Source organism: Lentibacillus sp. Marseille-P4043 (genome assembly GCF_900258515.1).
Classification (GTDB): Bacteria; Bacillota; Bacilli; order Bacillales; family Amphibacillaceae; genus Lentibacillus_C.
This window is the reverse complement of the sequence record NZ_LT984884.1, coordinates 3,227,688-3,408,487: the sequence shown is the minus strand read 5'-3', so window position 1 is coordinate 3,408,487 and position 180,800 is coordinate 3,227,688. Positions and strand designations below refer to the sequence as shown.

General features: G+C 39.0%; 173 protein-coding genes, 1 tRNA gene, 3 rRNA genes, 4 pseudogenes and 2 riboswitches (1 of these 183 only partly in view). Of the genes and pseudogenes, 125 read left to right on the top strand and 56 right to left on the bottom strand.

The features are described from left to right. The coding region (locus tag C8270_RS20315; protein ID WP_199794694.1) for a hypothetical protein at positions 1–644 on the top strand (644 nt) is incomplete at its 5' end. A gap of 222 nt (positions 645–866) precedes the next feature. On the opposite strand, the gene C8270_RS16905 is transcribed toward C8270_RS20315, so the two are convergent. The 3 genes from C8270_RS16905 to C8270_RS16895 all read right to left on the bottom strand — a co-directional run bounded on the left by C8270_RS16905 (position 867) and on the right by C8270_RS16895 (position 2,891). Next, a complete protein-coding gene (locus tag C8270_RS16905; RefSeq protein ID WP_106497959.1) occupies positions 867–1,763 on the bottom strand; it encodes a ClpXP adapter SpxH family protein in 897 nt (298 codons plus the stop codon). 17 nt (positions 1,764–1,780) lie between these two features. Beyond that, positions 1,781–2,161 (bottom strand): globin domain-containing protein, encoded by a 381-nt coding sequence (locus tag C8270_RS16900; protein WP_106497958.1) that lies wholly within the window; start codon positions 2,159–2,161, stop codon positions 1,781–1,783. A gap of 157 nt (positions 2,162–2,318) precedes the next feature. After that, the gene (locus tag C8270_RS16895) at positions 2,319–2,891 is read right to left on the bottom strand and encodes a CYTH domain-containing protein (RefSeq protein WP_106497957.1); all 573 of its coding nucleotides are present in this window, start codon (positions 2,889–2,891) and stop codon (positions 2,319–2,321) included. A 264-nt stretch (positions 2,892–3,155) separates the two neighbouring features. Here C8270_RS16895 and C8270_RS16890 point away from each other — a divergent pair, with 264 nt between their 5' ends. From C8270_RS16890 to C8270_RS16880, 3 genes are all read left to right on the top strand, one after another. Continuing rightward, a complete protein-coding gene (locus tag C8270_RS16890) occupies positions 3,156–3,764 on the top strand; it encodes a GTP pyrophosphokinase (protein ID WP_106497956.1) in 609 nt (202 codons plus the stop codon). Positions 3,765–3,830: 66 nt separating this feature from the next. Further along, positions 3,831–4,640, top strand: a complete 810-nt coding sequence (locus tag C8270_RS16885; protein WP_106497955.1) for an NAD kinase — start codon at positions 3,831–3,833, stop codon at positions 4,638–4,640. A 13-nt stretch (positions 4,641–4,653) separates the two neighbouring features. Then, positions 4,654–5,538: an RluA family pseudouridine synthase gene (locus tag C8270_RS16880; RefSeq protein ID WP_234028584.1), complete on the top strand. Its 885-nt coding sequence runs from the start codon at positions 4,654–4,656 to the stop codon at positions 5,536–5,538. Here C8270_RS16880 and prpE read toward each other — a convergent pair. Together prpE and C8270_RS16870 are read right to left on the bottom strand one after the other, a co-directional pair. Beyond that, a complete protein-coding gene (gene prpE, locus C8270_RS16875; protein WP_106497954.1) occupies positions 5,522–6,262 on the bottom strand; it encodes a bis(5'-nucleosyl)-tetraphosphatase PrpE in 741 nt (246 codons plus the stop codon). The two genes, C8270_RS16880 and prpE, sit on opposite strands and share 17 nt — an antisense overlap. Before the next feature lie 87 nt (positions 6,263–6,349). Continuing rightward, positions 6,350–7,525 carry an FtsW/RodA/SpoVE family cell cycle protein gene (locus C8270_RS16870; protein WP_199794693.1) on the bottom strand — a complete coding sequence of 392 codons (1,176 nt, stop codon included), beginning with the start codon at positions 7,523–7,525 and terminating at the stop codon, positions 6,350–6,352. Positions 7,526–7,729: 204 nt separating this feature from the next. On the opposite strand from C8270_RS16870, the gene mgtE reads away from it, so the two are divergent. Together mgtE and C8270_RS16860 are read left to right on the top strand one after the other, a co-directional pair. Then, complete coding sequence (gene mgtE, locus C8270_RS16865; protein ID WP_199794692.1) at positions 7,730–9,094, top strand: magnesium transporter; 1,365 nt, start codon at positions 7,730–7,732, stop codon at positions 9,092–9,094. A gap of 178 nt (positions 9,095–9,272) precedes the next feature. Next, on the top strand, positions 9,273–9,797 hold the full coding sequence (locus C8270_RS16860; RefSeq protein ID WP_106497952.1) for a CotO family spore coat protein: 525 nt from the start codon (positions 9,273–9,275) through the stop codon (positions 9,795–9,797). A gap of 48 nt (positions 9,798–9,845) precedes the next feature. On the opposite strand, the gene C8270_RS16855 is transcribed toward C8270_RS16860, so the two are convergent. Further along, positions 9,846–10,370, bottom strand: a complete 525-nt coding sequence (locus C8270_RS16855) for a CotY/CotZ family spore coat protein (RefSeq protein WP_106497951.1) — start codon at positions 10,368–10,370, stop codon at positions 9,846–9,848. A 209-nt stretch (positions 10,371–10,579) separates the two neighbouring features. Between C8270_RS16855 and C8270_RS16850 the strand changes: the two genes are divergently transcribed. From C8270_RS16850 to C8270_RS16840, 3 genes are all read left to right on the top strand, one after another. After that, a complete protein-coding gene (locus C8270_RS16850; protein ID WP_106497950.1) occupies positions 10,580–10,801 on the top strand; it encodes a hypothetical protein in 222 nt (73 codons plus the stop codon). Positions 10,802–10,865: 64 nt separating this feature from the next. Continuing rightward, positions 10,866–11,072, top strand: coding sequence for a hypothetical protein (locus C8270_RS16845; RefSeq protein WP_106497949.1), 207 nt, complete (start codon positions 10,866–10,868; stop codon positions 11,070–11,072). A gap of 63 nt (positions 11,073–11,135) precedes the next feature. Beyond that, positions 11,136–11,450: a hypothetical protein gene (locus tag C8270_RS16840; RefSeq protein WP_106497948.1), complete on the top strand. Its 315-nt coding sequence runs from the start codon at positions 11,136–11,138 to the stop codon at positions 11,448–11,450. A 58-nt stretch (positions 11,451–11,508) separates the two neighbouring features. Here the strand turns inward: C8270_RS16840 and C8270_RS16835 are convergent, their stop codons facing one another. Next, a complete protein-coding gene (locus C8270_RS16835; RefSeq protein WP_106497947.1) occupies positions 11,509–12,213 on the bottom strand; it encodes a YetF domain-containing protein in 705 nt (234 codons plus the stop codon). Between the two features lie 62 nt (positions 12,214–12,275). Here C8270_RS16835 and C8270_RS16830 point away from each other — a divergent pair, with 62 nt between their 5' ends. Further along, complete coding sequence (locus tag C8270_RS16830; protein ID WP_158701757.1) at positions 12,276–12,767, top strand: hypothetical protein; 492 nt, start codon at positions 12,276–12,278, stop codon at positions 12,765–12,767. Here the strand turns inward: C8270_RS16830 and C8270_RS16825 are convergent. The 6 genes from C8270_RS16825 to C8270_RS16800 form a co-directional block, all read right to left on the bottom strand. Then, positions 12,764–13,189: a GNAT family N-acetyltransferase gene (locus C8270_RS16825; RefSeq protein WP_106497945.1), complete on the bottom strand. Its 426-nt coding sequence runs from the start codon at positions 13,187–13,189 to the stop codon at positions 12,764–12,766. The genes C8270_RS16830 and C8270_RS16825 overlap by 4 nt on opposite strands. After that, positions 13,186–13,704 (bottom strand): YjcG family protein, encoded by a 519-nt coding sequence (locus tag C8270_RS16820; protein ID WP_106497944.1) that lies wholly within the window; start codon positions 13,702–13,704, stop codon positions 13,186–13,188. The genes C8270_RS16825 and C8270_RS16820 overlap by 4 nt, the downstream gene beginning before the upstream one ends. A gap of 128 nt (positions 13,705–13,832) precedes the next feature. Then, positions 13,833–14,558 carry an alpha/beta hydrolase gene (locus C8270_RS16815; RefSeq protein WP_106497943.1) on the bottom strand — a complete coding sequence of 242 codons (726 nt, stop codon included), beginning with the start codon at positions 14,556–14,558 and terminating at the stop codon, positions 13,833–13,835. A gap of 78 nt (positions 14,559–14,636) precedes the next feature. Next, positions 14,637–16,463, bottom strand: a complete 1,827-nt coding sequence (locus C8270_RS16810) for an ABC transporter ATP-binding protein (protein WP_106497942.1) — start codon at positions 16,461–16,463, stop codon at positions 14,637–14,639. Next, positions 16,453–18,183, bottom strand: coding sequence for an ABC transporter ATP-binding protein (locus tag C8270_RS16805; RefSeq protein WP_106497941.1), 1,731 nt, complete (start codon positions 18,181–18,183; stop codon positions 16,453–16,455). Before C8270_RS16805 ends, C8270_RS16810 begins: the two co-directional genes overlap by 11 nt. 268 nt (positions 18,184–18,451) lie before the next feature. Beyond that, a complete protein-coding gene (locus tag C8270_RS16800; RefSeq protein WP_106497940.1) occupies positions 18,452–18,763 on the bottom strand; it encodes a hypothetical protein in 312 nt (103 codons plus the stop codon). A gap of 427 nt (positions 18,764–19,190) precedes the next feature. Here C8270_RS16800 and C8270_RS16795 point away from each other — a divergent pair, with 427 nt between their 5' ends. Both C8270_RS16795 and C8270_RS16790 read left to right on the top strand, forming a co-directional pair. Continuing rightward, complete coding sequence (locus C8270_RS16795; protein ID WP_158701756.1) at positions 19,191–19,703, top strand: hypothetical protein; 513 nt, start codon at positions 19,191–19,193, stop codon at positions 19,701–19,703. Then, on the top strand, positions 19,700–21,403 hold the full coding sequence (locus C8270_RS16790; protein WP_106497938.1) for a GMC family oxidoreductase N-terminal domain-containing protein: 1,704 nt from the start codon (positions 19,700–19,702) through the stop codon (positions 21,401–21,403). The genes C8270_RS16795 and C8270_RS16790 overlap by 4 nt, the downstream gene beginning before the upstream one ends. A gap of 74 nt (positions 21,404–21,477) precedes the next feature. Here the strand turns inward: C8270_RS16790 and C8270_RS16785 are convergent. After that, positions 21,478–21,550, bottom strand: a tRNA-Val gene (locus C8270_RS16785). Positions 21,551–21,711: 161 nt separating this feature from the next. Between C8270_RS16785 and C8270_RS16780 the strand changes: the two genes are divergently transcribed. The 11 genes from C8270_RS16780 to C8270_RS16735 all read left to right on the top strand — a co-directional run bounded on the left by C8270_RS16780 (position 21,712) and on the right by C8270_RS16735 (position 29,631). Then, positions 21,712–22,911 carry a YecA family protein gene (locus C8270_RS16780; protein WP_234028583.1) on the top strand — a complete coding sequence of 400 codons (1,200 nt, stop codon included), beginning with the start codon at positions 21,712–21,714 and terminating at the stop codon, positions 22,909–22,911. Between the two features lie 56 nt (positions 22,912–22,967). Continuing rightward, a complete protein-coding gene (locus C8270_RS16775) occupies positions 22,968–23,516 on the top strand; it encodes an NADPH-dependent FMN reductase (RefSeq protein WP_106497937.1) in 549 nt (182 codons plus the stop codon). A 137-nt stretch (positions 23,517–23,653) separates the two neighbouring features. Further along, a complete protein-coding gene (locus tag C8270_RS16770) occupies positions 23,654–24,214 on the top strand; it encodes a histidine phosphatase family protein (RefSeq protein ID WP_106497936.1) in 561 nt (186 codons plus the stop codon). A gap of 210 nt (positions 24,215–24,424) precedes the next feature. Beyond that, the gene (locus C8270_RS16765; protein WP_106497935.1) at positions 24,425–25,159 is read left to right on the top strand and encodes an SDR family NAD(P)-dependent oxidoreductase; all 735 of its coding nucleotides are present in this window, start codon (positions 24,425–24,427) and stop codon (positions 25,157–25,159) included. 152 nt (positions 25,160–25,311) lie between these two features. Further along, a complete protein-coding gene (locus C8270_RS20095) occupies positions 25,312–25,458 on the top strand; it encodes a hypothetical protein (RefSeq protein ID WP_158701755.1) in 147 nt (48 codons plus the stop codon). After that, positions 25,459–26,118: a cytochrome c oxidase assembly protein gene (locus tag C8270_RS16760; RefSeq protein WP_267894869.1), complete on the top strand. Its 660-nt coding sequence runs from the start codon at positions 25,459–25,461 to the stop codon at positions 26,116–26,118. Between the two features lie 111 nt (positions 26,119–26,229). Then, positions 26,230–26,460, top strand: coding sequence for a cation transporter (locus C8270_RS16755; protein WP_106497933.1), 231 nt, complete (start codon positions 26,230–26,232; stop codon positions 26,458–26,460). 180 nt (positions 26,461–26,640) lie between these two features. Further along, positions 26,641–27,540, top strand: a complete 900-nt coding sequence (gene rbsK / locus C8270_RS16750; protein ID WP_325034789.1) for a ribokinase — start codon at positions 26,641–26,643, stop codon at positions 27,538–27,540. Between the two features lie 7 nt (positions 27,541–27,547). Then, a complete protein-coding gene (locus tag C8270_RS16745; protein ID WP_106497932.1) occupies positions 27,548–28,432 on the top strand; it encodes an endonuclease/exonuclease/phosphatase family protein in 885 nt (294 codons plus the stop codon). Between the two features lie 24 nt (positions 28,433–28,456). After that, positions 28,457–28,831, top strand: coding sequence for a GIY-YIG nuclease family protein (locus tag C8270_RS16740; protein WP_158701754.1), 375 nt, complete (start codon positions 28,457–28,459; stop codon positions 28,829–28,831). Between the two features lie 302 nt (positions 28,832–29,133). Next, a complete protein-coding gene (locus C8270_RS16735) occupies positions 29,134–29,631 on the top strand; it encodes a pyridoxamine 5'-phosphate oxidase family protein (RefSeq protein WP_106497931.1) in 498 nt (165 codons plus the stop codon). A gap of 218 nt (positions 29,632–29,849) precedes the next feature. Here the strand turns inward: C8270_RS16735 and guaC are convergent, their stop codons facing one another. Next, positions 29,850–30,833 (bottom strand): GMP reductase, encoded by a 984-nt coding sequence (gene guaC / locus C8270_RS16730; RefSeq protein ID WP_106497930.1) that lies wholly within the window; start codon positions 30,831–30,833, stop codon positions 29,850–29,852. A 220-nt stretch (positions 30,834–31,053) separates the two neighbouring features. Here guaC and C8270_RS16725 point away from each other — a divergent pair, with 220 nt between their 5' ends. Continuing rightward, the gene (locus tag C8270_RS16725; RefSeq protein ID WP_106497929.1) at positions 31,054–31,605 is read left to right on the top strand and encodes a hypothetical protein; all 552 of its coding nucleotides are present in this window, start codon (positions 31,054–31,056) and stop codon (positions 31,603–31,605) included. A gap of 107 nt (positions 31,606–31,712) precedes the next feature. On the opposite strand, the gene C8270_RS16720 is transcribed toward C8270_RS16725, so the two are convergent. Further along, positions 31,713–32,189: a DUF6529 family protein gene (locus C8270_RS16720; RefSeq protein WP_106497928.1), complete on the bottom strand. Its 477-nt coding sequence runs from the start codon at positions 32,187–32,189 to the stop codon at positions 31,713–31,715. 353 nt (positions 32,190–32,542) lie between these two features. Between C8270_RS16720 and C8270_RS16715 the strand changes: the two genes are divergently transcribed. After that, entirely contained in the window at positions 32,543–34,030 is a 1,488-nt protein-coding gene (locus C8270_RS16715) for a peptide MFS transporter (protein ID WP_106497927.1), read from the top strand. 166 nt (positions 34,031–34,196) lie between these two features. Here C8270_RS16715 and C8270_RS16710 read toward each other — a convergent pair whose 3' ends face one another. Next, positions 34,197–35,891, bottom strand: a complete 1,695-nt coding sequence (locus C8270_RS16710; RefSeq protein WP_106497926.1) for a methyl-accepting chemotaxis protein — start codon at positions 35,889–35,891, stop codon at positions 34,197–34,199. Positions 35,892–36,342: 451 nt separating this feature from the next. On the opposite strand from C8270_RS16710, the gene C8270_RS16705 reads away from it, so the two are divergent. From C8270_RS16705 to C8270_RS16650, 12 genes are all read left to right on the top strand, one after another. Next, entirely contained in the window at positions 36,343–36,606 is a 264-nt protein-coding gene (locus C8270_RS16705) for a YciI family protein (protein WP_106497925.1), read from the top strand. Between the two features lie 697 nt (positions 36,607–37,303). Continuing rightward, positions 37,304–38,869 (top strand): 16S ribosomal RNA (locus C8270_RS16700). A gap of 178 nt (positions 38,870–39,047) precedes the next feature. Next, positions 39,048–41,969, top strand: a 23S ribosomal RNA gene (locus tag C8270_RS16695). Between the two features lie 78 nt (positions 41,970–42,047). Beyond that, positions 42,048–42,163: ribosomal RNA gene (rrf, locus tag C8270_RS16690) — 5S ribosomal RNA — on the top strand. The 16S, 23S and 5S rRNA genes sit together here, the layout of an rRNA operon. 212 nt (positions 42,164–42,375) lie before the next feature. Next, positions 42,376–42,966 (top strand): TetR/AcrR family transcriptional regulator, encoded by a 591-nt coding sequence (locus C8270_RS16685; RefSeq protein ID WP_106497924.1) that lies wholly within the window; start codon positions 42,376–42,378, stop codon positions 42,964–42,966. A gap of 26 nt (positions 42,967–42,992) precedes the next feature. Next, positions 42,993–43,760, top strand: a complete 768-nt coding sequence (locus C8270_RS16680) for a 3-hydroxyacyl-CoA dehydrogenase (protein WP_106497923.1) — start codon at positions 42,993–42,995, stop codon at positions 43,758–43,760. A gap of 45 nt (positions 43,761–43,805) precedes the next feature. After that, complete coding sequence (locus tag C8270_RS16675) at positions 43,806–44,951, top strand: acyl-CoA dehydrogenase family protein (RefSeq protein WP_106497922.1); 1,146 nt, start codon at positions 43,806–43,808, stop codon at positions 44,949–44,951. Positions 44,952–44,969: 18 nt separating this feature from the next. Beyond that, complete coding sequence (locus C8270_RS16670; RefSeq protein ID WP_106497921.1) at positions 44,970–45,398, top strand: MaoC/PaaZ C-terminal domain-containing protein; 429 nt, start codon at positions 44,970–44,972, stop codon at positions 45,396–45,398. Positions 45,399–45,441: 43 nt separating this feature from the next. Beyond that, the gene (locus C8270_RS16665) at positions 45,442–46,593 is read left to right on the top strand and encodes a thiolase family protein (RefSeq protein ID WP_106497920.1); all 1,152 of its coding nucleotides are present in this window, start codon (positions 45,442–45,444) and stop codon (positions 46,591–46,593) included. A 28-nt stretch (positions 46,594–46,621) separates the two neighbouring features. Further along, entirely contained in the window at positions 46,622–47,758 is a 1,137-nt protein-coding gene (locus C8270_RS16660; RefSeq protein WP_106497919.1) for a CaiB/BaiF CoA transferase family protein, read from the top strand. Positions 47,759–47,864: 106 nt separating this feature from the next. Then, positions 47,865–49,484 (top strand): long-chain fatty acid--CoA ligase, encoded by a 1,620-nt coding sequence (locus C8270_RS16655; RefSeq protein ID WP_199794691.1) that lies wholly within the window; start codon positions 47,865–47,867, stop codon positions 49,482–49,484. 190 nt (positions 49,485–49,674) lie between these two features. After that, a complete protein-coding gene (locus C8270_RS16650; protein ID WP_158701753.1) occupies positions 49,675–49,896 on the top strand; it encodes a YppG family protein in 222 nt (73 codons plus the stop codon). 71 nt (positions 49,897–49,967) lie between these two features. Here C8270_RS16650 and C8270_RS16645 read toward each other — a convergent pair whose 3' ends face one another. Beyond that, positions 49,968–50,405, bottom strand: coding sequence for an Hsp20/alpha crystallin family protein (locus C8270_RS16645; protein WP_158701752.1), 438 nt, complete (start codon positions 50,403–50,405; stop codon positions 49,968–49,970). A gap of 242 nt (positions 50,406–50,647) precedes the next feature. Further along, complete coding sequence (locus tag C8270_RS16640) at positions 50,648–52,234, bottom strand: peptide chain release factor 3 (RefSeq protein WP_106497915.1); 1,587 nt, start codon at positions 52,232–52,234, stop codon at positions 50,648–50,650. 296 nt (positions 52,235–52,530) lie between these two features. On the opposite strand from C8270_RS16640, the gene C8270_RS16635 reads away from it, so the two are divergent. From C8270_RS16635 to C8270_RS16595, 9 genes are all read left to right on the top strand, one after another. Beyond that, positions 52,531–54,066 (top strand): solute symporter family protein, encoded by a 1,536-nt coding sequence (locus C8270_RS16635; protein ID WP_106497914.1) that lies wholly within the window; start codon positions 52,531–52,533, stop codon positions 54,064–54,066. A gap of 3 nt (positions 54,067–54,069) precedes the next feature. Next, on the top strand, positions 54,070–55,812 hold the full coding sequence (locus C8270_RS16630; protein WP_106497913.1) for a LytS/YhcK type 5TM receptor domain-containing protein: 1,743 nt from the start codon (positions 54,070–54,072) through the stop codon (positions 55,810–55,812). A gap of 8 nt (positions 55,813–55,820) precedes the next feature. Beyond that, on the top strand, positions 55,821–56,570 hold the full coding sequence (locus C8270_RS16625; protein ID WP_106497912.1) for a LytR/AlgR family response regulator transcription factor: 750 nt from the start codon (positions 55,821–55,823) through the stop codon (positions 56,568–56,570). 135 nt (positions 56,571–56,705) lie between these two features. Continuing rightward, on the top strand, positions 56,706–57,050 hold the full coding sequence (locus C8270_RS16620) for a DUF485 domain-containing protein (protein ID WP_106497911.1): 345 nt from the start codon (positions 56,706–56,708) through the stop codon (positions 57,048–57,050). Next, positions 57,050–58,582 carry a solute symporter family protein gene (locus C8270_RS16615; RefSeq protein WP_106497910.1) on the top strand — a complete coding sequence of 511 codons (1,533 nt, stop codon included), beginning with the start codon at positions 57,050–57,052 and terminating at the stop codon, positions 58,580–58,582. Before C8270_RS16620 ends, C8270_RS16615 begins: the two co-directional genes overlap by 1 nt. 117 nt (positions 58,583–58,699) lie before the next feature. Next, the gene (sspO, locus tag C8270_RS16610) at positions 58,700–58,855 is read left to right on the top strand and encodes a small acid-soluble spore protein O (protein WP_106497909.1); all 156 of its coding nucleotides are present in this window, start codon (positions 58,700–58,702) and stop codon (positions 58,853–58,855) included. A 773-nt stretch (positions 58,856–59,628) separates the two neighbouring features. Continuing rightward, positions 59,629–60,825, top strand: a complete 1,197-nt coding sequence (locus tag C8270_RS16605) for a DHH family phosphoesterase (RefSeq protein WP_106497908.1) — start codon at positions 59,629–59,631, stop codon at positions 60,823–60,825. 234 nt (positions 60,826–61,059) lie between these two features. Beyond that, positions 61,060–61,488, top strand: coding sequence for a GNAT family N-acetyltransferase (locus tag C8270_RS16600; protein WP_442785812.1), 429 nt, complete (start codon positions 61,060–61,062; stop codon positions 61,486–61,488). 118 nt (positions 61,489–61,606) lie between these two features. Then, entirely contained in the window at positions 61,607–62,293 is a 687-nt protein-coding gene (locus C8270_RS16595) for a hypothetical protein (RefSeq protein WP_234028582.1), read from the top strand. A 165-nt stretch (positions 62,294–62,458) separates the two neighbouring features. Here C8270_RS16595 and C8270_RS16590 read toward each other — a convergent pair whose 3' ends face one another. After that, entirely contained in the window at positions 62,459–63,463 is a 1,005-nt protein-coding gene (locus tag C8270_RS16590; protein WP_106497905.1) for a DUF3231 family protein, read from the bottom strand. Positions 63,464–63,592: 129 nt separating this feature from the next. Next, complete coding sequence (locus C8270_RS16585) at positions 63,593–64,153, bottom strand: GbsR/MarR family transcriptional regulator (RefSeq protein ID WP_106497904.1); 561 nt, start codon at positions 64,151–64,153, stop codon at positions 63,593–63,595. A 227-nt stretch (positions 64,154–64,380) separates the two neighbouring features. On the opposite strand from C8270_RS16585, the gene C8270_RS16580 reads away from it, so the two are divergent. From C8270_RS16580 to C8270_RS16410, 34 genes are all read left to right on the top strand, one after another. Next, entirely contained in the window at positions 64,381–65,541 is a 1,161-nt protein-coding gene (locus C8270_RS16580; RefSeq protein WP_106497903.1) for a betaine/proline/choline family ABC transporter ATP-binding protein, read from the top strand. A gap of 13 nt (positions 65,542–65,554) precedes the next feature. Beyond that, positions 65,555–66,199, top strand: coding sequence for an ABC transporter permease (locus C8270_RS16575; protein WP_106497902.1), 645 nt, complete (start codon positions 65,555–65,557; stop codon positions 66,197–66,199). 16 nt (positions 66,200–66,215) lie between these two features. Further along, a complete protein-coding gene (locus C8270_RS16570; RefSeq protein ID WP_106497901.1) occupies positions 66,216–67,145 on the top strand; it encodes an osmoprotectant ABC transporter substrate-binding protein in 930 nt (309 codons plus the stop codon). 1 nt (position 67,146) lies between these two features. Continuing rightward, a complete protein-coding gene (locus C8270_RS16565; RefSeq protein ID WP_106497900.1) occupies positions 67,147–67,809 on the top strand; it encodes an ABC transporter permease in 663 nt (220 codons plus the stop codon). A gap of 60 nt (positions 67,810–67,869) precedes the next feature. Next, positions 67,870–69,546 (top strand): CocE/NonD family hydrolase, encoded by a 1,677-nt coding sequence (locus tag C8270_RS16560; protein ID WP_106497899.1) that lies wholly within the window; start codon positions 67,870–67,872, stop codon positions 69,544–69,546. Between the two features lie 1,084 nt (positions 69,547–70,630). Then, positions 70,631–71,857, top strand: coding sequence for an acyl-CoA dehydrogenase (locus C8270_RS16555; protein ID WP_106497898.1), 1,227 nt, complete (start codon positions 70,631–70,633; stop codon positions 71,855–71,857). Continuing rightward, positions 71,854–72,627: an SDR family oxidoreductase gene (locus C8270_RS16550; protein ID WP_106497897.1), complete on the top strand. Its 774-nt coding sequence runs from the start codon at positions 71,854–71,856 to the stop codon at positions 72,625–72,627. The genes C8270_RS16555 and C8270_RS16550 overlap by 4 nt, the downstream gene beginning before the upstream one ends. Positions 72,628–72,698: 71 nt before the next feature. Continuing rightward, the gene (locus C8270_RS16545) at positions 72,699–73,262 is read left to right on the top strand and encodes a TetR/AcrR family transcriptional regulator (protein ID WP_106498575.1); all 564 of its coding nucleotides are present in this window, start codon (positions 72,699–72,701) and stop codon (positions 73,260–73,262) included. 130 nt (positions 73,263–73,392) lie between these two features. Then, the gene (locus C8270_RS16540; protein ID WP_106497896.1) at positions 73,393–73,797 is read left to right on the top strand and encodes an acyl-CoA thioesterase; all 405 of its coding nucleotides are present in this window, start codon (positions 73,393–73,395) and stop codon (positions 73,795–73,797) included. Beyond that, on the top strand, positions 73,794–74,861 hold the full coding sequence (locus C8270_RS16535; RefSeq protein ID WP_106497895.1) for a phosphotransferase family protein: 1,068 nt from the start codon (positions 73,794–73,796) through the stop codon (positions 74,859–74,861). Before C8270_RS16540 ends, C8270_RS16535 begins: the two co-directional genes overlap by 4 nt. A gap of 2 nt (positions 74,862–74,863) precedes the next feature. Continuing rightward, on the top strand, positions 74,864–75,598 hold the full coding sequence (locus C8270_RS16530) for a 2-phosphosulfolactate phosphatase (protein WP_199794690.1): 735 nt from the start codon (positions 74,864–74,866) through the stop codon (positions 75,596–75,598). Between the two features lie 28 nt (positions 75,599–75,626). Continuing rightward, the gene (locus tag C8270_RS16525; protein ID WP_106497893.1) at positions 75,627–76,601 is read left to right on the top strand and encodes a quinone oxidoreductase family protein; all 975 of its coding nucleotides are present in this window, start codon (positions 75,627–75,629) and stop codon (positions 76,599–76,601) included. A 47-nt stretch (positions 76,602–76,648) separates the two neighbouring features. Next, a complete protein-coding gene (locus C8270_RS16520) occupies positions 76,649–78,295 on the top strand; it encodes a long-chain-fatty-acid--CoA ligase (RefSeq protein WP_106497892.1) in 1,647 nt (548 codons plus the stop codon). Between the two features lie 49 nt (positions 78,296–78,344). After that, entirely contained in the window at positions 78,345–79,301 is a 957-nt protein-coding gene (locus C8270_RS16515; protein ID WP_106497891.1) for a phosphotriesterase family protein, read from the top strand. A 57-nt stretch (positions 79,302–79,358) separates the two neighbouring features. Further along, positions 79,359–80,963 (top strand): long-chain-fatty-acid--CoA ligase, encoded by a 1,605-nt coding sequence (locus tag C8270_RS16510; RefSeq protein ID WP_442785811.1) that lies wholly within the window; start codon positions 79,359–79,361, stop codon positions 80,961–80,963. Between the two features lie 85 nt (positions 80,964–81,048). After that, positions 81,049–82,704 carry an AMP-binding protein gene (locus tag C8270_RS16505; RefSeq protein ID WP_234028581.1) on the top strand — a complete coding sequence of 552 codons (1,656 nt, stop codon included), beginning with the start codon at positions 81,049–81,051 and terminating at the stop codon, positions 82,702–82,704. A 52-nt stretch (positions 82,705–82,756) separates the two neighbouring features. Then, complete coding sequence (locus C8270_RS16500; RefSeq protein ID WP_106497889.1) at positions 82,757–84,319, top strand: acyl-CoA carboxylase subunit beta; 1,563 nt, start codon at positions 82,757–82,759, stop codon at positions 84,317–84,319. Between the two features lie 81 nt (positions 84,320–84,400). Next, positions 84,401–85,144, top strand: coding sequence for an SDR family NAD(P)-dependent oxidoreductase (locus C8270_RS16495; protein WP_106497888.1), 744 nt, complete (start codon positions 84,401–84,403; stop codon positions 85,142–85,144). Between the two features lie 151 nt (positions 85,145–85,295). Then, entirely contained in the window at positions 85,296–86,159 is an 864-nt protein-coding gene (locus C8270_RS16490; protein ID WP_106497887.1) for a branched-chain amino acid ABC transporter permease, read from the top strand. Beyond that, positions 86,159–87,163 (top strand): branched-chain amino acid ABC transporter permease, encoded by a 1,005-nt coding sequence (locus tag C8270_RS16485; protein WP_106497886.1) that lies wholly within the window; start codon positions 86,159–86,161, stop codon positions 87,161–87,163. Before C8270_RS16490 ends, C8270_RS16485 begins: the two co-directional genes overlap by 1 nt. Continuing rightward, a complete protein-coding gene (locus tag C8270_RS16480) occupies positions 87,163–87,948 on the top strand; it encodes an ABC transporter ATP-binding protein (protein WP_106497885.1) in 786 nt (261 codons plus the stop codon). The genes C8270_RS16485 and C8270_RS16480 overlap by 1 nt, the downstream gene beginning before the upstream one ends. After that, positions 87,920–88,639, top strand: coding sequence for an ABC transporter ATP-binding protein (locus C8270_RS16475; RefSeq protein ID WP_106497884.1), 720 nt, complete (start codon positions 87,920–87,922; stop codon positions 88,637–88,639). Before C8270_RS16480 ends, C8270_RS16475 begins: the two co-directional genes overlap by 29 nt. A gap of 96 nt (positions 88,640–88,735) precedes the next feature. Next, on the top strand, positions 88,736–89,974 hold the full coding sequence (locus tag C8270_RS16470; protein WP_106497883.1) for an ABC transporter substrate-binding protein: 1,239 nt from the start codon (positions 88,736–88,738) through the stop codon (positions 89,972–89,974). Positions 89,975–90,178: 204 nt separating this feature from the next. Further along, positions 90,179–91,354, top strand: a complete 1,176-nt coding sequence (locus C8270_RS16465) for an acyl-CoA dehydrogenase family protein (RefSeq protein WP_106497882.1) — start codon at positions 90,179–90,181, stop codon at positions 91,352–91,354. A gap of 117 nt (positions 91,355–91,471) precedes the next feature. Then, positions 91,472–92,236, top strand: coding sequence for a 3-oxoacyl-ACP reductase FabG (fabG, locus tag C8270_RS16460; protein WP_106497881.1), 765 nt, complete (start codon positions 91,472–91,474; stop codon positions 92,234–92,236). A gap of 28 nt (positions 92,237–92,264) precedes the next feature. Then, positions 92,265–92,714, top strand: coding sequence for a MaoC family dehydratase N-terminal domain-containing protein (locus C8270_RS16455; protein ID WP_106497880.1), 450 nt, complete (start codon positions 92,265–92,267; stop codon positions 92,712–92,714). Next, on the top strand, positions 92,711–93,112 hold the full coding sequence (locus C8270_RS16450) for a MaoC/PaaZ C-terminal domain-containing protein (protein ID WP_106497879.1): 402 nt from the start codon (positions 92,711–92,713) through the stop codon (positions 93,110–93,112). The genes C8270_RS16455 and C8270_RS16450 overlap by 4 nt, the downstream gene beginning before the upstream one ends. Before the next feature lie 37 nt (positions 93,113–93,149). Further along, on the top strand, positions 93,150–94,319 hold the full coding sequence (locus tag C8270_RS16445; RefSeq protein ID WP_106497878.1) for a thiolase family protein: 1,170 nt from the start codon (positions 93,150–93,152) through the stop codon (positions 94,317–94,319). A gap of 48 nt (positions 94,320–94,367) precedes the next feature. Next, the gene (locus C8270_RS16440; protein ID WP_106497877.1) at positions 94,368–94,790 is read left to right on the top strand and encodes an acyl-CoA thioesterase; all 423 of its coding nucleotides are present in this window, start codon (positions 94,368–94,370) and stop codon (positions 94,788–94,790) included. Positions 94,791–94,848: 58 nt separating this feature from the next. Beyond that, the gene (locus C8270_RS16435) at positions 94,849–95,661 is read left to right on the top strand and encodes an enoyl-CoA hydratase/isomerase family protein (RefSeq protein WP_106497876.1); all 813 of its coding nucleotides are present in this window, start codon (positions 94,849–94,851) and stop codon (positions 95,659–95,661) included. 82 nt (positions 95,662–95,743) lie between these two features. Then, entirely contained in the window at positions 95,744–96,754 is a 1,011-nt protein-coding gene (locus C8270_RS16430) for an NAD(P)H-dependent flavin oxidoreductase (RefSeq protein ID WP_106497875.1), read from the top strand. A gap of 7 nt (positions 96,755–96,761) precedes the next feature. Continuing rightward, complete coding sequence (locus C8270_RS16425; RefSeq protein WP_106497874.1) at positions 96,762–97,700, top strand: MBL fold metallo-hydrolase; 939 nt, start codon at positions 96,762–96,764, stop codon at positions 97,698–97,700. Positions 97,701–98,013: 313 nt separating this feature from the next. Further along, entirely contained in the window at positions 98,014–99,636 is a 1,623-nt protein-coding gene (locus C8270_RS16420; protein ID WP_106497873.1) for a hypothetical protein, read from the top strand. A 286-nt stretch (positions 99,637–99,922) separates the two neighbouring features. After that, positions 99,923–100,186, top strand: a complete 264-nt coding sequence (locus tag C8270_RS16410) for an atypical membrane-integrating protein (Mistic protein) (protein WP_106497871.1) — start codon at positions 99,923–99,925, stop codon at positions 100,184–100,186. A 44-nt stretch (positions 100,187–100,230) separates the two neighbouring features. Here C8270_RS16410 and C8270_RS16405 read toward each other — a convergent pair whose 3' ends face one another. From C8270_RS16405 to C8270_RS20090, 5 genes and pseudogenes are all read right to left on the bottom strand, one after another. Beyond that, positions 100,231–100,998 carry an ABC transporter permease gene (locus C8270_RS16405; RefSeq protein ID WP_106497870.1) on the bottom strand — a complete coding sequence of 256 codons (768 nt, stop codon included), beginning with the start codon at positions 100,996–100,998 and terminating at the stop codon, positions 100,231–100,233. Continuing rightward, positions 100,995–101,726: an ABC transporter ATP-binding protein gene (locus C8270_RS16400; protein ID WP_106497869.1), complete on the bottom strand. Its 732-nt coding sequence runs from the start codon at positions 101,724–101,726 to the stop codon at positions 100,995–100,997. The genes C8270_RS16405 and C8270_RS16400 overlap by 4 nt, the downstream gene beginning before the upstream one ends. A gap of 789 nt (positions 101,727–102,515) precedes the next feature. Then, positions 102,516–103,252 (bottom strand): annotated as a pseudogene (locus tag C8270_RS16395) (ABC transporter permease). A 1-nt stretch (position 103,253) separates the two neighbouring features. Beyond that, on the bottom strand, positions 103,254–103,484 hold the full coding sequence (locus C8270_RS16390; RefSeq protein ID WP_106497868.1) for a hypothetical protein: 231 nt from the start codon (positions 103,482–103,484) through the stop codon (positions 103,254–103,256). A 23-nt stretch (positions 103,485–103,507) separates the two neighbouring features. Further along, a complete protein-coding gene (locus C8270_RS20090) occupies positions 103,508–103,684 on the bottom strand; it encodes a hypothetical protein (protein ID WP_158701751.1) in 177 nt (58 codons plus the stop codon). A gap of 463 nt (positions 103,685–104,147) precedes the next feature. Here C8270_RS20090 and ectA point away from each other — a divergent pair, with 463 nt between their 5' ends. From ectA to C8270_RS16355, 7 genes and pseudogenes are all read left to right on the top strand, one after another. Then, the gene (ectA, locus tag C8270_RS16385) at positions 104,148–104,666 is read left to right on the top strand and encodes a diaminobutyrate acetyltransferase (protein WP_106497867.1); all 519 of its coding nucleotides are present in this window, start codon (positions 104,148–104,150) and stop codon (positions 104,664–104,666) included. A gap of 44 nt (positions 104,667–104,710) precedes the next feature. Then, a complete protein-coding gene (gene ectB, locus C8270_RS16380; RefSeq protein WP_106498573.1) occupies positions 104,711–105,958 on the top strand; it encodes a diaminobutyrate--2-oxoglutarate transaminase in 1,248 nt (415 codons plus the stop codon). 48 nt (positions 105,959–106,006) lie between these two features. Next, a complete protein-coding gene (locus tag C8270_RS16375; protein ID WP_106497866.1) occupies positions 106,007–106,393 on the top strand; it encodes an ectoine synthase in 387 nt (128 codons plus the stop codon). A gap of 133 nt (positions 106,394–106,526) precedes the next feature. After that, positions 106,527–106,634, top strand: a riboswitch (SAM riboswitch). Between the two features lie 123 nt (positions 106,635–106,757). Next, positions 106,758–107,309 carry an NADPH-dependent FMN reductase gene (gene ssuE, locus C8270_RS16370; RefSeq protein ID WP_106497865.1) on the top strand — a complete coding sequence of 184 codons (552 nt, stop codon included), beginning with the start codon at positions 106,758–106,760 and terminating at the stop codon, positions 107,307–107,309. Between the two features lie 38 nt (positions 107,310–107,347). Then, a pseudogene (locus C8270_RS16365) lies at positions 107,348–108,226 on the top strand (NtaA/DmoA family FMN-dependent monooxygenase); the annotation flags it as partial. A 220-nt stretch (positions 108,227–108,446) separates the two neighbouring features. Next, on the top strand, positions 108,447–110,396 hold the full coding sequence (locus tag C8270_RS16360; protein ID WP_106497863.1) for an elongation factor G: 1,950 nt from the start codon (positions 108,447–108,449) through the stop codon (positions 110,394–110,396). A gap of 284 nt (positions 110,397–110,680) precedes the next feature. Then, the gene (locus tag C8270_RS16355) at positions 110,681–113,134 is read left to right on the top strand and encodes a PAS domain S-box protein (RefSeq protein ID WP_106497862.1); all 2,454 of its coding nucleotides are present in this window, start codon (positions 110,681–110,683) and stop codon (positions 113,132–113,134) included. 111 nt (positions 113,135–113,245) lie between these two features. Here C8270_RS16355 and C8270_RS16350 read toward each other — a convergent pair whose 3' ends face one another. Beyond that, entirely contained in the window at positions 113,246–114,940 is a 1,695-nt protein-coding gene (locus C8270_RS16350; protein ID WP_106497861.1) for a putative bifunctional diguanylate cyclase/phosphodiesterase, read from the bottom strand. Positions 114,941–115,081: 141 nt separating this feature from the next. On the opposite strand from C8270_RS16350, the gene C8270_RS16345 reads away from it, so the two are divergent. Together C8270_RS16345 and C8270_RS16340 are read left to right on the top strand one after the other, a co-directional pair. Beyond that, positions 115,082–115,534 carry a V4R domain-containing protein gene (locus tag C8270_RS16345; protein ID WP_106497860.1) on the top strand — a complete coding sequence of 151 codons (453 nt, stop codon included), beginning with the start codon at positions 115,082–115,084 and terminating at the stop codon, positions 115,532–115,534. Between the two features lie 241 nt (positions 115,535–115,775). Beyond that, positions 115,776–116,555, top strand: coding sequence for a 3-hydroxybutyrate dehydrogenase (locus tag C8270_RS16340; protein ID WP_106497859.1), 780 nt, complete (start codon positions 115,776–115,778; stop codon positions 116,553–116,555). A 141-nt stretch (positions 116,556–116,696) separates the two neighbouring features. Here the strand turns inward: C8270_RS16340 and C8270_RS16335 are convergent, their stop codons facing one another. After that, on the bottom strand, positions 116,697–116,939 hold the full coding sequence (locus tag C8270_RS16335) for a hypothetical protein (protein WP_106497858.1): 243 nt from the start codon (positions 116,937–116,939) through the stop codon (positions 116,697–116,699). Positions 116,940–117,095: 156 nt separating this feature from the next. Between C8270_RS16335 and C8270_RS16330 the strand changes: the two genes are divergently transcribed. Then, positions 117,096–117,887 (top strand): HAD family hydrolase, encoded by a 792-nt coding sequence (locus C8270_RS16330; RefSeq protein WP_106497857.1) that lies wholly within the window; start codon positions 117,096–117,098, stop codon positions 117,885–117,887. 111 nt (positions 117,888–117,998) lie between these two features. Here C8270_RS16330 and C8270_RS16325 read toward each other — a convergent pair whose 3' ends face one another. Together C8270_RS16325 and C8270_RS16320 are read right to left on the bottom strand one after the other, a co-directional pair. Next, on the bottom strand, positions 117,999–119,300 hold the full coding sequence (locus C8270_RS16325; protein WP_106497856.1) for a S8 family peptidase: 1,302 nt from the start codon (positions 119,298–119,300) through the stop codon (positions 117,999–118,001). Positions 119,301–119,558: 258 nt separating this feature from the next. Further along, positions 119,559–121,100, bottom strand: coding sequence for a multicopper oxidase family protein (locus tag C8270_RS16320; protein ID WP_106497855.1), 1,542 nt, complete (start codon positions 121,098–121,100; stop codon positions 119,559–119,561). A 201-nt stretch (positions 121,101–121,301) separates the two neighbouring features. Here C8270_RS16320 and C8270_RS16315 point away from each other — a divergent pair, with 201 nt between their 5' ends. Then, positions 121,302–122,717, top strand: coding sequence for a vWA domain-containing protein (locus C8270_RS16315; protein ID WP_158701750.1), 1,416 nt, complete (start codon positions 121,302–121,304; stop codon positions 122,715–122,717). Beyond that, complete coding sequence (locus C8270_RS16310; protein WP_106497853.1) at positions 122,711–123,424, top strand: hypothetical protein; 714 nt, start codon at positions 122,711–122,713, stop codon at positions 123,422–123,424. The genes C8270_RS16315 and C8270_RS16310 overlap by 7 nt, the downstream gene beginning before the upstream one ends. Here C8270_RS16310 and C8270_RS16305 read toward each other — a convergent pair. Then, the gene (locus tag C8270_RS16305) at positions 123,398–124,084 is read right to left on the bottom strand and encodes a hypothetical protein (protein WP_106497852.1); all 687 of its coding nucleotides are present in this window, start codon (positions 124,082–124,084) and stop codon (positions 123,398–123,400) included. The two genes, C8270_RS16310 and C8270_RS16305, sit on opposite strands and share 27 nt — an antisense overlap. A 152-nt stretch (positions 124,085–124,236) precedes the next feature. Between C8270_RS16305 and C8270_RS16300 the strand changes: the two genes are divergently transcribed. The 4 genes from C8270_RS16300 to dacB all read left to right on the top strand — a co-directional run bounded on the left by C8270_RS16300 (position 124,237) and on the right by dacB (position 128,680). Further along, a complete protein-coding gene (locus C8270_RS16300) occupies positions 124,237–124,983 on the top strand; it encodes a gluconate 2-dehydrogenase subunit 3 family protein (RefSeq protein ID WP_234028580.1) in 747 nt (248 codons plus the stop codon). Between the two features lie 24 nt (positions 124,984–125,007). After that, the gene (locus C8270_RS16295) at positions 125,008–126,723 is read left to right on the top strand and encodes a GMC family oxidoreductase (RefSeq protein ID WP_106497850.1); all 1,716 of its coding nucleotides are present in this window, start codon (positions 125,008–125,010) and stop codon (positions 126,721–126,723) included. 53 nt (positions 126,724–126,776) lie between these two features. After that, positions 126,777–126,974: a twin-arginine translocase TatA/TatE family subunit gene (gene tatA, locus C8270_RS16290; protein ID WP_106497849.1), complete on the top strand. Its 198-nt coding sequence runs from the start codon at positions 126,777–126,779 to the stop codon at positions 126,972–126,974. 176 nt (positions 126,975–127,150) lie between these two features. Continuing rightward, positions 127,151–128,680: a D-alanyl-D-alanine carboxypeptidase/D-alanyl-D-alanine endopeptidase gene (gene dacB, locus C8270_RS16285; RefSeq protein ID WP_106498572.1), complete on the top strand. Its 1,530-nt coding sequence runs from the start codon at positions 127,151–127,153 to the stop codon at positions 128,678–128,680. A gap of 45 nt (positions 128,681–128,725) precedes the next feature. Here dacB and C8270_RS16280 read toward each other — a convergent pair whose 3' ends face one another. The 4 genes from C8270_RS16280 to C8270_RS20310 all read right to left on the bottom strand — a co-directional run bounded on the left by C8270_RS16280 (position 128,726) and on the right by C8270_RS20310 (position 131,221). After that, entirely contained in the window at positions 128,726–129,028 is a 303-nt protein-coding gene (locus tag C8270_RS16280; protein ID WP_106497848.1) for a hypothetical protein, read from the bottom strand. Between the two features lie 174 nt (positions 129,029–129,202). Next, on the bottom strand, positions 129,203–130,405 hold the full coding sequence (locus C8270_RS16275) for an MFS transporter (protein WP_158701749.1): 1,203 nt from the start codon (positions 130,403–130,405) through the stop codon (positions 129,203–129,205). Further along, a complete protein-coding gene (locus tag C8270_RS16270) occupies positions 130,402–130,833 on the bottom strand; it encodes a MarR family winged helix-turn-helix transcriptional regulator (RefSeq protein WP_106497847.1) in 432 nt (143 codons plus the stop codon). The genes C8270_RS16275 and C8270_RS16270 overlap by 4 nt, the downstream gene beginning before the upstream one ends. A 226-nt stretch (positions 130,834–131,059) precedes the next feature. After that, complete coding sequence (locus tag C8270_RS20310; protein WP_199794689.1) at positions 131,060–131,221, bottom strand: hypothetical protein; 162 nt, start codon at positions 131,219–131,221, stop codon at positions 131,060–131,062. A gap of 91 nt (positions 131,222–131,312) precedes the next feature. On the opposite strand from C8270_RS20310, the gene C8270_RS16265 reads away from it, so the two are divergent. Beyond that, a complete protein-coding gene (locus tag C8270_RS16265) occupies positions 131,313–133,463 on the top strand; it encodes a type IA DNA topoisomerase (protein WP_106497846.1) in 2,151 nt (716 codons plus the stop codon). 53 nt (positions 133,464–133,516) lie between these two features. On the opposite strand, the gene uraA is transcribed toward C8270_RS16265, so the two are convergent. Then, on the bottom strand, positions 133,517–134,797 hold the full coding sequence (uraA, locus tag C8270_RS16260; protein ID WP_106497845.1) for a uracil permease: 1,281 nt from the start codon (positions 134,795–134,797) through the stop codon (positions 133,517–133,519). Positions 134,798–135,194: 397 nt separating this feature from the next. Here uraA and C8270_RS16255 point away from each other — a divergent pair, with 397 nt between their 5' ends. The 3 genes from C8270_RS16255 to C8270_RS16245 all read left to right on the top strand — a co-directional run bounded on the left by C8270_RS16255 (position 135,195) and on the right by C8270_RS16245 (position 138,822). Continuing rightward, on the top strand, positions 135,195–135,770 hold the full coding sequence (locus tag C8270_RS16255; protein WP_106497844.1) for a TetR/AcrR family transcriptional regulator: 576 nt from the start codon (positions 135,195–135,197) through the stop codon (positions 135,768–135,770). A 113-nt stretch (positions 135,771–135,883) separates the two neighbouring features. Further along, the gene (locus C8270_RS16250; protein WP_106497843.1) at positions 135,884–138,262 is read left to right on the top strand and encodes a YhgE/Pip domain-containing protein; all 2,379 of its coding nucleotides are present in this window, start codon (positions 135,884–135,886) and stop codon (positions 138,260–138,262) included. Between the two features lie 167 nt (positions 138,263–138,429). Beyond that, entirely contained in the window at positions 138,430–138,822 is a 393-nt protein-coding gene (locus C8270_RS16245) for a FixH family protein (RefSeq protein ID WP_106497842.1), read from the top strand. A gap of 91 nt (positions 138,823–138,913) precedes the next feature. On the opposite strand, the gene C8270_RS16240 is transcribed toward C8270_RS16245, so the two are convergent. The 3 genes from C8270_RS16240 to C8270_RS16230 all read right to left on the bottom strand — a co-directional run bounded on the left by C8270_RS16240 (position 138,914) and on the right by C8270_RS16230 (position 141,151). Continuing rightward, entirely contained in the window at positions 138,914–139,846 is a 933-nt protein-coding gene (locus C8270_RS16240; protein ID WP_158701748.1) for a cation diffusion facilitator family transporter, read from the bottom strand. Positions 139,847–139,870: 24 nt separating this feature from the next. Beyond that, complete coding sequence (locus C8270_RS16235) at positions 139,871–140,185, bottom strand: ArsR/SmtB family transcription factor (protein WP_442785810.1); 315 nt, start codon at positions 140,183–140,185, stop codon at positions 139,871–139,873. Positions 140,186–140,488: 303 nt separating this feature from the next. After that, positions 140,489–141,151, bottom strand: a complete 663-nt coding sequence (locus tag C8270_RS16230) for a DNA-3-methyladenine glycosylase family protein (protein ID WP_106497840.1) — start codon at positions 141,149–141,151, stop codon at positions 140,489–140,491. A 365-nt stretch (positions 141,152–141,516) separates the two neighbouring features. Here C8270_RS16230 and C8270_RS16225 point away from each other — a divergent pair, with 365 nt between their 5' ends. Both C8270_RS16225 and C8270_RS16220 read left to right on the top strand, forming a co-directional pair. Continuing rightward, complete coding sequence (locus C8270_RS16225) at positions 141,517–142,725, top strand: NAD(P)/FAD-dependent oxidoreductase (protein ID WP_106497839.1); 1,209 nt, start codon at positions 141,517–141,519, stop codon at positions 142,723–142,725. A gap of 291 nt (positions 142,726–143,016) precedes the next feature. Continuing rightward, positions 143,017–143,865: a VanW family protein gene (locus C8270_RS16220; RefSeq protein WP_442785831.1), complete on the top strand. Its 849-nt coding sequence runs from the start codon at positions 143,017–143,019 to the stop codon at positions 143,863–143,865. A gap of 2 nt (positions 143,866–143,867) precedes the next feature. Here the strand turns inward: C8270_RS16220 and C8270_RS16215 are convergent, their stop codons facing one another. Then, positions 143,868–144,227, bottom strand: coding sequence for a thiol-disulfide oxidoreductase DCC family protein (locus C8270_RS16215; protein WP_106497837.1), 360 nt, complete (start codon positions 144,225–144,227; stop codon positions 143,868–143,870). A 174-nt stretch (positions 144,228–144,401) separates the two neighbouring features. Here C8270_RS16215 and C8270_RS16210 point away from each other — a divergent pair, with 174 nt between their 5' ends. Together C8270_RS16210 and C8270_RS16205 are read left to right on the top strand one after the other, a co-directional pair. Further along, complete coding sequence (locus C8270_RS16210) at positions 144,402–145,523, top strand: tetratricopeptide repeat protein (protein WP_106497836.1); 1,122 nt, start codon at positions 144,402–144,404, stop codon at positions 145,521–145,523. Positions 145,524–145,606: 83 nt separating this feature from the next. Then, positions 145,607–146,629: a hypothetical protein gene (locus tag C8270_RS16205; RefSeq protein WP_158701747.1), complete on the top strand. Its 1,023-nt coding sequence runs from the start codon at positions 145,607–145,609 to the stop codon at positions 146,627–146,629. Positions 146,630–146,645: 16 nt separating this feature from the next. Here C8270_RS16205 and C8270_RS16200 read toward each other — a convergent pair whose 3' ends face one another. Both C8270_RS16200 and C8270_RS16195 read right to left on the bottom strand, forming a co-directional pair. Next, a complete protein-coding gene (locus tag C8270_RS16200) occupies positions 146,646–148,592 on the bottom strand; it encodes an aconitate hydratase (RefSeq protein ID WP_106497834.1) in 1,947 nt (648 codons plus the stop codon). A gap of 194 nt (positions 148,593–148,786) precedes the next feature. Further along, entirely contained in the window at positions 148,787–149,323 is a 537-nt protein-coding gene (locus C8270_RS16195; protein WP_106497833.1) for a YceI family protein, read from the bottom strand. Positions 149,324–149,531: 208 nt separating this feature from the next. Between C8270_RS16195 and C8270_RS16190 the strand changes: the two genes are divergently transcribed. From C8270_RS16190 to C8270_RS16135, 13 genes are all read left to right on the top strand, one after another. Beyond that, entirely contained in the window at positions 149,532–150,515 is a 984-nt protein-coding gene (locus C8270_RS16190) for a DUF2628 domain-containing protein (RefSeq protein WP_158701746.1), read from the top strand. Positions 150,516–150,539: 24 nt separating this feature from the next. Then, positions 150,540–150,998, top strand: coding sequence for a DUF6884 domain-containing protein (locus C8270_RS16185; protein WP_106497831.1), 459 nt, complete (start codon positions 150,540–150,542; stop codon positions 150,996–150,998). Positions 150,999–151,013: 15 nt separating this feature from the next. Next, positions 151,014–151,337 carry a hypothetical protein gene (locus C8270_RS16180; RefSeq protein ID WP_106497830.1) on the top strand — a complete coding sequence of 108 codons (324 nt, stop codon included), beginning with the start codon at positions 151,014–151,016 and terminating at the stop codon, positions 151,335–151,337. A 176-nt stretch (positions 151,338–151,513) separates the two neighbouring features. Further along, positions 151,514–151,777, top strand: a complete 264-nt coding sequence (locus tag C8270_RS16175) for a phage holin (protein ID WP_106498569.1) — start codon at positions 151,514–151,516, stop codon at positions 151,775–151,777. A 680-nt stretch (positions 151,778–152,457) separates the two neighbouring features. Then, positions 152,458–154,242: a M3 family oligoendopeptidase gene (locus C8270_RS16170; RefSeq protein ID WP_106497829.1), complete on the top strand. Its 1,785-nt coding sequence runs from the start codon at positions 152,458–152,460 to the stop codon at positions 154,240–154,242. Positions 154,243–154,307: 65 nt separating this feature from the next. Continuing rightward, a riboswitch (TPP riboswitch) is annotated at positions 154,308–154,413 on the top strand. Between the two features lie 118 nt (positions 154,414–154,531). After that, the gene (gene thiT / locus C8270_RS16165) at positions 154,532–155,107 is read left to right on the top strand and encodes an energy-coupled thiamine transporter ThiT (RefSeq protein ID WP_106497828.1); all 576 of its coding nucleotides are present in this window, start codon (positions 154,532–154,534) and stop codon (positions 155,105–155,107) included. A gap of 150 nt (positions 155,108–155,257) precedes the next feature. Beyond that, positions 155,258–155,404, top strand: a complete 147-nt coding sequence (locus C8270_RS20305; protein WP_199794688.1) for a hypothetical protein — start codon at positions 155,258–155,260, stop codon at positions 155,402–155,404. 143 nt (positions 155,405–155,547) lie between these two features. Then, positions 155,548–156,969, top strand: a complete 1,422-nt coding sequence (locus C8270_RS16160) for a hypothetical protein (RefSeq protein WP_106497827.1) — start codon at positions 155,548–155,550, stop codon at positions 156,967–156,969. Between the two features lie 71 nt (positions 156,970–157,040). Continuing rightward, complete coding sequence (locus C8270_RS16155) at positions 157,041–157,409, top strand: hypothetical protein (protein WP_106497826.1); 369 nt, start codon at positions 157,041–157,043, stop codon at positions 157,407–157,409. Positions 157,410–157,542: 133 nt separating this feature from the next. Further along, a complete protein-coding gene (locus C8270_RS16150; RefSeq protein ID WP_106497825.1) occupies positions 157,543–159,291 on the top strand; it encodes a carbon starvation CstA family protein in 1,749 nt (582 codons plus the stop codon). Positions 159,292–159,498: 207 nt separating this feature from the next. Then, positions 159,499–159,756, top strand: coding sequence for a cory-CC-star protein (locus tag C8270_RS16145; protein ID WP_106497824.1), 258 nt, complete (start codon positions 159,499–159,501; stop codon positions 159,754–159,756). A gap of 47 nt (positions 159,757–159,803) precedes the next feature. Next, positions 159,804–160,727, top strand: coding sequence for an ArsA family ATPase (locus C8270_RS16140; RefSeq protein ID WP_106497823.1), 924 nt, complete (start codon positions 159,804–159,806; stop codon positions 160,725–160,727). A 13-nt stretch (positions 160,728–160,740) separates the two neighbouring features. Next, positions 160,741–161,724, top strand: a complete 984-nt coding sequence (locus C8270_RS16135; protein WP_106497822.1) for a zinc-binding dehydrogenase — start codon at positions 160,741–160,743, stop codon at positions 161,722–161,724. Positions 161,725–161,773: 49 nt separating this feature from the next. Here the strand turns inward: C8270_RS16135 and C8270_RS16130 are convergent, their stop codons facing one another. The 9 genes from C8270_RS16130 to C8270_RS16090 all read right to left on the bottom strand — a co-directional run bounded on the left by C8270_RS16130 (position 161,774) and on the right by C8270_RS16090 (position 168,704). Then, positions 161,774–162,766: a DUF3231 family protein gene (locus tag C8270_RS16130; protein ID WP_106497821.1), complete on the bottom strand. Its 993-nt coding sequence runs from the start codon at positions 162,764–162,766 to the stop codon at positions 161,774–161,776. Between the two features lie 898 nt (positions 162,767–163,664). Further along, positions 163,665–164,894: a dicarboxylate/amino acid:cation symporter gene (locus tag C8270_RS16125; RefSeq protein ID WP_106497820.1), complete on the bottom strand. Its 1,230-nt coding sequence runs from the start codon at positions 164,892–164,894 to the stop codon at positions 163,665–163,667. 86 nt (positions 164,895–164,980) lie between these two features. Continuing rightward, complete coding sequence (locus tag C8270_RS16120) at positions 164,981–165,841, bottom strand: DUF421 domain-containing protein (RefSeq protein WP_106497819.1); 861 nt, start codon at positions 165,839–165,841, stop codon at positions 164,981–164,983. A gap of 28 nt (positions 165,842–165,869) precedes the next feature. After that, entirely contained in the window at positions 165,870–166,073 is a 204-nt protein-coding gene (locus C8270_RS16115) for a DUF1657 domain-containing protein (protein WP_106497818.1), read from the bottom strand. Positions 166,074–166,110: 37 nt separating this feature from the next. Further along, complete coding sequence (gene spoVAE / locus C8270_RS16110) at positions 166,111–166,461, bottom strand: stage V sporulation protein AE (protein WP_106497817.1); 351 nt, start codon at positions 166,459–166,461, stop codon at positions 166,111–166,113. Continuing rightward, positions 166,458–167,474 (bottom strand): stage V sporulation protein AD, encoded by a 1,017-nt coding sequence (gene spoVAD, locus C8270_RS16105; protein WP_106497816.1) that lies wholly within the window; start codon positions 167,472–167,474, stop codon positions 166,458–166,460. Before spoVAD ends, spoVAE begins: the two co-directional genes overlap by 4 nt. Continuing rightward, positions 167,474–167,953: a stage V sporulation protein AC gene (gene spoVAC / locus C8270_RS16100; RefSeq protein WP_106497815.1), complete on the bottom strand. Its 480-nt coding sequence runs from the start codon at positions 167,951–167,953 to the stop codon at positions 167,474–167,476. The genes spoVAD and spoVAC overlap by 1 nt, the downstream gene beginning before the upstream one ends. Positions 167,954–167,972: 19 nt before the next feature. Continuing rightward, positions 167,973–168,434 (bottom strand): hypothetical protein, encoded by a 462-nt coding sequence (locus C8270_RS16095; protein WP_106497814.1) that lies wholly within the window; start codon positions 168,432–168,434, stop codon positions 167,973–167,975. A gap of 66 nt (positions 168,435–168,500) precedes the next feature. Beyond that, on the bottom strand, positions 168,501–168,704 hold the full coding sequence (locus C8270_RS16090; RefSeq protein ID WP_106497813.1) for a DUF1657 domain-containing protein: 204 nt from the start codon (positions 168,702–168,704) through the stop codon (positions 168,501–168,503). Between the two features lie 178 nt (positions 168,705–168,882). On the opposite strand from C8270_RS16090, the gene C8270_RS16085 reads away from it, so the two are divergent. Further along, complete coding sequence (locus C8270_RS16085; protein ID WP_106497812.1) at positions 168,883–169,326, top strand: hypothetical protein; 444 nt, start codon at positions 168,883–168,885, stop codon at positions 169,324–169,326. Between the two features lie 85 nt (positions 169,327–169,411). Here the strand turns inward: C8270_RS16085 and C8270_RS16080 are convergent, their stop codons facing one another. Continuing rightward, the gene (locus C8270_RS16080; RefSeq protein ID WP_106497811.1) at positions 169,412–170,134 is read right to left on the bottom strand and encodes a hypothetical protein; all 723 of its coding nucleotides are present in this window, start codon (positions 170,132–170,134) and stop codon (positions 169,412–169,414) included. Between the two features lie 282 nt (positions 170,135–170,416). On the opposite strand from C8270_RS16080, the gene C8270_RS16075 reads away from it, so the two are divergent. The 7 genes and pseudogenes from C8270_RS16075 to C8270_RS16045 all read left to right on the top strand — a co-directional run bounded on the left by C8270_RS16075 (position 170,417) and on the right by C8270_RS16045 (position 178,226). Then, positions 170,417–171,679 (top strand): molybdopterin molybdotransferase MoeA, encoded by a 1,263-nt coding sequence (locus C8270_RS16075; protein ID WP_106498568.1) that lies wholly within the window; start codon positions 170,417–170,419, stop codon positions 171,677–171,679. Between the two features lie 15 nt (positions 171,680–171,694). Then, positions 171,695–172,717, top strand: a complete 1,023-nt coding sequence (gene moaA / locus C8270_RS16070) for a GTP 3',8-cyclase MoaA (RefSeq protein ID WP_106497810.1) — start codon at positions 171,695–171,697, stop codon at positions 172,715–172,717. Between the two features lie 29 nt (positions 172,718–172,746). Then, a complete protein-coding gene (locus C8270_RS16065) occupies positions 172,747–173,157 on the top strand; it encodes a YwpF family protein (RefSeq protein WP_106497809.1) in 411 nt (136 codons plus the stop codon). A 202-nt stretch (positions 173,158–173,359) separates the two neighbouring features. After that, positions 173,360–174,724, top strand: coding sequence for a TrkH family potassium uptake protein (locus C8270_RS16060; protein WP_106497808.1), 1,365 nt, complete (start codon positions 173,360–173,362; stop codon positions 174,722–174,724). 22 nt (positions 174,725–174,746) lie between these two features. Further along, entirely contained in the window at positions 174,747–176,393 is a 1,647-nt protein-coding gene (locus tag C8270_RS16055) for a diguanylate cyclase domain-containing protein (protein ID WP_106497807.1), read from the top strand. Positions 176,394–176,403: 10 nt separating this feature from the next. Beyond that, positions 176,404–177,548 (top strand): annotated as a pseudogene (locus C8270_RS16050) (IS3 family transposase). Positions 177,549–177,848: 300 nt separating this feature from the next. Then, the gene (locus C8270_RS16045) at positions 177,849–178,226 is read left to right on the top strand and encodes an EAL domain-containing protein (RefSeq protein WP_199794687.1); all 378 of its coding nucleotides are present in this window, start codon (positions 177,849–177,851) and stop codon (positions 178,224–178,226) included. 159 nt (positions 178,227–178,385) lie between these two features. Here the strand turns inward: C8270_RS16045 and C8270_RS16040 are convergent, their stop codons facing one another. From C8270_RS16040 to C8270_RS16030, 4 genes and pseudogenes are all read right to left on the bottom strand, one after another. Beyond that, positions 178,386–179,495, bottom strand: coding sequence for a M24 family metallopeptidase (locus C8270_RS16040; RefSeq protein ID WP_106497805.1), 1,110 nt, complete (start codon positions 179,493–179,495; stop codon positions 178,386–178,388). A 266-nt stretch (positions 179,496–179,761) separates the two neighbouring features. Next, positions 179,762–180,235: a DMT family transporter gene (locus C8270_RS20505; protein WP_267894868.1), complete on the bottom strand. Its 474-nt coding sequence runs from the start codon at positions 180,233–180,235 to the stop codon at positions 179,762–179,764. Between the two features lie 45 nt (positions 180,236–180,280). Beyond that, positions 180,281–180,676: pseudogene (locus C8270_RS20500) on the bottom strand (DMT family transporter); the annotation flags it as partial. A gap of 73 nt (positions 180,677–180,749) precedes the next feature. Then, a protein-coding gene (locus tag C8270_RS16030) for an NAD(P)/FAD-dependent oxidoreductase (RefSeq protein WP_106497804.1) crosses the window boundary here: on the bottom strand, positions 180,750–180,800 show its final stretch. 1,176 nt of this gene lie beyond the right edge of the window; only the last 51 of its 1,227 coding nucleotides appear in the window; the start codon falls outside the window, past its right edge; its stop codon occupies positions 180,750–180,752.

The window sequence follows — 180,800 nt, the reverse complement described above, 5'->3', positions numbered from 1 at the left end:
AGAGCAGAAACAACGTCGCGAGAGAAGAAACATCGGCGCGAGAGAGGAAACATCGGCGCGAGAGTAGAAACATCAGCGCGAGAGAGGAAACATCGGCGCGAGAGAGGAAACATCGTCCCGAGAGAGGAAACATCGGCGCGAGAGCAGAAACATCGTCCCGAGAGAGGAAACATCGGCGCGAGAGCAGAAACATCGTCCCGAGAGAGGAAACATCGTCCCGAGAGCAGAAACATCGGCGCGAGAGCAGGAACATCGGCGCGAGAGTAGAAACATCAGCGCGAGAGCAGAAACATCGTCCCGAGAGAGGAAACATCGGCGCGAGAGCAGAAACATCGTCCCGAGAGAGGAAACATCAACCGGAAAGCAGGAACATCAACCCGAGAGAGGAAACATCGTCCCGAGAGCAGAAACATCGTCCCGAGAGAGGAAACATCGGCGCGAGAGCAGAAACATCACGAGAGCAGAAACATCGTCCCGAGAGAGGAAACATCGGCGCGAGAGCAGAAACATCGTCCCGAGAGAGGAAACATCGGCGCGAGAGTAGAAACATCGGCGCGAAAGCAGAAACATCGTCCCGAGAGAGGAAACATCAGCGCGAGAGCAGAAACATCGTCCCGAGAGAGGAAACATCGGCGCGAGAGTAGAAACATCGGCGCGAAAGCAGAAACATCGTCCCGAGAGAGGAAACATCAGCGCGAGAGTAGAAACATCAGCGCGAGAGTAGAAACATCGTCTCGAGAGCAGAAATATCGTCCCGAGAGCAGAAACATCGTCCCGAGAGAGGAAACATCAACCCGAGAGCGGAAACATCAACCACGACAATACAAAAACACAAAAAACAGTCCGCCAAAGAGGCGAACTGTCGTTTATTCTCCAATATACTTCCAAAACGCCCCAAATTTAACTGGAATTTTTTCAGCGGTTCGTTTTAGTTGTAGTTTTTTCATTTCTTTATCAGCTTTTTCGGTTGTCCAGTCATATACAACAGCCACTTCTTTGTTTCCCACTACATCGAAGTCAGCCAAAAAATCTTCTAAAGATGGTTTCTCAGCAGGTATAGGGTCTTTTTGTAACATTTGCTTTAAGACACGTACATAGATGTCATACGGGTAGAGGCCGGAAATTTTGATACCGTGTTGCTCGATGATTTGGTTGAAAAAGACGATGGTGGGGATGTAGTCGACTTCCATTTCTTTTGTAAGCTTTAGGTCCCCTTGAAAAGCTTTCTTTGCAGAAGTCGAGTACAAATCATTCTTGAACTCATCAAGATCAAGATGTGCCTGTTTGGCGCAATCCAATAAGACCTCTTCATCAGAAATATTTTGTTTTAATAAGAATAGATTTTCTTGTACTTTTCGCAAAAATAATCGTCCAGCTTTTTTCCCTTGGAGTTCAGCCGCTTTTATGGCAAGTGAGGCGACCCAAGGGGAGGAAACAGGGTTTTCAATCCATAAATCGCCATCACAGCACATTCCTGTTCGATTTGCTGTTTTTTCCCAAATAGCTTTGAGCTTCTTCGGCTTATCAAATATATCTTTATTTAAATTGTTTAAATGACCGCTGACAATTGGTCTAATGGTGAAATATTCTCCATATTCGATCGCTAATTTTTTTAGATACGGTTCTAATGACCAGCATTCAGGACAAAGTGGGTCGATAAAAACATAAATTTCAATCGGTTTTTGTATAAAGTCAATTAATCCGTACCCTGCCGATGTGTTAGTCTTGTTTGAGCTTGATAGCCCAGCATGTTCCCAACTCACATCGATTCTCCTTTCTGTTATTCCGGTGTGTTCATCATATGGTGTGCCGTCATGGTTAATTTCTCAAATATAGCTGTACGATATGGTTCTTCAATTTCTGCTTCTTCTAGTGCGGCATGCATGCATTCCAGCCATGCGTCCTTTCTTGATGGGGTGATTTCAAATGGTAAATGCCGCCGTCTCATCATAGGATTGCCGCGTTCTTCGGAATAAAGCCTTGGTCCTCCAAAAAACTGGGTGAGAAATAGTCGCTGCTTTCTTGCGGTTTCCGTTAAATCTTCTGGGAAAATCGGTACCAATTTCGGATGTTTCCCAACTCGTTTATAAAAAGCTGTTACAAGTCGATCGATTGTATCAAATCCACCAATTGCTTCGTATATTGTTCCAGTCTGATTCATAATCTTACTCGCTTTCCTTTTTATGTTTGTCTATATTGTAGCAACGTTCCCTACAAATGGGCAATTAATCTGATTGAAAACCAAAATAGAAGCGCAAGTTCGCAGCTATGTGATTCCCTTATTTAAACAATGCTACCTAAGCTTTAAGGCTCATTTCCTACTTCGGTAACGTTGCAAAAAATCGTTTAATTTTATTTGGTGTATCCCGTTTTTCAACTTGGTTATTTTCCAACACATCGGTAAAAACACGTATCCCAATTTCCTCTGTTGGTGCTTCTACTTCCAATTCGTAATCTGATGTCTGATTGTACATACTATAGTCAAGAACGAGCAGCGCATTATCATGTTCTACTTCCCGCCGCTCGGTTGTTAATTTACCATAGTATACTAATTTGTTTATCGGAATATGCAATGCCTGCAAACGTTTCATCACATGGTCTTTTTGAACGATGTTGCCATTTATCCAATCAGTGGCTTCTTCTTCTGTTAATGCGTCATGCGTTTCCAGCAACCCGTGTGGATGTGGTTCCTTTAGTGTTAAAACATAATTACCATGTTTTTTACGGATACGTAATGCACTGCCATTTTCCTTAAGTAAAAAATTGTCCGTTTCAAAATAATAGTTTGTTTGGCTATCAGCCTCCTTGGGAAAAGGATAGCGTTGTGAAATTTTTGTATATTCCGTGCTTGTTAACAAATTTTTATATTCAATTTCAACTTCTTGATTCATGTATGATCCTCCATAAGTTGCAGTAGATTATTATTGATTATCACGAATTATCGCTGATAATGCAAAAGTTATCTATTGTGACATGTTATGTTAAAATATAAAGGGTTATGAACAAAAGCTAAGATAGTGATGTTAGATGAGGGAAGTTTCGCTTCAGCTTTAGCGCTGGAGTAGACGTGGCTTGTTCTACCCGAGAACATATTAAAGCTAAATTTTATAGTTTTTATCCTATGAACGTTAGAAGATAGTTAGGTGGTGCGTAAATTGAATTGGGAAGCATTACTTGCACCTTATTCACAAGTTGTTGAAGAATTGAAAGTAAAATTAAAAGGCATGCGAGCACAATTTGAACATGAAAAAAGACATTCACCGATTGAATTTATTACTGGTAGAGTAAAACCGATACCAAGCATATTGGAAAAGGCAAAACGAAAAGGGATTTCTCTTGAACATATAGAGTGTGAGATTCAAGATATTGCTGGAGTGCGGGTAGTGTGTCAATTTGTTGATGATATTTATACAATCGTGACGATGCTAAGGTCAAGGAATGATTTAACCATTATTGAAGAAAAAGATTATATCTCCAATAAAAAAGAAAGTGGCTATCGTTCGTTCCATATGATTATTGAATATCCCGCCGAAACCATTCATGGGGAAAAAATAGTTCTAGCCGAAATTCAAATCCGCACACTGGCGATGAACTTTTGGGCGACAAATGAACATTCGCTGAATTATAAATATGAAGGTAGGATCCCATCTGATATTAAAGCAAGACTAAAACGGGCAGCGGAGGCCGCATTTAAATTGGATGAGGAAATGTCCAAGATTAAAAATGAGGTTCAGGAAGCACAGGCAATTTTTCATCGGAAATAGGGGATGCTAAAGCAGCAGTTTCCGACTTATAGAATTTATATTCAGGGATAAAAGGGGATGACACACGTGAAATTTGTTATTGTATCAAAAGGTGACGAACGGTCGAATAAAATTAAAGCGACGATGAAACAATACTTAACCGATTTTGATTTGGTGTATGACAAGCAAGAACCTGATCTTGTCATTTCAGTTGGTGGGGACGGGACATTGCTTGAAGCATTTCATCGATATGTACATAGGGCAGATGCGACATCGTTTATCGGAGTACATACGGGCCATTTAGGGTTCTATGCAGACTGGGTTCCAGATGAGGTCGAAAAATTAATCATTGAAATCGCCAAAACACCATTCCAGGTTGTGGAATACCCACTGCTTGAAGTAATTATCCGAGCAAAAACAGGTGGTACAGAGGATCGTTATCTGGCTTTAAATGAGGCTACGATAAAAACAGCGGATGGTTCTGTTGTATTCGATGTGGAAATAAAAGGAGAACATTTTGAAACATTCCGTGGAGACGGTTTGTGCATCTCAACACCTTCTGGTAGCACAGCTTATAACAAAGCGTTAGGTGGTGGGATTATTCATCCATCACTTGAGGCGTTCCAATTAACCGAAATGGCCTCGATTAACAACCGTGTTTTCCGGACAATTGGTTCACCATTAATTTTACCGAAACATCATACCTGTTTGTTAAAGCCAATTGTGGATCGGAGCTTTTTAATAACAATTGACCATTTCACGGAAACATATACAAATGTAAAATCAATTCAATGCCGAGTAGCGAAAGAGAAGGTACGGTTTGCGAGATTTCGACCATTTCCTTTTTGGAACAGAGTGCGTGATTCGTTTGTAACGGATGAAGATAAGAAAAAATAGAAGGTGACTTTTAGTGCAATGGACGATCAAGAAGGAACATGATGGAATGTCAATCCGTGATTATTTACAACAGGTGCAAGGGTTTTCGAGAAGGATTTTGAAAGGGATAAAATTCGATGGGGGTGAAATATGGGTGAATGGAGCTGCTAAAATGGTTAGTTTTTGCTTAACGGCCGGTGATGTCTTACAAATCCAATTCCCGCCTGAGATTATCGGAGCTGGTATGAAACCAGAAACATTACCACTGACCATTATCTATGAAGACGATGCCCTCATTATTTTAGAGAAGCCAGCTGGAATCGCTACAATTCCATCTATGAACCATGCATCTGGAACGATTGCCAATCGTTTATTGGGATATTACCAGCATCTTAATATCCCGTTTACCATTCATGTTGTGACTAGACTAGATCGTGATACGTCTGGTCTCATGCTAATTGCTAAACATCGCTATAGTCATTCGCTACTCTCCAGATCACAGAAAGAGGGGAAAGTAAAGCGACATTATCAAGCGATTGTGGAGGGAAGACTGCCAATGAACGATGGTACGATTGAACAACCGATTGGCAGGAAAACAGGGTCGATCATTGAGCGAACAGTGATCGAAACAGGAAAGCAGGCAATCACCCATTACCATGTTCTAGAGGCAACGACAGGGCATTCGTTACTTGATGTCAACCTGGAGACAGGCCGAACCCATCAAATCCGGGTTCATTTTTCCCATTTTGGCCATCCACTTGCAGGTGATGATTTGTATGGAGGATCGACTGCTCTGATGAAGCGGCAAGCATTGCATTGCTATCAGATCACGTTCGAACATCCATTTACAAAAGAAACAATGCAATTCCGGTCAGCAATTCCTGAAGATATGAGACAGTTACTTAGTCGAAATAGCTGAATTTCTCTTCAACTAGTGGCTGCTTTGATGGGACGGACACTGTTTCTTCCTCAGGCAAACGAAAAGCAGTTAGGGCGTTGCCGAATACACATCCGGTATCAATATTGATTGTTTTGTGGACTTTTCTTGGCTTCTTTACTGGTGTATGACCATAAACAATCCAACGGTCTCCATGATAATGTTTTGCCCAATCCCTTCTGACTGGACGCCCATCCGGATAAAATTCACCGGTCGTGTCGCCATAAAGGACGAAAGACTTCACTTTTTTATCGGTACGACCAATGAATGATTCCTTGATACCTGCATGGGCAACAATAGCTTGTACTTCCGTTATTTCTAAGTAGAGTGGGGCCTTCTCATACAGGGTCATGAATTGTCTTTTTATGTGGGTTTGGTCCTTTGTATCCAGAGCTAGATACTCCGCAACTGTCGTCTCCAATCCATGTTTTTGCATCACATTATTTCCTAAAAAATAGCGATAAAGTTTGTTGCAATGATTTCCCGGGACATATTTTGCTTTCTGCTGCTGCAAGACCATCTCGCTAACGAGTCTAATTACATCGATGGAATGTGGTCCTCTATCGGTAATATCTCCTAGAAAAACAGGCAGTCTCCCGTCTGGGTGGATAAAAATATTGTTCTGTTTTTGATAGCCTAGTGCATAAAACAATTCGTGCAATTCTTCAAGACAACCATGTATATCACCAATTACATCGATTTTCATAAAAATCACTCACCTTTAAAAATGATTATAGAAAAGAAATCGGCATATATTGCCGATTTCTTAAAAAATATTTAGTTGGCGTTCTTCCTATTCAAACATATATTTCCGTGTTCTTGAATGCACGTTCAGGACAATACCGATTGCCAGTAGATAAGTTAAGGTCGAGCTTCCCCCATAGCTTAAAAAAGGTAGCGGTAATCCAGTGATTGGTAGCAATTGGATTGACATCCCAATATTTTGGAATATTTGATAAGTAAACATCCCAATCATGCCTGTCACAAGGTAGCTTCCATAATTATCATTGCTTAATAAGGCAATATGAATGAGACGGTAAATTAATAAGAAGAATAATGTTACGACAAGGCTTGCACCGATAAAACCAAATTGTTCAGAGATCCCGGTAAAGATCATATCGGTATGTCGTTCTGGAACATATACCTCCATGTCACTGATACCTTTTCCGAATAATTGTCCAGATCCAATCGCAAGCATCGCATAGATGAGCTGGTATCCGGAATCTAAATGCTGTTCTGGATCGAGCCAACCATAAAACCTACTTGATACGTGTCCGAAAACAGATTCTTCCAGATAGTCAGCGATTGGTCCAGGGAAAAAGTACCAAGCCGCAAGTCCAGCTGCAATGACACCTATCCCAATCGCTAAGATGGAAAAGATAATTCGCCATCTTATTCCAGATACAAGCACCATACATGCGGTTATCGCCGCCAACACTAAAAAGCCACCTAAATCAGGCTGCACAGCAATTAAACCCATTGGCGGAAGTGCAATTATCATGATTTTGACTAACAAGTATAAATCACTTTTAATGGTACGATTAACATACTTATTGTTATGTTGGACCATCACATGGGCAATTGCCAACACTAAAATCACTTTCATAAATTCTGCAGGTTGAATGGTACCTAAACCTGGGAATTTAAACCAACTGACAGCATTATTTGCTTCATGGATAATTGGGGCGGGAAAGCGAAAGTATAACATGAGTAGCGACACCATACCCGCACCATATAATATCCAGGTGATTTGTTTGAATCGGTCATAGTCTAAAATCATCGTAAGTGCGATAAGAATTGCCCCACCAACATACCAAGCAAATTGCTTCAATACGAAGTTAGATCCATCATATTTCGGTGGTAGCGTTGGTTCTATTGTATGGATTGTAAATAAACTTACACACCCTAAAAGGATAACAATAAAAATTAATGTATAATCAATGTTTGAACGCATGTTTTGATTGTTCATTATAATTCCTTGCTTTCTGCATCATCACTGCTTGCTTTATTTTTTAAAGGATTAAATAGACTCCTTTATGCTAGTTTACACGAAATGGTGTATTTTTTTAAGCTATCTTATTGTATTTGCAAAAGTGAAATAATGGTATGTTGTTTGCAGTAGTTGATGACGGGGAAATAATGATATAGTATAGTGCGGAAGGAAGTGATACATATGGATGAGCTGAACGAATCGACCGAGCAATGGGAACATCTAAAAAGTGTCTTGGCGAACGAAGAAATTGGGATGTTTCGCGAAGAATTTATTGATATGCACCCATATGATCAGGCAAAATTTTTCATGAGTCAACCGAAAGAAATCCGTTTACAAATTTATCGTTATTTATCTCCAGAAGAAACTGCTGAAATAATGGAAAATATCGAGCTTGAAGATACAGAAGTTTTTTTCAGTGAAATGGATCCGCGATTTGCGGCGATGGTTTTTGCTGAAATGGCAACGGATGATGCTGTTGATATATTAAATGAATTGGAAAAAGATAAAGTCGCAAGTTTTCTAACCATTATGGATCAAGATGCTGCTGAAGAAATTAAACAACTTCTTCATTACGAGGAAAAAACGGCTGGCAGTATCATGACAACGGAGTTTATTGCTCTATACAAAACGCAAACAACAAGACAAGCGATGCTCGATTTAAAAAAAGAAGCGCCTGATGCAGAAACGATTTATTATTTATATGTGATCGACGAAGATAAACGACTTGTAGGAGTGCTGTCCTTACGCGATCTGATTATTGCTGAGGAAGATACATTGATTGGCGATGTGATGAGTGAGAAAGTTGTGTCTGTGTCTGTCGGTCTTGATCAGGAAGATGTTGCACAGATGATGCGGGATTACGATTTTCTCGCAGTGCCAGTTATTGATTTTCAGCAACATTTACTTGGAATCATTACGGTCGATGATATTTTGGATGTTATGGACGAAGAAGCAAGCGATGACTATTCCAAACTTGCGGGGGTATCTGATGTCGATCGACCGGATGAAAATGCGTTTGTATCTGCAAAGAAACGCTTACCATGGTTAATTATTTTATTATTTTTAGGCATGTTAACAGCAAGTCTAATCGGCCGATTTGAGGAGACGCTTAATAAAGTAACGATTTTGGCGATTTTCATTCCATTAATCGCTGGTATGGCTGGTAATACAGGGACACAGGCACTCGCTGTCGCTGTAAGAGGTTTGGCAACTGGCGAATATGGAAAATCCGGCAAAATAAAACTCATCATTCGCGAGGCTACGACAGGGTTAATCACCGGTACAAGTTGTGGGATCGTGATAACAATTGTGATTTACCTATGGAAAGGAGAAATTTTTCTCGGACTTCTCGTTGGCATTTCCATTATGGCAACACTCACCGTTGCAACACTGGCTGGGTCACTTGTTCCACTTTTGATGGATCGTTTGAAAATTGATCCCGCTGTTGCATCCGGTCCGTTTATCACAACCATTAACGATCTCATTTCCATTTTAATTTATTTTGGCATGGCAACTGCATTTATGGGCTTTTTAATAGGAGAGTGATTCCATCTTGGGATCGCTCTTTTTATTAGATGGATGACTCTAGGGTGATTTAATGGCCATTGTTAGTGGCAAGCAGCAAATGCAAGGACATCTCCTCTAGCACCTTACACCAAACACATTTCCAAACCTGGGTTCATATAATAAGTTGATTACTCGTATAAAAAGGAGAGATTGTTCGATGGTGAAAAAGAGATATGCTAGAGATCCATTGTTCTATATTCAGCAGCCGAAAATAACCAAACCGGAAGCACCAATGCAGCATAATTATTCTACTCCAAGAAACGCGTCAAAAGGCAAGCCGCAACAAAATAGTGATCAAACAGGGAGGACACAATCTTTAAAAGGAGATAATTTCCAGCACTTTCGCAACCCTCAGCCCGATGACGAAGATGGTGATGTTACTGAGTTTCAGCAAGAAGAAGACGATACCGAAGAACAAGATGGTGCAGAAGATCCAAAAGAAGAAGTGGAAAACAAGAATCGGCCAAAGTTTAAGGATATGAGCATCGAGGAGAAAATCAATTACTTTGTAAATACTCCACCACATATACCTAAACTAAAATGTGAAGTGAGAACAGAAGAAAAAGCTCATCGTGGAATTATGGTTGATCAAGAAGATGAAACCATTTTAATGCGCACTGGCAGAAGAAAAATTAGCGTACCTAAAAATGAAATTATCGAAATCCGTATGCTCGGTATGTAAAGATGGAGAAGAGGACGCGTGGTGGTCCTCTTCTTTATTTTTTGCTAATTAATGATGATGATGATGGTTAGAGCTCTCTATGACATTATTAAAAGCTGAAATTGCTGGTAGGCACGTTACATGGCAGAAGCAATTTACATCAACTGTCATGCAAATTCCTGTTGCACGCAATTGACAGCTGTTTTGATCGATTGGATCTGTCGGATTGCAATCAGTGTCGGTAGGATCTACTAGTAACTCAAGAATCGCACAGCAATCATCATCCACTTTTTTTACTCTGAAGTAGTAGCTGCTAACTACCTCGCCAAAGTCACAAGGGGTATTATTGTTACCGTTACTATTTCTGAAAGCACCATACCCCTTAAACGGCTTGCAACCATCTTGGCAATATAAGAGAACAGGAACTGTATCCAAATCATTTCCGTTGTCTTGTTCCCCAAGTAAATCATTAATGGATCTTTCGCAACTAGTGTCGCAGCAATTTTCTACTATATCGTTTTGTACATCCGCTATCTCTTTTAGAATGTCACATACACAGTTACCCGTATCAAATTCTTTTCCACAACAACCCATGAATTAATTTCTCCTTCCTAAATGTTTATTGACCTATTGTCCCTAATAGAATATGTCACTTCCCCAAGTTGGTGTGGGCATTCAACCTGACAGGAGGAGAAGAGTAAAATTTGATTAAAAAAGGGCGGATGTCCATACGTATGGGGAAATGTCTACATAGACTAATAACGACCAAATTTCTACCTAGAAATAGAAGGAGTGATAACGTAATGTCAGACAAGAAAAAAGTTATTCATGTGAAGGATTTAGTCATTAAAGCGGATAATGTCTATGTTGAACCTCGTCACCATCGCCGTTATGATCCGTTTTTTGGACCAGGGCGACAAATGGAAGAACAAGAAGATGTAGAATCCAGAAGTTATGATGACGATCACCATGATAATGATGATGAAAGTGGAGACAACCGAAGACCGCCGTTTTCTTGGATATAAATGACTATCAATAAAGGCAGCTAGCTTAGCTGTCTTTTATTTTTTATGAAAGGTGATAGATTACATGAACCAAAAACCCCATATTCCATGGTTAAAACATTTGCATGATATCGAAAAGCATTTAGAAAAGAATGAAAAGTGGTTTCAATATCCGGAGAAAAAAATGGACCGAATTGAGGAGGACATGACCAAATGGAATGAGGATTTTTTGCAAGGTATTACCCATTTGGAAAAGTTAATTGCGGAATTAGAGAAGAAAATGGAAGGTTAGTTGGTTACTTTGGCATAATTTTTCGAATAATCGGGTATAGTTAGATAAAGGAAGGACATAAATTTGATTGCATCTACGAATATGTATAAAAATGACTGGGAGGCGTTTCAAATGGGCTATGTGTTACCAATTTCGCAGTACCAATATACGGATTATAAACAGCGCGTCATTAAAGAAAAACAAGATCCTTTCTACATTGAAAGTCCATACAAAGTTATTTTAGATTCCCAGCATCAAGATATTCCACAAGAACATACACAACGAGCATCCACCATAAACACATCTAATGATCATGTTGAAAAACCTGTCCACGATGGAGCGGAAAAAGTATACGCTAATATAACCGGGAAAGGGCGGATTTTTAGTGAAAGCATATAAGTGGCCAAAGCCGTACCAGATGACGTGGTACGGCTTTGAGCTAGTGCATAAATTTAAGTTAGTCGTTTTGTTCTTGCTTTCGTTCCACGAATGGAAGAATGAATAGTTTTTTGTCTGGAACATATTCCGCAAAAAAAATATCTTTGACAGATTGGAAATTCTGTCTGTTTAATTCCGTATGTAACCATTCCTCATTGAGATTTGCTTCACGTAGATTATCCCACAAAATCTCACCATCATTGATTAAGGTTACAGCTAGAAAAGCATTTCCTGGTGCTACGTTTAAATCCTTTTTAGTAGGAGATTGATATTCTGGCTTTTTTAAAACAGACAGGCTACCATCAGATTCCAGGATTGCGTATTCTACTTCCTGAACAGAAAAGGCATTTTTTGATCGTAATAAGTGCTGAAGTTGGTTAATATCAAGCTTATTCTTTTTCATGACCTCTTTGATTAGCTGTCCTTTGTGAATTACAATTGCTGGATTACCTTCCAATAATCCGCGTGTGCGCTTGAATTTTTGTGTCACCAGTTCGGTAATGTATAACAAGACACCCCATAACACAACAACAAAGGCGATATCCATAATGCCTGCCTTTGGATCAAACAATGCATTCCCAACAAGCTCTCCTAAAACGAGGGCAGCAATAAAATCAAATGCCGTTAATTGTGAAATTTGTGTTTTTCCAAGAACTTTTGTCAACACGAACAACGCAAAAAAACCGAAAAGTGTCTCCCATAACATCGGCATTAAGCTATCCATCATACTCATCCCCTTTAATCATACATGCTTTATCATAACCGGAAGGAAATTAAATATGCGTGTTGGGGTTCATTGATGAGAAAGTGGGAACATCGGCCCGAAAGCAGAAACATCGGCGCGAGAGCGAGAACATCAGCCCGAAAGCAGAAACATCGGCGCGAAACAAGAAACATCAGCCCGAAAGCAGAAACATCGGCGCGAGAACGAGAACATCGGCCCGAAAGCAGAAACATCGGCGCGAAAGCAGAAACATCAGCGCGAGAACGAGAACATCAGCCCGAAAGCAGAAACATCGGCGCGAGAACGAGAACATCAGCCCGAGAGCAGAAACATCGGCGCGAGAACGAGAACATCGGCCCGAAAGCAGAAACATCGGCGCGAGAGCGAGAACATCAGCCCGAAAGCAGAAACATCAGCCCGAAAGCAAAAACATCGGCGCGAGAACGAGAACATCAGCCCGAAAGCAAAAACATCGGCGCGAGAACGTCGACATGAGAGCAGGAATATCGCCACATCAAAAAACAGTCCGCCAAAAAAGGCGAACTGTTGCTTAAGATAAATGTTTAATCATTGTTACGTGTGGGATACCGGCATCAAGAAATTCTCCTGATACGGTTTCATATCCTAACCGTTTGTAAAAGTTTTCTGCATGTGTTTGCGCATTTAACTTCGCATGGTGATAACCGTTTTGCAAAATTGCCGCTTCCATTGCTTGAATTAGTTGGGCACCGTATGATTTGCCTCGTTGCTCTTTCAGTACGCAAATGCGTTCTAATTTTCCGTATTTATCAACAAAGCGTAAGCGGCTAGCTGCAATTGGGTCGCCGTCTTGGTAGCAGATAAAATGGATCGCTTCTTCATCGTATTGATCAAGTTCCTCTTCAGGAGGTACTTTTTGCTCGTTGACGAAGACGATCGTTCGCACCTGAAAAGCTTGTTGTTTTTCTTGTTCTGACTTAACTAGGGTAATATTCACACGTATTCCTTCCCGAACACGAATGATTCATAAACGGTCCAAGAACCATTGTCCAATTGATATAACAATTGAAAACGATCAACTGTGTCTTCCATTTTAAACTCTTTCATTTTCATACTGCCGAACACATCAGAATATTCATCGTCTTTGAGCTTTTGTGCAACTGTAATATGCGGTACAAAATTGTATGCTTCGTTTTTAGGAAATTTACCGCTTTGCATTTTTTCATGTAAATCGGTTAATACCGGGATCGGTTCCACTTTTAGATAGATCGTGTTAGTTACAGGTGCAAACGTACTTACTTTATTGATATTAATGGTGAATGGTTTTGTCTGGTTGGCGATATGCTTAAGCTCCGTAATTAATGTCTCAAGTTCATCATCATCCGCTTCAAATGCTTCCTTCAATGTTAAATGTGGGGGAACAAGTGCATAATGCGGATCATACCGTTTTCTATATGAGTTTACTTCGTCTTGGATAGGCTTAGATGGAAAAATAATAATACCGTATTTCATCGTAAAACCTCCTCTTCATATTTTGTCCATTATTACGATGATACATTATACCCTATAATATGATTTACCTTCTATTATAACAAAAAAGGAAATGAAATTGAAAGAATTTTTTTAGAAATTTTATACTTTTACTCATCAAACATTGTTATAAGTGCCCGTTTCAAATCCTTTTGCCATGGCTTCCATGTGTGGGGGCCATCGAGTTCATGATAAATATAACTTGTTCCTTTTTCGGTTAACAGTTTGTGTAATTCCCGATTTGGTGTAAGAAAATCTTGCTTGGAACCATCTGTCGTATCTACTTCTGTTTCTTCCACACCAATTGTATGGTAGATGTCCATAGAATCCACTTGTTTAGCATTTTTAACCGCGTTCATCACCGTTTCATCGACATAGGGCGATTGCATAATGACATTGCTGAATGTATTTGGATATTGAAGCGCAGTCATTAATGCAAGTGTTCCAGCAAGTGAATCACCCATCAATGTGCGTGATTGCCCCATATGATATGTAGGAAGCAGGTCGTCTAAAAAGGGAGCGACTTCATGAACTAAAAATTTGATATAAGCTTTTTGTTGTTCGCCGCTTGGATGATATTTTTCACGTCGATCAAATTTGTCCTGGTAATGAATACCGACAAAAATCGTATTCGTTATCTCCTGACTTTCATGGAGCCTGTCACTCAATGTAGCAACCCGTCCTAATTGGTAGTAATCATTCCCGTCCTGCATGATACAAATATGATACTTATACAAGTCGGAAAATGCTTCAGGCTGGTAAATTTTTAAAGTCATTTCTTCATCTAAGTACTTACTTTTGATTGAACGCTCGATCATTGTTCCTTTTCTTGCCATTTAAGCCACCTCAATTCTGTAGTGCATTCCCGAATTTCATGAACCCAAAACAAGTTTATCATTATTCCATTTAATATTCTAATGCTCGCCTTCACTTGTTACATGTCCTTTAAAAAGCTGATAATAGTTGCCATGCTGGTTAATCAGTTCCTCATGTGACCCTTGTTCCAAAATGTGGCCATCCCTTAGCATAATGATTTTGTCTGCTTCCTGAATCGTATTTAACCGGTGAGCAATGACAAAGCTCGTCCGTCCATTCATTAATCGTTTCAGTGCATCTTGAATGGTCAGCTCCGTAACTGTGTCAATGTTGCTTGTTGCTTCATCTAATATTAGAATTTCCGGGTCAGCTAAAATCGCACGGGCAATCGTGAGTAGCTGCTTTTGCCCTTGACTGATCCCTGTGCCATTCTGATCAAGCACCGTGTCATAACCATTTGGCAGGCGACTTATAAAGGCATGTGCATTGGCGTTTTTAGCAGCGGTTACGATAGCGTCATCTGTTGCCGCTAACTGGCCATAGCGGATATTTTCTCGGATGGTTCCTTGAAACAGAAAAGAATCTTGTAAAACAAATGCCATATGTGATCGAAGACTTGAACGTTTAATGTTTTTTAGATCGATACCATCAAGCGTGATTTTGCCCGAATTATAGTTATAGAAACGGGAGATTAGGTTAATAATTGTTGTTTTACCTGCACCTGTATGGCCAACGAAGGCAATCGTTTCTCCGGGAGTTGCCTCGAAACTTATCTGCTTTAGAATTGGTGTATCCTCATAGGCAAATGACACATCTTGGAAAACAACATGGCCTTTTGTCTGGGCAAGCTGCTGTGCATCGCTTTCGTCATTTTCTTCTCGTTCTTCATCGATAACATTAAACACACGCTCTGCACCGGCTACTGCGGACAATAAAACGTTAAACTGGTTGGATAATTCATTTAATGGGCGGGTGAATTGCCGGGCATACTCGGTAAAAATAACGATCACGCCAACGGTAATTACTTGGTGAACGGCGAGCAATCCACCAACTAAAGCGATTAACCCAAAACTTAAGAAATTAAGCATGTTCATCACTTTAGGGATAAAACCGGAAATCGTCTGCGCCCAAAAGCCAGAAAGCTTTAGTACCTGATTTTTCCCAGCAAATTCTTGGATCACTCGTTTTTCCTGGGAGAACGTTTTTACAATATGCTGCCCGGAAACGATCTCTTCTACATAACCATTTAGTTCCCCTAAATCGTGTTGCTGTCGTTTGTACAATGGCCCAGTTCGTTTCGTTATCCAGCGCATGCCGACAAACATGATGGGAATGATCGTCATCGTAACAACTGTTAATAGTGGACTTAATATAAGCATAACTATAACTGTTCCCACAAGTGTCAAAATACTGGTGAAAATTTGAATGACCGACTGATTGAGTGTGTTATTAATCGTGTCAATATCATTCGTGATTCTACTCATTAATTCCCCGTGTTGTCGTTTGTCAAAATAAGAAATTGGCAGACGATGGAATTGGCGAAACAAGTCATCTCGTAATGAATAAACCGTATTCTGAGCAATCCCAACCATCCAATAATTTTGTAAAAAAATCGACAGCGAGTGAACCAGATAAATAATAATTAACCAAAGTAACAAGATGCCAAGTCCGGTACTTTCCTTTGTAACAATATAATCGTCAACCGCCATCCCAATCATGTATGGTCCAAGCAGGCTTAATCCAGAACTGGCCGCAACCATCAAAATAACAAGCGCCAGTTTGACTTTTTCTCGTGCCAAATAGGTCCAGATTCGTTTAACAGTTGCAGTAGTATTCCGTGCTTTATTTGATTTTTTTCTGTCAGTAAACGATTTGTAATGGATTTTTTCGTGTTGGAAAGGTTCTTTCATTTGTTTAAGTTGCATGTGGATACTCCTTTCCAAACTGTGATTCCACGATGTTACGATACAAGCTTGACTTATGCATTAGTTCGTGGTGTGTCCCAAGTGCAAGGCGTTCACCTTCATCCATTAATAATATACGATTTGTACGAATTGCAGTTGAAATTTTTTGGGTGATGATTAATGTTGTGCAATCATAATGCTCGATTGCCTCTAACAAATGTGATTCGGTAGCTAAGTCAAGTGCACTTGTACTGTCATCAAGCATTAAAATTTTTGGCCGGCGAATAAGTGCCCTGGCAATCGAAATTCGTTGCTTTTGACCACCAGATAAATTGACACCCTTCTGGCCGATTTTTGTCTTGTATTGATGTGGGAGTCCCATAATTGTTTCATGGATCTGCGCATCTTTTGCAGCTTGTTCTACTTCTTGTGGTGTTGCATTTTCTTTTCCCCAAGCAATATTTTCAAAAATTGTTCCACTAAATAGTAGCGGATTTTGTGGAACATAACCAATTCCACGACGCAAATTTTCCGTTGTATAAGACGAAATAGGATGGTCATCAAGAACGATTTCGCCATCGTTTACATCATACAGACGAGGGATTAGTTGAAATAGGGAGGTTTTCCCTGATCCGGTTGCACCGATAATTGCCAACTTTTCTCTAGGTTTTATAGTAAACGAAAGATCATGGAGGACAGTTTCGTTTGTATTCGGATAGCTGAAAGAAACATTGTTGTATGTGATTTTTCCGTCGGTAATGCTTGCTGCTTGATTTACAACCTTGTCATCTACTAAATCAACATCTACTTTAAGAACAGTGTCAATTCGTTCAGCGGATGCTTTAGCACGTGAAAAAGCCATCGTAATAAACGTAAACATCGAAATAGACATGGCCACTCGCAATGCATAATTAACTATTGCCACAATATCTCCGACTGAAGTTTGACCGGCTAGGACCTGCTTATTACCGAACCATAAAATGAAAATTAAACTCATATTCATTACGAAAAGCAGAACTGGCATGGAAGACTCCACGAAGCGAAATGTTTTCCGATTTTGAATGGCTAGGTCTTGATTTGCTTTTGTAAACCGATTTTCTTCATGATCACGACGGAGAAATGCCTTAATCAAACGCATGCCAGATAAATTTTCCTGCATCACTTGATTAACATGGTCTACACGTTTTTGCACATTGTTGAACATGGAACTTGCTTTCTTTAACACCAAAAAAAGAAAAGCGATCAGAAGCGGCACCGTAATAAGAAAGATAACTGCAAGTCTAGCATTCACCACAAATGCCATGACAACACCTCCAAGTACAATGAGCGGTGCTTTTGTCATAATCCTCAATCCCATAAAGATGGTGTTTTGGATTTGGCGAATGTCATTGGTGAAACGGGTCACGAGTGCTGACGTTGGATATTGATTCAAATTGTCAAATGAGAAGGACTGGATTTTCTGAAAAAGTTTCTCACGCATGTCATAAGAAACACTCAAACTCGTATGGGAAGCGTAAAAAGAATTTATAATCCCCGCTAGAAACGCTGTAAAAGCGAGTCCAATCATAATACTGCCCCATACAATAATAGAATCAATATCTTTATTGACTACCCCTTGGTTGATCATTTTCCCTAAGAAAAAAGGAAGAAGTAGCTCGGTTGCCAGTTCGATCATGGTCAAACTGTAGGCGATGATGATTGTAAGTTTGTAAGGTTTTAAGAATGTGAAGATAGTTTTCATGTGGACCCCCGTGTTGTGATTAGGATGATAGGGTCTATTATACTGGTATTTAAGGAATTATCCAAAAATTGTATCGTGATGATAGGAATTGCGGCGTTCCGAGGGAAAGTTGTGGGGGTTGCTTGCGCTTGATGAAAAATGATAAATAGAGTAGCAGAATCTTCTTATTCTATACAAATAAAGCCTCCACTTTCCTTTTCATTTCTAAACAGAAGGGGAAGGTGGAGGTATTGTCTAGTGGGAATCTTCTACAAATGGGGTTATCTCTCTATGCTTGTTGCCTGTAAACACTTCGAAGTTTTTTCTCATGTTGTACGTTTTTACTTGATAAATAGTCAACCGTTTCCTGTGTTTCGGTTAGTTCGACTCTTAAACCAACAAGTTTTTTATTAAGGTTATCTAATTTTTTATCAACACGTTTAAATCCTTCATCCATTCGGTTATCAAGCCCATCCACCCGTGTCCCTAAACCGTTTATCTGACCTGTTAAATCGGCTTTCAATGTATCCATTTTCTTATCAATATGCTCAGAATGAAGTTTAAACGCGTTTAAAATTTCCTTAAATCCGTATTCATCCATTTTGTCGACTCCTTTCTATTAAATCTATTATATAGTGTAATTACATTTTTGAGAAGGGTGGTGTTTGTTGAAATGCTGGTTTTAAGTTAAAAGCGAATTTTTAGTTAAAATTAAGCTAAAGAAGGCTAGTTTCATCATTTATAAACGTATTTTCAAAGGAAATAGTGAGTATCTGGGCATAAAAAATAGAACTATAAAATACAGTAGTGGAGAAGATGTTCAAAAAGTCCGGCAAAATGGCACGTTGAATTTCGAACTTCTGGGCCCCTTTTGAACAGCACTAGTAGTCGGTTAAATTAGGAAGAGGTGAAACGTCATCAGTGTTTGTATCGAACCTCAAGGATATGTGCAGGTAAGCTTCCGGGCCCTTACGGATGCCTTACTGCCTTCAGCAAATCAACATGAGCCCCCTTTTATTGAACAGGACATGGGGGTACATAATTATGTCATCTATGGTCTTAATCATTACATTTCGATTCAGCAACAGTTGCATCATACTGTTGTCCCTCTCGCTTATCCCACAGCTCTCATGTTAGACGTTGCAGCAACTCAACTTGTGAAACGCCATCAGAAACAGGCCTTACCACAAAGTTTATTTCCTGGAGGGGGGATGTTTTCTCATCTTTCCCGAAAAGATCGAGTTGTTACGTTATCTGCGCTAGAAGAACTTGATATTGATCTTTACTCGTTGCCATCCCCATTTCAAAATAATGCTGGAATGGTCAAATATGTGACAGATGCATTAAATCGTCTTTCGTTGTTTGGCTATTATTCAGAATGGTCTGCTTATGGTTCGACACGGTTAAATCCTCCAAGTAATCGACGATTGGAATTTTTTCCTTTGAGTTGGCAACAAATTGGTTATCCTGGTGTATCTTTGGGTTATCGTGATTTTCGTGGCTTTTTATTAAAAATGGGAAGAAATGAGGATGTCGAATGAAAACAGATCCTGATGTTATTGTTATTGGAGCAGGTGGCGGTGGTCCCGTTATTGCAAAAGAACTTGGGGAGCTAGGAATTAATGTGCTAGTACTTGAAGCAGGCCCCTGGTATGGAAATAGAAAATGGCCCGAACCGAATGAGAGCAGAGGGGAGGCGAAAGAAAGTTCCGACCCAAGAGATTTGGATGGTTCCCTCTACCGAAGCCAATTAACAAGACTTGAAAATGATATGAATGATTTCGTTACTGGTAAATTTCGCTGGGGAGCAGCAGACCGTAGACGCACGCCTTGGTACAGAAACATTCCTGACCCGGCAATATTATGGCAAAGTGCAGGGATTGGCGGGTCTACGCTTCATTACTATGCCAACTCTCCACGTGCATTTCCTGAAGCAATCGCTGAGTGGCCTATTCATTACAATGAGCTCGTTCCCTATTATGAAAAAGTAGAAGCCACATTACCAGTTGAATTTGCACCAACGACAACGAAAGAGGCGCTTTTCTATTATGGCTCAGAAAAAGCCGGCTTTTCCGTTAATCAAACATTAGATGTAACAAGCATTGGCTACCGTCCGCAACCAAATGCAATATTACCACCAAATAAACATTTAATGGATTCTAGTTATTCTTTAGAAGAATTAAGCCATATGGAGGGTTGTACGTTAAGTGGTCATTGTGGTCAAGGATGTCCTTATGGTCCATCATACGAAAAAATGGCTAAACGTACTACGGCTGTCAGCTACGTTCCACTGGCGATGAAAACAGGGAATGTGACATTTAGGCCGAATACATTTGTAATGAAAGTATTAACAGAGAAAACTCCCAGCGGAAACCAATATGCAGTGGGGGTTCAAATCCGGGATACATGGACAGGTGAAATCAAGGAATTACGTGCAAAAGTAGTCGTGATGGCGGCTGGCTGTATCGAATCGCCACGACTTTGGTTGAACTCTGATTTACCTTATAATCCATGGGTAGGCCGTGGTTTGACAAATCATTATATGGACATGATTACAGGAACATTTGAAGAGCAAACATTGATGGATATTGTAGGTACTCCAGCGGTCAACCCATTCATTGGCCATACTTCGGGAGCACGACTTGATTATCCCGGTCTCGGTATGATTGAAATTATCGGGGAAAGTCCAGGATTAACAGCTCAACCTTTATTTGGGTTTAGTCAATCCGGCTATAATAGTCTTCGTGAATCTGACTCAGACATGTGGGATCAACGAGGAAGACTTGTCGGTTCTGAACTGGAAGAAGCGATGGAAGGCTACAGAAGATCGCTCACACTTTCCGTGATTACTGATGATGAAGTGCAATATCATAATAGAGTCGAGTTGGATCCTCATATTAAAGATGAACACGGGGCAGTACCGATCGTACATTATACACCAAGTGAAAAATCGAAAAAAAGAAGAGAACAATTAGCGAAAATCGCCACAAATATTTTACGGCAGACAGGTGCGAAAAAAGTCCACCGAACCGATCTTCCGCCGAATTACTTCATTCACCTACAAAGCTCGATGCGGATGGGTTTTGTCGTTGATACAACATGTGAAGCTTACCAAGTAGAACGACTTTATGTTGCTGATAACAGTGCCGATTATAATTCCCTTGGAGGACCTAATCCAACCATAACAACACAAGCGCTTGCCACACGCACAGCCAAAATATTGGCCTCGAAATATTTTTGATGTAAAGCAGGGTTTCAATCAAAATAAAAGCCTGTGCTCTTGATATACAAGGGTACAGGCTTTTTGTTATTTTATGATTCCGATTGGGCTCGAACCAACGACCTCCACCCTGTCAAGGTGGCGCTCTCCCTACTGAGCTACGGAATCAAATTGTATGATACTATCGACTCCTTTACTATATATGCGCAACTAAATTCTGTCAATATAAAATGAATAAAAGGAAAAGTCAGCACAGTTATCAATGAGATTTTGATATAATTAATGTTAGATGATGTGCGATATTGTAGAATGTAGTAGAGGTGAGTGACGTGAGTAATAATGAGAATAACGAAATAGAGGAAAACCTAGCGGATGTTTTGGCACAACTAAAAATAGATAGAGAAAATATGGAGAAAAAAGAGCATGAAAAATTTTGGAGTGAAATTGATGTTCCTTTTACACTTCATGAAGGCCTGAACAGGTATACGAAATATGAACTAGATAGCATTCGAAAGCGTTTAGAGATAAAAAATGCTAGTACCTTAAGAAAAGCAGAGTTAATCGCATTATTACAAGAAAAGATTCCCGAATTACTTGAGGAAACTTGTTTGCAATTGGATACAGAACGCTTTGACATACTAAGAAAAATTGCTCGTAATGGCGGTTATATTACGGCACCGAAATTAGAATTAGATCAGCTTGAATATTTTCGTGAGAGTGGTGTCCTGTATACTGGATCTTTTAAGGGGAAAGAGATCCTAGCTATACCTAAGGAGCTACTAGAGCCATTATTGCTTCTGGAATCCAATTCTAACGTTAAGTCGATAGCAAGAAGAAATACTGAATGGATCAAGCTCACACGTGGACTGTTGTATTATTTTGGAACGCTAACCTTATCACAGTTGGAAAAGATGGTAATAGTATACACAAATGAAATTCCTGATCTTTTTGAGTATATATCTGTAATTCATAATGCCAATTCATACAATAAGGAGCTCACGATCGATGAGAATGGTTACTCAAATTACAGGGTGTTTGATTCGAATAGAGTGAGACAAGAGCATCAGAAGAGAGATAATTTGTCTTTCTATCCATTTACGAAAGAACAACTTCTAAAAGCAGGGGAGCCTGGCTTTGTTGATCGTAATAAGAGCTATACTCAATTCGTGAGCTTCCTTAAGAAAAACTATGAGCTAGATAGGCAAGAGGCGGATGAGCTTGTAGAAGAATGTGTATATGCAACACGAATAGGTCATGAACCAAACGATATTATCCACTTTTTAAGTGCCACGCTTGAATTTGATAGTATGGAAGCAGTACAGGCTGTAATGGATCAAATCGTTAATTTGATGAACAACACGAGGGAATGGTTCCTAAAAGGTTATATGTCTGCAGAATTACGTGGACAAGAATCATTGCAAGCCTTACCAACAAGTAATTTTACTAGCAAGCAACGTGTCAAAATAGGCAGAAACGATCCCTGTCCGTGTGGCAGTGGTAAAAAATATAAAAAGTGTTGCGGGAGGTAAAGGGAATAGGAAAAAGGTGACGAAGATCTAATTTAATGAGAAGAGAGGGGATTAAGTTGAAACTTGTTGGAGTATCAGGAACTTTGGCTGGTAATAAGACATCTCAAGCTGTTTACGATGTGTTAGCAGCTGCCAAATTTATCGACTCATCCATAGAGATAGAATTAATTGATTTAAAAGATTATGAGGTAGAGTTTGCAACTGGAGCTCCCATCGCATTATATAATGATGATACGTGGAATGTCGTTGATAAGATTTTGTCAGCAGATTTTTTGGTGTTTGGCACGCCAATTTATCAAGCATCTATATCAGGTGTATTGAAAAATCTGCTGGATCATTTTCCCGAAAATGCTTTTAAATATAAAGTAACAGGTATTGTTGCAACAGGATGGTCAGACAAACATTTTCTTGTAACGGAGTACCAATTAAAACCAGTCCTATCTTATCTTAAAGGATTGATACCAACGGGAAACGTTTTTATCCAAAATGACTCCTTTGATATAGAAAGTGATGACATCATCGATCGTGGTGTTTCTGAGCGAATTCAAAAACTTGCTGATGAGATGATTTTTTTGCAGCAGAGTATTAATAATAGAATGAAATGATGTGCGATAACCGTGAAGCGAATCCCCGAATTCAAGATTTCCAAAGTGAATCGAATGGTAAATTTATGCGAGTTTTACTGGAACTTTAGATTCACCTTGTAGTACCACCCAACATTGTAATAGGGGAGGTGTTCGATTTGCCTACTAATTTGTATTTGGTTAGACATGCGCATTCTACATATACACCTGATGAACTAGGAAGGCCGTTATCAGATCGCGGTTTTGCCGATGCATTGACAGTTACGAAATTACTAAGTGCCGAGAAAATTGATACTGTCTATTCAAGTCCGTATAAGCGTGCGATGCAAACGGTTGAAGGAATTGCCGAATACAGTGGTAAAGAGATTAAGATAGAAAATGCTTTTAGAGAGAGAATATTATCCGAAAAACCGGTTGAAGACTTCAAGGCTGCAATCACAAGGGTTTGGGGAGATTTTGATTTTCACTGGCAAGGCGGGGAATCCAACAGATTTTCTCAAAATAGAGGCGTCAAGGCTGTGATGCAATTATTGGATAAACATGTGGGTGAAAATATCGTTATCGGAACACATGGTAATCTGATGGTTTTAATGATGAACTATTTTGATGATAAGTATGGCTTTGATTTTTGGAAGGATCTTGGAATGCCGGATATTTATAGGTTATCATTTGATGGAAAAAAGTTCATTGATGTGAAGTGGATTTGGGGTTCGGTTTAATTTTTCGGTTTAGGATGCAGCTTCAATGAATTGATGTAATACATATTTTGTAGGGAGACTTTCAAGTGGAAGTTTCCTTTATCAATCCACGTTGTTTTTAGATTTTGATTTCCAATGCTGTTATTTTCCAATTAAATTGTATTTGTTCTATAATCAAGTTGGAGACAAGTTTTTCTGAAAAAGAATCTTAATATGAAAGGATCGATAAGGATGGATCGTTTGAAAGATAAAATTGCCATTATTACTGGCGGAGCATCCGGTATGGGTGCTGCAATGGTGAAGTTGTTTGCTGGGGAAGGGGCAACGGTTATTGCAGCAGACATTAATGAAGAAAACTTACAAAAAATTGCTGAATTAGATCAAGTAGAGGGAATGAAATTGGATGTTTCTTCCGATGAAAACTGGGCGGCAGTAACAAAGGCTGTTGTTGACAAATACGGCCGGATCGATATTTTGATTAATAATGCAGGTATTTCGTCTGAAAAAGCACCCGATCAAATTACAGAGGCGGACTGGACCTTAATGCATAAGATCAATTCATTTGGCCCTTTCCTTGGAATTAAGCATGCTTCTAAATATATGAAAGAAGCTGGCAAAGGTTCAATCGTCAATACTTGTTCCTATACGGCTATTATTGGCTCCGGGTTTAACCATTACTCTGCATCAAAAGGTTCCCTACGCGCTATTGCCCGTGCAGCTGCAGCCGAATTGGGCCAATTTAATGTTCGTGTGAATACGGTGTTTCCTGGTGTTATCGAAACGCCAATGACCGCCACACTAACGGAATATAAAGATGCCATGAATATGCTGGTTAATGCGACACCGATGAAACGTTTAGGCAAGCCTGAAGAAGTCGCTAATGCTATTTTATTCTTTGCGACTGATGAAGCTTCGTATATTACTGGTGGCGAACTAGTAATTGATGGTGGATATTCGGCTCGATGAAAATTTATGTTTCCCCCTCGCATCAGAAGAGGGGGATTTTGATTGTGTGCCTTTTTGTTATAATGTAATTAAAAAATTCAAAACCAAACATATAATATACATTCCTTCATAAATATAAATATGTATCAAAACAGTACGTAAAGGAGGATGAAATGGTCTTTGAGGTTTTGTTTTTATATGGATCGGCTTGGAATGTTCCGCTTTTGCTGTTTCTGACAGGTGTGGCACTTTTATATGGACATTGGTTGCACCGTCATACTGCAATAAAAGCATATTCGAAACAGCCACTTCTTTTTTAAATCTCTCTATTCTTATTTTACATGGCGACCGGCAGTCCTTTTTCAGCGATTAGTCCTCTTTCTTTCAGTTTGCACATGATACAAATTAGCGTGCTGTTTTTTATTTTTCCGCCAATTTTTATGCTAGGGATTCCTGAATCAATGTTTAAGGCAATCCGTAAACACTCTGCGATAAAAGGTATCCTGAAATTATTCCCGCCACCTAAGGCTGCTTTAGTCGCATTTGCCATCCTTTTCTTTATGTATCATGTACCCGTTATGCTAAATATGTTATCCCAATTTTCCTTCATTCAGCATATATACCTCCTCCTGCTGTTTTTACTCGCTTTTCATATGTGGACACCAATCACATCACCAGATTCCAGCCACCGATTGCACAAGGAGCAGTTAAAACGGTATGCATTCAAGAGCAGTATTTTTATCATGCCAGCCTGTTTGCTATTTATAGTAAACGCATTAGTCAATGGGATGGATAACCCATTTCTCGCTGAACGCACAGCACACCTATGTATCCCTTATCAAACAACTTCTACTTTTAGTTTACTTCCTCCGCCATTCAACACGAAATATGACCAAATGATGGCCGGCGTCTTTATGCTGGGGATGCACAAAACAGGTATTAAGCTTTCCCTTCGTCTTGTTCAAAGACATAACAGGTAAAACTGGAATTGTAAATGTTAATCAAAGAAAGAGATACCTATTCATTTGTTCTAAGCACCATAAGGCTAACATAAAATGTATTATTATTCGTTATAAGGTGGTGAGTGCGTCATGAATGAAACAGCATACCTTGATATTAAAGGAATGCATTGTGTGAACTGTCCGATTAAAGTCGAAAAAGCCATTTCAAAGATGGAGGGAGTAATCGAAATAGATGTGAATTGGCAAAGTGAAAAAGGGTGTGTAACATTCGATCGGAATCTTGTGGCCATTTCCAACATTATTGAAAGAATTCATAAAATGGGATTTGAAGCGGTAGAAGCGAAGGAAATCCAGGCTTGATATGTTTTCATGATAGGTTTTAGGAATTTTGATCATGAGTGGAGACAAGAAAATTTAATTTGATTGCGGATTACGACCTCTTTAGCATGGAGTGTGCTAAGGGGGTTTTTGATTGGAAAAAATGTTATAATTTTACTCAAAGTTTTAACAGATAGTGAGATGTAGTAGTTAGAGCTATAAATGAAAGGTATGAGCATATTGATAACTGTTGTTGGAAGCATAAACATGGATTTAATTGTAAAAGTGAAAAATATTCCTGTACAAGGTGAAACAATTCTAGGTCAGGAATTTGCAACTTCACCAGGGGGAAAAGGTGCGAATCAAGCAGTTGCAGCCGCACGTTTAGACGGTGATGTACGAATGATCGGATGTGTCGGCGAAGATGTATTTGGAAGTGAGCTAAAGAGTCATTTACATTATGAAAACGTGAATGTGTCAAATATTAGGAATGTACCTAATACATCGACTGGTGTAGCAAATGTTATTATATCTAATAATGATAACCGTATTATCGTTGTGCCAGGTGCAAATTACGAATTGAAAAAGGCCGCGATTACAGCTTTGAAAGATACGATTAGCTACAGTAATATGGTTGTAATACAACTCGAAATACTACCTGAGACTGTTCAAACAGTGGTGGAGATATGTCATGAAAAAAATGTGCCAATTATTCTTAACCCTGCACCAGCGGAACATTTTGATAAGCAGCTCATGTCTAAAATTAATTTTCTGACTCCTAACGAAAATGAATGTCGGCAAATTTTTAATATGGAAATGAAAGATGCTTTAGAGATGTATCCAAACCAGTTGATTGTCACTTTGGGGAAAGAAGGGGCTCAATATTTTGATGGCCAAAATCATGTAAAAATTTCAGGATTTCCAACAAAGGCCATCGATACAACGGGCGCAGGCGATACCTTTAACGGTGCACTTGCCTTTGCGTTAGTTAACAAGTATGACTTAAGTGATGCGGTTTTATTTGCTAATGCAGCAGCATCCCTTTCTGTTGAAAAGCAAGGCGCCCAGACCGGGATGCCAAAGAAAGAGGATGTGGAGAAGCGAATAGCTTTTTCGGGGTGAAAACTATATGAAGAAACTTAAAATAGTAACATGGAATATTCGACAGGGTGGGAGGAAGGCGATCCAGCAGATTGTTAATTCGCTTATTTCACATCAAGCTGATTTGATTGTGCTCACCGAATATAAAAATAATGATGCAGGAGCATTTCTCGTTTCTGAGTTAAGAAAGGAAGGGTGGACTTACATACAATCCTCATACCCGCCAAAAAAGGAAAATGGAATACTCATATTATCGGCTTATCCGTTGAAAGATTATTCCCCACCTTTTTCCAAACAACAAGGTTCACATCGCTGGAATGAAGTGTATATCCCGTCTCATAACATATATTTGCTAGGGGTTCACGTGCCGAATGTGAATGAAACGTATGATAAGGCCTTTTTTTGGCAGCAAATAGTACAGTATGCTCATCATAGAACGAATGACAAGGCGATAATTGTCGGGGATTTTAATACCGCTAGACGAGATGAAAAGGAAAATGCCCCGCTTAAATATAGTAATTTTATCATGAAATTATTAGAAAGTGGCTGGACAGATGCCTGGAAGAAATCCCATGCTGGGGTGCTTGATTATACTTGGTACAGTACTAAAAATAATGGGTTTCGACTGGATTATATATTTTTATCCCCGAAACTTTCTGGGAGCTTGTTGACATGCTATCTTTCCCATCGTGAAAGAATCGAGAACTTCTCGGATCACTCTCTTTTAGCAGCAGAACTTATCGAATATGTTGTCAAAAATGGCTACTTGGAAAAGAAAGTGCTACAGCAAGATCCATTCCAAGTGTTGGGCAGTGTAACCGAAATATTCCGGGATAATATTGATGATGCGAAGAAGATTATTGGCGCTCTGGATGGTATTAATTGGAATTCTGAGTATATGGGGGAAGCATGACTTTTTGAAATTGGAGGTGAATGAATGTCGAGTGTGTTGGGGAAAACGATTAAAATTTTTTTGATTGATGGGGAACCGACTGGAAGAATGAGTGCGGAACTTTCTAATTGGACGGGCAAGGCATTTAAAATACCACGCAATAAAATTCGTGATAGTAAAGATAGACCAGAACTAAATGGCACAGGTGTATATTTATTGTTTGGTAAAGATGACGAGCAATATGAAACAGAAACAGCCTATATTGGTGAAGCTGAGGATGTATTGAAGCGTTTGAACCAGCATTTGAAGGAAAAGGATTTCTGGAATGAGGTTATCGTCTTGACCAATAAGGATGATAATTTGAATAAAGCACATATCAAATACTTAGAACATCACCTTTACAAAAATTTTTCGTATTAAAAGTAATGATTTGCGGATGCTTAGACTTTTCGGTATAGGCCGGAATATATGCATCTGCAAAATCAACCCCACATTTCATAGACCATAAAAAATAGACCTCCCTGAGTTTAACAGCCGGGTGAGGTCTATTCGATCTTTCTAGCGCTGGCCTGGAATAGATGCTCATTCCTCTTTAAACAATGAAGATAAAATTCATCTGAAAATATTGATGGGACAGACTATCGTTGGCGGAGGAAAACTATAAAGGTATATAATAATGATGAATACGGAGTAAAATTAATATATATAAGGAAGTGAGCAATGTGCGAGGAGAAATTCACAACAAAAAGCGGGAAATTCCTGAGGAAGAAGTCTATCACTTTTTGAAAATGGGGAGAGTTGCGCATGTGGCGACAGTCGATGAAGAGGGCTTTCCATATGTCATCCCATTAGTGTACGTATATGAACAGGGAACAAAATTATATCTGCATATTGGAAATCTGAGAGAAAGTCAATTTTGGTCTAATATCGAAAAAAACCCACGTATTTGTATCGAGGTTAGTGAAATGGGTGATTTACATCCAGGTAAGAAATATGCATGTCAATCAGCTTTAGTTTATCAAAGTGCAGTAGTGTTTGGGAATGTCAATCATATAAAAGACGATGCGAAGAAAGAATGGTTTTTTGACCGATTGCTTGAAAAGTACGGGGATCCGGAATGGTCCTTTGCAAAAGGGTATCCAGCTCTTTCGAAAATAGAGTTATTCGAAGTTGAAATTGAAAAGATTACAGGGAAACGGAATGAAGGACTTAGCCATTAAATTATCTGAACTGAAAAAAGGCAATTCAAGCAAAAAACGATAAAAGTAGTTACAAACTACCTTTATCGTTTTTATATAGAAGATGAGAAATTATAAAATTTTGGGCTATTTTGTTCTTAACCAGGACAGACCACGTCCAACTCCAGCGCTAAAGCCTTAGCGAGACTTACAAAGCGGAAGATCCGTTAGCGATATACAAAGGTGAGGTGTCGTAATTATCAATACGTCTTATCTCCATTAAATATTGAATTCTTCACTACAACATAATCGACTGTGCGAATTGCTTCTAGTTTGTTTCCGCCAGCATAGGAAATAGAAGACTGCAGATCTTGTTCCATTTCATTCAACGTATCTTTTAATGGACCTTTATAATCGACAATCATTTTCTTGCCTTCAACGTTTTTCTTTTCTCCCTTTTGGAATTCCGAGGCTGAGCCAAAATATTCTTTATAAAGCTTTCCGTCTTTCTCAACGGTCTCACCTGGAGATTCTTCATGGCCTGCAAATAGGGAACCGATCATAACCATCGAGGCACCAAAGCGGATAGATTTTGCAATATCACCATGCGTACGAATACCGCCATCAGCAATGATTGGTTTGCTAGCTGCTTTGGCACACCATCTTAGGGCAGCTAATTGCCATCCTCCCGTTCCAAATCCTGTTTTGATCTTCGTAATACATACTTTCCCAGGCCCAATTCCCACTTTTGTTGCATCTGCACCAGCATGTTCCAGTTCCCTAACTGCTTCCGGTGTTCCGACATTTCCGGCAATTACAAAGCTGTTAGGCAAGTGTTTCTTAATATGTTGAATCATGTTTATTACCGCGTTGGAATGACCATGAGCGATATCGATCGTAATGTATTCCGGTGTGAGTTGTTCATTGGCTAATTGTTGAATAAATGAATATTCTTCTGCTTTCACACCTACACTTATGGATGCGAATAATCCACGTTTTTGCATATCTTTAACAAAAGCTAGCCTTTCGTCCGGATCAAAGCGATGCATAATATAGAAATAATTGTTTTCAGCTAGATATAGCGCTATCTTTTCGTCGATAATTGTTTGCATGTTTGATGGAACTACAGGCAACTTAAATGTATGCCCGCCGAACGTCACTTTAGTATCACATTCTGATCTACTGTCGACCACACATTTTGCCGGAATCAACTGGATATCTTCATAATCAAATACATTTTCCATGATTAACACTCCTAAACACGAATATTTATTTTTATTTTATTTATAATGTTCGTCTATTGATAATATATCTTATTTGAATTGTTATGTCAAAATCTTGGATCATAATCCGTTGTCAAGGAGAATAGCGCGATGTATACTAATGAAAACGTTAAGAAAACCTACAATTCTATTTTTAAGGACGACCAATTTAAATACAGATACGCGTCAGGAGGGAATATAAATGGACAGCAAAACACAATCCTATTTTGAAAATCTAAACTCTAAAGATAAGGAAGTGCAATATGAAGCATTTCAAAACATTCTTGCAGCTACAATGGAAGAAGTAGATTGGGCTTATGAGGTATGGGACCAGTTGAAAGAAGGTTTATCGGATTCTGACAATCACACAAGGTCAAGAGCCGCACAATTTCTTTCCAGTTTGGCAATTAGTGATCCGGAAAAAAGAATACTTAATGATTTTTCACAGATTTGGGAAGTAACGAAAGACAAAAAGTTTGTTACCGCTAGACATAGCTTACAATCTATTTGGAAAATAGGGCTAGCAGGACCAGAGCAAAAACAAATGGTGATCCATCATTTGGTTGACCGTTTTCACCATTGCATAGATGAGAAGAATTATACGTTGATCCGATTTGATATTATCCAAGGTTTGAAAAATTTATATGATGAAGTTGAAGATGAAGACATAAAGCAAACAGCACTGGACTTGATTGAAACAGAAGAAGATGAGAAGTACAGGAAAAAGTATTTAACGGTATGGAAAAAGAAATAGCATTTAAGAGCGCGGGGAACCTTCAAGATTCTTCGCGCTTTTTAAGGTCAAATACTAAAACGGGAGAGACAAGTTCCACTGGCATGTTATCTTGTTTATCGACGTTTTTAGAGCAATAAATGGACAAAAATTATGAAGAACAAAGACATACCTACATACAAATGTAACTTCCGCTTTCGTATTGACGGTCGGAATAATCGTAACCATCCAGTCGTTACCATGCCAATTAAAAGAATCCCAGCAACAGATCCTACTGCCATTTTAGGCCAGCTAAGGTGTAACTCATAACGCTGAATGACAAGTGAGGCGTGGATGATAATGATGATGAGTGCAGTCGTACCTGTCCAACGATGATAAGGAACGATTCTTTTGGATAAATTAGCAAGCTTAATCTTGGTTTCTCGTTTTGGTGTGTTGCGAATGGTCGAAAACACCGCATGTCGTGTCCAGTTGAATAAGAAAAATAAGAGACCCAGCAAGCCAAGAAAAATATGAGTTTTTATACCTGTTAATGGACTGACTCGAACAACTTGCCAAATTGCAGCAATAAATAATAAAAAATTAAAGTAAAACCATTTATTCATGTGATCGCCTCTCAACTGTATGTAAAGATTTTCTCGTTTTACATTGCGTTCGACTATCAATATAACGCATATTAGCAGTAAATGGAATCTATTCAAACACTATTGATTGCCTCACTAGTGAATAACTTCCCCTTCTCGGTAAACAATAATGGCTGTCTTTTTTTCAAAGATCCAACTACCTATTATCGTCATTTTTTTCACTATTTTCGTTATAAAAAAACTTTTTTCTCATGCATTGAAATTGAAAAAAGAGAGGGGTATTCTAGTACTATTCTAATTAAATTATTTACCTAAAAATAATAGAATTGTCTAATTATTTAGGCGACAAGAGAGACAGAAGAGAGGTTAGACAAATGAAGAGCAGGAAAGAAGAGATTTTGGAAACCATCCCCCAGAAAGGGTTTTTTGGCCATCCTCCAGGCCTACTTACTTTGTTTTCCATAGAATTCTGGGAACGTTTCTCCTATTATGGCATGCGTGCTGTACTCTTATTCTACATTTATTATGAAACAACCAAAGGCGGTTTAGGGCTTGATAAAACGACAGCAGCGTCCATTATGTCTATTTATGGAGCAATGGTTTATATGTCGACCATTCTTGGTGGTTGGCTTGCTGACCGGATTTTGGGAAGTAGATCAACCATCATATATGGTGGGATTCTGATTGCGCTTGGGCACTTGGCATTATCGATACCAGGAAGTGTTACAGCGTTATTCGTTTCGATGGCACTGATTATTCTAGGGTCAGGTATTTTGAAGCCGAATCTGTCCAGTATTGTCGGAGATTTGTATTCTAAGGAAGATTATCGTCGTGATGCAGGTTTCAGTATCTTTTATACCGGAGCGAATGCAGGGGCACTATTAGCTCCGTTAATAGTTGGTACAATTGGCCAAACATACAATTTCCACCTCGGTTTTGCGATTGCAGCGGTGGGCATGCTGGTTGGATTGATCTGGTATGCCATAACATCCCGTAAAACATTAGGAGAGGCAGGTCGCTATGTGCCAAACCCAATAAGCCCAGCTGAAAAGGGGAAATTGATACGTTGGTTTTCCATAGCAGGTATCGCTATCCTGCTTGTCCTAGGAATAACAATTGCGACAGGTGTAATGACAATTGACGTTTTTACCGGAGTAATTAGTGTCCTTGGTATCATTATTCCTATCACTTACTTTTTGGTAATGTACAATAGTAAGAAAACGACAGCGGATGAAAAGTCTCGCTTGCTAGCTTATATTCCGTTATTCATTACCGCTATGATGTTCTGGGCTATCCAGGAACAAGGATCAACGATATTCGCGCAAATTGCGGATTCACAGACGAAGTTGGATTTTGGCTGGTTGCATATTCAATCAAGCTGGTTCCAATCAATTAATCCATTTTATATTGTATTTTTGGCACCATTGTTTGCATTAGCATGGACCAAATTAGGGAAGAGACAGCCGACAACTCCGGTTAAATTTGCTATTGGTGTCATTCTCGCCGGATTATCGTTTCTTTTAATGGTCGTTCCATTTGTGCTTGGAGGCGGACACCAAATTAACCCAATGTGGCTGGTTTTCAGCTTTTTAATTGTTACATTAGGTGAACTGTTCTTATCTCCGGTAGGGGCTTCAGCTACAACCAAACTCGCACCAGCAGCATTTGCGTCGCAGACCATGAGTGTTTGGTATTTGTCTAATGCCTCCGCACAAGCGATTAATGCGCAATTGGTTAAGTATTATAGCATTGATACCCAAGTTACCTATTTTATGATTATCGGTACACTTTCAGTAATTATTGGAATTGTATTATGGATATTTTCAAAAAAAATACACCAGTTTATGCGTGGTGTTGATTGACTTGCATGATTAAGATGAATAGTACTCGTTTTAATTAATAAAAAGCAGCAACCTTGGGGTTGCTGCTTTTTATCATTACACATGAAAACGTTCATTTCTTCTTACGAGGTTTATACTAGTTCAGTCCGTTTTTTGGGCTTATCAGATGAGCGACTGGACACGATAGTTAAAATTTAAATTGTTGAACTAATGCATTCAAATCTTCTGCTAATTCAGCAAGGTTGTTGGAGTTGGTTGCCAATTCCTCCATGGAACTGGTTGTTTGCTGTGTTGATGCTGATGTTTGTTCAACGCCAGCTGCTGACTCCTCAGCGATCGCGGCAACTTCTTGAATAGAACTATTCATTTGCTCGCTATTCGTAGCCATCTCCGATAAGTTGCTCGTTACCGTCTGAATGATTGTTCCCATTTCTGATACGAAAAGACTAATTCCATTAAAAGTTTCCTGAGTCGTTTTTAATTGACCTGTTCCTTGTTCAACCTCCCTATAACTACCTTGAAGTGATTCAGTTACCGTATTTGAGTTTTGTTGGATACTTGTTACTATATTTGTTATTTCTGTTACGGAATTGGACACTTGTTCAGCGAGTTTCCTTACCTCATCTGCCACTACAGCAAAACCTTTTCCGTGTTCACCTGCTCGGGCTGCCTCAATGGCTGCGTTCAATGCTAGTAGATTTGTCTGATCAGCAATATCTTTTATAACATCAACCAAGTTCGATATTTCTTGAGATTTTTGATCTAGGCTGCTTACCTTATGCGCAGCATCTTTGACAATATCGTCAATTTTTTCCATCTGTTTTGTAGAGGATTCCATCAATTTGCTTCCTTCGTTTGTCATTTCCAGAACCTCATTTGATGCTTGTTGGATAATTTCGCCATTGTTATTTGTCTCTTGCATTTTTTTCGTAAATACGCTCATCATTGATGCCAGTTCACTTGCATTGTTTGCCTGTGTATCTGAACCAGATGATAATTCTTGCATAGTAGTAGCAACTTGTTCAGATCCGGATCTCACTTCATTTGCTGATTGGGACAACTCTTCACTTTGCGTGCCAACTGTTTTAGATACATCGTTAATTTTATGTAGTAGCTGATACGTACTTTGCTGCATTTCATTTGTGGCTATAATGAGCTGACCTGTCTCATCTCTTAAATTTGTTTCCAACGGTTCCGTGCTGAGGTCGCCGTTTGCGATACGTTTCATTCGGTTCATCACCTTAATGATCGGATCGGTGATAATTCGAACAGTAATTAGTTCTATTGCAATACTGAGCACTGCAATTAAAATGGTTACAACAATTGTTACAATTAACATCGTCTCGCCGTTCGATATAATATTTTCACCGTTTTGGTTTACTAATTCCTCTTTATTGGCTTGTAGCTCATCCAACACTACGTCAATTTCATTTTCAAGCGGTTCAGCTTTGCTAGACATAATTTCCATTGCCTTCTCTTTATCGCCGGCGTCATATGCAGCAAAAACATCTGTTAATGATGCTTCCAATTGGCTCTTTTTATCAATCAAATCTTTGCTTTGTCCTGAATTAGTTAATTGAAGTATATTTTCTCCAAGCTTTGTCGATATCTCTTTCTTTTCGTCAAATTGATCTCTGTATTTATTTTCTTCATATAATAAAAAACTACGAACTAATCCCGTTTGTTGAGACATGGTAGAGTTTAATTTTTCACTAGCCATTAACAAGGGGAGATCATTATTTGCTATTTGATCTATATCATCATTTGTTTTTCCGATTGAAAGGAAATTATAAATACCTAATAAAAAACTTGCGATAATAACGATGGAAAAGCTGACATAAAGTTTGTTTTTTACACTTTTAAAATTCATTATTTTTTCCATTACCATTCACTCTCTTTTCTTTTTGTTCGTACGTATCCGTTTTTAAATCTTTTCCCCCCAAGCTTTGCATTCTTGTGTATGTGACCGCGTTTTTATGCAGAACGGATCTAGTTAATAATGCCTATATTATTTATCGGGATATATACAAACGTTATTAATATTTTTGATTATATACAAAATATTATGGTTACTTATTAACGAGTAGATCGAGGCCGATTTTGCTTAAAAATGGGAAGAATGTCTGTTTGCTTCCATGTAATTAAATAGATTTGCATTACTCACATTTGAAATTATGAGTGTATATACCTATGATAAAAATAAGGGAATTGACTTAACTATTAAATACAATGAGTCACAATCTTCTGAGGATGATTATGAAACAGTTTAAAGTAATAACTTCTGTTGATGCTAGCAAAAAAATCTTGTGATATATAGGAAAGGATTGAACAACATGAAATATTTCGCAGTTTTCTCACCTATGCTAGACGAGGAGAAGAGTAGGCTGTATCGCCCAGATCATTTAGAATTTTTAAAGGAACAATCAGAGAAGAATCGTGTATTTGCTAAAGGTCGCTTTGCTGATGGAGCGGGTGGTTTGGTAATTTATCAGGCTAAGACCTATGCTGATGTGGAACAGATAGTGAAGCGGGATCCCTATGTAGTAAATGGTGCAAGAGGATTCGAGATTCATGAATGGGAGATGATACAGGGGTAAGGATTAATTTCCGTTCGTGAGGTTTTTCCGTAAATATAGTAATGCGCGATGGTTGTGTTCGAATATAAGACAGGGTTATGATTGGTGTTAGTATATGCCATTTATCCCTTTCTGGTTTGCTAGATTATCTGTTGGTCTTGTTTTTAGTATTACTACTCTGGATCAGCCCGGGAGATATGGAAACAACCTATTTAATAATCGAAAGACAAGATAAAAATCAATATTGACATGTTAGTGCTGTGGTTGTAATATTGATCTTGCTGTTAAAATACATGGCCTATTGTCTAGTGCTAACAGTTAAAAGTCTGTATTGTTTAAGCTAGGGAAATTGATTATTTCTAAACAAAAACATTATTGACACGTATTTTGATAAATGTTATATTAATTAAGTTGCTTTTAAAATTTCAATTTAATTTATTCATATCGACAATATTGTTTTGATATATTAATAGAGTTTTGATTTAAGATTCAACTCTTGAAGATAAAAATCTATTGACTACGATTAACCGATGTGATATAGTGAATAGGTTGCTATTTTGAAAGTGATACTTAATGAAATTTGCTCTTTGAAAACTGAACAAAACAACCAGTATGTCAAGAAAAACATATACCGTTTTTCTTTAAAGAACTAGAAGGTAACACTTCTAAAAGCTAAGACATTGAGATGTGATTGATCGGTGTTAATCACATACAAACTTTTTTGGAGAGTTTGATCTTGGCTCAGGACGAACGCTGGCGGCGTGCCTAATACATGCAAGTCGAGCGCGTGAAACTTGCTGAAGCTCTTCTGAGTGGATGCTTGTGGATCGAGCGGCGGACGGGTGAGTAACACGTGGGCAACCTGCCTGTAAGATCGGGATAACTTCGGGAAACCGAGGCTAATACCGGATGATACTTTTTCTCGCATGAGAAGAAGTTGAAAGATGGCTTCTGCTATCACTTACAGATGGGCCCGCGGCGCATTAGCTAGTTGGTAAGGTAATGGCTTACCAAGGCAACGATGCGTAGCCGACCTGAGAGGGTGATCGGCCACACTGGGACTGAGACACGGCCCAGACTCCTACGGGAGGCCGCAGTAGGGAATCTTCCGCAATGGACGAAAGTCTGACGGAGCAAAGCCGCGTGAGTGATGAAGGTTTTCGGATCGTAAAACTCTGTTGTTAGGGAAGAACAAGTATCGTTCAAATAGGGCGGTACCTTGACGGTACCTAACCAGAAAGCCCCGGCTAACTACGTGCCAGCAGCCGCGGTAATACGTAGGGGGCAAGCGTTGTCCGGAATTATTGGGCGTAAAGCGCGCGCAGGCGGTCTTTTAAGTCTGATGTGAAATCTCGTGGCTTAACCACGAGCGGTCATTGGAAACTGGAGGGCTTGAGTGCAGAAGAGGAGAGTGGAATTCCACGTGTAGCGGTGAAATGCGTAGAGATGTGGAGGAACACCAGTGGCGAAGGCGACTCTCTGGTCTGTAACTGACGCTGAGGCGCGAAAGCGTGGGTAGCGAACAGGATTAGATACCCTGGTAGTCCACGCCGTAAACGATGAGTGCTAGGTGTTAGGGGGTTTCCGCCCCTTAGTGCTGAAGTTAACGCATTAAGCACTCCGCCTGGGGAGTACGGCCGCAAGGCTGAAACTCAAAAGAATTGACGGGGGCCCGCACAAGCGGTGGAGCATGTGGTTTAATTCGAAGCAACGCGAAGAACCTTACCAGGTCTTGACATCCTCTGCAAACTCTAGAGATAGAGTGTTCCCTTCGGGGACAGAGTGACAGGTGGTGCATGGTTGTCGTCAGCTCGTGTCGTGAGATGTTGGGTTAAGTCCCGCAACGAGCGCAACCCTTGATCTTAGTTGCCAGCATTAAGTTGGGCACTCTAAGGTGACTGCCGGTGACAAACCGGAGGAAGGTGGGGATGACGTCAAATCATCATGCCCCTTATGACCTGGGCTACACACGTGCTACAATGGATGGAACAAAGGGCAGCGAAGCCGCAAGGTCAAGCAAATCCCATAAAACCATTCTCAGTTCGGATTGCAGGCTGCAACTCGCCTGCATGAAGCCGGAATCGCTAGTAATCGCGGATCAGCATGCCGCGGTGAATACGTTCCCGGGCCTTGTACACACCGCCCGTCACACCACGAGAGTTGGCAACACCCGAAGTCGGTGAGGTAACCTTTTTGGAGCCAGCCGCCGAAGGTGGGGCCAATGATTGGGGTGAAGTCGTAACAAGGTAGCCGTATCGGAAGGTGCGGCTGGATCACCTCCTTTCTAAGGATTATTAGAAGGAACGCGGAGTGAGGTCATTTCAGATGATCTCCTCGGTAAGGGCGTACTTGGTTGTTTGGTTCAGTTTTGAGAGAGTGAATCTCTCGCTTTGTACCTTGAAAACTAAATAAGAGTAAGACATTCAACGACATCAAATTTAAGTTCTTAATCTTAATATAATAGTTAAGTGAATAAGGGCGCACGGTGGATGCCTTGGCACTAGGAGCCGATGAAGGACGGGACTAACACCGATATGCCTCGGGGAGTCGTAAGTAGACTTCGATCCGAGGATTTCCGAATGGGGGAACCCACTGTTCGTAATGGAGCAGTATTTGTATCTGAATACATAGGATACAAGAGGCAGACCCGGGGAACTGAAACATCTCAGTACCCGGAGGAAGAGAAAGCAAACGCGATTTCCCAAGTAGCGGCGAGCGAAACGGAATCAGCCCAAACCAGAAAGCTTGCTTTCTGGGGTTGTAGGACACTCCTTTGGAGTTACCAAGAAATTCTTTAGATGAATCGATCTGGAACGATCAGCCATAGCGGGTAAGAGCCCTGTAATCGAAAAGGAATTTCCTCCGGAGTGGATCCTGAGTACGGCGGAACACGAGGAATTCCGTCGGAATCTGGGAGGACCATCTCCCAAGGCTAAATACTCCCTAGTGACCGATAGTGAACCAGTACCGTGAGGGAAAGGTGAAAAGCACCCCGGAAGGGGAGTGAAAGAGAACCTGAAACCGTGCGCTTACAAGTAGTCGAAGCCCGTTAATGGGTGACGGCGTACCTTTTGTAGAATGGACCGGCGAGTTACGATCGTATGCAAGGTTAAGTGGAAGACACGGAGCCGAAGCGAAAGCGAGTCTGAACAGGGCGAATATAGTATGCGGTCGTAGACCCGAAACCGTGTGATCTACCCATGTCCAGGGTGAAGGTCAGGTAACACTGACAGGAGGCCCGAACCCACGTATGTTGAAAAATGCGGGGATGAGGTGTGGGTAGGGGTGAAATGCCAATCGAACACGGAGATAGCTGGTTCTCTCCGAAATAGCTTTAGGGCTAGCCTCAAGCAAAGAGTACTGGAGGTAGAGCACTGATTGAACTAGGGGCCCTCATCGGGTTACCGAATTCAGTCAAACTCCGAATGCCAGCTACTTAGACTTGGGAGTCAGACTATGGGTGATAAGGTTCATAGTCGAAAGGGAAACAGCCCAGACCGCCAGCTAAGGTCCCAAAGTATACGTTAAGTGGAAAAGGATGTGGAGTTGCCCAGACAACCAGGATGTTGGCTTAGAAGCAGCCATCATTTAAAGAGTGCGTAATAGCTCACTGGTCGAGTGACTCTGCGCCGAAAATATACCGGGGCTAAACGTATCACCGAAGCTGCGGATTGTTCTTTGAACAATGGTAGGAGAGCGTTCTAAGCGCTGTGAAGTCAGACCGTGAGGACTGGTGGAGCGCTTAGAAGTGAGAATGCCGGTATGAGTAGCGAAAAAAGAGTGAGAATCTCTTTCACCGAATGCCTAAGGTTTCCTGAGGAAGGCTCGTCCTCTCAGGGTTAGTCGGGACCTAAGCCGAGGCCGAAAGGCGTAGGCGATGGACAACAGGTAGATATTCCTGTACCACCTCATGACCGCTATTAGCGATGGGGGGACGCAGAAGGATATGGAAAGCGCACCGATGGATGTGTGCGCCCAAGCAGTTAGAAAGTTGGATAGGCAAATCCGTCCAACAATTTCAAGCTGTGATGGGGAGGGAACTAGAGTACCGAAGTTCCAGATTCCACACTGCCAAGAAAATCCTCTAGCAAGGTCACAGGTGCCCGTACCGCAAACCGACACAGGTAGGCGAGGAGAGAATCCTAAGGTGATCGGGAGAACTCTCGTTAAGGAACTCGGCAAAATGACCCCGTAACTTCGGGAGAAGGGGTGCTTCATTTACATGGAGCCGCAGTGAATAGGCCCAAGCGACTGTTTAGCAAAAACACAGGTCTCTGCGAAGCCGAAAGGCGAAGTATAGGGGCTGACACCTGCCCGGTGCTGGAAGGTTAAGGGGAAGCGTTAGCGCCATTGGCGCGAAGCGTAGAACCGAAGCCCCAGTAAACGGCGGCCGTAACTATAACGGTCCTAAGGTAGCGAAATTCCTTGTCGGGTAAGTTCCGACCCGCACGAAAGGTGCAACGACTTGGGCACTGTCTCAACGAGAGACCCGGTGAAATTATACTATGCGTGAAGATGCGCATTACCCGCGACAGGACGGAAAGACCCCGTGGAGCTTTACTGTAGCCTGATATTGAATGTTGGTACAGCTTGTACAGGATAGGTGGGAGCCTTGGAAACCGGAGCGCTAGCTTCGGTGGAGGCACCCGTGGGATACCACCCTGGCTGTACGGACATTCTAACCCAGGACCGTGATCCGGTTCGGAGACAGTGTCAGGCGGGCAGTTTGACTGGGGCGGTCGCCTCCTAAAAGGTAACGGAGGCGCCCAAAGGTTCCCTCAGAATGGTTGGAAATCATTCGCAGAGTGTAAAGGCAGAAGGGAGCTTGACTGCGAGACCTACAAGTCGAGCAGGGACGAAAGTCGGGCTTAGTGATCCGGTGGTTCCGCATGGAAGGGCCATCGCTCAACGGATAAAAGCTACCCCGGGGATAACAGGCTTATCTCCCCCAAGAGTTCACATCGACGGGGAGGTTTGGCACCTCGATGTCGGCTCATCGCATCCTGGGGCTGTAGTCGGTCCCAAGGGTTGGGCTGTTCGCCCATTAAAGCGGTACGCGAGCTGGGTTCAGAACGTCGTGAGACAGTTCGGTCCCTATCCGTCGTGGGCGTTGGAAGTCTGAGAGGAGCTGTCCTTAGTACGAGAGGACCGGGATGGACACACCGCTGGTGTACCAGTTGTTCCGCCAGGAGCATAGCTGGGTAGCTACGTGTGGCAAGGATAAGTGCTGAAAGCATCTAAGCATGAAGCCCCCCTCAAGATGAGACTTCCCATCACTTCTAAGTGAGTAAGATCCCTCAGAGACGATGAGGTTGATAGGTCCGAGGTGGAAGCGTGGTAACACGTGGAGCTGACGGATACTAATCGATCGAGGACTTAACTATATTTCTTTTTGATTCGTTGCTTAAAAAACTCTTATTTAGTTTTTAGGGTATAAAAAGTGTTATACCGCAAATAGTATGTCTGGTAGCAATAGCGGAGAGGTCACACCTGTTCCCATGCCGAACACAGCAGTTAAGCTCTCCAGCGCCGATGGTAGTTGGGGCATTGCCCCTGCAAGAGTAGGACGCCGCCAGGCAAATAAAAAAGAGCTAGAATACGATTATTCGTATTCTAGCTCTTTTTTGCTTTACAAAATAATTACCTCATTCCTTCTTTTTAAGTTTACTTTTCTGTTCTTACGTACAACATTAGTAATTTGAGTTTTTAGAAAATTTACTTGACATTTAAAAATTAAACTTTTAGAATTATATGTAAATATAAAAGGCTACGTAGAGGAAGTGGTCAGTTATGTCTTTACGAGAACAGAAGACAGCAAAGAAAAAGGAAGACATTTTGCGGACAGCGATTCGTGTTCTATCGGAGAAAGGTTATCATGGAACAACGATGGAAGAAATAGCATCCAAACTTTTGATGACGAAGGGTTCTGTATACTACTACTTTCGTGATAAGCAGGATTTGTTGTATCAAAGCCAGATAATGTTATTAGAGCGTAGTTTGAAGAATATAGAGCAAGTGCGCAAACTGGATTTGCCTGTAATCGAAAAACTACGAAAAGCTGTAGTAGTTCATATTGAATATTTGCTTTCTGAACGATCTGGGTTTGAACTAATGATGCAGCCTGAGCATATTTTTACAACAGAACAACTGAAACAAATTCTCCGTCTGCGTGACGATTATGGAAAAAATTTTGATCAGTTAATCTTGATAGGTATAGAAGCAAATCTATTCCATACCGTGGACGTGAAAATTGTAAGAAATATTATTTTAGGTGCGATGAACTGGGTGACACAATGGTATTCAGCTGAGGGGAAAATGAGTGATACGGAAATTGCTGAATCTATTTCTAATTACCTATTACGCATCTTAACATGGAAATAGAATACATATAAATGGAGGACAATCAAATGGAAATTAAAAATAGTGTTGCTGTCGTTACAGGTGGCGCATCTGGTCTTGGTGAAGCTACTGTAAGGAAGATTGTTTCAGAAGGTGGGAAAGCTGTCATCTTGGACCTAGCAGAGAGAAAAGGTAATCTACTGACAGAAGAATTAGGGGAAAGTGTCTATTTTGTCAAAACAGATGTAACGGATGAAATAAGTGTGCAAGCAGCCTTAGATGAAGCTGGCCAAACGTTTGGAAACATTGATTTACTAGTTAATTGTGCAGGGATTGGTTCAGCGGAAAAGACTTTTGGCAAAAAGGGGGTACATAATCTATCTGCTTTTTCAAAGGTTATTCAGGTTAATTTGATTGGGACATTTAATGTTATTCGTCTTGCCACGGAAAAAATGGCTAATAATGAACCGAACGATAAGGGTGAACGTGGGGTAATTATTAATACAGCATCGGTTGCTGCGTTTGAGGGACAGGTTGGGCAGGCTGCTTACAGTGCCTCTAAAGGGGGAATTGCGGGGATGACTTTGCCAATTGCTAGGGATCTTTCTACATTGGGAATAAGAGTGATGACGATTGCTCCAGGTTTATTTGAAACACCGCTATTTGCTACATTACCGGATAGTGCTCGAAAAGCTTTAGGAGAAATGACACCGTTTCCATCTAGGCTGGGTTATCCTTCTGAATATGCGCATTTGGTTACAAGCATCTTGGAAAATCCGATGTTAAATGGAGAAATTATCCGACTTGATGGTGCAATCAGGATGCAGCCGAAGTAAATATGGATTTGTTTTAAATTAGTTGAAAACATTGGAGTGATTTTGATGGAGAGGTCGTTTTTAGGGGAAGAACATGCTATTTTTCGTCGTTCATTACGAAAATTTCTTGAGAAAGAAGCGATACCGAATTTTGCTCAATGGGAAAAAAATCAGCAAGTACCAAGATCCTTTTGGAAAAAGCTTGGGAACCAGGGTTTTCTATGTCCTTGGGCTGACGAGAAGTTTGGGGCTGTTCATGCTGATTTTGGTTATTCTGTAGTCATTAATGAGGAATTTGAGAGAGTTGGCACTGGGATGGTTGGGATTGGTCTCCATAATGATATTGTTATGCCATATATTGATTCATATGGGACAGATACTCAGAAAGAACGGTGGCTAAAAGGAGCGATTAGTGGTGACTTAGTATCAGCTATTGCTATGACAGAACCTGGTGCAGGGTCAGATTTGGCGGCTATTAAAACGACTGCTGTAAAAGATGGTGATGATTACATTGTTAACGGAGAAAAGACATTTATAACAAATGGCTATACAGCTGATTTAGTTGTTGTAGTCTGTAAAACAAATTCAAAGGCACAACCTGCACATAAAGGGATTAGTCTTCTAGTTATTGAAGCGGATACACCAGGGTTTACCAAGAACAAAAAACTACAAAAGGTTGGTCAGCATGCAAATGATACGTGTGAACTGGTTTTTGAGAATGTCAGAGTCCCAACAGCCAATTTGTTAGGGGTTGAGGGGAAAGGTTTCTATTATTTGATGGAAAAATTGCAGCAGGAACGATTAATGGTTGCTATTCAGAGTATGGAGGCCGTTGAAATCATGCTTGAATTAACAGTTGATTATGTGAAACAACGAGAGGCTTTCGGACGGTCTATTAGTAAGTTTCAAAATACCCAGTTTAGTCTTGCCGAAATGAAAACAGAAATGCAAATAGGCAGGACTTTTGTTGATCGCCTGATTGATGACCATGTTGCTGGTAACAATGTAGTGACAGAAGTTTCAATGGCAAAGTGGTGGACAACCGACCTAGCCAAAAAGGTTGCTGGTGAATGTATGCAACTACATGGAGGATATGGCTATATAGAGGAATACGAGATTGCTAGAAGATATCGCGATGTAGCTGTTTCATCGATTTATGCAGGGACAAATGAAATTATGAAAGGAATTATTGCCAAGAATATGGGATTGTAAAAACAAAGGAGAAGTGAAATGAAATTTGATACATTTTCTTTAGGAGAACAATTTTTTACCAATCCGATCACCGTGACAGAGGAAGATATCATAGATTTCGCAAATAAATATGATCCTCAATATTTTCATGTTGATAGAAATGCTGCTGAAGAAAGTCCGTATGGCTCATTAATTGCATCGGGTTTTCATACATTAGCTGTAGTTTGGTCGGAGTGGATAAAGATGGATATTTTAGGTAGAGATTGCCTTGGTGGTGTGGGTGCGGACGAAATTAGATGGAGGAAACCTGTGCTAGCGAATGACCAACTATCAGGTCAATTTACAATCGCTGATAAAAAGAAGTCCGCGAATGGAAAAAGAGGACTTTTAACAATAGATGTTGTGATCAGAAATCAAAAGGATGAAGAAGTATTAACTTGCAATACGAACGTATATGTTGCAGTGTGATAGATTTGCAGAAGATAGAAAATGAATGGGAAGGATGATTACGATGCGTGAAGCAGTAATTGTGGAGGCGGTTAGAACCCCTGTTGGTAGGCGGAATGGGATGTTAAGTGGTATTCGTGCTGAGGATCTGGCCGCAAAACCATTAAAGGAAGTGGTGAGAAGAGCAGGGATTTCTGCTGGACTTGTGGAGGATGTGATTTTTGGTTGCGTGTCTCAGGTTGGGGAGCAAGGATTTGACATTGCTCGAGAAGCGGCACTTATTGCTGATTACCCTGTTGAGGTTCCGGGAACAACAATTGATCGTCAGTGCGGCTCGAGCCAACAGGCAGTCCATTTTGCTTCACAAGCAATTATTAGTGGGGATATGGATATTGTTGTTGCTGGTGGAATTGAAAATATGTCACGTGTACCAATGGGTTCAAATATGCAAGGTGTGAAACTTAGTGAGGAATTAACGAGCAGATATGAAATTATAAATCAAGGGTTATCAGCAGATCGAATTGCGGATAAATGGGGGTTCAGCCGTGAGCAAATGGATGAATTTTCATTAGAAAGTCATGCAAAGGCAGTTGCCGCTCGTAAGGCTGGGCATTTTGCAAAAGAAATCATGCCATTGGAAGTAACACCCCCGGATGATACAAAGAAGATCGTGAGTGATGACGAAGGGCCACGGGATAATACAAATATGGAGAAACTTGGTAGTCTTAAACCAGCATTTAGAGAAGATGGAAGTATAACAGCTGGTAACTCCAGTCAAATCAGTGATGGGGCTGTAGCAATACTAATTATGTCGCGCGAAAAAGCAGTAGAACTTGGATTAAAGCCAAGGTTTCGTATTGTTGCCCGTTCTGTTGTTGGTTCAGATCCGACTCTCATGCTAACAGGGCCGATTCCCGCAACAGAAAAAGTGTTGAAAAAAGCTGGACTCACCATTGATAACATCGATATTTTTGAAGTTAATGAGGCATTTGCTTCAGTACCACTTGCTTGGCTTGCGGAAACTGGTGCAGATCCGAAAAAATTGAATCCAAATGGTGGGGCAATTGCACTAGGTCATCCGCTTGGCGCAAGTGGTGGTCGTCTAATGACAACCATGTTATACGAATTGGAACGAACTGGGGCGCGATATGGGCTACAAACGATGTGTGAGGGACATGGAATGGCTAATGCGACAGTTATTGAGCGCTTGGATTAGGGCTAGTTATGCAAAGGGGGTGTGAAGAATGCCGTTAAAATCCATACGTATTCTTGATTTAACTAGACTATTGCCTGGACCGTATTGTACGATGTTGCTTGCAGATTTTGGTGCAGAGGTTATCAAAGTGGAGGATGCAAAAATGGGGGATTATGCTAGAGCGTATGAGCCCAAGCTAGATGAAGACAGTACCCTCTTTCATTCGCTTAACCGTAATAAGAAAAGTGTGTGCTTGAATTTAAAGTCGGCAGAAGGGAAAGCAGATTTTTTAAGAATGGTGGAAAAAGCGGATGTTGTGGTGGAATCATTTCGTCCGGGAGTTATGGAACGGCTTGGGCTGAATTATGATGTGCTAAAAAGGCTAAATCCTAAATTGATTTATTGTGCAGTTACAGGCTTTGGGCAAACTGGGCCGTATGCAAAACAACCTGGCCACGACCTTAATTACCTAAGTTATGCGGGTTTACTTAATTTAATGGGAGAGAAAGGAGGGAAGCCGGTTATTCCCGCAACGCAGATAGCTGATATTGGTGGCGGTGCCTATCCAGCTGTTGTTGGTATCTTACTTGCCTTATTTGAAAGAGAAAAATCAGGAACTGGACAGTTTGTTGATATTTCCATGATGGATGGCGTGATCTCGTGGCTTCAAACGGTACTTCCTAATTATTTAATGAAAAATGAAATACCAAAACGGGGTGAGCAACTGTTAGATGGAGGACGGGCTTGCTATGCAGTTTACGAAACCAAGGATAATCGATTCATTTCTGTTGGGGCTTTGGAACCAAAGTTTTGGCAAGCTTTTTGTCAGACAATCAATAGAACAGATTTTATTCCTTTGTTGGAAGCACCATTACACGAGCAGCACCGGTTAAAATATGAAATTCAAACCATTATGTCCAAAAAAACGTTAGCTGAATGGCTTGCTGTTTTTTCGGATATCGAAGCTTGTGTTTCACCAGTTTTAGACTTTGCGGAAATGATGAATGATCCTCAAGTAAGGGCACGAGAAATGATCCAAACAGTGAAACATAACACGTTGGGCGCTGTAAAACAAATTGGGGTTCCAATTAAACTATCAAAGACACCTGGCGAAATTCGTACACAAGCCCCAAGACTTGGCGAGCATACAGCAGAAATGAAGGGGGAGATGGGGCTTTTGAAATAACGATGATAGTAGTTAGTGTCCTTTATCACCATGAACTTGAACCGACTTTATAAGGAATGCAGTGAAAGAACGTTTGCCTAATTAAATTTGAGAGGGGAAATTTGTGATGATGAACACGCCGTTAACATTAGTGTCTTTGGTTGAACGTGCTGAAAGGTATTTTCCTAAGAAACAAATTATCTCTAGAACGATGAAAGGTATACAGCGATTCACGTATCAAGAAATGGGAAAAAGGAAGAGGTCGCTATCGAGTGCATTGGCAACACTCGGTGTTAAAAAAGGTGACAAGGTTGGAACATTTGCATGGAACCATCACCGGCATTTAGAAGCCTATTTTGCCATTCCATCGATGGGGGCCGTACTGCATACAATTAATATTCGCCTTTCAGCGGAACATCTTAGTTACATTATTAACCATGCTGAAGATAAAGTTTTACTGGTGGATGCAGATTTACTGCCGTTGCTTGAGAATATAAAGGATGAATTGACAACGGTAGAAGCCATTATTGTGATGACGGATGAGGAAACACTGCCCAAATCAGATCTTACACCACTCTATTCCTATGAAAATCTACTAGCAAAAGCAGATGAAACGTATCAATTTTCAAATGATATTGCTGAGGAAGACCCGGCCGGTTTGTGCTATACGTCAGGTACAACAGGAAAACCCAAGGGAGTTGTCTATTCCCACCGAGGCCTCGTTTTACACAGTATGGCATTGAGTCTTACAGATACGGCGGGAGTCTCTGAAGCGGATGTTTGCATGCCAGTTGTGCCTATGTTCCATGCGAATGCTTGGGGGATGCCTTTTGCTGCGACATGGTTAGGTTCTACACAAGTTTTACCAGGACCGTCACCTACACCGAAAGTACTTGCCCAATTAATCGAATCAGAAAAAGTGACGATAACAGCTGGCGTACCAACGATTTGGCTTGGTTTATTAAATGAACTAGAGAAAAATGATTATCAGACAGATAGTTTGCGTGCGGTCCTTTGTGGTGGAGCGGCAGCACCATCGGGAATGATACGAACGTTTGAAACAAAATACGATATTCCGTTTGTTCATGCATATGGCATGACAGAAACAACGCCACTCGTTATCCTTTCCCGATTAAAAAGCTATCAAACGAATCTACCGGAAGAGGAAAAATTAGCATTGCGCTCAAAACAAGGCACAGTTGTACCTGGAATTGATATAAAAGTAGTAAATGAAAATGGGGAAGCAAAACAAGATGGACAAGATATGGGAGAATTGCTAATTCGCGGTCCCTGGATTGCTGATGAATATTATAAAGATGACCGTAGTCAAGAGGCGTTTCGCGATGGATGGCTCTATACGGGAGATGTTGTAACGATTGATGAAGAAGGCTTCATTAAAATTGTTGATCGAACAAAAGATTTAATTAAAAGTGGTGGTGAATGGATTTCTTCCGTTGATTTAGAAAATGCATTAATGGCACATGAGGCTGTATTCGAGGCAGCGGTTGTATCGATTCCACATCCAAAGTGGCAAGAGCGACCAGTAGCTTGTGTTGTCTTAAAAAATAGCTATCGTAATACGGTTTCTAAAGATGATATCTTTCGCTTTTTGGAACCTCAGTTTGCAAAGTGGTGGTTGCCTGATGAGGTTCTGTTCATGGAAGAAATACCAAAAACATCGGTCGGTAAATTTTTAAAAACTGCACTGAGGGAACAAGTGAAAAACGATATGACAGCACAATCATAATATTTTAATTCCAGTATGGGGCGTTTTTAAAGCGCCTCTTTTCCTATGTGAAAGAGCAGGGGATCATCCATAAGATAAAATTGTAATTGGATCCCGATTTAAAAATGTAAAATGCAGGACAGTTATCTTTTCGTTAGAAGCCGTTTTGGAATAGAATATAATAGCTCTTGATATGGGAGGTGTTATCGATATGTTTCCTGGGAGACCAAGGCGACCAATGCCTAGAAATCCACTTTTCCCACCGCCAAGACAAATGCAACGGCAGCAGACACCAAATAGGCAGCATTTAATGGCAATGTTTCAAACAGCTGATGGAAATTTGGACATTGAAAAAATCTCATCTACGGCAAGGCAAATAAATGATGTTTATAAGCAAGTAAGCCCAATGGTTGCTAAATTTATCAAAAAGTAGGATAGGATTTGTCCAATAATTACGAAAAGCTGGTTTCCTATTTGGGATTACCAGCTTTTAAATATTTTAGTTTAGTCATCGATATCAATAAATTTTCTGCTTTCATTCAGTTTGGGAACGGTAATTTTCAGAAGTCCATTATTTAGTTTTGCTTTTGTATCTTTTTCGGAAATCGTAAATGGTAGTGTAACAAGACGTTCAGCCTGTCTAACAGATTCCTCGTTGTTATAATTTTCGTTTTTCTCTTCGACGTTGGTCGTGTCTTCAGCGGAAATGCGAATTTGATTTCCAATAATCTCTAAGTGAATTTGCTCTCTTTTGTAACCTGGCAATTCTGCTTCAATGACAACCGAGGATTTCGTTTCATACGTGTTTATACGAATTGATTTTTTAAACATGGAATTGAAATTTTTAATCGAATCGTTAAAAAAAGAATCCATTTGCTCTAATAAATGGTTAAATTGTGGCCTTTGCGTTCGTTTTGATTCATTGTCTCTATTTGCAGCCACCCCTTTCACTCCTCTCATACTAAAAATTGTACTATTAAACTATGCGCAAATAAAAAAGTGTAGTGGGCGGAAACATAGGCATAAAGAATCAGTTAATCGCTCACTTTAATAAAAGAAGCGATAATGGCGATCTTACAAGGAGAAAGATGATGTATTACTGAAAAATACATTGGCTAATAAAAAAGAAGATAAACGTAAAAGAACGCAGCCAAATAGTATTGGCTGCGTTTTTTAATGACGAGTTAATACGTCTGATCATACTTGTTTTCTTCAAACAAATCGATTAATTCAACATCGGGATTCTTATCTTGGAATAACTTAAGAGAGAAGTCGTTTTTAAATAGAACAACGAAATTCCCTTCCCGATCCAGCGTAAGCAAACTACGCTCATCAAAAATTGATTCATCTACCTTGTCAGTTTTTAGCCAACGTGGGATTCGCTCGCCGATTGATTCAAACATCACTTCTGCATTATATTCATTTTGCATTCGATATTGGAACACTTCATATTGCAGTTCACCGACGGCACCAAGGATATTGGCCTCTGTGCGATGACCTTTATATAATTGGATTGCACCTTCTTGGACAAGTTGTTCGATACCCTTTCTGAATTGTTTTGCTTTCATGACGTTTTTCGCTGTTACCTTTTTAAATAGTTCTGGTGGGAATTGTGGTAGCTCATCATATTCGAAATTTTCTCTTCCTTCAATTAATGTGTCACCAATTCGATAAGCATTCGGATCATAAATACCAATGATATCCCCTGCATATGCTTCTTCCACTGTATCTCTAGCCGAAGCAACAAACTGCTGGGATTGGGAGAGTTTAACAGGCTTATCGGTTCTCGCCAGTTTGACTGTCATTCCTCGTTCAAATTTGCCGGAACATACACGAATAAATGCTACCCGATCGCGATGAGCAGGGTTCATGTTGGCTTGAATTTTAAAGATAAATCCGGAAAATTCCGGGTTGTCAGGTGAAATGACTCCATCCGTTGTTTTCCTTGGAGCTGGCGCTGGTGCCATTGAAATAAACGTATCAAAAAATGTTTGTACGCCAAAAGGGGCCAGAGCACTACCAAAAAAGACGGGTGTTTGTTTCCCGGCTAAAACAGCATCTAATGAAAATTGATCTCCAGCTTCATCCAATAAAGAAAGTTCATCTGCAGCTGCTTGGTATGCAGCCTGGGACACCAAATCTTGATGTTCGGGGTCTTCTAAATCGCTGTATGGAATATATGATTCTTCCTCATTACCGTTATACCTGACAAATTGCTTATCATGACGATCAAAGATTCCCAAAAATCGTTTTCCCATTCCTGCTGGCCAGTTCATTGGATATGTTTCAATATCTAAAACTTGCTCGATTTCTTCCAGCAAATCAAAGGGTTCTTTTCCTTCACGATCTAATTTATTGATGAACGTGAAAATAGGAATACCACGCATGCGGCACACTTTAAATAATTTAATTGTTTGCGCCTCAATCCCTTTTGTTGCATCAATGATCATAACAACACTGTCCACAGCAGTTAACGTGCGATACGTATCTTCACTAAAATCTTCGTGGCCAGGTGTATCTAAGATATTTACTTCGTAGTCTTCATAGGGAAAATTCATAACACTTGACGTAATTGAAATACCACGTTGCTTTTCTAATTCCATCCAATCCGATGTAGCAAATTTACCGGATTTTTTCCCTTTTACCGTACCAGCTGAGCGGATTAAATTTCCATATAGTAATAACTTTTCGGTTAAGGTTGTTTTACCCGCATCAGGGTGCGAGATAATTGCAAAGGTTCTTCGTTTATTAACTTCATCATGTAGACTCATAAAAAATCCCTTCCATTTCCAAGATTTAATTCCTACCTCGTTCGTATTCGTACAATCGGGGATTTTTAATTTACATCGGAATAATTCTCCTTTTGAACTTATTTACTGAAAACATAAATCATTTCTAAGAATCGTTACGTTAATCATAATACCATCAAAAGATAGCATGAGTAAGGTCTTAAAGTCAATGTAGAATAGCTTTACTTATTCTTTGTATTCCTTTACTATTTATGATAAGAGAAAATAGTGAATTTTCTATATTTTATTGCGGACGTACTGTAAATGGTGGTGAACGAATGAACATAACATATTTCTTATTTTTTCTCTGTATTATTGTATGTACATTAATTATTACGTATTGGGCGGCAAGGAGAAGTAGAACTGCCAATCAATTTTATATAGCGGCTGGAAGTCTAACAGGTATTCAAAATGGCATGGCGATCGCCGGGGATTATATCAGTGCGGCTTCTTTCTTAGGTATTGTTGGTACAATTTCAATCAATGGGTATGATGGATTTTTGTATGCGATTGGTTTTTTAGTTTCCTATTTAATTGTGCTGTTTTTTATCGCTGAACCTGTTCACCATTTGGGAAAATATTCACTCGGAGATGTGATTTGTTCGCGTTTTCCGAGTTACAACATGCGCTGGGTGATGGCGATCGGTGCATTTGTCATTTCCATTCTTTATATCATTCCGCAATTAGTAGCTGCAGGTCTATTAATACGGTTATTATTAGATATTAATTACTCAACCTCTGTCATTGTTATTGGCGGTTTAATGACGGTTTATGTTGTATTTGGTGGCATGTTCGCAGCGTCATGGGTGCAAATTGTAAAAACAGTCGTCCTCATGTCAGGTACGTTTCTGCTTTCCTTAATTGTGTTTTCTCGTTTTGATTGGGATGTTACTGAATTGATTGCCCAAGTAAAATTAGGTACTCCTTTAGGCGATCAATTTTTTCTACCTGGAAATTTATTCGATAGTTCCCTGGAAACAATCTCTTTAAATTTGACGTTAATGCTTGGAACGGCGGGTTTACCACATATTTTAATTCGATTCTATACGGTACAAAACACAACAGAGGTACGACGATCTATCGTAAGTGCAAGCTGGATTATCGGTTTATTTTATCTGATTACACTTGTTTTAGGATTAGGAGCTGTGGCAATGGTTGGGCTTGAGCAGTTAGTAGCACTTGATCCAACAGGGAATTTGGCTGCACCATTACTGGCAGAAAAATTGGGTGGTGATTTTTTGATGGCTTTTATTGCTGCGATAGCCTTTACAACGATTGTTGCGGTTGTTGCTGGTTTAGTGATTTCAGCTACAACTGCATTCGCACATGATATCTACTATCATATTATTAAAAAAGGACGTACGACAGAAAAAGAGCAATTGCGTGCTGCGCAAGTAACGGCCTTTATCATTGGCCTCATTTCAACGCTATTTGCACTCGGATTAAAGAATATTAATGTTACTTTCCTTGTTTCGTTAACATTTCTTGTTGCCGCATCTAGTAATTTACCTGTGCTGTTGTTTACAATCTATTGGAAACGGTTCAATCAAACAGGAGCGATCACCGGAATGATTTGTGGCTTAACGGCTTCTTTAGTGCTTCTTTTGTTTGGGCCGCATGTTATGAATCTAAATGGTGGCTGGATTTTGAAAGAGCCGTTTTTCCTATTACATAATCCAGGAATAATTGCTATCCCACTTGGTTTCTTAGGTGCATACCTTGGAACTATTATGTCAAATAAACAACAGAAAAATACGGATGCATTTTATCAATTCTACCTTAGAGCACATATTGGTAGATTCAAGGAGAGATAACTCGTGACGGATTTGACAATCATTCTGTTTGAACGACTGGGATTACTGTTGGTTATCGCTTTCGTACTTACACGTATACCAGGGTTCCGTTCGTTGCTTTATCGTGAATTTAGTTGGAAAATGACACTTATCCATGCATGTATGTTTGGTCTTTTCGGGATTGGTGGCACAATAACCGGTGTTGTGATCGAAGGTGATTTCGTCATTCATCATACATTTGTCTGGTCTGTTGGTGCTGGGGAGATGGTTGTGAGTTCCAGCCTCGTTGCGATCGTAATTGCCGGCTTATTAGGGGGGCCCATTGTTGGATTCGGTGCTGGATTAATTGCCGGGACACATTTATTCTTTCTTGGCGGTATCGGATTGCTTGCTAATAGCTTGGTTAATCCGTTAACAGGGTTGCTAGCGGGATTAACCGCTCGTTTCTTTTCCCAAGAAAGGGTTATCTCACCAATGAAGGCACTATTTATCGGAATTTTTCCACCGATTTTGCAAATGCATCTCCTGCTAATTTTTAATTCACAACCAGATTTCATGATCCAGGTTGTGAATACGATTGGTCTTCCCCTTGTACTATCGAACAGTATTGCAATTGCCATTTTTACTGCGATGATCGGTATCGTGTTACGTGAACAGGAAGATGAAGCAGCACTGGCGACGAAACAAGCATTGACGATAGCCGAGGAGGCATTACCATTTTTGAAAAAAGATGTACCACATGAGATGGCTGGGGGCATTGCTAGATTGCTTTATGATCGGTTAACATTGGCTGCCGTTTCAGTGACAGATAAACAGACTGTACTTTCGCATATTGGGTTGGGTGCAGATCACCATCGGGAGGGGGATAAAACCATCACATTGTTGGCGCAACAAGCATTTGCTACAAAACAAATGCAAGTGGCTTATTCGCGTTCAGAAATACAATGTGAAAATAAGAAATGTCCATTGGAAGCAGCGATCATTATTCCGCTGATCGATACCAATGATGCAATAGGACTTATTAAATTATACTTTCGTAAGGCACAACATATCCGTCCAGTTGAACTTATGTTAGCAAATGGACTTGGCCAGCTATTATCCCAGCAATTAAAAACCATTTCGGCCGATACATTAAAAATACATATGCGTGATGCGGAATTAAGGAATTTGCAAGCTCAGATTAATCCTCATTTCCTTTTTAATACGCTTCATTTAATTGCAGCATTATTCCGCAAAGATCCTGATCGAGCACGGTATATCACAATAAAATTGGCACAGTACATGCGGTTTAATCTCAAATTGGTTTCAACATCACTCGTAAACTTGGAAAAAGAGTGTGAACATGTGGAAGCTTACATTGAGATAATTCAGGCGCGATTTGCCAGCCGCTTACAGATCGATTTTTCCCAACCAGAAGATCTTACACACGTATTTATTCCGCCATCAACGATTCAACCACTTGTAGAAAATAGTATTCAACATGGTTTGCAGAAGGTTACAAAAGGCGGAGTTGTCGACGTTATCGTCCGAAAGCTGGATAAATTCGTACGCATAATAGTTCGTGATAATGGTTGTGGGTTTCCAGAAGATATCATCAAACGGGTGGGACATATGACATTGACCAGTAATCAAGATGGTGGGACAGGGCTATACAATGTTAACCAACGATTAATAGGCTTACTGGGCGAAACGGCATGTTTACATGTACGTAATTTACCCAACGGAAGTGAAGTGTTTATCGATATTCCAATTGAAAATGAAAGGTAGGTAATTAGATGAAAATTCATGCCTTGATCGCTGAAGATGAAGCATTGGCACGGGAAGAGTTAGTTTATTTACTAGAAAAGGAGCAGGATGTCATTGTCTGTCCAAGTGCGGAAACGGGCGAAGAATTAATTGAATTATACATGGAACATGAGCCAGACATCGTATTCCTTGATGTTCATATGCCTGGAATGCCTGGAGTGGAGGCCGCCAAAAAAATAACAGAGCTAGCATACATTCATGCACCGTTATTTATTTTTACGACAGCATATGACGAATATGCGGTGGATGCGTTTGAGATAGAAGCGGTTGATTATATGTTAAAACCTTATGACACAAAACGTTTTCAAAAAGCAATGGCACGTGCACGTAATCGATTGCCAGACACAAAGGGAAGCAATACGTTTAAAAATCATGATTCCCCTTCTGCCGCAAAACTACTTGTTGATGATGGAGAGCGGATGGTAGTTTTGTCGCCGGAATCGATTTACTATGCGGTCCCGTTTAACCGGATGTTGGAAATTCATACGGATCATAATGTGATCGAAAGTCGTATGACGTTACAGGAGTTAGAAAAGAAGTTACAAGGATTCTCATTTTTCCGGACACATCGCAGCTATTTAGTAAACTTAAATCACGTTCAAGCAATCACACCATGGTTTAATGGTACAAGTAACGTAACTCTTAAGGATAAAAATCAAACAACAATACCTGTTAGTCGAGCAGCAAGGAAGGTTCTATTTGACTTATTCGAAAGCTGACGATTAATGATTACATTTTGACTATTCAAACATCATTTGCGACCATTGACCCAAAAATACAACTTGTGTCATTAAAGATCATATATACTTATTAGTAAGCGCTTTCAATATAAAAAATAAAGGAGGATACTTTTTATGAATGTAGAAAAAGCGGAGCGAAACGAGGAGAAAGAGATTGATTTTGTTCAAGTAGCAAACAGTAAACAGTTCAAAACGTACATGCATAATCGAAAGAAGTTCATCGTGCCATTAACTATTTTTTTTCTGATATTTTACTTTTTACTGCCTGTTTTAACATCCTATACAAGCTTCCTAAATACACCAGCAATTGGTGATGTTTCGTGGGTTTGGCTGTTCGCATTTGCACAATTTATCATGACGTGGGTTCTATGTACGATTTATGTGAAAAAGGCGGCCTCCTTTGATGAGCAAGCAAATCAAATCATTGAGGACCAGATTAAAAATGGAGGGGATGCCTAATGGATGCAACGGTTGTAATTCTTTTTTTAATTATCGTTATGATAACACTTGTGATTACGTATTATGCAGCGAAACAAACACAGACAACTGGTGATTTTTATACAGCTGGAGGCGGATTAACTGGATGGCAAAATGGGATTGCGATTGCTGGTGATTATTTATCTGCAGCTTCTTTCCTTGGTATAGCAGGAGCAATTGCCCTTTATGGATTTGATGGGTTCTTCTATAGTATTGGTTTTCTAATTGCATATTTGGTTGTGTTGTTTTTAGTTGCTGAACCGTTGAGAAATTTAGGGAAATATACACTTGCAGATATGATCAATTCCCGGTTTGATGCCAAAAAAGTTAGGGGAGCGGCAGCACTTAGTACGATCACGATTGTAACGTTTTATATGATTGCACAGCTTGTTGGAGCAGGAGCACTTATTCAGTTGTTGTTTGATATAGACTATTGGATTGCCGTGTTAATTGTTGGTGTAATGATGACCATATACGTACTTTTCGGCGGAATGATTGCAACTAGTTGGGTGCAAATTGTCAAAGCAGTCCTTCTAATGGCTGGAATGGTTATTATTTCATTTCTGGTTTTATTAAAGTTCAACTTCAATATTGGGGAAATGTTTAGTAATGTTAAAACGGTTACGAGCCATGGGGCTGATTATTTAAAGCCAGGCTTAAAATATACCGAACCATTGGGGACCATTTCATTAATGATCGCATTAGTACTAGGAACATCTGGCCTACCACACATCCTGATGCGCTTTTTCACTGTTAAAGATGCGAAGACAGCTAGAAGTTCCGTTATTACTGCAACATGGACGATCGGTATTTTCTATGTGTTAACATTATTTCTTGGATTCGGTGCGGCTGCATTTGTAGGGGAAACGAATATTCTTGCAGCAAATCCAGGTGGTAACATGGCAGCACCATTACTGGCGAAAGCGCTAGGTGGAGATATTCTATTTGCATTTATATCAGCAGTTGCCTTCGCGACTATTCTGGCGGTTGTAGCAGGTCTCGTGTTATCTGGGGCATCGGCTTTTGCTCATGATTTGTATGGTCAAATTTTTAAAAAAGGAAAGGCTTCAGACAAAGAACAAATGCTAGCAGCTCGCTATGCTTCCTTAGCAGTATCAGTATTCGCTATTATTTTAGCATTATTCGCGCAAAATCTGAATGTGGCATTCTTGGTTTCTCTTGCCTTTTGTATTGCAGCAAGTGCCAATTTACCGGTTATTCTTTATACCGTTTATTGGAAAAAGTTTAATACTACAGGAGCCGTTACAGCAATGTTATGTGGATTGATTTCTGCGTTAGTTCTTGTATCGTTAAGTCCAAGTGTTTTCTCACCCGTTGAAGGTGCGGCATTGTTTGTGGGAGATCCGCTTTTCCCGTTGACCAATCCGGCATTAATCTCTGTTCCATTAGGTTTTCTTGGGGGGTACATTGGAACTAAACTGTCTAAAGAGACGGATGATATACGGTATGCTGAAGTGAAAGTAAAAGCAAATACAGGATATCGGGAAAATTAAGGAAAAGCGACTGTTTTATCAGTCGCTTTCCCTATTTTGGAATGTTGGTGCTGTTTTTATAACCATACATACAAATTATTTTGTTTGGCAAAATAATTTGTATGGAGGTGCTTTTTGATGAGCAATAGGAACAAGCAAAAAGTGAACAGTAATGTAAGCGATGAACAGGCAGTGAGGAAGAATTTATCGAGAGACTTTGATCATGAATTTGCGAACGAACCTCTAACAGAAAACGAAAAATACAACAATAAAAAAACAAAAAAGCGGCATTAAGTTTTAGTGGTTGATGAAGAAAAAATATAGAGACACCACCATGTAAATCTTTTTAGAAATCCGATGGTCAAGAAGATCATCGGTTTTTTTCCATCTCTCAGATTACGCAAAAAAATTTTTATTCCTTCCTGCCATCAATTACATTGGATAAAGATGATGAAGGCTTACACTTTTGATATAAAATACGACATAATTAGGAAATTCCTCTCCCACCGTTCTGGAAATACACTCGCTTTCCGCGGGCGGCTGGTGTCTACGCGTATTTCCTTCACTGGTATTACATTTACTACCATTAGCCGTAGTTGTAAGTGCCTATAAGTATTCCCACCACTTCACTAGTCCGGGTGAGTGGAGGGTGGTTGACTCCTCGAAAAAGAAAAGCACTTTTTCTTCGTGCGATGTATCGCTGACGTAGCCTTCCTTGTCCTGCGGGAACTATGGTTTTCGGTGGGGCGAGTTAGCGCAGCCCCAGCACGTGTCCGAAGACCCCGCAGAGTGGTTTGAAAAGGAGGGTCGACTAAAACCGTCCTTTGCGGACAACGTCGACATACCCCTCGCCGGGGCAAGGAGGCTGAGGCCGTGCCCGCGGAAAGCATCCACCCGGAGCGATCCCGGACGGCGGGAAATGCGCGTACTTATAGAAAAGAGCCCAGCAGTTACGTCGCAGTTTATATCAAGACATTATTCAGCAACAAGCAACTTTAGAACGAAACCTTATTTAAAAATGATAATTTCACCAACAAAAACGAATACTACATTCTGAGGTGAAGTGAATGTATAAATTGTTGTCACATAATGATTTGGACGGGGTTGGCTGTGGGATTTTGGCGAAGCTTGCTTTTGGTAATCAGGTTAGTGTTCGATACAATTCCATTTCAGCCCTTGACCGTGAAGTGAAACACTTTTTGGAAAATGGTAATAAGGACACAAGTTTGCTTATTACAGATTTGTCTATTAATCCAGAGAATGAAAAAAAAGTGGAGGTGTTTTTTCAGGAAGGGGGCAAGGTGAAACTACTGGATCATCATAAAACAGCTTTGCATTTTAATGATTATCAGTGGGCACATGTACAAGTTGAAGATGCAGAAGGAAAAGCGACTTCGGCAACATCATTACTTTACGAATACCTAGTTTCACGTCAACTTTTAAATCCTTCAGATGTCATAGTGGAATTTGTTGAACTTGTCAGACAGTATGATACATGGGAATGGGAGAAAAATGAAAACATTACAGCGAAACGGCTCAATACGCTTTTTTTCTTAATATCAATTGAAGCGTTTGAAGAAAAAATGATTCATCGGCTAAGATCAAGTGATCATTTTTATTTCGATGCGTTTGAACAGCAACTACTAGAAATAGAAGAAAACAATATTGAACGTTATATTCGTCGAAAAAGGCGTCAACTCATTCAAATAAAAGCGGGTGGCCACTTCGCTGGTGTCGTGCATGCGGAGTCGTATCATTCGGAATTAGGAAACGAGCTTGGGAAAGAATACCCACATCTTGATTATATCGTTATTTTAAATATGGGTGGTAAACGAATGGGATTTCGAACGATTCATGATCATGTTGATGTATCCAAAGTGGCTGGTCATTTTGGTGGCGGCGGGCATGAAAAAGCGTCAGGCAGCATATTAACCGATGCGGCATACAAACAGTTTGTGGCTAAAACATTCCCTTTGGAACCATTGCATGAAGATACGAAGCGTAACCGTTTTAATGTGAAGGAGTCAACTTTCGGTACCCTGTATAACAGTCGATCGGATGATTTGTTCTTGCTTTATCCGAAAAATAACCATGAATGGATGATTGAACGGAACAAAGTAAATGTAAAAGAGACATTTACAAGCTTTGTGGAAGGTGAAAAATTTTTAAAAAGGAATTATGAAGTCTGGCTTGCTAGAGATGATGTTTTTGTCCATTACTTAATGGAAGAAGTAAGGAAAGGAACTAATGGAAAATCAAAATAGATTGATTTTGCCACAAACTCAGATTAATAAAGTGAAATAATTCTCTTTCATAAAAGGGTTAAAATGTCCTTCACTGTATAACAAGTGAAGGCATTTTTAATGATCATTTATAAGTAAGCGTCAAATAATCCCCATCTGGTTACAGGTGGGGATTATTTGACGCTTACATTTATAATGTTTCCATTGATCATTTATGATAAACTGAATTAAAATTCTGAAAAGGGGGACCTGAACATGCTAACAATTAAACAATTACAATCACAAAAGGAAATCATCCAGGTATTTCCAGTAATTAAGCAATTACGAACACATCTTGATGAAACTACTTATCTAGAATTGGTTACAGATGCCATGGAGAATGACGGTTATAAAATGTTTGCTTTGCTCGATAATTATGAGATTGTTGCGGTTGCTGGTTTTAAACCGATGATTACACTTTATTATGGCAGATTTGTTTGGGTATGTGATTTAGTTACGGATCGTAATAATCGTTCCAAAGGCTATGGAGAAAGACTGCTTGCTTATGTTCATGAATGGGCAATAGAGCATCATTATGAAAGTGTTGCTTTATCTTCAGGATTACAGCGCAAGAATGCCCACCGTTTTTACAAGGATAAAATGAATTATGATAAAGTGAGTTATGTGTTTAAAAATTCCTTTTGATAGATGGTAGCGGATTTTCTATGCAAAAAGGAGGGAGACTATCCTGAATGGTTTACGAAATCTTGTTATTAGAAAACTATTAACGACATATGTAGTTACAACCCTAACATCAATTATATTGGCTTATTTATTCGTATTTATAAATAATTCAGAGACGACATATAACCTTGGAAATAAACTTATGGGCTGGTCCCTTGTTTATATGATGTATGTCGGAGTTATCATCATGTTGTATGGTAATGTCGTATCCATTTTATTGGAGTTTTTACGAATAAAATGGTTGAAACGACGAGACTGGTTATTTGTCCTTTTACATGGAATTTTGGGACTAGCGAATGGATTTGTTTTTCAAAATTGGTTGCTTGGAATAAGTGGAATGCTTGCTGCGATATGTTACGCGATAATTGATCGGTGGATATATACAAGGCAGAAAAAGCAAAAGGGCGCTAAAATGTTTGTTAGCATTCCTGTACTTATCTACGGTTTATCCTGGGGAATATTACAGTTCATATCTCCTTCGATGCCGCCTTTTACTAAGGAAGATGCGGTTGAATTTGCAACATCTGGACAAGGAACAGTAATTGATCGTTTTCCTGAAAAGATAGAGAAGTGGGAAGAAAAAATAGCTGGTTATCACATTGAACGAGAAACAACAGCAAGAAAAATTGGTGATGAGAAATATATCGTTACGTTTACAGAAACTTGGAAGAAAGGAGACGACATGGGGTCAAGGTACTATTCTTATAAAGTGGAACGAAATTCTATCACTGCATATCAGGTCGGGGGAAAGCAACCGCCTTATTAACATCTAGGGTAAGGAAGCATAAAGCTAGGGGGAAAGAGATCAGGGCTATCCACCGATAACTTCCAAATTGATTTATAGATTACCGAGGTTTCTCTTAACCCATTTGCTTCGCTATTGTTAGCAGGTTTACTACATATAAAAAGGACTTTCCTTTCTTTGATCTGCTTAGTTCGATAATTCATCACGGTCACTTGCTTGTAGGGGTTCTTCCATCCAACCATTGTCAATCAGGATGTTTGCGCCGTCTTCCGAATACTTGAGGATTTCATGTATGAACCGATCATAGTGTGCCGTTAGATCGCGTCTTAAACTTGTAGATATACTTGTTCCATAATATCCAATACCTAACGCAATTAAACCTGTAACCGTAAACATCATTAAACGGTCAGAGATTGGCGCTGCCTTTGATTCGGTGACATACGTATCTGATGTCATTGGAACTGGGAGATCATCTTCACGTAAGATAGACCCAAATACCTCGTTTTGTTTTGCGGCAATTTCCTTCCCTCGCACAAAGAATTGCGCAACCTTTTTAGATTTTGCCACTTGACTGAAGCCGATAAGGGTTGCTGTTCCTAAAGCATTACGTTGAAAATTGGAAAAAAGATTTGTTATCTCCAGTGATAATAGTGGTCGTCTTTCCCCAAACCAACCCGTAAGAAATTTTTGTTTTTTGACAAAATCAATTTTATCTGGGTATGGAATATATGGAGAGCGTACATAAAGGCCTTTTGACAGTAAAACATTTTTGGTCATCGTATCCAGTTGATTTACCTCTGTCAGACATTGCGCGTAAAATTCATTAATATCAGACCGTACGGCTAAGGACTTCGCAACACCATAGCCACTTAGTGAGATTTGGGCTGATTGTTTTATAAATTGTAGCATATAATTGTCTGTGAATAACCGCGGAGAATCGGTATTCAAATCCTGACTTTCCGAAAAACCGTTTGGCAATGGATAATCTTCCTTGGCAAAAATGGTGGTAAGTTTTTGGATATGACTTTGCGATAATTTTAACGCGTGTTCGATGATCGGACGAATTTCAGAGTCTTCAACAGTCTGCAAAAAATGCTTCAACATGCAAATGGAGCCACTATCATTTTGATAAGATGTCCAAAGTTGTGAAAGTTCTGCTGATGTAAGTTTTATGTTCTGCTCAGTCGACATATTTTTAAACCCCCATCTATTCTTTTCCTATCCTATACTCTATTCTTTGACTTATATATAGGAAATATACCTTTCCATTGAAAAGAAGGATGAAACCTCACGGGCTTCATCCTTCTTTTACTCATTATCTTAATCAACTTCAACTGGTACGGAGTCAAGGATCTTTCCGCTTTCAAAGAATTCTACCAATCTGTTAATCCAATCATAGTAACTGATCCATTGGGTTAATTCTTCTTTTAATTCGGCTACTTTTTGTTCTACTTCAGCTGAAAAATATTCCTTATGTGCTCGTTCTATCCGGGCAATTTTATCTTGAAGACGCCTGGCAAGCTGTGAATTTTTGCTGACTACTTCTTTCCAATTCGTCGTAAATAAGGAAATAAATGTTTGGATATAGTCATTTTCAACTCTGTAATGTTCTTTTCGACTGCCTTTAACAAATTCCTTTTCAGCAATGTTTAAGGACATCATCTGGCGGACCACTTGACTCATTCTTGTTTTACTCATCCCCGTTTCTTCTGCCAGCTCGTCAAGTGTCATTGGTGCTCGATTTAGATAAATAATGCCAAGCAAGCGTCCTACTGTTGAAGAAACCCCAAATGTTTTCATATTATCGGCAATTCGATCGGAGATTTGATCCTCTGCATGTTCAAGCTCTGCTAAGATGTGTGGTTCAGAATATGTACTCATAGCTCTCCCTCCAACTAAGTCCATTAATAGTCTAACATGTCAGTATAAAAAAACAAAAAAGCAAATGTGATACAAAATCCACGAAAATTGAAGGAAACTAAAGATATACACATTATAAAGTTTGTGAAATAAAAATTTTATAGATTTTTTAAAGTTTACACACTGGATTTTCTTTTCTATACTTAACTAGTACATTTCGACAAAATTCACACGGAGGTGTTTACACTTTGTTAGAATTTAAAAACGTGACAAAGAGTTATAACGGCGGTAAACCTGCTGTTAACAATTTAAATTTGAAAATAGAAAAGGGAGAATTTGTTTGTTTTATTGGGCCTAGTGGCTGCGGGAAAACGACTACGATGAAAATGGTAAACCGTTTGATTGATATTACAGATGGATCCATTTTGGTCGATGGTAAGGATATTAATCAGCAAGATCCCGTCGAATTGCGTCGTTCGATTGGCTACGTTATTCAGCAAATCGGTTTGATGCCACATATGACAATAAAAGAAAACATTGTGTTGGTTGGTACATTATTAAAATGGTCAAACGAAAGTAAAGATGAACGGGCAAAAGAATTAATTAAACTTGTCGATTTACCAGAAGAATATTTAGATAAATATCCACACGAATTAAGTGGTGGACAGCAACAACGAATTGGGGTATTACGGGCACTAGCCGCAAATCCACCGTTAATCTTAATGGATGAGCCGTTTGGTGCACTTGATCCAATTACAAGAGATTCACTGCAGGATGAATTCAAAAAACTGCAAAAAGAACTGCACAAGACAATTGTTTTTGTTACCCATGATATGGATGAAGCATTGAAACTTGCTGATCGCGTTGTCATTATGCGAGAAGGAGAAGTGGTCCAAGCAGATACACCGGAAGAGATTCTGCGTCATCCAGCAAATGATTTTGTTGAAGAGTTCCTTGGCAAAGAACGATTGATTCAAGGCCGGCCAGATGTTACAACTGTTGGTCAAATTATGGAGGGATCTCCTGTAACCGTACAATTGGGTGAAACAATTAAAACAGCTATTACAACGATGCGCGATAGACACGTAGATTCATTGCTTGTCGTCGATTCGGGAAATGTATTAAAGGGTTATATTGATATTGAAATCATAAACGCAAACTACAAGAAACATACCAGTGTGGAAGAAGTAATGGAGATTGAATTCCTTTCTGTTTCAAAAGAAAGCCTACTACGTGACACCGTCCATAAAATTCTCCGCCGCGGCATAAAATATGTTCCTGTCGTCGATGAAAATCATAGAATTGCTGGAATTGTAACAAGAGCGACATTGGCTAATTTAGTCTATGATACGATCTGGGGCGATGGTTTTGAAATCGACCAACCAGAACCTGTAGCTTTAGTAGATTAGGAGGTGTATTACTATGACAGAATTTTTTGCTTCACATGGAAGTGAACTAATCGTTAAGACCTGGGAACATTTATATATATCATTGGCTGCTATTTTACTTGGCGTTGTTGTTGCAGTTCCATTAGGTATTTTATTTTCACGCATTCCAAAGATGGCTGATCGTCTTATTTCTTTCGTTGGCATTTTGCAAACGATCCCCAGCCTAGCCATTCTTGCCTTCTTTATACCAATTATGGGTGTAGGAAAATTTCCAGCCATTATCGCACTGTTTTTCTATTCGCTGTTACCGATTTTACGAAATACATACATTGGTGTTCGAGGTGTCGATAGTGGTGTGCGCGAGGCTGGAAAAGGAATGGGAATGAATAATTGGCAATCCATTTTTAAAATTGAACTTCCATTAGCATTACCTGTAATCATGGCAGGGGTTCGCTTATCAACTGTTTATTTAATTGGATGGGCAACACTTGCGGCCTTTATCGGCGGCGGTGGCCTAGGTGACTTTATCTTTGATGGATTGAATCTTTATCAGCCAGCATTAATTGTTGCAGGAACAGTACCAGCTACGATTCTAGCATTACTAGCAGATCGTGGACTTCATGTATTGGAAAGAAAGTTAACACCGAATGGATTAAAAGAAACCTATCAAGCAGCGTAACACGGAGGTGAACGAGATGAAAAAAATACGATATAAACTAGTTATGGTCGTGCTGCTTCTCTTGTTGGTTTCCGGTTGTTCCTTACCTGGTTTAGCAAGTACAACTTCTAAAACAGTTAAGATTGGGACGCTCGGAACATCTGAATCAGAAATTCTTGGAGAAGTGATGTCGATTATGATTGAACGAGAAACCGATTTAGATACAGAACTTGTTACTCATCTTGGTTCTTCGATCGTCCAACACCAGGGAATGACAAGAGGGGATCTAGATATAACATCTACTCGTTATACTGGTACTGATTTATCGGGTGCACTTGGCATGGACCCGATTACGGATCCAGAGAAAGCAATGGACATTGTGCAACGAGAGTTTCAGAAGCGGTTTAATCAGACATGGGCTCCATCCTATGGTTTTGAAAACAGTTATTCTGTAGCGATAACAAAAGAATTTGCGGAAGAAAATAATATTGAAACCGTTTCGGATTTGGAACCTTATGCCGATGAATTACGGTTTGGTGTTGATAATGCATGGATTAACCGTAAAGGGGACGGTTATGACGGATTTAAAGAAACATATTTTGATTTTGGTGAAGTGTATCCGATGAATGTTGGCCTTGTTTATCAGGCTGCCTCCAGCGGACATATGGATGTTGTTTTAGCTTATTCATCGGATGGGCGAATTCAAGAATTTGATTTGAAAGTTCTTGAGGATGATAAAAGGTTTTTCCCACCATATGATGCATCACCGGTAATCCAAAACGAGCTACTTGAGGAATATCCAGAAATCAAGGATATTACCGAGCGTCTAGCAGGTCAAATTTCAACGGAAAAAATGCAGGAACTGAATTATCAAGCAGATGTAAAACTGATGAATCCAGGAAAAGTTGCCAAAGAATTTCTTGAAGAAAACAACTACTTCGTGACTGAACAGAAGGGAGGAGAATAACATGGAAACATGGGATCAACTGGTCTCGTATGTGAGTCAAAATAGTGGCTACATTTGGGTGCAATTTTACCGGCATTTTCTAATGGCAGCATATGGGGTTTTATTTGCTGCCGTGATTTCGATTCCCTTAGGTATTTTAATATCAAAGTACGGGAAGTTAAGCAGTTGGGTACTAGCATTTGGAAGTATTATTCAAACGATACCTGCTTTAGGCGCAATGGCAGTTATTATGATTGTGCTTGGACTTGGCACAAACACGGTTATTTTAACATTGATGCTGTACTCGATCCTTCCGATTACACAGAATACGTATGTTGGAATGAAAGAAGTCGATAAGACCGTCGTTGAAGCAGGATTCGCTTCTGGTATGACCAAATTTCAACTGCTAAGAATGGTGGAGCTACCACTTGCCATTAGTGTTATCATGGCAGGTTTACGTACTGCCTTAGTTGTTGGTATTGGTATTGCTGCGATCGGTGCGTTCGTTGGCGCTGGCGGGCTTGGTGCTATTATTTTGCGTGGAACAAACGCAACAGATGGAACAGCGATTATACTTGCAGGTGCTATACCAACAGCACTAATGGCGATTATTGCCGATCTTGTAATGGGTTGGATTGAACGGAAACTCCACCCCGTTAAATCATCAAAGCCACAAACAGTTTAATAAAACATCGTTAGCACTTGGCCTTTACCAAGTGCTAATTTAATAGAAGGAGGAGAATCAATGAAGATAAATGAAGCAATTAGATTTGAAGAAAATGTGGCATGTACATTATCTGACGGTACAGTTCTTCGTTCAGATGTGTACCGTCCTAACGATGAGGGGAATTATCCGGTCCTCATGATTCGTTTGCCCTATGATAAAAAAACACCTCGCTACTTTGATGAATATCTTGAAGTTCCCCGAATGGTTGAAGCGGGTTATGTCGTTATTTTACAGGATGTCCGTGGGCGTTTCGCTTCAGAAGGGGACTATTATCCATTTATTCATGAAGGCAGTGACGGATATGAGTCTGTCGAATGGGCGGCAAAACTTCCTTACGCAAATGGAAATGTTGGCTTGTTTGGAATGTCCTATCATGGTTACACACAACTGGCTGCAGCGGTCGAAAAGCCACCATCCTTAAAAGCGATAGCACCTGTTATGACAATGGCAGATCCGTGGGAAGACATGTTAAATGGAAAAAATGGGGCAAGTGGAGTTGGCAATTTCGAAACATGGACATTGGGATCAATTGTTTCCGACCAACTAAAACGCCGAAATGATCCGAAACATGCAAAGGTCCAAAACTATATCACGAATATGGTGGAATGGTTGTCTTATGCCCCGGCCAATGACTGGCCACCAATGAAAGATCTGGATCCCAAATCATTCTTTTTCGATGTCATGCATGAGAAAATGGATCCTGATTACATAACGAAAATGCAGCTTAACGAAAAACTGCACAATGTGGAAATACCCGCTCTTTTCATGGGAGGCTGGTTTGATTCGTTGTTAAAACCAACATTAAAGGCATATAACAACTATAATGGACCGCGGATGCTTTGGATCGGACCTTGGACACATGAGGAAATGAGTGGTCGAGCAGGTGAAAAATTTTTTGAGCATGCAGCAAAAAACATCGGCGTTGATCAGATCACAGACCCAACCGAAATTCATATTAAATGGTTTGATAAATGGCTAAAGGATAAACCAATGCCAATCGAAAAAAATATTCATCTTTATCGAATGGGACAAGCAAAATGGGAAGCATACGAGGAATGGCCCCCTACATCGGTGAAAAAAGAACTGTTTCTTTATAGTGAGGGAGAATCACAAACGCGAGACGGGGATGGTCAGCTATTAGATGCTCCAGCCATGTCGCAAACAACAAGTCAGTTAAAATTAGATCCCGCCAATCCTGTTCCAACACGCGGTGGCGGTGTACTGATCGCTGGTCATCAGTCAGGGATGTTTGAAATAGGCGACATTCAAGATAGAAAAGATGTGCTTGTTTACACTGGGCTAACGTTAGATAAAAACCTCAACATGCTGGGTACAGTGACAGCAAGTATTTGGGTATCATCCCCTACATCACTAATGGATCTGGCTATACGATTATCTGATGTAGAACCATCAGGTAACGTTTATCCGATTATGGATACCTATCACCGTGCAAAGGTAAGCGAAATAGGTCAGCCATTCTGTATTCCAGTTGATGTTGGACATACGGCATATCAACTAAAAAAGGGGCATCGCTTACGAGTAGATATAGCCGCAAGTAATGCACCACTTTATGACGTGAATCTTAATACGGGACAAACAACAAAAACTGCATCATCGGGAAAAGTAGCCGTTGAACACGTTTATCATGGTGGGGCGTTTTCGTCAAAAATTGTTTTGCCCGTAACGGAAAAGTAATTTATTATGGCTCTTTTCGTAAATTTAGTTGCTTTTATTTTCGCAGTTGATATAAAATGCGACATAGTGAAATTTCTATTTTGTGACTTTTATTCCGGTTTTAATGACAATTGAGTGCTTAGTTATCGCTGCGGCAGAATACTTCGCTTTCCGCGGGCACGGCTTCAGCCTCCTCGCGGAAAACCGCCGCTGCGGGGTCTTCAGACTCGTGCTGTTCCCGCAGGAGTCTACGTATTCTGCCTACGCTGATAGTAGTGTTCTGATTATCGAAAGGGGGAAGCCATGTAATCTAAGTTACAAGAATTTCTCCTTGAAGAGAAGAATATTCTAAGTTGCGGAAAAAACAGCTCCATTTTTTCTACGTGCGATGTAACGTCCCCGAATTATTTCTTATCCAAAGCGAACAGCATGTGTCCGAAGACTCCGGAAGTAACTTTTTTTCATCATAAGGAGACTGAAGCCATGCTCTAAGTTGCGCGACAGTTTGCAGCTAAAACCAACTATCTTATTCGCATTTAATAACATTGCCAATTGGTAGTCGAAACGGTAAAACAGCGGAGGAAATATACGGAGACTCCTGGGGGAGGAAAGGCATCGGTGAGACCCCGCAGTGCGACGAGCGAAACTTCCACCGAATAAGCTTCGAGTTGCGAGGAGCGATACTTCACCGAAATTACTTGCAACGCGACGAGCACCCAGCACGAGGAGGCTCAACAGCCGCCCCCGGAAAGCGAAGTGTATTTCCGTAGCGGTAATTAGTGCGCATTCTATATCTTGTATGTCACAAAAACAACAATTTTTTGGAAAACATCCTTAATTATTTATAGAACCTCCGTGAGTAACAAGTGTTCCAATACACTTGTTACTCACGATTTTTTTAATATCGTCTGTAATTAAGTTATATTCTACCGCAATCTAGGAATATACTGATGTGTGGATAAGCTATTAAATAGTTCAGGTTGAAAATGATAACATACAGAAAAATGTTGCATTTATATTTGTGGTTGTTATAATTATATATAAGATTCTGAACATACTATCCGGTAGGTTTGTGGATGGAAATATTTGATTGGGGGAGAGTAAGATGGATTTTTCATATTCTAGCAAGGTAATAGATTTGCAAAAGAAATTATCTAATTTTATGGAAGTACATGTGTATCCCAATGAAAAAGTATACAAGGAACAATTGAATCAGCAGGAAAATCGCTGGTCGACAGTACCACCTATTATGGAGGAATTAAAACAAAAAGCGAAAGAAGAGGGGTTATGGAATTTATTTTTACCCGAAAGCGAGTATGGGGCTGGTTTAACGAATCAAGAGTATGCGCCGCTTTGCGAAATAATGGGAAGATCTCTAATTGGACCAGAAGTGTTTAATTGTAGTGCGCCTGATACAGGAAACATGGAAGTTCTCGTTCGCTACGGTACTGAACTACAAAAAAAGCAATGGCTTGAACCGCTTCTAGCCGGTGAGATTCGCTCATGCTTTTCGATGACGGAGCCTGATGTTGCCTCAAGTGATGCAACAAATATTGAGTCCAGCATTGTTCGAGACGGAGACGAGTACGTAATCAATGGACGAAAATGGTGGTCATCTGGTGCAGGGGATCCACGCTGTAAAATTGCCATTGTAATGGGAAAAAATGACCCAAATGCAGCTAAACATGAGCAACAGTCGATGATTTTGGTTCCATTAGATACGCCAGGTGTTACGATTGAGCGGATGCTTCCAGTGTTCGGTTATGATGATGCCCCACATGGTCACGCGGAAATTACGTATGACAATGTACGGGTACCTGTCGAAAATATGTTATGGGATGAAGGGAAAGGATTTGCTATTGCTCAAGGACGCCTTGGACCTGGCCGAATTCACCATTGCATGCGATTAATTGGTGCAGCAGAGCGAGCACTTGAAGATTTATGTAAGCGTGTTCAAGGGAGGGCTGCTTTCGGTAAAAAAATAGCTGATCAAGGGGTTGTCCAAGAATGGATCGCTGAATCACGAATTGATATTGAACAAGCGCGATTATTAACGCTAAAAGCAGCATATATGATGGATACGGTTGGAAACAAAGAAGCAAAAACGGAAATTGCAATGATCAAAGTAGTCGCACCAAATATGGCATTGCGGGTTATTGACCGGGCAATTCAAGCACATGGTGGTGCAGGAGTTAGCGAGGATTTCACGCTTGCTAATCATTGGGCGAATGCAAGGACACTTCGTCTTGCGGATGGACCAGATGAGGTTCATCGCAGACAGATTGCTAAATTAGAGCTTCGAAAATATAAAAAAGAGGAGAGCTTAATATGAGTGTACTAGATTTATTCAAATTAGATGGAAAGACAGCTATTGTAACTGGTGGCGGAAGAGGATTAGGTGCGCAAATCGCCCGAGGATTTGCAGAAGCAGGTGCAAATGTGGTGGTCTGCTCAAGAAAGTTAGATGCGTGTGAAAAAATGAGTGAAGAGCTGAAACAACTAGGAGTGGACTCGTTAGCTTTTGCTTGTGATGTATCGAATCCTGAAGACGTCAAAAAAGTTGTTGAAGGAACTGTGGACCACTTTGGTACGATTGATATTTTAGTAAATAATAGTGGAGCTACTTGGGGTGCGCCTGTTCTGGATATGCCATTTGAAGCATGGCAGAAGGTCATCAACGTGAACATAACCGGTACATTTTTAATGAGTCAAGAAGTTGGAAAAACGATGATTAAACAAAATCAAGGGAAGATCATTAACATTGCATCAGTCGCTGGTTTTGGTGGAACGGACCCAAGGTATATGGACACGATTGGTTATAACACAAGTAAGGGAGCCGTTATGACATTTACGAAGGATCTAGCTGTTAAATGGGGACAGCACAATATCAATGTAAATGCCATTGCGCCAGGATTTTTCCCGACAAAAATGTCCCGTGGTCTATTAGAACAAGGAAAAGAGAAAATCCTGGAAGGAACGCCACTGAATCGGTTAGGAAATGATGCTGATTTACAAGGCGCAGCATTATTCTTGGCCTCAAAAGCGTCAGATTTTGTTAGTGGTGATATTTTAGCTGTTGATGGTGGTTCACACGCTTATTAGGATGAATTATTTTCGGTGTTGTGATAAATTTAAACTAGATAAAATAGTACAACTAGGTGAGGAAAATGCATATGAAAGATGACATTATAAAGGAGAGTATCTTACTCTTTGAAAAGAAAGGTTTTAGTGAAACGTCTATTCAAGATATTGTGAATGTTTTGGGCGTTACAAAGGGGACATTTTATTACTATTTTTCCAGTAAAGAGCAGCTATTAATGGAAATTCACCATGCTTACATTACGAATCTATTAGACCGTCAGAATCGGATTATAGATAATGATTATACGACGCCAACGGAAAAATTAACCGACATCATCAGGTTACTAATCATGGATGTTGCGGAGAATGGTCCAAGTGCTCGTGTATATTTTCGTGAGATACGGCATTTAACCAAAGAAAACATTGAAAACATTAAACAGAAAAGGGAACAATTCCGTTTAAATGTTGAAAATGTTGTGCAAGAAGGAATTAATCAAGGACTATTCAAGGAAAATCTACGAGTAGATATCATTACGTTTGGCATATTAGGGGTTACGAACTGGAGTTATAATTGGTTTAAGCCAGACGGAGAAGTTTCACCGGAAGAGTTAGTAGACATCTATGCAGATATGATATTGGCCGGCATTACAAATTGAAATGAACGATATTACTATCTTTATATAGGTAGTAATATAAAATAAAATTTCCGAATAGTATAAACATACCAACTGATTAGTATATGCAAATTATACGTGCCATGACAACGGTTCAGGGGGCGATTGAAAAATGGAGATTAATGTCCGTGTAAGTGAAACAGATATGTTAGGTCACATTAATAATGCAAGTTACTTTACGTATATGGAGGAAACAAGGCTCGATTTTTTACAAAAACTTGGGATGGATGTTCGTGCTGATGATTTTACGATTATGCTAGTGTCAACAAAGTGTGATTTTGTCAGGCAAGGGTATTTTGGACAAACGCTAGATATTGAAACAACGGTGCAACGAATTGGTAATACTAGTTTTACATTGTGTACAGAGATGTGTGATAAAGAATCAGGCAATCTGATCGCAAGTGGTGAGGCGACCATTGTTTATGTAGATATAGTACAGCAAAAGGCAGCGATAATTCCGGATGCATTTAAAGCGTCACTACAAGAACATTTGCGTGAGAGGAGTGAAGAGCAATGAAAGCCTCATATAGCGATACGATTAACGTTCGAAAAGGTGAGGAACTTAATAAGACAGGATTGGAGCAATTCGTCCGGGAAAATATCTCAGGGATTCCTGATGGATCATTGGAAATTGAACAATTTGGTGCAGGTCATTCTAATTTAACCTACTTGTTACGGATTGGATCATGGGAGGCAGTGCTGAGACGGCCTCCGCTTGGTCCAGTAGCTCCCAAAGCTCATGATATGGAAAGAGAATACAAGATATTATCGGGTTTGAATCCATTGTACAAAGCGGCACCAAAGCCATATGTCTTTTCCGACGATGAACAGATTGTTGGAAGTCCATTTTTTATTATGGAGCGCAGAAAAGGAATTGTAGTAGATTCCGAATTTCCTAATGACATCGTTTACGAATCGGCTTTAGGCAGAAAAATTTCTAAATTAATGGTGGATAAACTAGTAGAATTACACCAGATTGATTTTACCAAAACGAATCTAGTTAACATGTCAAAACCAGATGGATTTATGGAACGTCAAGTAAATGGTTGGATTAAACGGTATGAGCGAGCGAAAACAGAAGATGTATCAGGTGTCGATCAATTGACGAAATGGTTGCAAACTAATATTCCTGCGTCACCAGAACCTACCATTATTCATTACGATTATAAGTTAAATAATGCCATGTTTTCAGAGGATTTCTCTGAGATAACAGGATTGTTTGATTGGGAAATGACCACGGTAGGTGATCCATTGGCAGATCTTGGTGCAGCATTAAGTTATTGGATTGAACCAGATGATCCGGAAGAACTGCAGACAGGACTTGGAAAACCATCTGTAACAATAAAAGAAGGGTTTTTCACCCGACGGGAATTTTTGCAAGACTATGCAACAAAAAGTGGTCGTGATGTGTCGGATATGCATTTTTACTTAACGTTTGCCTACTTTAAACTTGCTGTAATCATCCAGCAAATCTATTATCGATATTACAAAGGACAAACGAATGATGCAAGATTTGCTAATCTTAATCATTATGTTGTGAATTTAATTAGCCATGCATTGTATTCTGCCAAAGGTGTGTGAATATGAAAATTCATTTGTTATTAAAAAAAGAGGAAGTTGATACGGTACAGATGGATGAAAATAAAATTGCGGTTGTATTTGATGTATTACTTGCAACTTCAACCATCACAGCTTGTCTCGACTATGGAGCGAGGCAAGTAATTCCCGTGATGGATGAAGCGGAGGCATTAAAGGAAGCAAAGAACTTTTCGCAAGAAGATATTTCACTTGTTGGGGAGTATGACGGGAAAACAATTGACGGATTTTTAGATCCGGCTCCTCTGGCTTTAAAAGAACATGTAGCAGCGAAAACAGTTGTGTTATCAACGACAAATGGAACAGTTGCTATTCGCAAAGCAGCCTCGGCCAAAGAGGTATATATAGCATCGTTATTAAATGGAAGGGCTGTAAGTAAGCAGATCGCTGATATGTATGATAATGAGACGATTATTGTTGTCTGTTCAGGGTCGAAAAATCAATTTTGCTTAGAGGATTTTTATGGTGCAGGATACTTTATCGACCAACTTGTAAACGCATACGGTGGACAGATAGATTTAACGGACAGTGCGTTAACTGCAAAGTTGTTTTATGAAAATGTGTCTGATCAAGCTGTACTTCGTGATTCCCGTGTAGGAAAGATGCTTGAAAATTATGGATTTGAAGATGATATTGCGTATGTAAATCAACGTGGCATCCTATCTGTGATTCCGCGATTAGTTGATGGAAAAACAATAATGGAAGAGAGAAGGCAGCAATAAGCAAAGAAAATTAGGAGGAAATAAGGTTATGAAAGCTGTACAATTTGACGAATATGGTGGACCGGATGTGTTGAAGGTTACGGAAATCGAAACACCGGCAATCAGTGAAAATGATGTTCTGATTGAGGCGAAAGCAATTGGTGTGAATTATGCTGACACTGCAAGACGGCAGGGGGAGTATGTCGTCCCTACAACATTACCGTTTATTCCAGGCACAGAGGTTGCAGGTGTGGTATCAGAAGTCGGCGATCAAGTTCACGGGATAGAAAAAGGGGAGCGTGTTGTTTCGTTAATTGAATCAGGTGGCTATTCTGAAAATGTGGTTGTGGATGCAAATACGCTGATCCCCATTCCAGATGATGTGTCCTATGAAAAAGCCGTTGCTCTACCAGTACAAGGATTAAGTGCATACCACATTCTAAAAACAATGGGCCGTTTGGAAGAAGGAGAGACTGTTCTTGTTCATGCGGCATCAGGTGGAGTCGGTTTATTGGCTGTACAGTTGGCAAAACAATTTGGTGCTGGAAAAGTGATTGCAACGGCTAGTACACCAGAAAAATTAGCATTTGCTGGAAAGATGGGAGCGGATCATTTAGTTAACTATTCGGAGGACGACTGGGAGAATAAAATACGGGAACTAACTGATCGGAAGGGTGTTGATGTAGCACTTGAAATGGTTGGTGGCAGTGTTTTTTACAAGACACTTAAATGCTTGGCAGAATTTGGCCGTTTGGTAATTTACGGGGTAGCAAGTGGCGAACAATCAAAATTTTACCCATCGTCACTAATGAAGCGCAATCAATCCATTGTTGTTTTTTTCTTGCCACAAATAATGAAAAGGCCCACTTTGTTCAAAAGCAGTCTCCAGGAACTTCTCACGTATGTAGGTCAAGGTAATTTGGAACTTACGATCGGTGGTACTTATCCATTAGCACAAGCAGCTAAAGTTCATCAGCTGTTTCAAGATAGGAAAACGAAAGGTAAGATTGTGTTAATCCCATAGAAAAATGCGTGTAAGAAACGATAAAAAACAGGAAGGGTGATGTATTCATGCACACAAACCATTTCAAGTATTGGCCTTCACGTTTGTCTAAAACGCTTACAGTACCGGAAACGACTCTATACGATAATTTGACAATTACCGCAAAAAAATACCCACACAAAATAGCAATACGGTACTATGGACAAACATATACGTATCAACAACTTTTAGATGAAGTGAACCAGCTGGCTGGATATTTAGAAAATGATATGGGTGTCCAAAATGAAGAAAAAGTGCTGTTGTTCATGCAAAATTCTCCTCAATTTGTGATAAGCTTTTTTGCTATACTACGCGTGCGGGCAGTCGTTGTACCAATTAATCCGATGAGTACAACGGAAGACCTGACTTTTTACGTGCAAGACTGTGATATCAAACAGGCATTGGTTGGGCAAGAATTGTACACTAAAGTTACCCCATTAAAGGAAAATACATCTCTTGAAAAAATTATCGTTACAGCATATTCCGACTACATTTTAGCTGATCATGCGCTTGGTAATTTACCGCCAGAAGTAGTTGCCCCTGCTAGTGAAATCACGGCAGACATTGCATGGAAAAATGCATTAACTACAGAGCACCAACCTTCACCATATCAAGGAGTGAAGGAAGATGTTGCAGTTATTCCCTATACATCAGGAACAACAGGCTTGCCTAAAGGCTGTATCCACACAAATAGTACTGTTCAAGCAAATACAACTGGAGCTTATCATTGGATGAATGTGACACCAGATGCTGTGGCACTGGCAACTTTACCATTATTTCATGTGACAGGATTGCTGCACAGCATACTTACACCAATTTTAGCAGGAAGTACAATCGTGTTACTTACTCGCTGGGATCGTGATTATGCAGCAAAAGCAATTGAGAGGTATGGTTGTTCTCATTGGATTAATATTAGTACCATGTTAATCGACTTTTTAGCCAATCCGAATCTAGCAAACTATAACATATCGTCACTGGAATCGATTGGTGGTGGAGGTGCTCCTTTACCGGAAGCGGTTGGAGAACAGCTTTATGAGAGAACAGGGCTACGTTATGCAGAAGGGTATGGGTTGTCAGAAACGATTTCACATACACATTTCAACCCACCTGATCGCCCAAAATTACAATGTCTAGGGGTTCCTTCATTTGATGTTGATGCACGTATAATAGATCTGGCAACCGGTAAAGAACTCGGCGCTAATGAAGAAGGAGAGCTGGTTGTTAATGGACCCCAAGTTTTCAAAGGTTATTATCATCGAGAAGAAGAAAATCAAGCATCGCATATGCAACTAGAAGGAAAACAATTTTTTCGCACCGGTGACATTGTAAAGATGGATGAGGACGGTTATTTCTTCATTGTTGATCGGCTAAAGCGGATGATCAATGCGGCTGGATTTAAAGTATGGCCGACGGAAGTGGAATCCATTTTATATAAACATCCAGCAATCCAGCAAGCATGTGTTGTCCGTGCACCAGATGTAAAACGTGGAGAAACGGTCAAAGCATTTGTTATTTTGAATGATGATTCTATTGGAAAAGTAACCGAAAATGACATTATCGAATGGTCCAAAGAGCAAATGGCGGCATACAAATATCCGCGAATTGTTGAATTTACAGATCGTTTTCCTACTACAAGCAGCGGGAAAGTCTTGTGGAGAGAATTACAAGAGAGTTGATCATATAGATAGATTGTTAGGTTTTCCAAAAATTAAAGGGGTTGAACGTATGGGAGAATGGATAGAGACGGTTACCGGTAAGATTCCAGTCGAGGATATGGGTAAAACATTGATCCATGAACATTTCCAATTTGGATATCCTGGTTATAGTGGTGATGTAACACTAGGTCCATATAACCGGGAAGAGGCAGTACGCGCTGGGGTTGAGGCAGCGAACGGTGTCATGAAATTTGGCGTTAAAACCGTTGTGGATCCGACACCAAATGAATGTGGACGGGATCCGCAAATATTAAAGGAAATCTCTGAGACAACCGGATTACAGATCATTTGCGCTACTGGCTACTATTACGAGGGTGAAGGTGCAACAACGTATTTTAAATTTCGTCACTCATTAGGCACGGCGGAAAAAGATATTTATGAAATGTTTATGACCGAAATAAACGATGGGATAGCTGGAACGGGAATTCGTCCAGGAATTATTAAACTAGCATCAAGCAAGGATGAAATTACTTCGTATGAGAAAATGTTTTTTGATGTTGCTGCAAAGGTGCATCGGGAGACCGGAATTATGATTCTCACCCATACACAGGAAGGAACAATGGGACCGGAACAAGCGAAAATGCTAATCGATTCCGGTGTTGATCCTAACAAAATTGTGATTGGTCATATGTGTGGAAACACGGATGTAGACTATCATAAGAAAACACTGCAAACCGGTGTGAAAATAGGCTTTGACCGATTTGGTATTCAGAAGTTAGTTGGAGCACCAATGGATGAAGAACGCATCGAAACATTAGTTAAACTTCTTGATGAAGGATATGAAAAGCAAATTATGCTCTCCCATGATTCAATTAATTATTGGTTGGGACGATACCCGGAAATGAGTGAGGAAGTAGCGTACCTCGTTAGAAATTGGCATCCTGTTCATGTATTTGAAAATATTGTTCCGGAGCTAAAACGTAAGGGCGTGTCAGAGGGCGTTATTGAGCAACTGTTTTCTCTTTAATGAGGGACTATTAAACAAATTATTGTAAGCGTTATCAATTGTATATAAGGAGGAATTTTGATGGAAAAAGTCTGGAAGAAACATTACCCGGAACATATACAGGCGGAACTGGAGATACCTAATAAAACACTGCCAGATATGTTAAAAGAAACAATTAATACTTATGGGGATAATAAGGCACTTTATTTTTATGGGAATGAAATGACGTATCAGAAGCTCGGTGAATTGGTCGATGGATTCACTGCCTCACTACAGGAAAACGGAGTAGTGAAAGGGGACCGAGTGGCCATTATGCTACCTAATTGTCCACAATACGTTATCAGCTATTATGGGGCATTACAGGCAGGTGGTATCGTAACACAGCTTAATCCGATGCTTGTCGGAAAAGAATTGGAGTACATTTTAGCAGATTCCGGTGCTGAAACCATTGTTGTTTATGAGCCATTGTTGCCTGCTTTAAATCAAGTCATGGACAAAACATCGATAAAAAATGTTATTAAAGTGAATCTAGAAGGTCGGGAAACGGAAGATAGCATGGCAACTGGATTTAATGAATTTTTAAAGAAGGCAAAGAAACCGCCGGAGCCTGTTGCAATTAACGCGATAGAAGATGTTGCCATTTTCCAATATACAGGCGGTACAACCGGTCGTTCTAAAGGTGCTATGCTTACTCATCGTAATTTGCTGGCAAATGTCATGCAATCATACGAGTATTTTCAAGATGGAATTGAACTTGGGAAAGAGCGTTTCCTTACTGTCATTCCGTTATTTCATGTATATGGAATGACATCGTGCATGAATCTGTCTATCTATACTGGATCAATGAGTATCATGCTGCCAAAGTTCGATATGGAGGAAGTGCTACAAACGATCAAAGATGTGCAACCAACATCGTTTCCAGGTGTTCCAACCATGTATATTGCCTTAATCAACCACCCGAAAGTGAACGAATATGGTGTTGATAGTATCAAAATTTGTAACAGTGGTAGTGCTCCAATGCCTGGGGAAATTTTGCGTACGTTTGAAGAGAATACCGGTGCTACGATACTAGAGGGGTATGGGCTGTCGGAAAGTTCGCCGACAACACATTGTAATCCACTTTTTGGCCCGAGAAAGCCTGGTAGTGTTGGAATTGGCTTTCCGTCTACTGACTATAAAATTGTTGACCTAGCTGATGGGACAAAAGAACTTCCCGCTGGAGAAACCGGCGAGGTAATTATTAAAGGGCCACAGGTGATGAAAGGTTACTGGAATATGCCAGAAGAAACAGAGCAAACGCTTCAGGACGGCTGGCTTTATACAGGGGATATCGCCTATATGGATGAAGACGGTTTTCTATTCATTGTTGATCGAAAAAAGGATCTAATTATTGCGAGTGGTTATAACGTCTATCCGAGAGATGTAGAAGAAATTATCTATGAACATCCTGCTGTCCAGGAAGCAGTCGTTGTTGGCATTCCAGATCCGTATCGTGGGGAAACGGTTAAAGCAGTTGTCGTGCTAAAAGAAGGTCAGCTTACGGATGAAAAGGAATTAATTGCTTATTGTCGAGAGAATATGGCGGCATATAAAGTTCCACGAATCGTTGAATTTAGAAAAGAACTACCAAAAACAAATGTCGGAAAAATATTACGACGAAAAATAAGAGAAGAATCTGTGTGATTTTCTGGGACATGGGGGACAGGTTGGCTGTCCCGCATCGCCCTGCTTTTAAACAGATACCAAGGTAAAGAAAGGGGAGGAAATAGTGAAATCAGTTTTAAAGAAAAGCTGGCCAAAAGCGGTGCCAAAGACGTTAAATTATCGTCAAGGTAAAAAACCATTACATGAGTATCTCATGCAAAATGCGATTGAGCGACCAGATCAAACGGCATACATTTATTATGGGAATCCGATTACATGGGAGGAATTAAATAACAAAACCAAGCAATTTGCTCAATTTCTTAAACATCAAGGTGTAACAAAAGGGAGTAGGGTTGCCTTGTTTATGCAAAATTGTCCGCAATATCTAATTGGACATTATGCAATTCAAATGCTTGGTGCAACGGTTGTTCCCCTAAATCCGATGTATAAAGAATCAGAGCTGGAATATTTCATTAATGAGGCTGAAATTCAGGCTGTCATCGCTGGTCAGGAATTGTATATACAAGTGGAGAATATAAAGGATAAGATCCCATCTCTTCAATTTATGGTGACAACTAATTATACTGATTTTCTTTCCGAGAAACAGACACTGCCTTTACCTGATGAGCTGAAAATTAAAAAGCAAAAAATAAAAGATACGTTTAATATGGTCGAAGTGATCGACAAGAGTGATCCTATTAAGGAAACGGCCCAAATTGACCTATGGGAAGATGTAGGATTGATGGTTTTTACATCTGGGACAACTGGACGATCAAAAGCAGCAATGTTGACTTTTGGAAATGCATTGTTCAAAACAGCCGCTTCTGCCCATGGCTATTTAGTTACGCAAGAGGATAAATCATTGGCAGCTGCTCCACTTTGCCATATTGCTGGTATGGTTATGGGGGTGAATATACCTGTTTATAGTGCTTCATCTTGTGTTTTATTAACACGTTTTGATCCTGAAGCGGCAATACAAGCGATTGAGAACTACAAGGTAAGCAAATTATACACTGTCGCCCCAATGAATAACGCAATATTGCATTACCCCGGGGTTGAAAATAGGGATTTAACATCATTGGAACTGAATTTTGCCACAAGTTTTGGTATGGCAGTTGATGAAAAACTGGCATCGGCATGGAAAAAACTCACGGATGGGTGCTTACTTTTTGAAGCATCGTATGGATTAAGTGAAACACATACGTGTGACACCATGATGCCAATAGATCAAATAAAATTTGGTACGTGTGGCATTGCTACATTCGATACAGAGTTACGTATTGTTGATATGGAAACGGGGAAAGATCTGCCCCCAGGAAAACAAGGCGAAATTGCTGTCAGAAATCCTGGTGTATTCAAAGGATATTTAAATCGCCCTGAAGCAACTGCCGAAACACTCCGGGATGGATGGGTTTTTACCGGTGATATTGGCACACTTGATGAAGATGGATATTTATCCTTTAACGGTCGTGTAAAAGAGATGATCAAATCGTCAGGATTCAGTGTGTTTCCGGAAGATGTTGAATCCTTACTGAGCGACCATGAAGCGATTTTACAAGTGGCCGTAATTGGTATTCCGGATAAAAAACGGGGTGAATGTGTTAAAGCATATATCGTTTTAAAACCAGAATATAAAAGTAAAGTTACAGCGAGTGAAATAATCACTTGGGCTAAAGAAAAAATGGCTGCCTATAAGTACCCACGTGAGGTAGAATTTCGCGACCACTTACCAGCAACATCCTCTGGTAAAGTACTTAGGAGGCTTTTAAAAGAATCGTAATGTAATAGACTTCTTAACATGCAATCAATACTTTTAGGTAAGGGAGAAATCTATGGAAAAGCTAAAAGAGGAAAATATGGAAGAGGCAATAGAAGACTTACAAAAAAGAAAAGCGAAGGCAAAACTAGGAGGTGGCAAAGAAAAAATTGAACGCCAGCACAGTCTGAGACATAGTACTGCAAGAGAGCGAATTGATATGCTTGTTGATCCAGATACCTTTCTCGAATTAGGCATGCTGGCCCATTCGGATCAAATTGGTATGGAAGAACAAAGTGCAGGTGATGGGGTCATAACGGGGCTAGCAAAAGTGAATGGCCGTCCAGTTGTTTTACAGGCAGCGGATAAAACAGTCTTTGCTGGTACGGAAGGAATGGTTTATTTTCGTAAGACACAAGCTGCCCATGAATTTGCGGTGAAGCGTGGTTTTCCATTGCTTAGTTTAATGGAAGGCGGAGGGCTCAGAATGCCTGATGGAATGGGATCAGATGGAATTAGTCAGATGCTTTTTCCAAATGAACTTTTATTACATCGCCGGGAAGTCCCTATGATTACAGCCATTTTAGGGGATAGTTTTGGGGGACCGACTTGGACAGCAGTTTCCTCCGATTTTGTCACACAGGTAAAAGGGACTTCCATGGCAGTAGCTGGTCCACGTATGTTAGAAGTCGCTACTGGCGAGAAAGTATCGAATGAAGAACTTGGTGGATGGGAAGTACATGCAGATTATACCGGACAGGTGGAACGTTTTACCGCTAGTGAAGAATCATCCATAAAGGAAATGAAACAGTTCTTAGACTATATGCCGCTTCATAGTGGAGAGGAACCACCATATAAAGAAACGATGGATGATCCATATCGAAAAATTGATGAGATGGTTAATATCGTACCAATAAGAAAAAAACGCGCTTATGATATGAAAAAGGTAATTAAATTAATTGTCGATGGTGGAGACTATTTTGAACTTAAATCATTATACGGCACGGCACTTATTACCGTTTTAGCAAGAATAAATGGAAGGGTAGTAGGTATTATTGCGAATCAACCGATGAAATTTGCAGGTGCTGCAGGAGCTAAAGAGTGTGAGAAAGCGACTGATTTCATTTGCCTATGTGATTCGTACAATATTCCACTCATCTTCTTACATGACATACCAGGTTTTCGTGTATCAAGTGAAGCGGAAAAATTAAAAATGCCAACCAAAATAATGATGTGGAATCAAGCGCTTGCCCAATCAACAGTTCCAAAGATTTCTATTGTCATACGAAAAAGTGTTGGTGCAGCGTACGGGAATATGTGTGGCCCAACGATGGGCGCAGATTTTGTTGTGGCATGGCCCACAGCTGAGATTAATTTTACGGGGCCTGAAGTCGGGATCAATGTTGTCTACGGACGTGAGATTCAAAAAGCAGAAAATGCGGAACAAAAACGTTTGGAATTACTAGAATCATGGGGTTTTGATAGTTCGCCTTATAAAGCTGCAGGGAAACATTTAATTGACGATATTATTGACCCTAGAGACACAAGAAAATTTCTCTCACAAACATTGGAATATGCCTGTGCCAAGAATGGTTCTAAAAGTGAACGGCGTCTTGCTAACTGGCCAACAGGGTTTTAATAGGCCCTGTTATCGTATTATTTATAACATACCATCCGTTCAGTATTTATAAAATGATGTAACAGCGGAAGGAAGGATTACATGCGCTTAAAAAACAAAATTGCCATTGTAACTGGTGGTGGCGGTGACATTGGAAGAACAACAGCTTTACGGTTTGCTGAGGAAGGCGCTCAGGTTATGGTATCGGATATTAGCGAAGAAGCTGGGCTTGAAACAGTTAACATCATCAGGGAAACAGGTGGTAAGTCAGAATTTATTTGCACAGATATGACCAATCCGAAAGATGTAGAAAATATGGTACAGGGGACGATTGATACATTTGGCCGCATTGATATCTTGTACAACAATGCAGGTGTGAATGCCGATGAGAAAAAAATTCCCGATGTTTCACTTGAAGAATGGCAAAAAGTTATTGATATCAATCTCACTGGTGTGTTTCTGGGAATGAAATATGCTATTCCTTGGATGGAGTCAGGCAGTTCGATTGTTAATACAGCCAGCATTGCCGGGATAAAAGGGCAAAAACTTGTTTCCGCATACTCAGCATCAAAAAGTAGTGTCATGGCACTTACCAAAACTGCTGCAACTGAGTTTGGCAGGAAAAATATCCGTGTTAATGCTGTTGCTCCAGGAATTATTGACACAAAAATGGTAGACGATTGGAAAAAGACAGATAAGTGGCCTATTTTGTCTACTGCAAATGTCTTGCGAAGAATTGGTAAATCAAAAGAAGTTGCTGACGCAGTTCTCTTTTTGGCGTCTGATGAAGCTTCTTTTATTACCGGAGAAACACTAGTGATTGACGGTGGGACACTTAATCTTTAGTAATGAAGAAGTTGTTAAGTTAATTGTTGAGGACGTAGATAAAATATATCTCTGTAATATGTGACAATGCAATACGCGGTAAAGTCCGTAGAGGGATTTAGACATCATGCGGTAATAGGCAACTTAATTAAAATGTTAGGGAGGGAAAACGATGGATTTGTTTTTCCAGCAACTGTTAAATGGTCTTTCTAATGGTAGCGTTTATAGTCTTGTGGCCTTAGGGTTGACAATGGTGTTTGGAATCCTACATGTTCCTAATTTTGCGCAAGGAGCGTTTTACATGATAGGGGCTTACGTCACGTTAACCGTTATGACAATGTTTGGGTTTAATTATTGGATTGCCATGCTTGTTTCCATGATGATGACCGGATTACTTGCCATACTTTCAGACCGGCTAATCTTTCACCCTTTACGAAATGCACCTCCACTTCATCAGATGATGGGAGCAATCGGAATTTTATTATTCTTGGTAGCATTAGCCCAAGTATTATGGGGACCTAATTACCAACAAATGACTAGTCCATATGGTGACGTTGTAAGTCTATTTGGTATAACCGTTACACAGCAAAGGCTAATTGTCATCATCGCAACGGTAATTATCATGATTGTGCTTCATATGTTTTTAACAAAGACAATGATTGGTTCAGCAATCATTGCTATGGCGCAAAATCGGGAAGGGGCATACTTGGTCGGAATTAATGCCAATGTTGTTGCAATGTTAACATTTGCTATTTCGGGCGTGTTGGCTGCAGCTGCTGCAAATCTAGCTTCGCCAATTAACTTAGTGTTTCCAGGGATGGGTGACCTTGTGATTATGAAAGCCTTTGTCATTATTATTATTGGTGGAATGGGGAGTATACCGGGAGCTATAATAGCTGGATATCTGTTAGGTATTATAGAAAGTTTCGGTGCAACGTATATTTCCGGTGATTATAAAGATGTAATAGCTTTTGCATTGCTTGTCATTATATTGACTGTGAAACCTACTGGGTTGTTTGCAAGGAGGGCTCACTAATGGCTGCATTACTAAACAAAAAATATGGCATCGTACTCCTTTTAGCCATTGCATTAATACTTCCATTTGTCGTGCAAAATCAATATGTCTTGCATGTTCTTGTATTGGTTTGTATTTGGTCAATAAGTGTATATGGTATCAACATTTTCACAGGTTATACAGGTAATTTATCACTTGCACATGTGGGATTTTTTGCAATTGGGGCCTACACGCTTGGATTATTGACGGTGAAGGCAGGTTGGAATTTTTGGCTTGCGCTAATTGCAGCATGCGTAGTCTCGATCATATTAGGTATATTAGTAGGATTAATCTCCCTTCGAACGAATGGGCATTATTTTGCGATATATACAATGTGTGTTGGTTATATTATCTATTTGGTGATCGATAAGTGGGACACTTTAACAGGCGGGGTTCGGGGATTAGTTGGCATTCCCAACCCATCACCAATCGGTCCAATTACATTTGATAGTCTATTATCACAGTATTATTTATTGCTGCTTTTCTTAATCCTTACCATTTTTGTTTCTAAGCGCATTGTTCAGTCACTGCTTGGACGTACATTTATCGCAATTCGTAATAGTGAAGAACTTGCGCTTACTATTGGAATAGCAACGAAAAGATACCAACTTTTGTCATTTGTAATCTCTTGTTTCTTTGCTGGATTATCAGGCGCTTTATATGCATCGTTTGTTCAGTTTATTGGTCCAGATATTGCTGCTATTTTCCTTGGATTCGAGATGTTAATCTACCTAATTATCGGTGGAATTGGAACATTAAGTGGGCCGATTATTGGGACGTTAATCATTGTGTCGCTAACACAGTCTCTTCAGTTCTTACAGGAATATCGAATGGTTTTCTTCGGACCAGTATTACTCTTAATTGTTATCTTTTACCCACAAGGTATTGCTGGTTTAGGAAACAACCTTCTTAACAAATTAAAATGTAAACGAAGAAATCTTAAGGAACGACAAAAGAAAAGATCGAAAGTTGAGGAGGTAAGCTAATGGTTTTAAAAGCAGAAAAAGTAACAAAGGCGTTTGGTGGATTAATGGCGGTAAATGGTGTCGACCTTGATGTGAAGGAAGGGCATATTCAAGCGGTTATTGGTCCTAACGGTGCAGGTAAATCAACATTTTTTAATCTAATTAGCGGCTTTCACCCCCCAACATCTGGAAAAATAACCTTTAAGGGAAAAGATATTACAAAGGCTGCGCCAAATGAAATCGCAAAACTAGGAATAGCAAGAACGTTTCAAACGACACACTTGTTTGAAGGGGCAACGGTTCTAGATAATGTGATTATTGGCAATCGCCTAAGAACAAAGTCTGGATTGTGGGATGCCATATTCAGAACAGCACGCGAAAAAAGGGAAGAACAGGAAAGTTTGGAGAAAGCATATGAAGCGCTGGAATTTGTGGGCTTAACGCATGTAGCAGAAGAAATGATTGGAAGCATTACACAAGAACAGAAAAAACGGGTAGCTTTCGCATTAGCACTGGCAACGAATCCTGATTTAGTACTTTTGGATGAGCCAGCCGCAGGTGTTAATCCAGATGAAACGGATGGTCTAGCGGAACTAATAAATAAAATGGCAGAGAGTGGATTAACTGTATGTCTTATTGAACATAAGATGTCGATGATTATGTCAATTGCAGATCGAATCATGGTATTAAACCAGGGAGAAAGAATTGCTGAAGGAACACCCGATGAAATAAAAAACGATCCAATTGTAATTGAAGCCTATTTGGGGAGTGGCGAAAATGAGTCAGATCAAATTAAAAGTATCTGAATTAAATGTTAATTATGGCGAGTTTACTGCTTTGAAGGGAATTAATATGGATGTAAGCCATGGGGAGCTTGTTGTTTTGTTAGGAGCAAATGGTGCAGGGAAAAGTACAATTTTTCGGGCAATCAGTGGGCTGAATAAACCCAAGCATGGAGAAATCCGTTTTCTTGATAAAAAAGTAAATGGATTATCCGCTAACAAATTAGTAAAACTTGGCATTGTGCAATGTGCGGAAGGAAGAAAACTTTTTCCAGAAATGTCAGTACGCGAAAATCTGAAAATGGGTGGGTTTGTACGTCGGAAAAACAAGAAGGAAATTACAAAATCGATGGAACATGTTTATGATTTGTTTCCGATTTTAAAAGATAAGATGGATAATCCAGCTGGTTCATTGAGTGGTGGTCAGCAGCAAATGTTGGCAATTGGTAGAGCATTAATGGCGAATCCAAAATTACTTTTACTTGATGAACCCTCATTAGGTCTGGCGCCATTGATCGTTAATCAGATGTTTGAGATCATCCAAAAAATTAATAAAGAGGGTACAACAGTGCTACTGGCTGAACAAAACGCAAGTGCAGCTTTAAAAATCGCGGATAGAGGCTACGTAATAGAAAATGGGCAAATTGTCGTCAAGGGCAGTAGTGATGAACTATTTAATAATGAAGAAATTCGTAAGGCTTATATTGGTGCTTAATTGGATTGTGCCTTTTAGGAGGTGTTGAACAGGACAGTTACCAGAGTTTAGAGCTTTAAAAATTCGGTTTGGTCATCAAAAAAGGGAGGTTCCAAAATGAAGGTAGTGAAAAGGTTTTTTCTGCTTGGAATACTGGTATTGTTGGCTTTTGGATTAACGGCTTGTTTGAACGTTTCAGACGAGGGCTCAACAGATGGGGGAGGAGAGGACGAAAACACGGCCGAGGCAAAAACAGAAACCCCAGAGATAAATGAAGGGGAGGAGATTGTCAAAATCGGTTATAGTGGACCATTAAGTGGACCAGGTGCTCAATATGGATTAAATATTTTAAATGGGATTGAAATGGCCGCTGATGAAATAAATGAAACTGGCTTTGAGGTGGATGGAACAACATACAAACTTGAAATTGTTGCGCTGGATGATAAATACTTACCAAATGAGACCGGAGTAAATGTCAAACGGATGGTTTCAGAAGATGAACCCGTCGCTATATATCTTACACACAGTGGAGGTGTTTTCGCAACACAGGAATTTAACGAGCAAGATAATTTTATTATTATGGCCTATACGAGTGAGCCAAGGATGTATGAACAAGGGAATGAGTTAATGATAGGGATTCCCCCACAATATAGTGTCTGGCCTGAGACTTTTAGCAAATATATGATAGAACATTTTGGTAATAAAATGGCATTACTTCCGACTAACTCGCAATACGGTAAGGATTGGTCTGAAGCGATTGTGCCTGTTTGGGAAGAAATGGGTGGGGAAATTGTTCATGAAAGCGACATTGATTTCGCTAAAGAAACGGATTATTTCACCATTATGACGAATGCACTAAATGAAGACCCGGATGTACTCTTTGTTGGTGGCCCTTCTGAACCGACTGCTCTAGTTATTAAACAGGCCAAGGAATTAGGATTTGAAGGTGGTTTTATGGTCATGGATCAGGCGAAAATGGAAGAAATGTCAGGGTTTTTAGATGGCTATGAATTGCTTAACGGCTCAATCGGATCTCTTCCTATAGAGGAGGAAAACTCAGAGGCAAGTAATGCATTTGTAGAGAAATATAAAAGTACGTATGATACACAATTTGCGACATCCGAGTCTGCTTTAAATTACCAAAGTTTATATTTGCTTGTAGAAGCAATGAAGGCTGCGGGTTCTGTAGATGATCGTCAAGCAATTATGGATGCTGTTAATGAAGGAATTAAGAATTTTCCAGATGAAAATATGATACTTCCTTTTAAAGAAATAACGGAAGAAGGTAGTATACAGTGGAAATCTGAGGCTGGTGCGGTAGAGGATGGAGAAGTTATCTCAATTCCACTGGATTAGCAAAATTGATCCAAAATAAAAATTATAAATTATAATCAAAATTTTGTAACGGGGAAAACAGGAAAAATGTAAAGTTATGTTGAATTATATATATAGTAGTAATAGGAAAAACTACCTTTACTCGTTTTCCCCTCTTTTTCCTAAACATACTTACCAGTTAGTATGAATACGATAAAACAAAGAATAGAAATGGAGTGACGAAAAATGGACTTACGCCTAACCGACGAACAAAAAATGGTGCAACAAACAATCAGAAAATTTGTGGAAAAGGAATTAAAGCCACTTGAAAATGAGGTACTTAGAAACGAGCGGGAAGGTAAACCAAGCTTGTCCCAGGAAAAAATGAAAGAGCTTCAGTTAAAAGCAAAAGAGGCTGGCTTTTGGGGGATTAATACACCGGGTGAATATGGAGGAGCAGATATCGGTCAAATGATGCTGGCGATCGTATTAATGGAGGTTTCCAAGACGTTTGTTCCGTTTGAATTCGGTGGCTCAGCAGATAATATCCTTTATTATGGAAACGATGAACAGAAAGAGAAATATTTGATACCTACGATTAATGGGGATAAAAAATCCTGTTTCGCGATGACGGAGCCTGGTGCAGGTTCAGATACAAGAAATATCAAAACAACTGCGGTGAAGGATGGTAATGAATGGATTATTAACGGGGAAAAAACTTTTATCACAGGTGGAAATGAAGCCGATTTCGTAATGGTTATTGCGATAACTGACAAAGAAAGCCATCAAAAGACTGGTAGAGATGGTGTAACTTGTTTTATTGTCGATCGAGATATGGGATGGAAATCAGAATACATTCATACAATGGGAGAATGGGGACCAGCTGGTTTAGTTTTTGATAATGTGCGAGTACCAGAAGAAAATATATTGGGAGAGGTACATGGAGGTTATCAGCTTGGTTTAGAATGGATTGGTTTTGCTAGATGGGTTGTTGGAGCACGGGCAGTAGGGTCCGCTGAACGTCTATTACAAATGGCGATCGATTATTCGCAAGAACGTGAAACATTTGGTAAGCCAATTGCTGATCGACAAGCAATACAGTGGCAAATTGCTGACTCAGCAGTTGAAATTGAAGCTGCAAAATGGCTTGTCCTAAATGCTGCATTTACCCTTGATCAAGGAGAAGATAACCGTCATCTCGCATCAATGGCCAAATTATATGGTTCAAATATGGGAAATAGAGTAGTAGATCGCGTTATGCAGATTCACGGTGGAATGGGGTATACAAGAGAATTACCAATTGAACGTTGGTATCGTGAAGCAAGGTTATGGCGGATTTACGATGGTACGGATGAAATTCAACGCTTGATTATTTCTAGGAATCTATTAAAAGGAAATGTCAAAGTAGGCCAATATATCTAAGAAACAAAAATGTGGGGCCCAGCTAGCGATCAATAGATTAGCTGTGGCCTGCACTGCTATGAAAATAAATATTTCTAACTCTTATATTTTGAAAATTTGGAAACAGGAGGAATTTACATGTCAGATCAATTTGCAAATAGAGTAGCTTTTGTTACAGGTGGTAGTCGTGGAATTGGAAAAGGAGTTGCCAAACGGTTTGCCGAAGAAGGGGCCAAAGTAGCGATTATTGATATCAATGAAGAAGCGTTAAGCGAGACGGAGAAGGAATTTAAGGAGCAAGGGTTTGCAGTGTTTACGAAAACAGCAAATGTTGTCAATGCAGATGAAGTGGAAGACGCCATGAAAGAAGTTGTAGCAACGTTTGGGTCCCTTGATATTTTGGTCAATAATGCGGGAGTCATCCGTGATAATCTACTTTTTAAAATGACAGATAGTGATTGGCAGCAAGTGATGGACGTTCATTTGAAGGGATCGTTCAATGCCGCCCGTGCAGCTCAAAAATATATGGTTGATAATAAATATGGACGTATCATCAATACATCATCAACATCCGCACTAGGGAACCGCGGACAAGCAAATTATGCGACAGCAAAAGCAGGTTTGCAAGGTTTAACCAAAACATTAGCTATTGAATTAGGAAAATTTGGGATTACGGTAAATGCTGTCGCCCCAGGTTTTATTGAGACGGAAATGACAAAAGAAACTGCCGAACGGATCGGGGTTCCTTTTGAAAAACTGGTGGAAGCAAGTGTTAGTACTATTCCTGTTGGCCGAAGCGGAAAACCTGCGGATATCGCAAATGCTGTTGCCTTTTTTGCGGACGAGAGATCATCATTTGTCAATGGACAGGTAATTTACGTTGCAGGTGGACCAAAAGATTAGTCTAAATTGCATAGGGAGTTGAGTTTATATGTTTAAAGAAGCGATAGGAAAACGTTCCGATAAAGTTAAAAACGTCGTGGAAAGAGGGATGGTAAGAAAATTTGCGGAAGCCATTGGTGATTTCCACCCTATCTTTGTCGATGAAGCGTTTGGAAAAAACTCAAGGTATGGACAAAATATTGCACCACCAACATTTCCTCGGGTCTTCGAATATGGGGAGATTGATAGCTTATTCCTACCAAATAAAGGATTGATCCATGGAGAGCAAACCTACCAATATGAAAGACCGTTGCTAGTAGGTGAAGTCGTATACTGTTACACGGAAGTAGCGGATTATTATGAAAAAAGTGGTGGCAATGGTTTAATGGGATTTATTATTTTAAAAAGATATGGTGAGGACACAGAGGGAAAAAACATCTTTACAGAGGAACAGGTTGTTATTATTACAGAAGCTGTGAGAAAGGAACTGGTCCGATGAAACATTTCGTAGCATTACAAACAGGAGATTCAATGGAAGAAGTAACACTTGAACCAGTAACAAGACTTGATTTGATTAAATATGCCGGTGCTTCCGGAGATTACAACCCGATTCATACGATTGATGAAGAAGCAACAAAAGCAGGATTGCCCGGTATTATTGCTCATGGAATGTGGACGATGGGAAACTTGGCAAAACTGTTCACCCCTTATTATGAAGAAGGCTTTATTCAAGAGTATAAAATAAGGTTTTCAGGTATGGTTTTTTTGAACGATATCATTACATTGAAAGCGGTTGTAGAGGATGTTAACGAACATTCACTTGATTTAAAAGTAGCAGCTGTCAATCAGGCTGGAAAAAACGTAATAAAAGGAACTGTAACATTTAAAACGTATTAAGAATCCGATTTGACGGTGAAATGAGGAGTGTATGGAGATGAAAAGGGATGCTGTTATTGTTTCTGCTGTTCGAACACCTATCGGAAGGCAAGGTAGTGCATTAGCAACAATTCCTGCGCACGTTTTTGGAGCTGAGGTTATCAAGGAGGCGATAAAACGTGCGGGGGTCGATCCACAGGTAATTGATGATGTTATTTTAGGAAATGTGTTAAGCGGCGGGGGAAATATTGCTAGATTAACAGCTTTACAAACAGGTTTATCGACAGATTTGCCAGGTCTTACAATTGATCGCCAATGTGGTTCCGGAATTAATGCTGTTAATCTGGCTGCACAAGCAATTAATGCTGGAAATGGGGATGTTTATGTCGCTGGTGGGACAGAAAGCATGAGTCGTGCACCATATTTACTAGAACGTGCCGAGAAAGCGTATAGTCCCTCACCGCCGAAGTTTCGAAAATCACCGCTATCTCCTGAAGAAATCGGTGATCCTCCAATGGGCATCACAGCGGAGAATTTAGTTGAAAAGTATAAAATTGGCAGAGAAGAACAAGACGAATTTGCATTACGTAGCCAACAACGAATGGCTAAAGCAATGGAAGAAGGTCGTTTTGATGAACAGATTGTGCCAATTACTGTTCCTGTACGAAAAGGGGAACCAATTTTATTTGAAAAGGATGAACATCCGCGTCCAGGAACGACAAAAGAAGGATTAGCAAAGTTACGGCCGGCATTCCTTCAGGGCGGTACTGTAACAGCCGGAAATAGTTCTGGTTTAAATGATGCTGCATCTGCCCTTGTCATCACGTCGAGAGAAAAGGCAGAAGAATTAGGTGTTACACCATTAGCCGTTGTTCGTGGATCAGCTGTAGCAGGAGTTGACCCGAATATCATGGGGATTGGCCCTGTTCCTGCTACGAAGAAAGTTATGGAAAAGACGGGACTCAGCTTGCATGATATGGATATTATTGAAATTAATGAGGCTTTTGCTGCCCAAGTCCTCGCTTGTAATCGTGACCTTGAAATGGATCCGGAAAAGGTTAATGTGAATGGTGGAGCCATTTCGCACGGCCATCCATTAGGTGCTACTGGTGCAATTCTTGTAACGAAAGCTGCGTATGAATTAAAACGGTCTAACGGACGCTTTGCACTTGTTACAGCTTGCATTGGCGGAGGTCAAGGGATTGCGACTATCATTGAACGAACGTAACGTTATCCTGAAATTTTAATGAATGGTGTTTGATTGGAGGGAAATAAGATGACAGCATCGCACGAAGTTGACGTATATGTTCGGTTTAGTGAGACAGATGCAGCTGGACATGTAAATAATACGAGCCATTTTTTGTATCTTGAGGAAGCACGTACAAAGTTCTTTAAAGTGGTTGGCATTGGAGAAAAACCAACGCATTCGTATTTGAATTTTATTTTAGCCTCGACTACATGTGATTATGTGGCACAGGCATTTGCTGGCCAAACGTTAAAAATTGCCACATATGTTGCGGAGATAGGTACGAAAAGTTTTTGTCTAAACCAGGTCATCACAAATGCTGATTCAGATGCAGTTGTAGCGGAAGCATCTGCAACGCTTGTTTGTTTTAACTATGTAGAGCAAAAAACAGAGCCGATTCCGCTTTCCTTACGAGAGAATTTAGAAACGAACAAGGCTAACCATGCTATCTAATTAGAAAGAAAATTTGTATAATATTATTTTATATTGTATATTGAGAGGAGTATGAATGATGGGACAAACAGAAAATAAGCACTTATTAACGAGGGTTAATGAGGGTGTGATGCATTTATCTTTAAATCGACCGGATAGTTTAAATGCTTTTAGTCCAGAAATGATTACTGGGTTAAAGGAAGCAATAAAACAAGCGAAGGATGATAGTACAATTCGCGTTCTTACCATTTCTGGTGCGGGTCGATCATTCAGTGCTGGCGGAGACGTTAAGACAATGGGTGAAAGTGGTGCATTGGAAACTTTCGAACATATTGGTGAATTAAATGAGTTAATTCGTGCGATGAGAGATTTAGAAAAACCAATCATTGCTGCTGTACATGGGTTTGCTGCAGGTGCAGGATTTAATCTTGCTTTAGCAAGTGATATGATTCTGGCGGCAGAAGGAAGTAAATTTGTTTTAAGCTTTTCCAAGGTAGGTTTGATTTCTGATGGGGGAGGGTTATATTTTCTGCCAAGATTAATCGGTCCTTACCGTGCGAAGGAGTTATTATTCAATGCAGAGCCAATTACTGTTGACGAAGCTCACTCTTTAGGCATTGTCAATCATGTCTATCCATTAAATGAGTTTGAGCAAGAGGTAAGTAAATTCGCTGCTAAAATTGCGGCAGGTCCTGCTACAGCTTATGGATTTATTAAAAAGATTGCCGATCGGTCGCTTACTTCAAGTTTAGATGAAATTCTAGAACAAGAACGTATCACCCAAGCAACAGTTGTTTCAACAGATGATCATAAAGAAGGGGTTCAAGCATTTAAAGAGAAGCGAGAACCAAATTTTAAAATAGCGAATGAAAAAGCTTTAAGTCAGAAGTAAGTGTAAGTTTTAGATTTATTGTTGTGGGGAGATATCGATATTAAGATCTCCCCTGATTTATGATGTAAAAGGAGCTTGAAATATGCCAAATGAAGCAGTAAAGCAAATAAAACAATCGATGAAATTGCCCGTAATTGCGGCGCCAATGTTCTTGGTGTCTAATCCGGAAATGGTTATTAATTCTTGTGCATCTGGAATTATCGGTTCATTTCCTGCGCTAAATGCAAGAACAGGTGATATTTTAGAAGAATGGATGCAACAAATCAATACAGAATTGGAGGAAATGAAGAGCAAACATCCTGATAGAAAAATTGCACCATGGGCGATCAACTATATCACGCACCACTCCAATAAAAGATATGAGGAAGATCTTAACTTGATCGAAAAATATCAGCCACCAATTGTGATTACGTCACTAGGAGATCCAAGTGCGGTTGTAAAAATTGTCCATGAGTATGGTGGTCTTGTATTTTCGGATGTTATCAACGTAAAGTTTGCTAAAAAAGCGATTGAAAAGGGTACAGACGGGTTAATACTAGTCGCCAGTGGTGCAGGTGGTCATGGTGGCGTTTTGAATCCGATTGCTTTTCTTCATGAAGTGAAAGAATTCTGGGATGGTCCAATCATTTTAGCAGGCGGGATGTCAAAAGGAGAAGATATACTAGCTGCAGAGGTGCTTGGTGCAGATTTCGTCTATATGGGTTCAAGATTTATCCCATCTGTAGAAAGTTCAGCTGCTAGTGAATACAAAGATATGGTTGTTGATTCAACTGTTGAGGATATTATTTATACGGATGCATTTAGTGGCGTCAATGCTAATTACCTTATTCCAAGTATACGAAAGGCTGGATTAGATCCTAATAATCTTGCGAAAAAGGAAGAAATTAATTTTAATAAATTAATCGACCCGAATGTAAAGGCCTGGAAAGATGTTTGGGGTGCAGGACAAGGTGTTGGATCCATCACGAACATTCAATCTATTGCCGAAATTGTTGAAGAACTTCAGATTTCTTATAAAGAAGCGAGAGCTACAATCGTAAAAGAGGATCGAAAACTCATTTTACAGAATGACAGTATGAAAAGTAGGATGTGATCATAGTTTGTTAGATGAATATGGATTAAAACTGATAAGGCTTGATCTTCCTTTTCGACTTGACCATGTGAACTGTTTTCTTGCGGAAGGGGAGAATGGCTGGAAGGTTATTGACGCTGGGCTCCATAACAAGGAAACTGCTGAAAGATGGGGCAAAGAACTAGCCGGAAAGCAGGTAACCGACATTCTTGTTACTCATTATCATCCAGATCATTTCGGTTATGTCGGCCGTATGCAGGAAATAACCGGAGCAAAGGTTTCCATGACAAAAATTGATGCTGATGCAGGGCTAAATGCATGGCAAGATAGCTTTATAGAAAAACTTTACGATAATTATTTGTTGGCAGGGGTTTCACAGGACATGGGGGAAAATATGACAACCAACACAAATGAGTTCGTTGCTCAGGTGACACCATATCCAACAGTGGATCACCATTTTCAAGAAGGAGAAAAGATCGTAATTGGCAAGTATGACTATGAAGTGATTTTTACCCCGGGGCATTCGGACGGTTTGGTCACATTTTATAACAAGGAAAAAAATATGCTACTTTCAACGGATCATATTTTGCCGAAGATAACACCAAATATTTCGTATTGGTTTCATGGTGATCCTGATCCATTAGCATCATACTTAGCATCGTTAGAAAAGATAAAAAAACTTGACGCCGATTTTGTTGTCCCATCACACGGAAAGCCGTTTCACGGGGCAAATGATCGTATCGATGAAATAAAAGCTCACCATGATAAGCGACTGGACCAAACGTTAGAGGCCATTCGTAATGGTGGAACGGTAGCAGATGCTTGCGAGAAATTGTTTCCAAAAAAACTGACGGTTCATGAGACACGGTTTGCAGTTGGCGAAACATTAGCCCATCTCGAATATTTGCGGAATAAGGGGGTATGTCAACGGGAGTTAAGGGAAGGGAAGTATTGGTATTATATTTGATTTAAAAATCCGATAAACAACGTGAAAAGCTGTGGTCATTTACTAAATTGGTAAATTGATCACAGCTTTATTAATAATCAAGTTTTATATTTGAAGAAGTAACAAAACAGCCTTTAAAAGCCCCCTATCATTTTCTTGTTATTTATAAGTACAATAACTCGAACTTTGTTTAATTACCTAGTTGTAAAACTATTCCGTTATTTCAGTTGCCTTTTATATTTTTCCTGCTATTATTAATGTAACAGAGATAGAACGTGTCAATTTTCGGTTGTTTGTATATTAAAGATGTCAAAATAAAAAGAGAGGGATGAAAATGGGTGTTTATATTAATCTTGATATCATGCCAAACCAAATAAATAAAAAAGAATGGGAGGATGTTTATAAGGAATCGCTTGAACTTGTCGAAGCATATCCGTTTATGGACAATATAATTGATGAAAAGACTTACGGATGTCCTTGGGTATATGTAGACCGGGCAAAGGAAACAACGTTCGAGGAATTTGATTTTACGGAACCACAGGTTGGCTGGCATGTGTTTGGAGATTTTGATTCAATGCTAACGGCAGAGTCATTTGCACTATATGAGAACCTTGATTACTATCGTAAAAAATGTCATGAAAATGATGATCGTAATGGTGATATTTTGTCATTCCTGATTAAAAAGAATGTATATTATGACGATAATTTAAAAACGCCTAAAGTAGAGAGTGTGCATGTATTCGACAATAAAACACAAGGTTTTCCACATCATATTTATCTGTTGGCAATTGCTTGTTTAATTGAAAGTCGTTTCCCGCAGTATGCCGTTGTAACTGGTGATATAACCATCGGCCAGATGCAAAAAGCAATTGAATGGGCCAATACAATCCTGCAAAAGCCGATCCAGCTTACGGAACGAACTGATAATGAAAAACTGTTACATCGATTAAAAGGAATAGTAACAGACGAATATACCGTACTTAAGTCTCTGCAACGTTTAGCCATGACGGAAAAGGATTTTGATTTTGGGGAGCTAGTAAGAAGGAATTTTAGTTCGGAAACTATTACCTTATTTTTCATAAATCAATTTAAGCAATATGAAGTGGAAATGCTAGGTTTCGAAAGCGCTCTGGGGGATTACTTAAATGAAGGTCACAGCTTGGAAAAAGCCTGTGACATCTGTGTTCTTGATCCAAATGGCTGTCAGTTTGATCCGAAAGTGTTTATGGAGGTAGTTTTATCTTTTGACTGGAATTTAAGAGATGATGCTTCAGACGATGAACTAACAGCGAAAATTAATGATCCGAATAGTGAAGAAGCAGAAACAGTTCCATCATTAATAGGGAAATCATTATTGCGAATGACTGGATTTCAAGAACCTATAGAGTCAAAATTGTCATATGATGAGGTTGTGACAATTTTACGGGATAAGTTAGGGCATTTAGTTGATGTAGAAAGTTTACTGCCTAACAATCAAGAAGAAAAAGAAGAATCTGCTGATGAATCCAGTGATCTATTGAAAGAATTTCGGCAATTCATAGAAAGAGAAGGATTTCGTCATGATCCGTATGCTGCTTCGTATGACATCGAAAATTTGGACGACTTAATCCTTTGGAAACTAGGTTTGACCATTCTTCCACAAATAGAAAAATTGTTAGCGCAAATTAAGGACTTTGTACGTAATGATATGGAAGAGAATAGTGACCGCTATAGCACCTTTCAGGCATTTACAGATTATGAAAAAATGCAATTATTTATCAAAAATAATCGTCATTTCTATCTCCGTAAACAAGCATGGGATAATATTATCAGAAATATTGATCAAGTATCAATGACCAATGCCGTCTATTGTATTCTGTTAATTAAGGCTGAGGAATTGAATATAAATAAACTTTGTAAAGCTTTTCTAAATAATCATGATCTGCTAGAGCATTATATTTTGGAAAACAAAGTGTAAATGTTACCGATATTTGCATCGACATATAAAGTCGATGCGTGAGGCCATAGAAGATGGTGTCGACCCGAAACTTTTCTTTACTTGTTTTAGAAATTAAATTTGTGCGTTTATTGTTTGGCTTTCATGATGATGGACTGCATGGTAATGTATTGGTGATATTATCCTCTCCTTATCAATTTTATACATACAACTATCTAGCACCAAAATTCCACGCGATGCTAAAATCTTCACTCCATACCACATTAATATATTCCGAATTGGATATCCTATTAATGGGTGATAATGGATGAAGGCGACAGAATTAGAAAACAAAAGATTCGATAAAGCTCTGGATGAAATTCTAGATTTATTCAATAACCTTGAGCAAGATAAACCGGTTATCCAATTCGGTGATGATGTCTTGGATAACATTGAACGCGCTAAGGAAAAATATGGTGATGAGACGATTGACGAAAGAATAAATAAACTTGTACAGGAAATGCTTGCATGGCTTGATCTTGATGATGTGGATTCAGACGAGCAAGAAGAGGAAACAGTTGATGACGATTAGAAAAGCAGCCAGTCTCCTAATGAACGGTGATTGGCTGTTTTCATTTATTCGATATCCTGCAAATTTTCATCCAGCAACTGCATACGCTTATTAAACAAAGTCGGGTATGATAAAAATCCAAGTAAGACACTTGTGGTGACTGCGGTTGTCAGCAACAGGAATAATACCAGTAATTGAAAAAGTACTGCCTGGACTGGATCCGCACCGGCAATGATTTGCCCACTCATCATGCCTGGAAGCTGGACAAGGCCCATGGTTTTCTGGCTTTCAATTGTTGGAATTGTGCTTGCCTTAATTGATTGAATGAGTCGTTCGTGAATTGCCTGTTTCGGTGTACCTCCAAGTGACAGAACAAGCTCAATTTCATCCAAGTGCGCATCAAGCTCAGCTGTAAAACGATTAAGGAACAAGATTCCAAGTACCATGGAATTTCCAATCATCATGCCACTAATAGGGATGATATATTGGGCGGTTGGTGGTGTGATGTCCAAGCCCAGTAAAATGCCTTGTGTCAATACTTCAACAAAAATAAACGTTACAATTAGTTTCCAAGTAATGCCCTTGATTGATGCCCCTTTCTTTCTGGCATTTTGTGTGGCAGCTGCGATCATTAAAATAATCATGAGTCCAATATAGATCATATTTTCGGAATCAAATACGAATTGAAGGATGTAACCGACAATTAGCAGTTGAATCGTGGAACGAATCGTTGCAATAATGGTGTCCTTTTCAAGCCCTAATTTCAGTGTTTTGGACAGGATGATCGGGATGAGGACAAATAGGAGTGCTAGTGATAATGTTGTGAAATTCATTGTTCTTCCCCCTTAATGAACTGTTGTACAGGTTCTGTTTTAGGGGAATCTAGTAGGGAAGTTTCCCCACTTTCAACAACCTCTCCAGCCATCATTACCCACGTATAATGCCCAATTTCCCTGGCTTGCTGTAAGTTATGTGTGATCCAAATAATAGTTGTACTGTATTTTTCATTGATGTTTATGATCAATTTTTCGATGTCCTGTTGGGAAACCCGATCTAATGATGAGGTAATTTCATCAAGTAACAGAATCTGTGGTCGATTGACAAGGGTACGAGCAATCGATAGTTTTTGTCGCTGTCCGCCAGATAAATCTTTGACGTTACGTTGTAAATACGTTTCATCTAGACCGACCATATTCATAAAATCTTTTGCAGTATCAGCGGAAATTTGTTCTCCTTTTAGTTCCAAGGGTAATGCTAAATTTTTCTGTACTGACCCGCTAACCATTGTGGCCTGCTGAAGAGCCATCCCTACATTTCGACGTAATTCAGTTGGTACATAATCATTAATGTTTTTTTCTTTTATGTAAATTTCACCTGAGTTTGGAGACTGCAATCCATTGCAAAGTTTAAAAAGTGTTGATTTCCCTGCACCTGAAGGCCCGACTAATGTAGTGATGCTGCCTTCAGGAAAAGAACCGGTAATATTGCTGAGAATTTGCATGCCATCACTGGAATAGCTTACTTCATTAAATTGGATTGCTATATTATTCTTTGTTGTCATCCCGTTCACTTCCCCTTTTAGATAACAGTCTCATGCTTTAAACAGAATTGCAATTAGATGGAACAAGCTCCTATTATATTATTATTTGAAGAAAATCGAAACAAATGTATTTTTAACGTTAATTTAAGACTTCTTATATGGCATAGTTTCTAACTACCTAAAATAAGGAAGTTTTATAAAAAGATAGGTGTTTTTTACACAATAGATATAAAGTGTGACGTAATAGCAACGTGATTTCCTCCAAAACTTATAAGATGAGTGCTAATCCAGCGCTGCGGAAAAATACTCGCTTTCCATGGGGAACGCTTCAGCCTCCTCGCTCGCAAAGAACGCTCACTATGGGGTCTTCAGACTGTTCCTTTTCCCATAGGACTTTGAAAAGGCATCCTTGAATCTTCACCGCACGAAGAAAATGTGTATTTCATTTTCGAGGAGTCTCGCATTTTTCCTCAGCTTAGAATAGTTTTCTGTTCAAGTGATAAGAACTCTTCTAAACATTGATTTCATAGACAATCACCACTCTATAATCGGAAATTCCCTATCAGCGGAGTCAGAATACGTAGACTCCTGTGGGAACAGCACGTGTCCGAAGACCCCGGAAGAAGCGTTTTTTGCTTCTAAGGAGGCTGAGGCCGTGCCCACGGAAAGCGAAGTATTCTGACGGAGCGAATCCAAGCACTCATATACCATTGGAACGGGAAGAAAGTGTCACCAAAGAGAACTTCATTAGTGCACAGTTTATCAACTACGAAATTTAAAAAGCAACAAACTTTATGAAAAGAGTCTTCCCTAAACTGCTTCCTGTTTGTTTCGAATATAACCTGATAAGGCCATGATCGCGACTAAATAACCTGCTAAAATAAAGACACTTTGCCAATTCGGATAGTTGCCACGAATGATTTCCCATGCCCCGCTTCCGAAGTGGTAGGATGGTAACCATTGTCCAAGTGCTTGTAGAAAATCAGGAAAACCTGACATAGGGAACCACATTCCTCCCAAAATCGCCAAAGCCAAATAGCCAATGTTACTGACACCACTAGCTTTTTCGACTTTTTTCATCCTTCCAACCAGTGTTCCAATCGCCAAAAACGGAAGCGACGCAATTAATATCCATAAACCTAAAAAATCCACTGGGAAGCTGTTAAAGTGACACCATTAATAAGAAAACCAACCAAAAAGATAATGACCACGGAAAAGGCATGGACAACTGTTTGCCCAAACATTTTTATCGCAAAGTAGACCCATGAAGGTAATGGGGTTATTTTCATAAAAGTGGTCCAACCTTGTGATCGTTCCTGAACCAACCCGATGCCAAAAGTCATAATTGCCGATCCCATCACACTAAAAGTGGTCATGGAGATTAAATAGTGTGCTTACCACAATTCGGGATTCGGAACGTCTGTATTCACGATCTTTGTAAAAATAAAATAAAAAACGATCGGCATAAATAACGTCCAGAATATAAAATATGGATTGCGAAAAATACGAAGCACTTCCATTTTACACTGTATCAAAATTGCGTTCATCTTAGATCACCTCTTCCTGTTCATCAGTCAGATGTTCAAACACATCATCTAAACGACCTTGCTCAACTTGAATATCTGTTACTTCTATTTTCTGCTGAAAAATGGCTGCGAGGACGGTGTCTGTATCATCTGTAACAGCATAAATTCGATCATTCTTCTCAAAACAATCACTTACTTCTGGTAATCCCTGTATGTACTGAATTATGGTATTGTCTACTGTTTGGAATGACACACTGCGCTTTGTTAACCTTCTTTTTATCGTTTTCGGTTTTCATCCGCGATGATCTCTCCGTTGTGAAATAGAATAATCCGATCGGAAACATCGTTCGCTTCCTCGAGATAGTGGGTAGAAAAAATAATCGTTTTTCCATTTGCTTTTAGACTAGCGACTTTTTCCCAAAAAAGTCGCCTTGCAGTAATACCTAGACCCACAGTTGGCTCATCGCAGTAGATCCGGTTTCGATTGTGAACGAAACACTACTAACAGCCGTTGTTTTTCCAATTTTTTTGTGACATTTTCCATGGTGACTATATTAGACATTCAATCGCCTCCATTTTAGACTAAGTTATTTTATTATAATTTAATATAATGATGAGTAATCCCTTTTTAATGAGGAAAGTTTGCCATTATCTTAAATAAGTTTGTTGGATTGGTTACAGAGGGAGAAAAACCTGAATTGTTTAAAATCCAGATTATTAACCACTATTTGATAGCTATTTAAAAGCCTTGTCACTTATTTCCTCTTAATCAAGCTTAAGCATGTTTAAACACAATAAATAAGGTTTAATCCATTTTGACGAAATTTTCCGGCTAGTTTAAGCTATTTAAGTACGCGAAATATTGAAGAAAAAATAATTTGGAGGTGGGAGCATTAATAAAAGCGGAATCGGAGAAATGGTAAAGCCTAAAGAAATGAAAACCGAATTTCACTTTCGCACGCCTGATAAAGATGATGGCGCAGAAGTCTGGGAACTGATTAAACATACTGGAGTTCTTGATCTTAACTCTTCCTATAGTTATATCATGTGGTGTGAGATATTTTCAGGCACATCGATTGTTGCTAAAAGGGACGGAGAAACAGTTGGATTTATTTCTGGGTTTGTTCGCCCAGATAAACCAAATACACTTTTCATCTGGCAGGTAGCTGTTCATGAATCACAACGCGGTCAAGGGTTGGGAACAAAGATGCTTTTTCAGTTACTAAATCGTGAATCGTGTGAGGATGTTCGTTATGTTGAAGCGACCGTCTCGCCGTCAAATATACCATCACAACATTTATTTTTAGGTCTTGCGAAGAAGCTTGAGACGAATTGTATAACATCAAGTTATATTTTATCGATCGATTTTCCACGAACAGGGCATGAAGACGAATTGTTGTATAAGATTGGACCTATTTCAGAAGAAAATAAATAAAGGGAATGATGCAGGTGACAACAGCAGTATTAAGCGATGCGAAAATGAAAACGTTTGAAGAACTTGAGTCTACAGTAAGAAGTTACAGCAGAGGCTGGCCAACTATCTTTACAAAGGCTAAAGGATATAAGTTGTGGGATATAGATGATAAAGAATATATTGATTTCTTTGCAGGTGCCGGGACATTAAATTATGGTCATAACAATGAGGCAATGCAGGAGAAAATAATTGATTATATACGTAATGATGGAATAATCCATAGCCTCGACATGGGAACAACACCGAGACAAAAATTCTTAGAACGATTTAATGACGTTATTCTTACACCCCGTGAACTCGACTATAAAATTATGTTTCCTGGACCAACGGGAACAAACACAGTCGAAAGCGCCCTTAAAATTGCCAGAAAGGTTACTGGTCGTGATACCGTTATTAGCTTCACAAACGCATTCCACGGTATGACAATTGGTTCCCTTTCTGTTACAGGAAATTCATTCAAACGCCATGGTGCTGGAATTCCGCTCAACCATTCTGTTTCAATGCCATTTGACGGATACATGGATGGTCAAGATACAATTGCATATTTGGAACGTTTTCTAGAAGATAGTGGAAGCGGTGTAGCATTACCAGCAGCAATTATTTTAGAAACCGTTCAAGGTGAAGGTGGAATAAATGCTGCAAGAATGGAATGGCTGAAAAAAATAGAAAATATTTGTAAACGTTGGGACATTTTATTAATTATTGATGATGTTCAAGCAGGATGTGGCAGAACAGGTACTTTCTTTAGTTTTGAGCCTGCTGGTATTAATCCAGATGTTGTCTGCCTTTCTAAATCGATCGGCGGTATTGGCCTACCAATGGCTATTACACTGATTAAACCAGAATATGATCAATGGGGGCCTGGTGAGCATAATGGAACATTCCGAGGCAATAACCTTGCATTTATTGCTGCATCAGAAGCATTGACCAATTGGGAAACAGATGAATTCAGTCAGTCAATTAAAGAGAAGGCGCTTATTTTAAAGGAAGGTATTCAATCGATTATCAAAAAATTCCCAGAACTAAATGGAGAGGCTCGTGGTAGAGGTCTAATGCAGGGAATTGCCATCGACAATACAAATGATGTTACTAGTAAAATTTGTTCGGAAGCATTTGAACGTGGATTAATAGTTGAAACTTCAGGACCAAATGATGAAGTTATTAAGTTCCTTCCGCCGCTTATCATTGATAAAGAAGGTTTGAAAATAGGACTTGGAATTTTGGAAGAAAGTATAAATCACGTTCTTGCATAATACATTGTAATAGATATTGCCTGAAAAATAGAGAGGAGAAATGTAGAAATGATCGTAAAATCACTTGAAGATATTAAAGGTACTGAGGACGAAACATCAGGAGAAAACTGGACGAGTCGCCGATTTTTATTAAAAAAAGACAATGTTGGTTTTAGTGTGAATGATACATTAATCAAAGCTGGTACAGAGAATTATTTTTGGTATAAAAACCATATTGAAGCAGTTTATTGTATTGAAGGCGAAGGAGAAATTGAAAAAGTAGAAACTGGTGAAGTGTGGCAACTTAAAGCAGGAACAATGTATACACTAGATGAGAATGATAAGCACCTACTTCGCGCAAGAACACAAATGCGCATGGTGTGTGTATTTAATCCGCCACTTGTTGGAACAGAAACACATAATGAAGAAGGTTACTATCCGTTGTTGACGGAATAAGAATAAGAAAAAAGAAGGAACCAGGTAATTCTGGTTCCTTTTATTTACATGCATATTTGGATTGAACCATATTTTTTAATTCCTACTTGACTTATTGGATTTGTTGGAATATACTTTAAATTAAAATTAAATAATCTTATCAAGAGAAGCTGAGGGATCTGGCCCTGTGAAGCTTCAGCAACCTCTGACACTTGTCGGGAAGGTGCTAATTCCAGCGGGAGTAATTCTTGGGAGATAAGAGCGGAAATTGAATGTTAAACGTAAAATAACCCTCTTTTCTCGAATAAAAGAAAAGGGGGTTTTCTAATGAAAAAATTCACAGTAGCTAAATAACGAACGTTAGAAAAATAGAAGGGATGATTGTATGAGTGAAATTGCTATTTTATCTGGGAGTCCATCAGCATATTCCCGATCGGAACAGGTCCTGAAATATTTGGGAACTTTACTTAAACAGGAAGATTTTTCGGTAACCCATATTTCGGTTAAAGATGTGCCACCTGAAACTTTATTTTCGGGAGACTTTGATACTCCGGCCATCCGGGAAATCGCGACATTAACTCAGGCGGCTAAAGGTGTCATAGTTGGTTCGCCTGTGTATAAAGGCGCTTATTCGGGAGTTTTAAAAGCACTGCTTGATATACTTCCGCAAGATGTGCTCAAACATAAACCTGTCCTCCCGCTCATGACTGGTGGGAGTATGTCTCATCTTCTAGCAATTGAATATGCATTAAAACCTGTGCTAGCAACATTAAAAGGATATAATCTAAAAGGTATCTATGTACTTGATAGTCAGATTGATAAACAAAAGAAAAATCCAATAGTTGATGAGGACATTTTACAACGCACTAAAAAGCAATTACATTACTTTGTGGAATTGGTGTATAAACAAAATGCACTAGCAGCTTCATTGTATTAAAGAAACATTTGAATTAAATGAAGGAGGGCCATCCAAATATGCCGAACAAACGAATCTATTTAAATGCGTTTGATATGAACTGTGCGGGTCATCAATCTCCTGGATTATGGACCCATTCAGAAGATGAATCACATCGATACAAGGATAGTGAGTATTGGATTGAACTTGCTAAACTACTGGAAAAAGGTCGGTTTGATGCTGTATTTATTGCGGATGTATTAGGTGCATATGATGTATATCAAGGCTCACGGGATGCGGCTGTTCGTCAGGGGGCACAGGTACCAGTCAATGATCCGTTATTGGTTGTTCCGTTAATGGCGGGCGTAACGAAGCATCTCGGATTTGGTGTAACGGCTTCTGTTACACATGAACATCCATATCCTTTTGCCCGCAAAATGACAACGTTGGATCATCTAACGAATGGGCGGATTGGATGGAACATTGTAACGTCTTACCTGAAAAGTGCAGCAGTAAATATGGGATTTGATGACCAAGTGAAACATGATGAGCGTTATGATATTGCAGCAGAATACTTGGGTGTTTGCTATAAGCTTTGGGAAGAAAGTTGGGAGGACGATGCTGTTAAGGTTGATAAAGAAAATGGCATCTATACCGATCCAGACAAAGTTCATGATATTAAACATGAAGGAAAATATTTTAAAGTGCCTGGTGCTCACTTAAGTGAACCATCACCGCAGCGGACGCCGGTCATATATCAAGCAGGTGCTTCTACAAAAGGTCGCGCATTTGCTGCTCAAAATGCAGAACTTACATTCATTGGTGCACCAAATATTGCTGCTGCTAAAGAAACAGTTCAGAAACTACGGGCAGATATCAAGAAAACGGGAAGATCTCCAGAAGAGGTGAAAATTCTTTCGATGTTTGTTCCAATTGTTGGCAGAACAGAAGAAGAAGCAGGATAATCTATTTGGTCATGGAGATCAGTTGCCAGCTCATCATCCGGGGAAACAAGCGAAAACTTTGCTTGTAGAGTAATTTTTAAGTTTTTGGGGATCTGTAACTTGTTAGAAATAAGTTGCTAATCCCCTATTTTTATTTTGTATGGATTCTTTCTTACAGTTAGATGTTACTTTGATATAATAATGATAGGCAATTGAAAATGTTCGAGGTGACACAATGAATAAGACAATCGGAATAGTAGCACATGTTGATGCCGGGAAGACAACCTTTTCCGAGCAACTGCTTTACCATACAAAAAGTATCCGGCAAAAAGGCCGTGTTGACCATCGAGATGCTTATCTTGATCGTCATGATATTGAAAAGGCACGTGGAATTACGGTTTTTGCAGATCAAGGACTAATTACATATAAAGATTCCAATTATTTTTTGATTGACACTCCTGGGCATGTCGATTTTTCCCCGGAAATGGAACGAGCCATCCAGGTGATGGATTATGCCATTGTCATGGTTAGTGCGGTTGAAGGTGTAGAAGGGCATACAGAAACGGTTTGGCAATTGCTGCAAAAACATCATATTCCCACATTTTTCTTCATCAATAAAACGGATCGTGAAGGTGCTAATGCAACAGGTGTCTTGGACGAAATTCGTACCAATCTAACAGAAGATGTATGTGATCTTACAACAACTTTTCATAATGGGGAAATGAAGGAAGAGTTAATTGAATTTATTGCAGAGCGTGATGAACAGCTTCTTGAATATTATATGGAGTCAGGTTATGACAAAAATTTATGGTTACAAACATTACAACAACATATAAAGGAAAATAAAATTTTTGCTTGTTCTAGTGGTTCAGCATTACAGGATATTGGTGTTATTGATTTTTTTGATAGCCTGGATCAACTTACCAAAACATTTTATTCGGATGATGGTGATTTTGCTGGTCAAGTTTATAAAATTCGCTATGACGATGGGATTAGGGTAACTTTTCTAAAAGCAGTTAATGGTTCAGTACGTGTTCGAGATGAGATTAGCTATGGTGATGAAGAAAATAGGGTGACGGAGAAAGTAACACAATTAAGAATTTATCATGGCGGAAGTTTTAAGACAGTTGATCGAGTTGCAGCAGGCGAAATTTTTGGTGTTGTCGGGTTATCGAAGGCGTCTGTTGGAGATGGGGTAGGTACGCTTAAAGAAAAGGTTCGTTATGAAATGGTACCAACCTTAAAGTCTAAAGTTGTCTTTGATTCATCTGTCCATGTAAAAGAAGTATTGCAGTGCTTCGATATCCTGGATGCAGAAGACCCATCTTTACACGTTTTATGGGATGAAAATTTTCAAGAAATCTATATCCATGTTATGGGAGTCATCCAGCTGGAGGTATTGGAACAGCTTGTCAAAAATAGATTCGGTTTTAATATTTCTTTTGCCGAACCTAAAATTCTCTATAAAGAAACAGTTGAAAGGCAAGTAATTGGTTATGGGCATTTTGAACCATTAAAGCATTATGCTGAAGTACATCTCAACATAGAGCCGACTGAAAGAAACAGTGGCATTATCTTTGAGTCGGATTGTCATCCAAATGATTTGTCGGTTGGAAATCAAAATTTAATTCGGCGTCATTTGTTCGAGCGATATCATCATGGTCTATTAACGGGTTCAGCGCTCACAGATGTAAAAATCACCTTATTAACTGGAAAGGCGCATAATAAGCACACCTCTGGCGGAGATTTCCGAGAGGCTACATACCGAGCATTACGACAAGGGTTGGAAAAAGCGAAAAATGTATTATTGGAACCATATTATAACTTTAAAGTAAAAGTAGAATTAGACCATATTGGGAGGGTGTTATCAGACATTCAGCAAGCACACGGAACTTTTGACCCGCCGGAAACGATAGGGGACAAGGTGATTGTACAGGGTAGAGTACCTGTGGCAACATTTATGAACTATAACTTCATGTTTGCTTCTTTTACTCACGGGAAAGGAAGGTTAAATCTTCAGTTTGGCGGGTATGACCGTTGCCATAATGAAGAAGCGGTCATAAAAAGATTGGATTATGATAAGGACGCCGATCTGGAATACACCTCCAACTCTATTTTTTGTGCAAAAGGTCAAGGGTATAAAGTACCTTGGGATCAGGCAGAGAATAAGATGCATTGTTTGTAGGCAAAGGATTTTTCACTCATCTTTTTATTGAAATGAGTCAAACTAAAGGTGAGGAGGTTTTGTCATGAGTAAAAAGGCCAAAAACAAAAGTAAGGAAGAACTGAATGCATTAGACAGAGAAAAAAAGAAAGGTGAAAAAAAGTACAATATCCAAAGTCGACCAGGCACGTCAGGGTCGTAAAAAAAGGGGTCTAGTCCCTCAAGTGGGGACAGGACCTTTTTTCTTGTTTATAATGTTCGTAAAACGGGTATTGTATTGCTGTGGGAAAAAGGAGTGGACTGCAATGAAGCAATTTATACATAATATAAGTCATAACGTTACAATGATTCGAAAAATGTTTGATTCTATTAAGGATTTGGTTTTTATCATGGAGGCAGATGGTAATTCATTTCGCTATGTCTATGTAAACCGATCAGCGATACAGGTTCTAGATATGGAGGAGAATATGGAGGGAAAGTTGATTGAGGATGTTGTGCCTGAGGAACTTGCGGAAACGTTAAGGCAAAACTATAACAACTGCCTGTCCACAAAGGAAGAGCTTGATTTTGAGGAAAGACTGTCTACCGTTAACGGTCAGTTTATTGGTGAAGCATCACTTAATCCGATTTTATCTGATGATGGCACCTGTCGATATATTTTGGCAATTGTTCGAGATGTAACGGATAGAAATCAGAAAGAACGTGAGCTGCAGAAAACGAAAAAAACCATGGAAAAACACCAAAAACGATTAAATTCATTGGTTGAAAACAACGGTGACGCAGTATTTGAATTTGACTTGCAAGGGAATTTTATCAACATTAACAATATGGTGACACAAATTACCGGATACGAAGAGAATGATATCATAGGAAAATCATTTGCACCATTAATTGCGGAAGAAAGTTTAGTGGCAGCATCTGCACATTTTGATCGGGCATTAAACGGTGAAAAGGAAGAATATCAAACCTGGTTACATAAACGTGACGGTCAAAAAATTCTTTTGCATGTAAAAAATGTTCCTATTGTTGTTGATGGTCAGGTTGTTGGTGTCTATGGAATTGCCAAAGATGTAACAGAAAAGAACAAATTGGAACGACTTCTGTATGAAAATGAACAAAGGTATAAATCCTTATTCGATAATCATCCTGATGCTATCTACTCTCTGGACCTTGAAGGAAACTATACAAGTGGAAATCCTGCTAGAGAAAAGATCACTGGCTACGTCATGGATGAATTATTAGGAAAATCCTTCTTACCTTTTATTACTCCTGAAGATAGGGAAAAAACGAATTTACATTTCAAACGTGCAATTGAGCATAAACAGCCAGTCAACTATGAAATTGGCTTTAAACATAAATCGGGTCAAAAAATTGATCTAAGTGTCGTGAATATACCGATTGTGATAGACAATCAAGTTGTTGGATTATACGGAGTTGCAAAAAACATAACCGAACAAAAACGCGCACGAGAGGAATTGATTGAAACAAAAGAAGAATTGGAAGTGTTTTGGAATTATTCGGTTGACCCAGTTTATTTTGTAAACTTAAAAGGAGATATCCAAAAAGTTAACCCTGCTTTTGAAAAAACATTTGGATACAGTGAAGCAGAGGTCATGGAGACCCACGATTTAATTGTGCCATCAGATATTATTGATGGTGCAAGTGAAGTCGATGAGAAGATCCGTAATGGTCAGGTCATTACTTCCTATGAAACAAAGCGAAGGACAAGATGTGGGGAAATTTTAGATATTCTTGCTTCATATACACCTGTACGTAATGAGAAAGGCAAGGTTATTGGAGCTACTGCCTTTTGCAAGAACATTACAGATTTTAATAAGGCAGCAAGGGATTTACAAAAGAGTGAAGAAAAATTTCGTTTAATAACGGAAAATGCTTTTGATGTAATTAAGACGTTAAGTCCAACAGGTATTGTTGAATATGTTTCACCGTCTAATGAACAGGTTCTCGGCTATAATTCCGTGGATTATATTGGCAAAGCGTTTATCAATCATATTCATCCTGATGACATTCCATGGGTGGAAAAAGGGTTTGCACGTGCTGCCAAAGGAGAGGAAGTCCCGCCAGTAGAAATGCGTGTTCGACACCAGCAAGGACATTATGTTTGGTTGGAGGCTACAACAACTCCGATTATTGAGAATGGTGAAATAAAGCAATTGGTATCCATTTCCCGCGATATTACGGAACGAAAAAAACGTCGAGAGGAATTGGCAAATATGGCCTTTTACGACTTTTTAACCGGGTTGCCAAACCGCAGAACTTTTGATGACAGATTAGATATGGCTATTCATCAAGCAGATCGTTCGAAAAAGAAAGTTGCGGTAATGATGTTAGATGGACGGCATTTCAAACAGGTTAATGATACGTATGGTCATGATGCTGGGGATGCGGTTATAAAAGAACTTGCAAAAAGAATAAAAGCGTCTATTCGTGAAACAGATACGGTTGCCCGATTTGGTGGGGACGAAATGGCAGTTGTTTTACCTGAACTTGATTCACCGAAAATGGCTGAAGATGTTGCAAAGCGAATTTTATCTTCGTTGGAAGAGCCGTTTACCTATAATCATTCTGAAATTGATTTAGGTGCTGGAATTGGCATTTCATTTTATCCTGATCATGCTAACCGTAAAAAGAAACTGCTGAAATATGCAGATGAAGCGCTATATGAAGCAAAGGAATTGGGTCGAAGTGAATATAAGATTTATTCCATATTAATGGACGATAAAACCAGCTTCGGTTGAAGGATTGCATGATGCATTGTGGTAATTATGAAACTAAACTAATAAAGAAGTTTATATAGAGATGCCTGCATTAGTCGGAAAAGGTCCGGTAGATGCAGGCGTTTTCGTCAGTTAACAGCTTGTTGCAGATTTTTTCTCATCTAAGAGTTCGTCGATTTTCTCGGTTTGCATTGGCTTATAGAATAAATACCCTTGGACGACATCACACTTTTGATCTTGCAGTTTTAAAAGTTGTTCTGTTGTTTCAACTCCTTCTGCAACTACTCTTAAGTTAAGGTCGTGTCCTAGATGAATCATAGAATGCATAATCGCTTTGGTGTTTTGATTTGATTCGATATCATCAATGAAAATTTTATCTATTTTTAAACTATCTACAGCAAAATTCTTTAAATATTGGAATGAGGAATGACCAGTTCCAAAATCGTCAATGGCTATTTTTACCCCCATGGCACGTATTTTGCCAATTTGTAATGCAGACATTTTTGTATCTTGCATCACCATCGTCTCGGTAATTTCAATCTCCAGTAAGGAAGGTTCTAGTTCTGTTTCCGATAAAATGGTAGCTATTTTTTCCGGAAGCCCTTTTTGCATAAATTGCTGCGCCGATAAATTTATGGATACACGAATTTGTTTGTCTTGATTTGTTTCCCAAGTTTTCAACTGTCGGCAAGCGGTATGTAACACCCAGTCATCAATGTCCAGAATTAATCCAGAATCCTCCGCAATTGGAATAAATTCGTTAGGCGGTATTACTCCGTATTCAGGATGGTGCCAGCGAACTAATGCTTCAACAGCTTCCAATTCTTTGGTAACGATATTTATTTGGGGTTGATAATAAAGTACTAGTTGGTCTTCTTTTAATGCTTTTCGTAACATGCTTTCGAGATTTAGTTTTTCAAAATTAGATGCATGTAATTCTGCTCGGGAAAATGCATAGTTATTTCTGCCCGTTTTTTTTGCAACATACATGGCTGAATCTGCTTGGGTGATTAGTGTTTCTAGGTTTTCTCCATCATGAGGATACAAACTGATGCCAATACTTACGGTTACATATATTTCACTTTCTCTTAGTATAAAAGGGGCAGAAAACCTTGAGATGATATCTTTAGCTGTTTGGACAACATTTTTTTCCTCAGAAAAAGGTAGCAAACAAATAAATTCATCGCCACCCCAGCGGGCAATGGTATTTTTTTGAGGAAAACAGGATTTTAAACGATTTGCTGCTTCTTGTAATAATAAATCTCCATGCGAATGGCCGAACGTATCATTGATTAGTTTGAAGCGATCCAAATCAATGAATAGTAAAGCAAACATATTTTCTTTAGAACGAGGCTGCAACAGGAAATTATTTACTTTATTTTCGAATGATAAACGGTTTGGTAATTGGGTTAGCATATCATTAAATGCTAAAAAACCTACTTTATCTCGCTTTTTCATATAGTTGGGAATAGGCTGGAACGTGAAAAGATAGCAAATATGCTTTTCTGTATTGCCAATGATCGATTGTACGTTTAACCATAAAGGCAATACGGTGTCATTTTGTTGTTTTAACCAAACTCGATCTTCCCACGTGCCATCACCTTCGAGCGAATGCTGAAGATCAGTAAAAAGCGTTTCTCCTAAGAAATGGGATGTCAAAAAATACTTTAAATCAATCCTATTATTATCTATGCCTATCATGTTTTCTAGTGCATTGTTCGTTGTTAGGATCTGATAATCATAATTGACAATCATCATGCCTTCTTTGCTTTGCATAAATCCATTATAGATTATCTGATTCATTTTTATTTCATTAGGTGATAGCATTTCGCCCCACTCCTTAAGCCCTGTTTTTTACTTTAATTATAGCTGAAAAGGCACTGTTTAGGAATCGATAGACTTTAAAAAATTAGTAATAAAGGGATATAATAGGTTAGTAGATAGAATACATCAAGGGAGGGAACTGGAATGGGGTTATTTTCATTTGATGATTTACAAAAGATGGATCGGTCAACACTTGGAGAAGATGTACCTCTTGAGCTTTTCCGTGCTATTCGACTAATCGGTATAAATCAGGGGCTACCAATGGAAGGAAAAACGACTACATTGACAATTGGTAGGAAAATTGGTGATAGTCTTCCTGTAGAGACAATTGAAGAATTGTTTGCGACATATGAAGGGTTAAAAATCGGGATACCTACATTGTTAGAAAAAACGGAGGATCACTTGCTAATTAAAGTAGAGGATTGTTTTTGCAAAGGTTTGCCTGTGACGGAAGGAAAAATGGTCTGTGATTTGGAAGGGGCAATTCTTGAAGGAGGATTAGCCAAAATATTACAAAGGAATCTTTCTGTTTATGAAATTAAATGTAATATTAATGGGGATGACCATTGTGAATATATGGTCCGGATTTTTGACTAAGCTTTAACCGTTGCTTTGGGTGCTTTTTGAATCCAGGTATCGTGAGTTCTCGGTAACTTATTTCCTGGGTAATAAGTCAAAAAGCACTCTTTGTTACAGGTTATCTTGGAGTGTGCATACAGCATGTTAAAGTGGGAAAAAAGTAACATAAGGTATATGTCAAATAAAAGGGCTAACTTAATCTAGTAGAAATAGCAAATAAATGGGATTTGAGTAAATAAATGATTTTGGAGGTATACCGATGTTTGTAGATGACAAGGTAGTATTTATTACAGGTGCTGCAAGTGGAATTGGTCATGAAATTGGTGTTGAATTTGCCAAAAACAATGCAAAAGTTGTCTTTTCGGATATTAACGAGGAAAAATTGCAAGAGGTTACGGAAAAGTTAACCAAGGCCGGCTGTGATTGTTTTGGTATCACGTGCGATGTAACAAATGAAGAACAATTAACCAATGCGATTGATCAATCAGTTGAGAAATATGGAAGACTTGACATTTTAATCAACAATGCAGGATTGCAGCACATTGCCCCGATTGAGGAATTCCCAACAGAAAAATTTGAGCTGATAACCAAAATTATGCTTGTTGCACCATTCACAGCAATTAAACATGCTTTTCCAATTATGAAAAAACAAGGGTATGGACGAATTATCAATATGGCATCGATTAATGGAGTTATCGGTTTTGCTGGCAAAGCAGCTTATAACAGTGCAAAACACGGACTAATTGGTCTAACTAAAGTAGCAGCTTTGGAAGGGGCCGAAGACGGAATAACAGTTAATGCGATGTGTCCGGGATATGTGGATACACCACTTGTGAGGAATCAGCTTGAAGACCTAGCGAATAGTCGAAATGTTTCACTTGAAAAGGTGTTAGAAGAAGTTATTTATCCATTAGTCCCACAGAAACGATTGTTGGAAGTACAAGAAATTGCAGATTATACGATGTATTTGACAAGTGATAAAGCGAAAGGTGTGACAGGTCAGGCTGTTTTGTTAGATGGTGGTTATACGGCACAGTAACTGATTGTCCCATGTAAAAGGAGCAGCTGGATACAGCGGACGGAGGTCCTGTGCGTTATGAACTCCCATATAATGAAGTTTCGCTTTATGGATGAAACTAAAAAATGAAGCCGGTTGTCAATTGCCAGCTTCATTTTGAATTCATTTTTGTGATTTTCTTAACAACCCATTATCCTCTTGTAGTAACTCTGTTAATTTTTCAATCTTTTCATCAGGAAAAGCATCATGTATTAACTTTTTTGCGAAGGTGTTCATAGCTTCTTTATAGCCTTCCTTTTTGCCTTTCTTTAAACCTTTTTCAAGCCCTCTTTCAAGCCCTCTTTTTTCAAAATCCTCAATGATTGCCGCGAGTGTTGGAGAGGCTTCCATATTTTCAGCATGCATATGTTTAATTTCCTCCTTTCCTAAAACATGTTTATTGATCCAAAGAGTTTCAACAGACTTATTTCCTCTTGTATTCTAAAATGAAGCGAATAGAGGAAATCATTCCTTATTTGTCGAATCAATGAAAAAGGATTGTATGTGAGAGGAAGATAAAAAATGATAAAAGCGATTTTGTTTGATCTGGATGACACGTTGCTATGGGATAATAAAAGTGTTAATGAGGCATTTAGAGCTACTTGTGAACAGGTTCTAGATAAATATTCTCTCAATCCGATTGTGTTAGAGGAAAAGGTGAGGGAAAATGCTCGGCGGCTGTACGCCTCTTATAATACCTACGACTTTACCCAGAAAATTGGTATTAATCCTTTCGAAGGGTTATGGGGAAATTTTATAGACGAAGGCGAATCCTTTCGCAAGCTGAAAGAACTTGCTCCTGAATATCGAAAAGAAGCTTGGACATTGGGGTTGAAAGACGCTGGTATTGATGATTCCCAATTAAGTTATGAACTAGCGGAAACATTTCCAAGGATGCGCAAGCAAATGCCATTTGTTTTTGATGATACATTTCGTGTACTGGATCAGTTGAAGGCGGACTATCAATTACTGTTATTGACAAACGGTTCTCCTGATTTACAACAAACCAAGCTTGATTTGACACCAAAACTGGCACCATATTTTGACTGTATTGTTGTATCAGGAGCTTTTGGAAAAGGAAAACCGGACCCGGCAATTTTCGAACATGCATTGAAACTACTTTCTGTTCAGAAGAGCGAAGCAGTGATGGTTGGGGATAACCTCATGACGGACATTCTTGGGGCATCTCGAGCAGGGATTACTTCTGTTTGGGTGAATCGCACTAAAAAAAAGCAGCAGGAAGTGACTCCGGATTTTGAAATAGCAGATCTTGAAGGCTTGTTGCCGGTAATTAATAGTTTAAAGATTGATTAGCAAAATGCGTATAGTCGATATAAAAAAGCTGTTCCCTAAAGGCGTACATCCTTTTGGTAACAGCTTCTTTAAATTTATTATAGTAAGTCAACTCGTTGTAGTAAGGAAATATTACTTAGCTTCCGATACACGCTGTTGATAATGAAAATAATTTTGGGCCATCGTTACTGCATTCTGTGCCTGTATATATCCCCAATGGTCATCAAGCATTGGTTGTGCTGTTGTCTGCAGAATACTTTTAACATCATTGGGGCTCAGTCGAGGATTCGCCTCTAACATTAAGGCAATGACGCCTGCACATATCGGTGTTGCCATCGATGTACCAGATAATTGTAAATAATGCTCGTCAATAATCTGTTCCGGTAATTGCTTTTCTAGATTTGAATCTGGTGCTAAGAGTGAAATGATATCTGATCCAGGTGAATAAATATCTGGTTTGATTAGGGAGTCAATCGTCGGTCCGCGACTTGAATAATCAGCAATTTCATCATCCGTTCGGGTCACACTATTTTGATCAGCTGTTGATCCTACAGTAATGATAAATGGATTGATTGCAGGTGTACTGATTGTCTTCGGTTTTGGCCCACTGTTTCCAGCAGCTGCACAAACCACAATACCATGGTGCCATGCCTTTTGGGCAGCTAATGCTAATGGATCATCACGGTAGGATTCGTATGCTTGGGCACCTAAGGAAAGGGAAATGATTCGAATAGCGTGTTCTTCTTTATGTTTGATACACCATTCAATCCCTTTCATGATCGTTGACAACCTACCCCCACCAGCTTGGTCCAAAACTTTTACACCTATAATAGATGCTTCAGGGGCAGGGCCAACATATTTACCCTCTGATTGAAAAGCATTTCCAGCAACATCTCCAGCACAATGTGTTCCATGGCCATTATCATCGTAAGGTTCTTCTTGTTCATTTATAAAATCTTTAAAAGCAATCAATCGATTAGTAGGTTTTGTTAAATCGGTGTGGGGATGAATTCCAGTATCAATTACAGCAACCGTGACATCTTTTCCAGTAAAGCCAAGTTGTTCTTGGACATGCACTGCACCGATTTGCTCAGTTGCAACGTCAAGGAGGGTTGTAACATACCGGTCATAAAAAATGCGATCCACCGCTTCATGATCTTTAATTTGTCTGATCATTTTTGGAGTCATGTAGCCGCATACAGTATTGTCGATTTCAGATTCACTATCTACTTTGTTGTTTGTATCTTGTTGGCAAGCTTTAAGGAGATCATTTTTCTTATTTTTTTCAGTGGTTCTTGTAAAAACAATTACTGGAATGCCTTCATTGCTAGTTTCATAAGGATCTTCTTTTCTTTTTTGATGCAATTGTTCGACTAACCCTGGATCTAATTTACGACCGGCTTCTTCAAACCATACCCTTTTTCTATTGCTCATTTTGCTTCCTCCCTAATGATTTTAATTTTAGAAATCAACTACTGGAAAAATTGCACGTTGAACATATTGGTTTACCTTCAGATGGGAACTACCATTTGTTTGGTATATCTATTAGTTAAAGGATAGCAGTCTAGTAAAAGTTGAACAATACGCCAAAATAACTAATTTTTTGAAAAATGCATATTGCTTTCCAACTAGAGGGAGGGACAAAATCATTCTTTTAATAAGGAAGACTTCTTATACCCAAAATAGATTTGGTTATTCCTGTTCCTCAGAATCGATAACAATAAATGGACGCATCATATCATAATCCTCGTGTTCTAAAATATGACAATGCCAGACATAATATCCAGTATAAGGAGAGAAATTAGCAATTACCCGCGTAATTTCAGCGGAATGGGCAGCAACAGTGTCTTTCCATCCCCGTTCATTCGGTTCTGGTGGAACAGCTGGTCCAGTGTATACGATACTTCCATCTTTATTATATTGATCCAGATCAAATGGTCGACGATCTAAGACTTGAAATTGGATTAAGTGAATATGAATTGGATGCGTAAATCCTGTTACGTTCATTAACGACCATATTTCTGTTGATCCTAATTGCGGTTTTTCTGTAACCGGATCCATCCACATTTTATTGTCAAGTAATAGCAAAGGCCGATCAAGATCGTCTGTTGAACCGACAAGTTTTAAATTCCTGATTGCTGACACATTATTTTGCTTTAGTGAAGGAATAGAAGATAATTTTTTAGGAATTGTATCTTTGCCTTTTTTAGAAAGTGGGATGTTCACGATAAATTGCATTATATCATCTGTTTCGTCAGTTGGATCAGCATTCTGACCGAGATCATTTTTTAAATGTATTTTTTGGCCTGCAAAATCTGCGAAGTCAATAATGAGATCAACTCGTTCCGCTGGCTCGATTGACAATTTTTTTACTTTTAGTGTCTTTTGTAGTAGTCCTCCATCTGATCCGATTTGATAAAAATGCTTACCACTGTCTAGATACAGTTGATATGCGCGTGTATTCGAACCATTTAAGATGCGAAAACGATATTTACGCGGTTCCACTTCGAGAAATGGCCATACTTTACCATTCACAACAATTGTGTCACCGAGAAAGAACGGTGTAATCGAAGGATCAGGTAAATTTTCAGCAGGATCGTCTGGTTGTCGCGGATAAAATAGTGAACCATCCTGATTAAATGATCGATCTTGAATCATCAAAGGAATTTCATATTTCCCCTTTGGCAGCTGTAATGATTCTTCTTGTTTGTCACGAATGATGTACAAACCAGCCAAACCTGCATACATGTTAAGCCTGGTAATACCCATTGCGTGATCATGATACCACAGCAAAGTGGCCCTTTGGTGGTTTGGGTATTCATAAATCTTTCGCTCAAAAAATGGACCGACTTCTTTAAAATCTCTTGTAAACCATGCTTCTGGATACCCATCACTTTCTGGCTTGGTTTCACTTCCATGTAAATGTGTAACGGTGCGAACCTCCGGAAGTTCTTTTACATTGTGTATGGAACGGTCAACAGGGAGTAAATGGTTGCTAGGAAGTTTATTCATCCATTTTACTTGGATTGGTCTGCCACTTGTGACATCAATGATTGGCCCTGGATACTGACGATTGTATCCCCACAAACGTGTCGGCCTTAAATCTCTGTGCAATTTCTGCCTAAACTCACTAATACGAACCTCATAATAATCTTTGTTGTTAGTTGATCGAGTTGGCCTCAACGTTTTCAAGATTGGCAGGCGATCAACAAATTTCGTAAGTTTTGGACTCATATTTATCATCCTTTATAACAGTAGTTTCTATATTAGATGACACAAGTACCATAATGGAAACGGCTATACATTATTTTTTTAATGTGTAAATTCGGTTCTATATACCTACTCGGATATATATTTAGAACTTTCGTACGATTGACTAACAAGGTCTATCTGTTCATTCTTCTATATAGGACGGAAAGAGAGGATGAACGGATGATGAAAAGAATGTATGTGGGGATTTTTTTCATTTCGTTGCTGTTAGTGCTAGGTGCATGCAGTGATAAGGATAAACAAGTTAGTAAAAACACGAGCAAGGATAATACGGAAGAAAAAAGCCAGCAAGCAGTTTCACCTAGTGTCGATCAATTGGACTCCATAATACTAGGGGACTCCCGAAAAGATTTAAAAGCACAACAGGGTGGAAAATTAATGCAGGATATGACGTTAGAAGTAGAATTGAAGCAAGAAGATAGTGCTGAATTGAGCAATAAGTTGGGCAAGGAATTGAAAAGTAGCTTAGAAAAATTGACGGATGAAACGCAAAATCCTGTAAAGCTGCAAAAGGGTCTCGTTCACTTATTGGGAAGTCATTATTATTCAGAAGTTATTGAGCAGGCAGAGGATTTTGAACCCGAATTTGAAGAGCCATTTTTACCTGAGCCTGGAAAGACTGCTGAGGAAGTGAAAAATGAACCTAAGTCAGGAAAGGCAATTATATTATTAGATGCGAGCTCCAGCATGCTTTTACGTGTTGATGACGAAGTGAAAATGGATATTGCTAAGGATGCAGTAAAGCGTTTTGCGGAAACAATTGGTCAAGAAAATGAAGTATCTTTAGTTGTTTACGGTCATAAGGGATCGGAATCTGATGCAGATAAGCAATTATCCTGTACCGGGATTGAAGAAATATATCCAATGGATTCCTATAATCAAGCAACATTTGAGGAGTCTTTAGCAACGTTTGAAAGTAAAGGATGGACACCATTGGCAAGCGCGATAAAAAAGTCTTCGGAAATGAGCAAAGATATGGATGGAACGATAACAGTTTACATCGTTAGTGATGGCATCGAAACGTGTGATGGCGATCCGGTTAAAGAGGCAAAAGCATTTGTAAAAAATAATGATAAACGAACCGTAAATATAATTGGCTTCCACGTTGACAAAGATGCGGAAAGCCAACTAAAAGCAGTATCAGAGGCTGGAGAGGGAGAATATTATGGTGCTGATGATGCAGATGATTTAAAAACAACGATTGAAAAAGAATGGCTACCATCGAATGTCGACTTGGCATGGGCATTTACAAAAGCTCCTGGACCGTGGGAAATACTAGACGAATATGAAAGGTTCGATAAAGAGCTAGAAATCATTCGAACGGTAATAAAAAATGAAAAGGCAAGATATGATGAAGCATTAGCTATATTGAGAGAAGAAGAAATGCTGGATTCCGATATAAGTGATAAATTAAAGACATTAATTTCCGATCGCTATCGTAATATGATGGATACTATGCAAGACTTTCGCTCAGAAAAAATAGCGGAAATTGATGAACGATCTGATGGTATCCATGATCAAGTTGAAGCATGGACTGAAGCAATGCGAGAGCGTAAAAAAGAGAGGGGAGATTTGTGGTAGAGCTGTTGCCTGGTTTGATTGGGGTCTCAATCCGATTTCAGAGGATTGAGACCCGAAAAGCAAAACATCAACCCGAAAAGCAAAACATCAACCCGAAAAGCAAAACATCAACCCGAAAAGCAAAACATCAACCCGAAAAGCAAAACATCAACCCGAAAAGCAAAACATCAACCCGAAGAAAAGCAAAACATCAACCCGAAAAGCAAAACATCAACCCGAAAAGCAAAACATCAACCCGAAAAGCAAAACAACAACCCGAAAAGCAAAACATCAACCCGAAAAGCAAAACATCAACCCGAAAAGCAAAACATCAACCCGAAAAGCAAAACATCAACCCGAAAAGCAAAACATCAACCCGAAAAGCAAAACATCAACCCGAAAAGCAAAACATCAACCCGAAAAGCAAAACATCAACCCGAAAAGCAAAACATCAACCCGAAAAGCAAAACATCAACCCGAAAAGCAAAACATCAACCCGAAAAGCAAAACATCAACCCGAAAAGCAAAACATCAGCCCGAAAAGCAAAACATCAGCCCGAAAAGCAAAACATCAGCCCGAAAAGCAAAACATCAGCCCGAAAGCAAAACATCAGCCCGAAAAGCAAAACATCAGCCCGAAACCCGAGTACTCCAATCCAAAAACATCCCCTGCTATCTTTAACAGGGGATGTTTCGTTTCATTACTCTGTCATTTGCAAAAGTTTTAGTAAATCGTTCGAAGCCGTTTGAAACGAGGATGATTTAATATCTTCTTTAATCTGTTCAATAAGGTCAAGCGCTTCTGGGTTCGTAACCGTTAATATTTTGACATTCCCATTAAACATGTCGTTAACTTCTTCTTTTGCTTGGTCCAAATTATCATGGCTTTCATTTTTACCATCTTCTACTCCTTCAGGTTCTCCTTTTCCTGACATTCCTTCATTTCCACTTAATAAATCATTTTGCATATTATCGTATTTGTGACTAGTTGTTCCCGCTTTGTTCCTTGCTAACACGACAGAATCATCAATAACAAATACTTTAACGCCCGTAATTCCTTGACCTTTCAATATGGACTCGAAATATGAAGAAATTCCTCCTTCATGGACACCGGAACTACCGATCGTGCCGTAAATACTATTTCCCATACCAGAGTATGTAGTTCCGTCTTTATTCGTGGTGCTCTTTTTATTACTGAGTTCACTTGGAATGATATCCGGATTATCTAAACCCTCGTTATCAGCTGAATGATTGGAAACATTTGTTGTGTCTTCACCATTTAACTGATCTGCATCTGCTGCTCCTTGATCTTGATTGGCACAGGCAGAAGCGAATAATGCCATACTGAGAAACAACATAATTGTTATGCCTTTCCTGATTGATATCATTTTTTTTACCTCCTCTGTATTTTATGATCTTGTTTATTTTGCCCAATTTATTTTTTAGCATGAGTGGTTAATTATGTTTTTTATGCATGAATAGTTAATTCTGGTGACATAATAAAATGACTAAAATATTTTTTAGTAGGGAGGTATATGGATTGACGGACGAAAATAAGCGAGGTCAAGAAGAAACCGAAGACGCGTCACGCAGAAAATTTTTAAAAAGTTCTGGGATAGCAGTTGGTGGTCTTGCAGTTGGTGGAGTACTTGGCAGCATGATCCCGTGGGATGTTGGTGATCAAGAAGAACAAAAGACTACCAAAAAAACGAAAAGTTATAATCATGCACTTATGTATCTCAGTCAAGCAGAATTTAAAACGACGGAAGCTGCGACAGAACGTATTTTTCCTAAGGATGATCATGGTCCTGGAGCACAAGATTTAGGTGTAGCATATTACATTGATCATCAGCTTGCTGGGTCTTATGGATTTAATGCAAGGGACTACATGGAGCCTCCTTTCTTCCACGGTGAAAAAGTTCAAGGGTACCAAGGTCGATTAAAACGTCGGGAAATTTTCAGGATTGGCTTACGTGAAATGCAAAATTATAGCCATCAGAAATTTAAAAAAGGGTTCACAGAAATTACGGAAGAGCAACAAGATACCATTTTAAAAGATTTTCAAGAAGATAATGTTAAATTGAGCACAATTTCAGCAAGTGGTTTTTTTGATTTGCTACGAGGCGCAACACTAGAAGGGCTGTATAGTGATCCGCTTTATGGCGGTAATATGGATATGGACGCATGGAAAATGAGAAATTATCCAGGAGATCAAATGGGCTACACGGATATTATAGAAGGCGATTTTAAAGAAATTGAGCCTAGTAGCCTACGGGATCATATGTAAAGTAATGAAAGAGGTGAATGAAAAATGGCAAAAAAGATGCCAAAAGTTGACGTTGTGATAGCTGGAGTTGGCTGGGGTGGAGGTATTATTGCCTCAGAACTAACAAAGCAAGGGCTTAACGTCGTTGGTTTGGAAAAGGGCGAAGAAAGACATACAGAGGATTACTATATGGTACACGACGAATTAAGGTATGCGATTCGCCATGAGTTGATGCAAGATCTATCAAAGGATACACTTACGTTTCGAAGTAATGAAAAAATGCGGGCATTACCAATGCGGCAATATGGGTCTTTTCTTTTAGGAGAAGGTCTAGGTGGTGCTGGAGTTCATTGGAATGGGCAGACATTCCGTTTCTTACCTTATGATTTTGAAATTCGTAGTAAAACGATTGATAAGTATGGTAAAAACAAAATTCCCGCTGACATGACCATTCAGGATTGGGGGATTACGTATGATGAATTGGAGCCATACTATGATCAATTTGAGAAAATGGCTGGCATTTCGGGTGAAGAAAATCCGCTTGGCGGAAAGCGTTCTGATAAATACCCGACAGGTCCAATGAAGCATTCCCCACAAATGACAATGTTTAAAAAGGCAACAGAAAATTTGAAGTATCATCCATATACGATACCGTCCGCCAATTTATCGGAAAACTACACAAATCCTGATGGTATTTCAAGAGCGGCATGTCAGTATTGTGCTTTTTGTGAACGGTTTGGTTGTGAATATGGGGCAAAAGCGGATCCGGTTGTTACTGTTATTCCAGTTGCCAATAAGACTGGGAAGTTTGATTTACGTACACACTCCTGGGTCAGACGGGTTTTACATAAGGATGGTAAAGCTACTGGAGTACTTTACACCGATGTCACTACTGGAGAAGAGATAGAACAACCAGCAGATGTGGTTGTATTGACAACTTATGTTTTTAACAATGTAAAACTATTGCTAAACTCCAAAGTCAGTCGTCCTTATGATCCTTCAACAGGTAAAGGTGTTATTGGAAAAAACTATGCTTATCAGGTTGTCAAAGGTGCAGCAACTGGATATTTCAAAGATAAACAATTCAATAATTTTGCTGGAGCTGGGGCACTCGGAATGGTTATCGATGATTATAATGGCGATAACTTTGACCATTCGGATGTTGATTTTATCCATGGTGGTTATCTTGCTTTAACACAGACTGGGGCAAGACCAATTGCAAATAATCCGATTCCAAAAGGCTCTCCAACATGGGGCAAGGAATTCAAGAAAAACTCGCTCAATTATATTAACCAAACATTATCCGTTGGTGCGATGGGAGCCAGTATGCCGTATCAGCATCATTATCTAGACCTTGATCCGATGTACAAGGATACGTTTGGCGATCCACTTATTCGGATGACATTTGATTTTGAGGAACAGGATCGTAACCTTGCCAATTTTACCGCACAAAAAGCTAGTGGAATCCTTAAAGAAATGGGTGCTGATAAGGTCGATGCCATGGATGAACTAGGTCCGTACAATATTACTACCTATCAATCCACTCACAATACTGGTGGTGTAATTATGGGTGCAGATCCGGATACATCCGCAGTTAATAATTACTTACAAATGTGGGACATGGAAAACTTATTTGTTGTTGGTGCATCAGCTTTTTCTCATAATGGCGGTTATAATCCAACTGGAACTGTTGGTGCCCTAGCATATCGGGCTGCTGAAGGGATAATGAAGTATCATAAAAATGGGGGCATGCTTGCTTAAAGGTAGAGATCACTTAGTCTTTAAGTAATAAAAGGGAAGAAGGTGCTATAAAAATGCTTACAAATATTGGCATACCTGGGTTGATCCTTATTTTGATTATAGCCCTAATCATTTTTGGACCAAAAAAGCTTCCTGAAATAGGATCTGCATTTGGTAAAACATTGTCTGAATTCAAGCGAACAACGAGTTCACTGATAAGCGATGAAGAGGAAGAATCGACTAAATCGGAGAAAAGTCATCCTAAGGGGTGACTTTTTATCCTGTATTTCTAGTTAATTCATGATAATTAATGCTACCAAAACGTTTAACTCACGCTAGGTTAGACGTTTTATTGTGTCTAATAAAAATTTGTCATGAATAAAGGATTCTGACAAGCAGATGTGGAAATACTTTTATGAAGGGAAAGCTGCAAAAAAGAGGTGAAGGAATGAGATATTTAAAAATAGGTACGTTTGGATTAATTCTGGTATTGATTGTCTTTGTTGCAGCATCTGTACCTTCTAACGATGAAGAAATAGTGCCTGAGGTGGAGGAGGCAAGTAATATGAAACAACAAATAGATCTGGAGAAAAAGGGTAAGATGAAGCCCAAATTGGATCAATTTATTCAGAATGAGCCACTTTTACATGGGGCATTAATTGGTGTTAGCGTTCGTTCCGCCTCAGATGGGAAGATACTATACGAACGTATGGGGGACACTCGACTCAGGCCAGCTTCCAATATGAAACTGTTAACTGCTGCATCCGCACTTTCTATATTAGGTGAAGATCATACGTTTTCGACCGAGGTGTTGACGGATGGAACTGTAAAAGGAAGCAAATTAGCTGGGAATCTTTATCTGAAAGGAAAGGGAGATCCAACATTACTACTTAGTGACTTTGATACGTTTGCTGCAAAATTGCGGGAAAAGGGAATTGAAACGATAGAAGGCGACATTATTGGTGACGACACGTGGTATGATGATGTTCGATTATCACCTGATTTAATTTGGAGTGACGAACATTACTATTATGGGGCACAAATTTCTGCATTAACCGCTTCACCAAATCAAGATTATGATGCTGGTACTGTAATTGTGGAAGTAAGTCCAGGCAGTAAAATTGGGGAAAAGCCAGATTTTACAGTTACACCAGCAACTGATTACATAGAGGTAATTAATCAGGCAAAAACAGTTACCGCTGATGTAGAAGAGGATATTACGATCACACGGCAACATGGTACGAATGAAATAATCATTGAAGGAACGATTCCTATTGCATCACCAAATATTCGGGAGTGGATGGCAGTATGGGAACCAACCGGATATGCATTGGATCTGTTTAAACAATCATTGAAAAAGAAGGGGATTGCATGGACTGGCGAGTTGAGAACGGGACAGGCTTCAGATGATGCAGAAGTTTTGGTTGCCCATCAATCAATGAGGTTGGCAGAGTTGCTAACTCCTTTTATGAAGTTAAGTAATAATACCCATGCAGAAGTTTTGCTTAAAGAGATGGGAAAGGTTGTCTATGGGGAAGGAAGTTGGGAAAAAGGATTGGAAGTGATGAAGAAAGAGCTGACGAAACTTGGGGTGAATACGGATACATTGCTAATTCGGGATGGATCAGGTATATCACATATTGATTTGATTCCACCTAACGAAATCTCCAAATTATTATACAATGTTCAAAATCAAAGTTGGTTTTCCACCTATCTAAATGCACTTCCTGTTGCTGGAAGTGATGACCGTATGGTTGGTGGGACATTGCGAAACCGTTTGGGGGATATTAAGGGGAAGGTACAGGCTAAAACAGGAACTATTTATGGAGTTAGCACCTTATCAGGATACATAAAAACAAATAGTGGGGAAAAAGTAATCTTCTCCATTATGTTGAATAATTTACTTGATGAAGAGGTTGGGCCTGAGATAGAGGATAAAATTGTAAATATTATAGCTCAAATTGAGAAATCCAAGTAAAAAAGGGAACCAATGTTGAGGTTCCCTTTTTACGCGTTATTAGGCTTATTGAAAGTTATTATTTTGCTGTGATGCTTGTGTCTGTTGTGTTTGCTGAGCTTGTTGCACTTGCTGACGTGCTTGTTGTAATTGTTGCTGTGCTTGTTGTAGCTGTGAGTTTTGTTGTGCATTAGAACCAGCTTGCGTTTGCGCATTTTGCAACCCCTGTTCTGCTTGCTGCAACTGCTGCTGAGCTTGTTGCAGTTGTTGTGGATTAGCACTAGATTGAGCCTGTTGCACTGCTTGTTGCGCTTGCTGAGCCTGCTGCAATGCTTGTTGTAATTGCTGCTGTGAATTTTGTTGAGCCATTGAAATAACCTCCATCGATTTTTTAGGGACTTGCTAATATTATGGTTCCGTTTTACACGTTAGTTATGTATTATCTTTAATATTTTTTCTAGATGATTTATTAACACTCGAATTGGAAAAGAAAAAAACCTGTACCATTTCAAGCAGCGAAATGAATACAGGTTGGCTTAAATCTTATCGATAAATTTCTTGCTTTGAAAATTTTGGTTTCTGTTTTCCTTGATGAAGGCTGAACAGGCCGACAGCTACTAAAACCACGACAGCACATAGAATATATAACTTTTCAAAACCGAAAGCTGCTACGACAAAACCCCATACAAACGACCCCACTGCGATACCGGAATCATAAAACATAAAAAATGTTGCTGTAGCATGGCTGCTTCGGTGGTTAGGTGCAGCCTGGATTGCCATTGTTTGGAAACTTGGCAAAATTGTTCCATAACCAAGACCAGTAAGCCCTGCTGAAATTAACAGCATCCAAGCATTATCGGTGAAACTTAACATAACAAGACCAATGGCAAAGATGAATAAACAAGGTAAAATAACGAATGATGGTCCTCGTAAATCGAATGCTTTACCGAAATATGGTCGTGATGCGATCATAACAATTGCGAACACTAGAAAGAAATAGCTGGCAGCTGCGGATAGTCCAATTGAATCGGCATAAACCGAAATAAACGATAAAACACTTGCATAGGCTAGCGAAGCCAAGCTACTGATAAGTGCAATTGGTATTGCCTTTAACTCAATTAAATCATGCAGTGTAAATTTGTGTTTTACTGTTTCAGAATTATTAACCGCATCAGTTGCAGGGACATGAACTAAAATAGAGCAAATGACACCACTTATCATAAGGACACTTAGAATAACAAAGAGCATTTGAAAGGTGATAAATTGCAACAATGATAATCCGATAAAAGGCCCAGCCACAACTGCAAGATTCATTGCCATTGCAAAATATCCAAGCCCTTCACCACGCCTTGATGGAGGTATAACATCCGCAGCAATTGCTCCAGTTGCTGTAGAAATCACACCAAATGAAAGTCCGTGAAAGAAACGAAGTAATAATAATGAGATGAATTGATCTGTCCAAATATAGAGGAATGAGGTTGCTGTAAAAATAGCAACACTTATGATGAGTCCTTTTTTCTTACCAAGTTTATCTAATAATTTTGCTGAAAATGGGCGTACAATTATTGCGGCTATTAACATAACCGTAACGACTAATCCACCTTCAGCTTCTGACCCTCCCATGTTGTCAATTACATAAATTGGGAGTGTCGTTAGTAATGCATAAAAAACTAAAAAAACCATGAACTGTGTCACGGAAATACTAATAAAACTTCTCGTCCAGATTGGTTGTTGATTGTTACTCAATGATTTTCCTCTCCTGTTGTACCAATTTTTTGTAGTAATTGTTTCAATTGCTGTTTTTCAGCTGACGACAAATTAGCCAGCATGTCTTGCTCAAATTCATCCATTGTTTGATGAACTTTTGTAAACTCTCGCTTTGCTCCCTCTGTCAATTCAATAACACGTTCACGTTTGTCTGTACCTCTTTTCCGAACAATCCATCCGCTTTTCTCCATCCGAGATAGTGTACGGGTAACGGTTGGCGCTTCTACGTTAAGGTATTTCCAAATCGCAGTTTGTGTCATTGGGCCAAAACGCTCCAGACAAAAAATAATGGACCACTGAGATGTATACAATCCATGGTCATAAAGCCGTCTGTTCATTTCTTTTTCGATAAACCGATAGCGCTGATTAAGTAAGTGAAACAAGTTTCGATTGTCCATATGGTCCATTTTTTCACCTCATTATTTACCCAGGTAAATAAAATCACTTTTTTTATGTTACGCTTTTTACGATTTTTTGTAAACCATAAAATTTATATAAAAACACACGTTAGCAAAACGAATGTTCGTCATTTTGAGAAAAATATGCTATGATAATGGCATGTATTAAGGATTGCAAACCTAAAAAAACCCACTTATTTTTCAAGTGGGCTAGGCATTTTTTGAGGAGAAGCAATTATTCCTCACTTGGATCATATTCATCATAGGTGAGCCTTGTAACAGTTGTCGATTCTTCGTTTTCAATTTCGGATTGGGTTGCATCCTCCCCGTAAGAATCATCAGGATCAATACCTGGTGCTTGCACATTATTATTTTTTCGCATCTTCTTTTTATTCATATAGTCCCTCCTCCAATCGTTATTAGTTTGCCTAAAGCGTGAGAAAATATATAAGGTTATATGTTATAAAATAACAAAGGGGTGAATGCCAATGCGATTAATTTTAGCGGAAAAACCTTCAGTTGCGAAAAACATTGCAGATGCGCTAAAAATTAAAGGTAAAAAAGATGGCTATTTTGAAGGAAACAACTATATCATTACGTGGGCTTTTGGTCATTTGGTTCAGCTATACGACGCAAAAGACTATGATAGCAAAATGGCACGATGGAAACTAGACAACTTTCCGTTTATCCCTGCTAATTTTAAGTATAAAATAAAAACTGATCCACGAAATAGGCAACGATCAGATCAGGGTGCAACAAAGCAATTAAAAACGATTCATTATTTAATGAGACGAACTGACGTTGATACAATCATCTCTGCATGTGATTATGATCGGGAAGGGCAATTAATTGGGGATAGCATTATTTATCGGGCAAATCCAAATAAACCAGTGTATCGCTTGTTACTTAATGAATGGACCACAGAGGAAGTGCTTCAAGGAATCGAAAAGATGAGACCAAATGAGACAATGCAGCCATTGAGAGATGCCGGAGTTAGCAGGCAATGGGCTGATTGGGTGATTGGGATTAATTTAACCTCTGTTGCGACATTAAAATATCAAAAAGGTAAGGGAAAAGCGCTGAACATTGGAAGGGTTCTGTTGCCTACGTTGAAAATAATTTATGATCGCGATAAGGAAATTGAAAATTTTGTACCAGAGGATTATTTTAAATTAACAGCAACCTTTCAGACAGATGATAAGCAAGCGTATGAAGGTACATATGTTGAGGCAAAACAAGAAAAATTTAAACAAAAAGATACGTTGGACAACATTCAAAAGACTATTCAAGGAAAGCAAGCAATAATTACCGACAAACAAGTGGAGAAGAAGAAGGAGTTTGCCCCATTATTGTTCAATTTATCTAACTTGCAAGGATACATAACGAATAAATATAAAGGCTGGACATCTGATAAAGTATTGAAAGTTGCCCAATCACTTTATGAGAAAAAATTTATCACATATCCGCGTACTTCTAGTGTTGCTTTAGACGAGAGCTTAGTTGGGAAGACAGCCAACGTATTGAAAACATTAGCAGAAGATCTGCCGTATAAAGATGAGATTAAATTCAAGAAAACGAAGCGGGTCTTTAACAATGCCAAGGTGGAAAGTCACAGCGCGATCATTCCAACTTATGTGAAACCAAAACGTCTAACGAGTGATGAACAAATCGTGTATATCGCAATTAAAAATCGTTTTATCATGCAATTTATGCCTGTTGCCGAATATGAGGAAACAAAGCTCATCACAAAAATAGATGAAGTGAAAGGACACTTTGCTTCGAAGGGAAAAGTACAGCTTGTTGAAGGATGGAAAAAGGTAGAAAACATTCAATCGAAGGACAATCTATTACCAATAGTTCAGGTAAATGACAATGTAAGTTTGCTGGATTCAAAAGTTACCTCCCATGTAACAAAACCGCCAAAGCATCACACAGAGAAAACGCTATTGCGAGTCATGGAGACGTGTGGAAAAAATTTTAAGGAAGATGAAAATGAAGAACAAATGGGGAGTATTTTGACTGGATTCAGCATTGGAACACCGGCGACTAGGGCCGAAACAATTAAGAAATTGAAAGATGTCGGCTATATCGCGGGACAAGGTAAACATCTATTCTGTTCCGATTTAGGCAAAAGGCTTGTGGAAACATTCCCGGTAAAGGATCTGTTTGATTTAGAATTTACTGGTCGCTTGGAGAAGACATTATCAGATATTCAAAAAGGGGAGATCGACAAAAAGGAATTTTTACGTGTCGTCTTTCATTTTACCAATGAGTCAGTGGCGACAATCAAAGCTGGGCAGGATATTATCATTAATGAAATTTCTCAGTCACCTCGAAAAACAAATGAAAGATTAGGGTCTTGTCCGCAATGTGGAAGCAGTGTAATCGAAGGAAAAAAGGGGTTTGGTTGCAGTAATTGGAAGAGCGGCTGTAAATTTGTGATATGGAAAAATGACAAGTATTTAGCGACAATGAAAAAGAAACCTACAAAAACGATGGTGAAGCAGCTGTTAAAAAACAAAAGAACCTATGTAAAAGGACTGACAAGTAAAAAAGGAAGCAAATTTAATGCCTATTTAAGCTATGAAAAAAATCCAGATAATGATTATTTTAGCTGGAAGATGGATTTTGGGAAATAAATCTCTAAAACTAGTAAAGCCGTATCGATTGAGATACGGCCTTATGTTTAATATTACTCATTTGACAACTTCAACACATCAAGTAATTTAAAGAATAATCCAAGGATGATGGCTACAATTGTTGCTAAGCCCATCCCTGTTAGGGCAACAGAACCAATTTGAACGGTTGCACCACTGATGCCAATAACAAGAACAACACACGTTAAGATTAAATTTTGTGAACGATTGTAATCCACTTTTGACTCGACAAGCATTCTGAGTCCGCTTGCTGCAATGATACCAAATAATAACAAGGATACACCGCCCATAACAGGTGCTGGAATCGACGAAATTAATGCTGCCAGTTTTCCGCAGAAAGACAAGATGATAGCCATCACCGCTGCTAATCCTATTATCCAAGTTGAGTAAACTCTTGTTATAGCTAGAACTCCAATGTTTTCCCCATAGGTTGTGTTTGGAGTAGAACCGAAGAAGCTGGAAATAATCGTAGAGATTCCGTTCCCTGCTAATGAACGATCAAGTCCGGGATCTTTTGTTAAATCACTTTTAACGATGTTTCCTGTCACAAATAAGTGTCCAATATGCTCTGGAATAATAACAAGTGCTGCAGGCAAAATCACGAGAATTGCCGACCAGTCAATTTTCATCTGGTAATAAGTTGGTGCAGAAATCCAGGCGGCCTCTTGAACTTTTGATAGGTCTACTATACCGAATGCGTAGGCAATGATGTATCCAGTAATAATGCCGATTAAGATAGGAATGATTTTCAAAAAGCCGCGAAGTGTGACCCAACAAATAATGGTTATTGCTAGAGTTAGAAGTGAAACAATTGCAACATTAGGATCAATTGTCCAGGTTCCGTCAGCATCTGCCGGGGCAATCCACCCTGCCATTTCTGCTGCAGTTGGAACAAGCTCTAATCCGATAACGGCAACAATCGCCCCCATTGCCGCTGGTGGGAATATGACGTCTATCCATGCTGTACCTACAAATTTGACAATAAGTGCCACAATACATAAGACAATCCCGACCATGAAGAAGCCACCTAGTACATAACTATAGCCTGCTCCACCCGCATACTGACCTAATACAACAAAAGTAGGGGATATAAAGGCAAAACTGGCTCCCAAAAATGCAGGGATTTTCCCTTTTGTAATAAAAATATATAACAATGTTCCAATCCCATTCATTAATAGGATGGTTGCCGGATCGACTCCGAATAGTACAGGTACCAGTACGTTTGAGCCAAACATGGCAAATAAATGTTGGATACCTAATGGTAAACTTTGTAAAAAAGGTAAACGGTCGTGAACTTGTATTTCCTTATGTGCCATTTTTCTCTCTCCTTTTAAAAATTAGGTTTACCGGCTACCATTATAATAATGCGGATAAAAATACAAAAAACACCTTGCCTATATATAGGCAAGGTGTATGTGAGCGAATAGAACAGTAAGATTTACTTCTACCGTTTTAATCAATAACAAACCATCATCTGCTCCACCTTGCCAGCCTCACAGGACTGAATTAAAGGTAACCGTATAAACTTATCTTAAGTATTATTACAGCTTTTTTTAAAAGTGTCAACTGTTTTTTTGGTATTCCGAGAGAAGCTGTTAATTTTCTTGTGAGGACACTCTAGCGATTGAAAGGAATTAAAAATAATGGTATGATTCAATTTGTACAAAATGACCAATATAATCATTTGGTCATAATGGAGGGTGGGTGGAATGAATGGCAATTGACCGTAAACAATCAATTGTTGATGCAGCCACAAAATCTTTTTCTTTATTTGGATATAAGGCAACAACAATGGATCAAGTTGCAAAACTGGCAAATGTCGGAAAGGGGACGATTTATACTTTTTTTAAAAATAAGGAAGAGTTATTTGATGAAATAATTTCTTCACTTATTAAGGAAATGAAGGCAGCTGCAGAAGATACAATGGATGAAAGTCTACCGTTTTATGAGAATGCTACCTGTGCACTGCTTAAATTATTGGAATTTCGAAAAGATCATCAGTTAACGATCAAGCTTTTGCAGGAAGAACGTGAAATTGGAACACCTGAAGTATTAGAGGTTGTTCAGAAGTTAGAGAACACGATTATCAATTATATTAAAGATATCGTAGAAAAGGCGGTTAATAAAGGTGAAATTAAACCATGTAATCCTGAAATAACTGCTTTTGTAATGTTGAAATTGTATAAATCGCTTATCTTTGACTGGGAGCAATTCCATGAACCGTTGGGAAGAGATGAGATATCGCGACTATTCAATTTATACATTTTTGAGGGATTATCAACGAAATGATGATCCTTAGTTTTTGAATAAAAATGACTAAATGAATAAATTGGTCATATTTTTACATTAAATTGACTTGATGAATAAAATAGTCAACAATTATCATGGGAGGATATAAGTAAATGAAACAATCATTATTCTTTTCGGAGTTAAAAAATATTTTTAGCAATAAAAAAATATTAATTCCGATCATTGCGGTTATCTTTGTACCGATTCTTTATGCAGGTATGTTTTTATGGTCATTTTGGGATCCATATGGTCATCTTCAAGATTTACCAGTAGCTGTTGTCAATGAAGATACAGGTGCCAATTACGAAGGGGAAGAATTGGAATTAGGTGATGAGCTCGTTGATAAATTAAAAGGCAACGAAGAATTTCAGTTCCATTTTGTTTCAAAAGAAGATGGGTATCAAGAATTAGAAAATCAAAAATATTATATGTTGGTTGAGATTCCAGAGAATTTTTCGCAACATGCTACAACATTGCTAGATGAAAAACCTAAAAAATTACAAATGAAATATGTCCCGAATGAAAGTTACAATTTTCTTTCTTCGCAAATTGGTGAAACAGCGGTAAAAGAAATTAAAACCGCTATTTCTAGTGAGATTTCGGCAACCTATGCGGAGACGATGTTTGATAAAGTAACAGAAATGGCAGATGGTCTTGGAAATGCAAGTGATGGCGCAGGAGAGCTGCATGATGGGGCACAAGCACTGGAAGATGGATCCGAAAAATTAAAAGATAACTTAATTGTATTAGCTGACAAATCAATCGAATTTCAAAATGGTGTAAATCAGGCGAAAGCAGGTATGGATGATGTAGCTGATGGTTCGAAAAATCTTGCCAATGGAATTAGTCAATTGTCAGATGGCAGTGGTAAATTACTAAATGCTGCCAAAGACGTTCAAGATGGATCACAAAGTCTGGTTAATGGAACCGCCAAAGCTAATAAAGGGCTTCAAGAAATGGATAAAAAGGTACCAGAGCTAATTGCTGGAACGGACCAAGTAAAGGATGGACTAAAAGAATTCCAAACGAAACTTCCAACTGAGATGGCTGAGACAATTGGCAAGCAATTACAAACGAGTGTAGGCGAAATGAATGCTGGATTGGATGAGTTGCAATCGCAATTAAATAGCCAGTTATCAGGGGCTTTGGCTGAACAGATTTCAAAGCAACAAACAGCACAAATGAAGCAGATCATTGTTACGCTCAAAGAAAATAATGTTGATCCGAAAGTATTAGAATCGCTTCAGCAACAAGTTCAGGAAAGTTCGCCTTCAAAAGATGAGTTGCCAAAGCAATTACAACAACGTATTGGCTCTGGTCTTAACCAAGGCTTTACCAAATACAAAAATGAGGTAAACGAACAATTTACAAATGCAATAGGTGGGTTGGAAGGACAAATTCAGGATGCAGTTAACCCAACATTTAATAAACTCTACGATGGAATTGTAACGATTAATCAAAAACAGGAAACGTTACAAAGTGGTGTTCACGCATTAGCAGATGGTTCAAAACAATTGAAAGAAGGATCACTTGCACTAAGTGATGGTCAAAAACAATATGTTGATAGTTTAGCTTTGTTTAACACCAAGCTATCAGGTGCAACAAATGGAGCCGATACATTAGCGACAGGTGTTGGTCAGTTGGATAGCGGGATGAGTGAGTTAGCGGGCGCTACTGCACAAATTAGTGATGGAACAGAAGAATTGGCAGATGGTTCAAAAGAGTTGGCAAATGGAACAGTCGAATTAGTAGATGGAACAGATGAATTGCATAACAAACTCGGAGCTGCTGCTGGTGAAGCAAACTCCGTACATGCAGATGATGATACGTATGATATGATGGGTAACCCAGTAAACGTTGATAAGCAAGAAATTAATAAAGTTCCAAACTATGGTACTGGATTTGCTCCGTATTTCCTATCATTAGGCTTATTTGTTGGAGCATTATTAATTACGATCGTTTATCAGTTGAAAAAACCTGTTATTAAACCTAAAAATGGTCTCACATGGTTTATTGGCAAATTTGGTGTTATCGCGTTGGTTGGTGTTGTACAAGCGCTAATTGCTGACGTTATTCTTTTATTTGGTTTAGGAATTGATGTGAAAAGTATTCCACTTTTTGTCTTAACATCAATTGTAACTAGTCTGGCATTTATGACATTAATCCAATTTCTTGTGACATCAATGGGTGATCCCGGACGCTTCCTTGCAATTGTTATTCTTATTTTTCAATTGACGACAAGCGCTGGTACATTCCCGCTCGAATTGATTCCTGATGCATTGCAGCCGATTAATGCAGCGCTGCCTATGACATATACAGTGCAAGCATTTAAGGCAGTTATCTCAAGCGGAAACTTCACCTTTATGTGGCAAAATATTGGAATCCTATTTGCTTATATTATCGGATTCATGATGTTAACAATGGTGTATTTTATTGTAAAACACAGAAGTCATCGTACTTTGAGTGAAGAAAAAGCTTCCTTGCAAGAATAAGCGTACAACAAGGCCATGATTCTCGGAAATCATGGCTTTTTTGATGCTTTCTAAAAGATTGTTTGTATGAAGGAAATTATTCACATAATGTTCATTGATAAAATCTTAATCAATTGGTACATTTGTGTTAGAAATTGATAATTTTTGTTAAGGGATGGGGATTAAAAATGCGAAAAATAATAGGGATATTTATCGTTGTTTTGCTAGTTACGGTATTGGCAGCATGTGGAGAAGATGAAAAAGAAAGTCAAGATATGGAACCAAAAGCACTTCATGTAGAATTCCCGGTTCCTGATACGACAAGTGTTGAGGAGCCAGTTGAACTGAAGGCGATCGTTACATATGGTGATGAAAAAGTAAAGGATGCGGATGAAGTCAAATTTGAATACTGGGAAAAGGGTAATGAAGATGATAGTACAATGGTTGAAGCAAAAAATAACGATGACGGGACATACACAGCGGAAGTGACATTTGATCATGAGGGTGAATTTGAAATGTATGCACATACAACGGCTAGAGATTTGCATACCATGCCAAAGAAATCGATCACTGTTAAATGAGTAGGTTTTTATCGTGTGGATCGTTGTTTTCTACCCGCTTGTCACCGATAAATAATGGCACTAGCTAAATATGCTAGTGCCATTTCATTTTTCAATGATTATGATCGTGTTCTTGTGGTTCTTGCTCTTGTTGACACATAAGGGAATCTTCGTGTGGGTGCTCTTTGTTTTCAAGTTGAATCGTTACATGCCCAATTCCTTTATGTTCTAATTTACTTTCCACTGATCGAAGTAAATTTTGGCTTTCTTGAATTGTTAGCTTACCGTCAACTACAGCATGACAAGATAGTGCATTTTGACCGCTCGTAATGCTCCATACATGAAGGTCATGGATACTATCAATGCCAGAGACTTTTTCAATGGTACGAATAATATCATCTAATTCAATATTCTTCGGTGTACCCTCCATTAAAACATGAACGGCATCTTTAGCAACGCGGAAACCGCTAATTAAAATGAGGATTGATACAATGACGCTCGCAAGCGGATCTGCCCAGCCCCAGTTAAAGAACATAATTAGTAGTGCTGCTACGATGGCCCCAATTGACCCAAGTAAATCACCTAATACGTGAAGGAATGCTGCTCTTAAATTTAAATTTTCCTTGGTATCACCACGCATTAATATCCAAGCAATAACAATATTGACTACAAGGCCAATACAGGCGATGATCAGCATACCTGTTGACGCAACTTCAGGTGGATCCGTAAATCTATGGTACGCTTCATAAATGATATATAACGAAATGAGGATAAGGGTAACTCCGTTAAATAGTGCAGCAAGAATTTCAAACCGCTTATATCCATATGTTTTGCTGTAATTTGCTACCTTTTCTCCCATAACAAAGGCGAGTACACCAACCCCTAACGATATCGCGTCACTTAACATATGCCCAGCATCTGATAGTAATGCCAGACTGTTGGTAAGGAATCCACCTGTTGCCTCAATAATCATGTAAGCAAACGTGATGATAAAACTAATCGTTAACGCTTTTTTATTTGCACCGTGTGTATGATCGTGTCCCAATAGATTTTCCTCCAATCTAAAGTATTACTGATGACAAGCATGCTCAATCGTTTGTTTTAGTATATCCATAACATGTTCATCATCGTGAGAATAATACAATGATGTTCCTTCTCTTCGGTATTTTACCAATCGCAAATTTTTTAAAAAGCGTAACTGATGGGAAACAGTTGATTGTCTAAGGTGTAGATTTTCGGCAATGTCATTTACGGAATACTCTTTATCAAATAGCAAATATAAGATTCGGATTCTAGTGGGGTCATTTAGCGCTTTAAAGGTTTGTGATACAACAAAAAGTGTTTCCTCGTCAAGATCTTCATGACTTTTTATTTCTTTTTCCAATGTCAATACTCCTTTCATGTTAACGTTTGACTGTTTTCACATTGTTTGTCGCTATCTGCCCAGCAGCCCGAATACATTCGCTTATCGGGGGAGGATGGTGTAAAAATTTTGCGTAATTATTTCCTCTAAAACAACAAACTTTTAGAAAACAGCCTAGTTTTTCAATATATGCGTATATCTTCATATACCAATATTGTATGAATGGAACGCCTTATTGTCAATATAATTCATCTGAAAAACATCATAACATTCACACTTATTTGTTTTATACTACTTTTCTTTAACGAAATAAAAACGGAAGAATTAGCATTCCGTTTTTATTTCGTTGATTGACCCATAATACTTATCAAATTCCAAATGTACCACTTCCCATAAGTAGAATGAAGCAATGGTGAAATGCGGATCCCATAGATTAGCTTTTTTCTGTAGAATTTTTCGTCGTTCGGATTTATCCACTTGGTAAAGCCACTTTGCACCGCGCTGAATACCAATATCGTCTAATGCTAGGACATTCATCCTTGTCAAAGAAAAAATTAAAAACATTTCGGCAGTCCATTTACCAATACCCTTAATACTAGTCAACTGTTTAATAACTTGTGTGTTATCCAATTCAGGTAACAAATTCAGATTAACTTCTAAACTAGACGTTTTTTCAGCAAGGTCCCGTAAATAAACAACTTTTCTTGCCGATAAACCAACAGAGCGTAATGAATCATCATCCAATTCCTTAATAGCTTTAGCAGTAATCTTGTTTCCCATTAATGTTTGCAATCGATTATAAATGGCACTCGCAGCCGCTACCGAAATTTGTTGACCAATCATGGATCTTACTAAGGACTGAAAATAATCCGGTCTTAACATTACTTCGATGTCCCCAACAATCGTTACTAATTGATGCATAAAGGGATCTTTTTGACAGAGTTCAACAACAGTTTGATCAGTTTGACGAATGGTTAGCTGTTCCATAATCCACCTCTTCCATCATGTAAAATGATTTACGTATTTTTTTCGCTTTTCTTGAAAGCCTATTTTTAAATGATTGTTGTTTTTGAAAAAATATCTAAGTATATATTTCCTCATAAGCGTCCCCCGGAAAGCGAAGTGTAAACGAGCTACGGGGCAAATAGCTACAAACAAAGCGAATACAGCCTGTATGACAATTATCACAGAAATTCTGACTTTTCTATGACAATATTTAATTGTTAGCCTATTTATAAAAACTTTGATATTATGGATATGTTGTTACATAAGGAATTTTATTTAATGTAATTTATTTTATCTGTAAGCTTTACTGACTTGCAAATGAAATGAAAGGGAAGGTGGACAAGACAATGAACAAACCAAAAATTGTTGTCCTTGGTGCTGGTTATGCAGGAATGATGACAACAAAAAAATTGACACAAAAGTTAGGTGCTGAAGAGGCGGAGATTGTACTCGTCAACAAACACAACTATCATTATGAAACAACTTGGTTACATGAGGTAGCAGCAGGAACAATCAATCATAACCAGGCGCGTTTTATGATTAGCGATGTCATTAATCCAAATCGCGTTCGCTTAATTTATGATTCTGTTGTAGAAGTAAAACGAGATGAAAATCTTGTTGTGTTGGAAAACAGTGAAATTTCGTATGATTATTTAGTCATTTCACTTGGATTTGTAACAAACACATTTGGTATAAAAGGAATGGAAGAAAATGCATTCTTTATTCAAGATATCGATTCAAGTCAATTAATCCGTGAACATATTGAATATCAATTTATTCAATATAAAAATAGCGAAGAAAAAGATGAAGATAGTCTAAATATCTTAGTCGGCGGTGGTGGTTTCACGGGAATTGAATTTGTTGGTGAATTAGCTGAAAAAGTTCCACAACTATGTAAGAAATACGATATTGACCGCAGTAAAGTCCGTATCATTAATGTGGAGGCTGCTCCATCCATTATGCCTGGGTTTGATAAAGAACTGGTTGCTTACGCTAAACAATCATTACAAGAACGCGGTGTAGAATTCCGTGAAGGTGCTGCAATCAAGGAATGTAAAGCGGATAGCTTCGTTGTTGGTGATGACAATGAGGAAATAAAAGCCGGTACAATTGTTTGGACTGGCGGTGTTACAGGTAGCCCAGTTTTAACTAAATCTGGTTTTGAATTGACAAAAGGAAAAGTTACGGTAAATGGTGACATGCGTGCACCAGGCGAAGAAAATATTTTCATTCTTGGTGACTGTGCATGGGTAATGAACGAAAAAGAAGGACGCCCATTCCCACCAACAGCACAGGCAGCAATGCAACACGCAACAACATGTGCAAATAACATTTACGCACTTCTTCATCATCAAGCTTTAACAAATTTTGTGTTTGATGATAAAGGAACTGTTGCTTCCCTTGGTGTAACAGACGCGATGGGAACTGTATTTTCAGGCACAAAATTATATGGTAAGTCAGCTGCAACGATGAAAAAAGTAATTGACAACCGTTCATTGTTCTTGCAAGGCGGACCCAAATTACTTCTTAAAAAAGGAAAAGTACGTCCATTTTAATCGTAAGCGGAGTGACTGTCCCGCTAAACGTTGACCTACTCGAAAGCGTGTAGGGAAGAATGAGGAGGATATATGGAATGAAAAAAGGAATACTATATTTTATTTTAGCTACACTTGCATCGATCGTAGGTTATGCATGTGCTAGTCGAAGCATGGAAAATACAAGAGATTTCCGTTAATGAATGCAAAAACTCCCTAAACTTTAGGGAGTTTTTTTATTACACATTATTACATGAATCCGCTCCAATTTCGAATACTAGGTAAAGGAGGTTGAGATGAATGAAATCTGTCATTTTTTCTTTATTGTTAACGTTTACGCCATTAACAATAATCCCTAATGAATTAGCGGTGACTGATCAAGGTAACATATTAACAACGGTTACACGTGATCATTATTCCCTTCCTTTTTTAGATGGTCCCTTTATTGAAGATGAAAAAATGGATCTGTTGCTTGATAACCTAGAACAGAAAATACGTAAAGAGCCAGTAAATGCTTCCCTTAATGATAATGATGAAATTGTCAAAGAGAAACCAGGAATAACGCTTGATCGACAAAAGTTTAATGTGTTATTCCGTAAATTCTTTTATGATGGAAAACCTGTTAAGGTAGAAGTGCCGAAAAAAAAGGTATTTCCCAAGGTGGATAGTGAATTGTTGGCAGAAATAAAAGAGAATGAAATTGGGAGTTATGAGACTTATTTTAAATCAAGTAATAAAGAGCGAACCCGTAATATTGAATTGTCAGCCGCGGCGATAAATAACCATGTGCTTTTTCCTGGAGAGACATTTTCATTTAATAAAGTAGTTGGAAAGCGAACGAAGGAAAAAGGGTACAAGCGAGCCCCAGTTATTGTGAAAGGAGAGCTAGCAGAGGATATTGGTGGGGGGATCTGTCAGGTTTCTTCTACGTTGTATAATGCAGTCAATCTTATTGGCATTGAAATTGTTGAGCGTTATTCACACAGCAGGAGTGTACCATATGTTCCGCCAGGCCGTGATGCAACGGTAAGCTGGTATGGACCAGATTTTGCTTTTAAAAATGAATACAATCATCCTATATTAATTAGAGCAGATGCCAAAAATGGAAAAATGAGCATTACTATTTACTCCTCCGATTCAGTGGAACATAAATCAAAGTAATGTCAATCTCTATTAGCAGGAAGTTGGCATCCTTCATCATTACATTGATTTACCGGAATTAATTTTCTGTTAGCTGCAACTTTTTTATAGATATAATCCCCTAAACCAATCATTTTAAAAAGATATAGAAACGGAATAACTACCCATAGTAATGGAAGGTGTTTCGCAATTTGGATTAAGGCAGTGAATCCAACGTACCATTGTCCATTTTCTTTTACATGAAGGTTTTCTTCCATTGCTTTTGGATAACTATCTAAGTCACGGAACGACTCAAAGGTTAAATGATTATTCCAGTCGAATTTCTTCCAAATGATTGAGCTGTTTCGGCACATGGAACAAAAGCTATCATAAAAAACGATCATGAAAATCACGCTCCCTTGATAGTTCGATTATAACATGAAATATGATCATTTCATGAAAGTTAAGGAAAAAAGCAGCAAAGAATCGACTTTTTCGCTACAATATAGTAGAAAAGTTTTTTAATTCATGTTTTTGGTTAGACTGAACAATAAGCTACTTGATAGGGGATTGAAGCAATGGCGAATAAAGATATTTTAAACTTGGAAGAACAATTCGAACAAACAATGAATGAAGCAAACAAAGACGACTTACAGGAATTATTAGAAGAATTTAAGCGTAACCACTTTCCGAATGTACTTTCAAAGTCCGCACAACTTCGGGATAAATATCAGGATAATAAGCAACTGGTTGAACTTTTAATGTTGCTAGAAGCTGTGAGCCATGCACAAATCGAGGAATTTAGGCGGTCTTCTGAAATTATTCAACAACTGTACAATGATGCGGATAGCATGAGTGGCAATGAGCTTATTACGCTAGGCGAACTTGCCTTTATGAGTGACTACAAACTTGCCCGCAGAATTTTATCAGATGCAGTGAAACGAATGGAGACGGAAGCAGAACCTGATCGCATCAAGCTTGCACGTGGTTATTTGGTTTTAGGTGAGGCAGAGGAGCAATTGGAAAAATTCACACGTGCGATTAAATACTTTAAACAAGGCCTGACCTATTTTCAGGCAGATGATATCCGGGATAAATATATGATTCTTTATTTGCATTTTAAAATTGGTATGCTTTATTCAACGAAAAATGAGCAAAAGGAAGCTATTGAATATTTGCAGAAGGCTGTCGAACTTGCGGATGAGAATAAAGAAATGAAAATTAATAGCCTAGTAAGTTTGGCAAAAATTTATGGCAGTCGTAATGATAATGAAATGGCTTATTCTTACTTGAAAGAAACGCTTGGACTTATTGATGATTCAGCTTTATCTGAAACCCTTGTTCATGCTGAAGCATTAATTGAAATGGCTTTTTATTATTTTGACCAATCAAAATTAGATGAAGCAGTACCATACTATCAACGTGCGATTGATATGTATAAAAAACAACCTGGAAAATCGGACCGTAAACTTGGTATGGTTTACATGCAATATGCGTATTGTTTGGAACATAAGGATAAAGAAGACAAGCACCTTGCGGGGGTTAACTATGAACGTGCGATTGAACAATTGGAGAAAATAAAGGATCGTGAACTGTTAGAAAATGCATTTGCCGATGTAATTGCCTTTTTTGATGCGACAAATAACACGAAAAAGAAACGTATTTATGAAAATAAATTTGTAAAGATGGTAAATGCTTAATGGGCATTCCATCTTTTTATAGAAGATGAGGTAATTTAAAAAGCTGAACCCAAAAGGAATTGGGTTCAGCTTTTTAAGATTGGATGAAGGTTGTCCCCGTCATCAACTTGATTTGTGAGAGTATCACACGGAAACGGGAAAACATCAGCCCGAGAGCGGAAACATCGTCCCGAGAGCGGAAACATCGGCGCGAGAGTCAAAACATCATCCCGAAAGCAGAAACATCGGCGCGAGAGCCAAAACATCGGCGCGAGAGCCAAAACATCGTCCCGAAAGCAGAAACATCGGCGCGAGAGCCAAAACATCAGCCCGAGAGCAGAAACATCGGCGCGAGAGCCAAAACATCAGCCCGAAAGCAGAAACATCATCCCGAGAGTCAAAACATCATCCCGAGAGCCAAAACATCGCCCCGAAAGCAGAAACATCGGCGCGAGAGTCAAAACATCGTCCCGAGAGCGGAAACATCATCCCGAGAGCCAAAACATCGCCCCGAGAGCAGAAACATCGTCCCGAAAGCAGAAACATCAGCCCGAGAGCGGAAACATCGTCCCGAGAGCCAAAACATCGTCCCGAGAGTCAAAACATCATCCCGAAAGCAGAAACATCGGCGCGAGAGCCAAAACATCATCCCGAAAGCAGAAACATCGGCGCGAGAGTCAAAACATCATCCCGAAAGCAGAAACATCGGCGCGAGAGCCAAAACATCAGCCCGAGAGCCAAAACATCGTCCCGAAAGCAGAAACATCGGCGCGAGAGCCAAAACATCGGCGCGAGAGCCAAAACATCGTCCCGAAAGCAGAAACATCAGCCCGAGAGCAGAAACATCGGCGCGAGAGTCAAAACATCATCCCGAAAGCAGAAACATCGGCGCGAGAGTCAAAACATCGTCCCGAAAGCAGAAACATCGGCGCGAGAGCCAAAACATCGGCGCGAGAGCAGAAACATCATCCCGAGAGCGGAAACATCATCCCGAGAGCGGAAACATCGGCGCGAGAGCCAAAACATCGGCGCGAGAGCCAAAACATCGGCGCGAGAGTCAAAACATCATCCCGAGAGTAGAAACATCATCCCGAGAGCCAAAACATCGCCCAAAAAGGCATTACTAATCTCCCGAAAAATCCATCATACCTGTTTAGCTCGAATCCAATTAATCAATCCACCTGCTAATACAATATGAACCTGTCGCTCTGATAAAGTATGTTTCACATTTACTTTATCATCTCTATCTTTTATTGATACTGAAAATTCCTGTTGCTTAGTAATGACTTCCCGTAAGTTGGAGAATTCGAGAACGTCACCTTGCGTTAATTTGTTGAAATCTTTTTCATTAGAAAATGTTAATGGTAAAACACCAAAGTTTACTAGGTTTTGCCAGTGGATACGTGCATAATCTTTTGCGATTACTACACGTAGTCCTAGATAGCTTGGTGCAAGTGCAGCATGTTCGCGACTTGATCCTTGTCCATAATTGTATCCACTGATAATGGCATGACCGCCAGTTTCCTTGCTATTCATTCCCCGTTCATAATAAGATGGATCGATTGCTTCAAACGTAAATTTACTAATTTCGGGTAAATTACTGCGATACGGTAAGACACGAGCGCCACCAGCAAGTATTTCATCCGTTGATATATTATCGCCAACATGCAATAAAATAGGTATTTCTATTTCATTTGGTAATGTATCCATTTCCGGAATTGATACAATGTTCGGTCCCTTAACAAGATCGACATGTTGAGCCTCTTGATAAGAAAGTGGTTCATCTAATAAGTGATCATCTACCATTGATTTAGTAGGTTCATTTACTTTTGGGTAAGCAAAATTTAATGTTCTTGGATCTGTGATTTTTCCTGTTAACGCAGATGCTGCAACAGTTTCTGGACTAGCTAAATAAACACTGTCCTCTCGAGTGCCAGAACGGCCAGGAAAATTTCGCGGTGTTGTTCGTAAGCTATTTCTTCCCGATGCTGGAGCTTGTCCCATTCCAATACATCCATTACAACCGGCTTGGTGTAGACGTGCACCGGATTGTAAAAGACTGGCAATATGAAGTTCCCCAACAAGATTTGTAAGCATTTGCCTTGATGTTGGATTGATATCGAATGATAGACCTGTCGCGATTTGTTTATTTTTTACAATTTCTGCAGCAATAGCAAAATCTCGGAAGCCAGGGTTTGCTGATGAACCAATATAAGATTGATAAATTGGTGTTTCTTCTAACTCGTTGACTTTTACAACATTTCCAGGGCTTGATGGTTTTGCCACCAATGGCTCCAATTCAGTGAGATTTATCGTATCGTGTAAATCATAATTGGCATCATCATCAGCTATTAATTCATGCCAATCTACCTCTCGATTTTGCTTTTTTAAGAATCGTTTTACTTCCTTGTCTGATGGAAAGACAGTGGCGGTTGCACCAAGTTCTGCACCCATATTAGCAATTACATGGCGATCCATTGCGGTTAGGTGTTCTAATCCTGGACCATAATATTCAATGATTTTTCCGATGCCGCCTTTGACATCATGACGTCTTAACATTTCCAAAATCACATCTTTGGCACTTACCCAGTCGGGAAGATTTCCTACTAGTTTCACTCCTAACACTTCCGGCATTTTAATGTAAATTGGTTCACCAGCAATTGCCATGGCGACGTCAATACCGCCAGCACCTATAGCGAGCATCCCCATACAGCCATTCGCACATGTATGACTATCAGACCCAAGCAATGTTTTTCCAGGTTTTGCCAATCGCTGCATGTGAACAGGGTGGCTTACACCGTTACCAGGACGGCTATAATGCAGACCGAATCGTTGTGTGGCACTTTCAAGAAATAAATGATCATCCGGGTTCTTGTTGTCCACTTGGATTAGATTATGATCAACATATTGGGCTGATGCCTCTGTCTTTGCATAGTCTAATCCCATTGCTTCTAGCTCAAGCATGACCATTGTTCCTGTAGCATCTTGTGTCAATGTTTGGTCAATTTTTAGTCCAATTTCTTCTCCTTTTTGAAGGGACCCTGATATTAGGTGATCTTTTATCAATTTTTGCGCAACATTTAATCCCATTACCAAATTCCTCCTTCTAATTACCTTTATTATGCTTTTCCTCAAAGGTGATGCAGTTAAACAAGATTCATACTCTTATAGAAATTCATGGGATGCGGAACAAGAAGCTCCCACTAAAGCAAAGGTAATCGAAAAGGAAAGTTTAGCAATAAGAAAGGGGCTTTCCAAATAGGAAAGCCCCTTTACCATCTCGTTTATGCTTCTTTATGTGCTTCAATTTCCACGTTTAGTTTAACTTTTTCACCTACTAGCACACCACCAGTTTCTAATGCGGCATTCCATGTTAGGCCAAAATCTTTTCGATTAATTTCTGCGCTACCACTAAAGCCCGCAACTGTGTTACCACTCATTGGGTCTTTATGCTGGCCTTCAAAATCTACATTAAATGTTACAGGTTTTGTTGTCCCGCGGATAGTTAAATCACCTGTTACATCGTAATTATTTTCAGTTTTCTTTTTAATATCCGTTACGTTGAAAGTAAGCTTAGGATGATTTTCAACATCAAAGAAGTCTGCTGAACGTAAATGGTTATCACGGTCTTCTTTACGTGTGTCAATACTGTTTACGTCAACATTAAATTCGATCGATGAATCGGTTAAATCTTCTGGATCTGCCTCTATGGTAGCATCAAATTCAGTAAATTCACCTTTTGCTTTTGAAATCATCATATGTTTTACAACAAATTCTAGTGAACTATGCACCGGATCAACTGTCCATTTTGTTTTTGCCATTCGAAATCCCTCCGATAAATATGTTTAATTAGTAGGTTACTTTTCGTTATTTAGTATATAACTATAAATAAATATTGTCAAGTAATTTAAGTGGCTTGTACAATGTAAACTTCCCACATAGATTATTGGATAAACACCAAATAAGTTATCGCAAAATGAGGTGTAGTAATGCTATAATAAAATTAAGTATGGAATGGGGAGGACTTCTATGTATTGTGCGAATTGTGGGACAGAACTGGATGCAGATGCGAGCTTTTGTACCGAATGTGGTCATAAAGTAAAACAGCCTGCTTCAACAGCAGTAACGAACTCTGATCCATCTTTTCATGAATCCTATGAAACGACTTCCATTAATGATGATGTACGTGATTTTGTTGGGGAGAAATATCCCTTTTATCGGTCTAAGTGGGATCGAATGGAGGAGAAGGGAAGTCCATCATCATGGAATTTCCCGGCATTCTTTTTTAGTACATTATGGTTAGGTTATCGGAAAATGTACCGCGAAGTTTTTTTTATTGCGATCCTATTTCTAGCAATTGATTTCGCACTTTATCTATTTAACTATCAATATAGTGCAGATGCAGTTATCGACCCAATCGATCGTTTTATTTCGATTGGAATTTCCATGTTATTAGGGCTGTTTGGAAATTATTTGTATAAAAAACATACTATGAAAAAAGTGCATGCGATTCGTCTTGCACAGCCTGCTGAAGATGTAAAACATGTGTCACTAAAACATAAAGGAGAAGCAAGTTTTCTCGGCGTTTTGTTATCAATTGTTATTATGGTGGTTGTGTATGTTATCCCTATGTGGTTTATCCCGATGAATTTTGATGTAGTAGATCAGATAAAACATGGATCATTTGAACAGTATCCGGATAGAACAGTAGGAGAAATGTTCGATGAGTTTTTTGAACATGGAGAATGGCAGGAAGCAACAAATGATTCGAATTTTATTATCGTAGCATATAATGGGGAAAAGCAAATTAATGATTATCAATATGATATTCAGATTGAATTTTATACGGAAGAGGATTCGAATTCATTTGATATCCAAAGTATTACAGTCGATGGTGAGCAATTAACTTCAAGTGAAACATTGGATTTTCTCGATTATATTTTTAACGGAGGACATCTTCAGAAGAATAACTCTTTTAATGGAGGAAATAACCCCGATGGCTATGTATGGTAACATAAAAAGTAGAGGGGTGTAAAAATGAAACAGCTAAGTATTATTCCATGCGGTATTAAGAAGGTTTGGGATAAACATCCCGAATTAGGTGCCGTTACAGCAAGTGAGGCTTACATTGGAACTTTTCATAATCTTTGTCGTCAATATGCGGAGGTTTTTACGGATAATTGGGTGATTCTGTCAGCAAAGCATGGTTTTTTATTTGCAGATGATATTGTTGATGGCCCGTATGATGTGACATTTAACCAGAAAAGTGATGAGATCATTTCTATGGAGCACTTACGTGAACAAGTAAAGGAGCAACAGTTAGACCAATATGATAAATTAATCGTTCTAACAGGTAAAAAATATAAAAAAGTAGTTTATGAAAGTTTTGGTAATTCTGTTCCTGCGTCATTTCCACTTTTGCAATGCAAAGGAATTGGCTACATGCAGCAATTGTTAAAAAAAGCTGTTGAAGAAGGAAAACCGATTCATTCGTAATGAAGGAGCTATAACATGAACCGTGCAATAATGATGATCATTATTCTAATCATCTACGTAATCTATGCAGCATTTAAACATAGGGAAGTATGGAAGAAGCTATCAGCAAAACAAATAATGGGTGTACTACTAACATTTATTATCATTATGGGGATTGGCAGTATGGTCTTGTATTACTTCTCGCGTTTTCTAATGGACATCATTCAAAATGATATTGTTAGTATCGCCATGCAGTTTCTTAGCGCTTTATTTATTGTTATTTTTGGCGTCATTATTTTCAATATCTATGTGTCGCGAATAACCAATGGAATACTGCCGATTAAACGACCATCAAAATAATCGACAACTCTGCATTAAGTTGCAGGGTTGTTTTTTTGTAAATTGATACTGCGTTTTGAATATTAATCGATAACTACCAAAAAATTGACCACATCTATTCTTCTAATTTATTCCTCGAGCCGTTCCAAAATTCAAGTCAACTGAAAATAATAGTATAGGAGGTTAGATTGAAGGAGGTGAAGGAATTGGACAAAGGTACGATTGTCCGTACAGTTGCTTTAGTTTTGGCACTTGTGAATCAGGTTCTAGTATTGTTCAAAAAATCCCCTTTACCATTAGATTCCGAGATAGTTGAGCAAGCAGTTGCATTACTATTTACCATTATTACATCAATAGTCGCCTGGTTTAAAAATAATTATGTCACAAGTAAGGGTAAACAGCAGAAAAAGGTGTTATGTGAGAATGGTTTGGCAAAAGCAGAAAAAAGTGACGGAAAATAAATCCCTGTTATTTAATCACAGCTCAACTTTCGCAGCGGAAATAGACAAATAAGCCTTGATAGAATGAGGAAGGATGGAGATTAACTGCTCAAGTTGACTTGGATTAACCACATTTAATCAAGCTGTGACTACTAGACTCTTTTCTATAAGTACACGCATTTCCCACCGTCCGGGATCGTTCCGGGTGGATGCTTTCCGCGGGCACGGCCTCAGCCTCCTTGCCCCGGCGAGGGGTATGTCGACGTTGTCCGCAAAGGACGGTTTTAGTCGACCCTCCTTTTCAAACCACTCTGCGAGGTCTTTGGACACGTGCTGGGGCTGCGCTAACTCGCCCCACCGAAAACCATTGTTCCCGCAGGACAAGGAAGGCTACGTCAGCGATACATCTTCGTGAGAAAAAGTGCTTTTCTTTTTCGAGGAGTCACCACCCTCCACTCACCCGGACTAGTGAAGTGGTAGAATGTGGCTTGGTAGAACCCTCAGCTAACTGTTTGATCTTATTTTATCAGTGCGAAAGTTGAGATCACAGGAAATGAATAGTTAGGGAACCTTGAGCCTTCCTGTCAATTGCGGCAGGAAGGAATTTTAAAATATTTCTTTTTTCAGTCTAATATGCTGACCATTTACTTACTTTTCGTTATAATGAAATAAGTAAGAATTATTATAAAGGGAGAGATTTGATGCAAACTACATATAAACCTACTTGGGACCTTGATGTGATTTTTCCAGGTGGGAGTGAGTCAGAAGCTTTTCATACATATGTTACAACGTTAGAGCGTGAGATGGAGTACTTAGCTGGTAAAGTTAACGATTTCATACCTGCTAAGAAAAATGTCAATATGGCTTTGTTAGAAAGCATTGTTGATGGACTTGAACACACAATGAAAAAACTACGGGAAGCCTTTGCTTTTGTTAGTTGTTTAAGTGCACAAGATGTAAAAGATGAAAAGGCTAGTGTTTTAGTTGGAAAACGCAGTGAGTTAAAAGCGAAAATGGATGCGATTAAAACAAATTTTGAACAAAAATTAGTCTCAATTGATGATCAAACATGGAGTGAGTTGCTTAAACAACCAAATATAGAGGAAGTTGCTTTTGTCCTGGATGAAAACAGGGAGAAGGCGAAAGACCTGTTATCAGCAGATCAAGAAGTGCTAATTAATGATCTCGCGGTAGATGGGTATCATGGCTGGGGACAAATGTATGAAACAGTTGTTGGAAATATGAATGTAGCGATTGAAGAGGATGGAGAAGTTACAGCATATTCTGTAGGACAAGCAGCAAATAAATTGGGTAATCCAGATCGAACTGTACGTCAGCATGTATTCGATAAACTGGGGGACGCATGGTCGGAAAATGCCAACTTATTTGGTCAAACATTAAATCATTTGGCAGGATTTCGTTTGCAAACCTATAAACATCGTGATTGGCAGGACGTTTTAAAAGAACCATTAGCGATTAATCGGATGAAAAAGGAAACATTAGATGCCATGTGGGGTGCAATTACGAACCATAAACAGACATTTGTTGCTTATTTGCAAAGGAAAGCAGAATTGTTAGGATTAGAAAAACTAAGTATGTATGACATCGGGGCACCCCTAACCGAAAAAGTGGAAACTTCTAGCTATACGGAAGGGGCCAATTTTATCGTCGAGAATTTCCAAAACTTTAGTCCAAAAATGGCTGATTTTGCCCGTATGGCTTTTGATAATCGTTGGATCGAAGCGGAAGATCGTGCCGGAAAACGTCCAGGAGGATTCTGCACAAGTTTTCCGGATAGTGAACAGACACGTATTTTTATGACTTATTCCGGGACATCATCTAATATTGCTACCCTTGCCCATGAATTAGGCCATGCTTACCATCAACATGTCATGAATGATGTGAATGGGTTGAATCAGGGGTATGCAATGAATGTAGCAGAAACGGCATCAACGTTTGCGGAAATGATTATTGCTGATGCATCGGTGAAGAACGCGAAAAGCAAAGTAGAAAAGCAATCCGTGCTGGAAGATAAAATTCAACGAAGTGTTGCCTTTTTCATGAATATTCATGCCCGATTCCTTTTTGAACAGCGATTTTATGAAGAAAGAAAACAAGGAATGGTTCCAGTACCAAGACTGAATGAATTAATGGTGGAGGCACAAAAAGAGGCGTATTGCGATGCGTTAGATACGTACGATCCGAATTTCTGGGCGTCTAAACTGCATTTTCACATCACGGGAACACCATTTTATAATTTTCCATATACGTTCGGCTATTTGTTTAGTCTCGGAATCTATGCACATGCACTTGAAAAAGGTAGTAGTTTTGAAGAGGATTATATTGCACTGCTTCGCGACACCGGAAAAATGACCGTTGAAGACTTAGCGGAAAAACATTTGGGAGTTGATTTAACAAAACCAGATTTCTGGGAAAACGCCATCAATTTATGTGTGAAGGATGTTGAGGAGTTTCTGGCACTTTAGATTTCAGCGTTGCTACTAGTTGGTGAATACGTTATAATACAGGTAACGAAAAAAGCATAAAAATAAAAGTCTACAGGGGGAGCCCATTTGGCTGAGAGTGAACACTGTGCTGTTCTTACCCTTTGAACCTGTTAGTTAATACTAGCGTAGGGATGGTAGCTTTTTTGATGGTATAAAAGCAATGTGAGCGGATTCCCCATCAGGAAGCTTCCCCTTTGACATTGCTTTTTTTGTGTTCAAAATTTTCGCTGGTAGATTCCTAAGTCTACTAGAAGGGGAGGTCATTTGATTGAAGGAAAAACGTACATTGTTTTTAATTGAGGTTGCGATTTTTACAGCGTTAGCATTAGCGTTAGATCTTGCTCCATTTTTATCTTTTAAAATCTGGGCTCAAGGCGGATCGATTTCATTGGCGATGATACCGGTATTCATTGTCGCCTTTCGTTGGGGGCTAAAAGGTGGATTATTATCTGGATTTCTATGGGGTGTTTTACAGGTAGCATTAGGAACAGGGTATATATTGTACTTTTGGCAAGGTCTGCTTGATTATGCGGTTGCTTTTACCGTAATCGGTTTTGCTGGTATTTTTGCGAAGCCAATTCAGCGTGCAGTTAAGGAAGGTAATACAGCGACATCTATAACATATATTTTAACTGGTGTCCTTCTTGGTTCCATGTTGCGTTTTATTGCCCATTTTGCTGCGGGAGTCGTATTTTTTGAATCAGCAGTTGACGGCATGAATGTCTGGATTTATTCATTGCTATATAATATCTCATACATTGTTCCGTCGTTCATTATCTGTACAATCGCTGTGTTTTTCTTGTTTCATAAACAGCCAAGAACACTATTAAGTGCAACTGCATAAACATTAGCTTTCCGCTCACGATATGTTAGGTCGTACCACTGTCTTTAGTTGGTACGGCTTTTGTTTTCGGAAAAAATGAATAATTTATGCATACCTCTATTTTTGCGAAGTGCATATTTTTTGAGTATACTGAAAATAGGGGTGATAATCTTGCGGGAATTAATTGGTGAATGTCAATCATGCGGAAAAGCTGTTTATTGTGAAAATGGCTTTTTTGATGGTGAACAAATAGATGGTAATTTATTATGTAATCGCTGTGCTGAAAAGGTGGATTCTGAAACGGACAAACAGGCGTAAGCTCGTTTGTTCGTTTTTAATTTAATTCACTATTTTATACCAGTGTCAAAAGCAAATTGTTTTTTATGAACCTTCCTTTTTTCTCACTCCCTATTACCGATTTGCATAGGCTATAGCACACGTAAGGAGAAAGGAAGGTTCATGTGGAACTTACGATATCGCATTGGTTATATGGATTATTTACACTGATTATTATTTTGACAATGATTTTTAAACGTGGCGTTGTACTTCCTACATTACTTGGAACGTTTGTCATTGCTTGGGTGTACAATGGTAGTCTTATTGACGGTTTCACTTCCATTTTTAATGCGAACTTGGTTGCTGCAAAAGAGCTCTTTAGTATTTTTCTAATCATCACATTTATGTTGGCGCTATTGCATTCGTTACGTGATCTTGGAGCAGATCGGAGGATGATACAACCGATTCAGAAGATGATGGTTAATGGACATGTTTCATTTTTTGTCCTTATCGCTGTAACGTATGTTATTTCCTTATTTTTCTGGCCAACACCAGCTGTTCCATTAATTTGTGCGCTTCTTGTTCCTGCGGCAGTGCGTGCAGGATTACCAGCTATTACAGCGGCGGTAGCGGTAGCAATTGCTGGGCAAGGGATGGCACTTTCTTCTGACTACATTGTGCAGGTCGCTCCCAGCTTATCAGCCAAGTCTGCGGGGATTGAAGTTGGGGTTGTTGCTGACCAGGCATTATTGCTTTCACTTATTACTGGTGGAATCGCAATTGCTGCCGCTTATTTGTTGTATCGAAAATCAATTCGTTCTAAAGATAGTGAATTAATACAACAAGATTTAGAAGCATTGGAAACTGTATCAGAATCAAAAAACGAAGCAAAATCCGCTCATCTCACAATTTGGAGTAAACTATTTTCGATCATTGTTCCAATTGCTTTGCTGGCTGTAGTCGTATATATGATGTCCGCAAAATTGATGTCAGGAAGAATGACGGGTTTTGAGGGTGGAGATGGGGCAGCATTTGTCGGAGGAGTTGCTGTAATTCTCCTGCTTTTATCAACCGTAGCATTTGGCAAACAACATGCACTTGATTATATTAGCAACCATATCACGGATGGATTTGTTTTCGCCTTTAAAGCAATGGGGCCAGTTATCCCAATTGCAGGTTTCTTCTTTTTAGGAAGTTCTGACTTTTCCGGTAGTATTTTAGGGATAGACGAAAATCCGCCAGCATTTTTGTTTGATCTTGTTCAATCAACACAGGAATTTCTACCACAAAGTGCCCTGCTTGCTGCGCTTAGTGTATTAATTATTGGTATTATTACCGGATTAGATGGCTCCGGTTTTTCCGGATTACCTTTGACAGGTGCACTTGCAGCATCATTGGATAGTAGTGCGATTGATTCTAGCACGCTTGCAGCAATCGGGCAAATGGGTTCCATCTGGACTGGTGGAGGAACAATTGTAGCTTGGTCCTCTTTAATTGCAATTGCTGGTTTTTGCGGTGTTTCCGTTATGGATTTGGTTCGAAAAAACTTTGTTCCAGTCATGCTCGGACTCGTTATCTCCACATTGCTTGCTGTGTTTATCTTGTAAATAATCCTGACGCGAAAAGTGCCTACGATTTGTCCGTAGGCACTTTTTGTAGTGCGGACGCTGGGGGAATATTGGCGCAAAAGCAGAAACATCAACCCGAAAGCAGAAACATCAGCCCGAAAGCAGAAACATCGACCCGTGAACAGAAACATCAGCCCGAAAGCAGGAATATCAGCCCGAGAACAGAAACATCAGCCCGAGAGCGAGAACATCAGCCCGAGAACAGAAACATCAACCCGAGAGCAGAAACATCAACCCGAGAACAGAAACATCGGCCCGAGAGCGAGAACATCAGCCCGAAAGCAGAAACATCAACCCGAGAGCAGAAACATCAGCCCGAGAGCGAGAACATCAGCCCGAGAGCGAGAACATCGGCCCGAGAGCAGAAAAATCGTGCGATAACAAACTATCATTCCGATCCAGTGAACCTCTTCCAATAATAATTAAACAATCCTCACTGAAATATTTACATATTCAAAATTATCAGTTATATTTGTACTAATATAAAGAGTTTTCACATATTTTTTAGTAGGACACAGGACTTATCTAAATAAAATGAGGGAGGTTGAATTAATGAGCGGTATTTTGGTTGCGATTATTGGTATTATTGTGTTTGCATTAGGCTATCGGTATTATTCCAAATTTGTTGCTGAGAAAATTTTTCGTTTGGACCCGAATTATGAAACACCGGCACACACCTATGAAGATGGTGTTGATTTTGTTCCTACCAATAAATTTGTGCTTTGGGGGCACCATTTTACATCTGTTGCAGGTGCAGCACCAATTGTTGGACCAGCTATAGCAGTTTATTGGGGTTGGGTCCCAGCGTTTTTATGGGTTATTTTGGGAACGGTGTTTGCTGCAGGTGTTCATGATTTTGGGACGCTTGTGTTATCAGTCCGTAACAAAGGTCAATCAATCGGTACACTTGCAAACAAATTGATTGGACAGCGAGCGAAAATCTTGTTTTTATTTATAATTCTTATCCTCGTTTTAATGGTAAACGCTGTGTTTGCCTGGGTTATTGCGAATTTGTTTGTTTCATTTCCGGCTAGTGTTTTACCGGTATTTATTCAAATTCCGCTAGCAATCTGGATTGGCTATAATGTATACAAACGAAAACAAAAAATGCTTGTACCATCTTTAATCGCTTTAGCTATTATGTACCTCACTGCGGTAATAGCTAGTAAGGTAGATTTTCTGCAGATTGATTTAGTTCAATACATGGGTGGAGAAAATGGCGCAGGGCTATTTGGTTTGGGTGCCGTTTCATCAGCATTTTTTATTTGGATTATTATTTTAATGGTATATGTATATATTGCTTCGACAATGCCAGTTTGGAAATTGCTACAGCCACGTGACTTTATTAATTCACATCAGCTAATTGTTGGTCTAGCCATTCTTTATTTAGGATTAATTTTCATGAATCCAGATATAACGGCACCAGCAACCAACGTGGATACCGATGTTTCTTGGTTCCCATTATTGTTTATTACGATTGCATGTGGAGCTATTTCTGGATTCCATGGACTTGTATCATCCGGTACATCGTCAAAGCAATTAAACAAAGAAACGGATGCACGGATGGTTGGTTATTTAGGTGCAGTTGGTGAAGGAGCATTAGCGTTAATCGCCATTATTGCCGTTGTTACATTCTTTGCCAATACGGATGAATTTTTAGCAACCTATAGTAGTTTTACAGCAGCTAATGGAGCAGGATTAAATGTATTTGTTGAAGGTGCGAGTAAATTAGCAACGGGCTTAATGATCCCAGCTGATGTGGCAGCAACAATTGTTTCTGTAATTGTTGTTAGCTTTGCCGCTACATCGTTGGATACTTCTGTACGGCTTATGCGTTATATTATTGCAGAGTTAGGTATTGAATATAAAATGCCAGTATTATCAAAAACGCATGTAGCTACAACTGTTGCTGTCGTCTCCAGTGCTGCATTGGTATTAATACCTGAAGGACCAAAAGGCTTTGGTTCAGGTGGTTATCTCCTATGGCCATTGTTTGGAACGTCCAATCAGCTGCTTGCCGGAATTAGTCTATTACTGATTGCCATTTGGCTCAAACGATTAGGCCGAAATTACGCGATTGTGTTAATTCCAATGATTTTCGTAATGTTTATGACGTTATGGGCCATGTTTAAACAAGTAATCTTTGAATGGTCATGGATTGGTACTAGTTCAAATATGTTGTTATTTGTGTTTGGTGCGATTATCTTTGTCTTCGCAGTATGGATTGTGCTTACTGCAGGATCCGTCTTGTTAGGGAAATCAGATAATGATATACCGAATGATAATATAAATGCAAAGTAAAGATTTGTTTCAATAATCGAGGATTTGGGGGATCATTTTAAATGTGGTCCCTTTTCTGCTTATTTGAACTGAAGGAAAACCTTCCATTCCCTAAAGAGAAGAATATTTGCTTGCCAGTCGGCCCGGAAAACGAAATATGTACGGGCTGCGGGACAGAAATCAACAAACAATGTGAAAACAACCTTTCCAAAAAAATGAGGTGAAACCATGTTCGATAAATTAAAAAAACTAGTAGATTTTTACGAAGAAGTACTAAGCATGCCACATCGCCAGGAAATTGCCAGGGAGTTAAGGAATGAGGATGACTTATTTTTATTATTACTATATTCCGAGATGATTGGAATTCCAAATCCGGTTTATTATTATACACTTGAATTGTATCCGTATATGATCGAAAAATTTCACGACTGGCATTTGCGAATGGGCATGGACAAATCACCAATGTCTGGAATCCGTTGTTGCTAGAAAGGCAGAAAGCAGCTATCAATCATTCAAACAAAGGGGCTTTTACCATGCAGGAATTAACGAAAAAAATAGTTTTCATTGGGGGGAAAGGTGGTGTCGGGAAATCTACCACAGCCGCAGCAGTAGCTTGGAAATCAGCAAATGAAGCACAAAAAACGCTACTTGTCTCGACAGATCCAGCACATAACCTTGGTGATATATTTAATCAAAAAATTGGCGGGAAAATAAGCCGAATTTCACAGCAACTTTCCGCACTGGAAATTGACCCGGAAGTAGAAACAAACAACTATATCAAAGGGGTAAAGGAAAATATTAAAGGTGTTGTTCATTCCGGTATGATGGAAGAGGTTCATCGTCAATTAGATACTGCAAAGGCGTCTCCAGGTGCTGATGAAGCTGCTTTATTTGATAAACTAATCTCGATTATTCTGGAAGAGAGCGAGAATTATGATACGATTATTTTTGATACGGCGCCGACAGGGCACACGATCCGATTATTATCATTACCCGAACTAATGGGAGTATGGATTGAAGGAATGTTGGAAAAACGTAAGAAAACGAATGAAAATTACTCACAGCTTCTAAATGATGGGGAACCAATTGAGGATCCAATCTATGATGTTCTCAAAAAACGTCAGAAGCGATTTTCCAAGGCGAGAGAAATGCTATTAAATCCAGCGGTTACAAGTTTTATATTTGTCTTAAATCCGGAGCGACTTCCTATTTTAGAGACGGAGAAGGCGATCAAATTACTTGATAACTATCATCTGCATGTGAAAACATTAATTGTGAATAAAGTTTTACCAGAAAACGCGGATGGGGAATTTTTACAAAAACGAAAAGAATACGAAAAGCAACATCTCCAAATGATTGAAGAAACATTTGCGAAACAGCAATTAATCCGTGTGCCACTATTCTCAACAGATATAACCAGCAAACAGGATTTAGAAAAATTTAGTACTCATTTTTGAAAGGATGATTGTAATGAAAGCATTTGTTCATGATCACGGAAATCTCTTAATAAAAGATATGAACGATCCAGTAGCAGGGGATGGAGAAGTAGTTGTTGCAATTCATGCGGCCGGTCTTAATCATCGGGATCTGTTTATTCCAAATCGCAGGGGGAATGATGCACAAGCACTTGTCATTGGGTCTGATGGAGCGGGAGTAATTGAATCTGTTGGTGCTGGTGTTGAACAATTTTCTGTAGGTGATGAGGTGATCATTAATCCTGGACTACGGTGGTACGAAAACAGTGTTGCGCCACCAAAGGAATTCGACATTTTGGGTATGCCAGACGATGGAACGTTTGCTGAAAGAATTGTTTTATCGGCTGAACAGGTAGAGCATAAGCCATCCCATTTATCATGGGATGAAGCCGGAGTACTAGCCCTCTCAGCATTAACTGGTTACAGGGCTCTGTTTACGAAAGGCGAATTAAAAGTTGGGGAAACTGTATTCATACCAGGAGCAGGAAGTGGTGTAGCAACCTATCTGATTGCGTTTGCAAAACAGAAGGGTGCGCGTGTAATTGTTACTTCCCGCAGTGAACAAAAACGAGACCATGCCAAAAAAATAGGCGCTGATATTGCGCTTGATACGGCAAGCGATTGGCCGGAAGAATTAAAAGACGAAACAATAGATCTTGTAATTGATAGTGTAGGCCGTGCAACATTTAATCGATCTTTGGAAGTGCTGAAAAAGGGTGGCAGAATCGTTATTTTTGGGTCTTCAACGGAAGATACAGTTGAACTGAATCTGCGTGACTTCTTCTATGGGCAGTATCAATTAATTGGTTCAACGATGGGATGTAGAGAAGAACTTCGTGATATGCTGAAGTTCATCGAGGATCATAACATTCATCCAGTAGTGGACAAGTCCTTTACGCTTGATCAGGCAAACGAAGCGATGGATTACTTAGAGCAAGGAAAGCAGTTTGGAAAAATTGCGATTCGCGTTAGAGATTAAACTTTATAAGGGCTCTCTATATTTTAAGGGAAAAGAGAGCCCTATTTAGTCACCCCTTCCTGTTTGTTGATAAAGGTGGCTGCTCCATCCATCCTTTTTCAATCATAATGTTTAGCCCTTCATTACCGAATTTCAAGATTTCTCCTATAAAATGAGAATAGTGCAACCCTAAATCTTTTCTCATGGAGACGGATAATGAAGTACTTAGTGTCGTAAAGCCGACCTGATTTGTTGAGGTAATAAAAAACATCATTAATCGCTCCGAAAATGGCGATATCGTAGAATCTGTAACCTCCAATGTTACGGGGAAAATGGGAACTTGTTTGCTGTCTTTTAAAACTTTGTTAAACGTATCGATCTGTTTTTCGCTTAATTTTTTCCCTTTTTTGAAGTATTCTTTGACTTTGTTATCGGTTGCTACTTGGATAAATCCGATTAGTAATATCAATCCAATACAATTTCGTTCAATTGTGCAAAAGATTTCACCAATCTCCAATGTATTAAGTGGCCTTCCTTCGCCAATCCATGTATTTAGAAAGGAAGGTCGATCCTGAACAAACTCCACATTCTCTGGATAAGCAATTTTCGGTGGTCGATCATAAATTCCTTTGGATACCATGAGATGAAGGGCTTTTTTATACAATGCAACAGAAGTGTATAAACATTCCTCGATAAAGGCAAAAATATCTGTTCGAACCACTTTCCCTAACATCGATGCATAAAGTACATGCACGACACGTTCCTCACGATAGACAAAACTTAATGCGTACAAATCGGTAAAGAGTGCAGGTGCAGAATAGTTAACATCTTCATCAGAAAATCCTTTTGGAATGGGAAATCTTTCTTCAGTTAATATTCTTTCTATGTCATTAATTATCGAATCATTCAACGATATAGCATTTTCGATGATTGGTATAATTTCTTTGTCTTTCAGATGCCTTAGAAAATGCTTATAAAAACAATTTGTAGCTGTACTCTCGTTATAAATCGTCCACAAAGCGGAAATCTCCGTTGACGTTAATCGTATGTTTTCATGTTCCAATTTGACTACTCCTTGATTGTTTTTTAATAGCATTTAACTTACGAAACATTTTTATACAATTTCGTTATCGAAGGACAACAAAGAAATGAGCTCACCATGTAAAAACATAATGGGTTCTCTTTAGAGGTGCAAACAAGAGAAAAACATCTCAAATCACAGAAAAATTTACAACAAAAACATCAGGGCAATTCACAGTAGTATTAACTTCTAATATTTGTTGGTGATAGAAAATTTATTGGATTTCTGGTTCTGCTACAAATGGCCGCTCCAGAAAAACACTGCGCTTTCCGTGGGCGGCTGATGAGCCTCCTCGTGCTGGGTGCTCGTCGCGTTGCAAGTAACTCGGTGAAGTATCGCTCCTCGCAACTCGAAGCTTATTCGTTGGGAGTAATGCTTGTCGCACTGCGGGGTCTCACCTAGGCCTCTTCTCCCACAGGAGTCTCCGTGTTTTTCTTCCGCTGGATAGCAATCAGGGACAACAATTTTAAGTTAGATAATCTTAACTAGCGTAGGCAGAATACGTAGACTCCTGCGGGAACAGCACGTGTCCGAAGACCCCGCAGAGTGGTTTTCTCGAGGAGGCTGAGGCCGTGCCCGCGGAAAGCGAAGTATTCTGCCGGAGCGGTTTTCCAGCACTAAATTAAGCGAGGATGTGAGAGTCAACAATATAAAATTTATGTCATCCACAATCGGAACCGACCCTTTTTTGATTTCCACTTGTAAAATAACTGGTAGTTTATCAAATAAAATAGCAGAGTGAGAATATCTATTCCCACTCTGCTAAAGTTATTGCTATTTATCATGCTATTTTAACCAACAAATAGCCAAATGCATTGATATAACTACAAAAATAAGGGTGCGATACTGTATGTGATTTTACACCCCATTTATATTATCATTAGTTTACTTCTGCTTTTTCCATCCAATCCTTACCCTCTAATTGCCTTGTCACAAGCATGCTTGATACTGAATCACCTGTAACATTGATCATCGTTGCCGGAGGGTCAACAACAACACCAATAGCGGATATGATTGGCAAAGCTTCAATTGGTAACCCATATAATGTTACAATCATTAGCTCACCCATAAAACCACCGCCAGGGATCCCACTCATAACAATTCCTGATAGCAAGCAAATGCCGATAGCGGTTAGAAAGGTATCTATTCCAGTGAAATCCATATTAAATACGCCGAATACAAAAGCGATTTTTAACATGGCCGACAAACAGGAACCATCCATATGAATGGTTGCGCCTAGTGGTAGTACAGTTTCACGAATATCTTTTGGCACACCGATTCTTTTTGTTGCTTCCAGGTTAACCGGTAAAGAAGCGATACTGCTACCTGTTCCTAGTGATGTAACAGCTGGATTGAGAATGTTCTTCCAAAAGCGAACGACACCTTTTTTACCACCGGATATGAAGGCATATAACGTAAATCCAATTACAAAATAAAGGATGGCAACAGGATAATAAATCAACACTGCTTTTGCATAATCACCGATTAAATCAGTTCCAAACTGACCAATTAATGAAGCAAAGTAAGCCCCTAATCCAATAGGTGCATAATACATAATCAGCTGAACGAGTTTCATGAATATTTCCGATCCACTTGATAGAAATTTTGCAAATGGTCTGCCTTTTTCACCTGTTAGTCCTGTTGCAACTCCAACTAAGACGGAGAAAATAATTAAGACGAGCATATTATCTCGGGAAAATAAATCAACAAAATCAGGAACAGTAAATGTGTTGACCAATTGCTCTGATAATGGAACTTGTTCGACATCATTTGGTGTTTCCATTGGAATGTCGGCCCCTGATCCAGGTGGAAATAGAACAGTTGCAACCAACATAACAATTGCTGCAATAATTCCGGTTACAACAAAGATCGTGATCATCGACCCCATAATCTTGCCAAGCCGCTTCATGCTGTTCATGTTCGCAATCGCTGAAGCAATCGAAAAAAAGACCAATGGCATTACAACCATAAATAAAAGGTTAAGAAAAATATCTCCTAACGGCTTTATGATTTCAGCCTTATCCCCATATATAAGTCCAATTATTGATCCAATGATAATCGACACAAGCAAAATTAATGGGAAACGATAGGCTTTTAATTTTTCTTTCATTGTACGTACTCCTTTGAGGGTGTTTAAAAATGTAAGATAGTTATTATCTTACATGAAAAATAGGAGTATGAACAAGATAAAAAACGTTACTCTCTTAAGTGGGGTGTAATCAAGGCTATTGCGTGCTGTAGTTTTTTACTGTTTTCTTGATATAATTGTTTTGCTTGCTTGTTTTCAGTGGCCAATGCAAAAAGTTCTAAATCTGCTTGGCATTTTTTTAGTGTAGCAAGCAACAACGGTTTTTCGGTTGGATTTGGTACTGCGATCTTATCATCGTATAAATCGACTGTTAATTGCCCGTCATTATCCGCTTGACCAAGGAAAACATTCTCAATGCTGACATTCATTTTGTCTAATTCCGTTTCAAGCCAATTTGTGTTTAAGGAAAGGTTTGCTAAAGGTTCCAGCAAAACTTTCCCATCCATTATAACCGTTTGCGGCTCTTTTGTTGGTACAAGCTTGACACCTAAATCTTTTGCGGTCAATGGTTGGTTTTCTCTTTTAGGCAAAACATTTAAAGTACCAGATGGTTCTAAAAGGGCAAATTCAACGTCAGCCACCTGAAAGTAATTATTGTCACGTAACTTTTCAAGTAATTCATCCGTAGAATAACCTTCTTTTTTCAAATTATCTTCCATTACTTTTCCATCCTGAATTAAAATCGTACTTTTTCCCTGAACGAGGTCGCGGAATGTTTTACTTTTTAATGAGATATAATTAACAGCATATGGAATGAGGAACCATACAGCTATTGCTAATAAACCATGTACCAAGTTAGACTGTAAATCAATAGAATAGATTGCGATGATTCCACCTAAGACAAAACCAGTTATATATTCAAAAACATTCAGTTGTGCTATTTGTTTTTTACCGTGTAATTTTGTTAAAACAAACATAACAACTAATAGGCTAAATGATCTTATTACTATTTCAACCCATCCTGGCATAATTACCTATCCTTTCCAAGCCGATACGTTAAGATTTATATTGGGGCTCTTCCTGCCCTAAACGGATCACCTGTTTTTGTAAATCGTCTTTTACTTCTGAAATAATGGTTTGTACTTCTTCATATGTTTGCTTTGCTTGTTGATCCTGTGCTTTGTTTGCTAACAAACCGAGTGTAGCTTCTGCACTTTTTATGGATGAAAAGCAACTTTTAACTTGAGATCCTACCGTCATCTATGTTAACCACCTTCCATGGAAAATCCCTAGTTTTTTATCCTTTTGGTTTGAAAATGAGTGCACCGATCATACCGAAGATAATCGCAGCTGAAATACCGGAGCTGGTTACTTCAAACATTCCAGTAACGACACCGATAAGTCCATGCTTTTCGGCTTCAGCCATTGCTCCATGAACGAGTGAGTTACCGAAACTTGTAATTGGTACTGTTGCCCCGGCACCTGCAAAATCAATTAATGGTTCATATAGGCCAAGTCCATCTAAAAGAGCCCCGGCTACTACAAGAATACTTAATGTGTGACCTGGTGATAATTTGAAGACATCGAACATTATTTGTCCAATAACGCAAATTATCCCCCCAATGACAAATGCCCAGAAAAATATCATGATCTATCACTCCTTGATTCAATTGAAACTGCGTGGGCTATACATGGGATTGGATCTTTTTGCTGTACACTTAATGGAGAATGCAAGGCACCAGTTGCGACAACAAGTATACGATTTAATTCTCCTTTTTTCATTCGGTTTAGAAAATGTCCATACGTAACAACGGATGAACAGGCTGCACCACTAGCTCCAGAAAGAACTGGTTGGTCTTCGCGATATATCGTCAGTCCGCAATCCACATATTTGTCTTCTTCAATTGGCAGACCTTCTTTTGTTATCAGATCAAATGATACCTCCCGACCAACATGTCCTAAATCACCAGTTATGATTAAGTCGTAATAGGAAGGATCTACATTACGTTCTTTAAAATGTGCAGCAATTGTATCGGCTGCTGCTGGGGCCATTGCTCCACCCATGTTGAATGGATCAGTCATTCCCATATCAACCACTTTCCCAATGGTTGCACTTGTGATTTGGGGTCCGTTTCCATTTTTAGCAAGCAGCGCGACTCCTGCTCCTGTTACTGTCCATTGTGCGGTTGGAGGTTTTTGTCCTCCATATTCTGTCGGATAACGGAATTGCTTTTCAGTTGCAGCATTATGACTGGCACTGCCACTTAAAATATAATTTGCACCATTACCATTGATAAGAAATGAGGCCAAAGCCAAACTTTCCATGGACGTAGCACAAGCATTAAATAAGCCAAAATAGGGGATCCCCATCGTCTTGGCTGCAAAACTTGTTGGGGTGATTTGGTTAATTAAATCCCCACTTAAAAAAAACTCGACTTGTTCTTTTTCAATCGGACTATTCTTAACCGCAAATTGACATGCTTCTTCCAACATCATTTGTTGTGCTTTTTCAAATGATGCCTGTTTTAGCCACATATCATCATGAAGTAAGTCGAAATCATTTGGAATTTTTCCATTTGCTTCAAATGGACCACCAACAGTACCGGTCGACAAAATGACAGGTTTATTTTCAAATATCCATGTTCGATGACCAGCTAACATTACAATCCACCCCATTGAATTAAAATCGTTTTTATTAGTGCAATAATAAAAGCGGAAAATACACCGAATAAGATGACAGATCCAGCCAGCTTGAACATATTACCTCCAACCCCTAAAACAAAACCTTCTGTTCGGTGTTCGATTGCTGCCGAAATAACGGAATTACCAAATCCAGTAACTGGGACGGCAGATCCTGCACCAGCAAATTGACCAATCCGATCATAAATACCAAATCCCGTTAATAGCATTGTGATAAATATCAGTGTTGCTGTAGTAGGATTTCCAGCAGTTTGTTCGGTAAAATCAAAGAAATAAATATAAAAGGTTGTAATAAGTTGGCCGATAAAACAAATAAATCCACCTACCAGGAAGGCTTTGATACAATTTTTTAGTAAGGGTCTTTTTACTTCTCGTTGCTGCTGAAATGCCTGGTATTTTTGGGCTTGCGGAGGTAAATTTTTTTTCTTCTTATCTGCCATTTTAAGATCACTCTTTCTGTCAAGTTTGTTCCTTTGATAATTTGATAAGATGACGTACTCCTCTTTCCAGTTTTTTATTTGACATATTGTCGGATTCAATCTTTTCTTCCAAACGATTGAGTTCAATGAAGATTTTTTGGTCAGTTGACAACTCAGTCTTAAATTTAGGGAACGCCTTTTTTAATTTCTTTGTAAATTTCTTCTGTAATTCTGCAAGTTGGAAACGCTTGTTATGGTGGATTTTAATTGCTACAACTAATGTTTTAGAAGTATTAACTGCTTTTATTGCTTTAATCTCTTCAAATTTGGTTAGAAATCTTTTTGCCTTGTTAGCTTCTTCCTGGTCCATAAAGCTTGTTGAGGAAATTTTTGTATATTTAACATCCTGGCTGTTTTCTGCTGTGTCGGAATCTGAATTTGTCGCACAACCGACTAAAAAGAGTATAAGTCCAACAAATAGCATAATTTTTTTGTTGCTCATTATAATCACCTCTTATGTAGGAAGGAGGCTGGTATAAGAACCAACCTCGTATGCAGTTTTGTAACCTTATTGTTTATATTGTGGTTCTTCTTGTTCGATTTGCCCTACACGTGGCTCAACACTTTGTAAAATTGTCTGTGTTTGTTGAGCTGCATCTTGATAAAGTTGTTTTGCCTGCTTATTTTCAGTTTGCAACGCAAATTGTTCAAAGCTTGCTTGAGCACTTTTTAATCCGGCTATTGTTTGTCTTACCTGTGTCGAAACGGTCACAGTTAATTCCTCCTTTTGATGAATACCATCACTAGTTATGATTGTTTTTTTTGCACTAAATATACGTTCTATTTTTTGCCGGGATATGGTAATCTTACTTTAAGACATACAACCTAGATAGAAAAAATGAAACCTTTTACTGGCTTTTTTCGTCATATAAAATGAGGGGGATGTCGAATTGAGAAGGAAAGCATTGTTTTCTGTGATTATTGTGATTTTTTTAGCTGGTGTCAGTTATTGGGTGTTTGCAAGAGACCATGCAAAATTGGCCGCGGATAAAAATGGTTCCAAACAGGCTGGGGATTTTATCTTACATATTCGCGTGGAACGGGTTGAGGATGGGGTACAAGTTTATCGTTCGATTCAGTATATGGGTAAAGAACCGGTTGAAGTGAAGCATAATACACCATTGATTTCTGTGTCATTAGCCAATAAAAATCATGATTACACTGGGAGTCCTGTAAAAAAGGTACTAGGAGAGGGAGACAGTTATCACCCACAAGATACATTCACTTTTAAACCTCCTAAAAAAGGAAAATACAATTTGCATTGTCAGGCAAAGTTTACAGCCAATGGGAAAGATGTGGTCATTGATCATACAGAAAAACTTGAGTTCAAGTAGAAACAGCACCACATGTAAAACTGGTGCTGTTTTTTCGTTTACCTTCTATTTCGTTTTTCCTCTTTAAAAATTGACTAACGTGTATCTAATTAGAGGAAATATCCAGCTCAATTGTTGTTGTCTTTTTACCTGACTGTTGCCACTCCTGGATGATGTCACTGACTGGTTCTGCAATGTCTGGAAGGGATGCGCGGATTTTTTGATTATCCATCCATTCAGCTGTAATAATTGGCCAATTATAATCTAAAACTTGCCTATCATCTGTTTTATTTGTTAATTGTAGCGGCTTCCATTGTTCTAAATCAATCACAACGATGTCGGTTAAAGGAAGTGGCAATTTTGTTGCGCGATTAAATTGTAAAAACAGTTTTGACTTATCAGGTGAAAGCTTGCTTTGTATAGATTTTGCTAAGTCCGCAACGAGAATCGCCTGATTATCTTTACTTTGATCAAGTAATAAATACGAGCAAAAATCATTGTGACAAGAAAATTCAAGTAAATACATTTCACTATTTTCTGCCTGGATTTGAAGCATATTCATATTTTTAATTGCTTTTTCACGGTCCGCCGTCGCTTCTAGGTAAGAATTTAAAATAGGGACCATTTCTAAATTAATCATAACTTCTTCATTTGGTAATGCAAATTCAATAAACTCACTTACTTCATCCTCATTTTCCTCCTCAATAAGTTCTGGATTTTCGTTTGGATCAGTGGGAGGTGAATCTTTTTTAATGATAGCTGATCCATTTTTTGAACATGCAGAAAGAAGGGTAAAACAAATAAACACTAAGATCCATTTTTTTGTCATATTTTACGCTCCCGAATAATTGATTTACTAGAATTAATTATACAATAATTCCGTGTTATGTAAAAAAAGTTGATGCGCGATTTTTGAACTGGTGAATAAACTAATTGGTTATTTCTCTTAAATGTCATAAATGGTTGGTCAGAATAGCTTAAATGTGTGATGTTTATCATACTTCGATATAAGAAATATCGCTATAATAAAGTAGTATGATAAATATCAATTTGAGGTTATTTTTGATACACTAAACATATAGATAATTTTGGCAGAAGGGTATGGTATGTGATGGTCGAAATGCGAAAGCCAATTCCAGTTATCGATGCAGTTGCGAACGTGATGAAATATAGTCAACGCGGAGAAGTGGAAAGCGTTTCAATAAAGGATTGTGATAATAGAAGATTGGCGGAGTCAGTTATTGCGAAACACCCGGTACCTCCATTTGATAAATCGCCATATGATGGGTTTGCACTTCGCTCCGTTGATACGGAAAAAGGTTCATTAGATAACCCAGTAGAATTTGAAGTAATTGAACATATTGGAGCTGGACAAGTACCAACGAAGACATTACATCAAGGACAAGCAACTAGAATTATGACAGGAGCAAAAATACCTGATGGTGCTGATTGTGTTGCCATGTTTGAAGTTTGTAAAACATTTGAAAAAGATGGAAAGAACCGCATGTCCATAAAACGTAAGATGAAGCAGGGACAAAACATCATTGAGGAAGGTTCAGAAGTTGCGGATAATGACATATTGATTGAAAAGGGAACTGTTATTAATCCTGGTGTTAAAGCGATACTTGCAACATTTGGATATAATCAGGTACAGGTTGCAAAAAAACCCACTGTAGGAGTGATTGCAACGGGCACGGAATTATTAGACGTTGATGAGGAATTGCGTCCGGGAAAAATACGTAATTCCAATGCGCATATGATAACATCGCAAATAAAGCGAGCAGGTGGTGAAGTGGTTTACTTTGGAAAACTTGCCGATGAATTTGACGAAAGCTACAATACCATCTCACATGCATTAGAGAAAGTAGATATGCTGATTACGACTGGTGGCGTTTCGGTTGGTGATTTTGATTTAATGCCAGCAATTTATGAGAAATTAGGTGCTCAGGTACTGTTTAATAAAGTAGCAATGCGCCCCGGAAGCGTAACGACGGTTGCGGTAAGGGGGAACCAGTTGTTGTTTGGTTTATCCGGGAATCCATCAGCATGTTATGTTGGATTTGAACTATTTACACGCCCGATTATCCAACGTTATTTGTTTAGCGAACAGCCATTTTTAAAACGAATCCAGGCAACATTGTGCGAAGATTTTCCGAAACCAAATCCATTTACTAGGTTTGTTCGGAGTTATATAACCTTTGAAAATGGCCAGGTTGGAGTTCGGCTGGCGGGTATGGATAAATCAAATGTTGTTACCTCACTAGCAAATACGAATGCATTAATGGTTTTACCAGGTGGAACAAGGGGATATAAAGCAGGAACAAATGTTGAAGTTTTATTATTGAATGACACAGATGGTCAATCCGAATTTTAATAAGGAGTGAATGAAATGACGGAAAATAGTGCTCCAATTACAGACCACTTTGGCAGATTACTTAAAGATTTGCGAATTTCTGTTATAGATAAATGTAATTTCCGGTGTACGTATTGTATGCCTAAAGAGATTTTTGGCGATGATTACGCTTTTTTGCCTGAAAGTGAATTATTAAGTTTTGATGAAATCATTCGTTTGGCAGAAGCTTTTGCTAAACTAGGAGTGGAAAAAATCCGGATTACCGGGGGAGAACCTTTACTCCGTAAAAATCTTGATCAATTAATTGCGAGATTGGCAACGATACCAGGTATTAAGGATATTGCGCTAACAACAAATGGGATTCTTTTGCCGAAACGAGCGGTTAAATTAAAAGAAGCCGGATTAAAACGAGTAAATATCAGCTTGGATGCAATTGATGATGATGTATTTACGAAAATTAATGGGAAGGGTGTAAAGACGCTTCCTGTTATAAGAGGTATTGAAGCGGCTCAAAAAGCTGGATTACAAGTTAAAATTAATATGGTCGTAAAAAAAGGTATGAATGATAATCAAATTTTACCGATGGCCCGTTATTTTAAAGGAAAGGATATTATACTGCGCTATATTGAATTTATGGATGTCGGAAATCATAATGGCTGGGATTTAAATAATGTGATCTCAAAGAAGCAGATCATTGAACAAATTAATGAGGAAATGCCAATTGAACCTGCAGAAGAAAATTACTATGGTGAAGTTGCCTCTAGATTTCGTTATAAAGATGGCGGTGGAGAAATAGGTGTAATTGCATCTGTAACCGATTCATTCTGCAGTAGCTGTACAAGAATTCGCCTTTCCGCTGATGGTAAACTATATACATGCCTATTTGCATCGGGTGGTTATGATATCCGTGGAAAGCTGCGGGAAGGGCTAACAGAAGAACAACTCGAACAAAATTTAACCTCATTATGGCAGCGGAGAAAAGATCGTTATTCAGATGAACGCGCCGAAAATAAGCATGCAAACCGGAAAAAAATTGAAATGTCATATATTGGTGGTTAATGAGGCTGGATCATTAAGGTGGTGAGCGAATGAAAACCTTCAAATTAAAAAAGTTGGAAATTCTTGAATCTGTTGATGACGATATTATCCAGCATGATATTCCTTTAAGAGATGGATTAATTATTAATCGGGAAGATGATGAGAATCAATGGGTGTTAGAAGCATATTTAAATCATGATTACCTATCATTTTTCAAAGAATTAAAGGATAAGAAAGACCAGATAATGGTACAGGTTAAAATAACAAAAGAGAGCAATAGCCCGGCAACATTTATTACATCGATCTTTAGTATTAATGAGATTGGTACCCACGCAAATGTACTATTTAAAGGGATTATTGTTGATCGACAAAAAGGAATTATCAAAGATATGCTACAAAAATTGGTCGAAGAAGGTTATCAAGGAGAGTCATTAATTAAAAAGTTTAAAGAATTAATTTGAAAAAGGGTACGGTATTATATATGCTGCCCTTTTTTTGTATTGGACGATTGTTTTCTACCTCATATAATGATATTTTTAACAAAAGTAAGAGAAAAATTGTCGAAAACACAAGCATTTAACAATTTCGCCTGCTATAATAAGGTTAAGTTTTTGGAAAAAATACCGATATAATAATAGATATGTATTAGGGAGTAACTGCATAATGTTTTCACAGCATCCATTGATCCGCATCATAAATAAATTATCACCAGTTCAACTCATTTTAATATTTTATTTTATTGCAGTAATCGTTTCAACTGCTTTATTAGCGCTACCAGTGACCCATAGGCATGGTGTCGATGTCCCGTTAATAGATTTATTCTTTACAGCAGTTAGTGCAATGAGTGTTACAGGTCTTAGTACGATTAGTATTGCAGATACATTCAATACGACTGGAATTATTGTACTAGCCTTAATTCTGCAATTGGGCGGAGTCGGTGTGATGGCGATTGGTACATTTATCTGGATTTTACTAGGCAAGAAAATTGGCCTAAAAGAACGTCGGCTTATTATGACTGACCAAAATCAAACGACATTTGAAGGAATGGTCCGCCTAATAAAGCAAATTCTTCTTGTTATTCTAACCATCGAATTTATTGGGTTTATCATTTTAGGAACTTATTTTCTACAATACTTCCCAACAGCTGGCGAAGCATATTTAAACGGGTTCTTCGGCTCGATTAGTGCAACGACAAATGGTGGGTTTGATATAACTGGAGATTCGTTAATTACATTTAAAGATGATTATTTTGTTCAATTCATTAATATTCTGCTAATTATTTTTGGAGCAATTGGCTATCCAGTATTAGTAGAAGTGAAAGAATATTTGTTTTCCAAGTCGGATCACCAAATCCAGTTCCGATTTTCATTATTTACGAAAGTTACGACATTGACTTTTTTTGCATTAATTATTGTTGGGACGACTTTCATTTTCCTATTAGATGCTAATCATTTTTTCAGTGGTAAGTCATGGCATGAAATATTGTTTTATTCCTTGTTTCAATCTGTAACAACCAGAAGTGGTGGCTTAGCTACGATGGATGTAAGTCAGTTAACCGAACAAAATCATCTTTTTATGTCGTTGCTAATGTTTATTGGGGCGTCACCTAGTAGTGCTGGTGGAGGAATACGAACAACCACCTTTGCATTAGTAATTATTTTTATTATTACATTTGCTAGGGGTGGAAATAGTATCCGTTTGTTTAAACGCGAGATTCATGATGAAGATTTGTTAAAGGCCGTCACTGTAATGTTAATGGCAATTTTCTTTGTTTATAGCTCGGTTGTCGTTATGTCTATTGTAGAGCCGTATTCTTTATCGCAGCTTTTGTTTGAAGTAACTTCAGCATTTGGAACGGTTGGTCTTTCACTTGGTATAACGGGTGATTTAACCGCATTTAGTAAAGTGATTTTAATGATCCTTATGTTTATCGGAAGGGTCGGGATCATAACGTTTTTATTAATGTTCAAGAAAAGTAAGAACACCGGAAAATACCATTACCCGAAAGAAAAGATTATTATTGGGTAAGGGAACATTGAAGGAGGAAACCATGGCTAAATTTGCAAAACCTATACATCACCAAGTGTTATCACATTTGAAAGAGGCAATTTTACTGGTACACGAGAATGGTGAAATTTTGGATGGAAATGAGGCTGCCAATTCATTATTAAACATTGAAAAACGTCCTCACCCACATATTCTGGAATACTTAGATTTTGCACTGTTAGAGGGAAAAGATGAATCGCATTTATTAATGGAGCAGAAAAACAACAGCGGCAAGTTAATAGAAGTTAAATCGATCCGGGTCGAAAAGACGATATATTGCCTAATACTAAGTCATCTCTCCTTACAAGACAAAACGGAAGAAGTAAAAAAATATATTAATAACCTCATTTATGCGAGTGCAGAAGGAATGTTAATGTATGATGATGAAAAAATTATCGACTGTGACGAAACATTCGCCAACATGTTTGGCTATACGCCAGAAGAAATAAAGAAATTACATATTTCACAGTTGCTTGACAGCAAGAGTACATATAAATTAACCCAAATAATTCATCATAATCCTGAAAAGCCATATGAATTAACAGCTACTAGGAAAGATGGGTCTCCCTTTTATATTGAAATGATGGGACATCCATACAATAATCAGGGAAATATTATTCGTGTCGCAATTGTAAAGGATATTTCAGATCGAATTGAAAATGAAAAACGGATCGAATATATGGCTTATTACGATGAATTGACTGATTTACCAAATCGTAATTTTTTTAACAAGGTGTTAAACGAAGCAATTGAGCAAGCAAAACGAGAAAACGAATTGATTGCTGTTTATTTTATTGATTTAAATTATTTTAAGGAAATCAATGATACACTAGGATATGCCTTTGGAGATAAGCTATTAAAGGCATGTGGTGAACGCTTTAAAGCCTTTTTACAAACAGATACATTTATTGCAAGAATGAGTGGGGATGAATTTTTAATCTTACAGCGACATGTGAAGGATAAACATGCTGCTACCAAACTTGCCGAAAGTTTAATTATGGAATTTGAAAACCCTGTAAAAATAGATGATTATGAAATATTTGCCTCGATAAGTATCGGTATTAGTATTTTTCCTGAAAACGGTACAACACCGAATGACTTAATTAAACACGCAGACTCAGCTATGTATGTCATCAAAGAGAGACATCGAAACAATTATAAGTTATTCGATGCATCTATTTCAGAAGATTTTAAAACAATGCTTACAATGGAAAATGAATTACGGAAAGCATTAAAAGAGGAACAATTTGAATTGCATTATCAGCCGCAGAAAAACCTTTCCAATGACAAGATAGTTGGTTTCGAGGCGTTATTACGCTGGAAACACCCGGAGAGAGGGTATATTCCACCAGATGAATTTATTACGCTTGCAGAAAGTACGGGTTTAATTATCGAAATTGGTGATTGGGTATTAGAAGAGGCATGCAGGCAGAATAGGGCATGGCAAGATGAGGGGTATGAACCTGTAATCGTCAGTGTGAATTTATCTGCCAAACAATTTAATCAAAAAATGCTTTTCGATAAAATAGAAGAAACGCTAGAAAGAACAGGGTTAAATCCGAATTATTTAGAACTAGAGATAACCGAGAGCATGGCAATGTCATATAATGTATCCGTGGGTTTAGACACTAAAAATGAAAAAATAAGATAATACTAGTGCTATGAGTAAAAAACGAAGAAGATATAGTTCAGCGGAAAAAGCAAAGGTTGTTTTAGAAATATTGAGAGAAGAAAGTACTCTTAATGAAATCGCTCAAAAATATGAAGTAAGCCCACAACTTATTAGCAGGTGGAAGACGGAGTTTCTGAATAACATGCCTGCTGTCTTTGACAAAAAATCCACGGAATTAGAAAAACTTAAGCAGGAGCACGAGGCGGAAAAGGAGGAGTTAATTAATCAAATTGGACAGTTGACCGTGGACATGAATTGGCTGAAAAAAAAACAACAACAGGTCTCAGATTGGAGGAGAAAAGAGCACTAATAGACTTTGATAGTAAGGAGTTAACAGTTAAGCACCAGTGTAAACTATTAAACTTGTCTAGGGCAAGTGCTTACTATGAAATCAAGGTGCACCAGCCAAGTCAAGAGGAAATCAACATCAAAAATGCCATTGATCGAATACACCTTAATGAACCTGCATATGGCTGCCGAAGAATCCGAAATGAGTTAAGAAAACTAGGCTTTACCAATATAGGAATCAAGCGGACACGTCGTTATATGCGAGAAATGGGTATAACCGCGTTCTATCCCGGACCGAATCTGAGCAAGCGGGATTTGCAGGCACGAACGTACCCTTACCTGCTTCGGGGTACAAGCATTACCCACCGAAATCAGGTTTGGGGTATTGATATTACGTATTGTGGCACTCCAGCAGGCTTTATGTACCTTGTGATTATTATAGACTGGTATTCAAGATTTATCGTGGGGTGGTCTTTAAGCAACACAATGCAGACCGATTTTATTGTTCGTACAGTAGAGAAGGCTATTCAGGCACATGGAATGCCCGAGATCATCAACAGTGATCAAGGAAGTCAATTCACATCCAAAGATTATATCAATTGCATCAAAAGCTATGAATCCATAAAAATCAGCATGGATGGTAGAGGACGCGCAAAAGACAATGCCAGAACGGAGCGTTTTTTCCGAAGTTACAAATGGGAAAGGCTTTACTTACTATACCCGGAGACGGTGTTGGAATTAAAACAAATGACGAAGCTCTACATGCATCATTACAACTGGAGTAGGCCACATCAAGCTTTAGGAGAAAAAACACCGGCCAATATACATTATGGAAGGAGCGATTAACCACAGCGAAGCTGCTTGCCCTTGACCGCCGTGCCACCCCTTAGTGATCGCTGGAAGGGGTCGGGGCCCCGCCAGCGGAACTTAGGAAGTGATTGGCCATGGTACGCTGGCTGTGCGGGTAGGAGCCGTAAAGGCTGAATTTTTCCCATCCGCCACAAGAGAACTACCATGGCATAAACAAGGTCAAGGGTGGTGGGCTTCAGCAAACCTTAAGACTTGGAAAAAAAGTGGCCGTTAAAGCGTCGGGGAGATTAGACTTTTAGGAAGGAGACTTTATCTTAAAAAATCGATTTTTGTGTCTTGACAAGTGGGCACATTACATCAAACGAAGAATATATTTTAGAGATGATGAGCCGATTACGAAAATTAGGAGTCCTGGTTTCGATTGATGATTTTGGAACAGGGTATTCATCACTTAAGTATTTAAGTATTTTCCCGATTACAAAGCTGAAAATTGATAAAATGTTTATGGATGAAGACCAGAAGCAAAATCAAGCTATTGTCAAATCGATTATCCGCATGTCCCACTCTTTAAATATGAAAGTAATAGCTGAAGGGGTCGAAACTGTTGATCAGCTTACATTTTTAGAGAATGAAAAATGTGATGAAATGCAAGGATTTTATTTTAGTAAGCCATTACCACCGGGAGAGTTGACGGGATTGTTGGAGATGGTTTAGATATTATTGACAGTTTAAAATCACCGCCTTGTTTGGGCGGTGATTTTAGTATTTAAAGGAAGTCCAAAAACCATGCTTTCTGACTACAGCTATAATTATTGTATTCTGCTTACTTATTAAAAGTTTTCCGATAATGAGATAAATAGCTAATTGAACATCTTATTTTAATATTTGCAAGTCTTTTGGAAAGGAAGTCAGCACTTCTCTTTCTCCATTTTCATTTATATAAATTTCATCCTCTATTCGAACTCCGCCAAAGTCGGGTATGTAAATCCCGGGTTCAATTGTAAACAGTAATCCTTTTTCAGCAGTTTGATTGTTGTTTTCGTGAACAGATGGCTCCTCGTGTACTTCGATACCGAGACCATGTCCTACACGGTTATTAAAATAATCACCATAACCGCTTTCCTTGATGACATTTCTTGCTTCAATGTCAAACGTTTTAAGTGGTACTCCTTCCTTGACAGCATTGATGCCTGCTTGGTTGGACTTAAGTACTATTTCATATATTTCTTTTTGCTTATCCGTTGCTTCACCGATAATAAAGGTCCTTGTTATATCTGAACAGTAACCATCACTTATTTGTACACCCATATCAATTAGTAAAAAATCACCTTTTTGGAAAGAGCGGTTTCCAGGAGTTCCATGTGGCAAGGCGGCCTTTTCTCCAGATAATACGATGGTTGAAAATGATGGACCTTCTGCACCAAATTTTTTCATTAGATATTCCAATTCAGCTGTTAAATCCAATTCGGTCATACCTATTTTTACTTTTTTAATCCCTTCAGCCAGAACATTTTCAATGATATCAACTGCTTTTTGTACATATACCAGCTCGTCTTTGGATTTTTTTAGACGTTGTGCATTGATAAATGGTTGGATGTCTTTATAAGTAGCTTCGGGAAAGGCAGTTATCAAATGTTGATGCTGAATCATGCTTACAAATTTCATTTCCAGCCCGAAATGGTTTATTTTATCTCCAAGTTCATCCTTAAGTTTATCGTAAGGATTTTCTTCGTCAGAAATTGGAATGATGTTCTTAACAATAGATTCACTATCGGCAATTTCCTTATCTAATGCAGGAACAAACAAGGTGAATTCTTGATTACGACAATCCAAAATTAGAGCCATGAATCTTTCATGTGGGTCGGAATTGAACCCAGTATAATAGAATACATTTGCTGGTGATGTAATCATTGCTACATCAATGTTGCTCTTAATTAAATTATTTTGCAATGTTTTTAGCCTACTTTTAAAGTCAATATTCATAACATAAAACCTCCATTGTTCTTTTATATTAACATGTAAGATTTGTATCATGGGAGAGTGTGTAAGATTTAAATTTGGTATAAAAGGTTACTATAGGTTTTGTAATAAATTTTTAGTGGTGGTAGATCGTGAATTTTAAAGGCCAGTATTAAATTTTGTATTAATACTAGCTCTCGAAATATTGATAGAATGAAAAATCTATTAAATATAGATAATATGATTTACTGTTGGATTCTTCACGTAGGTTTTAAAAGTAAATTATTTTATTACGCATTCTCTTTTAAATCACGTCTCCTCCTATAAACATACCTATCACCCAAACCAGAACCTAGGATCACACTAACTACAATAAGCACAAAAGCAAGAATTTGTACGATAGAGATTACCTCTCCCAAAAATAAAACGGACCCCAACAAAGCAAAAAATGGTGACATGTTTAGGAAAATAGAAGTTCTTCCAGCTCCTATATGCTGAATCGCACCATTATATAAGAAATGTCCTATCCCTGTTGCTAAAATTCCCGAGGCAAGAAAGACAGTCCAACCGACAATGGTGCCGTTTTTTAGGCTGGATAGACCGGCTGGCTCCATAACGATACTGACGACAAAAAGTAAAAAGGAGCCAATTAACAACATCGAACCTGTTATGAGACTTGATTTCATTGTAGCTGATGCCCTTTTGATATAAATAAAGCTTAGGGCTTGTGATAGAACGGCAAGGAAGATGTATAGATCGCCAATGTTAATGCCTAATATGCCAGCACTGCCGTAAAGAACGACTATTGATACACCAGTAAGACCGAATAGAAGTCCTGTTACCCTCAATGTGGATAATTTTTCTTTTAACATCATTGCTGCAAGGATTGAAGTTGTAAGTGGAACTGTTCCTAATATTAACCCTGTACTGGAAGCAGTTGTTTTCGTCAATCCGACCGATAAAAAGAAATGATGTCCGAGAACTCCTGTTAGGGACGCAAGCAATACATATAAAATTTCCTTTTGTTTTGGTAGTCGAATATTCCCTTGCTTCCATAAAATAATCTATACAACAATCGAAGCCAAAAAGATGCGTAGGGCAGTAATGGTAACAGGTGAAAACTGTTCCACGATAACCTTAATCGCAATGACATTAAATCCCCATAACACCATTACGAATACGATCGATAAGTAGACAACTGGCATTCTCATTCATATTCTATCTCCAATCTATAAATCTCTTAAAATGATATAGCCAGTATCGAACGTTCGATACTGGTTAGTACGTTTCATGCTTTTCACGAGATGCCTTGTACGTTTCCCATTGTTC

Excerpts from the sequence above, each read along its gene's own strand:
- C8270_RS16900 (WP_106497958.1), bottom strand. The coding sequence starts at position 2,161 with ATGAATCAGACTGGAACAATATACGAAGCAATTGGTGGATTTGATACA.
- C8270_RS16895 (WP_106497957.1), bottom strand. The coding sequence starts at position 2,891 with ATGAATCAAGAAGTTGAAATTGAATATAAAAATTTGTTAACAAGCACG.
- prpE (WP_106497954.1), bottom strand. The coding sequence starts at position 6,262 with ATGAAAATCGATGTAATTGGTGATATACATGGTTGTCTTGAAGAATTG.
- C8270_RS16870 (WP_199794693.1), bottom strand. The coding sequence starts at position 7,525 with ATGAACAATCAAAACATGCGTTCAAACATTGATTATACATTAATTTTT.
- mgtE (WP_199794692.1), top strand. The coding sequence starts at position 7,730 with ATGGATGAGCTGAACGAATCGACCGAGCAATGGGAACATCTAAAAAGT.
- C8270_RS16860 (WP_106497952.1), top strand. The coding sequence starts at position 9,273 with ATGGTGAAAAAGAGATATGCTAGAGATCCATTGTTCTATATTCAGCAG.
- C8270_RS16855 (WP_106497951.1), bottom strand. The coding sequence starts at position 10,370 with ATGGGTTGTTGTGGAAAAGAATTTGATACGGGTAACTGTGTATGTGAC.
- C8270_RS16850 (WP_106497950.1), top strand. The coding sequence starts at position 10,580 with ATGTCAGACAAGAAAAAAGTTATTCATGTGAAGGATTTAGTCATTAAA.
- C8270_RS16845 (WP_106497949.1), top strand. The coding sequence starts at position 10,866 with ATGAACCAAAAACCCCATATTCCATGGTTAAAACATTTGCATGATATC.
- C8270_RS16835 (WP_106497947.1), bottom strand. The coding sequence starts at position 12,213 with ATGGATAGCTTAATGCCGATGTTATGGGAGACACTTTTCGGTTTTTTT.
- C8270_RS16820 (WP_106497944.1), bottom strand. The coding sequence starts at position 13,704 with ATGAAATACGGTATTATTATTTTTCCATCTAAGCCTATCCAAGACGAA.
- C8270_RS16815 (WP_106497943.1), bottom strand. The coding sequence starts at position 14,558 with ATGGCAAGAAAAGGAACAATGATCGAGCGTTCAATCAAAAGTAAGTAC.
- C8270_RS16810 (WP_106497942.1), bottom strand. The coding sequence starts at position 16,463 with ATGCAACTTAAACAAATGAAAGAACCTTTCCAACACGAAAAAATCCAT.
- C8270_RS16805 (WP_106497941.1), bottom strand. The coding sequence starts at position 18,183 with ATGAAAACTATCTTCACATTCTTAAAACCTTACAAACTTACAATCATC.
- C8270_RS16800 (WP_106497940.1), bottom strand. The coding sequence starts at position 18,763 with ATGGATGAATACGGATTTAAGGAAATTTTAAACGCGTTTAAACTTCAT.
- C8270_RS16795 (WP_158701756.1), top strand. The coding sequence starts at position 19,191 with ATGGGGGTACATAATTATGTCATCTATGGTCTTAATCATTACATTTCG.
- C8270_RS16790 (WP_106497938.1), top strand. The coding sequence starts at position 19,700 with ATGAAAACAGATCCTGATGTTATTGTTATTGGAGCAGGTGGCGGTGGT.
- C8270_RS16765 (WP_106497935.1), top strand. The coding sequence starts at position 24,425 with ATGGATCGTTTGAAAGATAAAATTGCCATTATTACTGGCGGAGCATCC.
- C8270_RS20095 (WP_158701755.1), top strand. The coding sequence starts at position 25,312 with ATGGTCTTTGAGGTTTTGTTTTTATATGGATCGGCTTGGAATGTTCCG.
- C8270_RS16755 (WP_106497933.1), top strand. The coding sequence starts at position 26,230 with ATGAATGAAACAGCATACCTTGATATTAAAGGAATGCATTGTGTGAAC.
- rbsK (WP_325034789.1), top strand. The coding sequence starts at position 26,641 with ATGAAAGGTATGAGCATATTGATAACTGTTGTTGGAAGCATAAACATG.
- C8270_RS16745 (WP_106497932.1), top strand. The coding sequence starts at position 27,548 with ATGAAGAAACTTAAAATAGTAACATGGAATATTCGACAGGGTGGGAGG.
- C8270_RS16740 (WP_158701754.1), top strand. The coding sequence starts at position 28,457 with ATGTCGAGTGTGTTGGGGAAAACGATTAAAATTTTTTTGATTGATGGG.
- guaC (WP_106497930.1), bottom strand. The coding sequence starts at position 30,833 with ATGGAAAATGTATTTGATTATGAAGATATCCAGTTGATTCCGGCAAAA.
- C8270_RS16725 (WP_106497929.1), top strand. The coding sequence starts at position 31,054 with ATGGACAGCAAAACACAATCCTATTTTGAAAATCTAAACTCTAAAGAT.
- C8270_RS16720 (WP_106497928.1), bottom strand. The coding sequence starts at position 32,189 with ATGAATAAATGGTTTTACTTTAATTTTTTATTATTTATTGCTGCAATT.
- C8270_RS16715 (WP_106497927.1), top strand. The coding sequence starts at position 32,543 with ATGAAGAGCAGGAAAGAAGAGATTTTGGAAACCATCCCCCAGAAAGGG.
- C8270_RS16710 (WP_106497926.1), bottom strand. The coding sequence starts at position 35,891 with ATGGAAAAAATAATGAATTTTAAAAGTGTAAAAAACAAACTTTATGTC.
- C8270_RS16705 (WP_106497925.1), top strand. The coding sequence starts at position 36,343 with ATGAAATATTTCGCAGTTTTCTCACCTATGCTAGACGAGGAGAAGAGT.
- C8270_RS16685 (WP_106497924.1), top strand. The coding sequence starts at position 42,376 with ATGTCTTTACGAGAACAGAAGACAGCAAAGAAAAAGGAAGACATTTTG.
- C8270_RS16680 (WP_106497923.1), top strand. The coding sequence starts at position 42,993 with ATGGAAATTAAAAATAGTGTTGCTGTCGTTACAGGTGGCGCATCTGGT.
- C8270_RS16675 (WP_106497922.1), top strand. The coding sequence starts at position 43,806 with ATGGAGAGGTCGTTTTTAGGGGAAGAACATGCTATTTTTCGTCGTTCA.
- C8270_RS16670 (WP_106497921.1), top strand. The coding sequence starts at position 44,970 with ATGAAATTTGATACATTTTCTTTAGGAGAACAATTTTTTACCAATCCG.
- C8270_RS16665 (WP_106497920.1), top strand. The coding sequence starts at position 45,442 with ATGCGTGAAGCAGTAATTGTGGAGGCGGTTAGAACCCCTGTTGGTAGG.
- C8270_RS16660 (WP_106497919.1), top strand. The coding sequence starts at position 46,622 with ATGCCGTTAAAATCCATACGTATTCTTGATTTAACTAGACTATTGCCT.
- C8270_RS16655 (WP_199794691.1), top strand. The coding sequence starts at position 47,865 with ATGATGAACACGCCGTTAACATTAGTGTCTTTGGTTGAACGTGCTGAA.
- C8270_RS16650 (WP_158701753.1), top strand. The coding sequence starts at position 49,675 with ATGTTTCCTGGGAGACCAAGGCGACCAATGCCTAGAAATCCACTTTTC.
- C8270_RS16640 (WP_106497915.1), bottom strand. The coding sequence starts at position 52,234 with ATGAGTCTACATGATGAAGTTAATAAACGAAGAACCTTTGCAATTATC.
- C8270_RS16635 (WP_106497914.1), top strand. The coding sequence starts at position 52,531 with ATGAACATAACATATTTCTTATTTTTTCTCTGTATTATTGTATGTACA.
- C8270_RS16625 (WP_106497912.1), top strand. The coding sequence starts at position 55,821 with ATGAAAATTCATGCCTTGATCGCTGAAGATGAAGCATTGGCACGGGAA.
- C8270_RS16620 (WP_106497911.1), top strand. The coding sequence starts at position 56,706 with ATGAATGTAGAAAAAGCGGAGCGAAACGAGGAGAAAGAGATTGATTTT.
- C8270_RS16615 (WP_106497910.1), top strand. The coding sequence starts at position 57,050 with ATGGATGCAACGGTTGTAATTCTTTTTTTAATTATCGTTATGATAACA.
- sspO (WP_106497909.1), top strand. The coding sequence starts at position 58,700 with ATGAGCAATAGGAACAAGCAAAAAGTGAACAGTAATGTAAGCGATGAA.
- C8270_RS16605 (WP_106497908.1), top strand. The coding sequence starts at position 59,629 with ATGTATAAATTGTTGTCACATAATGATTTGGACGGGGTTGGCTGTGGG.
- C8270_RS16600 (WP_442785812.1), top strand. The coding sequence starts at position 61,060 with ATGCTAACAATTAAACAATTACAATCACAAAAGGAAATCATCCAGGTA.
- C8270_RS16590 (WP_106497905.1), bottom strand. The coding sequence starts at position 63,463 with ATGTCGACTGAGCAGAACATAAAACTTACATCAGCAGAACTTTCACAA.
- C8270_RS16585 (WP_106497904.1), bottom strand. The coding sequence starts at position 64,153 with ATGAGTACATATTCTGAACCACACATCTTAGCAGAGCTTGAACATGCA.
- C8270_RS16575 (WP_106497902.1), top strand. The coding sequence starts at position 65,555 with ATGACAGAATTTTTTGCTTCACATGGAAGTGAACTAATCGTTAAGACC.
- C8270_RS16570 (WP_106497901.1), top strand. The coding sequence starts at position 66,216 with ATGAAAAAAATACGATATAAACTAGTTATGGTCGTGCTGCTTCTCTTG.
- C8270_RS16565 (WP_106497900.1), top strand. The coding sequence starts at position 67,147 with ATGGAAACATGGGATCAACTGGTCTCGTATGTGAGTCAAAATAGTGGC.
- C8270_RS16560 (WP_106497899.1), top strand. The coding sequence starts at position 67,870 with ATGAAGATAAATGAAGCAATTAGATTTGAAGAAAATGTGGCATGTACA.
- C8270_RS16555 (WP_106497898.1), top strand. The coding sequence starts at position 70,631 with ATGGATTTTTCATATTCTAGCAAGGTAATAGATTTGCAAAAGAAATTA.
- C8270_RS16550 (WP_106497897.1), top strand. The coding sequence starts at position 71,854 with ATGAGTGTACTAGATTTATTCAAATTAGATGGAAAGACAGCTATTGTA.
- C8270_RS16545 (WP_106498575.1), top strand. The coding sequence starts at position 72,699 with ATGAAAGATGACATTATAAAGGAGAGTATCTTACTCTTTGAAAAGAAA.
- C8270_RS16540 (WP_106497896.1), top strand. The coding sequence starts at position 73,393 with ATGGAGATTAATGTCCGTGTAAGTGAAACAGATATGTTAGGTCACATT.
- C8270_RS16535 (WP_106497895.1), top strand. The coding sequence starts at position 73,794 with ATGAAAGCCTCATATAGCGATACGATTAACGTTCGAAAAGGTGAGGAA.
- C8270_RS16530 (WP_199794690.1), top strand. The coding sequence starts at position 74,864 with ATGAAAATTCATTTGTTATTAAAAAAAGAGGAAGTTGATACGGTACAG.
- C8270_RS16525 (WP_106497893.1), top strand. The coding sequence starts at position 75,627 with ATGAAAGCTGTACAATTTGACGAATATGGTGGACCGGATGTGTTGAAG.
- C8270_RS16520 (WP_106497892.1), top strand. The coding sequence starts at position 76,649 with ATGCACACAAACCATTTCAAGTATTGGCCTTCACGTTTGTCTAAAACG.
- C8270_RS16515 (WP_106497891.1), top strand. The coding sequence starts at position 78,345 with ATGGGAGAATGGATAGAGACGGTTACCGGTAAGATTCCAGTCGAGGAT.
- C8270_RS16500 (WP_106497889.1), top strand. The coding sequence starts at position 82,757 with ATGGAAAAGCTAAAAGAGGAAAATATGGAAGAGGCAATAGAAGACTTA.
- C8270_RS16495 (WP_106497888.1), top strand. The coding sequence starts at position 84,401 with ATGCGCTTAAAAAACAAAATTGCCATTGTAACTGGTGGTGGCGGTGAC.
- C8270_RS16490 (WP_106497887.1), top strand. The coding sequence starts at position 85,296 with ATGGATTTGTTTTTCCAGCAACTGTTAAATGGTCTTTCTAATGGTAGC.
- C8270_RS16485 (WP_106497886.1), top strand. The coding sequence starts at position 86,159 with ATGGCTGCATTACTAAACAAAAAATATGGCATCGTACTCCTTTTAGCC.
- C8270_RS16480 (WP_106497885.1), top strand. The coding sequence starts at position 87,163 with ATGGTTTTAAAAGCAGAAAAAGTAACAAAGGCGTTTGGTGGATTAATG.
- C8270_RS16475 (WP_106497884.1), top strand. The coding sequence starts at position 87,920 with ATGAGTCAGATCAAATTAAAAGTATCTGAATTAAATGTTAATTATGGC.
- C8270_RS16470 (WP_106497883.1), top strand. The coding sequence starts at position 88,736 with ATGAAGGTAGTGAAAAGGTTTTTTCTGCTTGGAATACTGGTATTGTTG.
- C8270_RS16465 (WP_106497882.1), top strand. The coding sequence starts at position 90,179 with ATGGACTTACGCCTAACCGACGAACAAAAAATGGTGCAACAAACAATC.
- fabG (WP_106497881.1), top strand. The coding sequence starts at position 91,472 with ATGTCAGATCAATTTGCAAATAGAGTAGCTTTTGTTACAGGTGGTAGT.
- C8270_RS16455 (WP_106497880.1), top strand. The coding sequence starts at position 92,265 with ATGTTTAAAGAAGCGATAGGAAAACGTTCCGATAAAGTTAAAAACGTC.
- C8270_RS16450 (WP_106497879.1), top strand. The coding sequence starts at position 92,711 with ATGAAACATTTCGTAGCATTACAAACAGGAGATTCAATGGAAGAAGTA.
- C8270_RS16445 (WP_106497878.1), top strand. The coding sequence starts at position 93,150 with ATGAAAAGGGATGCTGTTATTGTTTCTGCTGTTCGAACACCTATCGGA.
- C8270_RS16440 (WP_106497877.1), top strand. The coding sequence starts at position 94,368 with ATGACAGCATCGCACGAAGTTGACGTATATGTTCGGTTTAGTGAGACA.
- C8270_RS16435 (WP_106497876.1), top strand. The coding sequence starts at position 94,849 with ATGGGACAAACAGAAAATAAGCACTTATTAACGAGGGTTAATGAGGGT.
- C8270_RS16430 (WP_106497875.1), top strand. The coding sequence starts at position 95,744 with ATGCCAAATGAAGCAGTAAAGCAAATAAAACAATCGATGAAATTGCCC.
- C8270_RS16420 (WP_106497873.1), top strand. The coding sequence starts at position 98,014 with ATGGGTGTTTATATTAATCTTGATATCATGCCAAACCAAATAAATAAA.
- C8270_RS16410 (WP_106497871.1), top strand. The coding sequence starts at position 99,923 with ATGAAGGCGACAGAATTAGAAAACAAAAGATTCGATAAAGCTCTGGAT.
- C8270_RS16405 (WP_106497870.1), bottom strand. The coding sequence starts at position 100,998 with ATGAATTTCACAACATTATCACTAGCACTCCTATTTGTCCTCATCCCG.
- C8270_RS16400 (WP_106497869.1), bottom strand. The coding sequence starts at position 101,726 with ATGACAACAAAGAATAATATAGCAATCCAATTTAATGAAGTAAGCTAT.
- ectA (WP_106497867.1), top strand. The coding sequence starts at position 104,148 with ATGGTAAAGCCTAAAGAAATGAAAACCGAATTTCACTTTCGCACGCCT.
- ectB (WP_106498573.1), top strand. The coding sequence starts at position 104,711 with ATGAAAACGTTTGAAGAACTTGAGTCTACAGTAAGAAGTTACAGCAGA.
- C8270_RS16375 (WP_106497866.1), top strand. The coding sequence starts at position 106,007 with ATGATCGTAAAATCACTTGAAGATATTAAAGGTACTGAGGACGAAACA.
- ssuE (WP_106497865.1), top strand. The coding sequence starts at position 106,758 with ATGAGTGAAATTGCTATTTTATCTGGGAGTCCATCAGCATATTCCCGA.
- C8270_RS16360 (WP_106497863.1), top strand. The coding sequence starts at position 108,447 with ATGAATAAGACAATCGGAATAGTAGCACATGTTGATGCCGGGAAGACA.
- C8270_RS16355 (WP_106497862.1), top strand. The coding sequence starts at position 110,681 with ATGAAGCAATTTATACATAATATAAGTCATAACGTTACAATGATTCGA.
- C8270_RS16350 (WP_106497861.1), bottom strand. The coding sequence starts at position 114,940 with ATGCTATCACCTAATGAAATAAAAATGAATCAGATAATCTATAATGGA.
- C8270_RS16345 (WP_106497860.1), top strand. The coding sequence starts at position 115,082 with ATGGGGTTATTTTCATTTGATGATTTACAAAAGATGGATCGGTCAACA.
- C8270_RS16340 (WP_106497859.1), top strand. The coding sequence starts at position 115,776 with ATGTTTGTAGATGACAAGGTAGTATTTATTACAGGTGCTGCAAGTGGA.
- C8270_RS16335 (WP_106497858.1), bottom strand. The coding sequence starts at position 116,939 with ATGCATGCTGAAAATATGGAAGCCTCTCCAACACTCGCGGCAATCATT.
- C8270_RS16330 (WP_106497857.1), top strand. The coding sequence starts at position 117,096 with ATGATAAAAGCGATTTTGTTTGATCTGGATGACACGTTGCTATGGGAT.
- C8270_RS16325 (WP_106497856.1), bottom strand. The coding sequence starts at position 119,300 with ATGAGCAATAGAAAAAGGGTATGGTTTGAAGAAGCCGGTCGTAAATTA.
- C8270_RS16320 (WP_106497855.1), bottom strand. The coding sequence starts at position 121,100 with ATGAGTCCAAAACTTACGAAATTTGTTGATCGCCTGCCAATCTTGAAA.
- C8270_RS16315 (WP_158701750.1), top strand. The coding sequence starts at position 121,302 with ATGAAAAGAATGTATGTGGGGATTTTTTTCATTTCGTTGCTGTTAGTG.
- C8270_RS16305 (WP_106497852.1), bottom strand. The coding sequence starts at position 124,084 with ATGATATCAATCAGGAAAGGCATAACAATTATGTTGTTTCTCAGTATG.
- C8270_RS16295 (WP_106497850.1), top strand. The coding sequence starts at position 125,008 with ATGGCAAAAAAGATGCCAAAAGTTGACGTTGTGATAGCTGGAGTTGGC.
- tatA (WP_106497849.1), top strand. The coding sequence starts at position 126,777 with ATGCTTACAAATATTGGCATACCTGGGTTGATCCTTATTTTGATTATA.
- dacB (WP_106498572.1), top strand. The coding sequence starts at position 127,151 with ATGAGATATTTAAAAATAGGTACGTTTGGATTAATTCTGGTATTGATT.
- C8270_RS16280 (WP_106497848.1), bottom strand. The coding sequence starts at position 129,028 with ATGGCTCAACAAAATTCACAGCAGCAATTACAACAAGCATTGCAGCAG.
- C8270_RS16270 (WP_106497847.1), bottom strand. The coding sequence starts at position 130,833 with ATGGACCATATGGACAATCGAAACTTGTTTCACTTACTTAATCAGCGC.
- C8270_RS20310 (WP_199794689.1), bottom strand. The coding sequence starts at position 131,221 with ATGAATAAAAAGAAGATGCGAAAAAATAATAATGTGCAAGCACCAGGT.
- C8270_RS16265 (WP_106497846.1), top strand. The coding sequence starts at position 131,313 with ATGCGATTAATTTTAGCGGAAAAACCTTCAGTTGCGAAAAACATTGCA.
- uraA (WP_106497845.1), bottom strand. The coding sequence starts at position 134,797 with ATGGCACATAAGGAAATACAAGTTCACGACCGTTTACCTTTTTTACAA.
- C8270_RS16255 (WP_106497844.1), top strand. The coding sequence starts at position 135,195 with ATGGCAATTGACCGTAAACAATCAATTGTTGATGCAGCCACAAAATCT.
- C8270_RS16250 (WP_106497843.1), top strand. The coding sequence starts at position 135,884 with ATGAAACAATCATTATTCTTTTCGGAGTTAAAAAATATTTTTAGCAAT.
- C8270_RS16245 (WP_106497842.1), top strand. The coding sequence starts at position 138,430 with ATGCGAAAAATAATAGGGATATTTATCGTTGTTTTGCTAGTTACGGTA.
- C8270_RS16230 (WP_106497840.1), bottom strand. The coding sequence starts at position 141,151 with ATGGAACAGCTAACCATTCGTCAAACTGATCAAACTGTTGTTGAACTC.
- C8270_RS16225 (WP_106497839.1), top strand. The coding sequence starts at position 141,517 with ATGAACAAACCAAAAATTGTTGTCCTTGGTGCTGGTTATGCAGGAATG.
- C8270_RS16215 (WP_106497837.1), bottom strand. The coding sequence starts at position 144,227 with ATGATCGTTTTTTATGATAGCTTTTGTTCCATGTGCCGAAACAGCTCA.
- C8270_RS16210 (WP_106497836.1), top strand. The coding sequence starts at position 144,402 with ATGGCGAATAAAGATATTTTAAACTTGGAAGAACAATTCGAACAAACA.
- C8270_RS16205 (WP_158701747.1), top strand. The coding sequence starts at position 145,607 with ATGAAGGTTGTCCCCGTCATCAACTTGATTTGTGAGAGTATCACACGG.
- C8270_RS16200 (WP_106497834.1), bottom strand. The coding sequence starts at position 148,592 with ATGGGATTAAATGTTGCGCAAAAATTGATAAAAGATCACCTAATATCA.
- C8270_RS16195 (WP_106497833.1), bottom strand. The coding sequence starts at position 149,323 with ATGGCAAAAACAAAATGGACAGTTGATCCGGTGCATAGTTCACTAGAA.
- C8270_RS16190 (WP_158701746.1), top strand. The coding sequence starts at position 149,532 with ATGTATTGTGCGAATTGTGGGACAGAACTGGATGCAGATGCGAGCTTT.
- C8270_RS16185 (WP_106497831.1), top strand. The coding sequence starts at position 150,540 with ATGAAACAGCTAAGTATTATTCCATGCGGTATTAAGAAGGTTTGGGAT.
- C8270_RS16180 (WP_106497830.1), top strand. The coding sequence starts at position 151,014 with ATGAACCGTGCAATAATGATGATCATTATTCTAATCATCTACGTAATC.
- C8270_RS16170 (WP_106497829.1), top strand. The coding sequence starts at position 152,458 with ATGCAAACTACATATAAACCTACTTGGGACCTTGATGTGATTTTTCCA.
- C8270_RS16150 (WP_106497825.1), top strand. The coding sequence starts at position 157,543 with ATGAGCGGTATTTTGGTTGCGATTATTGGTATTATTGTGTTTGCATTA.
- C8270_RS16145 (WP_106497824.1), top strand. The coding sequence starts at position 159,499 with ATGTTCGATAAATTAAAAAAACTAGTAGATTTTTACGAAGAAGTACTA.
- C8270_RS16140 (WP_106497823.1), top strand. The coding sequence starts at position 159,804 with ATGCAGGAATTAACGAAAAAAATAGTTTTCATTGGGGGGAAAGGTGGT.
- C8270_RS16135 (WP_106497822.1), top strand. The coding sequence starts at position 160,741 with ATGAAAGCATTTGTTCATGATCACGGAAATCTCTTAATAAAAGATATG.
- C8270_RS16125 (WP_106497820.1), bottom strand. The coding sequence starts at position 164,894 with ATGAAAGAAAAATTAAAAGCCTATCGTTTCCCATTAATTTTGCTTGTG.
- C8270_RS16120 (WP_106497819.1), bottom strand. The coding sequence starts at position 165,841 with ATGCCAGGATGGGTTGAAATAGTAATAAGATCATTTAGCCTATTAGTT.
- C8270_RS16115 (WP_106497818.1), bottom strand. The coding sequence starts at position 166,073 with ATGACGGTAGGATCTCAAGTTAAAAGTTGCTTTTCATCCATAAAAAGT.
- spoVAE (WP_106497817.1), bottom strand. The coding sequence starts at position 166,461 with ATGATATTTTTCTGGGCATTTGTCATTGGGGGGATAATTTGCGTTATT.
- spoVAD (WP_106497816.1), bottom strand. The coding sequence starts at position 167,474 with ATGTTAGCTGGTCATCGAACATGGATATTTGAAAATAAACCTGTCATT.
- spoVAC (WP_106497815.1), bottom strand. The coding sequence starts at position 167,953 with ATGGCAGATAAGAAGAAAAAAAATTTACCTCCGCAAGCCCAAAAATAC.
- C8270_RS16095 (WP_106497814.1), bottom strand. The coding sequence starts at position 168,434 with ATGAGCAACAAAAAAATTATGCTATTTGTTGGACTTATACTCTTTTTA.
- C8270_RS16080 (WP_106497811.1), bottom strand. The coding sequence starts at position 170,134 with ATGACAAAAAAATGGATCTTAGTGTTTATTTGTTTTACCCTTCTTTCT.
- C8270_RS16075 (WP_106498568.1), top strand. The coding sequence starts at position 170,417 with ATGGTCGAAATGCGAAAGCCAATTCCAGTTATCGATGCAGTTGCGAAC.
- moaA (WP_106497810.1), top strand. The coding sequence starts at position 171,695 with ATGACGGAAAATAGTGCTCCAATTACAGACCACTTTGGCAGATTACTT.
- C8270_RS16065 (WP_106497809.1), top strand. The coding sequence starts at position 172,747 with ATGAAAACCTTCAAATTAAAAAAGTTGGAAATTCTTGAATCTGTTGAT.
- C8270_RS16060 (WP_106497808.1), top strand. The coding sequence starts at position 173,360 with ATGTTTTCACAGCATCCATTGATCCGCATCATAAATAAATTATCACCA.
- C8270_RS16055 (WP_106497807.1), top strand. The coding sequence starts at position 174,747 with ATGGCTAAATTTGCAAAACCTATACATCACCAAGTGTTATCACATTTG.
- C8270_RS16040 (WP_106497805.1), bottom strand. The coding sequence starts at position 179,495 with ATGAATATTGACTTTAAAAGTAGGCTAAAAACATTGCAAAATAATTTA.